Genomic DNA, 230,686 nt, shown 5'->3' with positions numbered 1-230,686 from the left:
AGGGGCAAATCGCTTCCGCAAAGATTCCTTTGTCAAGAATGATCTCACCACAATTGTATTGGGTAATGACCGGAGACGATTTTTCTTTGGATATCAATAACCCCAATGAGCCTAAAATTCTTTGTGTTGGAAATAATCCTGATCGTCAGAATATTTATTCTGCTGCTCTTGGGTTGTACAATTCGAGAATTGTTAAGTTAATTAATAAAAAAGGACAGTTGAAGAGTTCAGTGATTATTGATGAGTTGCCTACTATTTATTTCAGAGGCCTGGATAATTTAATTGCTACTGCCAGAAGTAATAAAGTTTCCGTATGTCTTGGATTCCAGGATTTTTCTCAGTTGACAAGAGACTATGGAGATAAGGAAAGTAAAGTCATTCAGAATACGGTCGGCAATATTTTCAGCGGTCAGGTGGTTGGGGAAACAGCAAAAACGTTATCTGACCGTTTTGGAAAAATACTGCAAAAAAGACAGAGTATATCCATCAATAAGAATGATACGTCCACCTCTATTTCTACCCAATTGGACAGTTTGATACCTGCTTCGAAGATTTCTACCCTGACCCAGGGATTTTTTGTTGGTGCTGTATCTGATAACTTTGATGAAAGGATTCAGCAGAAGATTTTTCATTCCGAGATTGTTGTAGACAATGTTAAGCTTTCTCAAGAAACGAAAAGCTATCAGCAGATACCACCGATCCGATCCTTTATTGATCAAGACGGGAATGATTCTATGACCAGACAGATTCAGGATAATTACAGAGAAATTAAGTCAGATATTCTCAATATCATCAAAGATGAAATGGCTCGAATAAAAAATGATCCTGATTTGCAACATTTATTGAAATCGGATTAAAGAATGAAACCTCAAATACCATACGATTTGAGGTTTCCATTTGTATGTATGTATGTATGTATGTTACTCAGCATCGCTGTTCATAAAATATTGATTCAAATTGTCACTCACCAATTGAAGGAATTTGGTTGGTCCCTGTTTTCGGTTACGGATTTCAAAGATGGTTTTATGAAAGTTACCTAAATCGCAATCCAATGACTTTTCTGTAAATTTTATCACTTCGCTTAACTCTATATTACCACCGTTAAAGCAACGCATCTGGTAAAGCGCATAAATAAGTTCTATAAGACCAACCTTTGACCCCGACCAGCTCAAAGGAGAAAATACTTTTGCCGTAAAGTTATCATTCGAATTTTCAATTTGCTTTTTTAAATACTGATCGAATTGCTCATTAGAAATAAATCTGGCGATCATATGATCGTGGGAAGTTGTAAAACTCGGATCATAATTATAAAATCCGGATGATAGCTTCATTTTTAGGTCGTAGGAATTGCGAACAAATATTTTATGATCAAGATAGGTTGCTTCCCGTTTATAGTAACTGTAAAATTCAGAATGCTCCAAATAAAAGTCTTTCAATTTTTCCTGTTCTGCTTCATAATATTTTTTTAAAGTCTTATTTCCGGCAGCCGGTTTATGAGATTCAATATCCAGTACTGCGGAATAATAAATAAATTTTGCAATAAACTGCGGTTTCAGTTTTTTAAAAAAGAATACTTCTTCAGCAATATGATCAAAATGATGGTTGGAAACCAAAAGTTTTAATTTCCTTATCGACTCATCAATAATAAGTAATGCCTTTTCTGAAATTTTGATCAGATCATTTCCGTCAGCATTGACTTCGTTAATCTTTAGGTCCAGATCCTCCAATAACTTCGAAGTTCTTTTAAAAATAGTTTTTGTTACCATGTCCTTTTTTAAGGAATTTACAAAAATTACCTAAAGCACGACTTAATCAACTAATACCCAGCTCCTTTTTCCGATTCTTTATATAATCAGTAGGTCTGATCCCATTGATATCAAAGAACAGATTTGAAAAGTTCTGGCGTGCCGCTATACCACATTCATCAGCCAGAGCCTCGATAGTATAATTTAAATATTTACTGTTGGTATTAAGTAGGTTCGTGATATAATTAATTCTCAGTTCAGCCATGTATTTATTAAAATTAATCCCTTTTTGTTCATTAATATAAACCGAAAGATAATGGGAATTGGTTCCCAGCTTTAAAGCAATACTTTTCTGCGTAATCCCTTTCTTTTTGAAATGTTGCTCCTGCTCAAACTTCTCAAGCTTTTCTTTTATTTCTAAAGCCATTTCCGGGGTAAGAGAAGTCTTTCTTACAGGCAGTTCTATCATTTCTTCACTTAAAATATCATTCCTATTATATCTTCCTTCAGCAATTCTCTTTTGAAGAAGCTGATATTGTTTTTTTATCTTTTGATCTCTTCGATACCGGACAACAAAAAAACCAAGAACTACACTTCCTGAAGCAATAAGTATCTGAGCCAATACTATTTTTTTAGTACTGGATCTCTCGATTTCTTCTTTTGCATCCATCAGTGTACGTCGGTCAAAATCTTTATGAAGTTTCAAAGATAAATAGGGAAAATCTTTACTGATTAAACTGTCAGCTTTTAAAAGCTCATTGGTATAGTACAGTTGCTTTTCGAGGTCTCTATCTTTATAATGATCGATAAGATAGTGATAACTCTTATAAACCTCTGGAAGTATAAAATCATGTTTATTGAAAATAGAGTCTATTTTGTTATAACATCCTACAGCCCTATTTATATTATCCTGTGCTTCATACGTTTTACCCAGATAATAATATACTACAGAAGCCCAGGCAAAATCATTTCTCTTTAGAATATTGGGTAAAGATCTTTGCAAGTGATCTTGAGCACCAACATAATCTTTATGATGAAATCTGGAAATTCCGATGCATTTTAGGAAATAGCTTTTTTCAAGTACAAAATCATTATTATTGGCAGTTAGCCGATAACCTAAATTGCTTAAACTATCACTCTTGGCAAAATGATGCAGATATCTGTTGAGGACAGTCAATTGATGTAAGCAGTTGAGATACGCCTTCTCATAGTTAAACTGTTCATTTTCATGATGGTTTTCATTCAGCTTTGACCTGTAAAATGAAGTACATTCAAGAAAATGCTTCATAGCGTCATCATAATAGCCCAAATGACTTTTTACAATTCCTAAATGATAAAGGACTTTATACCTATGGTACTCATCTTTTGAGCCTTTTGAATGCGTATAGGCTTTAATGTATTCATTTAAAGCCAGCTTAAATTTTTTTTGATAAAAATAATAGATGATTCCCTTGCTTAAATATTCTTTACTGATGTCATCTTGGCTTCCATGCTGTAAACTGACAGTAAGCGCACTGTCAGCATACTTCATCTTGTTTTTATAATCAAACTGTCTCGCATCTCTATACCCTTGAATCAGCTTTGAAAAATTATTTTCGTTTTTTGCTTTCTCAATGTACAGTTTTACATAGGGCATTGCATGAATGTCTTCTATTGCCATTTTTTCATAAGGCTTTCTAATTTCACTGAAAGTTTTTTCCTCTTTCTTTTGTGAAAAGAAAAATTGTGAAAAAACAGGAAATAAGATGAGAAAGTAATAAAACTTTTTCATAGACTGATATTTAGAACCTCACCATCTCAAAAATAAACATTTATGTTTTAAATAAATCAAATTTCAATGAATTAAATAACAGAAAGACAAAAATCCTGTAAAATATGCAAATACAGCCACTTGAACTCTGATATTCGCATGTATTAATTTTAAAATTGAGACGTAACAATTTTAAAATAGAGCCATATAACAGTTTTTTTTAGCTCATAAGCCGGATAATTTTGACATCAGAATTCTAATATAATCCGGCCGGGATAACCCAATTAAAATTATCAAAATGAAAAAGTTTATCCCATTTTTTAGCATAATCATCGCAGCAGTTTGTCTACAAAACTGCACCCCTCGAGATGAAGATATGATTTCAAATAGTGAATATATTGAAAAATCAGAGCCCACAATAAATGGCTTAGTAATGAAACAGGATTCTGCTAAATCCATAGAAGTCATTGAAGATCCTGGAACAAAAGATCCTCCTGTCAGAGACGGTGATAATTGGCGGCTTACTCAGGATTAAAAACAAAAAATATGATTCCCCATACCTCCATATCAGTTGTTACAGGCTTACCATGTCCAAAGAGTGGCATCTGGGAAAGTATGGGGAATTTCAAAACAACTGTAACTCTCTTTAAGGGTGAACCGATGCCTGAATATTGCGGATGGAAAATCAAATGGAGACTGGTTCAGGTCTGTTAAACCCAATAATGACAACAAAGCATGAAAAATTTTTCCAACATATTCCCTACTATTGTAAGTTACTTTTTTATTGTATTATTTGTGTACGCGAGTGTAAGTAAACTTTTTGAATTTGAAAGATTTCAGATTCAATTAGCACAATCACCACTTCTCAGTGCTTATGCAGGTTTTGTTTCTTACAGCGTCATTATAATAGAATGGATTGCTTCCATCTTACTGTTGGTACCCATCTGCAGACGATCAGGCTTATACCTCTCACTTTTTTTAATGTCAGCATTTACAGCCTATATTTTCATCATTCTCAACTATAGTGACTTTGTTCCCTGTTCCTGTGGAGGAATTCTCGAAAAACTGGGCTGGATTGAACATTTAGTTTTTAATGTAATATGTGTATTACTTATAATTATTGCCTTATTCTTAATGGAAAAGAAGATTCCTGTCCGAAAATCAAAAACTACTATAACGGTATCAACATCAATCGTACTGAGCATTATTTTAATCATAGGTATGTTTCTTTCTTCGGAGCATGTCATTAAAAAAGAAAATAATTTTACAAGGCGGTTTATAAAGCATCCTGTCATCGAGCATCAATCTGTACATTTGGACAATGGTTTCTATTATTTTGCTGGGTTTAATGATCATAACATTTATCTGTCTAACCAGAAATATCCCCAACAGCTCCTCACAATGGACTCTTCAATGCAAAGAAAAGCTGTTGTCTCTGCCCGAATAGAAACAGATCATCCTTATAAAAATATCAGGCAAATAGTAGCGGACAATCATTTTTATATTTATGACGGGTCGGTACCTATCTTATTTAAAGGTAAACTTGGGACCGAATCTACTACAAGAATAAGTTACAAAGACGCTTATTTTAATGATCTCAAGGTCATTGACTCTTCCCGTTTTGCCATTAGGACACAGATACGTCCAAGCAATCATCTGGTTCTGGGATTACTTTATATTGACAGTCCTGAGAAATTACAATTAAAAACAACTGTTTTAAAGAAACAGACCGATGGTCTGTTTGACGTCGACGGAAGCATGGCCTACGAATCGCATACGAAAAAACTGTTATATACCTATACTTACAGAAATCAGGCAATTGTCATGAACAGCAGTATGCAGGTGCAAAAATTTCTAAAAACTATTGATACCGTAAAAACTGTCCAGATTAAAACAACGAAACTTTCTGACGGCACTTACAAGATGAAAGCACCGGCACTAAAGGTCAATATCAGATCCGTGGTGTACAAAAATTTACTTTTCGTTCAATCCAACCTGATGGGCAGACACGAATCGAGAAAAGCCTGGAAAAAATCAGATGTATTGGATGTTTACGAAATTGATTCCCAAAGTTATGTAGGCAGCATCTATATTTTCAAGAAAGATGATCATACACTCAATGATATCATTGTAACCGAAAAATATCTGTATACCATCCATAATAATGAACTCACCCAATATAAAATGACAAAAGCATTATCTCAATATATTAAATCGGGGAAGCCGAAAACCGATCAACAGAGTAGGCAGCACTAAATATTTCATTCTATGAAAAAAATCCTTTTCCCTGCTTTACTAGTGGTACTAGGAACAGGAACAGCATTTGCCACTAAGATGGCAAATCAGACGAACAAAGCTATTGTACCGGGATACGTAATGGTTCCGGATGGTAATGGAAATTTCACTTGTGAGCAAGCAGGTAAAAACTGTAGTGACATTCCGACAGGACCGATCTGTGAACTGTCTGACGGCACCCAGCTGAAAGAACAGGTTTCAGAAACTTTCTGCGATAATGTTCTAAGAGAAATTCCACAGTAAAAGAAGAGGATGCCTTACAGGGCATCCTTTTTCATTTCTTTATCAATCCAGGGAATATCTTTTTTATCTTTCAAAAAGTAATCCCACCATTCCAGGATTCTCAAATGCAGATCTATGCTCTCCGCACTGTTTTTTGCCAGGTCATGATCCTGATTTTTATAATACAGTACTACCGCCTTTTTTTGATTTCGCAGCAAACCCGTATACAATTCTTCGGTATGAGTATAAGGAACGTTTCCGTCTTTCAGTCCTGTCCAGAGAAGGATCGGCTTATTAACTTTCTCTACATTGGCAATAGGGCTGTTATCATAGTAAAGCATTTTATTCTTAGAAAACGGCACCTTCATATCAAACTGTCCGTTTTCAAAGCGGGGGTAATTGGGAAGCTTTCTTTCCTGACTGAAGGAAAAATAAAATTTAACAAGATCGGTAACGGCTGCTCCTGATATATAGGCCGCAAAACGATGGGAACGGGTCGATATAAAACTGGTGCCGAACCCGCCAAAGGAATGCCCCATCAGTCCTACTCTATTGCTGTCAATATTGGCATATCCTTTTAGGGCATCCAATCCTGAGTGCACACAATCCAACGTAGCGAACCCAGGTCCCCGGCTATCCAAAACCACATCGGGAAGAAAAACAAAATAGCCATTATCAATGAGTGACCGGATATTAATTCCTATTCCCGAAAAATAAGGATAGGGATATACCGATGCACTTTTATTCTGAACTTCATAGATCGACAAAATCAGGGGATATTTCTTTCGGGCATCAAAGTTAAGGGGATAATACAATACACCTTTGATTTGTACTCCCAAACTATTCTTGTATGAAAGTATTTCCTGCCTGGCCATAGTGATCTCATGATCATGCCTATTGCTTTGATACACTTCTTTCTTATGACCGCTATGATATTGATAAATTGCCTGAGGACTGTTAAAATTCTCTTCCAGACTGAAAACCGCCTGGCTCAGGAGATTTATTTTGAAATCACTTACCCTATTTTTAGTAGACGGAAGAAGTACATTTACTTTATCCCGAAACCACTGAACATATGATGTTTCATTGTTGTTTTGATCATACTGCTCAAGGATAATAGGCTTCTTGGCATTAATGCTGCGGATTCTAAAATCTGCGCCTAACGTTCCGTAGATCACATCTTCTTTGACATTGAGAATAGCAACTTTTTTATTCGCTGTTAAGGGCAGTTGTTCCAGATTTTTCGTCCGTACATTAAACCTGTATATTCCATTCTCGCTCTCAAAAAAAACATAATGATTGTCATCACTAAAAGTTGGCCTCCCAATATGAGGGTTTTCAATCGTTATTTTTCCGGATAATAAAGTATTATACAGAATCCATCGCTTTTCTTCTTCACTGAATCCTACTACATATTTACCCTGTCGGCTAACTACAAGGTTGGAGATCTGAGAGAGTATCTTTTTTGAAGTTTTACTATAGCGGTCATACAAATAAATGTCAAACCAAGAAACAGAACTGATGTAGGCATTCCTTTCCTTTCTGTCAAAGGTCAGAAAATATCGTTCATGATCCATAGCAGCCATAAACGCAAAACCAGTATCTACCTTTTGAGACTGCTCTGACTTTACATCATACACCCAATACTCATGATACTGCTCTCCCATTCTATAAAGCCATAAATCGGGATCGATACCATATTTTACTTCCGGCTGGGCGGTAGGAGCAGGTTTTGGACGACTATTAAAATCCAGAAAAAAAGCAAGTCCGTTTTTGATCTCACGCACCTCAATATAATCAGACTTAATAAAACCATTGCCAACTCTTGAAACTTTGAGTGAGTTGGTATCAAGTAATACAAGCTGTAATCCATCAGAAGATTTCTCCTGCTCTGTAACTGCCAGATATTTCTGTGAGGGTGCGAGCATGATTTTTTTTATAATCTGTTCAGAGGTATATACTTTATTAAATTCTTTGGATTGCAAAGACCAAACCGATGAGAGATTGCTTCGGATAACTATTACATATAATTTATTCTGTTTATTACTAACCAACTGTGTCACATCAGACACTGAGGCAACAAGTTTGTTTTTGCTGTCAAATACTTCCAGAAAACGGTTTTTGTACCATACAGCATAATATCCCAGAGCGGGCAGTATTTCTATTTTGCTAACTTCCTTAAAATCTTTCTTATCTCCGTTTCGAAGATTGATAAGTTGTGCCTTGCCACTACCCAGCCAGAAAAAATGATTATCCTTCAAAAAGTAGCTTTCAGAAACTCCAGTTAAAACAGCTTTGACAGTTTGCTGTTTGTCAGCAGTGGCAATAATGGTGGTATCTGTATTTTTCTTGTAAATCTTTGAAAAAGAAACCCATCGCTTATCATCTGATACTTTTAAATGAGCAATAGTATAAAATGCAGCATATCTCTGTTGTATAGAATCAATATTATATTGTCCCAACAGTCCTTGGCTGCACATACAAATAATCATTATGCATAACAGCGCTTTGATTTTAATAGCCTTCATTTTGAGGTTTTAAATTGGGATTTAACAAAATATCCTGCTGGGGAATTGGCCATAGTTTATGAAAAGACTTCCAGTTAGGCTTTCCCTGTATAGATATATCCAGCTTTCCGACTCTTTTCAAATCGAAGAAACGATGTCCCATCTCTGTAAAAAACTCTCGCCGGTTTTCCAATATGATCTCACTGAGTGCTTCTTCTTTTGATAAAGGCAATGCTAATGGTGCTATTCCTGCCCTCTGTCTGGTTTTATTGAGGTAAAAAAGGGCTTCATCTATTTTATTTTGCTGAACCAAAGTCTCGGCTAAAAGAAGATATACTTCTTCCAGCCGGGCAATAATTGAATACTCCGTTGTATTCCCTGTCCTGTTTTTATATTTCTCAGCTCTGTACCAGGTTGTTCCGTTAAAAGTTACCGATGCCATCCAGTATTGTTTTCTGAGATCTGCGGGATAAAATGTATTGACAAGGCCAGTACTGAGAGCGGTCATTGAAGGTGCTGAGTTGTTAAAATAATAGATTCCGGACTCTTTGGTGCCGTCACCGGAATTTTTAGGTTTCAGCTGCCAGAGAATATGCGAACCGGATTTGTTAAAGACCTTGGTAATATCATTCTGAAACTGGTACATCGGACTTTGAATAATGCCCTTTAACAGAAACTCAGCCTCTCCCCATCTTCCCTCCAGCAAATAGACTTTAGTCAATAGCAGTTCCGCCATTTTACGGTTAGGAAAAATCCTCTCCGTATTTCTGTAGTTGTCCTGAAGCAGGCTGATGGATTCTTTAAGATCTTCACTCAGATGTATAAGCACCTGTGCCTTATCAGTTTTTGAAATCGACTGATTAACCTGATAATCGGTAGTTGTCGGATAAGGAATATCTCCATATACCTGCTGAAGGTATAACAGAAGCATGGATCTGACCATTAATGCCTCTCCTTTGATTCGGTTGCGGTCTGCCTGGGAAATAGACTTTGACTTTTCAATGCCTTCCAGTATGGCATTGGCCACATAGATCTGCTTATATGAAGTTGACCAGTCTGTATAAATACTGACATTGGAATCGTTCTGAAGGTTTTGGGATATCTCCGGTAGTCCATTGGTTGCCGTAGTGGAATAAAAATCCAAATCATCAGTGTAAAGCCCTAATAGTCTGCCCGATTGATCTCCTGCAAACGGCGAGTTGTCGCGCAGTCCTGAATATAATCCAGCCAAGGCAGCATCTGCCGTCTGTACATCTACAAATACCTGATCTGAAGCAATCTGATTGGAAGGCACTTCTACTTCAATCAGTTTTTCACAGGAACTCATATTGTTTAGTATTAAAAATCCTGTTATGATATAGAATTGTTTATAAAGTTTCATTGTACTGGTTTTAAAAGTTAATCTGCATGCCGAAAGAATACGTTTTTAGAGGCGGCAGAAATCCTAAAGATGAAAACTCCGGATCCAGCCCGAAATACTTGGTCCAGGTATAGAGGTTCTGGCCCTGAAAATAGATCTTAGCTTCTCTGATGAGCTTCCCCTGCAGAGGAATCCGATAGCTGAGCTGAATATTTTTCAACCGAATGAATGACCCATCGGACACGGTGGCATCACTCATCTGAAATAAACTGTGCAGGGGTGATGCGGTAGCATGATACGGCATATACAATCCATTCGGATTGTCGGGTGACCAGACATTCAAGGCCTCTACAGGAAGGTTCCGCATCAGTCCGGGGGAAGACATCTGATAATTAAAATTGCGGCTCTGCTGTTTGACAAACTGGACAAGAAGTGACAGCGACCAATTTTTATAGCTGAAATTATTGCTCCAACCCCCGAAAAACTCTACGCCTATATTCTTAATAATCTGCCTGTCATCAGGGGAACTGATCCTGCCGTCACCATTGTAATCCGAAAAGATATACTGACCGTTCTGAGGATTGATACCTTCCAGATGATACAATTTTATAATATTAACGGATTGCCCAATTGCATAAGAGTTGGCATAGGTAGAGCCTTCCAGTCCCGGGAACGACAGAAGCTTATTCTTCGGAATGCTTAGATTGGCAGATGTTTCCCATTTAAAAGCTCCCGTAAACGGACGGCCCGCGATCTCAAATTCCCACCCCGTATTTTGAATGGTGGCATCCAGATTGGCCAGCACTGAAGTAAACCCCGTTACCGATGGAAGCTGATAGCCTACCAGTTGATTCGATGAACGGTTGCGGTAATGGGATGCCGTAACATGAAATCTGTCCTTAAAGAATCCCATTTCGAGTGCGGCTTCTAATTTGACGGTTTTCTCCCAGCTGAAATTAGGATTGAAAAGTTTGGAAGGAACCAGTCCTGTTACATTATTATATCCTAAGGTAGAAGTGATAAACGTATCGTTATACTGGTAGTTCCCAATATTATCAGTTCCGGATGAGCCATAACTTCCTCTCAGCTTTCCAAAGGAGAGCCAGGACAGTTCTTTCATAAAGCTTTCGTTGGAGAACAGCCAGGCCGCTCCCACCGCCCCGAAGTTCGCAAACTTACGGTTGGTTCCAAAGCGGCTGCTTCCGTCTCTTCTGCCCGTAATATTAATGATATAGCGATGGTCAAACTGATAATTAAGTCTTCCGAAGACGGCTGTATACTTATATTCTGTTTTGGTCTGGTCCGAGATCAGTTTTGTGGTAGCTGCGGCAATATTTTCAATAAATGCATTACTGGTAAAACCATATCCCTGTATGGCACCCTGAGTATTCAGATCACTCTGATAGGTACCTCCGGCCAGGACATCCACCTGATGGCTATCTTTTTTAAAGCTCCAGTTCAATTGCGGTTCCAAAGTGTAGGACATTCTGCTTTTATTGCTTTGTAACGCCCTGGAATTGGCAGGCCCTATCCCTAATGATGGGTTATAGATCGTACTGGGCTGCAATGACAGTTCATCAAAGGTCTGGTAACTGATTCCTCCATTGAGTCTGACCTGTACATTTTTCATAAGTTCGTAATCCGCCGTGAAGTTATTCATGAACTGCACATTGTTGTTGGAATAAGTACTGTTATAGGCAGCCAAAGGATTATCAAAAGTATAGTTCTGCCAGTTGATATTTCCTCCTGAATCGTACAGAGCGGGAGCATTGGGAGCCAGAAACAAAGCGCTGCTGGTATTGTCCAGACTGATTACATTATGTTCCAGCTTTGAAAAGAGTGTTGACATGGTAAAGTTCAGACGGTTGTCTGCGGAGCGGTGTGACAGGTTACCCAGTAAGGTATTGGTTTTATACCTGAAATCTTTGGCAAAGACCGTAGTCTGCTCATTGTGTCCGTAACTTACCAGAAAAGAGGTCCTCTCCCCGCCTCCCGATAAAGACAGCTGGACATTGGAAGTTACAGAGGTATTGCCGAGAAGTGTTTTGAACCAATCCGTATAACGGGACTGGTCCCATGTTCCGTTGATATCATAAGCAGTGGCCGGATATACGGTAATTCCATCATTCGCATAGGCCTGTCTGCGCATTCCCAGATATTGCTCCGTATTCATCATGGTAAGATTGGAAAGGCTGTTGCTTAAAGCATAGGATGTATTAACGGAAAGTCCTAAAGATCCTTTCCTGGCCCGTTTAGTCGTTACCAGTACCACGCCGTTGGCTCCTCTTGAACCATAGATAGCCGTGGCATCTGCATCTTTTAAAACCTCGATGCTTTCGATATCATTAGGGCTGATATTGCTTAAAGGATTTAGGTTGGCATCTGACAAAATATTGGCACCATAAGTAGCAGTCATTCCGCTTCCCACGGGGACACCATCTACTATATATAAGGGCTGGCTGCCATCGATTTCACTGTTGGCATAAGTTCTCAGACTGTTGCGCCCTCGGATCTGGATGCTGTAGCCACCACCCGGAACTCCTGAATTCTGGGTGATATTTACTCCTGCCATTCTTCCCTGTACGGTTGATAAGACATTGGAGACAGGCTGGTTTTCTATATCTTTTGCTGAAACTTTGGCGATACTACCGGTTCTTTCTTTGTCTTTAACCTTGTAGTAGCCAGCGTTGAGAATAACTTCTTCGATTCCCTTTACTTTTTGTTCTAAGCTGATATTAACGACCGTCTGATTAGTGAGTCTGAATTTTTCTTCAGCATAATCAGGATGTCTGAACAATAGGATGGAATTTTCTGCTGAAACCTGTAATGTATAGGTTCCGTTGTTGCCAGTCATTGTTACCTGATCACTACCCTCTTGGGAGATTACGACTCCTGAAAGAGGTTTACCTGATGAGGTTACGGTACCGGAAATGTTGCGTGTCTGGGCTTTTACAGTAATGCTTACAGTTGTAAACATGAGCCCAAAGAAAATGCCTCCTATATGGTAATAGGAATTTTTCATAGATTTGTAAAGGTTTTTAATTTAATTAATAACTTAACCATGCTCTTTCCCGTTGGTCTGCAAACTCTATGGGAAGGGGCTTTTTTCTTTCTTCTGATTTTAAGTTGAGTAGTTTTTTTGATTCATTTTTTAGATAAAGACTTTCCTGATGCCCTTTGGTATGAAAAAGGACTGGTGAGGTTCTGCAATCAGTGACCTTTAGGGCACCGGAAAGAATTTAATATGAATGAAATCTGTGTCCCGTGTAAGCTTAAAAAGCCACAATAGGCTGTACCCTCCTATTGTATCGTGCACTCTGATACTTATGTTGTAAGCGGGCTTAGATTTTAATGTAGAGATAAAGCGAACAGCATGAAATAAAATGGCATGGGAACTCTACATTATCCGAGCAGAGGCACTGGTATACCCATAACAACAGATAAGAGAGCCCACGCCTAGGTCGTGAGCTTCAAGCCTATCATCTCGTTGTTATTTGAAAATTACCAGTTTTCTGCTTCGAGATTCTAAGCAATAGCTTCTAATATTTCGTTGAAGTATCGCAAAGTTACATTATCTGTAACTTATCTTACAAATATAATAAAAAAACAATAGAAGACATATATATCTTCATGAAAAGTATTTAAAAGATCAAAATTTACTACATGTATAAATGGCAGGTAGAAGATTTAAAGTTTCAAATTGGTAAATTAATTCAAGTCTATAGATTAAGGAGAGAATTATCCCAATTCCAGTTAGGATTGGAATTAAATATTTCTAAAGATCATGTAGGTAGAATTGAGAGAGGATTGACAAATCCAACAATTGAAAATATCGTAAAACTTAGCAACTTTTTAGACATTGATATATTTTCTCTTTTCACAAAATTGGACGCAAAAGAATTGAAAAAAATAGAATTAGAAATTGATCGTTTACAAAAAGAGTTTAAGAATAAAAATAAGAGAAAATCCTAAATTAAAATTTAGGATTTGTATTTACTTATCAATTTCTTTGTAGTATCAGTTTAAAACTGGTGAACTTATTTCTAAATTATTTAACCTGTTTTTTCAAAACTTGACTCTCGTATTCATGAAATTTTACGGTTTCTCTTATTTTGTTATCATTATCGTTCGCAATAGATAAAACTGTAAATATGGTTTTCTTAGCTATTTTTTTGATCTAGATTTAGACATAACCTAAATTAAATTGTAGTATTTCTTTAAGCTTTCCTTTAACATATCTACTAATTGTAGAGTATCATCAAATCTTAACTGCTTAATGCTTGTTAAGTTAAACCCCACTTTATCATCTTTAAATTTTGGATCATTGCTTTTTATTATAATGAAATTCTCTTGATTTAATCCTTTTGCTTGATTTAACCCCATCATATAACCCAATTCATGATAAACATTACCATTATGTTTAGAAATATCAACTATCAACAATCCAGACTCTTCTATCTTCTTCAAAATCTCATCATTGATATCATATGAATATCCTGCTTCAAATTTATCTATTCGCAATTCTCGCAGTTTAATTTCTAAATCATATGTGTTATTGATCTCTTCAGTTGCTTTTTTAATTGCATCATAATGAGATTTTGTTTCGTTAGAAAATGCCATCGAAACAAATATTTCTTTCTTCTTAGCTTCGGCAATATTTGAATAAATATCAATTAACGATTTTGGATTGATCCCCTTAAGATTATAAATTTGGTTATTCTTCACCCAATTGATAAACAATTTAACATTTGCAGCTCTTGATATTTGTAGATAAACGCATGCTATGGTAATTTCGAAACCATCTAAATTTTTCAACAGTTCATCATTACCAAAGATCTGATTAATTTTACTAAAACTTTCTTTCAGGTTCTTGATACTTTTCTCTGATTTTGAAATTTCTTTTTTCTCAAGTAGCAGATTAACTAATCCAATCGTAAATGTTCGAGGATTTTTCACAAACAATTCTCCCAAATTTGGATATACGTCTTTTATGTTTTCAGGTAAATCTTTATAGATTTTTCTAGTCGCAAAATACTCCCAACCAAATTTGTCTCTTAAATATTGATCTTGAAAATTATATTCATCATCAATAATTACTTTTAAATTTTCTTCCGATGTTAGAGGAATTGTTTTTGTATTGATGTTGTGAAATACAACCTTATCAAATTTTTGATTTGAGTTATTTTCAACTTTTTTACTATTTCCATCTTGATCAAATTCTTCTTGAATTAATACATCATTTAAAATAATGCAAAATGGACAAATCATCTCTTTCACTTTACCGCTGGTTGCAACTTCAGCCGCCTTTAACCTATGGTTACCATCTATACGATGAAATGGATGTTTCCCTTTTTTGATTAAATCAGCTAGATAATCATCATCTAATAGTAGCTCAACGAGATCCAATGAATCTTTGTTACGTACATCATTAACTGATGTATACTTTTGTTTCTTTATTTTTAAAGAAAACCTATCAATGTTTGAAGTAAATTTTGAAGTTAATTCCAATTCAGCAACTGCACCAAGTCTTGAGTCTTTCGGTTTGAGACTAGTTAAATCCTTTCTAAGTTTGAGACTTAAAATTACTTCTGGAAAAAATAAAAATTCCTCATTATCTAAAAATGTAGCGATCTCTTGCTGTTGTGCATATATTGGGTTTCTCTGATAGCTGTAATCTGCAATAGATATCCTTGCTAGCTCTTTAATTGGAGCAAAGCCCCTAATACAAATTTGGCTACTTAATGATCTATCTAAAATTCCTCGGATTATCATTTGTTTAATTTGGTTTAGTTTTGTTATCCTAATATAATTTGTTCTACTTCTTGTTTTGCTTTTTCTAAAATTGAATTTGCCTCTTGTCGTAATTTTCTTGATTTGGAACGGATTTCTACAATAAAATCTGCAATCTTTATCTGTTTGTTTAAATCAATATTTCCATTTGAATCAATGGGAAGAACAATATTCTGATTTAAATATGCTGACATTATCAAATTGCGGATCCCATTGGTTTGACTCTGCATAGCTTCTGTCAATTTGATATTATAAACTGTTTTTAAAAATGAAAATAAATAATTTGAATTTACTACTGTTTCATCGACGGTAATTTTATGAATAAAATTACTAAAAGCTAAGGCTCCTTTATCTAGATAATCATTAGTTATTAAAGCAATTCTACCGACTGGTTGATCTGGACTTCCTCCTGACTTCTCAATTAACAAATCTCCTTCTTTAATATTTAGTTTAGATAATTTTTCCTCCTTTATTAGTCTATATTTTACCCTAGAATTATCAAGAGTTAAATTATAATCATTATTAAACTCTGTTGCCCTTATTACCAAACATTTTTTATAACCTTCTATATCAATTCCTTCATTTTCAATCCCCCAATCACCTGCAACACTTTCTACCAAAATATCTTTCAGTCTTTTAGTTGTAAACTTTGTTCTATCTATATTTTTGATTGCTTGTTTTAAATCTGTGGTTGTTCTATCATACAATTTAGGATCAAATCTACCGCCAGATATATCACTAAACATAGTCGTAAAAATACGAGCTTCTAAACTGCTATTTTTTACAGGTAAAGTAATGCCTAACTCATTTAACAAATAACTATCTATACTTGCTAATAAGTCTTTGGCTTCAACTTCTTTGGCTTGTTTTTGAGTGTAAGCACTATTATAAATGTCTACAATTTGTTGTTGGATTTCTTTTGAAGGAATAGGAACTTTTAGATCACTTATATTTTTTAATATAATCCTTTTTAATGCCGATCCACCCATAGATCGCTTTATTAAATGGATAACAATATTACTTTTTAAGATATACTCCAAATATTGAGGTAAAACCTTATCTGGTTTAGGGGTCAAAATTGCGAGAGATGATAATACTACAAAATTATTTTCTTTAACTAAATGCGTCTTACCTATCGTGCCATCTTTAGAAAATAAGATATCATTAATACTAGGTTGGCAGCCATTTTTCACTAATTGTGAAAAATCTTTATCAGAAATTTTCAAACAATTTATCAAATCAATTTCGCCATCATCATTTAAATCTTTTACAGTAATATAATTTTTAGTATAAATAAAATTACTTTCTGGCGAATGATGTGATCCATCAGTAACCTTTGATAATACTTTGCTTAATTTAATGAATTTACTAGTAGTTGAATTTTCTAATTTCTTAATCAATTCAACAAAGAAAGGTGTATAAAAATTAGAGTCAATCACATTCTCCAATTTAGAGCGTTTTATCAAAAAAACTTTCTTTGTATCTAGTGATTCTTCCAATTTATACTGTTCCATTCTCTATGTCTTTTATAAATTGAGAAACTGCTTTTAAAATCCCTTTTTCTAAAATAGTTTTTTTAGTACTTATTTCATCTTTATCGTCATGGATATCGTAACGGCGAGTTACTATTTCATCAAACAAATCATGCGAAAGATGTTCAATAATATCTTTGTATGCACCTTGTATAATTTCTTCTTTTGAGACTAAATTTGCTGAACGTTTCCCTGCAGCATCAAAACCAATATTATCAGCAATAGCCATTAAAATTGGGTAGTCAGGCAACTCATTAGCACGAGCCTCTTGATAGGCTTCATTTAATTGCTCTTTTAAATCTGCTATCTTATCTGCAAATTGTTGATTGATTTCTGATTTCCATTCTTTAAATTCCTCACTATCTTTAATAGCTTTCATACTCACCAAACCAGTCCTATTTGAAAAACCTTCTAAATCTTTGATGACTTGTTTTTTCTCATTTTCCCAACGCTCAATTGTTTCCTTATACTGAAATTTTGTCAACAGCTGGTTTTGAATTTCTACTTTTTTGTCTCGTAAATATTCCGTCTGATTAACTTTATGTTTACGTAGAAAAACCACCGAACTTTTCACCCCTGCGCCTGTGGCAGCAAAAGCAGTTTGAGGCATGGAAACGACAGAGACAATACGGTACCAATCTTCTATTGCATCACGTACATATTGTAGAGAACTATTTGTTAAAATACCATCCGGTATAACAATAGCTAAAAATCCATTTGGAGCAAGGAAATTGTAACATTGCTCAATAAATAAAACTTCTGTACTTTGATTATTACGAGTTTCAAGCTTCAATTTATTTTCCAAATCATCATCTAATTCCACTTTACTAAAAGTATTAGATTTTTTAAGATCGAGCCAATCAGGTTGTTTGTTACCCAAGAAATACTTTTTAAGGTATGCTTTTTCGTTTTGCTTTATAGCACTGCCAAAAGGTGGGTTGGTGATAATAAAATCAAATTTATTATACTTGAATCCTTTATTACTGGTGAATTTGAAAATATCTGAATCATTCACGAGTCCATCAACAGCCACAACATTTGTGTGACCATCATCATGGATAATCATATTCATTTTTGCAGTTCTGGCAATCTGTTCATTTATTTCAATACCATATAGGTTTTTCTCTGCGAAATTATGCCAGTAATCATGCCAACCATTATAATCGTCCTTATCATCTTTATGTTCGGGAAACTCTAAGTCAGCTTGTCTTCTAACTTTATCTAATGCATGAAGCAAGAAACCACCACTACCGCAAGAGGTGTCTAATACTAAAGAAGTATTTTTAATTGGCAAGGCTTCAACTATAAATTGTACAATAACCCTAGGTGTAAAATATTGTCCGAACTCACCTCTAAAAAATGATCCCATAAAAGTTTCGAAAGCACGCCCCTTACTATCTAAATCTGTTTCATTAAGATTTATTTCTTGCAAATAGTTTGTAATTGTACGAATCCGCTCATCACTTAATCGAATATCATCTTTAAAAACTTCTTTATCAAAATTTTTACCTGCACTATAAATTGCTTTTATTCTTTTAGCAAGTGATTTATTGGTGTTGTATTCTATTTCATCTTTGTTTTTTCCTTTTTCAATAATAATTTGGAACTGATAAACTTCTCCTTTTCTTCTTCTTTTTAATTGTCCACCTTCAACATTATACCGCTCATCCCAAATTTTGCAAAAGATTAATTTATCCAATTCATCAAATGCTTCAGAAGGATTTAGTTGACCACCCGCCCATAAAGCATCATGTGCTTGTTTAAAACGACGGGTTAACTCTTCTTCAGAAACAGTTTTTAATTCTTTGAAAATTTGTTTTTTTTTCTTTCCGTCTTTATTATCAACATATTCGTGAACCCCACCACCTTTAACAAATTGATATGGAGCAACTTCATCTGACCCATAATGTGGTAAATCTGGTAACTCTTCGCGAAGATCCTTTTCTTTATTAAAGCGATATATTGAGTTTAATAACTCTGAAGTGACCCAAATATATTTGATAGTTCCAGAAAGTGCATTTGCATAGCTAAATCCTTGATTTACGGCTTGGTTGAATTCCTGTTGAGAAACTTTTTGTTCTTTACACTCAACGATAATTTTAGGACTATCCCAATTTTTATCTTCATGAACTATAATATCTGCTTCTCTCTTATCAGATCCCATTGTAACCATCCTGAATTGTTCTATATGTTCCACAGGATAACCATACTCTAGCACCAAACGTAGAAAAATCTCTGCTTGAACTTTTTCTTCAGGATTTGAAAAATTTCTTGATTTATCTTGGAATAAATATTTTATAGTTTTTTGATCTTCTGAAATGGAAATCAAACCTTTATTGATTCCTTCTTGTAGTAAACTCATTTTTTATTTTATTGAATTTATTTCTTTAATGTTTTTGATTAGTACGTTGGCAATTTTAGTCATAATATTCTATGAAGTATGGTTTAGTTTAATTATGATGCCATCCTATTAATGTTATCTTAGATTTAATTAAAAAAATAGAATCTTCAATTTTGCTGATCATATCTCCTTCAAACTGAGATAATTTATAATTAGAATCCTTTAAAAACTCAGATAACCTCATCTTTATTTATCGTCTTTTATTTTGTTTAATACTAACTTTCAAAGATACGAAAGGTTAGAGCTCAATACTAATTGTTTTAGTATTTACATAGATTTATCTGTACAGCAAATATTAGTTAGCTAAAAACTAAACAATTACAAATTCTCAATCTTCTCAACAACATCATATTCCTTCTTATGAATCTTCTTACTCGTTAAATCGATCTTAACAGTTTCAATAAAGTCCTTAAAATCATTATTCATAGCTAGTTTATTCATTGTTTCAAAGTCCAAATCTTTCTTATATTTTGCTGGAAGAATCACGTCTGAGGAATGTGGATCTTCAAGATCAAGCTCTATCACACCAATACCAAAGGAAGCAGCTAACCTAGACAATTCATTCATAAAATCTTCATCTTCTGATATTCTGGCAGCCACCAAATAAGACTCATTTGCCCAAGAAGAGTTAGAAACACATTGAAAGAAACTTTCTCTTAAGTTAGCAAAACTCAACTCTCTTTTAATTTCAAATGAATATAAAACGACTGAATTTACACCAACAGCCCTGCTAAATTCATTGATTTCTTGTTTCCAGTCCTGCATCCGATAGTAGCACCCTACCATATCAGGATGTACCCATTCTCCAAACTCTTTCTTACTAGAAATATGATGCCTTATTGTTTTGGTATAACAATTCAAATGATAATAAACGAAGTAGCTTAGGTACTTATGAAGATCCTTTTCTAAAAAATCAAACTTCTTTTTTTTCAGTGGTGGCAGATCTTCAGGAATTGTATTTTCATAATCTTCTAACACCCCTTCCATTGATTTTAAATAAAATCTTTTAGGTCTTGAATCCGTTTTAGCAAAAACTGATTTCGGATTATCTTTGCTATTCACATAGATCTGAGCTCCTAATGTTGACCATGGAGTCTTTCCCTGTGAATTTAATTTTGTATTATATCCTTTTTCGACAGCAAAGTTCCAAATCTCAGTGGCTGTCAATGGTTTCTTTTCTTCTTTTAATATGGATTGAGCTAGCTCTAGAAAGGTCATGGTAGTTTGTCTTTATTTCTTAAATTACATAGATATCACTATGTAACATTATAATTTTATGCTAAAATAAGAAAAGAATAAAAATTAGTGAGAACTACTACACAAAAAACTTATAACAGGAATTTTAATTTTAAAGCACCGTAAAAAAATTCTTTACCCTTGCATATACAAATTGTATCCGTAACTTTACTATCTACATATATAAAAATCACTTAAACTGATGATTCCCGCTAAAATTTTTATTGACGAATTTGGTAATACACACCTTGATCTATCCAAAAAAGGTACATTTTCACATTTTATCTACACATCTGTCATCATCAAAGAAACTGACACAGAAAAAGCAAGAAAAATTCTAAAAGAAATATGCTTCAAATATAGATTAGGTGATGATTTAAAATCAAAGAATATTAAAAGTAAAAACTTTAAAAAGAGAAAAGATATTTTAATCGAATTTCTTGAAAAGTTAGATTTTGTTGTGGACGTAATGGTCGTTGATAAGTCTAATTTATCTGGTGATGGACTGAAGATTAAAAAAACATTTTACAAATATTTCCAGTCTTTATTTGTTGAAAAATATAATAATATATATGAGAGCTATTCAATTAATGCAGATAAGGTTGGAGAAGAATTTAAAATTGAACTCCAAGATTATGTGAGAAAGAAAAGCATAAGTCGTGATTTATTTAACCCTGACAGGAATTTTGAGATATTTGATGACAAAGATGAAAAACTGATACAAATTGCTGATTTTATCTCTGGCTGTTTAGGAAAAGTATTTTGCACAAGCCACTTTGATAAACAATACATTGAACTGTTTAACCTGCTGCATGCAAGAACGTCAATTTCTTACTTTCCTTTTGAAAGCTATATTACGAAAGAAATAGAGAATAAGCCTGAACTTGATAGGCAAATTATGAAAATGAACTATCAGCTGATAGAAAAGTTTTTTGACTCTTCAAAAAGTGAGAAAAGCAAGGAAAAAGCAAGGCTATTAGAATATCTTAGATTTCAGTCTGAGTTAAACCCTAATCGCTTAGTATCAACAAGAGAATTACTAATCTATCTTAATAATTTCTTTCCAAACATAAAAAATGAAAGAATTAGAACCTTAATAAGAGATCTTAGATATGAAGGATTATTTATTGTAAGCCATTCAGGAAAACCTGGTTACAAACTTGCTACGAAATATTCCGATGTTTCTGAGCACTTTAATCACTTTTTAAAATATGTTGTACCTATGCTTCAAAAAGTAAAAATTTTGAATCAAACATTGTCACAAAATTCTTTCAATGATATTAATCCTATCGAAAAAGATCCTAACATGCAAAAACTTAAGGAATTGGTAGCTGGCATCTAGTATTTTAGAAGATTATTAATTACTTTGTAAGAGCCAACTGTTGAAATAATTTTCAGGACAATAAAGAATTTACCAGATATTATTTAACATCTACTATATTGTAAAGGAATCTTTTTTAAGTTTATCCCAATTTGAAAGAAATAGAGGATTATTAAGTGTTGAAATTGTAATAATTCCTCTTGTCGAATATTGTCTACACTGATCATATGCTTCCTGTCCCGTTGCAATATAAAAATCTGGCGCTGACATTTGATCAGCATTCAGGTTAACAAATATATAGTAGTGATTAAGGTTAATCCTCTCTTTCATTATTGGCCAACCGTTATTTTTTCGTTTGTAAATTGCTTTAACCTGAATGACAAACTTTTTATCGTCTTTCTCTGCAAGAATGTCTATTGCTTTGGCATTACCCATAGTAATTCCTACACTGAATCCTCTCCTAAGAAGTTCAGCCGCGACAAAGTATTCGCCAGAAAGGCCTGTACTATTTCTTTGTATTTCTGCCATTTTTTTCTACAATTATATGAAATGTTTTTTATTAACTAAAATTAAATACCTCTTCTCCTTTTCTTCGACAGACCGTCTGTTTCCCTCCACATATTCTTAAAAGAAAACTCAAACTTTCCCACCCTTTTATCAAATCTCAAATACCCCTGATATTTTTTCCCTTTCCGATCTACGAGCCCATCAATATATGCCACCTCTCCTTTATTCAATTTCTCTACCTGCCACAATCTCAATTTTTCCCCTCTAAAAGTAGCCGGAACGTCTGTTTTAGAATTAAGATTTGAATCCAAATTCAAATTACTAATATTACGAGGAAATAAAAACTCAACATACCTTTTATCTGTATTAAACTGAACCGTTGCGTTAAAAAGTGTGCCTCTCCTGGAAAGCATATTTTCAATATACAATGGCTTTCCCTCTTTTAGCGTCTTCTTCTGTAATTCATCCAGTGTCACCCCTTTTATCACCAAAGGAATTCTTACCAAATCAGCTCTAAGCGGCACTAAGTCATTGGTCAGCTTATCTCTGCTAACCAAAGAAGGAATTACTTCTCCAGTTATAGGATGTATCAACTCCACCACCCTTCCCATATTCCCAATTTCCAGTAATTTTTTTTTATCCTCTTGGCTGAACTGATGCCCAAAGAAAGGTTTTGTGAAATCACATTCCTTCCTAATAGGATGAATCCGAGTTTCAAGCTTTCCTACCTCATTAACCTTTAAAGACAAGCGCGCATCCAGTATACTGACAGCTGTTCCAAGGTCAATCTTCACCGGGATAAGCATTGGTGTTTTATATCCCTTAAGCAAAGATTCCAATGCTCCCATACTTTCCAGCTTTTCTCTGGTCAATCCAATCTGAGACATCATTTTCCAATCCACTTGTTCGGGATCAAATTGATAACGGTCTTTTCGAGTTCTAGCAATATATTCTTTCTGCGCCTCCACTTTATCTATAGAAACGGAGTATTCATTCAGTTTTTCTTTTTCATCATAAGAAGCGGTATCAATATAATGTTGTAAATCTTTTACAGTCTGCTCGGCTTCAAATTCAGTCACTTTAAAAAATGAAAACTCATCCGGAGTTTTTAGCTGATGATAGAATGTACTGTACATCTCTAGAAAACGGTCATCTCCCCGATCAAAACGCAACCCATTTTTATAAGACTCCCTGGAGACATCAACTATTAGCTCTCCATTCAAATCAACTCCTTGTACTATACCTATGGTATTGGTTTGGCGGTGAAGAGCAAGTAGGGTATCCTGAACTTTAATTTTTTCAGTGGATTCCTTACCATTATTTGTTTTCATAACACTGTATTATTAGAAACTCAAACTAGTAAGTTATTCAATAGCAATCGATTAAGTAGTTGAAAGATGTATAGTTTGGCACTAGACTTCATACTCGGATGAAATAATGTTTGTTTTAAATTGAATAAATATCTATTTTTATGAAATTCTCAATTGACTTGTATATTATTCATATATCAAAGTCAATGAGTTGAAAAAACTAATCCCCGAATGAGTCTAAAACAATCAGTTAAAAAGGAAATTAAATCTAAATTTCCAAAAGTTTATAATCATAAAAATAATACAATTTTAGATATCCTCAGTTGGATATTCAGCAGAGGGTTTTGGGCTGTCTTTCTTATTTACTTAGCTTTAATATCCCTAATTGTTCTGTATACAATATTTATAGATTGGGACTTTTTAAAATTTTTTACAATTAATTTTGATGATACTATTAAGACTTTTACGACTGGTATAATTACATTAGTTTCGATGAACTTATTTGTAACCAATCTTTTATTAACACATTTAAAAGATGAAAGAGACGAGATTCAGTCTATCATTGATAAGAAAGTAAATTTTAAATTCATTACCTATTTAGGTTTTACCCTTATCATTTGTGTCTTAAGTTTATATTTCGTAAGCCCAAGCATTAGAAATCAAAGTGTGAAAAGCAATATTTTAATCTTCATATTTACTTCATTTGCTACCTATATTTTATTACTGGTTTATTTGTATAATACTGTTTTCAAGTTTATACATAAAACAAAAAGGACAAAAATCGTTAAGTTAGAATTACATCTTGAATTTTATAAATCTTTTTACAATCATTATTTTAAAAAAAGATTTAAGGAAGAATACAAACATTTAATGGAGAATGAATTAAAGTTTATATCATATCCTGTCTGGCAGGAAATTGAAGGAGTTAAACATTATGTAAAAAAGAACAAAAAAAATGTTTATTTAAGTGATATTAATATTTCCGCTATTAAAAACTTATCTGAAAAGATGGGAGATACGAAAAAATATTATCATGAACTACAGTTGGGAAAACTATATGAAAAAACCAATGATATTAAATTATTTGCATTACAACCAAATCCTAATATTAGCTACAAAAACATCTATTCATTTTCCTCAAAAAATAATTTACAATCTGACTATTCCCAAGAATATTTACAAAAGTTATTGAAAAAAGTAAATGACAATACATTAAGTAATAAGTTTAATGAGCTTGATGATAACCTACAGAACTTAGATGATATTTACACTGAATTTATTGAATTAGAAAATGAATTATAACTTAAACAAATATTACGATACAGTCTCTTTTAATTATATAAACGAGATTTTTTCCACAATTTTTCAGGATATTATCAGTGCATCTGAAAAAGACCATCCACAATCCTTTGAAAAATTGTTAAATTTTTTGTTATACACGTTGCAAAGCAAATCTTTTAATAAATCATTAAATGCATTTTCTAAGTCGGTAAGCTTAAGTGTTAGTATATTCCCTTATTTATCACCAAAGTATAAAACTTCGTTGATCGAAAGAATGTTTGAGTCTTTGCTATCAAAAATCAGCTTCATTAATGATTATGGGAATATTGATGTAAAGTATTTAGAACTTTCTTATTTACCATTAATCAATATTTTTAAATTAATTCTTCAGGATGATGATCATGAATTATTTAATATTGCTACATCTAAATTTGAACAAACCCTTTTTAAAATAGAAAATAAGGAAGACCGAGAGAATTTCTTTTTTTACTTTAACACCACTTTATTGAGTTGGATATATTTTTTAAAACATAAAAACTCAATCACTTTCGATAATTATGACATTAGTTATTTTGAAAGAAATTTAGAAGACAGAACATATGAGTATGGTTTCAACTTTTTAAACCATTTTTTCGACCTTTTTGATAAAATTGAAAACAGCAATTTGTGGGCTGTTAAGGAATGGGAAATTAAAGAAGCTCCAGTGAATCAATTTTATCATGCTTTAACTCCAAATACATGGTTAACATATGGTCTTACAATAATACTTTTCAAATTTGAGCATATTATTAATGTAAACGATGACCTAAGCGAAATTATAATAAGACAAAAATTTAACTTCATTGGAGATGATATCAAAGATATTTTAGACGATATAACACTTGAAAAAGATGAATATAAAAATCTGATTTCTAATTCGGTAGGTAATCAAAATACAGAAACTACACTTAATTTTAAAAAAGAAAAAATTCTCAATGTATTCTCTTTTCTGAAAAAAGAAGTTGAAATAGATTATTATAAAAAGATAAAAGAAATTCCACTCTCTAAAGAAAAAATTGATGAGTTTCGAAATAATGTTGGTAAATTATGGGAAGAAAATACGATAATTCTTTCTATACTTAAAAGCCTTGGAAATTTAGAATTCTTACCTAACGATGATGAGGTGAAAGGCTATGGTTTCTTTCAAAAACTTTTAAAAATGAAATTTGCTTTCATTGAGGGAGAATACTACCAAGGCATCATTGGATTAAATGACTTTGGTGGTCATCTTGCGAGGAGTATTGACAGTTCATTCTTTGAACTTTTGCAAGATGATAAAATTATAATTTCAGGTGATCCTAAAGGAACCGTATTAAATTTCATTGAAGAAACACCTGACAAAAGCAATGTTGTAATATTTGCAAACTGGAGAAATGCTGATAAACTTCAGGATTTAACTTATGAACACAATACTACACGTCCCCTTTTCAGCAAAAAATTTAATGGAATTCCTGTCATACACCAGTTTTCGAAATTTAAAAATCATATTTTGGTCGTAGATTTTTCTTTAATTAAAGGCCAAATATACACAAGCAAAAATCCGAATTGGTATAAGAATCAGTTAATTGTTGAAATAACCGAATCGCAAAAAGGAGATATTACCGACAACAAGATTAAAGAATGGAGTGAAAAAGATGGATATCACTATAATGAAGATGAAATCGATATATTGGAAAGTAACAATGTAAATGCGAAGATTATCCTGAAGTACGAATTTATAATTTCTGACGATGCACGGTACATTATTATCGATCCACAGTCATAAATATGTTATTAAAGACTCTATTATTACCTTTTATAAAATGAACAGAATTATAATATCCCTTGCAGTCATTCTATCCATCAATATTGCTGCACAAGAAATTCCCATTAAAGACAACAACCTCAAAACGGCTCTCTTACAACAGTTCGATCAAAACCATAACGGAAAATTAGAAGTTTCAGAAATAAACACCGTAACCGAACTGAAACTGGACGAAAAGAATATTTCAGAATTAAGCGGCCTTGAATACTTTCAGAGTTTGAAAGAACTTAATCTGCGCAAGAATAATATTTCAGATTTTTCTCCTGTAAACAAACTTACAAAGCTTGAAAATCTTTATATAGGTGACAACAATAAAATTGAAGTGCTAGATTTAAAAGGTTTAGTTAATTTGAAAGGAATTTATGCTTTCAGATTTGGATTGACCAAAATTCAGTTAAACTCCAAAAATATAAAATACATCTATTTACAGGATAATTTATTTACTGACTTCGATACCAGAGAATTTACAGCCCTCCACACACTTAATCTTGACGGATGTAAACAGCTGTTCAACCTTGATCTATCAAAAAATAAAGATTTGGTACAATTGTATCTACTCGGTACATCAATTAAAGAGCTGGACATTACGAATAATAAAACCCTAAAAACATTCTATATCGAAGATTCAGTAAAATTGATTAAAGGTGCTGATCAGGAGGCAACGAAACGTGCGCCTATTATTACAGTTAAATAAACACAGTCAAAATAAGACAGCATATAATATAAGTAAAGAAAATGATTACCATACAAGAACTGCTTTATAACAGGGGGTTAGAAAAGAATGTAAAAGTTAAACTAGTAAGACACAAAGACGGAAGACAGAATTTATATCATCTTTATAAGAATCACCGTTCAGAATTTCTTGCTTATCAGAGTTCACAATCTAAAGATGTTTTTAAAGATGTCGATTATATCGTTTCGTTTATTGGTGAAGAGGGTGTCTTCGCTCGATTTATTGGTGTTTATCAAATTACATACAGACAAAAGTTTGCTGAAGACTGCTTTCATTATGAAATGATAGAAGTACCTGAGCAATATGACGATCTTAGAGAAAGAGTTATTATCAAGTGGAGCAATGCTATTTCCTGGCATCAATGGATAAAAAATGAAATGGAAGTCATAGAGATCAAACCCGGGCTTCATTATAAGCAGTTTACAGATTATTTCGATTTTATTCTAAGTTTTAGCGAACTGAAAGAAATAGTAACGAATCAATACAGCGACTGGAAAAAGGTACTTTCCATAACAAAGGGCGTGTATCTTATCAATGATACCCAAACAGGCAAGCTTTATGTAGGATCAGCATACGGTGAAAATGGAATCTGGGGTCGCTGGTCAGCTTATGTGTTAACGAATGGTCATGGAAATAATAAGATGTTAAAAGAACTTCTTGATTATGATCCCTTACATGGCAACTATTTTCAATTTTCAATTTTAATGCTTCTTCCGAAAACGATAACTGCTGACGAAGCCATCAAAAAAGAACGTCTTTTCAAAAATAAACTGGGAACCAATTCATTTGGTTTAAACAATAATTAATCAACCTTGAATACATAAATCTTATTTCATTTATAAAACATCAATCGGTTCTAAATTCATATTGGAAATCATTATCTTTAAACAATGGAAAACAGAGATTTACTCATCATAAAATATCTATCAGAAGGCTATAAGGTCACAGAAATCAGCGAACAACTAAGCGCCCACCACTCCATAACAATCAGTGAAAGTTTAATCGAAAAAAGATTAAGTGCTCTCCGGAAGCAGTACCAGGCAAAAACGCTTTTTCACTTAGGCGTTTTACTCGCTAAGGAAAAAATTATTTAAAAAGAGTAGCCAATACAAAACCAACAATTAACGAAATAATCACAGCAATAATAATCTTGGAATAATCCCCTTTGCTTTGCTGAACTTCTGTAGTCAGTCTGGAATTTTCTTTCTGTAAAGATTCCATTCCTGCTTTTAAAAATGCGGCCTTCTCATTAATAACAGATTGCAAATTCTTTTCGTATAGTGCGGATATTTCTTTTTTATAATTATCCATCTCCAGCTGTCTTTGTTTTTGCTGTTCAGCGAAGTTTTTCTGTGTATCAATAAGTTGCTTAGAAGAAATCTCCTGTAGTTTTTGAAATTCTTCCGTTTTTTTAGCAAGTTGCTCGGACAATGTTTTCACTTGCTCAGTAAATTGCTTGCTAACATCTTTTTTAACCTCATCAATAAGCAACGCTCTTGAATTGGACTTTTCGTGTAGTAGCTTTTCTACAATAGCGTGTAAACCCGCTCCATAATCGTGAGGTAAATGAAAACGCTTATCAGCGAGTTTATCCAAAAGGGTTTCATCCACTGTATGTCCAATAGCCGTTACCGTCACTGCTGGTAAATTAATAAAGAGTTTTGATAATGTAATATTATTAAAGGTTTCCATGCTTTGCCGATCTCCTCCCCCTCTGACTAACGCAATAATATCATACTCAGATTTAGAGACTTCCTTCAGTTTTTCTGCAATGGATGTCGAAGAGGTAATGCTGCAGGTATATTCAGAAACCTGAATATATTTCTGCGAAACATCAAGTCCTTCAGCAAAGTCTCTTTGAACAATCGCATTATTTCCATAAATATTCGCAATTCTGATAGGCTCTTCTTTTAGGATTTTATTTCTGATTACCGTTTCCAGATCCGTTGATCCTTTTTCTAGTTTATCCTGTATAAGTTCGTACCGTTGTAACTCTTCTTCTGAGATTGCTTTCTCTTCCTGTTGTATGATTTCATCTACCACAAACCTTAACTCAACAGAAGAGTTTTTTATACTTTTTTCAATATATCCACGTAAAGTATACACCTCATTATTAACAATCTTTGTTCTTAATAATGCTGAAATTCTAACTCCTATTGAAATATTATCCGATTCCGAAAATAAATTATCGTAATAGTAATTACCATACGCTTTGCCTCCACCATATGCATATCTACCTTTTAGATAAATAAGATTGATTGTTGCGCTAATCTTTAAAGCATTGCTAAATAGACCTAGTACAGATGAAGGGGAATAAGTCTCATATCCCTTATCAATATTTTGCATTATGAAGATAGTATATATTTTACAAAGATATTCTAAATTACAAATACGTAAATAAAAGCAATTTTAGATTCGTCTATTATCTATTTTAATATTTTTATCTTATCCGGAAACGCACTTGCATACTCTAATAAAACTTTACCTAATGTAGATTCCGAATCTTTTATATTAATATAAAGGGAGTTTATAGCTCTAGTCATTGCCATAATAACAGCAGTAATCGCGTAAGCATTTCTACGATCATTATCACTGTAATATAAATCATTTAGTAAATACATACTAGCATCGTCATCATTGTATTTATGAACAAAATATTGGTCAAGAGCAAAGCAAAAAACGGAATATGCTTCTAGGCCTCTACATGATTCGTAATAAATCATTCTGGCATCATTATTCTGAGGGATGGGGAGTCTATTTTTACCCTCAACTGTCCCATTCCACATGATAAAGTTATTATTATTACTAAGAAGATCTGTAAACTTCCAACTTCTTCTAAAACTTCTTTTTACTGAAATATTATCATTTTCAGTAACAAACATTTTTTCTTCTGAGTTCTCTACGCTAAGTATATGATCAGATCTTGAATCCAATAAAAATAGTAGATTTTCATATGCAGAATATCCTGTAAGAAACCCCTCAAAATAACGCTCATCCACTGAACTCTTCAGTCCATCATCTGAAATAGGTCTTAAATCTAAGGTGAGTTTACCTGAATCTTCCTCTGAATCAGGTATAAGATTAATCGCAATATTAAATCTTTTAGCTATAAAATTAACCAAATGAACAATGTTACTCTTCATTCTGTAGGTTCTATTGTTTTTTGAGAATTTTTGTGTAGGATGTTTTTTCCCTACACAGACATCCCAATCTAATACTTCTCCAGTTCGGATAAGTTGTTCTTTCCCTCCTGATGAAACAGTAAAGTTATTATAACCAAAGACTGTCATTAAAATATCTCGTTCTATCTTAGTGCAATCATGAGCCTCATCAATAAATATTTTTCTACCACGTAACCGAGATCTTATTCTATTGCTAATTTTTAAATTAAATGTTTGTCTTGAAAAATACTTTTGATTTTCATTATCTAATGAAAAATGATCTTTTAAATATTCTCCTTTATTAGCTATATTAAAATCATCATAAAACTGATCAGTCTGCTTGAGCACTTTTAAAGTTTCTTTTAAAATATTATGATAATCAGATACAAAAACTTCTTTTTGGAAGTTTGATATTAAAATTTTTTTTCGATTTTCAATAAAAAATTGAATATTTTTTGATAAAGGAAATTTAGGGTCATAGTTCTTTTTAATAAGAAAATTAAGAAGAAGTATACCTGCTTCCTTTAAATCTTTTGAAAGGGTCAAATCATTTTGTATTAAAGTTTTTAAATTTTCTGCATCAAATCCGATTGCTGGGTTGATATTGTTATTTATAAACTGACCTACAATCTCAGTACGTTCCTTAAGTGTATTCAACAGTTTTTGCATTCTATCAAAGTTGATTATAAGCGATACTCCTAATGACTTCACAAGATGAAATAGATAAAAATGAATTGTATTGACTGAAATTTCACCTATTTTTTCGAAATTAGTAATATCTCTATTTTTTGTTCTCTCATTCAGTAACGCATTATGTCTATGTTTAAGAATTTTAGCAACGTCATTAACTAATAATGTGTTATATGATAGAAATAGTACATTATTGCCACTCTCCATTATCCTACTAGCAATATTAATTAATTCCATTGTTTTACCTGTGCCAGCCCTTCCTTCAATAATTATTGTTTTTGTTCCTACGTGCTCCAAAATATTATCTGATGACTTTCTCTTCCTTACTATATAGTTAAGTTTCTTTTTTGTTAGATAACCGTAATTTGAATCTTTCGATGCCTGGTCAAAAACTCTTTTTATATCATAAGAAAATGTATCAAAAGATGAAGAATACCAATTTCTATAGGATGAATATAGGCTATAATTTCTATTTTTCAAATATTCGATAATAGTATGGAAGTCCAAATTATTATTTAAGATAATATTTTTTAAAAAATGAGGTTTATCACTTTGTGCAAAAATGACAGGCTCTACCATTACAACTTTAAAATCGCATCTATTTTGAAGAAAAGTTCTAAAACTATTATTAAGCATTTCAGCATCTCCCTCAAACATTTCAATCAATAATTCATCGTGAATATCTTCGTATGCAAATCTTTCATTAGCAATTTTTATAGGAATAATTATATTTCTAAAATCTTTACCAAAAAAATTATATGGACTTTTTTTACTACCTACCGAGTCTGTCTTAATAAAAATTATTAAATCAATATTTGTCTTTGGAGTAATTGCTAAAGGAAAATTATTGAATATTATAATATTTGTTCTATAGTTTTCATCTTCATAAAATTTTTCAGCAGATTGATGAAATAAAGTTGGATCAAGATAAGGAGAATATCCATTTAGGTTAATGATTTCAACACTCATACTTATTATTTTATTTGTATATCAACTGCCGAATTCTCACATCTAACCTCATATTTTTTAATCGGTTTAGAATAAATATTAACTGATTGATGGCCTGTTGCAAAAGAATTATCATAGATAAAAGAAGCGCTATTAAATAATTCTTTTTCAATATACTGCGAAGAAAATTCAGTAAAACTACTACCACCAAAAGTGACTGATAAGTCCCGAATTTTTTTTATTTTTTTCAAATTTTCAATATTATGCGTATGATCATCTGGCATAAGTATAAACAAATAATCTCTTGCTCTACTTATTGCAACATTAAGTATATTATGCTTATTTAAAAAAGTTTCCTCCGATCCTCGAATACTTAAGGGCGGATTAAAAATAGTGAATATTATATCACACTGATCTCCTTGAAATCCATGTATCGTTCCAACAACAATTTCAACTTTTTCATCTGAAATAAACTGTTCAAAAATTAATTTTTCTATAATATCTGACTGTGCTCGATATGGACAAATTATACCAATTTTGAAGAATTCATGTTCTTTAGATCTGAGGTCATTAACCATTTTCAAAACCAATTCGACAGTAAACAATGCAGAATATATATGATATTTAGAACCATCTAATGAATTAGGTCTAAATATACTTTCTATTTTTGTAACTGGAAACTTAATCACGTTTAGGTCTGTAAAATCAATACCTTCTATTTGTAATTTTTTTTGCTGTTCTGGTTTTCTGTAATGCAACAATTTACCTCCATATGTAAAATTACTATATACATTGCCAATAGTAGGAATACTACGATATTGAGTATACCTATTTATTACATCATATTGATAAGGTTCAGTAGTTGGATTATCAAAAGAATTTAGTTGGACTAAACTATAAATATTCTCATCTTGCCATTGTACTATCCTGGATATAGGTGTTATCTGAAATGGATCACCGGCAATTACAAAATTAGCATTACGCTGAGCATATAGGACATTAATTATATTTGGAAGTGTTATCATTGAAGCTTCATCAATGATGATATAATCCCATTTAATTTCGCGCAAGTAAATTCTTTCTATTTCACCTTCTGGCAAAAAGAAATCATAAGCAAAACGTGCTATTGTTGATACTACTACAGATTTTTCATAAGAATTAATATCAATCTTTCTGAAATCCTCACCTAATTCCTCAGCTACGAAACGATCAGTGCTATGACCAAATCTTATCAGCCAATCTAAGTAAGAACGACTATTCCCAATAACCTCCATTATTTTAGAAGAAAGTACATCAGCAGCTTTATTTGTAGGTGTTAATATCAAAACCTTCAAATTATGATTTTTTTTCATTAAAGGTATAACTTCATCAGTTGCTAAATATGTTGTTTTGCCAGTACCAGGAGGGCCAAATACAAATTTTATTTTTTCAGTTAGATTTTCTTTTAAATTGAAATCGTCTTCAAATGAAAAACTTAAAATATTTTTACGTAATTCTTCAAGTAAAAAGATTGGATTTTTAATATCAATTACAACCTTCGAAACCTCGGAGAAATCTATTTTTTGAATATCAGATAATCTTTTGACCTTTGCATGTAGAGAGTATTCTTTAACATTTACTACTTCAATTGCTACTTGTTGAACATTTCGACCTTTATATATATTTAGAACTAGATTACCTATATCTTCAATATTTCCAGGAATATATCTAGAAGGCTTACTTAAAATAATGATCTTACTGTCGTTATCTTCCATAACCGCTTGTGAAAAAGAAATAGATATTTCTTTTCCTTTAGAGTTAAAGTCAGAATTATTTAGATATTCAAGCTCCATTAAAGCTTTAAACCATCCAAATGTATATTTATCATTATCTACAACTTCTGATTTTAATTGTTCAACCAATGCTAATTCTTCGACCTCACGTTGTACTTGCTTAATCCTTTTATTGTATTCATCCTCTAGATCTATACTGGAAATAAAAGAGCCACTAATATCTTCCTGTTCATAATCTATTACCGGAGATACAATTATGTTATCACCAGTTACTTTATGATTATGGTTTTCAAAAAAACTTTCATTTAATCTTTCACTAATGTTTCTAATTGTTTTTTGCACTCGATTCCTAGTCGTTGACGTATTTAGACCATCGTGAATAAATTTTTCATTTACTGATTCATGTTTAATTATTATCTCAGAGTCCGTATTTAGTTTTGCAATAGCTGCTATGACTTGTTCTTCTGTATAACCAGAATTTAAAATAGCCTTACCTATATCATAAATTTCCTGCTGTTCATCGGACAGTTGTGGATCTACTTGCTCAGGAAGGAATTCTAACAGACGTATTAACAGATCTGAGGAGGAGGAAGATGATGATAAACCAAAATAATCAGCAACCAAATCACTGTATTGTATTGATTTTGGATTTGTTTTTTCGATTTTTGAATTATATAACCATCGATTATTTCTTAAGTGTTTAATAAATGTAGATTCAAACCAAATATTTTGAGGCGAATATCGTCCATCAATTCGATGCGTAAACATTCCTTCGAATACCATAGAATTATAGTATGAGTAATTTCTTGCACCTATAATTTCTAATAATATTTGCCAAATAACTAGAGATTTTTCAACGGAAATGACTCGCATAGCATTTTCAAGTCCTTCTAGTTCACGATCGATTAAGGTTTTATAGTAGCTACCTTTGTACCTCAACAGATTGAATTTCTCTAAAGTATTAGAATCACAATATCTTTCTATTTTCTTCAACCGAGGTAAAAAACTAACCCCAAGATGATTTAGTATTTTAATTAAAAAAGTAAATTCTTCTTCAGAAAGATTTGCTTTGTAAAATTTTTCATCAAAGAAATAGACAGATTCATAACCTTCAAAGTACGTATGTAAATTTTCTGTTAGATGATATAATTCATTAGAAGTAATCAAATAGACATCTTTGCTCTTATTATTTTGTATACCTTTAAACAGAGGTAATTTACCAAGACGTTCAACATAACTTTTGAACTCCTCGGTATGACAACTTTTATAAAATTCAATTAGAGCTTTAGTATGAGATATTAGTTCTTTATCACTCAGATCAATATCTTCCTCATATTTAGGAAGAATCTTTTTTAAATAATTGGCTTTTATATCTGGAATAGATAGTCCTAATCTTTCAAAAAAAATAGTCGCAACATCATATTTAAGGAATTCTAAATTAACTGTTTTAAAATCCTCCGAACTACCAGCTGGCAGAAAAATATTATAATGATTTTTTATCTTATCATAAGGGATGACGGCTTTACCTTCATTATCCAAAATAATAGGATACTCCTTAGCTACTTTAAGATAAGAGTCTCTTTCACTTAAATAGCCATAAAATTTTAATAACCATTTTATAGATTGATTTTCAGTAAATGCAGTTGAAATATTTTTAATTATTTTTTCTGGTCCAAGTATCTCATTTGTTATCGAACGTAAATATTTATGCAATGGTTTATTATTTTGTTCAACATTCTTTTGACCAATATGCGTAAAAATTAAACCTACATTTGCTCGATTAGTAATTTGAGATATCTGAACGTCAGAAAATAAATCTGTTAATTCTTTATCTGTCGACCAATAAGAATTTGAAGCTCTGTAAAAGATATTATTTCTTCCAGGAAGTATTTGCTCTGTTCTTAATAATACTAGAATTTTTTTATAAAATGGATAAAAGGAAATTCTATCGTTATTGTTAATATTTGAAAAATCTTCTTCATTATATGGTAAAAGTTCAACAAATGACTTTCCAAAATATGAAATTTTATCATCTAAACATTTAGATCTGATACTCATTAAGGCTTCTGTTGCCAAGGTAGCTAATTCCTCAATCAGAAACTTATTCCAATCATTTCCCGCTAAAATATTTTGGCGATTATCCGTTAAAAGAAATGGAGCATGAATAATAAATCTCAAATTCGTTGTTTCTTTTGTAGGAAAAAAGCAGTATGCATCTACTTTACTATCAGAATTAATAGTATTGTTATCATTAAGAAAAAAACCAACATTTATTTTTTGAACTCCAGTTTGATCTTTAAGTCGTACAGTCTTTGTAAACAACCAAATCCTTTTCAGTTGAATATCATTATTAACTTGATTTACAAGTTTAACAATCTGATTATCTGAAGATTTACCCTTAAAAAATTCAACATCTTCTTCTTTAGTAAACAATCCTTTTTCTTTCTTATTTTCCCACCTAATTATGTTGAGTGTTTTTAGAAAAAGTAGTGGTGATTGTAAAGATTTCAATTTATTAACTATTTCTCGATGGGCAACTTCCTTTGGTTTCTCTTCATTATTAAAAGGAAAATAAAACAAGGTCTCTCCTTTTTTTCTATTTGTATTTTTTTCAATTAATCGTTCTGGAACAATGTAATTCTTTAATTTAAAGCAAAAATTATCATCATATACTTCTGGCTCATTAGTATATGCGAATACTGCCTTAAATCCAATACCAAATTTTCCAATTTTCTGCTGATCTACTTTATTCGAATTACCTATTGCTGTTATGGAATTTATATGCCCTAATGTACCATTCAGTTTATCTTGCGTTGTTTTATCTACATCGGAAATTGTGAATCTTATAATACCATTATGTTTAAAATATAATCCGTCTTCAGTTATTCTAAAATCTACATAAGAAGCACCGCAATCATCAGCATTTTGAAGAAGTTCGTGTATAAAATGCGCTTCGGAAGAATAATTTCCTTTTACATATCTCCATATTCCGCTGAATTCCTCATCTAGCAATGTTTCTATATGCTTTTTTCTCCTTTCAACTAATTTGTCAAAAAGCATCGTATTCTCAATCATGTTAAGTTTTTATTAGTGGTTATTAAATTTAATTACTTCTATATTAATTGTACTTATATCATATTTAAATTTAATAAATATAATATAAGTATCCGGATTTTAGCTGAAAATTAGTTTTGGATCATTTTCTTTTTAATTGAGGAATACATTAAAAGATATCAAGAAATATTGTTGTTGTTTTAATGCAGTATAAGGATCAGATCCATCAAGAAATGTTCCTCCAATAGATAATTTTACCGGATTAGTTGCAATGTAATAGTTTATACTTGAAGTGAACTGATAAGTATTCTTTTCAGAATCAGCCGTGGAATTTATCACTATTAATCTCTGTGTATAAGCGGCAGTGATATCAACAACGGGATCTGTCGGATCACTTTCATTTCTTAAAAAATAGATGCCTGCATTTACAGTACCTATTGGACGAAATTTAAAACCACGTAAATCTTGGTTTGCATCTCCGTGAAATACATTTTGAAATTGTGCACCTGCAATGATAGATATTTTAGTAGCTATTGTTTCCTTTTTGTTTAAATAATTATGCGCGCCAAAATTTAAAGGTTTATTGTTAGTTACCCAGGTAAAAAGTAGATTAGATTGAATTGAATTTTTATCTTCAACAAAATCCCTACTAAATTGCGGATCAAAAATTAAGATATATTTTGTTTCAGGTTCTGAAGCGAAATTATAATGTCCTTTGATACCAAGTTGTATATTATTCTGTTCTTTGTCAGTAAGAGTATTTCTGTGATATTCTCCCGTGAAGGAACCTAATAATTTCGGCCATCGATCTATTTTAAAATTGATGTTAATTCCTGTATTGATCAGATAAGATGCTTTTTTTCCTTTTGGAAAAGTGACCGATAACTGTGCTGGTAGTTCTTGCTCCTCAGAAGTTGCCATCGACTGACCAATAGTAATATTTTCGAATGCCCACTTTTTAGTTTGTTCTGTATCATTTTGTTTTTTATCCTGAGAAAATACCAAATCAAAAAATGATAAAAAAATAATTGTATAGGTTAATGTCTTTTTCATAGCAATTATTATTTAATTGTTTTTTCTAACAAATCAATTAGTCCCTGTATATTCTTGCTGGATTTAACGTCAGCTGGATGAAGTCTTTTCCCATTGGGTTTAGCTGAAATCACTGCAATATTAAGGTAGTCTGTCAAAAAGAAAACTTGACCTTCATTGAGTTTATAATCTGAAATTTTTTTATCATTTGCCACCTTTGAGATGTCTGGTGTATTATCTCCCCATGCAAATAAAATTGCTGTCTTAACTTTTTGTTCTGAGCTATTTAGAGGATTTGCCATATATGTTGCTATATTAATCTTTTTAGTAGCCATTGGGGTTATTGGATTGTAGTTTTCCAAACTCGGAGGTAAAATATTTAAAACGACACTAATATGACTTAAAAACAAAAAAATAAAAAAGACCCATAAAGCTATTATACCTTGCTTTTTCTTTCTCATTTTTAGTGCAATAAAACTAGAAACAAGGCAAATAACAAGACTAATTAATGTAATTAAAAAAATTTCGTAAGGTATAAAACCTTTTAAATAAAGAAAGATGGAAACTGCTAAGGAAAGCAGAGGTACAAGAAATAACCATTTTAGTACAAAGTGATTTGCACCATCAGTTTGAGATGTTGTTTTCATGATTAATAGTTTAAATAGTTGACAGTTAATTTACACCTTTTTTGCAGATATTAATTAGATGATTATATTTTTAATTTTATTAATCATATTTGTATAAATTTAAGATATGAAACAAGCAATTTTTATAACAGGTTTCAACAATTGGGGTAAGACCACAATAATTGAAGATTTATTTAATAATAGAAAAAAGTATTATCAAGGAAAACATTATAAAATCGGAGGGATAAATGCAAATTTCACTGTAGAAACTCATTCAAATGATGATTACTGGAGTACTTGGACACAAGTTATTAGTAAGAGAATAACTAATGAAAAAGTGTCAGACTTAAATTTATTTACTGCACTATGCCCTACCATGCACCCAAAGAATAAGTTTATTGATTTACTAAGTAATCCAATATTTCAAAATTATGATCAGCTTCATTTATTCCTTCTGGAATACAAATGGGAACATCATGCAAAACTAATGATTGATAATATTATTAATTCGGGTAAAACGATTCCTAAAATCAATTTTGTAGCAATTAATGCAGATCAAAACTTATCCGATACTAAAGATAGACATGATGCTAAAATCAAACAAATTAAACAGGAACTGATGAAAATATTCCCTTAGTATTTTATTAACTTAATTTGTTATTGAATACGGTTTACCTCATCTTTTCCCTCGGCAACCCAATCTCATGTTCCTGTGGATAAGGTTTTCTGAAGGTCATACTAACATCTTCCCTAAGATTCCTTATTATTTCCTGAGATTTTTCCTGATCCATTGAATATCTGGGATCGGGAATGAAAGGCATTTTTGCCATTTTATGAATGGTAATCGTAGGAAAATGGAAGTCGACTTCCACAGTTCCCAACAGCAGATAACATCCTCCGCCCTGAAAAGGATATTGTTTAAGAGAATCCGGAAAATGAGCAGTATCAAAATACTCGCCTTCTGCATCAATCCAGGTTCCAAAAAACATTTCATCCTTTTTATTTCCATCCCGTTTATTTTTGATAGGAACATGTTTTCTCGAAATCAGATAAGCCAGCATTTTCACCTGCTTCTTATGGTATTGTATCAGATTCTTAGCCATGACTGATCCACGGTATTTTGTCTGCAGAAGATCAAAAGGAGAAAAGGAAACCGGAAACCCGAGAATTTCTATTTCATCAAAAGCATCTTCAAACTTATTTCTTTCAATCTTAGGAAGGTGATAGCTTTTCTGTGGCTCATCCAGTAAGGTAGGCTGCCGGTAAACCTCTTTATTATTCCCTAATAAAAATCTTGCTTCAATAAGCAGTTCATGTTTTTGTTTTCCTGTAAACCGGAATGCACCGATAAAAATCAGGATCTGTAATGTTTCGATGCCTATAGGAATTCTCTTGACAAAGTTCTCTAAGGATCGGTATCCCCCATTCTTTTTTCTTTCTTCAGGAATTAACTGAGCCAGTCTTCCCTCCAGTTTTTCGATATGCATCAGTCCCAGATAGACATCAGTCCCATATACTGTGGTCTGCCATTCACTGAGATTAACACAGGGGTTATTAATGGTAGCTCCCGACATCTTAGCTTCATGCACATAAACTTCCGTTCTGTAAAAGCCACCGCCATTATTGATGGCGCACACCATGAACTCGATAGGATAATAGACTTTAAGGAATAGGCTCTGGTAGCTTTCAACGGCATAAGATGCGGAATGTGCTTTACAAAACGAATAGCCGGCAAAAGATTCTATCTGGCGGTAGACTTCTTTAGACAGCTGTTCAGGATGCCCTTTTGCTCTGCAGGATTAAAAAAAATGATCTTTCACTTTCTGAAGTGCCGCCAGAGAACGTCCCCTTAAAGAAAAAAACACTCCTACTTTAAAAGAAACTTTTTCAGATCTAAAAGATACCATTTCCAACTATCAACAACACAAATTGAAGATAAAAGATATGGATAAACATATGGACTACTGGAAAGATAGAAAACCTATAGTAAACCAAGATTTTCCAGCTCAAGGAAACGAAGTAGATTACGAAGAATATACTCCGGAAAGAGATGCTGTCCGTTTTTTAATAAATTGGCAGAAAAACAACTATGGGCAGATGGCTAAACAGATTTGTTTATTTTCAAATGAATTTAATATAGGTAAGGAAGCGGGAAGAGTTCGAAAAGTCTTTGAAAAAAAGAACTTAAAATCTTTTGAAATATTATCCGTTGAACATCAGGCACCGGCAATTGCAGAAATAAAAGTAAAAGTGATTATATTATTCAATGAAACTGAATATACAAAAGAAATATTGTTGCGCATGCTTTATCAGAATGAACAAGGGGAAAATATGGTGTATGGTCAGACCGGAGGCATTTGGAAATATATGGATTCTTTCTTTTTTCAAAAAATAGAAATGCTGGACTGGAATTTCTAGGATTATAACTTTCGTTAACCATTAAAATTATGACTCCCTCAACAAAAGATCAGCTTGTACGTGATATTCTTGTTTTAGAAAATTCTATAACAAGTCCAAAAGACGATCGGGAAATTTGCTTTACATTTCATCAGGTCATTTCGAAATTATTATCTAATGATGGCTTTACAACAATCTTTAATCCAAGTCCTGATACAAGTAATTTTGATTTTATGTGTTTCAAAGGATTCACGAGACAGAATATGTATTTCTCTTCAAAACTCGACTGAAAACATTACAGAAGAACGTGTCCACGAGAGAGTTTCATTCGCATTCAATTATCCGTATGATCGTCTTATTATGTTTGCGCCCGTAGCATTTACCTATTCATGCTATCGTTTTGTAAATAGTACTGATCCTTTAAAAGTGGAACTATTAACCTTAGATGATCTTAAAACTTGGACATCTAAAATAGAAATAGAATCTGAACTAAACACCTATGAATATGAAGATATCATCAAAATTGTAAGCAAAACATTTATTGAAAAAATAGCAGAAGATCCCAACTTTTTGTTAAAAATAGAATGGAGAGAATTCGAGAAAACAATAGCTGAGCTATTTGAGGGTTTGGCATTTCATGTAACCCTTACACCATCAAGCAAAGATGGAGGTAAGGATATTATTTTGGAGATCGTAAAAAATGGACGTCCCATTAAGTATATCGTCGAGATTAAGCACTGGAAATCCAAACAGCTAGTAGGTCAAAAATCCGTGAAGGAATTTCTAAAAGTGATTTGCAAGGAAAAGAGAGAGAGTGGTTTGTTTTTATCAACATACGGTTTTACCTCAAATGCTTTTGAAGGTTTAACAGAGTTAGAAAGAAAAAAAATTAAGTTTGGAGATGAACAAAAAATCGTCACACTATGCCATACTTACCTGAAAGTTAAATCTGGAATTTGGACCCCTTTACAGGATTTGCAGGAAGTTCTTTATGAACAAACTTTTTAAAAACCACAACGAATAGTCGAATACAGTATTGTAAAATCTTACGCTTTAATATTAAACAATTTCTTCACTATGCTGCAATCGTGTTCAGAACTCTATTATGAGTGAACGTTCTTAACTTTATTAGCAATATCTTCTATAGTAATTAATCCTAATAATTTTTCATTTTCACTACCGCTGTTTGTAATAAATAATACATCGAGATTTCTTTTATGGATATTTATTTGATCAATAAACAAATCATAGGCAGTATAAATATCGCAGTCTCTCGATATAAATTTAAAATTTTTCTTAAACTCAATATCGACTATCAATTCTTTGATAATAGGATTTTCCACCATGATTTCATTCTGATTAATATTTTTTCCTAACCATCTTGAAATTGTATTTGTATTAATTAGCTCCGTAACCATTCCACCTTCGTCAAATACGGGAAATTGCGAAAAAGATTTTTCCCTCATTATGTTCAAAATTTTATCTAGTCTCTCGTTTTCGTTAGCTCCAGTCACTTCAAAAGAAAATAAAGGAATAACCTTTTGTGGATTTAATAATTTTTGTAAAATCATGGCAAACTCATTAACAACTTCTCCCAGAGGTTCTGCAATATAATTGCCACCTAATTTAGGTGTGTGTGTTATAGCGTTTCTAAGTTCTCCATAATCTATCAATTTATCTCGGTAAGATTTTATAATTGAATTTTTGCTACTTTTTATTTTTGAGGCAAAAGTTTCATGATTCTGATTGTTACCATTTTTTAGAAATTTATCAAGTTGATTATAAATATCTAAAAATTTTTCTGCATTTGTCATATTATTATCTTTTTAACAAGCACTTTGTATAATTCAAAAATTTACTGGCAAAACCTGCATTAAGGGTAGCATCATATATGTACAGTCTAAATTTTTTTATTCGCTTAGTCGAAAACAGCTTAAGATCATTTTGAGATAAAGTTATAAATACTGAATATTCATAACTATCTTTATATGCTTCCACATCTATCTCTGCGTTTTTAATCCATTTAGTATTGTCTTCAAATATTAGAATTACCCCTCGTTCATTTACATTAACCGTATTGCCATAAGCTCTTAAACTTAGGTAATAAGCAGATGGTCTTCCTTTTTTTGAAACCTTTGTTAAAGATGCGGGAGCTAAATTGTTGCCTTCCGTCATTGGGGTTCTAATAGTTTTTTCATTGGTAAAATCATCATCATTTTCTGAGAGTTGGGAGCAAAAAAAATCTACAGGGTAATTTATATCAGCAACTAAAAAAGGGAAGTTATGTTCAAACTTTTTATCGTATTTATAGTAAATGGTTTGGGCTTTTACTTCATCTTTCAAGATAAAAATAGGAGAATCAAAATAACCTGAGTTTTCTGTATTAAATGTTTTTCCGTCTTTGCCAATAATATTTTCAATAATGAAAACTCTATTTTTTAAAGAATCTTTTTCCGTTTGAAAATTATATGCTGCTGAGGGATATAATACCTTATTATCATAATCTTTTTGAAGATCTTTTAGATCACCATAAAAATTGTGACTAAAGTTGACTCCAATGAGATCTTGTTTTAATTTTACCTTTGTATTTTTATAAAGTACAAAATCGTTAGCTAAAAATATATCTTCAAATTTTTGGGCGTATGTTTTGATACATGAAATAGTTGAAAATACAATAACAAAGCAAAGTTTCAAAAAGTTAATTTTGATTTGTATAAATGTCTTCATGGTTTTGAAATATTTTTAAATTTAAATAATAAATATTACTTTACAATACTATAAAAAAATATTATTAAGATTTTACTAATCATTATACCATAATACTTAACTATACTTTTTAAATAATTGTATTACATTATTATAATCTAATTTCCTACTATATCACTATCATAATGGCTAACAAAATTCAAAAAAAAGTAGTAAATATTTTAGACTTTATTTTAAGGAATTAAAAGAATTGGATAAAATGTAGAATAAAGAAGCAGCCTATCGGCTGCTTCTTTATTCTATTAATTTTTTGAAATTAATTCTTATTTCCAAATTCAAATGATGTACTGAAATCATCCTTCAGTAATAAGTAAGCATCAAACTTTTTACCGTTTTTGCTTTTCATGTTTTTGATGAGTGATGTTTTGTTTTGAGTTAATAATAAGGTAAGATCTTTACTACTGAGTTGTACTCCGCATATGGTTCTGAAGAGAATCCAACTGCACTGATCATCGGGGCATTTGACAATTTTATCCTTGATAATAAGATTGTGTTGTTGGCATCTGGGGCATTTGAGTTGGGGAATATCTTCTTGGGGAATATGAAGTGATAAGAGTTCATTGGTGATTTCTGCTGTGTAGTGTTGGATGTCGTTGATGAATTGAGTTTTATTGAGTTCTCCTTTTTCAATTTTATCAAGCATTATTTCCCATTCTGCGGTCATTTGGACATTGGCTATTTTTTTGTCTTTGACCAGGTTGTAAACTTGTAAACCTTTATCGGTGGGAATTAATGTTTTGCTTTTTCTGATAATATAATTTCTGCTGAGCAGGGTTTCCATAATGGAGGCTCTTGTAGCTGGTGTTCCGATGCCGATATTGGATAGCGCTTTCTGTTCTTCTTTATTCTCAATAGATCTACCCACATTTTCCATCGCAGATAAAAGGTCGGCTTCAGTAAAAAGTTTTGGTGGTTGTGTAACTTTTTCCAATAATTCTGTTTTTGATATTTTGAGCTCATCTCCTGTTTTGAATTCCAGTAGTTCTGTAAGGGCTTCATCTATATTATTAGAATTTTCATTGTCAGAAAGAATCCCTTTGATGGCTCGCCAGCCTTGATTGAGTATTTTTGATCCCTTGATCTGAAATTCATAATGATGGACTTTTATCTGGATCTGGGTGGCTTGTTTTATACAGGTATGGGATAGGGATTCCAATAAGCGGTATGCAATCATCTCGTAAATGGCTTTTTCCGTAGCACTAAGTGCAGAAGGTGTTTTAGTGGTTATGAGTAATCCATGATGGTCGGTAACTTTTAGATCATTGACTATTCTCTTGTTGAAGTTTCCGAATTTTAAATGGGTTACGGCTGTTTTGAAGGGTTCTGTCTGATTCAGTATTCTGACCAGCTCAGGAATATCACTCCATACATCTTCAGGAATATACTTGCTGCCGGTTCTGGGGTAAGTGATGAACTGTTTCTCATAGAGGCTTTGGGCTGTTTGTAAAATCTCATCAGCAGAAAGCCCCAGTTTCCTGTTGGCTTCTTTCTGTAATTCCGTGAGGTCGAAAAGTAATGGAGATTGCTCCTGTACTGTTTTAACAGATACATCTTCCACAACAGCTCTTCCCTCCCGCTCTATAATCTTTTGGATTTGTTCTGCCTGCTTTTTTTCCTCCCATTGTGATAGCGAAAGACTGGTGAAGTCTGTATATTCTTTTCTGTAGCTCAGCTGAATCTGAAAGTATTTTTGCTTGGTGAAGTTTTGATGCTGAAGAAACCGTTGACAGATTAAAGCAAGAGTTGGTGTTTGTACTCTGCCTAATGAATAAACATCTTGGTTTCCTGCGATGGTTAATGCCTGAGTAGCATTGATTCCTACCAGCCAGTCTGCTTCGCTTCTGGCTTTAGCAGCTTGATACAAACCGTCAAAGGCATCGCCTGGCTGAAGGTTTTTAAATCCGTCCTGTATTGCCTTTTCGGTAAGGGAGCTGATCCAGAGTCTTTCGAAAGGTTTGTTGCATTCTATGTAGTGATAGATATAGCGGAAGATCAACTCCCCTTCCCTTCCTGCATCTGTTGCGACAATAATACTGCTGCATTGACTGATGACTTGCTTTATGGTGTTGAGTTGTTTTAAAGCCGAAGGATCAGGCTCATAGCCTTTTGCTTTCTTTAGCTTTTTGGGAGTTAGAATAAAAGGGTTGGGAAAGATAGGCAAAGAGGCTTTGTTAAAGCCTCTTATATCATAATCCTCCGGCATTCCTAATGCGATCAGATGTCCCAATGCCCAGGTGACACAATAGCCGTTACCGGACAGATAGCCGTCTTTTTTTTCATGGGCTCCTAATAATTGTGCGATTTCTCTTGCGACACTTGGTTTTTCTGCGATGATTGCTTTCATATGATGAATTTAGATAGTTATTATAGTTTTTGTCCTCTGGGTTTTCTAACCTTTTTTTGCAGATCCTCCTGTTGTTTATTGGCAGGCTGCTGCTGTTTTGATTCTAAAGGCTCCTTCACATTTGTAGTAGCTTCATTGGTTTTACCCTGGGTGTTAACCGCAGTTTGGGTTTTATGATCTTCTGTAGGTTTTGCCTCTTCTTTAAGTTTATTAGGATGATTGAAGGAGAAATCGGTTTTAAAGGTTTCTTTATTGAAGGTAATATAGCCTTGATAGGCTTTACCTTTAGCATCGGTAAGACCGTCAACGTATACGGTTTGCCCGGCTTTGAACTTTTCATACTGTGAATCACCCAGTTCTTTTCCTCTGAATACTTTGGGTGCTTCTTTATCCGTAGGTTGAGTTTGCTGTTGGTTATAATGATGTTGTTGACTTTGTTGCGGTATCTGGTTATTGTTGAATATAAACTCTACATACCGCTTATCTGCATTGAACTGTACGGTAGCATCGAAAAGTTCTCCTTTTTTGGAGGTCATGCCTTCAAGATACAATGGACCTCCTTCCAATAGGGTTTGTTTCTGATGTTCATCAAGCCTAATTCCTTTGATTTCATCAGGGATTTTCATGTGCTCCGCTCTATAGGCAACCAATTCATTGGTTAAACGGTCACGGCTAATGACAGATGGAATGATTTCATCTGTTTTAGGATTGACCAGATCTACTACCCTGCCCATATTCCCGGTTTCTTTCAGATTCTTTTTATCTTCATCCGTGAACTGGTGACCCAGAAATTTATTATTGAGACTGGGCTCTTTTCGGATTCCATGCAGATGAACGGCAACCTGTCCAGTATCTCCTGTCTGAAGAGATAATCGAACATCCATTTTGCTTACTGCCGTTCCCAGATTAATGGTGATGGGAATTAATGTATTGGTTTTAAATCCTCTGAGTAATGAATCCATCGCATTCATTTTTTCAAGCTTCTCCTGATTAAGTCCGAATTTTTCCATCGTTTTCCAGTCGATCTGTTCAGGCTGAAAACGATACTCCTGATTTTCTGTGTTGTTGTCCATTGTATTTTGATTTTTTGGATTATTGTTATGTTGCGGTAAAATTTCGTAGTCTTTCAGCTTTTCTTTTTCTTCAGGAGATACCTGATCAATATATTTCTGAAGATCATTGGCAGTATTAACAGCATCGTATTCTGAAACTTTGAAAAAGTTGAAATGCGTAGGATTTTTAAGCTGCCGGTAAAAGTTGGAAAAGAAGTTGGAGAATAGATCGCCGTGCTTATCTACTCTGATCAGCTGCTCATTATCCTTTTTTCCTTGTGGAGGAAACTTTTGAAGATTCCCTTCTTTATCTACACCTTTGACCATCTCAACCTGGTTGGTATGAATGTTCAGGACAAGGAGTGTATCTGCTGATGGTTTTAGTTCACCGGACTCCTGAGCGTTTATTATTTCATCTTCCATTGTATTTTATTTAATGGAACGAAGGTATAGACTCAATTAAGAGGCTCTAAAAGATCGGAATGGTGATGAATAATTTGGCTGTTGATGTCTTTAATACTATCAAGAATTTAAGCATTCTCTGATCAATTGATGGACATCCGAAAGCTTATAGTACAGCTTTCCACTGATGGTATAGTAAGGCAGCTTTTTATCAGTCCGGTACCGCTGTAATGATCTGGAACTTATCTTTAAAAGCTGTAAAACATCTTGATTATCCAGAAGCTGCTCTCCGTCTACTTCTATAAATCTGGATTGGTTCTTAAACATTTGCTCTTTCAGTATGTCAAATCTTTCCATAATTCTTTCCATCCAGGCGATAAATTCTGTTCTTTCAATATTCATAATGGTGATTTTTATGATTGTTGCTCATGTAAAATTGAACAAGAGAAATCGTATAAAATCACTACTTTTTCATAGTTACGAAGAGATTTTTCACAAACTCCGATTTTAAACTAAAAGTGTAAAAAATTTTAATTCTATCAGTGGTATAAAAAAGTCTCCTCATAAAGGAAACCTAAAAAATAATGATAGTTGGAAAGTTTTAATTTCAAATATGCTATAATTGTAAACAAAATCAATTACAAAAAAGGTATTGCTACAAAATTGTAGCAATACCCAAAAAAAATATACATAATATTCAGACCTATGTATCTCTGTTTATAAAAAATTAAATAATCTAACCTTATTAAAAGACAAATCTAAGTTCATTATTATTCATGCTTTCTCAGACCAGCCAACCATAATGCTTAAAGTCAGTATATTTTTTTCCAAAAGCTTAAAAATCCGTTACAAGCTGAATCTACCAGATCAAAACTTCTCGGAATTTCGTCCCACTTACTCCAATACGTAACCAAACGGGTTCCGACAGGAGTTGTTTCTAATTGTTCTTTCACATAACCTGAATAAATATTATATAAATTCTTATCAGGAAGTATTGAATCATCAATCGGATTAGAGGTATCTATATTTTCAAAAAAAGAATTGAAAAAGTAAAAGGCTTCAAAATCAGAAAAATCAATTTCATTGATATTGGAGTTGATAAATTCTACATTGGTGATATTATGTCGGTCTGCTATTTTCCTTGATATTTTAGTAAGTGAAGCTCTTTGTTCTACACCATAGAAAAATCCTTTGGTAGAAGCTGCACCTACCAGGCAAAACTTTCCAGCCCCTGCCCCAATATCAAGAACTTTTTTTCCGGACTCTTCTACCAGATATTCTGCCGCCATTCGGGCAACCGTTACTGGAGTCCAGTGTCTTTCCGCTGCCGCTTTTATATTGGGAGGATAAAGTTCATTAAAAACGGCATCCTTTACATCCATATTCTCTCTAAGCTGTTTAAAAATCATTTTATTATTTGTATATAGTCCTCATAAGTTAAAAGCTCATTCGTAGATATGTAGGTAGAAAAAATTAAAAACCAGCAGTTATAAGAATCTGTATTAATATGGGATGGCATTACAGCTATATTTTGATTAACTTCCATAATTTTTGTGTCACAGGGAGCAACCAACTGAAAAGTCTTATTGATTCCATAAACAGTCCCAAAAACAGTTCCTTTTTTTAAGTTTTTCTTCTGCAAATTAAATTCAACAAGGTGAATTTCTCCTATTTCCTTTTGAGCGAAATCTGTAATTCCAACACAAAAATCGTATAATCCGATTTTTCTCAGCCACAAATGGTTTTCCGTATAATAAAGGTTCTTGGGAACAAGCATATGATTATTAATCTGATTAGTTTGTAAATGGATCTATTTTTTAATAAATGGAGTTTTAACAATAATAGCTTTGACCGTCTTATTTCTGATATTGATAAAAATTTCATTTCCAATCTTAGAGCTATCAGCTGCAACATAACCCATCCCTATTCCTTTTTTTAGTGTAGGTGAAAGAGTTCCGGAGGTTACCACTCCAATAATTTGATGGCTACTGTCCCATATTTCATAACCGTGACGGGGAATTCCTTTATCTTTTATTTCAAAACCTATCAATTTTTTAGTGACTCCCTTTTCCTTTTGGAGGCTTAAAAATCCGCTATACACAAAATCTTTTGTAAATTTTGTGATCCATCCTAATCCTGCTTCCAATGGAGAAGTTGTATCATCAATATCATTTCCATAAAGGCAATACCCCATTTCCAAACGCAGGGTATCCCTTGCCGCCAGCCCGATAGGTTCAATACCTTCATCTTTTCCGGCTTCAAATATGGCTTCCCATAAGTGAGCTGCATATCTGTTCTCTACATAAATTTCAAACCCGGATTCTCCTGTATATCCTGTTGCAGAAACCAAAGCATTTGGAATATGGGCAAATTCACCTATTGTGAATGTGTAATATTCCATATCCTTCAAATTGATATCCGTCAACTTCTGTAAAACGTCTATCGATTTTGGCCCCTGAATAGCTAATAAAGAAACGGAATTCGAAATATTGGTTACCTCCGCTCCAAAAGAGTTATGGCTTATGATCCATTCCAGATCTTTTTGGATGTTGGAAGCATTAACCACCAATAGGTAATCATTTTTGTTTATTTTATAAACCAAGAGATCATCAACTATACCTCCGGTATCATTGGGCATACAGCTGTACTGTACTTTTCCGGGATAAAGTTTTGAGACATCATTAGTAGTGATTTTTTGAATAAGTTCCAAAGAGCCTTTCCCCTGTATTGAGATCTCTCCCATATGAGACACATCAAAAACCCCGACATTATTTCTAACCACTTCATGCTCATGTGTTACGCCTTTGTATTGAACAGGCATTTCATAGCCTGCAAATTCTACCATTTTCCCTCCAAGAGCATGATGAATGGCATTAAATGCCGTTTTCTTTAGTTTTACAGTTCCCATTTATGATAAGTCTATTAAAGATGAATATGAACCAGATCTTAACAATCCTTCTGCATCAAAAAGATTTTCCACCTTAATTTTGACCATCCAGCCTTCCCCGTAAGGGTCTGAGTTGACCAATTCAGGACTGGCTTCCAATTTTGGATTGATTTCCATTATTTCTCCGGCAAGAGGCAAAAACAGGTCTGATACTGTTTTCACAGCTTCAACTGTCCCAAATACTTCATGTTGCTTTAAATTTTCTCCCAATGTTTCAATTTCAACATAGACAATATCTCCTAATTCATGCTGAGCAAAATCGGTAATTCCGATATAAGCCGTATTGTTTTCTAATCGAACCCACTCGTGATCTTCAGTGTACAGGAGGTTTTCTGGAATGTTCATTCTTACAGTTCTTTTTTTAATTTATATATTTATTCAATGAGTTAATGTCATTTTAGACTAAGGGTCCTCCTGTTATTGTTTCTTCATCGGCAAAAAACACGAACGATTTAAAGTTTTCTGCAAACTGGGTGGCAAGGTGTAATGCTTTTTCATCATATGCCAACTGGTCATCCCAGGTATTTTTAGGGTTTAGAATCTCAGAAGGAACTCCTTCGCACTCTACAGGCATCTGCAGTCCAAATACAGCATCCTGTACGAAATCTACGTGGTCCAATTTATTTTCAAGTACGGCCGAAATCATAACCCTGGTATAAGCAAGTTTGATACGTTCCCCGGTACCATAGGCACCAGCGGACCAGCCGGTATTAATAAGCCATACATTGATGTTGTTATCTTTTAACTTCTTTCCTAACAGTTCAGCATATTTTGTAGGATGAAGCGGTAAAAAGGGTTTTCCAAAACACGCCGAAAATGTAGTCTGAGGTTCCGTAATTCCAGCCTCAGTTCCTGCCACCTTAGCAGTATATCCGGAAATAAAATGATACATCGCCTGCCCTACTGATAGTTTCGATATTGGAGGAAGAACTCCAAAAGCATCGCAGGTTAAAAAGAAAATATTATTGGGAGTTTTCCCTATGGAAGGATGTATCACATTCTCAATAAAGTCAATAGGATAAGCAGCTCTTGTGTTTTCTGTTACGGAAACATTATCATAATCTACAATATCGGTTCCGTCAAAAAAGCGCACGTTTTCAAGCAAAGTTCCAGAATGTATGGCAGAAAATATCTGCGGCTCTTTTTCCTCACTCAGGTTAACACATTTAGCATAACAGCCCCCTTCAAAGTTAAATACACTTTCATGATCCCATCCATGTTCATCATCTCCAATCAGCTGTCTTGACGGATCTGCAGAAAGAGTGGTTTTTCCCGTTCCGGAAAGTCCGAAAAATACAGCGGTATCACCAGTAGCTCCTACATTGGACGAGCAGTGCATAGAAAGTACATTTTTCTCAAAAGGAAGGATATAGTTTAGTACTGTAAAAATTCCCTTTTTGATTTCCCCGGTGTAAGCACTTCCCCCAATAAGGATTATTTTTTTTGTAAAATTGATGATTGTAAAATTATGCTGACGGGTTTTATGGGTCTCGGGAACAGCTTTGAAATCCGGAGCATTAAGAACCAACCATTCATGCTGAAATGTTTCCAACTCCTTTGCTTCCGGTCTTAAAAACAGATTATTAACAAATAAATTGGCCCATGGCGTTTCAGTGATAACCTTTATATTTAGTCTGTATTCAGGTTTGGCGCAGGCATAGGCATCTCTGACATAAATATCTCTACCAGAAAGATGGGTAATAACATCATCATACAATCTGTCAAAGTCTTCCGGTATAAAAGGATGGTTAACCTCTCCCCACCAAATAGAGTCCTTGGTTGTATCATCCTTAACTATAAACTTATCCTTTGGTGAACGGCCTGTAAATTCACCTGTATCACAAGCCAAGGCTCCTGAACTTGTAATAATCCCCTGATTTTGTTTTAAGGTTTGTGAAATCAGCTGTGAGACAGATAAATTCCAATAGACTTCTTTACTGGGTACAATTCCAATATTTTTTAGAGATTCCAAATATTCCATTAATTAGTTCTGGTTTGTTATGCCTACAAAATTAGAAGCTTTATAAAGGAATAGGAAGGATGTAAATCTTTTATAAATGTGATTTAAGTCAAATTTAAGTTAGGGTAAAAATGTGTAAATTAGTAAATCATGATTTCAAAATTTATTTTTAATAATCAATATCTTTTTGAGGAGCTTTCAACATACGATAAAGAAATGCTTCAAAAAGTGATGCAGATTAAAAACTACCGTAAAAACGATGCTATATTTACTGAAGGGACTATTCCTAATGGTATCTTTTATTTGAAAGAAGGAAAGGTAAAAAAATATAAGGTTGACAATGACGGAAGGGAGCAGATTATTTATATCTATAATGCCGGGGAGTTTTTTGGATATTCAGCCATCTTAAGTAATTATTCTTATGGCGATACCACTCAGGTCATTGAAAGTTCTATTATCGCGTTTATCCCAAAAGAAGATTTTTTGCATATTCTTGAAGAATCGAAAGTTTTTTCTAAATTTCTTCTCAAAAGCCTGAGCCATGAGTTTAGTGTAATGGCTAACCTGATGACTATTTTATCCCAACGAACTGTCAGGGAACGTGCAGCCCTCAGCTTATTGATTCTTCATAATAAATACAAATCAAAAAATAATATTGCAGAAAATGTATATATTACATTATCCCGCGTTGACTTAGCCAATATGGTAGGGACAGCAAGGGAAACATTAGCCCGTATCCTGCATGATTTTAGGGAAGAGCAGCTTATTGTGATGGAAGGAAGAAAAATAGAGCTGAAAGATATAAAAAGACTGACACGTATCGCTAATCTTTAACAAAAGAGATAGTGTCTTTGGATATTTTGAGGATTTTTTTGATTCATAATGAATGGTTAGGGAATAATTTTACACTGAGAGTTATCTCTCTTCTATATTATTTATAGTGTCCATTGCTTAAAGAAATGACGTATGTTTAGACATAAAGGGAAAGGACGAACATATTCCCACAATTTAAAGCTGGCCTCTATTCTGTCCTGTGTTGCAGGATTGGTGAATATCACTGGGGTACTTTCCGTAAGTACCCTGACTACCAATGTAACAGGACATTTCGCCTATTTTTCTGAAGAGCTGCTTATAAAGAATTATAAAATGGCACTTTTTTATCTGCTGTATATCCTATTTTTCTTGCTGGGAGCCTTTGTTTCCGGGGTTATCACAGAATGGGCTACAAAGCATAAACTCCATACATCTTATATCATTCCTTTGTCCATTGAAATTATAATTATAATTATCATAGCCTTTTCACCTGATATACTGCCTAAAAATTCTTCTATCTCGCTCATCATTTCTTCGGCGTTACTTTTTGCTATGGGATTACAGAATGCTCTTGTTACCCGGGTTTCCCAGTCTGTGGTAAGGACTACCCATCTCACAGGGCTGTTTACCGATCTGGGAATTGAGCTATCTCAGCTATTTTTTCATCAGCAAAAAGGAAAAAAAATACAATTAAATAAAAGCATTTTTTTAAAGCTAATGATCATCATCTGTTTCTTTCTGGGGGGAATTATTGGGGGATTTACCTATCAGCAATTTCAACTGAAAACACTTCTTCTCCCTGCTACTTTCTTATTATTTGCTGTATGGTATGATAGGTTATTATTCCGGTATTATCACCTGAAAAGAAAGTTGAGATAGTTGCATTTTCTTATTTTATTCATTGGAAGAGCAATAATTATTTTAAAACCTGTTTTGAAATTTTAGAAAAGTAAAAACGATTATCAATACGTCTTCAAGAATCTACATATTAGGTAATATTAATCGAAAAGTCAGATTAATTCTTTCCTTCATTGGTAAAGTAGATTTAGCTATCCTGTGTTCCCAACTTTCCTGAAGATCACCTTCCATAATAAGTAGACAACCATGAGGCAATGGCAGACTGTATTTACTCTGATGATGATCTTTTTTTCTAAAATCAAAGTTTCTGGTTTGTCCCAGACTGATGGATGCAATGACAGGACGTTTTCCATAACGGCTTTCCTTATCACGATGCCATGCAACGGAGTCATTATGGTCACGGTATAGATTTAACAGGACCCCATTGAACTGACAGCTAAATTCCTTTTCAATTCTTTGTTTTAAAGAAAATAACTCGGGAGTCCATGGATTGGTTGGCTTTTTATCTTCTTCCGAATCATTATATTTTGAATCGCCATACCAAGCTGTCAATCTTGGAGTAAGCACCATTTTATCATACATTTTCTGGGTACGCTGTTCCCAGGGAGCAGTATCCAATAATCCATTTTTAAGCAGGTCGGCTTCTTCCCTGCTCAGGAAATTCTCCTTGTATTCCAAAAGGTCTTTTGGAAACTCATAGAATTCTTCGGCATCAAATAAACTCAGCTGGTTCATTATAACTTTGTGGTAAAATATTTATCTTAGCAATATCCCGTTACTTCGGGATTTTTTCATCATTTGTGTTTTTACTTCCCTTCGGGGAAGTTTTTTGATTATGCCATTTACTCAAAATGAATTCAATTCTTATCTCCCATTTTTTCTTTGATCTGCTTGATATCAGTTTTAATTTCTGTGATAAAGTTTTGAATATGATGTTCTGAAAATTCATCAGGCTCATATTCTTTGGTATTAATACTACAGGCAAACTCCCAGATTTCTTTAATTTCAGGCAATGGAATTTTATAAGGCTCATAAAATTGATTGTCAGCCTTAACCCATATACCATCTGCTTCATGAAACTGAAATCTTTTGTAACTGATACCATCATTGGTGGTAATGAAAACATACGTTCTGTCCGTTTTCAAATCCGAAAGATTTTCAACATACTTTCCGACGATATAGGTTCCGTTCTTATAGGGGGGCATGGAATCTCCATCAGCTGGAAATGCCCTAAACTTACCCCCTTTTAAAAAAGGCAATGATATGGTCTCCAGACTTTCTATGTATTCCGGATCTCCATAGCCATTCAGGTAGCCCATAGAAGCTTTTTGGGGAATAATTTCAATCTGATTGTTTCCATCTTGATCAACCTTTATAGGCAGAACAATCCTATTCTCAGGAAGCTGCATTATTTCATCGATAGAAAACTTTCTGACATCTACAGTCAACAATAGGTCGATGCTAATGTTATAGTATTTTGAAATTCTAAGCAATATTTCAATAGGAGGTTCTGTTCTGCCATATTCATAGGCGACATATCTGGATCGGGTAAGAATTAATAGATCTGCCAGTTCTTGCTGAGTCATATTTTTCTTTCCTCTCAAAAACACGATGTTATCAGAGAATTTTGACATTGTTACAATTTTAGACAACAAAAATACAAAATTTGTTTCAAAACGAAACTAATTTTGTAACATGGAAAGAGCAATTGTACATATGGATTTGGATACGTTCTTTGTTTCCTGTGAAAGGCTGAAAAACTCCGAACTGGAGAAAAAGCCTGTGATCATAGGAGGTGGAGACCGTAGTGTAGTGGCGTCCTGCTCTTATGAAACCCGTTTTTTCGGAGTCAGAAGTGCCATGCCGATCAAAATGGCTTTGCGGCTGTGTCCCGAAGCAAAAGTAATTAAGGGAGATATGGAAATGTATTCCAATATGTCCCATATGGTGACTGAAATTATTCAGGAAAAAGTTCCTGTCCTCGAAAAGGCAAGCATCGATGAATTTTATTTGGATCTTTCCGGAATGGATCAGTTTTTCGGATGTTACAAATGGACGCATGAAATAGCAGAAAGCGTACAGAAAAATACAGGACTACCGATAAGTTTTGCGTTGTCTGCCAATAAAACCGTATCTAAAATCGGAACCGGGGAATCAAAACCAATCGGAAGGTTTGAAGTCAAACAGCATGACATTCAATCATTCTTGAACCCACTTTCGGTAAAGAAGATCCCTATGGTCGGCGATGTTACCTTTCAGCTGCTGTCAAGACTGGGCATCAGAACCATACAGACCCTTTCAGAAATGCCTGTTGACGTTCTTCAGCAGCTGATCGGTAAAAATGGAAATGAACTCTGGAAAAAAGCACACGGAATTGACGAAAATCCTGTGGTCCCTTATTCCGAACGAAAATCCATCTCTACCGAAGATACTTTTGCCCAGGATACTATAGATATTCAGGGAATCAAAAGCATTCTTTCCGGAATGGTTGAAAAGCTTTGTTATCAGCTCCGTGCAGAGAAATGGCTGGTATCGGTAGTGGTGGTAAAACTCCGGTATTCCAATTTTGATACGGAAACCAAACAATGCAGGATTCCTTACACCTCAGCTGACCATACCCTGCTCAGGTATGTTCTGGAACTCTTTAAAAAAGTATATACCAGACGGATGAGAATAAGATTGATAGGCGTAAAGTTTACCGGACTGGTTCACGGATGCCATCAAATGGATCTCTTTGAAGATACTGAAGAGCTGATCTCCTTGTATCAGACGATGGATAAAATCAAAAACAGGTTTGGAACTTCAAGTGTAGCAAGAGCCTCAGGTTTATTAAAATAAATACAAGATGTTTCTGAATTGTCATTCTTATCACAGCCTCCGGTATGGGACTATTTCTATTAAAGAACTGGTTAAGCAGGCTGTACATTTTAATATTAAAACCCTGGCTCTTACAGATATCAATACCATTACGGGGATATATGATTTCTACAAACTTTGTCAGGATCATAATATCAAACCGATCGTCGGAGTGGAAATACGGGTTCAGAATGAACTGTATTATATCTGCCTGGCCAAAAATCAAAAAAGCATTGCAGAAGTCAACAGTCTTTTAACCGCATATAACTGTGAAGGCATTGAAATTCCTAGGGCAAATCCTGATTTTACAGATACTTTTGTTATTTATCCCCTGGAAAATATTCCTGAAAAGCTATCGGATCATGAATTTATAGGCATCAGACAAGATCAGCTCAACTTTTTAATTAAACCGGAATTAAAACAGCTCATTCATAAAATGGTTATTCTTCATCCCGTTACCTTTACCACCCCTGAAGAATATGAGCTTCATAAAATCGTAAGGGCTATTGATCACAATACATTGATCAGTAAGCTTACGGAAGCTTATTACTGTAAGGACAACGAAATGTTTACTGATAAAAAAGAGCTTCTGGCTCAATTTTACCATGAGTCACAGATTATTGAGAACACAAAATATGTTGTCAATAGCTGCCATTTTGATTTTGATTTTTCAACACCTAAAAACAAAAAGTATTTCACTGACAGCAGGGAAAATGATTTTGAGCTTTTAAAGAAGTTAGCCTATGAGGGGCTTTCTAAAAGGTATGCCGCTGATAATCTACAGGCAAAAGCAAGAGTGGATAAAGAATTGGGGGTTATTGACCTGCTTAATTTCTGTGCTTATTTTCTCATCACCTGGGATATTATCCAATACAGCAACCTAATGGGATTTATGCACGTAGGAAGAGGCAGCGGTGCCAATTCCATTGTCAGTTACTGCATCGGAATTACTGATATATGTCCCCTGGAATTGGATCTGTATTTTGAACGTTTTTTAAACCTCAATCGTAAAACACCTCCGGATTTTGACATTGACTGGAGCTGGCAGACCAGGGATATCATCCTGGAATATATTTTTGATAAATATGGTAAAGACCATGTTGCTTTCTGTGGAACCAATGTTGAATTTAAATACCGTTCCATTTTCAGGGAGGTAGGAAAAGTATTTGGACTTCCGAAAGATGAACTGGATACACTGGCAACAAAACCTATCCAGGAGCATGATAACAATTCGGTATCCAAACAGGTTCATTACTACGGAAAGCTTTTAGAAAAGTTTCCTAACCAGAGAAGTATGCACTCCTGTGGAATTCTGATATCAGAAGAACCTATCACCAATTATTCTGCACTCGAAATGCCTCCCAAAGGTTTTCCAATCGTACAGTTCGATATGTACACTGCTGAAGAGATTGGCCTTGAAAAATTTGATATTCTCTCACAAAGAGGTTTAGGTACAATTAACGACACGATAAAGCTGGTAAAGGAAAAAAGAGGAATTGATATTGATATCCGGGATACATCTCTCTCAAAAGATGAAGCCAGATGCAATGAATTCTTGAGTTCCGGAAAAACCATGGGCTGTTTTTATATTGAATCTCCAGCCATGAGGGGGCTACTCAGAAGGCTGAAATGCGATAACTACAAAGTATTGGTAGCAGCCTCTTCTATTATCCGACCTGGTGTTGCCCAAAGCGGAATGATGCGGGAATATATCTTCAGGCATAACAATCCCACAAAATTTGAGTACTTCCATGAAGTTTTTGAAAAAGAACTGGGGGAAACCTATGGCATTATGGTATATCAGGAAGATGTTATTAAAATTGCCCTGCATTTTGGTGGATTATCAGCCCCTGATGGTGACGTACTGAGAAGAGCCATGAGTGGTAAAGGCCGATCCTTATCTGCTTTACAAAAGGTAAAAGACAACTTCTTTGAATCCTGCAAAAAGTTGGGACATCCCGAACAATTATCCATGGAAGTATACCGGCAGATCGAATCTTTTGCAGGATACTCATTTTGTAAAGCACATTCTGCTTCCTATGCTGTGGAAAGCTATCAGAGCTTATATCTCAAGGTCTATTATCCTATTGAATTCATGGTCTCCGCTATTAATAATGGCGGCGGGTTCTACAGAACTGAAGTCTATATTCATGAAGCCCGGATGTCTGGAGCTTCAATCCATAACCCTTGTGTCAATTTAAGTGAATATCAGACGACTGTTTATGACTCTGATATTTATTTAGGATTTATGCATATTGAAAGACTGGAAACAAAATTAGCACAATTGATTCCTGAAGAAAGAAATCAGAATGGAGAATATACTTCTCTAGAAAACTTTGTCAAAAGAATTCCTATTGGTATCGAAACATTACAGATTCTAATATTCATCGGGGCATTCCGCTTTACCGGAAAACAAAAACATGAACTGCTGATTGAATCAAGATTTCTTTTGGGAAATAATAAGATTACATTCAGGCATCTGACTTTATTAGAAGAACCTCAGAAAGATTATCAGCTTCCCACTATAGAAAGAAGCCCATTTGAAGACGCTTTTGATGAGATAGAAATATTGGGTTTCCCTGTTTCATTCAGCCCTTTTGATCTGTTACAAACCCGATACAAAGGTAGTGTAATGGCTAAAGACCTTACTAAGTATCACAAAAAACAGGTTAAAATGCTCGCTTATCTTATTTCAAGAAAGCATGTTCCCACCAAAAAGGGAACGATGTACTTCGGTACCTGGATTGATGCTGAAGGAGAATATTTTGATACGGCTCATTTTCCAAACTGCCTCGAAGAATATCCTTTTCAGGGTGGTGGCTGCTATCTCCTATTGGGAACAGTAGAAGTGGATTTCCATTTCCCTACTATTACCATTCATAAAATGGCTAAAATGCCTTTTATTCCAGATCCAAGATATTCTATGGATAAAGAAAAATCATTGGAAGCTCAGCGTAATCTGCATGAAGATATCAGTATGACTTGGCGGAAGCCTTATCCGCAGGAACATGAGATAGGAATCCCAAGACAAAAAATGTTATAAGAGAGTTCAATTATTTATCTGAGCGACAAAGTCTAACGTAATAACCACAATTTTTCCTGCCACAATTTTGAATAAATTAGGATAAGATTTAACAATACTTTTGTATACATTAAAATTGTGGCTGAAAAAACTAAATCTAAGTTTTCATATAGATATCTTGTGTTTGCCATCTATAACATTGCTTTACTTTACTTCTGTAGAGCCCTTTTAAGATTAGTTACTTTCCTAAAATCTTTTTCGTTACAAATTCATTAAAAAAATAATCCCTATATATATTTCCGATAGGAATTTCATTCATCCCAATGTAGATGGTATTATTATCTAAAGAGTCAATACATTTTGAATTGACAATATAAGATTTGCTAACTCTTACAAAGCTGTCTTTGGGTAACTGACCCTGGATTGCTTTAATACTGACCGCAGTGATTATCTTTTGATTTTCGGTATGGATGATCACATAATCTTTTAGACCTTGAATAAAAAGTATGTTTTTAAAATATAATTTGAACATTTTCCGTTCCGCTTTTACAAATAAATAGTCATCAGTAGCCGTTTCTATATTCGGCGGGTCATTCTTTATTTTTATTAGCTCGGAATAGCTTCTCGCTTTCTCAACGGCTTTTTGGAAACGCTCCAATCTTACAGGTTTTATAAGATAATCAACAGCATCTACCTCATAACTATCTGCAGCAAATTCTGAGAAAGCAGTTGTAAAAATCACAAGGGTCTCTTTTGGAATAGAATTGGAAAATTCGATGCCATTTGTGCCGGGCATCTGAATATCCAGAAATACCAAATCCACAGTATTGGGATTATTTTTTAAAAACATTCCGGCAGATTCTGCTCCGTTGAAGGTTTGCAGCAGATTCAAATTAAATGTTTTCTCAACCAGTATGTGTATGGCTTCTCTAGCCAGAGGTTCATCATCTACAATAATACAATTCATTATTTCCATAATTTTAGAAGTTTGAAATTACTCTTTTACTTTTCTAAATAACAAAATAGTCATCCAATATATCCGGCTTTTCTTTTTTTATTAGTTTTAGAAAAATGCGTGCTTCATCCACACCTTTTTTAAAACGCTTCGCAATTGTTGATTCTGAAAGTTGTTCCAACTGCGGTTTTTTTGTGGTGTTTACAAAAGGAGAAAACTCAGGAATATAAATCACAAAAGTTCTTTCAGAAATATTCTGTATAAATTCCAGATTCTTGACATCATACATCTGGATATCAAAAAAAACCAGATCCACACAATTGTCTCTCAAAAACAAAGCTGCCTCAGAGGTTGAATTAAATACTGATAGCAGTTTCATGCCTCTTGAGTGGCCAATTAGTTTTCCGATGGTCTTTCTCATTTCCGAGTCGTCGTTTACAATGATACATTTCATAATTTAATGGTTAAATATACAGTAAAGGTTTGCTCATCATTGACAATTTTTAATGAATAGGTTAATGGAAATAATAGTTCAAGCCTTCGTTTGATATTTACAAGCCCAAGTCCTCCGGAATAAGAAACAGCTTTAAGTACAGGCTTTGAATTGATACATTGAAAAATAAGCTCTCCGTCTCTTATTTCAAAAAAAATATTTACATAAGATGGCTTTACAGAATCATTATTATGCTTCACAGCATTTTCAACAAACGAGATAAATAACAATGGGGGAATCTGTACTCCACTTAGATTTCCTTCTTTCGAAATAAGAAAATTAAAGTTATCACGCCTTATTCTTTCCAGATTAAGAAAATCTTCCAAAAAATGGATATCGGAAGTTAGCAGAACTTTGTCTCTTGCACTATCATATAACTGATATCGTAATAAATCACTTAATCTTAATAAAACCTGTGAAGCCTTTTCCGGATCTTTCTGAGTAAGCACATTGGCATTATTTAACATGTTAAATAAAAAATGTGGGTTGATCTGATTTTTCAGCTGCTCCAGTTCAGCAGATGTTCTGGATTTTTCAAGTTCAAAAATCAGCTGTTTATCCACCACCCATTTCTGAAATAGTTTTATGGAAGTTGACGCTGCAATAAGAACAAGAATAAGAACAGAAAAGAGAGGAATATTTAAACCGTCATCATTCATATCGGCATCACCAAAGTATGCCAAAAATAACTTCGTAAAAATAATTATAAGCCCCAGAATGCTTAGAATGGTTAAAAAATACCAGGCATATTTATTTTTAAATAGGAGGCGCGGAACCAGCACATACATATTGCTATAGAATAATAAGAAAAACAACAGTAAAACAAGTGTAGGCTCAGTAATTTCCGGAGTACTGTTATAAAGAACCACACCGATAAGAACGATAAGCAACACATGTCGGAGTATCCTATATTTAGAGGAAATGAAAAACTGGAATACCCAATTTTCATTAGCAAACTCATTAGGTGAAATTTTGTGCATGATAATTAAATAATTAATGATAGCAAAATTAAAATAGTAATAAAACTGGAAATGATCTTTTAGACCAAATTGTGTTTTTCATAGACGAAAATGCAAATATTGAAATTTTATAAAATTTCCCACTAAATATAGCGATAATCATTTAGTCGTTGAAATACATAATTTCATCTACAAACTAATGAATCTTATCTAATAAGTAAAAAAATAAGATATGCTAACGGATAGTTTTGCAGTAGAATTATAAATTAATCCAAACTACAATGAAGAACAAACTTTATGTCCCATTGTTCGTAACGATTTCAATGACTGCTTTTGCACAGGAGAAAGTGACACTCAGTGGAACTATTGCCAACAAATCGAACAACGAAACACTTATTGGAGCAACCATATCAGTTCCGGAAGTCAATATATCGGCGGCCACAAACTCTTACGGATTTTATTCCATCAGCTTGCCAAAAGGTGATTACACGATTATTATTACCTATCCTGATTTTGAGCAGATGGAAGAAAAAATCTCTCTGAAAGAAAGTATGAGAAGAAACTTTGTAATCACAGAAAGCAATCGTACAAAATCGATTGATGAAGTAGTTATCAACAAAACTTCTACCAAAACAAACATCAGAACTCCGGAAATGAGTGTAAACAAACTTTCCATAGCTACTATCAAAAAAATGCCAGCTGTTATGGGTGAGGTGGACGTTCTGAAGTCCATCCTTCAGCTTCCCGGTGTTGCCAATGCACAGGAAGGTGCTTCCGGCTTCAACGTAAGGGGTGGTGCTGCTGACGGGAACCTGGTTCTCTTGGACGAAGCTATTGTTTATAATACGTCGCATTTGTTTGGATTTTTTTCAGTTTTTAATTCCGATGTTATTAAAGATTTAAAACTATATAAAGGGGGTATCCCTGCTAATTTCGGGGGGCGTACTTCTTCCGTTCTGGATATTTATCAAAAAGAGGGAAACAACAAAGAGTTTCACGCAACGGGAGGCATCGGTGCAGTTTCCAGCCGATTACTGGTAGAAGGTCCTATCGTAAAAGAGAAAAGTTCTTTTGTTGTTGGAGGAAGGGCTTCATACGCACATCTTTTTTTAAAATTGGCAAAAGAGCCCAATTCTGCTTACTTCTATGATTTGAATGCCAAATTAAATTATAAACTCAATGATAAAAACAGTCTCTATTTATCGGGATACTTCGGAAAAGATGATATGAATTTCAATAACAGTTTACTGAACGATTACGGAAATTCGCTTTTCAATGTAAGATGGAATCACATTTTTTCTGACAAATTATTCTCTAATGCATCGATAATTTATAGCAATTACGACTACGGATTAAAAATAAAATCTGCAGGAATAGACTGGAAATCAACCATTAAAAATTACAACTTCAAATACGACTTAAAACATTATCTGTCTGATAAACTAAATTTGAGTTATGGGGTGAATTCCATTTATTACCAATTCAATCCGGGAACCATAAAACCGTTTGGAGATGATTCTCCTGTAAAACCTGACCAGATTGCAAAGAAAAATGCAATGGAAAATGCAGTTTACATCAGTGCTGAACACAAATTTTCAGACAAACTTTCTGCAACCTACGGTTTACGATACAGCAATTTTGTACGTTTAGGAGCTGAGGAAATAAAAACCTATGCGAATAATGAAGCAGTGGTTTACAATCCTGAATTGAAAATCTACGAAGAAGGAACTCCAACTGGAAGTATTCTCTATGGTAAAAACAAGAAAATTACCAGTTACGGAAATCTCGAACCTCGATTAGGAGTAGCTTATGTGCTGGATGATAATCAATCCATAAAAGCGAGCTATAACAGAATGAGCCAATATATTCATCTGATTTCCAATACGGCTTCGGTATCACCCCTGGATATTTGGGCGCCCAGTGATCAATTTCTCAAACCCCAGATTCTGGACCAGGTCGCATTGGGCTATTTCCGAAATTTCAATAATGGAAAATATTCTTTGGAAGTTGAAACGTTCTACAAAAAAATTAAAAACAGAGCAGATTATATTGACGGAGCCGAGCTTATTGCCAATAAAAACATAGAGCAGGTAATGCTAAACGGAGAAGGCAGAGCATACGGTCTGGAAATTATGGTTAAGAAAAACACGGGACGATTGACCGGATGGTTGTCTTATACACTTTCCAGAGCAGAACAGAGAACTCCGGGAAGAAATGCCAATGAACCGGGAATAAACAACGGAAAATGGTACAGAGCAAACTATGATAAAACTCACAACCTGTCTCTTACCGCAGCCTATCAGCTTACAAAAAAATGGAGTTTTGGTGGTATTTTCACCTATCAAACGGGAAAGGCAGCGACCTATCCAAACGGGAAATACCAATATCAAGGTATTAGCATTGCTAGTTATGGTGAACGAAATGCTAACTCAATTCCAGCATATCATCATTTAGATTTATCTGCGACCTGGACACCGAAACCGGATAGCCAAAAAAGATGGAAAGGAGAATGGGTATTCAGTATCTATAATGTCTACGGAAGAAGCAATGCAGCCGCAGTTAATTTTGGACAAAATCTGGATACAGGGCTTAGTGAAGCAAGAAAAATGTCGATTTTCGGAATTATCCCGAGTGTAACCTACAATTTCAAATTCTAAAAATTCCTAACATTTTAAAAATTTAAAAATGAAAAAATTTAAAAGTTATATATTCATCGCCTTAGGAATAGTTCTTATTTCCTGTGAAAAAGTAATTAGCGTAGATTTGGATACAGCTCCTCCTAAATTGGTAGTAGACGCTTCAATAGACTGGCTGAAAAATACCACAGGAAACATCCAGAAAATTAAACTCTCTACCAGCACAGGATATTATAATGCCGATTTTCCATCAGTTTCCGGAGCTACTGTAGCAGTTACTAATTCAGCAAATACAGTGTTCACTTTTATTGAAAATCCCGGGACGGGAGAATACATTTGTAATAATTTTGTTCCGGTAATCGGTGAAACCTATACTCTTTCTATAAATCTGAACGGTGAAACGTACACGGCAACAGATAAAATGATTGGAGCTCCTAAAATTGAGAATAATATCGTTCAAAATAATGAAGGAGGAATGGCAGGAGACGAAATAGAAATTACTTATTACTATCAGGATAATCCTGCGGAAACGAACTATTACATTTTCAGTAATAAAAACCCGCATATTGCTTTTCCTGAATATCAGGTAGAAAATGACGAAAATAACAATGGAGGTTTAACATCCGTGTATTATTCCAACAAAGATTTGAAATCAGGAGAAGTGGTTAATATTAAATTATACGGAATCTCTAAAAGATATTACGATTACTTCAGAAAAATCCTGAATGCTTCAGGTGCAGATACAGGCCCATTTTCTACCACTCCGACTTCGGTTTACGGAAACATCAGCAACCAAACCAACTCGGCAAACGCACCTTTTGGATATTTCAGATTATCCGAGGTGTCTACTAAAGATTATACCATTCAATAAACGTTTCTTTACACTAAACAGTTATAGGCATACGAGAATTACCTAATTGTCCTTGCGGTAAATTGGAATTTGCATTTAATAATTGATGATCATATAGGTAAATAGTTAGGTGGAAATGTTGTTGGGAAAGTCGTCGTTGTTTTGATGGCGGCTTTCATTTTATTAACTATGAAAATGTACAATACGTCAATTTTTTTCCCATTATTCTTTCCGGAATATAAACTATGGTCCTTACATTTTATGAACAAAAAACATCTTTTCTTATTCCTGCTCATTTTCGGAATAAAAACCAGTTCACAAATCACATTTACATTAAAACAATGTGTAGAATACGGTTTACAGCACAACAGGAACAATATTATTTATATGAACGAAAAATTAGCTGCAGATGCGAAAGCAAAAGAGATTTTGGCAAATTATCTTCCGAAAGTAGATATATCTTCTACCTTGAATAATAATCTGAAATTACAACAGAGCATCATTCCGGCAGGTGTCTTCGGCTCTGATGAAATCCATGCTTCACTCGAACAGAAATACAATTCCAATGCTTTCATACAACTGGAACAGCCTGTTTTTGACCAAGCAATACTTACCCGTTTGAAAAATAACAAATATCTGAAAGAACAATCCAGCCTGAACATCCAGCAAAGTCAGGAAAATATTATCTATAGCATCAGTACAGCATATTTCCAGATCCTGGTGTACAAACAGCAATTTGAACAACTGGAATTTAATCAAAACAATTACCTGAAACTTATTGAAATCTATCAATTACAGGTTAAGAAGGGCACTATACTGCAAAAAGATTTGGATAAAATCATCGTTGACTCCAATAATATAATTGCCCAAATGCGTGTTGCCAAAAGCAATATAACTTTAGCTCAAAATCAGCTGAAATATGAGATGGGTTTTCCTCTGGGGGATAAAATTGAGCTGGATACTCCAACAGAATTACAACTGGGATTGTTTCATGAAAATTCACAAAATACATTTAATCCGAATTCAAGAGTTGATTATAAACTCTCCGAGCTACATATAAAGATACTGGAAATAGAAAAATCTGCTATCAGAGCTGAGATGCTTCCCAAATTATCACTCAATTTTCAATATGGAGCAGTTGGTTTCGGTGATAAATTCTCACAAGTATACAGCAATTTTTATCCGTATTCCACAATTGGACTCAAGCTCAGTATTCCGATTCTGAATTTTTATAAAAATAATGCACAATACACACAAGCCGACATTAGCAAGAAAAATGTGGAGGAAAAACTGAAATTGGCAGAAGGAAAAATCATCATAGAATATGAAAATGCCAAAACCAAACTCTTGCAAGCGCAAACCAATGTAGAAAATGGTCTCCGAAATATCAACCTGGCAAAATCTGTTTTAAAAGTGACAGACTTGCAACTCCAAAAAGGAGTTACCACTCTCACTGACTGGCTCAATACCCAAAACTCATTTCGAGAAACTCAAAGCACTTATTTGACGGCGCTGTATACTTATTATCAGTCCCGCATAGATTTGGAATTAGCCGGTGGTACATTGAAAAATTTTTATCAATCCTATTAGAAAGAAATGAAGAAGAAAATTACTTTAATTATTATGCTTATAAGTTTCTCTATTGCAGGACTTATCCTTTATAAACTATATGTTAGTTACCAAAAAAATAATCAGACGGAAACTCAAAAAAAAGAACACATTCTACAAATTCCGGTAACGGTTGCAACTGTAAAAGATGAGATTCAAAAAGCTGGTTCTACAAAAATAGGATTTATAGTTCCTTTTGAAGAAGCAAAAGTAATTTCTGCAGGAACTGGAAATATAAAAGAACTGCTTTTCAAACTGGGTGATAAAGTTCACAAAGGACAACCTCTTGCCATAATTAACACCCAGCTTTTGGAATTGGAACTTAAAAAATCGGAATCTAATGTGGCTAAGCTGGGAAAAGACCTGAAAACATACATTGAATTATTACAAGGAAACGCAGCTATACAAAGAGATGTAGATGCATTACGTCAAAGTTATAACGATGCTAAAAATCAATCAATGCAACTACGAAAACAAATTTCTGATGGTGTAATCAAATCTCCAATTGATGGTGTAATCAGCACCAAAAATGTAGAAGACGGAATGTTTGTAGGGTCAGGTGGTGAATTAGCTTCCATTATCAGTTTTTCAAAATTAAAGGTACAGATTTTACTCACACAATCTGAGATTTACAATATTTATCTGGGACAAAAGATCAAACTTTCCACCGATATTTATTCCGGAAAATCTTTTTGGGGGAAAGTTACCTACATTAGTTCACAAGCTACAGAAGCTTTTAATTTTCCTGTAGAAATCACAGCAGGTTTGGACAAAAATTCCCCATTACTTTCAGGTACGATGATTTACGCCAATTTTTCTAAAGAATCCACAAAGAAAATGCTTATGATTCCACGAGTGGCAATCAATGAAAGTGTTCTCAATGCCTCTGTTTATGTTGTTAAAAATGGGAAATCTATTCTCAGAAAAATAAGTGTAGGTGAACAATTCGGTGACGATATAGAAGTTACACAGGGGTTAAATGCAGGAGAGCAGGTTGTTCTATCCGGGCAAATCAATCTGCAAAATGGAGCTTTAGTAAAAATTATAAAACATAATCAATAATGTCTATCACTTCTTTATCCATAAAAAGACCGTTATTACTGATTGTCGTTTTCACTGTTTTAGTATATTTTGGGATTTCTTCATATTTCAATTTAAATTACGACCTGCTTCCCAAATTTGAAATTCCCGAAGTTACAGTCAGTACACTTTATCCTGGAGCTTCGGCTGCCGAAGTGGAATCTACAGTAACAAAAAAACTAGAAGATGCTTTTTCCTCTGTTGAAAACCTAGATCAGATAAAATCTACTTCGCAGGAAGGAGTTTCCATTATTTCATTGGCTTTTAAAAGTGATACAGATATTAATAAAGCTGAACAGGATTTGCAAAGAAAAGCCGATGTGGTGCTGAACCAGCTTCCTGAAACCGCCGGAAGACCACAGGTAAACCGGGTAAATATGCAGGCAACTCCTGTTATAAAAGCCGGTATTACAGCAAATATGGAACCTGAGAAATTATACGATTTGATCAATAACCAGCTAAAGCCGGTTCTGAATAATATACAAGGGGTCGGACAAACAGATATCATCGGTGGAAATGAACGGGAAATCCATATCAATATCAATCAGGATAAATTGATAGCTTACAACTTGTCTGTAGATTTGGTAAAACAAACCATCAGCAAAGCCAATATTTCTATACCTGCCGGAACTTTGGAAAAGAAAAATTCCAGAATTTCCATTCGCTATGATATGAATATAAAATCTTTGGATGAATTGCGTAATCTTACCATAGTGCAAAATTCGAAATCTGGCACAATTTATTTAAAGGATATTGCAGAAGTGGCAGATGCTTCCGCGAAAATCATTACCATCAACCGAATCAACGGAATTCCTTCCGTCGGATTAGAAATCAGCAAACAGACCGATGCCAATGCAGTGAAAGTAAGCGAGCAAATCAAGAAATCATTTTCCAAAATTGAAAAACAATATCAATCTCAAAATCTGAAATTCGATATTTCAACAGACCAAAGCATTTATACATTGAACTCTGCCGATGCTGTACTATATGATTTGATGTTGGCAGTTCTTATTGTAGGTTTTGTAATGCTGCTTTTCCTGAATAGCCTCAGAAGTCTATTTTTTGTTTTGGTGGCTTTGCCGGCTTCCATTATCCCCACTTTTACGGCGTTGTATCTTTTGGGATATTCACTGAATATTATGACGTTGATGGGGCTTTCGTTGGTGGTTGGAATTTTGGTAGACGATTCCATCGTTGTTTTGGAAAATATTTACAGACATCTGGAACAAGGTTCTGATAAAGAAAAAGCCGCAATTGAGGGGCGAAATGAGATTGGTTTTACGGCGCTTTCCATCACCTTGGTAGACGTTGTGGTTTTCCTTCCATTGGCTTTGAGTGGTGGAATGATTGGTGGTCTGCTGAAAGAATTTTCTCTCGTAGTTGTTTTTTCTACATTAATGAGCCTTTTTGTTTCCTTCACGATTACACCTTTACTCGCAAGCCGTTTTGCAAAAATAGAACAATTGAAAAGCCACACATTCTGGGAAAAAATTGCTACTGGATTTGAAAAATTCATAGAATATCTAAAGGAACATTATGCTAAATGGTTAGGAATTATTTTAAACAGAAAAAGATGGGTTTTATTATTTACAGCTTTGTTGATTATGGGTTCGGTTACCTTGGTACCTTTGGGCTTAATTGGTGCCGAATTCATTCCCGAAACTGACCAAAATACACTGGTCATCAATATGGAATTGGAATCTACATCGTCTATTTCCAAAACGAATAAATTGGCCCAGGAATCAGAAAGTTTTATACTGAAGCAACCGGAAGTCATAAAAGTTTTTTCCAGTGTTGGTTTTGCAGCAGGAAGTATATCCGGTAGCGATAGCAATTCTAATCTTGCGGAACTGACGATCTCCTTAGTGAACAAAGAAAAACGAAATAGAACAACGGAAGAATTTGGAGGATATATTCAGAAAAAACTGACCGAAATTGTTCCAGGTGTAAAATTCACCACTGCGAATTCATCTATTACCGGAGGAGCAGATAGTGCACCAATAGAAATTGCCATAAAAGGAGTCAATCCTGATGATGTTAGGAAAGTTGCGGAATCTTATCAGAATATCATTTCTAAAATTTCCGGAATTAAATATGTAAAGCTCTCTGTAAAGGACCAAAAACCGGAAATTGACATCAAAATAAACCGTGAAAAAATGAATTTGATGGGATTGGATGCCGAAAAAGCAGGAAAAGTCATTCAAAATTCTTTTAACGGAGATAATCATAATCTTTTCAAACAAAATAATACGGAATATGACATCAATATTCGTCTTGACCAGTTCAACCGTTCGGATATCCATCATTTACGCCAACTTCCTTTTGTAAATTCTAACGGACAAATCATCATTTTAGAGCAGTTCGCCAATGTTTCTGAAAAGTTAGGAGAAACCACTTTACAACGTATAGACCGATTGAATGCCATTACCGTTCAGGCAGATGTTTCGCATCGACCTGTAGGAACTGTTAGCAATGAAATCAAGGAAAAAACAAGATTTTTAGCCATGCCCAATGGAGTTTCTGTAGAATACCTTGGTGAAACACAAAATCAGGACAATGCTTTCGGAAGCTTGATCTATGCACTCATTACAGCTTTTGTTTTGGTTTATCTTATTATGGTAGCTTTGTACGAAAATGCCATTTATCCGTTTGTTGTCCTTTTCTCGATTCCGGTGGCATTGGTTGGAGCGTTATTGGCACTAGCCCTTACTAGAGGAACTATTAATATTTTTACGATCATTGGCTTAATAATGTTGTTAGGACTTGTTTCCAAAAATGCAATTCTTATTGTTGATTTGGCTAATAAATTAAAATTACAAGGATATCTATCAAAAGAAGCATTGATTTTGGCAGGAAAAGAAAGACTTCGTCCAATAATGATGACTACATTCTCTATGATTTTTGGAATGCTTCCCATTGCTTTGGCAACTGGAGCAGCCTCAGAAATGAAAAATGGAATAGCTTGGGTTATTATTGGTGGTTTGACCAGCTCTATGGTTCTGACTTTGTTTGTCGTTCCTTGTATATACTTGATTGTTGATAATGTTCTTATATGGTTGGTAAAGAAAAAAATACAGATTTTTGAAAAATGATAATTACAAGAAAATTTTTGAAAAAATTGAATGTAACCATAATCTCTTTGAAGAATTAGGAAATAGGGCATGATAATTAGGTTTGAAATAGATAAAAATGATTCTACAGAATACAGAGTGTTCGTAAATCATAAATAATATTTGATTTGACAAAAAGCGCAGCAATTTTGTTACCGCATACAGTTAAAGTTTAATAACAATACAATAGTTAAAAAAATATTGTCGTTTAAACGCCACAAAACTTGTTGTTCTAAATCGTTTCAATAGACTAATCAGCTAAGCTGTATTTGAATTTAATCTATTATGACTATTGGTATATTTAAGCATGTTGCCACCCAAGTATATAACTATAATTATGACATATATATTATAACCTGGTCATCATCCGATGTATCAATTCGATATTTGATTGGGTAACTCCATATTCACTAGACAAGTCTTTCCATTGGTTTAATGCATGTTTTGTTTGCTCAATAATATTTTTTATTACTGTTTTTGAAAGCTTTACCTCTTCTCCCAATTTTATAAGATGTTTAAGTTCTATATTTCTTCCCTTTCCCATTGCCATCATACTTTGCTTCTTTTTGGTGGAAGTTGAAAAGGTCATATTTCCAATCCATTCTGCATAAAATCTTCATCATGTTCAAAATATATAACCAAAGTCTAATCCGACTTTTATTTCTGTTATATTTTTAATCATTTTTTTTACATCTTTGTCTTGTCACTGCATTATCATCTACTTTTAAGACATCATCAATTGTCTTAAAATTGGTTTTATTAGGTTCTAGACTATTTATTAATTCTTCCAATCCCAAAACTACAGAAAGTAATTTAAGAAACGAATCCAATGAAATAATTTCTTTCGGCTCGTATTTCCTTAAGGCAGATAAAGCTGCCCCTGATCGCTCAGCTAACCCCTCTTTAGTAAGTTCCAAAACCAATCTCCTATCGCGTATACTTTTTTACATTTGTAAAAAAATATGCACCTATTTTCTCATCAATTTAGTTTATGAAACTGTCTCCTGAATTTAAAGATCAATATGTAAAAAGAAGTTTTACAAAATACTTCTTTAAGGGATCTTCGGAATAAAAAAAATCCCATTTTAATAGATTGGCAGAGAATCTTTTTGGATAATCAGAATGTTTTACAATTTTTAAAAAGCTAAAAAGAATAATCAAAACATTGGGATCATTAATAACAGAAAAGAAACTTCTACCTGGGAGAATCTAAAAAATTAAAGTTACTGACCACCCCTACATGAAATTTCTTGTAGGATTAGATTTTTTATTCTTCAGAACTCACATGGCATCTCAACCACAAATGATATTATTGGAAGAATTAGGATTAAAATGTCAGTCGTTGAAAAGGAAATTCTGCTTCAACGGTTCTAAATAAAGAAATCGGATGAATTGCATATTCCAATTATTTATTAACCGGCGGTCATACCTACACAATAACTTTCTTTATATGTCTTGTCAAAATAATTACCCAAACTGATGATATGGCTTTCGTCTACGGGATTAATATATTTTAGAAACATCTGCTCTGTGGCATGTCCCGTCGCCTGCATTAATAAAGGAGTCGGAATTTTACCATAAAAGTTAGTTGCAAAACTTCTTCTTCCAATATGGCTGCTGAGTACTTCCCATTTTTCAACAATTAATTTCTTCACCCTATGCCCTACACGTTTTACTGCATTTACAGGATCAGTGAGCTGAGCAATTCTGCCAATTTGTTTAATATGACTATTATATTTAGTTGCAGAAAGTTTTTGAGGAAAATTGTTTTTAAGCCGTTTAATAATCTCTAAAACGACAGGATGTATTGGCAGCAGGATCTCCTTCTTTGTTTTTTGCTGAATAAAAGAAAGACACACCCTGTCATTCACTTTTTTCAGCAGGTCTGAATTGAACTTCATAAAGTCAGAGACTCTCTGACCTGTATAGCAACTAATAAGCAGCCAGTCTTTAGCAGCCTGTAGTTCCTTGGGAACTTTCATTTTTCCTATTTTCATCACTTCCTTCTCGGTAAGATTTATGACTATCCTGTTTTGCTTCTCCCGTCTTATATCGAATTCCCTGATAGCAGTTCTGATACCTTTTCTTTCTGCGAAATTTAAAATTGTTTTAATGAAATGGATAGTTCTATAAATGGTATTCTCACTGTAAGCTTCTTCCTTTCCAAAAGAAATAAATTTTCTGATAAAATCTCCATCGATGGTATTGACATAAAGTCTTCTGGCCGTAAATCCTTCAAATCTTTCAATAAGGTTAAAAAATACTTTATATCTTTTGTAGGTTGACTGGCAAATGTATTCCTGTTTTGAGGAAATATACATACTGATAAAACAGAGTAGTGAATCTTTTGGATAATCTTCTTTCTCTTTACTGCAAATATTTTTTATTTCTTTGAAAAGATATCTTTGTGAACAGAGCTTTCCTTTAGACCTGTTTTCTTCAATACACTCTAGTAACCTTATTTTCAAAGAATCCAACTTAGCATTAATTTTTTTATAGCGCTTCAGGTAAATATTACTTGGACGTTGTTTCTTATTGTCCCAGTCTTCCTGACAGATTCTCAGCGGAGTCTTGAAATTGAAGAGTGGTTGACCCGATTGATTTTCAATTTTTAAATGAATACTTTCTTTTGCCAATCCACGATCAGAAATGAAAAATTTAAAAGTCATTGCTAGAAATATTAGGTTAATTTCCAGCTAATATAAATCAAAAGGTAGTCCTGTTTAGACTACCTTTTACTTACAAATATATAATAAATATTTTATTAAGCAAGCAAAATTAACTTTTTGTGTATTAATATTTTAACTGGATTGGAAATATTTCTTACTAAACACTATACATAATTAAAAATAATCTACATAATTATATTACAACAATATTATATACATGAATAAACTCATAAATAGATAAATATCACAAAAAAAGGTCTAAACAGGACTACTTTATTTAAACACACTTGAAATTAACATAACAACCCAAAAAATGGAAAAATTTTTATTATTAAATCGCCTACTCTGTTCAATAGAGTTTTATCAAACTGAAATGAATGTCACCTTACCAAAATTCGCTTTGGATGTAACAGATATAAGTTATTCAGAAACAATAATAACTAAACAGGTATACGCATACCAACATGCTTAAGTCACTTAATAAATATTATTTATAAGTTTTTTACTCTGGCGGGCATACTGCTCTACAGCTTTTTTGTCCGCCAATTTTTAGCAAACAGTAAAACAGTGAGAATTGTATTAATATGACACAATTAATTAAAATCTCCCACAAAAGTGATTTAACTATATATTTAAGCCCCTTACGGTTTCCCTCATATAAGCCATTATCACATTACACAGGTGATGAGAAAGGAAGGGGCTTAATTTTTTGCAGGAATAATTTATCATTTAACAAAATCGATCTTATATAAAAATATGATTATGAAAAAAAAACTTACTTTCATCTTTGCTATTAACAGCTTGTATTTCAATGCACAGCAAGGAAGTGTTGGTATTGGAACTACAAATCCCAACCCTTCTGCTGTTCTCGATGTAAATGCTGTCAATAAAGGAATTCAGCTTCCACTCATTGCGCTCTCTTCTACAGCAGACATAACAACAGTTGCCAATCCCAAAACTGGATTTATCGTTTACAACACAGCTGCAGCAGGATCAGGGAATAATTCCGTTACCAAAGGACTGTATGCATATAACGGTACCCTATGGGAAAGAATGTGGTCTAAACAGGAGGTTAAAGCTGAAATTGCAAAAATTCCATTTATAACCCCTGTTTTTGTGGCTTCCAATATAGCTGCCTCAGGAAGTATTGCTGCCGGTACAATCACAAATCTCACCTTTAATACCTTATACAAGGATTCTCCATCAGGTGTTCAGGGTTCCTCCCCTACTTATACAGGATACAGGATACAAAGTGCGGGTGGTTATGTTATTTCCTTTAATGTGGATCTTAGAAATGTAACTGGAGATACTAACGGCGGGACTATGGTTTATGTACAGAAGAACGGAGTCAATCTATGTACTTATGGAGCAGATAAACGATATCAATTCGGAGGAGTATCAAGTACCTGCAGTGTAAAACTGGCAGCAAATGATCTCATCACATTCAGAGTACAGTCTTCCAATGCTGCATATCAGATTACCAACCCTAATGTTTCCATTTCCAAAATATCAAATAACTAAATCAATCTTATGAAATCAAAAATTCTAATCTTATTTCTGGGATTAATGGCCATTATAAGTAATGCCCAGATGGTGATAGGATCAGCCAATGTTTCACAATCAGCCATTTTAAAACTCGATTCAAACAATAAAGCACTAAGAGTTCCAAGTTTATCCGTAACAGCTAACACTGATGCCACAAACCCTATTACTTCTCCGGCAACAGGAGTAATGTTTTATAATACCAATTCAAATACGGCAAATGAAATCATAAAAGGAATAACCTATTGGGGAAGTGACAGTAAATATCACCACCAAGCCAATGCAACGTCGACTGATGATATTATCGCGACTGCAAACATTCCTTTGTTAATTTTCAGTGCTGCTGTTGGCCAAAAAGCCACTGTTCCTACAGGATCTGCGGGAGGCGGAAGCGCTACCACTCTTACTCTCACTCCTTCGGAAATTATCTTTGATAAGTATGCCGGATGGAACAATACCACGAGCCAGTATAAAGTCCCATCTACAGGAATCTACATGTTTGAGTTTATTACCGAAATGTCAAATATCGGAAATAATGGGGGAACTACAGTTCAAGAAATATTCAAAGGTCCCACATCTCTTGTAAGTGCTTTTGGACGGGATAATGCAATTAACAATAGGATGTACACCACAGTAATCAGTACACAAAATATGACCCTAAGTGATCTTATGACCTTTAAATATCTCTATACCGCCAATAACTACAGAATTGAATCCGGAACCATCAATATTTATAAATATCAGTAATCATGAAAAAACAAATTACCCATATAATATGCCTTCTATTTATCTCTTTCAGCATATCTGTCAAGTCTCAGGTAGGTATAGGATTGAATAATCCGGATCCTAATACAATTTTAGATATATACAGTACAAATAAAGGTTTGTTAATTCCCAGAGTACAACTATTGGGAACTGATGATGTGACGACAATTCCAGTAACATCTTCAACAAATTCACCGGAGCAAGGTACCTTAGTTTATAATCTTCTCAACAATGGTACATCACCCAATAATGTATTTCAAGATACCTTCTATATCTGGTCAGGAACACAATGGGAAAGCATCGGAGAAACTTCAGATGTCAACACAGAAATAAACAATAATAATCTGACCAAGGTCTTATTTGCAGGTAGTCCGGCGGTGGTAAATGCAGGTTATACAATGTCCGGTTATTCATCATGGACTACAATGAATTTTACTACAGAACGTGTGGATATAGGGAACATTCATAATGGAGGGATATTTACTGTGCCTGCAACAGGTCTATACTCATTCTTCGGAGACATTTCACTACGTTTATCAAGTACTAATGGTAATTCAAAGGCATTTGGAGCCCGGATTTTTAACAGTACATCCACTACTGTATTGGCTATTTCATATTATGGAACAGGGGCTGGAGGTGCACAGGGAGATATGCCATTGTATTGGATGGGTAACCTAACTGCCGGCGATCAAATTCAGATCCAATACAGAATGAGAGCTGACAATTCAAGTACATTGTCTACAGCTACTGTTTCTAACATAACTGTCAGAAAACATTTTTAAAAAGACAGTTAGCATAGCAATCTTCCAACAATATCTAAAAAACACAAATTTAATTATAAGCATTAATGCCATATAAATACAGATTGTTATACCCTTGCTTTGGAGGTTTCCTCAAACTGGCATTGATACTAAAAGGCCGAAATGATTTTAGTTGCTGTCATGTAAACAACTTTATACAACCACGGCAACCGATCTCTTTTTCAACAGGATAACTGTCATCTTTAGTAATTAAACTTTATAAAAACAAAATTATGAGAAAAACAAACATTACATTCATGGCTTTTTTATTAATGCCAATTTTATCATTTTCCCAAGTCGGCATCAACACCGTAGCTCCGCAGGCAACTTTCCATATTGACGGAGGCAAGGATAATCCTGTGACAGGAACACCATCAATTGCACAACAGGTCAATGATGTTGTCATAACTTCCACTGGCAGAGTTGGCATTGGTACAATAACACCAACTGCCCAACTTCAGACTACGGGTAATATGATATTAGGAACTGCAGCCCTGACCAATGGAGTTACAGGCTACAGCACAATAGTAAGAAATAATACAACAGGAGAAATAAGGACTGCTTCCTCTACCAATGGAAATACATATGTTTTTAATAATGTCATTTATCAAATTAATAATGTGAGTGGAGACTTTATCAATGACCTAAATACTAATATTAATTCTGATCAGTATACATTGATAATTACAGGAAGTAGTTTTATTACTGCAAATGGGGGTGGACTTTCAAATTCATCCACAGGAACATTTTCTCCTAAAAATATATATGCTTACCAGAGCGGAGGGACCTGGCACTTATATGCCGATTATAGAGGAGGAAGTACTGCTGACGGTATAAATGGTTCATGGACGATAAACTGTCTTGTCATTAATAATACCTTCATGAATTCATTAGGAACAGTTACCTCTAATCTTGGAGGAAGTTCAAACGGGTCTGCAGCAACACCAACAGGACTGTAAATGTTAAAAAAATGGGTTAACATATTTAAATTATAACAAAGTGAAAAAAAACATTTTATTCTTAATACTTTTTTTAGTTTCATTTGCTGCCAAATCCCAATTTGGTGTTAATACTCCAAATCCACAGGCACTCCTACATATTGATGGAGCTAAAGATAATGCAATAACCGGAACTCCGTCTATCGCACAGCAGTCAAATGATTTCGTTGTGACCTCTGCTGGAAATGTAGGTATCGGAACTGTATCACCCACTGCCAAACTTCACACTACCGGTAATATGGTTTTGGGAACATCACCACTGAGTTCAGGAGCGTTTGGATATGGAACTGTTGTTAGAAATAATACAACAGGGGAACTTAGAATAGCTTCTTCAAGTAATGGCAATGCTTATATGTTCAATAGTATAACTTACCAGCTCAATAACGTAAATGGAGACTATATAAGTAATTTCAATACAAATATTGACGTTACGCAATATGAATTAATTATTGTAGGAAATAGCTTTATCCCAGCTTCAGGAATAGGGCTTAGCAATTCAAACTCAGGGACTTTTTCTCCTGAGAACATATTTGCATTCCAACAAGGAAGTACTTGGCGTTTATCAGCGGACTATAGAGGGGCAAGTACAGCAAATGCAAGTAATGGTTCATGGACGATTCATTGCCTTGTCATTAATAAAACTTTCACAAATTCACTAGGAACTATCACCACCAATATGGGAGGTAATCAGAATAACTCTATCCCTTCTCCCAGCGGCCTATAGCTTTACGTAAAAACTCTAAACACGGGCTCTTTATATCTCAATAGGAATGAAATCGTACATACGATTAAGATTGATGAAAAGACCATCGTATGTACAATTTTATTCTGAAAACAATAATAGATAATGGATTTTAAAAAGATAGATATAGGAAAAATGATTAAAGAAAAAGTTACAGAAAACGAGATAGATATGGCCCGTATCTGTAACTTTTTCAAATTTACAGTAGCAGAAATTCAAAAAATGTACAAATCCCAAAGTTTAGACTGTGAAATACTCTTGAAATGGAGCAAGCTTTTGGAATATGATTTTTTTAGAATATACTCTCAACACCTGATATTATACTCTCCCCCATCTAAGGGAAAAGTAAAAACAGAGAAGACAAAGCCTTCAGTTCCAGAGTTCCGGAAAAACATTTATACCAAAGAAATGATAGACTTTATTATTGAGAGAATAGAAACAGGAGAAATGACAAGAAATCAGATAATTGAAAGGTATAGAATTCCCAAAACCACTCTATTCAAGTGGATCGATAAATATAACAACTCAAAAAGCAATTAATAATACAACCTAAAATTTATTTTAAAGCAATAAAAAATAAAGACTGCTAAAAAAACATAAAATCCAAATCATGATTTCAAAAACAACTATCCCCAATTATAAACAAATTTATATTGATATAATCAAGACAAAATTTCCAGAAAAAATGGAAAAATGTGCTTCCTTGCTTCATAAGGCTGATTTATCACAAATAGATATTATAGATCTCAACAATAGAATCTTTGAAGGAAGAGATAAAGAAATAGAAAAACTTAATCAGAGACTTCGTTCTTATAACATTTCTTCAATTAAAAAGATTCTGGATTATCAGAAAAAATATAAATATAATAATAGTCAACTGGCAAACCATTTTGGACTAAGCAGAAATACAGTTACAAAATGGAAAAAAATGATATCCGAACATAATGTTTAAACGTCATTCTACATTGCAAAGAATGCTTTTCTATTTTTATTAAACTACAATAGATCCTCGCGCTTATCTGAAAACACTATAATCATATAGGTTATATAAGAAAAAAATTCGGTATGTAAATAGAGTATTTAATATTTTAAAGCATATTATTTGAAATAATGTATAATTTTATCACTTTCAGGAACTACTTTAGAATCAAAATATTCCAGTAACTTTCCTTCCGGGCTGATCAGAAACTTATTAAAATTCCAGCTTATAGTCACATCCATTACTCCGTTTTGAGATTTATGGGTAAGATAATCAAATACATGAGTGATTTTAGAACCTTTTACATCGACAGAAGTGGTAAGAGGAAAAGTTACTCCATAGTTTTCTTCACAAAACGACTTGATCTCAACATTGTCATGAAATTCCTGATCTGCGAAATTGTCAGATGGAAAGCCTACCACAACCAATTTATCACCATAATCTTTATAAAGCTACTCCAATCCTTTGTATTGAGAAGTATATCCGCACTTCGATGCAGTGTTTACAATAAGAATGTATTTCCCTTTGTAATCAGAAAAATCAATTTTTGCGCCGTCTATGGATTCAATCTTAAAATCATAGATTGATTTTGCAGGTTTAGGAGCTGTAGAATCATCTGATTTAATAAATGATGAAAAGCTTATGATCCCCATAAGCACCATTCCGATAAAAAGTGTTTTTTTCATTAAAAAAAGATTTTAATATTAATGTATATGTTATATTATTTATTTAAAGGCATAAGCATTTGATCTGCAGCCCATATTTTGCCTTCTTCATCTTTAAAGATCTTTCCTTCATTTTCAATTTTTTTCAACACTCTGCTTACCACTTCCCGTGAAGTTCCCAGGCTTCCTGCTATTTCTCTGTGTTTGATTTTTACTGGTTGATTTTCTTCCAAAATCATTTTTCGCTTAATATAATTCAGAACTCGAGTGTCCAGATGATGAAATATCGCCTCATTAATCATATCCATTACTGCTGAGAATCTTCTTTCATATTCATGAAAAAAAATTGTATTAATGGCAGGAAACTCTATCAGCCACTTGCTCATCACTGCCAGAGGAACAAGAAGAACTTCAGAGTACTCTTCTGCAGTGGCATAGACTTTACTGATGTTATCATTAAAAATTGACGAAAATGTCATCAGACAGTTCTCTTCATCACTGATATAATAATATACAAGTTCACGACCATCATTAAGTGAATACACTTTAATAGCTCCTTTTATTAAAAACAAAACATATTTGACGCGGTCTCCTTCGCGGATAATTTCCTGCCTGGCTTCTATTTTGTCGTAGATTCCATGGGTTTTAAGCTCTTCTAGAAAGTCCTCACCAAGAAAACCAAATTTACGGCTAATAAATCCTTCTACAATAGTATTTTTTTGATCCATTTTACTTGTTCTTTATTTTTAGCATTAGCTGAGTTCAGTTGTGTATGCTGTATTATAAAATTATTTGTGATTGGGCAAAATATTAACTTTCTCTAATGGTAATCAGAGATTAAATTATTTTATATACTGCTTTTAGTTAATTGTTTTATCGCTCTTCAAGCCACTGAAGAAAACGAGAAGCTTTGTCTTTGGTGACAAGAGGTTTTTCGGGAGTACTAATTTTTAAACTAACCAGAAGTTTTCGTGAGAAATAATGTTCCACTTCCACAATGGCTGCAAAGTTAATCAGATATTGCCTGTTAATCCTAAAGAACTGAGTTCCTGAAACCAGTTGTCCTATTTCATCCAACGACTGAGAAATAAAATATTCTTTCTGATCAAGGGTCACCAGTACTGTATTTCCAAATTGGCTGTAAAAGCAGGCAATTCTGTCGACATGGATATTACTGTATTTATTGTTGGAAAAGACCAGGAAATTAGTTTTTCCTCTTCCCGTTGTCAGGTTATTCAGAATATCTTCCAGTTTCCGGTCGGGAGAAGGAGAATGCTGAAAGAAATTTTTAAGATTGTTGATCTTTTCAAAAGCTGACTGGATATCTTTTTTCTCAAAGGGTTTTAAAATATAATCGACTCCGTTACTTTTGAATGCTTCTATAGCATATTCATCAAAAGCGGTACAGAAAATGACAGGAACTTTTATCCTGATCTGACTGAATATTTCAAAACAATTACCGTCTGCCAGCTGAATATCCATAAATATAACATCCGGAAGTTCAGAGCCAGAAAGATATTCAACGGCCATAGCAACGCTTTCAATATACTGTACTATGGTAGCCTCCGGCTGTACAGCGACGATCATTCGCCCCAGTGCCTTCGCGGTCTTTATCTCATCTTCTATTACTAAAACTTTCATCTACTATGGGTAATTTGACGGTGAAATTAGAATTATTCTGAAGTATAGTCAGCTCCTTTTCTGCAAAGTGCTTATAACGTTCTCTGATATTTTCAATTCCTATTCCTGCAGATTCCTGTGGAATATTCTTAGGCTGAAAATTGTTTTCAATGACAATATATTCGGGATCACTGTATAATTTTATGATTAACGGATTTGCCAGTGATACAATATTATGCTTGATACAATTTTCACACAGCAGTTGCAGCGTAAAAGGAGGAATATAGGAGTTTAATATCTCTTCCTGAATATCTATTTTAAATTCTATGCCATCTTCAAATCTTGAGGTCAGAAGAAAGACATAGGCATCCAATATGGCGAGTTCCTTTTTTAAGGGAATGAGATCCATTTTTCTGTTATCTAAAGTAAAACGGTAGAAATCCGCCAGTCTCACCACAAAATCACCTGAACTTTCATCTTTTATATCAATCATAGATTTCAAGGTATTGAGACTGTTGAATAAAAAATGAGGATTAATCTGCTGTTTCAGCAGTTCGTATTGAGCATTCAGATTATCAGTCCGGATCTGTTCAAGTTCGAATTTAATCTGCTGAGAATTATAAGTCTGATACAAAAGATACAAAAACATATAAATGGTCAGATTGATCAGTACTCCCCGAAATTCATACATCAATACCATGGTGTTAAATCCATATTTCGGAAATATGATATGATGAATGAGTACTATTGCTGCCATCACCAGTACTCCGATGGATAGGCTGATCACCAGTTTTTTATTGAAAAATCGTGTTGATATATTTTGAATAGAAAATTTAGGCAGACTATAGATATTAAAATACCATACAAACAACGAGAATAAAAAGGATATGGAGAAATCTATCATCAGCTCTCCCAATGTAATATGCATACGGAGTATTTTGGGTACCGAAGCCAGAATCCCCATAAAAAGAGCACTAAAGAGAATGATTCTCGGATCAATCCTGAATACCTTTCTTCCGTTTGTGTTTATATATTTCGCATAGATCATAAATAAAAATCAGGCAGTTAAGCTGTCACAAAGATACAAAAGCTAAATAACGGCACAGCAGCACATCCGTTATTTAGCACAGAGATTTTTATAAAAACACAAGATTAAGGCATAGCTGCTGCCATATTCTTTACAGGCACTGGCCAGACACCGCCGGGAACAGGAAATGAAACCCCTTTATTAGATCCCATAATCATATTATCCTGACCAAAACGGTAAAGAGGCCATCCTTTATAAGTAAGCTGTTTTCTTCCGAATACGGTAATAGATCCGAAAAGTGTTTTATCAAGTCCGGAAGGAACAACAATTTTATCTGTTTCATAAATTGGCCAGACTCCGTTATTTGAGAAATCAGAAGCTGTAAAATTGTTCTTATTTTGTTTGTCATTTTTAAAGGTGTACAATGTTACTCCTTTAGCATCTGTAAAATACAATGTTTTTTCTGTGCCTTCTGTATAAGTGGAAGTGTAGTTTTTCCCGTCATGTCCTACAAGTTGGGCATTGGTAAGCATAATGGTATAATCAGGTTTGGCAACGAACCAAACGCCTCCGATATTTTCGCCTCCGGTTTTCCCTGCATCTTCTTTTACATTGGTTCCGTTCACCAAAGGAGCATAATAGTAAAGCGGTCTTCCTTTGTAAGTTACCTGTTTTTTCCCTGAACCTGTTGTTATTGTTGTAAAATCAGAAAGCTCTAATCCGGCTCCCAGTTTTTCGGAAGAAAGGTTATCTATATTGAAGACAGGCCATACCGGTTCACATCCTCCGGTGCAATTGTTGGTGGCAGTAGCATCATTTGCAAAATAATAAAGAGTATGACCTTCTTTATCGGTAAGAACACTACCAAGACTTGCATCATTCCTCAATTGAACTAATTTAACAGCAGGATCGGACGAATCATCCTGATTATCCTTAGAACAGGCAGCAGAGGTGAAAAGCAGTAATGCTGCTGAAATGCATCCTGTTACCAGGCTTGAACTGAATGTGAATCTTTCCATTTTTTAATAGTTTTAATGAATATTATTTTTTTATATGTGATTTTAAAAATCCTATATTAAGGCATTATCGATGGTTTTATACTCAGTATTGTACGGATTCTGTCTCTTCCGTCTGCGTTGACTTTCCTAAGTTCTTTCCCTTCGTATTTTTGATACAAAATCTCTGAGTTTTCTGAAAAAGGCTCTTTACTTTTAACAATTTCTACAGACAGTAAATGATTGGGAATTTTTGCTCCGTACCAATAGGGATCTTCTTTCTGAGACCAGGTAATAAGGGCCAGTATTCTTTCTTTATGATTATCATTATCCGGATTATCTTTCAATTCATCAATAGCGGAATCGTTACCGTAAAGAGTCATCATGGTCTGTTTTTTATGATTGATTGAAGAGGTTACCACCTTTAAGTTCATCGCATTAAAATTAAAACTTTCAGGAAGGGATGCATTTTCATTCACAGGTTCGTATTCTTTTTTGGAACCACAGCTCACAATAAATAGGCATAGTAGTAAATAAATGATCAGATTTTTCATAGCTTAATGGTTAATAGGAGAGGTGAATACAAAATCATTGTCTTTCATAGGACGGTGGCAGCTGATACATTCGTTGGCAAAATCGGCTGTTTTTCCATAAGGTTCAAGTTTGGGAGATAAAAACCTTGCCCATCCCCATCCTTTTGTTGATGCAAATTTTTTAGAATCCTTTATCATGTATTCCACCTGTTTAAAAGCTCCGGTAGTGACATTGCCGTCACTGTCTATGATCTGTTCCCACGCTACTTTTGCGAATATGGTTCCGTCAGGCCATGGATTGGTCTTATGTTCTTTGGTTGCCTTCACAGCAATATCATTTCCGAATATGATACGCATTGTCCCGTTATCCAGTCTTTCTGTAGAACTTATGGGTTTCCAGTTTTTATAATCAGGAATATAGCTGATCCCGTTCAATGCAGTGGGTAATGATGGTTTGGGTGCGGCAATATGGATTGTATTAATTTGTTGCAGCTGTTTGTTGTAAGCGGAAACTTTTGCGGTATCAGGTTTTTGCTTTGGAGCAAGAGAAGTCACATAATTTTTCAGGATACGGATATCATTTTCAGAAAGCTTGGCTACCGGATGTAGCAATTCGTAGCTTTTAAGAGGCATGGCTTTCAGGTTAATCTGATTAAAAGCTTCCCAAAGTTTTGCATTTTGTGCCGGAGGTGCCAGTTTATCCCATTCAGAAAAGTTGAGACCTTCTTTTCCTTTTTTGATATGATCTGCTACGAGCCAGTATGCCGGAGCAACCTGGTCAAACCATTTCAAATCTGTCTGATTGGAATGGCAGTCGAAACATGAACGCTGCAGTATCGCTCTTACATCACTGGGAACATGAATCTCGCCTGTTATTGCCTTTTGCTTAATTTCAGGTCTGTAAAACTGAATTCCAATAAAGACAGCCAGTACAATAACCAGAATATTTTTTGTTTTTACTTTTTCCCAAAAACGGTTCATATCTCTTTGTTTTTGTTCAAATTTCAGGACTTTTTAGGGTATGTTTTTCTGAAAATTTGATCAATCGGACAAATTTTACTTTGAATCTGACAATTGTGATTATGAATTTTTTGAGACCTAAAAAAATAAATACCGGAAATTTATAATACAGACGATATGCTAACAAAAAAGCTATCTATAATGAAATAGATAGCTCCCAGTTCAAAATAAATAATGAATTGTATATGGAGTTTTAATCTGCTATATATAATATTTAACAATCAGTAAGTTATTCATTGTATTAAAAATACAGTGGCACTCATAATGAGATTAATAAATAGAATTGTGAATAATGTTGATGAGTGTCCACTGTATTGCGCAGACCAATCAATCGTTCACGTCAAGTGGAGATTCTGAAACCTCCTTATAATATTTTTTTGGTTTGCTAAATACCAGCACAATGAGCGAGATAAAAAAAATCATAAAGAATATAAGAGCTATTATCTGGTATAAACCTGTATTGTAAGTATTGGCTAAAAAATCTTTAAAATTCTGTGGTATCATAAAGAATTCTGTTATTTCGTTAATTATTACTTACTGTTTTAATTTCAGTTGTTTTTATGTCCGTTCCGAGTCTCTGTAGGTAGGAAATTAGAGCGACGATTTCTTTTTTCTCAAGTTCCCCCTTCGGTCTTTTTGCATAAGCCTCTTTCAGATCGTTTGCCTCCGAGAAAATTTCCTTCACAATTTCCGCTGCTTGATTATCTGCCCATGAATTCGCTGAATCTATCTCAGCTCTGGTATATGGTACATCATATTCTTTCTTCATGAACACAATCTTATCAACCATTTTTGATCTGTCAAGATCATTGCTGATCAACCATGGATATCGTGGCATAATGGATCCTGCAGAAGTAGACCTCGGGTTGTACATGTGTTTGTAATGCCATGAACTTGGATTCTTACCGCCCTCCCGATGAAGATCAGGTCCTGTTCTTTTTGACCCCCAAAGGAATGGCCTGTCATATATAAATTCTCCTGCCTTGGAATATTCACCGTTCTTACCGTTAAACCTAACGATCTCGTCCCTGAAAGGTCTGATCATCTGTGAATGGCAGGCATTGCAACCCTCTCGGATATAGATATCCCTACCTTCAAGTTCAAGAGGCGAATATGGCTTCACCGCAGAAATAGTAGGTACACTTGCCTTTAGTGACAATGTCGGAATAATCTCCACACCACTTCCGATGGATAATACCAAAAAGGATAATATACTCAAAAGATAAGGACTTCTTTCGATCCATAGATGCGTTCCCTCACCATCCTTTCTCTTGCTGCTAATAACTGCAAGTGCAGGTGCCTCAAAAGGTACACTCTTCTGGAATGATCCGTGCCTGATCGTTGCAATAACATTCACAAGCATCATTATTGCACCTGATATATAAAAGGCTCCGCCCAAAAATCTCATCTTATAATATGGAATGATCGCTGTTACCGTATCGAGCCAGTTTTTCCACATCAATGTACCGTCTGGATTGAACTGTTTCCACATCAGCCCCTGCGTAAATCCTGAAATATACATCGGTACGGCATAGAATATTACCCCCAATGTACCGAGCCAGAAATGCCAGTTAGCCATCTTTACGGACCATATTTTCGTTCTCCACATGATTGGAACCAGATAATAGATCATTCCGAAGGCAATGAAACCGTTCCAGCCCAGGGCTCCTAAATGTACATGTCCGATAACCCAGTCCGTATAATGCCCGATCTTATTAATATTCTTGGTCGCCAAAAGCGGACCCTCAAATGTTACCATTCCATAACAGGTAACCGCCACTACGAAAAATTTAAGAATCGGATTATCCCTGACTTTATCCCATGCTCCACGAAGGGTAAGAAGCCCGTTCAACATTCCTCCCCAGGAAGGAGCGATCAACATAATCGAAAATCCAGTACCTACAGCCTGTGCCCATGCCGGAAGTGCCGTATACTGTAAATGGTGAGGACCCGCCCAGATATACACAAAGATCAGTGACCAGAAATGTATAATGGATAGTTTATACGAAAAAACAGGTCTTTCCGCTGCCTTGGGAAGGAAATAATACATCAGTCCGAGAATAGGCGTGGTCAGGATAAAGGCTACCGCATTGTGACCATACCACCACTGTACCAGTGCATCTTTTACTCCCGCATACATCGAATACGATTTCCAGCCAGTAAAGGATAAAGGTACCTCCAGATTGTTTAAGATATGCAGCATGGCCAATCCTATCCATGTTCCTATATAGAACCATATTGCTACATAGAGATGCCTAACTCTCCTTCTTGCAATAGTCATAAACATATTAATACCAAAAATCACCCATGAAAAAGTTATTAAAATATCAATGGGCCATTCATGTTCCGCATACTCCTTGGAAGTATTGATACCCATAAAGAAGGTAATAAATGTCGCTATGATCATAATCTGCCAGGTCCAGAAATGGATCCATGACAAGGTAGGACTTGCCATTGGAGTTTTTAAAAGCCGTGGTAATGAATAGTAAACTCCCGTATAGACACTGTTGCAAACAAATGCAAAAATTACTGTGTTGGTATGGATCATCCTGATTCTTCCGAATCCAAATGCACCATGGGTATTGATCAGCGACTGGATACCGCCCGATCTCAGACTCTGTATCGTGGCATCATCAGTTCCGAACAAAAACTCGGGCAATTCCGGATAAAACAGCATCAGTGCAGCCGTTATACCGAAGGTAAATCCGATCAGACCGAATATGATCGTAGCATATAGGAACGCCCTAACAATATCATTGTCGTAATTAAATTTCTGTAACTCCATATTACTATTTATTTTTTCTGTATTCACCTCCTTTCTTATTTCTAATTTTAATCTATCCGTCATCTTTCGGAATAAGTTGTATGGGTAGTTAGATTTATATGAGGTCTATTTGAATTAATTTTCAAATTTATAAAGAGAACTGTTTTCACATACGGTACTATTCGTGGAAAATATCGTTCTTTATTGGCTATATAGGACGTTCCTGACAAGGAATAAAAGGGTATGGTTTTCAATATTCCCCCTCCAATTACAGGAACCCATATTAAGCTAACGATAACCAATATCTTCATGGTATTCTAACTATTCTGTTTTTCAGCAAAACTTCATGGGTCAGATTTTCATCACCGTCTCCATTAATAAGAACCTGCTTGGGCGAAGGAATAAGACAGTGATTGATCAGACATAACAGAGTTCTTTGAAGCAGAATTTGGATAAAAATCAGCACTGTCACATATCAGCTCACCAAGAAGATATGGTCTGTAATCATATTACAGATTGTTGACAACAACCATAGGATATTCCTGTTTATGGCACATGTATGTGTTATAGCGATTCTCTTTAGCCCGTAAACTTCTCATCACTCCATTCAATAAGATGGAAAGTAAGCCTTTCTTTGGAAAGGATCTTATCAGGGTTTGCTATAATATTGTTTGCGGAATGCTTCAGGAGTAAGCTGTGTGTATTTCTTAAAAAACTTTATAAAATATGAGGTATCAAAAAAATTCAGTTCCATGGCAATATTGGCAATTGAAAGCTCGTAATTAACTAACATCCGTTTTGCTTCAAGCAACACTCTACTCCGGATGATTTCTCCTGCAGACATATTCAACTGGTCTTTACATAGAAAATTCAAATGGTTAGAAGTAATATAGAGCAAAGCTGCATAATCTTTAGGAAGCCGCATATCCTTAAAATTATCCTGTATAAGATCAAAAAATTGTTTCAAAAGAATTGAATTATAACTGGTTCTGCTTAAAACAGGAATATCAGGTCCCAGCTCTCTGCTTGCAATAACAAATAGCCTGAGCAGTTCAGCAGCTATCATCATGGGTGTTTGATAAGTATTATTATTTAATTCGTCAAGAAGAGCCTCAAAAATTTTAACAACCTCAGATCTCATATCATCTTTAATCTTCATCATCTGTTCATTTGAAAAAACATTAAAGAACGGAAACTGATCTACAGCAGAAGAACTCAAAAAAAGCTTATCAAAAAAAGTAGCAGAAAAATTCACAACATATCCGTCAACATCACTCTCAAATTCCCAGTTATGAACCTGACCTGGTGACATAAAATAAATACATCCTGGCTCTATGGGATAACTTTTAAAATCAATAACATGCCTCCCCTTTCCGGATGTAAAATATACCAAATGATAGAAAGAATGTTTATGAATATTTTGAATAGTAGGATTATTTATTAAATAACCTCGAAACCTATCTGCATTAAACATATCATTTGATATCTTGTTCGTCACAAGATGAAAAATATCAAATGTTGGGTATTGTTTTTTCATTATTACAATTGATTATAATTTAGTTTCATTCAATAATCAATCGCTTTCAAATTTAATCCAAAAATTATTGTAAAAATGGTACTAATCAGTCTAAAAATAGTATAATTCACTCACAAAAAACAGTGCCCTTAATACCATACAAAAGAAAATAAGCTTATAGTTGCCAACATTTTATTTTTTGTAAATTTACTTATGAAAAATAAAGAATTGCTTCCAAGGAATGAAGAGATCACTCAGGGTTTTTTATTATTGGTAGACACCTATATTTCTGATCTGCTTGGAAAAAGAATAGAAAAGCAACTTTCGACTTCTGATTTTGCAGATTCTCTTCATATTGCTAGCCGGCATCTAAGCAATACTCTTAAATTGACTCTTAATACCTCCCCCTGTGAGATCATTGAAAACCGTGTTATTGAAGAAGTTAAAACCTTATTAATCGAGACCGACCTTTCAATTGCAGATATAAGCCATCAATTTGCTTATAGAGATACAACCAACTTTATTAAATTTTTCAAAGGTATTACTGGAGTCACGCCTTTACAGTTTCGCAAAAGGCAAAAGAATACTACAAATCCAATGTAGCTATGCATTTTCTGAAGTTTGCATTATTTTAAAGAATTAAGTCAGCCTAAATTTGCTGAATAATTAAAACTTTAAATATGAGCGAAAAAAAGAAAATCGCACTTGTTACAGGTGCTAGCAGAGGGTTAGGTAAAAATATGGCTATAAACTTAGCGAAAAAAGGAATCAATGTCATCTTTACATACCAATCAAAAAAAGAAGATGCTATTCAAACTGCAAAGGAAATTGAAAAATATGGTGCCCATACTGCTTTTTTACAGCTAGATGTAAAGAATATTCATAACATTCCCTTATTTTTCAAGAATCTGGAAAACTGTTTGAAGGATAATTTTCAAACTGATAGGATTGATTATCTTATAAACAATGCAGGAATTGGTGAGTATGCCACTTTCGCAGAAACTACGGAAGAGCAATTTGATTCCATGTTCAATATCCATATTAAAGGAGCATACTTTTTATCACAATCAGCCTTAAAAATGATGAATAACGGTGGTGGCATTATTAATATTTCCAGCGGATTGACCCGTTTTTATACACAGGGCTATGCAGCTTATGCGGCTGCTAAAGGAGCTGTTGAGATTCTTACTAAATATCAGGCTGCAGAATTAGGCTCCAGAGGAATCCGCGTAAATGTTGTTGCCCCGGGACCTATCGAAACTGATTTTGGTGGCGGTGTTGTGAGGGACAATAAAGATTTAAATCAAATTATTTCTTCACAGACAGCACTGGGCCGGGTTGGATTGCCTGATGATATAGGAAGCATTATTGCCTTTTTATGTACTGATGAAGCAAGATGGATCAATGCACAACGTATAGAAGTCTCCGGAGGCTATTATTTATAATCTATCAAACTAACATTCTTAGAAAGGATTGTTAGTTTGATTTTAAAATTTTCAATAAAACCCTTAAAACACCAAAAGAACTCATGGCATCCTTTAATTGAAATAATTAAGATTTGTAATCAGACCGTTCATTTTTAACTTTTTTTCTCAAATCTGTTGGATTTTTTTTGTATTGAGCTTTAAAATTCCGGCTTAGATGCCCTTCGTCACTAAATCCAAACTCATAAGCCAGCTGAGATAGCGTTTTATCTTGATGTACAAGCTGATGTGCAATCATATTCAACACATATTCCTGCACATATTTTTTATAGGTGATACCAGTTGCTTTTTTAAAATATTGGGTAAAATAGTTTTTATTAATGCAAAAATGTTCGGAAATGCGTTGAATAGAAAGCTTTTCTTTTTCACGAACATTTTCCCGAATGTACCGTAGGATCATTTGTATTTTTTCATCCTTGGGTCTTGTAAGACTTAGTTTTGTCTCATCCATTAAAAGAGTAAGAATAAGAGACAGTGTGTTTCTTACAATAAGATTCTGATATAAAGATGCTTTTTTATGAGAGTTGATTAGAAGGGTAATCAGTTCTCCTATATTTTTGCGACAAATATCTGATAGCCGTATTTTACGATGGGATGAAAAAAGTCCCTGTTTTAGCAGTTCAAGATCTTTATTCTGAAAATTCTGAAGAAAAAATGCTTCATTGAACTTGATAATCCGTACTGCTGTTTTTTCGCCAAAAACGAAGAAATGGCTTTCACCAGGTAAAGTAATAAATACATCTCCCGAATCATATACGAACTGATCATCATTGATATAATGAAACCCCTTCCCTTTTATAATAAACTGTATCTCATAATGCGTATGTTTATGTACCAAAAAAGGCCATTGTTCTTTGAAGAGATCATCAATCTCTATATCCTTTGTTAAACTTTTTACATGCATCTTAAAAACATTCAAATTATTCTTTTTTTTCTTCAAGTACCAAGGCTTTCTTCTTTCTCAACTTTGTCTGTACAAAAATAAGTAATTAAACAGGTTAAAATTATGAAAACAGAAAATGAAAAACTGAAAGTATTCATTACAGGAGTAACAGGTTATTTGGGAGGATCAGTTGCAGATAAACTGATTAAAAATGGCTATAATGTAACCGGGTTGGTAAGAACAGATGATGCCGCAAAAATTGAACTCTTAGAGAAAAGAGGGATACAGTCCATAGTGGGAACTCTTGATGATAATGAAATTCTGACCCGGGCCGCACAACAAGCCGATATAGTAATCCATACAGCGAATGTGGATCATGTATCTTCTATCTATACATTAATAGCAGCTTTAGAGCATTCAGGAAAAACGTTACTCACCACTACAGGCTCTTCCATCGTTGCGGATTATGCCGATGGAGAATATGCAGGATCAGCTTTTTATGATGAAGATATGCATTTGAATCCCGTGCCTTTCCGAAGACCAAGGGTGGATATGAACAAATATGTCCGTATGGCAGCTATTGAAAAAGGGATCAGAACGATTGTTATCTGCCCTTCAATGGTATATGGAGAAGGCAAAGGCTTACAGTCAGATAGCGATCAAATCCCTAAACTTATAGGGTTTTCTCAGCAGGAAGGTGCCGGATTATATTTTGGAAAAGGTCTTAACAGATATTCCAATGTATTTATAGATGATCTTACAGATTTGTACCTTTTAGCTCTGGAAAAAGCGTCCGGTGGATCACTCTTTTATGCGGAAAACGGACATAATTCTTTTAAAGAAATTGCAGCGCTAATCAGTAATTATCTTGGATTTGAAGGGAAAACCCTCAGTATCACTATTGAGCATTTAATTGAATTTCATGGAGAGGCAGATCGCCTGGGAGTTGCATCAAACAGTCTTGTGAACTCTGTGAATGCAAGAAGAATAGGCTGGAATCCCAAAGGACCTTCTTTAGAAAAGTATTTCTCTGAGATTACTTTATAAGTGCTACTAAACAATTTAAGCTTATTATTTATTAAAACATCAAATAAAGAGATTTCTAACCTGTAAAGTAAAGAATGACTTTATTTGATGTTGTTTCACGAATTGATTTCCTTACTGTTTAATACAGAAAAGTTTATCCTAAAAAAGCCATATCATCTTCGGAAAGCTGAATATCCAAAGCTTTACTATTTTCCTGAAAATGGCTCAGTTTTGAAGTACCCGGAATTGGAAAAATTAAATCATTAAAGTGGAGCAACCAGGCTAAATTTATTTGTGCAGGCGTAGCATTATATTTTTTTGCAATTAATGAAATTTTGTTTTCGTTATTAGGCAAAGAACTTAAAAGAGAGAAGATGGGAATCATTGGTATATTATTTTTCACACAAATATCCATTATTTCCTGCATACCCCTAACTTCCTGACCATAGACAGAAAAACTGGTACGCTGCTCATAACTGAATGCATTTTCTACAGTTGCAATTCTTCCCATAGTAAGCTCTGTATTCATATTCGTTTACATTACTTAAACCTACGGGCAAAATTTCCGCTTCTTTCTGCAATTCAAATATAGCATTTAAGGATTGTTCAAATGGAGTATCGTTCCGTACATTATACGGAAATGGACCAATTGGATCTGATCAATTTTTAAGGTACTTTCGATACTTGTCCGCAAATTCTCTGGCTTTTCATAAGAACGCCAGCTTTAATCATCTCCCCAATCAGCATCTACTTTAATACAAATCACCAAATCTTTCCTGTAACGATACAGAGCTTGCAATGAGCCGGTTAGTAACATCTTAACCGTAATAATCTGCTGTATCCAGAAATTGTATGCCGTTTTCGGAAGTTGCTTTTAGTATCTGTACTGCTTCATCTCTATTTTCGGGTTCGCCCCAGACATGCTCTCCGATTAGTCTCATGGTACTAATAACCTAAACGCTTTACGATTATGGGCTATTGGTATTTGCACCAATCATAATTCTTTTTTTAATACTCATTTTTCAAATTTGTTGTATCAAAAAATTGAAAAATGAAATCATTAACAAATAGTAAAAAAGTGATTTAAAGTATATTTTTATTATTCAGCATAATGATTGCTGAGTAATTACCAAATAAGAAGAAATGTAAGATAAAGGAACACAAATAGCAAGTATTGGGAACTTTTCCAAAAATTTTAGATAACGGATAATAGCATCTTGTGAAACCATTACACTTCTCGATCCATTTTTTCAATTAATGCTTATTTAAATATCTTATTGGTAATATTGTCCCAACCAAAATTGTATTAGAAAGTTCAGTCCGTGACCGTTCTGAAAAGACAATAAACTTAAAATCCGTAACGGCTTGGATATATTCCGTCATCTGTTCCCCTTTATATGGATTTGAACACAGATGGTTTTCATCAATAAAATATTTTGTAATTTCTTCACCTTTATTATTATAATAACAAATACGAAATACAGCTTCTAGAATAAAAACAACCTATTTAAAAATTTTCCCCGCTTCCACAAAGTAATCACCTTTTTGAGTTCTAGCTCTGACGCTTAGCTAATAATTAAATGAAAAATAACCATTTACAGTCAAAAACTATAGAGATTTGAAAAATTAGATTTCGATGTCTTGTCGGGGCAATTTTCAATCAGTTTTTTGTGAATTTAAGAAAATTTACAATATCGAACAACAACCTTTATCATTGGTAATCAAAAAAACAAGCACTTAACAAAAAGAAAAACATTAGAAAAGGATAAAAATCAAGAGTTACATTGTTCGAACTTTAACATTCTTAATCTGCTTTTTTAAGCCTACTTAGAGAATCTTAGTCTGATCTGTCTTTAAACAGGTAACGATAGCTTCTTGATCCCCTCCTTATATTCTTTAGAGAATTGTTCTAATTGTTAATCCTCAACCTGAATATTAAACCTAATATTTAAAGACTCTTTTATCGCTTCAAAATTTAGAATCATCAATTTAGTTTAAAGTCCATAAGTATTGAGTACGTTGAATTGATCCATAAATTCTTTTGATTGGAAAGCTTTAACTGGAACTGAACATAACAATCCTTTTTCATCCAAATTCGAATATTTATGAAATGTCTTTTGTAAATGTTCCATATATTCTTACTCAGTGCCAAAGTTATTTATTTCAAAACGTTATACTTTATAATTGATCATAAAGTTCTGCATATTCATCAATGTCTACCAGTCCTTAAAAGTCCTAGCTTCTTAGACTATTGAGCCATGCTGGAAAATCAGGTTTTTTTGATATCTGCCAATGTGATTATTGAGATAAACCCGATATTGACAATTGCTGTTTTCGATGTTTCACCCCCCATTCAAGCATTTGCTTGATAATATTTCCCAATTCTTTAGCAGAGTCAGACAGACTGTATTCTATTTTGACAGGAATCGTGTTAAATACTGTCCTTACTACAATTCCGTTCGCTTCTAATTCTTTCAGTTCTTTCGAAAGCATGCGGGGTGTTATAGTAGGTATCCGGTTCTGAATATCCGTATACCTTAACCTGTCATTATATATTGCTGCCATAATTGGTATACGCCATTTGCCGCTAATGACATTTGTAAAATCTATCATTGCCAGGCTGTGATCTGTCGCACATTCTTTTCCTTCTGTAAGCGATTTAATATCCTTTAGTTTCATAATATTACTATACTTTAGTATACTACTATTCTTTAAGAAGTAAATATAGTATACTTTTATCAAATAAAAAAATTGTCGTACTATGAAAATATTAATGTTTGGACGAGGAGTTATTAATACACAATATGGTTGGGCACTTGAAAAAGCGAGCCATGATGTAACTTTTTACGTAAGGAATGGACGGATGGCCAAATATGGGGATACAGTAAGCTTAAATATATATGATGCGCGCAAATCAATATTCAAGCCTGTAATTGAGACTTGGAAAGTCAAGATGACCGAAGAACTTGAGGTTAATCATAATTATGATCTGATTGTGATTAGTGTACAGCACTATCAATTATCAAGTGCTATGGAGATTATAACAGATAAAGTTGGAAATGCGACCGTACTATTGTTTAACAATTTTTGGAATGAACCGGAACCTATGGTTGCAAAACTACCTAAGGAACAGATTGTATGGGGTTTCCCAAGAGCAGGTGGTGGTTTCGATCAGAACGGTATACTGAAAGGAACTTTATTTGATAACTTCATTATCGGAACCTTTGGCATAGAACTATCGGATCGTACTGTTCGTATAATTGACGATTTTAAAACGGCAGGTTTCAAACCTATCATCTACAATGATTTTCGTTCTTACCTATTTACTCACTTCGTGTTTAATGCAGCATTACATCCCGAAAATTTAAAATCCAGAGATGGCATTGCTTCACCAAGTGAGATGATAACATCACGGTATTGGAAAAACGTAATATTAAATTACAAAGAATTGCAACCGATACTCAAAGCACGTAATGTAAACCTAAAAATTAATCCAGAGCTAAAAATATTTCTCTTACCGCCATTTTTATTAAGCTGTGCGATGAGCATAGTATTGAAATTCTTTCCCGCCATCAAACAAATCTTTACAGCGCACTCCAATTCTGAAGAATTAAAATCATACTGCCGTGATGTATTAAAAACTGCAAACGAATTAAATATCAAGCTACCAAGGTTTGAAGCTAACAAACACCTATACCAATAAATAGCTACTGAAATGAAAATGCAAAATGTAATTTTATCTAAAACTAACATTCAAAATGTAGAAGACAGGAATCATCTACAGAAATTGATACCAGTTTATATCCAAGACTTCGCCTAAATTTTGACCTAAACGATTGCGGCTGGATACTATATATTAGAGAGAATCTATATCCGCTATTGACATAACCGTACTTCTTTAGACTTAAGGTTATGAATGTGAGCCTTTAGAATAAAAAGTTTAAAACACCAATAGCTGGACACAGGAGAAAAATAATAAAAAAGGATAACACTTCATCATTACTATGAAAAAAAAACTGCTCATATACAGCACAATTCTGTTGTTATTAACAATTACGAATGTTGCGAGGGGCCAAAATAAAATAGAGGATATTAAAAAAAGAACGGGCGATTCTATAAAGCAGGTATTTATGACCCAAACATCCGTTAATATGTATTCAAAAATAAAATGGTTTTCCTCTGCTTAGTATATTATTATACAGTATTCATCAGAAAACTATTGCTTATGCCTCAAGTAAATTTGCCCTTGCAAGGTCTTTTAACGTAGAATTCGCAACTGCATTAACAACCAATTATACCCTAGCGAAATTCTTCCTAATAGCAACTAGCCAGTTTTAGTCAAATTAAGGCCAGTACTAATTATAACTTTCTCCGTAAGCAGTGATGGATATTGGGAGCAACATTGGACTTTCAGTATTACAATATCAACACTGATTTTGATAATCCGGTTGCCACTAAATCTGTTAACAATGGTTATCTTTTTCATACATCTGCACTTTATTTCACTTATTTTTAAATCAATTAACGATATCGTCCCTATCTTAGCAAACCACTTCCATATCTTTTATTAAAATTTTAACAGGTATTTTTAAATCTGTCTGAATTTTAACCCGTAATGCCTCCAATGCAGAGGGTTCACCATGTACCAGCATGATTTGTCGGGGAGGATTATTATATTTTCTTATCCATTCTATCAGTTCAGATTGATCAGCATGGGCGGATAACCCTGTTAATTCTACTATTTTTGCTTTTACCGGATAATATTTTCCGTGAATTTTTAACTCATGAGATTCGTTAAGCAATGCTCTTCCGCGAGTACCTTCTGCCTGAAATCCAACAATCAACACTGTATTCCGGCTATTTCCTATATCATGCTTTAAATATTCAAGCACACGTCCTCCCGTCAACATACCACTTCCTGCAATAATTATTTTACTTTGCTTATCCTGAATAATTTCCGCAGTATTTGCATATTCTCTATTAATATTGACATGCTCAATAATTTCCTGCCATTTTTCTTTATTTATAGTAGTATATTCAGCATATTCAACCATAATATCAGTAGCTGAAGCTGCCATAGGGCTATCCATTATTATTGGAAGGTTATGAGGTATTCTGTTTTGTTCCTTAAGCCGATAAAGTATATAAATAAGCTCCTGCGCTCTGCCAACAGCAAAACTTGGAATAATTACATTGCCATGGTTTTTAACAGTATGGTTGATCCAATGCGCCAAACTATCATACAAATCAGTACTGTCATGAAGCCTGTCTCCGTAAGTTGATTCCATCACTAAAAAATCAGCTTTAGTAAAAAAATCAGGTGGAGCGAGAATAGCACTGTGGCTACGCCCTATATCTCCTGAAAAAATAATGGTTTTATCAAAGTATACAATTTCTACTGAACAAGCTCCAATGATATGACCACAGGACTTGAATCTGCATTGTATGTGATCACTTAACTGTATGCTGGTATTTTCTTTAACAGTAAAAAATTGTTTAAAAGATTTTTCAGTATCATTTATCGTGTATAAGGGTTTGGCAGGGTTATGTTTTGTATAATGATGATAGTTCGCTTTTTCTGCATCCTCTTCCTGTAATTTTGCACTGTCAAGTAAGATTAATTTGGTCAGTTCCCTCGTAGGTTCAGTCATATAAATTTTACCTTTAAACCCATTTTTTACAAGAAGGGGAATATATCCGCAATGATCCAGATGGGCGTGGGTAAGAATAACAAGATCGATTTCTGCTAAATCAATACTTAAAGATTCCCAGTTTTGTTCACGAAGTGCTTTTACCCCTTGAAATAACCCACAATCAATTAATATGGTAAGCTCCGAGGTTTTTAGTAAGTGCTTGGATCCGGTAACGGTCCCCGCTCCTCCAAGGGATTTTATAATCATAGTATTCATCTCTTTATTTTTATTAAACCTGCTGCTCATCTGAAAATAATTTTGATCAAACGATAAAGGAGTAAATTTTCAAATGAATAACAGGCTTTATGAATTAATAGTGAAAAAAATCAACGTATTTTAATCTCTTTTACTTCCCTTTTATCCAGATTAGTTTTACTGATCGTAATATTTAACAGCCCGTTTTTATAATTGGCTTTTATATGTCCCAAGGTGATGTTTTCCGGGAGACGGAAACTGCGGGAAAATGAGGAAGCAGAAAACTCTTTTCTTACAAAATTTTCCTTTTCTTCTTTTTTCTCTATCCTCTTTTCAGCGCTGATAATTAGCGATCCGTCTTCCACTGCTACCTTAAAATCTTTTTTCTTAAAGCCCGGAGCTGATACTCTGACTTTATAGACACCATTTCTGTCAATGATATTAATGGTAGGTTCCATTTTCATTGATTCATCTAAAAATCCGTCCTTATTCCAGAAATCTTCTATTACACGAGCCATTGGAGATTGAGTGGTTTTTTCTAAAGTTTTCATAATAAAATTATTTTAGATTAATACTCCAAAGGTATTATGGGAACAGCATTCCGACCATGATTTCAGTTAGGGTTTCAAATGATCCTGGTCACTATTTCCCCAATTATCTAAGGTTTCAATAATTAAGGAAGCGGCCACTTTCGGATCTGAGCATTTAATAATTTTGTATTGTATTGCGGAATTTTTAATAATTGGTAAATCAATAAAAAACTCTTCCAGTGATTTTAAAATGAGGTATGGTATTCCCAATGAAATAAGTTTCAGGATAAAACTATGTGAAAGTTGATTTTCCTGATTGATGATAATGACAGCATCTTTTGCCTCTGCAAAATGAACTGTATTTTCATCCAAAGGATCTGTTATGATGGTAATCTTGTGTATCTTACGATTAGCCAGCGCAAGTAGTTCCTTTTCTTCCTGATTTATATTATAAACTATCACTTTCATAATGTCTTTTGAATAATCAAATGTATAGAACCCAACAGAACTATTCAATGTATGAAATCATTATAAAAAGTGACAGATATTAGTTTTTCAATTTTTGAAGACGTGAAACGTCCAGTATTGTAATCCTGCCAGCATTTCTGTCTATTAAATTTTCCTCTTTAAAATCACTGAGAATTCTGCTTACTGTTTCAATAGCCATTCCTGCCATAGAAGCAAGGTTTTCTCTTGAAATTTCAAAATTTTCAGTCTGAGGATGTTTTGTGTGAAGTTTAAGTAAGACTTCTGCCATTCTTTTTCTTACTGAAAAATAGGCAAGCTGTAATAGCTGCTCCTCATGACTGATAACATTTCCGGCAAGAATTTTAATAAATTTTTCTGCTACATCAGGATATTTGTAAAACAATTGGTCGATAACCTCTCTGGGAACTGAGCATAGAGTGGCTTCTTCCAGAACTTCCGCAGTTTCTTTGTATTCCTTTCCGGCAAATAATGAGGTAATGCCAAAATAATCTTCGGCTCCATATACACCAGTCATAAATTCCTTTCCATCTTCTGTCATTTTTGTTGTTTTTACAGAACCTGATATCATTAAATACACTGTACTTGCCGCATCTCCTTCATAATATATCACCTGCTTTTTTTTGTAAGACTTAATTTTCCTTTCATTAAAAGCTTTTTGCAATTCTTCAAGTCCGTGTGATGCCTGAAATAAATTGGTAATTTGAGTAAGATTGGAACTGTAAATATTTCTCTGTCGTTCCCTTTTTTTCAGACGGCATTCAATGGCATTCAGAAGTTCTATATCATCATAAGGTTTTGTAAGATAATCATCCGCCCCCATTTCTATGCCTTTCCTTATTTCAATCCTGTCTGCTTTTGCCGTTATAAAAATAAAAGGAATAAGTGCAGTATCTTCTCTTTTATTCAGAAGGTGCAGCACACCATAGCCGTCAAGCTCCGGCATCATGATATCACAGAGTATGATATCCGGAATATGTTTTATGGCCAGATCTATGCCCTGTTTACCATTAGAAGCTTGGTATACTTGATAATTGGCAAGTTCAAGGATCTCAGAAGTACTTTCACGAATGTCCTCATTATCCTCTATAATCAGTATCTGTATTTTTTCCATCTCAACTTAATTGGAATATTATTATCAATTTTTAGGAAATGATAAAGTAAACTCAGTTCCTTTACCGAATGTGCTTTCGAAATATATCTTTCCATCCATAAGACTGACATAGCGCTGTACAATATTGAGACCTAAGCCCGTTCCGGGTATGTTTCCTGTATTATGAGCGCGGAAAAATGGCTGGAAAAGAGCAGAATGATCATCTTCAGGTATTCCTATTCCATTGTCCTTTACCGAAAATACATATTGATTTTCTTTTATTTCTGTGGAAAACTCAATCAGGGTGTGTTCTCCGGAATATTTTATAGCATTACTCATCAGGTTCATCAGACAATTCTTCAATAAATTTTGATCTAAATTGATTTCACTTTCTGATCCTGTGTGCTGGTAAATTATAATTTGATCTTCTTTCGTGATAAGCTGCATTTCTTCCGTTAGTTCTTCTGAAAACCTGATGACATCAAATAGACAGTGATTGGGATGTACCATCCCTGCTTCCAGCTTTTCCAATGAAAGAAAATCATTGAGAATGCCGTTCAAACTCCCAATAGCGGTCTTTATTTTATGAAGGTGCTTTACAATCTGAAGACTGTCCGAAACCTGAAGGTATTTCTCTATCAAAATAACAGACAGCTGCATAGAGCTTAAAGGTGTGCGAAATTCATGAGATGCCATTGATACGAAACGGCTTTTCATACGGTTCAGTTCTTTTTCTTTTTCCAAGGATACATTAGCTTCTTCCTTCGCCTCTTCCAGCTCATGAAGCATTTTTTTCAGCGATTTTGTACGGTTTTCGACTAGTTCTTCCAGCTCCAACGTATAATTTTTAAGAAATTCTTCCGCTTCTTTTTCTTTGGAAAGATCATGGATAAATCCTGTGTAAATAATTCTTTCCTGAAATTGAACTTCACTCACTGCAAGCCTGAATGGAAATTGTGTACCATCTTTTCTTAAACCCTTTACTTCTCTTCCTTTTCCGATGATTTTTTTTTCGCCGGTAGTCTGATAATTGAGTAGATAACCATCATGCCGGCTCCTGTCTGGTTCCGGCATTAAGACTGAGATATTTTTCCCGATTAATTCTTGTTCTTTGTAGCCAAATATTTTTAGTGCAGAAGGATTCAGGCTTTCTATTCTCCCCCTGTCATCAATGGTTATAATACCGTCAATCGCCGTTTCAATAATGGCTTGTAACAGTTTGGCACTTTCCATAGTTATCGTTTTATGCAGCCATATAAAGTTATATATTTTAGCATAATGAACATGTATGATCTATGAAAATGTTTATGTATTCAATATAATCTTTATTATTAACAACCATATTTACTAATTAATTCAAATATTCAAAAATGAACATGACCATTTTCAGGAATCGTTAATAGTGGAATTTCCAATTCTACAGCCTGTCTTGCGGCATGGCTTCCCAAAAATAGTCTTTTGAAAAAACTTTTGTCATGATGGCCCATCACTAACATATCGATGTCTTTGTATTTTAATATGTCCAAACCATAATCTATATTTTCACTATATATACAGTTATAGCAAATTTTACCATTCAGGTCCTTTAGAAATGTCTCTTTCTTATGTTCATAATCAACATCCTGGATCACATCATTATCACTCTGAATAATATGGGTAATTAAAAGCTCAGCATCAAAGTATTTGGCAAATTCAATTAATAATTGGGCTATTTTTATGTCTTTTTTATTCAGATCTGTAGCGAAAGCAATCTTCTTAAGCCCATTATATTTATGTTTTAAGGGAACTAAAAGAAGCGGATACTTTGTGTTTTCAATCATCTGTATACTGTTGCTTCCGAAAACAAAACGGGTAAGCATCCCTGCTCCTTGCATACCCATGACGATAAGAAGCGGTTTTTTCTCGGCTGCCATATTATTAATCACATGAACTGCATCGCCTCCTTCACTTCCATAATGTATTGAAGGATGAAATGGGAAAGCTTCATCTCCCCATACAACTTTTTCTCTGTCTTCCAATACCTTTGCCAACTTTTTAAGCTCTTTTGTATTTTCTTCATATAAATCTGGATATTCATATACAGACCACGCGGTCTGCCCAAGCATTGGACTTACAATCGGTAACCCAAAGGCATGGCATAAATCGATGTTGGCCTTCAGGGCATTGGCTAAATGCAGAGCATAAAAGGCAGCATTTCGCGCTGGCTTTGAATAGTCTGTAGCGACTAAAATCGTTCTCATAATCTGATTATTTATTTTGGTTAAACATATTTTCTAATGAATCATCTAAATGGTAAATATCTTTATATAATACAGGCTTTCCATCTATTATAAGACAGGTCAGATAGGTTATAATAATCGGAACAGGCTGCTTTAGAACAAAATCTTTTCTTTTATACTCGGACATTGCACTTTCTAAAACAGGAATCTTGCTTCCTGAGCCATCATCTTTTAATAGGAGAGCTGCGAGCTCTTTAGCATTTTCAACACGAATGCACCCGTGACTCAAAGCTCTATCATCTTTATTGAATAATTGTTTCTGAGAAGTATCATGGAGGTATATTCCATAAGAGTTTTCAAATCTAAAAACCACCGCTCCCAATGCATTATCACAACCGGATGACTGTCTTACACTATATCGGGAAGGGTTTTGACGGATCTCTTTTAGCTTTGATGAACTTATTTCAACTTGATTTCCATTTTTATCATAAACTGAATAATGATGGTCCTCTAAATATTGAGGGCTTTTTAAGATTTTAGGCAGCATTTCTTTTATGAAAATACTTTGAGGAACCTTCCAGTCAGGCGCTGTTGTAAAATAATTAATACTGCTCCTCAAAACTGGTGTTTTAGTGGCTGGCTTTCCTATAATCACTTTAAAATCAAACACATTACCCCCATGATAAAGTTTCAATGTATAGGAAGGAATATTTACCAGAATATAGGAAGTATCATTCGTATCAATCCATCGTAGGCGCTCCATATTGATCATTATTTTTTCAGATTCACTTTCCGGAGCTATACAGTCATCTTCTTCATACAGTGTATTTAAATAGTTCTGGAAGTCCGTATATTCTTTTATTTTAGGCTGAACTCCAAGGATTGTCTTAAGAAAATCTGTCTGCTGTCTTGCATTCTGCAGTATATCGTCGGATCGAAAACCATTAATATCATTGGAATCAATGTATGATGATTTGTACAAAGGGTTGTATTTTCCTAAATGCATATTATTGATGAAAGTGATAAGAGCATCCGTCATCAGAATATCGAACTCAGCTTTCTCCCTTTGATTCTCTTCGACTGGAGTATCCCGCAACTTTCTTAATTTCTGAAGAGAAATGGCATCCCAATGATAATCAGACAAAGACAGACCAAATCGATAAGAATACTCCAAGAGTAACATTGCAGTTTCAGGCTGATCTGATTTTTCTGCGGTAATCCACGCATATTCAGAATTAATTCCGGCATAAAACCTAACAACCGATTGAGGATAATGCAGTTTTGAGAGCGTACCATTGTCTTTTAGTAAAGAAGAAATCTCCTGCCCTGTTTTTATATCCTGAGCTTGCGTAATTATTGCAAAGCAAAAAATAATTGTGAATGTTAAAAAGGCTTTCATAATATGAAGTTTATACCACAAATTTCCAAATTACCACACTATCAAATAATGACTGCCATCACTAAAAAAAATGATATCACTATACTTTAATCTATTTTTTATCAAAGCTCTCCAAACGCTTATTATAAGAAATTCGATTTAAGATTTTATGCGCTTAAAAGATTGAATTGTTGAACTGATCAGCATCATTTTTCGCAGTGATACGTGTCATATTATTTCTCATGCAGGTTACTGACCTTTGGGATGAATTAACATAAAGCATAACCATGAATCTGAAGAAAACCATGTGATAAGACAATAGAAAATCTTTTAAGTAAAAAATAATATAAGAATTTGATACAATTATAAAATTCTTCCAATTAACAAACTTTAAACATTTATTAATCAAAAAAAAAAATTGAAATGAAAACAAATGCAAAATTACAAAGAGATGTTCAAAATGCCATTAAATGGGAACCATTACTGCATGCAGCAGAAATTGGAGTTATTGCAAAAGACGGTGTGATTTCCCTTACCGGCGTAGTTGACAACTATGCAAAAAAAGCTGAGGCCGAAAATGCTGCTAAAAAAGTTGCTGGTGTTAAGGCTTTAGTTGAAAATATTGAAGTAAAATTTCCAAGCTCATTGAAAAAGGCAGATGCTGAAATAGCCAAGGAAGTACTGGATGCATTACGATCTAATTATTCTATTCCTGATGATAAAATAATGGTAAAAGTGGAAGATGGATGGGTAACCTTAGAAGGGGAATTACCATGGCATTACCAAAAGGAAGAGGTGGCCAGCGTGGTAAAATATCTTACCGGTGTAAAGGGCTTGATCAATAAGATTACAATTAAATCAGAATTAGACGATGCAATACAAAAAAAAGACATTCAAGATGCCCTGAAAAGAAGCTCAATTTATGATAATGATATTAAAGTATCCGTTTTGGGAACAACAGTAACTTTAACGGGAACTGCAAATTCATTGTATCAGAAAGAAGAAGCCGGCCGTATTGCCTGGAAAACTCCGGGTATATGGAATGTAAAAAATGAACTGGAAGTTAATTATGAATATGATTTTTATTAATCCTGAATTTAATCTTTGACCTGTGGAAGATGACTTTTCCGCAGGTCAATTATCAGTTCATATACATTATTACCAAAAAAATCACCAAAATCTATTCATTAAATACCGTTGAACTTATGAAAAGGTTAGAAGATAAAGTTACCATCATAACCGGTGGTTCTGGAAGCATAGGAAAAATTACAGCTAAAATATTTTTAGAAGAGGGAGCAAAAGTAATGCTGGTAGATCTTTCTGAAAATTCTCTAAAAGATGCTGTTCAAGAACTCAACAGTGAGCATATAAAATATTGTGTTGCAGATGTCTCAAATTCAGCTGAAGTTGAACACTATGTTGCTGAGACCATAAAATTATTTGGAAAAATAGATGTGTTTTTCAACAATGCAGGGATTGAAGGGATTGTAAAGCCAATTGAGTATTATCCTGAGGATATTTTTGATAAAATCATATCCGTCAATGTCAAAGGTGTATGGCTGGGTAATAAATATGTTTTGCCCCAGATGAACGATGGTGGAAGCATCATTATAACTTCATCTGTGGCTGGAATATTGGGGTTTGCAGGATTAAGCGCCTATGTAACAAGCAAACATGCTGTAGTTGGCATTATGAGAACTACGGCCCTTGAAGCATCTTCGCGAAAAATCAGAGTAAATACAATTCATCCTTCTCCTGTAAATAACAGGATGATGCGTTCTATAGAAGAGAGCTCTTCTGCTGGACACGGTGATGAAATCAGAAAACAATTTGAGGCAGCGATACCGCTGGGACGATATGCGGAACCTATTGAAATTGCAAAACTGGTTTTATTTCTTGCAAGCGAAGACAGCAAGTTCATTACAGGGACAACTCAGATTATTGACGGCGGAATGTCCGCTGAATAGTTATATGTATTGTCTGCAGTATAAAAAACGGTAAAATCAATTAAAATGAAAATACAGATAGGAATAGCAAACAATCATCGTCAGGCAATCGCTGATCAACTTATAAAAATATTGGCAGATGAAAACATTTTGTATACAAAAACTAAAAATGCCCATTGGAATGTTGAAGGAGCTGATTGTTATGGCAAACATGTTTTTTTTGAAACTCAATACAAACAATTGGATGATATCATAAACAGCATCGCAGAAAGAATACGTTCCCTCGGTCATGTTGTACCGGCAACGCTACAATCGTATTTAAGATTAACTCATTTTACTGAGCAGATTGAGGAAAGGCATAACGGCCAGGCCTTTATTACAGAATTGTTACAAGATCATGAGAGTCTAATTCTAATACTTTGTGAGTATATCATGAGTTGTAAGGATGACTTACACGATATAGCAACAGAGCATTTTATAACGCGCCTATTAGAAATACATCAGAAAATGGCTTGGCTTTTACGTTCACATATAATAGAATAAATTCTCAGACTAAAATTAGTTCTAAATGTGATATATCTTTTTTGAGTAAGAATTATTTCCATATTTCATAAAATAAATGCTTTGCATTTTCCTTAGTAAAAAGTCCTGTTCCTTGGGTCATTGTAGTGGCAGATCCACAAGCAATTCCCATGGAAAGGGCTTCTTTACAATTACCCCCTTTTACCAAAACTGAAACCATTCCTGCAACCATGCTATCTCCGGCACCAACAGTGCTTTTCACTTCGACAACCGGTGCCGCAATCTTAATTTTTTCACTTTCTGAAAATAAGACAGCTCCCTGAGAGCCCAACGATACTACCACAATCTCAGCTTTACCCTGTGAAATAATAAGCCGGGCAGCTTGATCTATATCAGTTTCTTCCAGTTTTTCTTTTCCCACTAAAAAGGCAAGTTCTCCAATATTAGGTTTTAATAAAAATACCCCTTCTTCTACCGCTGTTTTCAGAGCTTCTCCTGAAGTATCGATAATTACCTTAGTTCCCATTGCCTTATAGATATTAACAAGTCTTCTTAGAAAATTCGGATTTGTGTTTGTTGGTAGACTACCACTGATGACGACAAAATCCGGACAGGGATTTATGGTAGGCAAAATGCTTAGAATATCTTTTTGCTGTTCCAGCGTCAGCTCTTCTCCGGGAAATCCAAATCGATACTGTTTGTTGGTAGAGAGATCCAAAACAATGAAATTTTCCCGCGTTTCTGAAGTAATATGAAAAGGGAATACATTCAGCTCCTCGCCCTTAAGCAAGTTTTCAAGCAGTCTGCCGGTCCTTCCCCCTGAAGTAAAAAAAATATCTGAGACTACTCCTAATCTTTTTAAGGCTCTGGATACATTAACTCCGCCTCCTCCCGGTTCATATATAGGGGAATTACAACGCAACTTCTTTTCAGGAACGATGTTTTGAACACTGCTGCTTTTGTCTACTGATGGGTTCAGTGTTATTGTTAAAATAGTTTTGTCCATTTTTATTATTTTTTAAGCTTCACGCGTACATAGCTATCCAAATTTCAATAATAAAATACACACCACCAAACATTTATCCTGATTAACATCATGATTCATTGTGATGTTAGTCATCTTATATTCTGCGAAGTTGCCGGAACTTTGAAGTATAAAATCGTATAACAAATGAAAACAAATGCAGAATTACAAAAAGATGTTCAGGATGCCATTCAATGGGAACCTTTGCTGTATTCAGCAGAAATTGGTGTTGTTGTAAATAACGGAATTGTTTCCCTTACAGGTAATGTAGACAGTTATGCAAAAAAGCTGCAGGCTGAGCATGCCGCAAAAAATGTTACAGGGGTAAGGGTTTTGGTAGAAGATATTGAAGTAAAATTACCGGACCCCCGCTCAAAAACCGATGTCGAAATCGCCAGTGAAATTATAACGGCATTTAATGCAAACTCATTTATTCCACAAGAAAAAATAACAGTAAAAGTAGAAGATGGATGGGTGGATCTGGATGGTGAAGTATCTTGGGAGTATTTAAGGGAAATTACAGAAAATGCCGTTAAGTATCTTCCCGGCGTTAAAGGTATTTACAATAATATCACCATTAACCCAGAAATCCGGGACACTGTTGAAAAGAGTGATATTGAGAGGGCACTTGACAGAAGTTCGATTGATAATAGTGAAATCAGTGTATCAGTATCTGGAACCACTGTCATATTAACGGGCACGGTACATACCTGGCATCAAAAGGAGGAAGCTGGTCGTATTGCATGGAAAACCCCTGGTATACAGGATGTAAAAAATAAGTTAGAGGTAGATTATGAGTATAATTTATAAATAATAGGCCTATACCCATTTTTTACGCACTGCATGGTATCGGTTTTGTTGATAGGCATAATCCTATAGATCATAAACAAAAGGCACTGGAATATTTTAAATGCAACATCGTGAAAACTTATTTTAAAAATTACCTTAGCATAGCAGGCAACATAGCTTTATTCTCCCGGCGATTTTTTAAAGAAATTTTCAAACCGGGATTTGAGTTTAAAGAGTTTATACGACAATGTTTTGTTGTTGGTTACCAGTCGTTGCCTTTAGTAACGATAACGGCTTTTATTATGGGATTAGTCCTTACCATACAGTCACGTCCGGCTATGGCAAGGTTCGGTGCAGAATCTATGATACCTGGTATGGTTTCACTGTCATTAATAAGGGAAATTGCACCAGTCATTACGGCTTTGATTTGTGCAGGAAGAGTTTCGTCAGGAATTGGAGCAGAACTGGGTTCTATGAAAGTCACAGAACAAATTGACGCCATGGAGGTTTCAGCGATCAATCCTTATCGGTATCTGGTGGTAACCAGAACTCTTGCTACAACATTAATGATTCCTATTTTAGTATTATATGCCGATCTGATTGGGATTATGGGCGGCTTTGTCGGCATCAATATGCATAGTGAAAGCAATATTGAACATTATTTCTCCCATGTATTTCAATCGCTAGAATATGAAGACATTTTACCAGCTATCATTAAGACGTTCTTTTTCGGATTTTTTATTGGAATTATTGGTTGTTATGAAGGATTTAATGCTTCGGGGGGAACTAAAAGTGTGGGAAAAGCGGCAAATTCAGCCGTAGTTTCAGCATCTTTGATCATTTTTATCATTGATCTTATTGCAGTACAGATAACCGACTTATTTTTTGAATTATAATGGAAAATAGAGGAAAATTTACAGCTGAGCGCAATGAATTACAAAACTGCGAAACATTGATAGAATTTAAAAATGTTTACAAATCATATGGCAGTAATAAGGTACTCAATGGTATCAGCTTTACCGTTAAAAGAGGAGAAAATCTGGTCATTTTAGGAAAATCAGGCTCGGGGAAGTCTGTTACTGTTAAATGTCTAGTAGGTCTCACCAAAGTTGATAAAGGAGAAATATTTATATCAGGAAAGGATATAACAAAATTGGATAATGAAGGGCTTAACCTGATCCGAATGAAAATTGGTTTTTTATTCCAAAATGGGGCCTTATATGATTCAATGACGGTCAGGGAGAATTTAGTTTTTACATTGCAGCACAATAATAAAATGCTTAATGAGCAGGAAATAGAAACAGCTGTTAAAGAAGCGTTACAAAATGTAGGACTGGAGGAAGCGATTGACCTATTACCGGCAGAACTCTCGGGAGGAATGAGAAAGAGGATCGGGCTGGCAAGAGCATTAATCATTAAACCGGAAATTATCATTTATGATGAGCCTACCGGAGGCCTAGATACTATCACAGCTCGTGAAATTATCGGGCTCATTCGAAATATCAAACTAAAATACAATACCTCATCCATTATCATAACACATGATTTAACCTGTGCAAAATATACCGGTGACAGGGTCATCGTCCTTAAAGACGGTATCATTAAAGCTGAAGGCAACTATAAAGACATAGAAAATAATGCCGATGATTGGGTAAAATCTTTTTTTGAGAAATAAATAAAGTAATCATGAACAACGAGTCATCAAACAACTGGAAATTGGGAATTTTTGTCACAGCTGGCATCCTTCTTTTCATAGCAACCATCTACTTTATTGGTGTCAACAGAAATTTGTTTGGCTCTAACTTCGTTCTTCGTTCTGAGTTTAAAAACGTCAGCGGATTAAAGCAAGGCAGTAATGTCCGCCTTTCCGGAATTAACATTGGAACAGTCAGCAAAATAAATTTTATTTCAGATTCATTGGTTTTGGTAAAGCTATTAATAAGAAAGGATGTTCAAAAATATATCAAAACTGATGCAGTTGCCAGCATTGCATCTGACGGATTAATGGGTGATAAAATACTTATTATTACCCCCGGCCCCCAATCTAACACTATAGTGAAGGATAATGACTACATTACTTCTTATAAAACCATCGAGATAGATGATATACTCTCGAGTGTAAAACAAAGTACTGACAATGCCGAAGCAATTACTGATGAGCTTGTGGAGTTCAGCAGTAAAATGAATAACAAGAATAGTTTATTGACAAAAATAATGACCAATAAAGATTTTGCTTCGAGAATTGACAAGACCATAGAAAACCTGCAACTAAGCTCCCGAGAACTGGCAAAATTCACCTCCCTTATGAATAATAAAAATGGATTTGCATCAAAAATATTTACCGATAAGAAATGGTCAGATAATATTGAAGGCAGTATTTCTAATTTGAGGAACAGTTCTCAAGAAATCAGTAGGTTTACAACAAAACTAAACGACAAAAACAATGTATTTTCTCAATTATCTTCCAACGATTCTTTAGCTCTTTCAATAGAAAAGACATTGCACAATCTTGAAAAAAGCTCTGATGATCTTATTCAATTTACATCGAAAATAAATAATGATGAGAATGTATTATCGAAACTTACAAACAATCCTAAATTAGGGAAGTCTGTAGATTCCACTATCATTAATATTGAAAAAGGTGTCGGTGAATTGAGAGAAATAGAAGCCGCCGCTAAGAACAATTTTTTGCTAAGGGGTTATTTTAATAAAAAGAGAAAAGAAAACGAAAAACAAAAAAGATAATTGCTGCCTAATCATTCAAAATTATAATTCATTTATCCTTACATAATGCCAACGTACTATTAAGATAGGCAAAAAAGAACCCAATTAAATATTTTTTATTTTGGGTTTAATTTCTTTGATATACATCATTAAACTTTCTTCAATACAAGTGAAAGCTTCTTTCCTATTTTTGAAACCAAATACCTGTACTATTTTCTCTTCTAATTTTTTATATTCTTCAAAAAAATTCTGAATCTCATTAATGGTATAAGCCGGCAGATCTTCAATATCATGAATGTGCAGCATAGAAGAATCATTTTCAGCCACCGCTATTATTTTATGATCTTTTTTATCTTCGTCCGTCATCTCCATTATTCCTATTACCCTTGCATTAACCAGAGTAAGGGGAACAAGGTTTTCCGAACATAGCACAAGAATATCTAACGGATCTCCGTCACTGTAATAGGTCTGTGGTATAATCCCGTAATTGGCAGGATAATACATGGAAGATAAAAGAATCCTATCCAATCTTATTAATCCCGAGAGTTTGTCTATTTCATATTTTGTGCGGCTGCCAGTAGGGATTTCAATAACTGCTGTAACTATTTGTGGCAGATGCTCTCCTGGTGAAACATCATGCCACGGATGTTGGTTTCCTATCATTATTTTAGTATTAATTGTTTATCCGTTATTCTTAATTTATTCCTGTAATTTTCAAGAATATAGTATTCCTAAGAATTGGTAGTATCACTATACTTTTGCTTTTCTTATTCTTCTTAAATACTTATAGATCTCAAACCATAAAACAGAAACCGCTGCGATGAAAACAGTGAATCCCAATTCACTTATATTAAGTGCTGTTACCTTAAAGAATAGAGAGACAGGCTTTACGTATAATATTGCAAAAAGCAATCCCAGAACTAAGACAGAAATACCAATAAGCAAGGGATTACGGTTTCTGAAACTTTCCAACACACTATAAAAGAATGATCTGTTAACAAAACTCAGTAATATATTGGCAAAGATCAATGTACTGAATACCATTGCTCTTGTCTTAGCTTCATCACCCCCGTTTTGAACTGTAAACTGATATACAAATAAAACTCCGAGGGTTATCACTACCCCTTGAATAAAGCTGATTCCCAACTCACTCAAACTTAAAAAAGTATCTCCGATGGCTCGTGGCGGCTGCTTCATTGTGTTTTTTTCCATGGGCTCATTCTCATAAACAATAGAACAAGTCGGTCCCATTACTAATTCAAGGAAAATAACGTGAACCGGCGTAAATATGTGTGGAAATATCCATCCCAAAAACAGAGGTAAAGATACTGTCAGTATAATAGGAATATGAATTGAAATAATATACTGAACCGCCTTTTTAATATTGTTATAAATTCTCCTTCCTGCAGCAATTCCCACAATCAGTTTTTCTAAATCATCATTCGTAATGACCAATGCAGCAACTGATTTGGCAATTTCGGTTCCTTTACTTCCCATTGCAACACCAATATGCGCTGCTTTTAAGGCAGGACCATCATTAACACCGTCTCCAAGCATGGCCACCACTTCGCCTTTCTTTTTAAGCGCATGTACTATCGCAAGTTTCGCATCCGGAAACATCCTGGTAAATAAAGTGGTCTTTTCCGAGATTTCCATTAATGCTTCTTCAGTATTATTCATTATTTCACTACCATTTATGGCAGGAGCAATGTTGATAATTCCGGCCTGTATTGCAATTGCTTTGGTTGTATCTTCATTATCTCCCGTTATAACCTTTACCTTAATACCAGCATCATAAATCTCTTGAAATACTTTATGAATTCCTTGTTTGGGAGGGTCATAAAATACAGTCAGTCCTAGAAATTCAAATACAAAATCCTGCTGTCTTTGAGGAAAATTATTTCCTTCAAAATGTGATTTCGCAACTCCCAAAACACGGTAACCTTGCTGTCCAAATGTTTTTATAATATCCCTTATTTTTTCTTTTTCTGTCTCTGAAAGGCTGGAAACATTCAAAATTGCTTCCGGAGCTCCTTTTGCTGCAATAATCCGGTCTTTGTGTTCATTTTCAAAAAGATGGGTCATCATTGGTGGTTTACCCTCCAGCGGATATTCATGAAACAGCTGATAGTCTTTTCTCTGATCAGGCTTTCGGTTCTGCTCATAGATTTTATGCAGTGAGATTTCCATGGGATCAAAAGGTACAGGTTCACTACTCCACATTGCATAATCAATAAGTTCTTTCAAATTTTCAACATTAAATTCTTTTTCTCCATAAATCCTTCCTGATTGGTAATCGTACAAATGTTTCAAGTGCATTGAATTTTCTGTAATGGTTCCTGTTTTATCAGTGCATATAACGGTAGTACTTCCTAAAGTTTCTACAATACTGCTTCGCTTAATAATAATTCCCTGACGCATAAGCTTCCATGCTCCCAACGCCATAAAGGTTGTAAATGCTACAGGAATTTCCTCAGGTAATACAGACATTGCCAGGGTTAATCCACTAAGAAGACTCGTTATGAGGTCTCTGGTTTTAATATAACTGAAGATACAAACCATAAGAAAAATAATGATCCCAATGACAGCCATCCATTTTACAAACTTTCGGATCTGGATCTGTAACGGTGATATTTCTTCTTTTATATTCAATATAGATTCCCCAATTTTTCCTACGCGGGTTTCTGAGCCTATTTTTTCAACTTTGAAAACCGCCAAACCTGAAACGGTAACCGTACCACTATATACAAGATTGTCCTCGGATTTACTATCCTTAAAAACTGAAAAGCTTTCGCCCGTAAGAGATGATTCATTCACAGAGAAATCATTGCTGTGTACAATCATTCCATCAGCATTTATATTCTTTCCTTCTTCTGTAACACATAAATCACCTACAACAATTTCGTGGGTTGGGATTTCCATTATTTGCGAGTTTCTGATGACCTTACTTAAAGGTTCGTTCAGTTTCTCAAGTTCCTCCAGAGCTTTTTTACTGCGATTATCCTGATAAAAAGAAATAGCAGTTACCGCAACAATAGCCACAAACATAAAGGCAGCCTCACCATAATCCCCCACTATCACATAAATGACAGAAATAATGATAAGCAAGATCAGCATAGGTTCTTTTAAAATATCAATGACCAGATCAAACCATGTATTTTTATCGACCCCCTCCAAACGATTATATCCATTTCGTTGCCGGGAAGCTACCACTTCATCATGTGTAAGACCTGTAAGACCTTCTGGTATATTGTAAGACATAACAAATAAATAGGTTATCTAAAAATAAGCAATTATTATATACAAATTCAATTTCCCTTCTTGACCAGTATCAGGTTTCAATGTGATGTATATCATAGTGTTTTTTCCAAAGTTTCTGGAATTTTGATTGATAAATTACGTTATCATGAAGACAAATACAGAATTACAAAAAAATGTTCAGGATGCCATTAAAAGAGAGCCATTATTGCATGCAGCAGAAATAGGGGTAACTGCAAAAGACGGTGTCGTTGCCCTTACTGGAGTAGTTGATCATTATGCAAAAAAAATAGAAGCCGAGAATGCTGCAAAAAAAGTTGTTGGAGTAAAAGTTTTAGTAGAAAACATTATCGTTAAATCTCAAGATTCCTTATCTATAACTGATGATGAAATTGCTGCAGAGATTTTAAAAACTTTTAAATCCAATGCATTGATTCCAGAGAACAAAATCAAAGTGATTGTGGAAAATGGTCAGGTGACTTTGGAAGGTGAATTACAATGGGATTATCAACGGGAAATTACTCAAAATGCAATCCGGTATCTTTCAGGTGTAAAAGGGGTAATCAATCATATAAAAATCATATCAGACATAATGGATGATATTAAACAAAAAGATATTGAGCACGCAATGAACATGACCTGGGCACTTTATAATAATGATATACACATTCAAGTATCCGGCACTACAGTGATTTTAACAGGAACAGTAAATTCATGGCATCAAAAAGAAGAAGCCGGCCGTATTGCATGGAAAACTCCAGGGGTAAGATCTGTAGATAACAGGTTATTTGTGGATTATGAATATTCAAAAAGTAGTTTATCATCGTAGATATGACTCTTCTATTCAAGCTGTATAGCAGCTAATTGTAAAATTACAGCAAACTTTGTTTTAATAATAATGAATAGCCATTAAGTTTAACACTATTCTGTAAAAGATTCACAAAAACAACCTCTAAATCTCAATCAAATGTGTTTTTCAGCAATTTCAAGTTTTTCAGCAGGTATAGCACTCACGGCTGTTGGTATAGCATGTATAAAAAAAACACGGCATTCTTCACAGCATCTTTTCGCATGTATTCCATTTATTTTTGGAGTCCAACAGCTAACAGAAGGAATACTTTGGCTAACCCTTCCCCAGCCAGATCATATCATTATGCAACGGGCTGCAACCTTTATATTTCTATTTTTTGCAGAGATTCTGTGGCCCGTTTGGGTACCTATTTCTCTTTTAATGTTTGAGGACAATGAGCCCCGAAAAAAAGTACAGAAGATATTATTAGGTGTAGGAATCATCGTAAGTATTTATTTGGCATATTGTCTTTTATCATATCATGTGGAAGCAAAGATTATGGGTCATCATATTACTTACATCCAAAACTATCCTGCTTCATTGAGGAATTATAGTATTATATCATATGGCGTGGCAACAATTGCTCCTCCGTTTTTTTCCCAACTAAAAAGAATGCACTTTTTTGGTATAGCCATTTTGGTTTCTTATATAGTTTCAGAGATCTTTTACGATCATTACATACTCTCTGTTTGGTGTTTTTTCGCGGCAATCATAAGCATGTCTGTTTATATAATTGTGAGTGAAAAAACAGATAAAAAGCAAAGAGAGTATCCTGAAATTTATGTCAAATAAAAATAATTTAGCTATAGTAGAAAAGATGAAGAAATACAAGCTCGGAAGATTAGGCATGGTAATTTAAATGTATTAAAAATAGATTTCTTCAACTTTTCAAGAGATCACTATATTTCTTGAACTGAATACTTACAGATGTCTATTCATTTCCATTTATTTTGCTCAATCTTATTCATTTCATAATCAGCAGCCATTCAAATTCAAACATAGCCAAATAGCGCCACTTGAAGCCAAGTAGCGCTATTTTTTAATAAATATTGATAAAAGTTTAATTTTGAAAATCCTAACAAGAAAGATGCTATTTAAATCTCAAATTCAGGGAAATAATATCAGACTTCATCCCAACAGATTTCGTGTAATGTCCGTATCTGATTTCAAGCATATTCAGCCTCTCTACCCCAAATAAACCGTTCTTCGGACTGATTCTGATTCCTGCCCCGTAAAAATTACTGCTGAATTTTGAAAGGTCATAATTACTTGTATAAAAGTCATCAAAAGCCGTGTGCTCTTGATAAGGTGCAAAATATTTAGCCGCAGTCTGAGAATAATATCTGTAAAACGGACTTACCGAAACAAAAGGTGAAATTTTCACGGGCGTTTCCAGGCTGAAAGTATTGGATTTTAAACCCCAATCGTCGGTATAATAACGGTAATATGCTCTCAGAATCACTTTGTCCCCGAGAAAATAATTTGCTCTTACCCCCAATGGAATTTTAAACCTTTTATCCGGTAAAGCCTCCTGATGAACTGAATTATCATTGAAATAAACTCTGTGGAAAGGTAAACTCAAATACCCTGTCTGCTGAACACCATCTGCCAAAAATTCAACCTGAAAGTTCTGATTGATGATTTGTGAATAGGAAAGCGACAGTGCATAAGTATTTCTTCCGCTTGTGCCGTAGCTCTCGTGTTCACCTCCTGTGCTTCCGTTTGTTCTAAGCTCAATTGGGGCAATCAGTTTTACCTGATCCAGATAAGCCTGGAATTTTGCGGTAAACTCTCCCATTCTGTTCTTGGTTTTTTGTGAAAACCCGATGTTTGCACCGTAAGATGTATAATCAAATTCAAAAGACGTAGAAACACCCGCCATTAAAGTCGTTCCTTTTTCGTTATTTTCACGACTCCAGCTTAATGCAGGATAAATCCTGTTGTCTGCGTGGGAAGCTGATGAATTGGCTTTCAGATCGATCATATCCGACGAAGCGGACGTATAATGATCAATCCCAACACTGAAATCGAATTTATTTTTCCTGTCTTTCTTGTCGTATTTTATCATAGTTACGTCAATGGTATTGGAAATATCAGTCAGTTTTTCCGTACCGATTCCTCCCGTAACTGCAGAGTTGTTCCCGTTTTGTTTGTAATAGCTTGAAACTAAATTAGCTTCATCAAAAGTTAGTTTTTTAAGCTGTTCATTGTTTGTGTTCTCCTGTGCTTTTGCGTTGAAAATTCCGAAAAGAGCAATAACACTTACGATCAATTTTTTCATTTTTAAATCACGATTAAATTTTACGATTACTCTTTTTAGTTACAGCCGCAACCACCGCCAACTTTTCCGGCATTGGCGCCCGAAGATCCTTCTCTGTACGATTGAAAGCTTAGTTCGGTTTTTTCAATTTTTCGGTTTCCGAGAGCCATTTCAGCGTCATTTAATTTATTTTTTTCGTATTCTTTTACGGTGGTACAAGACTGTACTGAAGCAACTGTGATCAGTAGGCAAGCTAATATTTTTATAAAGTTTTTCATTTTAAATTAATGTTTTGAGATGAATAAATTTTGTCCTGATCATCAATAATGATACATTCCAGATGATTGATCTGGTTGATCATATTGAGTGCGGCATCGATTCCCATAATGCTTACGGGAGTAGCCATTGCATCGGCAATTTCTGCGTTGGGACAAAAGATCGTAACACTTTTTACGCCCGAAACAGGCGTTCCTGTTTTCGGATTAATGGTATGAGAATATTTTTTACCGTTGATCACGACGAATTTTTCATAATTTCCCGAAGTTGCAATCGCCATATCTGTGATATTCATATACGAAAACGGCTGTTTAGCGTTATCTGGATCGGCAATTCCTACAGTCCAGGGTTTTCCGTCTGCCTGATTTCCCCAGGTCGTTAAATCTCCTGAAGCATTTACAATTCCGGCAGTGACACCTCTGTTTTGAAGCATTTGTTTTGCCATTTCTGCAGCATACCCCTTCCCGATTCCCCCAAAACCGATCCGCATTCCTTTTTCTTTGAGGAAAACCGTTTGCTTTTCGCGATCAAGAATAATATTCTGATAATTAACCAATTTAAGATGATCTTTAATCACTTCAGGATTGGGAAGCTCTTTCATTTCTTTGTCAAAATTCCAGAAACTTTTATCGATTCCGCCATAGGAAATATCAAAATAACCGTCCGTTATTCTGCTGATTTTAAGACTTCTTTCAATCAGATCAAAAATCTCCCAATCCACTTTTATGGGTTCGATTCCTGCATTTCTGTTGATGAGATTCGTCTGGCTTTCCTCACTGAATGTCGTCAGAAGTTTTTCAATTCTCAGGATTTCTTCGATAGCTGCATCGATATGCTGATTTGCCGAATTTTCATCATCGCTTACAACGGTAATTTCAAAAGCGTTCCCCATTAATTTCTGAGGTCTTTTGAATTCTCTTAACATATACCTTTTATTTTTGATTTTCTTTGATACTTCTTATTTCTTTGCTGAAAGCCAATGCATTTTCCGAAGGAAGACCTTCCCAGCTTTTCAGGATTTTGCCTTCAGAATTTAGTAATAATGTGTAAGGAAATAATCCTTTTTGATTATACTGATCAGCAAGTGAAGCATTTTCTTTTTTCAGTTCTGAGGAAAGCTGATTTTTTTTGTTTCTTGGAAAATCTGCATTGATGTAAACGACCACATTTTCCATCTCCAGCTTTTTAAATTCATCGGTTTCGATAATATTCTTATGGAGTTTTATACAGGGAATACACCAGTCTGAACCTGAAAAATTTAAAAGGATAAGCTCTTTATTTTGTGAGGCTTGTGTTTTGGCATTTTCCAAACGGTTTTGCGCATGAATGCCAACAGCGAATACAACCATTAAAATGGCTGAAAATAGTGTTTTCATTATTCTGAATTAATAATATAAATTAAGTAATTGATGATATTGATTTGTAGAAACTACAAATCATTTTTCTGCCCAAATTATGAACAAGCAGCCTTTGGCGGTTCCCAAACAGAATTCAGGAAACCTTTATAGCAAAGATCTTCATCTTTTGAAGGAATTTTATGATATTGTAAAGGACTGAAATGATATGTTGCTGTTTCAAAACTGAAGCCCGGATTAATTGTAAAAACCAACGACAAGGGTGTAGAATGTATAATAAACGGAAGTCTTTGATCTTTTCCGTAATCTCCATCTTTCACCGGATGATCATAGTGTGTTCTCAGAAATGCCGTAAGCGTCATATCCGGATTCAATTCTTTATGTTCGATGTAATGCTCGATCAGTTCCGGGATTTTCAAAAGCTGATACAATTCGGTTGTGGAAACTAAATATAAAAATAACAACAATATGGAAATCAACTTTTTCACTAATCAAAATTATGAAATATTTTATTACGAATGATTTTAAAAAATCAAATACTGCTTATTTAAGTATTAGAACAAATAAACACTTGTTGGTTCTGCCGAATAAATTTAATTCAAAACTACACTTTACTGATATGCTGCTTATTGTTTGATATTATAAAAAACCTTGATAGAGAATACCAAGGTTCAGCAAACTAATTATAATTGGTCAAAACCAAAAAAAATTCAAAGTATTATCCCTTTCTTAATTAACTTAAAATCAACATGAACCTCTGGTTCTTGCTGCAGATGCACTTCTGGAAGTCCCTGTATTTGTTATTTTTGTCTTCCCGAATGATCAACATAACAGCAAGTGGTGCTACAATACCATTCACCGGAGATCTCACTGCTTTAGTTAATATCTATCGGGGAAATATCATTTTTCATGCAGAGGCAGACTAATCCTCCAAATAAATATTGCAATTGGCAAATATATAAGGAATTCAGAAGGTAAAATATGAATAGAATTACTCTTTTTTCTAAATCCCGAATTTAAAAACTCCTACTTCTGTTCTCTGGATAGAGTAAAGTTGTAGGAGTTCCTGGGAATAGTTTTTCTTTATTTTTGTTTTTAGAATCTTGAAGTGTGATTTTAGCCCATCTAAAGTTTGGTGACAATTAAGTAACCATAATTATCACTTCCATTCGGAATATTCATTTGACACGTTTGGGTATTATAGCTGTCTCCTCCAGCATAATTAACAAACAACGCCACTTTTTCATTTACTGCCGTACTTTGATAAGCAACAATAAGCTTCTGTGGATTAGCATACGCATAACTGCTAACATGAATTCCTCCTGTCGCATTTCTTCGTGCAATCGCATAATCTCGGAAAATTGTATTGGTAGAATAAACAGAACTTCCATTACTGGCTGTAGCAAATATGGTATTGATAGCAATTTGGCCGGTATTAGATGATGTTGTTGGCAGTCCGGTACAAAATGCTGTCTGATACATCTCAAAAAGATATACACCAGGTTCGGGAATCGTTAGATAACTGATATTGCTGACAGATTGTGAATTGACAGTTCCCGAAACATCCGTTCCGAATCCAAAACCTGTTGTATTACCTTGAACATCTCCTCCTGCAGGAAAAGGAATATTGGTATATATATTTGTATTATAAAGCGAAAAGTTACCAAAGGATGAACTGCGTTTAAAGTAAAAATACTGAATTGTTGCAGGCTTAACCTTAGCAGCACCACTAGCATCAACAGCAAGAGGACTGTAAGGAGAAGACAAAACAGGCAGATTTTCATGTTTCACCTCAGTTTTTACATGCAGTAAATCAGTAGGTAGAGATGTACCTGTATTAATTCCTAGGTATCCATTATTTTGGAGTTTAAATAATTCTGTTCCATCTGAGTTATTAATTTCCAGAGCTTTAGTTGTCAAATCATTTCCCTTTGAAATAATATCTAATGTTGCTGAAGGATTAGTGGTATTGATACCCACTTGCCCCCAAACTTCAGCACTGACTGAAGTTAAAATTATTAAAAATATCTTTTTCATAATTAGTGAATCATAATTTGGAAATATTCATTGTTATTTTATTGGATAAACCAGGAGGAGTAGCAAAGGCACACACATTTGTGGGAAAGTTATCACCAAAACCATAATTTACAAAAAGGGCAATTTTTTCATTTGCTGCTGTAGTTTCAAATACTAGAAAAACAGTGTGGGGAAGTGGGAAATTGTAAGGGCCTGTAATTACTGCACCAGTATCATTTCTTCTGGGTAAACCATTGTAACGGACTACGGCTAACCTATTGTAGCTCGTACTAGCTGAAGATGCTTTGAATAGAGCTGTTCCTATTCCCAACATCCCATTGGATGAATCAGTAGGACTTCCAGTGCAATTGGTATAGTAATTTAAATTTATTTTATAAACCCCAGGCTCCGGAAAAGTGATATATCTTACATTTGAGGATGAAATTACGGTACTGTTAACATTTAAAGAGGCAGAAGCATCAGTACCAAATCCTGTACTAATAGTATTGGTAACAACCTGTGCAGAAGTAAGAGGGATATTGGTATAAATACCAGTGTCTGAAAGTGGGAAACCAGAAGTAGTAACCGTTGACGCCATTGCCATATAAAGGTATTTCGTAGGTTCTGGAACATAGGTTCCAACTGTACCATCATCTTTGATAGCAAGAGGTGATAAACTCCCGGAAACAATAGGTAAGTTTTCATACCTTACACTTCCATTAGTATGTAGTTTTGCAGTGGGATTAGAAACATTGACCCCGACATTTCCATTATCAAGAATTGTCAGAAGTTCTGTTCCATTGGAATTACTTACTTCAAGTGCTTTAGTTGTATTTGTATTTCCCTTAGATCTAATATCTAACATGGCACTAGGAGCTACCTCATTAATACCAACTTGTGCAAGTGTAGTAGCTGACAATAATATACTTGCAAAAAATACTGTTTTTTTCATATATGCTGTTTTAGAGTTTGTAAAATATGGGATATAAAAAAGTAAATCTATCTTGGTCTATTTATATAAAAATATTATAGAATAGATATGGAAAAGGGAACCTAATGACATGCTTACATTTTCTTGTCAAATGTATTGTAATATCACAAAAAGATCTGCACTGCATTTGTACTGCAATAAATAAATAACTGAATACGTGTAACTTAAACTTAAACCAATGAATACTTTCTTTTCAAACTATAAGGATTAATTCAATAGAAGGAATACCCCAAACCACATAATTGCAGCAGTAAGGTTACAAATTAATACATTGTATGATCAAAATATAGTTTCTACAAAATATGAAATAGATAAGTATATACTGAATATTTTATGAAGCAATATAATCTATCTCAGTCTGAGTAGACCAAAAGTAATGCGGGAAGCATCGGTAAAACGTTTTCTCAAAAACTGATCTTGCCTAAGATACAATTCGTCATACAGTTTTACACGTGAGACATGAACCGTTGCATTGATAAAATTAATGCTCCAAAATCCATTTATTAAAATCGATCTCCTTTGGTAGCTCAAGTTTCTTTCTTAGCCTGTATTTTTTAGATTCAACAGTCCTTAGTGATATATGGTCATAATCAGCAATTTGCTTATTGGAAAAGTTTAATTTGATAAAAGCACATAATCTTAAATCATTTAAAGTAAGATGATTATACTTCGAAGTTAGATTATTACAAAATTCAGGATACAATTCCCTAAAACGATTCATAAAAGAAGGATCAGAATTTTTTACAAGTTGAATCAGTTCATCATGGACATTGCTAAGCTTTTTTCTGAGTTCTTGAGATTCCTGCACTTTTTGATCTATTAAAAAATCTTTTAGCTTTTCTCGTTTTTTTAACTCATCACGGATCAAGTAAATAGCTACGATACTCATGACTAAAATACTTATAATAATATAGTAAAAATAATATTTATTACCTTTTTCTTTTTTCAACTCCTCATCAAGAATTTTTTCAATTACAATGTTGGTAACAGTTTCTTCCTCAGTTCTTAGACTATCACGTAGCTGAGAGTACTTCAATACAAATTCTTGTTCTTTTTCCTTATCATTAAGTCCCTTATAAGCTTCAGAAATTAATTCATATGATTCCAAATTTCTTTTTCGTAGATTGGCTTTACTAGTAATTTTTAATGAATTAAACAGATAATTCAACGCTTTATCATAATGTTTTTTTTTGATGTTGAGTTTGCCGAAGGCCCGCAAGACATTAGCCTTTCCTTCGATGGGAATCTCTTTTACAAACAATAAGTCATTAGCTTTATTAATAAAAAATTCAGCTGAATCAATATTTTGGTTTTGAAAATGTCTGTTGGCAATAGTTATAAAAAGCATGGGCATTGGAGACTGCATGCACTTTTTTTCATTGCTATATACTGAATCCATCATCCCTAATACCTGAAAGCTATTTCTTTTCCAATCATAGATATTATATAATCTCTTCTCCCTCGTCTTTTTATCTTCGATTCTTTGTGCGTATTCAAATGCAACATCAAAACTTCTTATTGCTTGTGAATGCATATGAAGTAAATTATAATTGACTCCATAGACAAAATATAGGTACTCTAAAAGATTATTATCTTGATCTTTATCGAGCTCTTTTTTAGCAATTTCTAAAAAATCCAGACTCGTTTTATTTTTCTTAAATACAGTCAGAGCATAAGCAATATTAATGTTCCCTCTTATTTCTCCTTTTTTATAGTTCTTTTTCCTGGCTACTTCAAGGTACTTTCTTTCTTGTAAAATTATTTTTTTAAAATCACCATTTTTCAGCAGTTTACCAAAACCCTCTGTCTGCAAGCTGTCAATATCATGTATCTTGGATTGTGACTTGTACTCTAAAAAAGAAAAAATGATCCCTAAAAAAAGTACTTTTCTAAAATAAATCATACCAATAAATAAAGTTGAATTCATACTTTACAAAGTTGTTTTTACTCCATTTATTGATAAGGAATGTTTATCCAGTACAGTTGATTCTGAACAATATTTATAGTTACTGAAAGAAGATAGTATTATTTTTTTCATACACTTTTTGACCTTAAATATACAATATATTATTTTTTTTCAATTTATATCATTATATTCATTAAAAAAAACAATATAAATTAATTTTATACTAAACAATAATAATTTTAAATTAATTTTTTACAATACCGCTAGAGATCACCAGTATATAGATCTTTAATTAGAATCAATGAATGCCAAGATCTTTAAAAAACACTGTAAGATGATTGTTATGGACATTTGCAAGACTTTCTTAACTATGGAAAGAGCTATTTTACTATATAAAATTAAGGACTGCGATTTGCTATAAAAAATATACCAATTAGTTCCCTTTAATAGTATATTGTATCCCTAAAAACTATTTAATTATGTCCGTTAAGCATAATGTTCAAAACCAAAGCAAAAAAATCAAAAAATTTTTCGGACTACTAGGTCCTGGACTGACAACAGGAGCTGCTGATGATGATCCTTCAGGAATTGCTACATACTCCCAGACCGGGGCTCAATTCGGTTATGGGCAGCTATGGACCGCACTCTATATGCTCCCATTTATGACTGCAGTACAGGAAGCCTGTGCAAGAATAGGAATGGTTACTGGTAAAGGATTAACAGGAGTTATCAAAGAGCATTATAGCAAAAAAATACTCTATACTTCTGTAGGATTGGTTGTCATTGCTAATACAATTAATATAGGAGCGGATATCGGAGCTATGGCGGCAGCGGCACAATTAATTATTCCTGCCGATATTGTTATCCTAATGCTGTTTTTTACTGTTAGCATACTTACTTTAGAGGTCTTCACCAGTTATCGCGTATATTCAAAAGTTCTCAAATGGCTGGCATTATCACTCCTTGCCTACCCTCTTACAGCTTTCATGATTGATCAGCCTTGGAAAGAAATATTAAAAGCCTCTATGGTTCCTCATTTTGAATTTTCTTTCAATTTTCTGTTCATAATCACTGGGGTATTTGGGACGACGATTACGCCCTATATGTTCTTTTGGCAAGCGTCTCAAGAAGTGGAAGAAGAAAATAAAAGAGGTCTGATTCAAGATGGAAAGCCAAGAATCGGGTGGCATCATATTCATGCGATGAGAAAAGATAATAATATAGGCATGATTATCTCTGAATTTACTACATGGTGTATTATTTTGGTCGGAGGAACCGTTTTACACAGCGCCCATATAATAGATATTAATACTGCCGCTGATGCAGCAAAGGCTTTAGAACCTTTAGTTCAATCATTTCCAAATTCCGGATTGATATCAAAAATTATATTTGCCATTGGAATCATTGGATTAGGATTACTTGCAGTGCCTGTTCTATCAGGATCAGCATCTTATGCAGTTTCGGAAGCTCTCAACTGGAATGCAAGTTTAGATCTTAAATTTACAAAAGCAAAAGGCTTTTATATGGTCATTATTATTTCTACATTTATTGGCCTGTGTATGAATTTTATTGGGATTAATCCAGTGAAAGCCCTTGTTTACACAGCAGTTCTCAATGGTGTAGCAGCGGTACCTCTCTTGTTTCTGATTATCCGGATATCTGCAAGTGAGCATATTATGGGAGAATTCAAAAGCAGGTGGCTGTCAAAAAGTTTGTTATGGGCAACATTTTTCTTCATGGCTGCAGCATCAGTTGCTATGTTTTTTACTATCTAAATAAATCAGTAAATAATCCAATGTAGTGAGTTCCATGCAAAATGTAATCCTGTAGACAGGGCTATATTTCCAGTCTTTAATGTAGCAATACCAAAAAGTACAGCTCCGAGTACGGCGGAGGCTAATTTTTTTCCTATACCTGCTTAATTTAAAAATTAATTATTTTCTAATTATATTTCCAAATTATTATGGCATATATAATATTTTTCAAAAACCAAAATTAACGGAATAATTGAAGGACATCTTTGGGAAGAAATTTGTTTATGCCATATTCCTTTTGGGTCTGTTTATGGGTTTAACCGCCATTTTCGACCTGAGAAACTATTCTCAATTTAAAGCCAATGCTGTAGTCTTTTTGTGTTCATTTTTCACTTTTAAATAAGTTGATTAATTGTCAACTTATTTCAGGACGGGACGTTTATATAAATTTTGAGGTTAAACCTGTTTATTTCTAGAATCAAAATATTCATATATACTTTCTATTCGCAATAAATCTTCTTTAAAAAAATTCGAGAAATCATCCGTTGGGGCTGCCAGACAGGGATAAGCTGTTTTCTTATCATTTTTTTTATTATTCACATCACCTAACGCATTGGTTACAAGAGATATACTTCTTAATACTGAATTTACTCTGGTAGTTCGATATTCAATTCCTGTAAATTCAAGATTTTCTGGATATATCGAACTAATTATTTTTCTTTTTGCTTCTACACTACTTGATTGGTATAATAATGATACGTTAGATATAACTGATAATGAGCCTTGTTTAAGCGATCATCAACTTTTTCGGGATTACGAGTCGCAACTAAACGAGCATGAAGTTCATTTTCAAGAATTTCAATTTTTTGTTTAGACTGTGCTTTAATGATCATATAATCTTCATCCTCAATCTTTTCCGCTAATAATTTTTCTCGTGTAAGAGCTATCTTAGCATTATAAGTCTCTATTTCAGAAATTATTCTTTTTCTTCTATCATCAGCTTTGTTATTATACTTTTTATAGGCTGTTAGTAGAATATTTTGTAAGATTTTTTGAACTGAAGGAAGAAACTCATATTTCTTTAATTCCTCAACAAAAAGATTATTGGTAAGTTCAGCACTTTGCCTAAATCCACAAGATGATTTACAATGATAGTAATAATATACTTTCTGACTTCCCTTTGAACCGCTGGCAGTTAAATTTTTCCACATTTTGGACAAATCAAGAAACCTCTCAATGAGAAAACATCAGCAGAACTAAATTTTATATACTTTCGGATTTTTCTTTTATTGCCTTCTAAAATTAACTGAACTTTATTAAATAGTGTCTCTCTTATAAGAGGAGCATGTAAAGATTTTACATAGTGAGCTTCTTCATCCCGATATTTCTTTATAAATATTTTACCACAATACACTGGATTTCTTATTGCAACATGAAAGGCTTGATTACTCAAAATTTTTACTCCCTTTTCTGAAAGCTGTCGACGTATAGTTTCAGGAGCTTCAATTCCTTTTGCTATTTCATTAAAGAAATAGCGTATTATTGAAGCTTCAGGTTCTTTAGGCTCAATAAACTTATATTTGCCATCCTCAGTAATTTTATTAATATAACCGAAAACTGATGTTTTAGATAAAGGTTATATCTGGTACATTTAAAATATGTTGTCACATGATATTAACAGAAGAAATTGAGCCCATTTTTTATAAGTCCTAAACATTAATATATTTTTTGAGTACTTCAACAAGGTCTTTCTGCCTGATAGGCTTGGGAAGGAAATCATTCATTCCGGCTTCCAGACACTTTTCTTTTTCACCCAGCACATTTCCAGCTGTAACGCCTATGATAGGTATATTTTCATATCCCGGCAGCATTCTTATATTTCGTGTTGCCTCAATACCACTCATGATTGGCATCTGTACATCCATCAAGATAATGGAAAAATGCTTTTTCCTGCATTCTTCCAAAGCCTGCAGCCCATTGACGGCTTCCGTTAGATGTATACTGGGTGCAAGAGACTTCATTATTCTATTATTCAGGACCATATTCACTACGTTATCATCAACCAAAAGCACTTCTAATTCTGGGGCAAATAACTGCAAACCTTTCTCAGACTGATCCTTACTAATTTCTACTGCATAACTTCGGTCTACCTTTTTTAAGGTTTTGTATAGTTCATGTGATTTGATAGGCTTCAACAGTAAATGTGCATTTTCTATTTTTCTAACTGAATTAAGTATGCCCAGTTCTTCAGAAGAAGAAGAAAGTACTATAAATGGAGAAGTCTCTTTTCGCTGATTGAACAGCCCTGTTATTTTATCTATTGTTTCCAATCCTGACATAACAGGCATATGATAATCCATCAGGATCACATCGAACCGCTCTCCTTTCAACAGGATTTCCAACGCCTCCATCCCATTAGAAGCCAAGGTAGACTTGATATTTTTATAGGTAAGCATGTGGTCAAGAATGATCCTATTGGTTTCATTATCATCAACCACTAAGGCCGTTCTAATAGTTATTTCATCCTCCTCTCTCAATTGAGAGATCTCGTAAGGAATCTCAATGTCAAAGAAAAATACAGAACCCTTTTCCTTTACGCTGCTCAGCGACAAATGGCTTCCCATATATCCCAGGATATTATTTGAGATAGTAAGTCCTAGACCCGTTCCACCATATCGTTTACTAATGGAACTGTTTTCCTGAGTAAAGGCATTAAAAATGTATTTCTGTTTCTCAACAGGGATGCCGATCCCCGTATCTCTTACCGAGAAGCGCAAAACAATAGTACTATCATCCATGCGTAATTTCTCTACTTTTAGCTCTATCTCTCCCTTTTCTGTAAATTTCACAGCATTTCCCAGAAGATTGATCAAAATCTGTTTTAACCTTGCTTCATCCAAAAAAAGTATCTTTGGAAGACCTGGCTCAATATTGAGAAGAAGTTCGATATTTTTTTTCTGGGATTGATAAATAATAACATTTATGACCTGGCTTAACATATCATAAACATCAGTTTTCTCAATCAAAAGCTCCATTTTTCCGGATTCTATTTTAGAAAAATCCAATATATCATTGATAATGCTAAGCAGGTTTTCCCCTGACTCATTGATGTAATTCAGATATTGCATCTGTGTTTCATTCAGTGGTGTTGTGAGGAGAAGGTCTGAAAAACCAATAACTCCATTTAAAGGAGTCCTGATCTCATGACTCATATTGGCCAGAAATTCGGATTTTGCTTTGCTGGCTATATCTGCCGTTTCCTTGGCATTTTTCAGTTCTTCATTTATCTTTACAGCATTTGTAATATTCTGTATGGAAATAATCACTCCCCCTACTTCATCTTTTGTAAGATACCAAGGACCGACTTTAAGGTCATAATGCTGAATTTCTTCTTTTCCTTCCACCTTTAGCATAAAGTCACTGTTGATGTACGTTTTTCCCAAAAGTGCATTGTCATAGATATCTTTTCGTTCTTTGGGAATATTAGGTGATATCGTGAAAAGATTATTACCGATAAGATCTACATTATTCATACTAAATTCCTCTCTCCATCTGCTGCTTACAGCAACATAGTTAAGATCTTTATCAAACATGGCCAAAGGAACAGGAACATCAGTGGCAAAAGACTGCATTATGGCCTCCTTCCGGGTAACCTCTAAAAACATTTTTTTGAAGGCATCAATGTCCTGAATGATTCCGAAAACCCTTTTACAGGTATCATCTTCAAATTCGGGAATACCTTTTACTCTTACCCAAATCGTAGCGCCATCATTACGTAAAAGCTGAAGTTCCTCATCAAAAGGAATTCCTTGTTGTATTACCCTGTTAAAAAGATATTTTATTCTCTCCCTGCTTTTTCCTTTGTAAAATTCAAAGGCATTTTCAAAAGTAGGCTGGAAATTATTTTCTATTTTGTGAATTTCTCTTGTACTTTGAGACCAGAACAGCTTTCCTGTCTTCATATTGGCTTCCCAACCTCCCACCTGGGCTACTGAGCCTGTTTCTTCAAGCATTTCCTTAGTGTAAGACAGATCGCTTTCTAACTTACCACGCCGGATAAGATCAGATTTTAATTGTATATAAACAAAAACGGTTACACCAATGGCTGCAACCGCAGAAAAGATGATAAATAAAACAGTCCACTTCGAAGACTTATTCAGCTCTTCATTTTTTATGGCAAGTTGAACTTCCTCAAGTTTTACAAATTTCTGAACGAGCATGCGGCATTTGTCCATAGCCTCCTTGTTTTGTACAAGTTCTTCCGGACTTATTAATATTCCCTTTTTACGATTCTCAATAAGCAAAACATATTCTTTCATTAAGATTTCTGAAGTATGTAGCAGTTCATTTAGAATATTAATCTGATCTTTATCTCTAAGATTAAGTCTATCTTTGTGAGAAACAAGCAGCGGATATTCATTCCTACTTTTATCGAAAGGTTCAAGAAAATTTTCCAGGCCGGTAAGCTGATATCCCCGATTGCCCGTCTCAGCATTTAAAAGAGTATTTAAGATATCTTTTGCTAAGCTTATAGATTCCTTACTTTTCAAGAGGTCTTCCCTATTCTCCATCTGCTTATGTATGCTTATATAAGATGCTATGGAACTAGCAATCAGAAGCATCAAAGAAATCACTACTCCTATCTGAAGATTTCTTATAATTTTTTTCGGCATTGAATGGTATTTTTGTAATAAAATACTAAAAATAGGTCATTTTATAATATTTACAAATTAATTTAGAAATTCGTTAGAAGATATTGGAAAATGAATATAATTTAAGTCGTTTAAAGATGAAGCTGCTAACTTTATAAAAGTTTATTTTGTATGGTTTTCCCATTGTTTTTCTTAATTGATATTCATTTTTTTAAACTTTTCAGCAAATATACCGGGCTTTCAGAGCTTTTAACATTATCTCACCTAAAATGATAGTGAAGTATTCTATGAAATAAAAAAATTACTTTATAATAGCTAATCCTTCATTATCGAAACTATAACACTGACAATTAGTCAATCAATAACAATAAAGCTTTGGTAATGTCGGATAATGTTATTAGATTTATAATGAATTCTGAATTACAATATTATTACACCTCACTAAATTTATTAATCATGAAAAAGCAAATCTTTATCACTGCCCTATCCCTGGGAGCAATCACTATAGGAACCAACCGGGTTCTTGCACAAAATTCTGAGAAGGTTAGTACATCCGTAAATATTATTTTAGCAGACGTTATTGCAATGGACATTGGCACTGATGCGTCAGAAGGTGCTGTAGATTTTAATTATGGGAGCACAAAAGACTATAACTCATCAAAAAATGTGACCGTTCCCAATAGTTTAGTCATTATTTCCTCCAAAAATTTTGATGTAAAAGTAAAATCTGAAGGTACACACTTTGTAAGTGGTGCAAACGTAATTCCTGTAGATATATTACAGGTAAAGGCAATACCAGGTGGAAGTCTGGTGGGGACTCTGAATGAGGTCACTTTATCTACAACTGATCAGGTACTGGTGAGTAATGCAAGTTTAGGTACTAAACAGTCTTTAAATATTGCCTACTCTATTTCGTCGGAAAATGCATCCAAAGTACTTCTGGGGAAACCACAAGGAACTTACACACAAAAAATAACTTATACTGCCACTGCATTGTAAGTAAATATCAATTTTTAAATAAAAAGCCCTCAACACTTAGAAGTGTTGAGGGCTTTTTATTTAAGCAAAATGTGTAATCCTGTAGTGATTTTACTACATGAACTTCCATTTTCCACTACAAAGAAACTTTTATGACCACTGTAAATTTGCAGTATACAAAAGAGAACAATTAAATAAAAATAAAATTTAAATATTACTATCATGAAAAAACTAATCGTAATCTCAGCCTTAACTTTTGGAGCAATCATATTAGGAACTAACAATGTTCAAGCTCAAAATACTACAGCAACCACAACGGTAAATATTACCCTTAACGATGTAATCTCCATTGACGCGGGAAGTACTGCAATTGGTAATACGGTTGACTTCAACTATGTTACTGCAGCAGACTATAACTCTGATCAAACAATTACTAAAGCCAACTCTTTAAAAGTTACTTCAACGAAGAACTTTAATGTTAAAGTAAAAGCAGGAGGTGCTAATTTTATGAATGGAACCAACCTGATCCCTGTAAATGTTTTGACTATCAAAGCAGCTACAGCTGCCGGAACAATGGGCGGAACAAAAAGCGCTGTTGTTTTATCTGCAACGGATCAAACTTTAGTATCAAATGCTCCTCTTGGAAGTGCATTAACACTGAATCTGGACTACACCATTCCAGCGGCAAAATCATCTTCTTCTGATATTTTAGGTAAACCAGCAGGAACTTATACACAAACGGTAACTTATACTGCAACAGCTTTATAAATAAATTTTCATATTAATATTTTGTGATTTGGTGTTTCGAAGGCTTCCTCAGGAGGCCTTTGATTTTGTATGTATTGTACCGATATAGATAAAATTCAAAATCCGGGAATAAGTATCTGTCATCTGTAAGGTAGAATCTATGCTTTTGGACATTTAAATCTAATTAATACATCACACCAAACATTCAGTAAATTTTGTGAAAATCTAAAGAAAAATTATAAGCAACGGTAATTTATATCACGACAGCTTTATAATAGAAATAACAGGAATTAGATACGCCCTCAACACTTAGAAAGTATTAAGGGATTTTCTATTTAAACCAATGAGTAATCCTGTAGTGATTTTACTACATGAACTTCCTTTTTCCACTACAAAGAAACTTTTATCGCTGCTATAAATTTGCAGTATACAAAAGAACAATTAAATAAAAATAACAATTAAATATTACTATCATGAAAAAACTAATCGTAATCTCAGCCTTAACTTTTGGAGCAATCATATTAGGAACTAACAATGTTCAAGCTCAAAATACTACAGCAACCACAACGGTAAACATTACCCTGAACGATGTAATCTCCATCGACGCGGGAAGTACAGCAATTGGTAATACGGTTGACTTTAACTATGCTACTGCAGCAGACTATAACTTTGATCAAACAATTACTAAAGCCAACTCCTTAAAAGTTACTTCAACGAAGAACTTTAATGTTAAAGTAAAAGCAGGAGGTGCTAATTTCATGAATGGAACCAACCTGATCCCTGTAAATGTTCTGACTATCAAAGCGGCTACAGCTGCCGGAACCATGGGCGGAACAAAAAGCGCTGTTGTTTTATCTGCAACGGATCAAACCTTAGTATCAAATGCTCCTCTTGGAAGTGCATTAACATTGAACCTGGACTACACTATTCCAGCGGCAAAATCTTCATCTTCTGATATTTTAGGTAAACCAGCCGGAACTTATACTCAAACAGTAACGTATACAGCAACTGCTTTGTAGCAGCTGTAGATTTGTAATGTTCAAAAGAGAACAAGAATAATAATTAAATCTTACTGCCATGACAAAACAAATCGCCATCACAGCCTTAACTTTTGGAGTAGTTATATTTGGAACTAATAATGTTCAAGCTCAAAATACAGCCGCAACCACAACGGTAAATATTACCCTGAACGATGTGATCTCTATAGATGCAGGAAGTACAGCAATTGGTGGTATAGTTGCTTTTAACTATGTTACTGCAGCAGACTATAACTCTGATCAGACGATTACCAAAGTCAACTCCTTAAAAGTTACCTCAACGAAGAATTTTAATGTAAAGGTAAAAGCGGGAGGACCGCATTTCGTCAATGGTTCAAACTCAATCCCTGTAGATGTTTTGACAATCAAGGTTGCAGAAGCTCCCGGAAATATGGGCGGAACCAAAAACGATGTGGTTTTATCTCCAGGAGAAAGAACCTTAGTATCCAATGCTCCTCTCGGAAGTGCATTAACACTGAATCTGGATTACATCATTCCAGCAGCAAAATCCTCATCTTCTGATATTTTAGGTAAACCCGCTGGAACTTATACCCAAACAGTAACATATACTGCGACTACTTTATAAAAAAACACATCAATATATATGCCCTCAGCACTTTCCAGGTATTGAGGGCTTTTTTATTTAAACAAAATGAATAATCCTGTAGTGATTTTACTACATGAACTTCCTTTTTCCACTACAAAGAAACTTTTATCGCTGCTATAAATTTGCAGTATACAAAAGAACAATTAAATATTACTATCATGAAAAAACTAATCGTAATCTCAGCCTTAACTTTTGGAGCAATCATATTAGGAACTAACAATGTTCAAGCTCAAAATACTACAGCAACCACAACGGTAAACATTACCCTGAACGATGTAATCTCCATCGACGCGGGAAGTACAGCAATTGGTAATACGGTTGACTTTAACTATGCTACTGCAGCAGACTATAACTCTGATCAAACAATTACTAAAGCCAACTCCTTAAAAGTTACTTCAACGAAGAACTTTAATGTTAAAGTAAAAGCAGGAGGTGCTAATTTCATGAATGGAACCAACCTGATCCCTGTAAATGTTCTGACTATCAAAGCTGCTACAGCTGCCGGAACCATGGGCGGAACAAAAAGCACCGTTGTTTTATCTGCAACGGATCAAACCTTAGTATCAAATGCTCCTCTTGGAAGTGCATTAACACTGAATCTGGACTACACCATTCCAGCAGCAAAATCCTCATCTCCTGATATTTTAGGTAAACCAGCCGGAACTTATACACAAACGGTAACTTATACTGCGACCGCTTTATAATAAAAATTTTAGTTTGTAAAGATTCCTTTTGCGATGTTTTCAGTAGTTTTGGGAATCTTTATTATTAAACTATTTACACCATGCACAAGTTTATTCACCTTTTCATTTTCTTTATCTTCACAGGGTCTTCTTCACTTCTGGCACAAAGTATCTCTATGTCGCCTACACGCTTGTTTTTCACAGGTAATCCAGGAGAAAAAGTAACAAAGACAGTCACGCTTCAAAATAGCTCGGATAAAGATTATGTTTTTAATCTCAACTACAAAGATTGGGTTAGAGAAGAAGACGGAAATAAGGTTTATCTTGAAGCAGGCAGTTCAAAAATTTCCAATGCCTCCTGGATATCCACCTTAGAAAACGCGGTAACAGTTCCTGCGAAAAGCACAAAGGAGATTGTAGTGACCATGCAGATCCCGGCAAATGCATCACAGTCTGCTGTTACGAACAGTATGCTGTTTTTCACCCAGCTTCCTCAGCAGGCAGATAAGGCACGTGTTCAGAATGGTATTGGTATTATCACCTTATTTGAAGTGGGACTTCACATCTTTTATACTCCACCGGGAAACCATGTAAAAAGTCTGGATATTACCAATATTTCAGAGGTGAGTAATGAGAATGCAGCGAACAGAAAAGTAGCAGTAAGTATCCATAATGATGGAAACACCATCAATGATGCCACCGTTGAGTTTGAACTCACCAACACAGACAGTGGTAAGGAAATAAAATTGCCAGCAATTTCCATCTCCATGCTTCCGGATACCAATCAGGTTGTTCAGTTTTCTTTACCAGAGAAAATTTCAGGAAACTTCCTTGGCGTGGTTATTATCAAAATGGCAGAATCCAATGATTTACGCGTAGGCGAAAAAAACTTTAAATTTTAAAATTAAGTCTTGAAACTACAGAATGGAATATCGATATCAGTCCTAAGAAGAACAATCTTATTTTTTGTATTTGTTCTTCTGCACTTTTCTTTGGCCTCTGCGCAGGAAAAGAAGGATATACAAATCCATTTTGAAAATGACAGTGTAGCTGTAGCTGTTGAGAAAGGTTCTACTTTTACTAATTTCCTGGTCGTTGAGAATAAAAGTTCTGAAGAGATTATCATTCAGAATATCATACCTAATGAAAAATATCCGGGATTGCTTTTCTATCCCAAAAATGAATTTACCTTAGGTGCAGGTCAGTCTAAAAATCTTCCTGTGAAACTGATCGCCAACGTGGATTTTATGAAACTGAGATCCAATGAAATCAAATTCCAGGTTTCGTACACCAGCCCAACGGTTACCAAAACTGAAAGCGCCTCATTCTTCGTTGCTAAAGACGAGAACAAAAACATCGCAATTTATACCGCCACCTACGAAAATTTCATTAACCCTGCTGTGCCCCAATCCTCAATTCTGCTGACAGTAGAAAACCAAGGTTATAGTAAAAGAACCGTTAAGATTGATTTGCAATCCATTCCTGATGGTTTGGAAATGATGCCAAAACAACAAACCGTATCTCTGGAAGGTTTAGAAAAACAAACGGTTGAAATCAAAATTGCAGTCAGAAAACAGAATACACTTTATCCGGAATTTAATATTAATGCAATTGTCACAGACCTGCTTGATAATAAAATCGTGGGAAGCAACACACTCTATTTAGTCATTTTATCGCACAACAGACAAATTGCCAGAGGAAACGAAGCGGTGAGCGGAAGTAATTTTGCAGAAATTAGCTATAATGAAAACAGTTCAGGTTTCAACTATCTTCAATTAAGGGGAAATACAGCATTTCGGGTGACTGAGAATTTGAAATCGCGCTTCAATATTGGTGCAGATTACTATGTTGAAGACGGTCGTTATAATCTGTATGATACGTGGCTGGAACTGGAGAGAAAAAATACGGTGTTAAGGGTGGGAAATGTTAATAGCAGCGATTATGATTATCCGGTTTTCGGAAGAGGCGGGAAAGTTTCTACCAAATTTGGTAAAAATAATCAGATTGAAATTCTTGCGCTGGAAAATAATTATAATCTGTACGGTACTTATTTCCAACAAACAGAAGGATCTACCATTATGGGCGCAAAATATGCTTTTGGGAATGCTAAATCTTTCAATGGGAAAGTGTCTTATATATTCGATCATGATCCGCGCCTTAACATAGATACACAGGTAGCGAACGCGGTAACGTCATTTTTAATTAATGATAAAAACACAATCCGCACGGAGGTTGGTCTGAGCCACGAAAAAGGCCTTTTGAACAAAGATGAAAACGCAGGCGCTTCAATGGGAGCCAATTACGATGGGAAAATAGGGAACTGGGATATACAATCTGTCAATTCCTTTGCTACCAAAAGTTATGCAGGGATCAAACGGGGATCTTTTTTCTCAAATCAGAGGATTGGCCGCCAATTTTCTGCTTCTCAGCGCGCTTTTATACAATATCAGAATTCGCAGATAGAGCCCGAGTTCCTGAGTTTCCAGGGTGCATCAACCCAACCTGGGAATACCTCTAATTTACGTTATTATTTCAACAGTACAGAAGCTTTGGGATTAGGTTATCAGTTTTCTTTAAAGAAGTGGAATTTTTTACTTTCTCCAAAGGTTGAAAATCAAAAAACAGCTAATTTTTACACATCGCAGGAACTTTTTTCATACCGGCTGGAAGCCAATATCAGCACTACATTAGGTGCCCACGGATTGAACCTGACGGCGGAATATTCTTATTCAAAAGAGAACAATAAACCGGACTGGTTCAACAGTTTGAAAACAACTTTATCTTACAGATATAAATCATTCTCCCTCAACGGAACAGCCCAATGGAACGCAACAAGTGTCTTTGATTTAAATTCTTATTATGATGTAAGCCGTAATTTTGCCAACTATAATGTATATGCCTCGTATAATTTCCAGATGCTTAATCATAATCTGACTGGATCTTTTTCAGCCGGAGCCTTCTATTCGGAACTTTATAAAAATTTAAACAGCAATATCACCGGTAATCTGGAATATAAGATTTCGTCTTCATGGTCTACCACAGGTTATTTTAATCTTTCCGGTTATAAATCTACGGCTGAATATGCAACCAGTGGCAGTTATTACCAGTTTAGAGTGGGGATTAAAAAATATTTTGCCACAGCTACGACTCTTGGAAATCATAAAGTGACGTTCCAGTTCTTTGAAGATAAAAATTTCAATGGGCTTCTGGAGTCCGGCGAATCGGTACTTGCTAATGAAATTGTAAAACTGGACAATTATGTAGCGATGACGGATAAGAATGGAAAAGTAGTTTTTCAGAATGTGCCTGAAGGTACTTATACACTGAAGGTGAACGAAAGTGCAGGTGCCCGATTGATGATGGATCCTGTCATTATGGTACATAATAATATTAACCGCAAAGTGAGCTTGGTAAAAAACATCAGGGTAAGTGGGAAATTAACGGAGATCAAGCAAGCCTACGATGTTTTGGAAACAGATGTAACCGGAATAGTGGTATATGCAAAAAGTGAAGATGGGGTGATCTATACTGCCGTGGTTAACCAAAAAAATGAGTTTGAGTTTTTCCTGAAAGATGGAAAATACAGTCTCTATATTGAAAATGACAAATACAGCTATACACAACCCACCCAAACTATTCAGGTGACAAAAGAAGGGTATTCAAAAACCGTAGTTTTTGAATATAAGAAGAAAGACACCACTATTAAGGTGAAAAAGTTTTAAATTTAAAAGTATGAAAAAGATGAGGGCTTTTCTAATAGGAATTTTTACCATGTTCTGTGGGTTTGCAGCCACGAAAGCTCAGGATGTGTATCTGTCGGTTCCTGATAATAATATTTTTAACAGGACCGAATTTACCTCAGTACCTACAAGAGTAATGACGAACGCTAACAGAACAAACTGGGATTATGCCTTTTTGGGGCTACTCCCAACAGCTCCTACATTTACCTCTGTTTCAGGACCAACTTTTACTCACTCTTCTTCCTCATTTACTTTGCCCAGTTCCACTCTTCTATGGCAGTTAGAAAGTATGGGCGGGCAGCTGCCATATACTGGACTTTCAGGTTATTTACCAGGTTTTCAGTCGTTCAGTACAAGCGCTATAAAATGGTTTGAACCGCCATCACTAAGTATCGGGGGAGGATTCAACCGGGGAAATATCAATTTTACATTTAAAATTCCTGCCTCACAATTTACTGCTAATGCCTTCCGGGCCGGGAATTACTCCATGGATATCACTCAGAATTATAATGACTTTACACCACGTAATTTTAAAACAATTTTAGTCATTCCTCCATCTATGCGTTGGGTCACAAATTCTTTAACAAAATACATAGAAATATCTTCTTTGAATGACTACCGCAATACTAGCACGCGGGTGTGGGATTTGGGGAATACGGAAATCGCACATACGGTTGACTTTAATTTTTGGGCGAAAGCTGCTTCTACAAACATTCAGTTCACTTCTTCTAAAGGTGTTCCAGGAACCAGAAATATAGCAAGCATTAAATTGGGTAGTAATGGATCTGCACTCACGACCAAAGCCTTATCTGCCGATTTTCAGAATTTTTCCGCAGCTAATTTCAGTGTTGTGGCGGGAAACAGAAACAGCTTTATTCCAGAGCTTTATGTTTCTTCGGATGATTTTAAAAACCTTTTTTTTGAAGCTGGAACTTATACGTTTGAATTGAACTTCAATGCCAGAAGTACAGATAACTCAATTAACAGTTTGCAAAATACGGCTGTTCAGTTAAAGGTGCTTCCTCTGTCGGAGATCACCATCCCCAGTTCCGGACGCAATGTAAATTTCAATTTTAATACCGCTGCCCAATACACCGATGGTCAGTCACAAATGATTCCAAACCAAATTATGCTGTCCAATAATGAAAATTTTGAGCTCTATGTAAAATCGGACGAAAATTATTTCAAGAAAGGCGGTCTGCAGACCAGCATCAATTCCAACATATTACAAATTGGTATAGACGGAAGTTCTGTAAATGCTCCCTTATCCAAAACTCCTCAAAAAATACTGTTTAATGGAGCACCGGTTTTGGACCGGGGACTGAATGTAAGATATACCATATCACCTGCGGGTGCCCAAAGTTTGGTAGGTAAGGAAAATACCACCTACTCTATCAATGTTTATTATAGCTTCACGGCAATTTAACGATACTTTCTAAAAAAAACCTTCCTTATGGACCACATTAATGGCAATGATCAATCGCGGAATCAGCACTATATTGATAAATTAAGTGCATTCGAAAAAAAACATACCGATGTTTTTGATTTCTTAGTATTCGCGGCGGCCAAGATGACCAACATGGAGCTTTGCACCATGAGCATTACCTCGGAAGGGCAAGTTTACGTTCTCGCTTCCAGTGATGCATCCCCCAATCAGGTCTATCCCCAGAATCCTCACTTTCTTTTGAATGACCAGACTTCGGTTTATGAGTCTAAGAACTCGGAATTTAAATTTCATAGAAGTTATCCCATCCCCGGTCGTGAGGACAATCTGATCACTCATTTAAATTTATTTGACAGGGAAGAGAAAAATTTAGATAAAGCAGAGGAAGAGTTGGTCAACAAGATATTGAACCAAGCGGCAAAATGTCATTTGGATAAAGAAAGAGAACTGGCAGAAAAAGCCTATGTTTTAAAATCAGAGTTTGTGGCCAATATGAGTCATGAGATAAGAACCCCATTAAATGGTATTATCGGTTTTACAGAGCTCCTTATGGAAACCAATCTGGACGAAATGCAAAGACAATACCTGGAAATCATCAACCAATCCGGTGTATCCTTATACAGCATCATCAACGATATTTTGGACTTCTCAAAATTAGAAAAGCAAAAACTTAAGCTAAATCTCGACAAAGTAGAGATTGAAGAACTGGTTTCAGAAGCCTTCAATATTGTTGCGTACAGTAATACTAAAAAGCAAGTAGAAATGCTCATCGATATTGATGACACCATACCTAGATATATATGGACTGATGAGATGCGCTTAAAACAGGTTTTTGTCAACCTTTTGAGCAACGCTTTAAAATTTACCGAGGAAGGCGAGATTGTTTCATATGTCAAAGTTTTAGATGATTTAGGAGAAGGAAAAAAACGAATCCGATTTGGAGTTCGCGATACAGGCATTGGAATCAGCAGCGAAAAACAGGCTGAAATTTTCAACCCTTTTTCACAGGGAGATGGCAGTATTACTAAAAGATATGGAGGGACTGGCATGGGACTCACCATTTCGAACCAAATCTTGGCACTTGCCGACAGTATATTACAAGTCGAAAGCGATCAGGGAAAGGGCAGCGACTTTTTCTTTGATATTCTGTTCGACACTGAGGAAGAGGAATATGATTTAAACTTAAGTGATATTAAGAGAGTTTTGATTGTGGACGATAATGAAAACAATCGGAAAATCCTGAAAAGGATGCTGGAACGAAAAAATATCGAAGTAACGGAATGCGATAGCGGGTTGAAGGCTTTGCTATTGATTATGAACAAGTCCAAATTCGATGTGATTATTATGGATTATCATATGCCGATTATGGATGGCATTGAAACCATAAGAAAAATGAAAAATATTATTCCCGACGCCAACCATGTAGTGCCGTATGTTGTTTTGTACAGCTCGTCCGATGATACTAATTTGCAGGCTGCATGTGACGAATTAGAAATAGAAAATCGGCTTGTAAAACCAATTCGTATGAAACAGATGTACCAGATTTTATCCACCTTAAAGAGTTCTGAAAAGAAAAAACCGGATCAAATAAAAAATGCAGCAAATGAAGTGAGCATGCGCGAAATAAAAATTTTAATTGCTGAGGATAATCCTATTAATTTACTTCTTATCAAAACTTATTTAAAGGAGATTATTCCTCAAGCTTTAATCATCGAGGCAAAAGATGGTACTGAAGCGGTTGAAAAACACCAAAAAGAGAGTCCTGATCTTATTTTAATGGATATTCAGATGCCTCATCTCAATGGTATTGAAGCAACCAAAGAAATAAGAGCCTTGGAAAAAAACATCGAAATACCTATTATTGCAGTAACAGCAGGGAGTCTGCCTGGTGATAAAGAAAAATGTCTGCAAGCCGGAATGTCAGATTTTTTAACCAAACCCTTATTAAAGCAAACCCTGTCTGATATGATTCAAAAATGGTTTGGTACGGAAATCGAAAAAGAATAAATAATAAACTATGCTTAAAAAAATACCTGAATAGTTTTTTTTAAGCTTTGATACAGAATTTATGAATGACCTTAGCAACGAACTACAATTAAAAATTGAAAAACTGGAAAATGAAATCAGTTTTAAAAACGGACTGATCTCGATATTATCTCACGATTCAAAGGAAATGTTTGGAAATTTTCTGTGGCTTATAGAAGCGGTAGAAGAAAAGACTATAAGTGAGGAAGATTTTTTTAAGTTGTTGCCGCAGTTAAAATGCGATGCCCAAAAGAATCTGCAAACCATTCAGGACAGCACCTCTTGGTTAAAAACGCAATATGGGGAATTTAAGATTAAACCTGAGAAAATCATGATGATGGATCTTTTTCACCATTTTGAAGAAAAATATGCACTTAAATTAAAAGAAAAAAATATTAAATTTCACTTTAAAGGAGATCCCAATGCATTTGTTACAACCGATCGTTTGTTGCTGCAATATGTTTTAGACAAAATTCTCAATAATGCAGTGAAATACTCTTTTTCCGGGAATGACATTCACTTGCAGGAAGTTACGGATGATCGTCAGGTGATAATTTCTGTGAGCGACTTCGGAACGGGAATGGATGAAAAATATTTATCTGAAATCTTCACTTATGGTAACCCCCTATTCCTTGGTACTGCTGGTGAGAAAGGAGTTGGATTAAGTTTGAAAATTGTGAAAAATTTTGTATCCTTGATGCATGGAAACATTCAAATCACTTCCGCTGAAAATAAAGGCACCACTGTTTCCCTCTTTGTACGTAAATTTATAGAATAATGGGTTTAAAAGTAAACGTTCGTATTATTGTAGCAGACGATCACGGTATCGTCCGGATGGGTTTAATACAAACCATACAACGCCTCTGGCCTGATGCTACAATCATTGAAGTAGAGGATTTTAAATCACTGTACAAAGTCATTCTGAAGGAAGAACTGGATCTGGCTATCATGGACGTCAATATGCCTAATGGTTCTGTTCAGGAAGCCATTGACTACATAAAAATGCACCAACCCAACTTAAAAATTCTTATATTTTCTTCTCAAGATGAAGAGGTGTATGCAATGCGCTATCTAAAGATGGGTGCCGGTGGCTATTTAAGTAAACAAAGCTCCAATGCAGTAGTTGAAACTGCTTTGACGGCAATGCTCAATACTGGCCGGTTTGCGAGTGACCACGTAAAAGAAGCGATGTTTTTAGAATCGATAAATGGCACTACAAAAAACTCACCCTTCGAAGCGCTGTCAGACCGCGAATTGCAAATTGCCAATAAACTGGCTGAAGGTCTTCCTCTCAAAGAAATTTCTAATCAACTTAATCTCCATTCATCTACGATCAGTACTTACAAAAACAGGCTGTTTGAGAAACTGAAAATACGATCCATACCCGAATTGGTGGAGATTCTTAGGCTGTATAATCATTAAAAATTCTATAATTTCCACTTTATCATCCCGGGGAATCGTGGGATCTTGTACATCTTAACAAGATCCTACACTCCGCTAGCTTCAGGAGATGTTCCGCGAAATCACTTTGTATGGACAAAACAGAAGGTTGGCAGATCAACAGAAGCCAAACTCACAAATTCCCCGTGCTATCAGATATATTTTTTTCTGAATCAAACAACCTTTGAAGAAAGAGTGTTCTGAAAGATTTTTAAGGTAGAGGTTCAGTATTTTAGCTTCGTGAGTATTGTCTAATGCCTTGTGTCATTTAGATCAGGTTTTCATATATTTTTTCGTGACCCCATTGCTAAGCAGTTCAAGTATCAATTCTGGAGAATAAATCTGATAAGTAATTTCATTTCCCTGCATGTTCTTCCTCAAAATTAAATGAAATCAAAGTTATTATTATTTTAATCAAATAAAGAATCACATCATACCATAGTATCAATTATTTAAACTATTGATTTCGGTATCACTCCAATTTTTAAAATCCAACCAAATAGAACGTTAAAATTCGTTAATTTAAACCCGTATATAATAATTATTCGTGAGATTTGTTGTGAACATAAAAAATATTAGTATGAAAAATTTAAAAAAGCTTAAAAAAGCAGAATTAAAAACAATTGTTGGCGGAGCAGGTTGTACCAGACTATGTTTTATAAATGATAAATTAACATGCGTTCCGTATAATTCATGTGGTGGCCCTGGACTTGAGCCATAAAAAAATTAATAACCTGTTTTTCAAAAACATATTTCTAGAATATTTTCAATACTAGTAAAATATCTGTTTGAAAAACAGGTTATCTTATACAAAAATATCTATACACACCTAAGAATTAAGAACCAGCCTAACCATATATGAATCCGTTCTTTCATAGGTACGTCCCATGCTCCCAGTTCTCCTACAAATCCCCTTTCATAATGAGCAGCGAACCATGTGGAAACAGTAAACTGTATTTGTTTGCATGATGGTCTTTTTTCTCATAGTTACAGGGCTTACCACTAAAAATTTTATCAGCTATTGCCAAATCGGCAAGATATCCACAATTTTATTATAATTTAATTGTGTTTAACACGCATAGGATAAAACAATAAAACAGCATATCATTAAACGGTAAAAAAATATATTGTGATAAAATTTCTCACTATTTTAAACCGTTTAACCAGATGTTTGAAAAATTATATTTTTATCAGTATGAAAAACCATAAGTTGACAGCACTTTTAATTATTATAACGATACTCTTTTCTTGTAAGGCTGAAAAGAAAGCGAACATTAGTTCTGTTTTCAATAATTCAGGTTTTGACAATAGCAATATTGATTCTACTAAAAATCCATGTATTGATTTTGATGGCTTTGCTAATGGTAACTGGAAGAAGAAAAACCCTCTTCCTGCTACTGAAAGCAGATGGGGTGCTTTCGAAATTCTTGATCGGGACAACAAAGTGAAACTGAAAAATATTGTAGATAGCATAAGTAAATTACCTAATCTCAAATTAGGTTCAGAATCTCAACAGATAGCTGATTTTTACAGATCTTACATGGATACTGCTTCCATAGAAAAGTTAGGACTTTCACCTCTTGACAGCTATTTTGAACGAATTGATCATATTAAAGATTATACCGATTGGGTAAACTTCTCCGGGGAACTTCAAAAGCTTGGTGTACCAACTTTTATCAGTTATAAGGTGGAAGCCGATGCTCATAATAATCAAATGAATATACTTTCGTTAGGGCAAGGCGGATTAACTTTGGGTGATAAAAGCTATTATGCACTAGAAGAATCTAAAAATGCCAACTTAAAAGACAGAATGATCCAGCACATCGACATTATGTATAAAAGCGCAGGCCTTAAAGTTGTTTCCCCTGGTTCCAAAATTTACGAATTGGAGCAAAACGTGGCTCGTCTGCAGCTATCTAGTCTGATGTTGCGCGATCAGATAAGAACCTATAATAAGATATCTGTCACAGAGCTCAGCCACATAGCATCACAATTTAATTGGAACGGGTTTTTAAAAGCACAAGGAATTAATACCCAAACTGTTATTATTGAAGACCGGGCTTATATGAGCAATTTAACAACTCTCCTGCATAAAACACCATTAACTGTACTGAAATTATATACCCAGTGGCAGCTTTTATCTCATTTTGCACCTTACCTGCCACAGAAATACAGCAACCCTCACTTTGCTTTTTTCGGAACAGTAATGGCTGGAAAAAAAGAACAAAAAAGCCGCATAGACACGGCAATTAAAGAGTTAGAGCAAGCACTGGGCATGCCTTTAGGTAAGCTTTTTGTTCAAAGATATTTCCTTGAACAAGATAAACAAAAGATAGGTGAAATGATTGAAAATGTGCGCTGGGTTTATCATCAGCGTATAGACAGCTTACACTGGATGAGTAATAGCACCAAAGCGTTGGCACACAAAAAATTAAAGACAATGACTTTCAAGATCGGATATCCGGAAAAATGGCCCGACTATTTCGGTATCTCCATACAACCATTACGTTTGATAGATAATATCATTTCTGTTGCAGCTTTTCATCATAACGAAAGCATCAATAAAATTGATAAACCAGTAGATAAAAGCGAATGGCATGCGACACCACAGACTGTTGATGCATTTTACGATCAATATACTAACAGTGCTTGTTTCCCAGCTGGTATCCTGCAGCCACCTTTTTATAATCATGAAGCAGATGATGCTATAAATTATGGTGCCATAATCGCGGCGATAGGACATGAAATAACCCATGCTTTTGATGACAGAGGTTCGAAATTCGATGCTTCAGGTAATTTAAATAACTGGTGGACATCAATAGACAGACATAATTTTGAAAACCTCACAAAAGAATACATTGATTATTTTAACCAAATGGAAGCCCAGCCAGGAGTACACATTAACGGACAGCTCACTATAAGCGAAAATATAGCAGATCTTGGTGGACTTACTCTGGCCTATCATGCACTTGAAAAAAGTTATGATAAAAAAAAGCAACCTGCATCTATTAACGGTTTCACCTGGCAGCAACGTTTCTTTTTAGGGTGGGCACAAATGTGGCATGGCAACATCAGTCCTGAAGCTCTACGTAATGAACTATTAACCAACCCTCATGTACCTTTCAGATTTAGGATAAACGGCCCCCTGACACAATTAAGAGAATTTAAACAAGCATGGAACTGTAGTAAAAAAGATTCGGCCAATTTGAATATTAAAGGGGTAGAAATTTGGTGAACTTATAATTTATCAACAAAGGTTTAACTATTTTTTCGACATGCAAAGTCAGTACACTTATTTAGCCATCAGTTTACATTTCTGGTCATGGTTTCAACTTTCATTCCGTTTAAGTTTTGGATCTGCTATGTTTATAAGATCTGTATCTGTAACCGCCTGAATATCGTATTATTAAAATCTGAAATTCAGGAATAAATCCGCTCCAAAATCATTAAGAACCCTTTACCCGTTGTACTCAAAATAAATTCAAATCCGTCTAAATGTAAATCAATAAAATCCGGTTTATCATTCTTTTAAAGGAGAAAAAACTACAATTAAAAGAAAAATCCCCGGATCTCTCCGGGGATAAAAACTTATAATAAAAATTTTATTAACATTTCAAAATTAATAAATCTCCATTAATTGAATTATGATTAAAATCATAAAAAAACCTCCCGTGTCAATAGGGAGGTAAAAGTTCAAAATGAATTATAAGTTATAATGATGTGGTGTTAAATAAAGTATCTCTTAAAAACTCTTTTTAATCAATAACAATGCATATGCCATAAACTTACTGTTTAATGAAATCGTTCTTTTTGTGGTACATTTTTCTTTTAACGTAAAAATCCCCGGAAACCGAGGACATTAAAAAAACTTGACTTGTACTTTTAGTTTATACAAACTCCGTAAATATACGGAGAGGCTGTAGTCATAACTCTACGGGAAACCGTAATGATTGATTTTGAATTGTTTGTATATTCGGAACTTAACAAAAAAATAATAATTATGACAATCGATTTTACAGTTGAAACATGGAATAACCTAGATGGAATGTTTGCTATTCTAATCACAAAAAAGGAACCTGGCAAACACATGATTCAAGTTTTCAAAAAGGACCAAGATGAAAGTTATTACCCTATTGATATTAGCATAAAAGACAAAGGAGCAACTGTATTGTTGTCAATTAATAGAGACCCGTTTGAGGGATACGTTGTGTTAAGATAAAAAGATCCCCACTGTTAAGTGGGGAATTTTTATTTTATAATTGTCCCCCATTAATAAATCAGCTATGATAACTGTCACTTATATTTAATTGTTCTAAATAGTATTAATTATTAAGTTTGTAGTAGTTAAAAAAAGCTTATACCATGAAAATTAAAATTCCTTTTAAGGCTATTGCTTGTTCAATAGTTATAATGTCGTTTATGAATTCTTGTGAACAAGATAATACTGAAAACACTCAAGAAACTCGTTCAAAATCTCAAAATGAAGAACGTAAAGTTGAACCCGCTATTGTAAACGGCAAATCTGTTTTAAAGGTTACTTTTGGAAAAGAAGTAAAGTATGTAGACACTTATTTGATTAAAGAAACAAATATTATGCTTTCAAATTCAAATAATCAACTTACAGTTAAGAAATTAAATAATAGTACCTCAAATACATCTAAAAGCGTTCCCCAAATATATATTTTAAATGAAAATTATCTAGGCGATGGATATATGATATATGCTTGTAAAGGGGAAGTCTATAGCATTGAAGTTGTTGACGATAATGGCAAGTTATGGATCAAATCAGGACAAGTCTCTTATACAGCAACATCGATAGCTCTAGAGGGGCTTAGTAATCATGATATGGCATACTTTCAATGTTTAATGGATCATGACCTTAACGGGGTTATAATTGTTAATTAGAAATAATTGAATCAAAATTTTCCCCACCTTACAGTGGGGGATTGTTTATTTTGTGAAGAACAAATCAGCTTCTGCCTTTCTTCTTCGGATAAGCCCGTTTAAAACTTTTCCTCCGGCGGTAATATATCGTTTTGTAAACCAATCTTTAATTTCTGAATCCGTTGCTCTTCTATTGATCAGAAAAAACAAAGTCTCAGATCCTCCGGTGTTATAAGCATGAGAAACTAAAGCATCAAACTGATTCTGATTAAGTGTTATTTTCACTTTTGAGTTCACTATTTTTTCATAAGTTGGCAAAACTGCAGCGAATAGCTCTGCTCCTTTTTCTTTTGTGATTGTCGGATCTTTCATAGTTACTTTCTTTCCTCCGGGATAGTAAGTGTTACCATACCCTATCGTCGGAATTCCTGCAGAATCCAGATAAGGCTTAGCGCTGAAGCCTTCAAATGATACAATCAGGTTGATTCCTTTTTGTGATGTTTTCATGTATTTAGTTTTATGTATTGCTCAGCAAAATTAAAATTGTAAATCCCAAAATAGTGAGGAAAAACACCTGTTTTTATAAAGTGTTATTATTATTTTCTTTTAAGTGCTGACTTTCTTTTTTATGTGCCAACCTCTGTCTTTTTTGTTTGCAGCTTATCTTAGGCTTGTTAAGACGTTTGTTGAATTTGCTCAATCTCTGGATTTATTGAGGCTGTAACTTATAAACTTAATATAGAAACAAAACCTCCCGAATCATCGGAAGGTTATACTGTAATTTGTCAGAAATATGAAATTTCAATGGGCCAAATATAGCAAGTTGTTTCTCTCACAAAATATGATCTGGATCATACTGCTGCGGAAAATATTCCATACACTCAACGGAAAATAAAATCATTAGATTTGAAACTACAGTTTGAAAAATATCTGTTACTTTTTCTTGATCATCCCATTTTTATCAAATTAAATTGTACTTTTGTTTTCTATTATGCAAAAATTTCTCAGAGTCTTTTTTGTTTTCTCTTTACTTCTGATATTTGTTTCTAATGTCAGCGGCGTAAACACATGTCTTGATCATGCTAAACATGCAAAGAGTAAAGTGATCTATAAAAAAGGTTCCAAAGAAGAGAAAATTCCTACCTTTTCACAGGACGACGAATGTCAGTGTGCGCTTCATATGCACATGAACAATGTTCTCCTTCCTGAAGCTTTGAACATGGATTTTGCCATCAATAGTACGAATGACAGCGAAATGCCTCAACCAAAAGCCATTTCATACCGTTGTCTTCTCGACTTCTTCAGCTCCCGGGCTCCCCCATCTTCATTTTTCGCGGCAGCTTAATCTATAATTCTGCCTTCATTTTTGTATACAGATTCTTGTAGTCTGTACTGTTATGCCGTGGATACCTGTGTTTTCACACAATTAAAGATATCCTTTTATTAATGGGCATTTTCACTGCCCGTACATCCCTATTCATGATTACCAGTAATTTTAATTATTCGGGAATAATTCATTGTATTTCCCCAAATTCTGCGAAACTTTTAAGTTTAAGTTTCATTACCGCATCTTCATTTCTATATGCTCAGTCCCGTTCTGAAGATTCCTTATCTACAGTGGTACAAACGGTTGAAATCATCGGAAGAAAGTCTAAAGATTATACATCAGACTACTCTTTTGCTGCCACTAAGATTGCTATGAAAAATAAAGATCTTCCTTTAACTCTTAATACCGTTACCAAGGAACTGATCACCGACCGCCAGGCCTTTCAGCTTGGAGATGTTATGAAAAATGTGAATGGAGTCTCTCCTTCCAGCTATTACAACCAATACAACATCCGTGGAATCAGTCAAAATGAAGAAGGACAGATTATCAATGGAATGCGGACACGACAGTATTATTTTCTACAACCTATGACTTCCAATATTGAGCGTGTAGAAATTTTCAAAGGTCCAGCAAGTATTACCATGTCCAGTGTGGATCCTGGAGGAACAATTAATATGGTTACCAAAAAACCGTTGTCAACTTCCCGTCACGAGATCAGTTCATCGGGAGGCAGTTTTGATACTTACCGTGTCACCACAGATCTTACAGGCCCTTTAAACAAGAGCAAAACTCTATTATACCGCTTTAACGGAGCTTACCAAAATGCTCAGTCGTTCAGGGATCATGTTAAAAACAGCGGTGTTTTAATTTCTCCTTCCATCACATTTGTTCCGAATGAAAAAACATCGGTGAATGTAGAAATGATTTTCAATGATCTTTATGGAAACCTGGACAGAGGGCAGCCTATTTTCGGTGCTGTTGCTGGAAAAACGGATTTGTACAGTACGCCAAGATCTTTGAATCTGGGAGCTCCCGATGATTTTTTTAAAACCAGGGAATTGATTCTGATGGGAAGTGTTGCCCATCATTTTAACCCATTTATCAGCTTTAATGCTTCTTATATGAAACAATACTGGAAAGAAAACCTGCAGGAACACCGAACCACCAATTCCTTTGCTCCTGACATGGATAATAAACCGGTTTCCAGCCTTGCGATGATGCAGTTTGTGCAAAGAAAACAAAACTGGGCAACAGACAATATTAATGCTTATTTTAATTTTAAATTCAAAACAGGTGCTGTTCAGCATCAGGCTTTAATAGGCTATGACAGCCAGATCTGGGAAAAACGCAAAGGCGGACAACAAAATGCTGCAAGAGGTTTTCTTTTAAAGAACGGTTCTGTAGTAGCTTCTTACAAACCAGCCAATGCTGCTGATTACCAGACTATCAATTACAATGGAACACTCATTCCTAAACCTAATGTCACTCCATTTGATCTGAATCCGGGTGCAGAAAATTATCAGGGTACTAATTTTAATACATTGAATGTTATAACTGCTCTGCCTTCTGCTCTTACCACTACACACGCTGCTTATATTCAGCATTTTTTCACATGGAAAAAGTTCAAAATCCTATCAGGAATACGTCAGGAATGGTTTCAGGACACCACCAATTTCAAAGAATCCAATGAGTCTTCATTCCGGAATAATAAACTTCTGTACAGATTCGGGATTACATACAGTCTTACGGATGATATTAACCTTTATAGTACTTACCTTACCGGATTCCAGCCACAATCCAATACGGTGACATTAATGCCCAATACCTCCAGTCTTACAGGCAGCGAATCTGCAGCACGATTTAAACCACTGACTTCAGATCTTAAAGAACTGGGAATTAAGACACAGCTTTTCGGAAAAATCTCATTGAATCTTGCTGTGTATGAGATCAACCAGAGAAATATCTTAATCAATGTCAATAATCCATCGGAACCTGATGAACTAGTACAGAGAGGTGCCGACCGTAGTCGTGGATTTGAAGCTGATTTTTCCGGACATATTCTTCCTCAATGGCATATTTACGGAGGCTACAGCTATATTGATGCTAAAATACTTGATGATACCAATCCTGATCTTGTAGGGAAAAGGAAAGAAAACACTTCTAAAAATTCTGTCAATATCTGGACGCGCTACAATTTTTCAAATATTGAATTCATAAAAGATTTCGGAATTGGGGCAGGAATGCTTTATCAGAGTTCTAAAGTTCCGTGGTTCACAAGAAGTTTTGAACTTCCCGCCTATACTACCATAGACGCTGCATTGTACTACACTCCGGCAAAGTCTGTCCAGCTTTCTTTTAATCTGAATAATATCACCAACAAAGTCTATTGGATTGGGGCTCAGAATTATTTAAGGTTATTTCCGGGAACTCCAAGGAATTATTTACTAACTGCTACTTATAAATTTTAAAATATGGCTATTTCAAACTTACAACTGATGGTGAGAAAAACCTGGCAGGATTTGTTTAAAGGAAAACAAAATCTGCTCACCACTATTGCTGTACTCTTATTCTGTATGCTGAGTATTGGTATAGGATATACTAAATATACGGATTCCTTTTCAAAAATAAAAGAATACCGGGAAGAAGTCCGGGAAAGCTGGGAACACAGACCTGATAAGCATCCGCACCGTATGGCGCATTATGGTTATCTGGTTTTCAGAATCGGGCATCCTCTGAATATTTTTGACAATGGATTAGATGATTACCTTGGGAATGTTATATTTCTGGAGGCCCATAAACAGAATACAGCCAATCTTTCGGAGGCTGGAAGCTCAGGAACTTTAGTAAGATTCGGGGCTTTCAGCAGTGCTTTTATTCTGCAGAGTATTGTTCCGCTGATTATTCTTTTTTTAGGATTTGGATTAATTGTTCAGGAACGAGAGAGTGCCACCTTAAAAATCATTAGTGTACAGGGAACTTCCGGAAGGGATATTATCTGGGGCAAAATTCTGGGACTCTGGTTATTTTCTCTATGCTTTCTGATTCCGGTGATTCCTATTGTTTTCCTTGCGGCGTTCATGTCCGAGACAACAGATTCGGCTGATATTTTATTACGCCTGCTTTTCCTGTTGCCTGCTTATATGATCTATTACTTTTTTATAAGCACTTTAACCGTTGTAGTTTCTGCAAACAGCAAAAGTACTTCTTCAGCATTGATCAGTCTTATAGGCTTCTGGCTTCTTTTCATTATTGTTTTACCAAAAGGTGTTCAGTTTGCAGCACAGAATTTATATCCGGCACCTTCCCGTATTGCTTTTGAAACAACCCTGGAAAAGGATATTTTAAAGTCTGGAGACAGCCACAACCCTGACGATCCTTATTTCAAAAAGATCAAAGATTCTTTACTGACAAAGTATAAAGTGAAAACAACAAATGAGCTTCCTTTCAACTATGGAGGATTTGTTATGAAAGAAGGGGAAAAAATAAGTTCACAGATTTATATCAGACACCAAAAAGAATTGCAAACCATTTACAACAGGCAACAAAATCTGACCGATTTTTCAGGGCTGATCAATCCGGCCATTGCCATTAAAAACTTTTCAATGATTGCAACAGGCACAGATTTCTTCTCTTATACTCAATTTCAAAAGCAGGCTGAAGAATATCGCTATCAGATGGCCCAGCATTTAAATGATTTACAAATTGAGCATATCAGCAATATAAAACCGGAAAACGGTGGACCACCTGCTGTGATTGATAAAGACAACTGGGAGAAGTTCCCGGATTTTAAATACAGGTATACTTCTGTTCTGTACAGTCTGAAAGAACAGCCAATACCTGCTGCCTCATTAGTTCTATGGATGGTTATCTGTGTCATCGCCATCGAAATAAGTGGAAGAAAATTAAAATTAATCTAAATGAATCGTTATTTATATACCCAATTTTACCGTAACAAAGCGTATATCATTGCTCTTTTGTTTTTACTTATAGCCGGAATTATGGCTATTTATACAGGGAAAAAATTTCTTGACAGGAACGGAGATATCATTTCTAAGAGTGAAGTATTTCAGGAGGAAAGCATTCAAAGGAATATAAAATTTCATAAGGATGATCTGGGGCTGGTTCTTTATTATATTAAATTCAATCTGGTGAATGAAACACCCAGGCTTGCTGCTTTAAATATTGGAATGCGGGATTTAAATCCCTCTATCCAGGGCGTAACCATTCGAAATCTTGAGGAACAGCGTTATAATTCTGATTTTTATAATCCTGCCAATGCAGCAGTAGGAAATTTTGACTTTAGTTTTGTGATTGTTTTCCTTTTTCCACTGGTTATTGTCGCGTTTTGTTATAATCTGATTTCTGAGGAAGAAGAAAGAGGAACCTGGAAATTGCTTTCAGTACAGAGTGGCAATTTACAAAAGCTTCTGGATCAGAAGATGTTTATACGTTTTTTGGCAGTGACAGCTGTATATTTTGTGCTAATAATCATTGCTTCGGCCTGGATAAAAATACCGTTAGACTCTTATTATACTGCCTTTCTTATTAGTGGATTCCTTTATATTCTGTTTTGGTTTGCCTTATGCAGATGGATTGTTTCTTTCCGTAAATCATCACCTCAGAATGCGTTAATTCTTCTGATCATTTGGGTGGGCATCAATTTTATTATTCCCATGAGCAGTAATATTCTGATCCAAAAAGTATATCCGGTTCATGAATCTCTTAAAGCAGTGATGGAACAGAGAGAAGGCTACCACAACAAATGGGATGAAGCTAAACGCCCCACTATGGAAAAATTTTACAAGGCATATCCTCAGTACAGAAATTTCACTGTGGAAGAAAATGATTCATTCACCTGGACCTGGTATTATGCCATGCAGCATATGGGAGATCTTGAATCTGCGAAGTCTTCAGAACATTATACTGAAAAGATGCAAAAACGGAATCAGGCGGCAACTTATTTAGGCTACCTCCTTCCGAATCTTCATACTCAGCTTGTAGAAAGCCGTCTGGCAAAAACGGATATGCAGAATCATTTGCATTATGCTTCATCACTTAAAAAATTCCATGAGAAAAAACGCTTATTCTTCTACCCTTTTATTTTCTCCGGAAAAACGGCAGAATCTATCAACTGGAAAGAACAAATCATACAAGTGTTCAAATTCTCTGACCCTATAAAATGGATACAGCTTGTACTGCCATATCTCATCTTCATTGCATTATTTATTATCCTTTCACAAAACAAATACCGAAAACTATGTTAAAAACAATCAACTTACATAAAAAATACAACGATTTTACGGCACTTCACGCTCTTAATCTGGAAGTAAAAAAAGGGGAAATATTTGCGCTACTCGGGCAAAACGGAGCTGGTAAGAGTACAACAATTAATATTCTTCTGGGGCTTATCAAAGCCACTTCGGGAGATGCTTTCATCAATGATATTTCGGTAAAGGATCATCCTCAAAAAATAAAAAAACACCTGGCTTATATTCCTGAAACAGTGCTTTTGTATCCTCAGCTCACCGGATTGGAGAATCTAGATTTTTTCTCCAAAATCGCAGGATTTAATTATCTGAAAGAAGAACTATCTGCCCTGCTTCAGCGTACAGGATTGCAAGAAACAGCCCATCAAAAAACACTCGGAGGGTATTCAAAAGGGATGCGCCAAAAGGTAGGAATTGCCATTGCTCTGGCTAAAGATGCAAAAGTACTTCTTCTGGATGAACCCACCAGCGGACTGGACCCAATAGCTACGGCAGAATTTACAGAGATTGTTCGCCAGCTGGGTAAAGAAGGCAGAACGATTTTAATGGCCACTCATGATATTTTCAATGCAGTAAGTGTGGCCACGAATATCGGTATTATGAAACAGGGAGAACTTGTACAGAACTTACCTTCCAAAGCATTTACAGCACAGGAATTACAGGAGCTGTATCTGAAAACGATTTAATTTTCATATTAAATATTTGGTTGATGCCCGGTGACTTTTTGTTGCCGGGCATTTTGCTGATATCCGTTATTTATGCCAAGGCTTTTTTGTATTCTGTTAAAGCTCTTTCACGGGCAAAGGTATGTTCTACTATTGGAGAAGGATAAGCTGAGGTATTCCATTCAGGAAGCCATTTCTTGATATAAAACAGATCTTTGTCAAATTTTTCAATCTGAGCTGTGGGATTAAAAACCCTGAAATAAGGAGCTGCATCGCAACCGCTACCTGCTGCCCATTGCCAGTTTCCATTGTTTGCAGACAGATCATAATCATTCAGTTTTGAGGCAAAATAGGCTTCACCCCATCGCCAGTCAATCAGTAAATGCTTACATAAGAAACTTGCCACAATCATTCTTACACGATTATGCATATAGCCTGTCTGATTAAGCTGTCTCATTCCGGCATCTACAATGGGATATCCTGTAGTTCCTTCACACCAGTGTTTAAATTCATCTTCATTATTCCGCCAGTTGATATTATCATGCTGTTTTTTGAAGGATTGATGCACCACCTGTGGAAAATGATACAGAATCTGCATAAAAAACTCACGCCAGATCAATTCTGAAAGCCATGTTGAATTATGATCCAATGCAAAGGCCACACATTTCCTGATGCTGATCGTTCCAAAGCGCAAAGCTATTCCTAATTGTGTGGTACGTTGTAATGCCGGATAATCACGGTATTTATCATAATTATCAATAATGGAAGCATCCAGAATCGGTTTTGTAAAATCAATTTCCGTTTTTTTGAATCCTATTTCCTTTAAAGTAAGGATATCAGAATGTTTCTGTGGAAAGAAATTATTAAAATTGAGCTCTACAGATTTATAATGTTCCGGAGTTAATGCTTCGCGCCATTTCTTTGCAAAAGGGGTATAAACAGTATAAGAAGAACCGTCTTTTTTAATAATCTGATCTTTATCAAAAATGACCTGATCTTTATAAGCTTTAAAAGGAATATTCTTTTCTGTGAAAAAATAATAGACTTCTTTATCTCTCTCAATCGCCTGAGGTTCATAATCCCGATTGCAGAAAACACCCTGAATATCATACTCTTCTGATAATTCCCTGAAGATCTCTATGGGTTTACCATAATATATATTGATTTTGGAATTATGCTTTTCCAATGAAATATTGATATCCGTCAAAGCCTGATGGATATAATCAACCCTTCGGTCTTCTTTATCTTCCAGCTTTTCAAGAATATCAGTATCAAATATAAAAATGGGTATTACCGGATCTTCAGATTGGAGTGCGTGAAAAAGACCTATATTATCTTCCAGTCTTAAATCACGTCTGAACCAGAAAAGGGTAACTTTATGTTTCATGTAATTCAAACTACTTTATCATTCTATCGTTATAATACATTTCATAACTAAGGATAAAGATACAGATTTTAGTGCATAAATATTTTTAACGATTCGTACTACTTGGCTTTATCATTACAATTTGTATAATGATATGAATTAAAATTTTCCGACATTTGTCCGGAATTTAGTATGAATAGAAACTTACAGTAATGGAAGAATTTGAAGTCCCGGTAACCTATAAGGGTAAAGAATTGCTTTTCAACGGAAAGCTTGCCACATTCTCACACGGCTATAAATTGTATGTAGATGTTGATGGCACTGAAGTTATCATTGAGCGTGATGATCATGGTGACTTAAGAGCACTTTTACCAGATTTAGCTGCGGAAAACATGATTGACAAAGGACTTATTGAAGCTATTATTGAGGTTTTCAGAGAACTTCAGGTTTTATAATTTATTTTCTGAAAGTTTAGGATATTAAAAAGAGCGATCTCAAAAGTGTCATTCTGAATACAGACCTAAGGGTCTGCGAACAGTAGTTCAGAAGTGTAGTGAAGAATCTCAGAATTATAAATCAGATTCTTCCTTCGTCAGAACGACAGTCGCTCTTAATTCAAGTGTATTGTAATTGCTTTATTCGAAGACTACATAGTTCACTTTATCTACTCCCGTATTTCCGGTTTTCTCATGATAAGCATACAATACGAGTTCATAGTTTCCCGAAGAACTAATGAGGTGGCTTCCTTCAAACAAATTGGTGGAAACTAAAGATATATCTATATTCTTCACAAATTTTCCGTCTTTTTTCAGAATTCCTTTCACTTCAATTTCATCGGAATTCCATACACCTCCTTTATCTATCACACATCCGCACATCATAACAATATTGGCCTGAAAAAGGAAAGGTTTATCTTTAATGCTGTTCAATGCAATATATTGATGAGTTCTTGGCTTCAGAATATCAATGATGTATCCCGGAATTTCAAGGATAATTCCTTCTCCTAAAATATGTTTTCCCGGAATCAGCCACAATTCTGTGCTTACCACCGCCTGGGCCTGTTTGCTGTTCAAAGGAGAAATCACTTCTATATTCACAAATGTAGGTTCATCAATATCCACAGCCGCCATAAAACCTCCGGTCTGCGCATCTGCAATGGAATTTCCTCTGATTTTAGGCGTTTTCATAATCAGATCTGTATTTCCGGTACTTCCCGTAGTATTTCCTTCTGCCAGAATCCTTTGATTAAGTTTATTTCTGATGATAATATGAGCGCCGCCTAATGAAGTTCCGATAAATTTGGCATCTCTTGCTTTCGCTCTTATCATGATTTTGGTTTCAGTTGCCGAAATCATAAGATTGGAAAAAAGAAATGCAGTGATGAGAATTAATGCTTTCATGATTTGATTGATTTTAAATATTCCTGTTTAAACCTGTGATGGAAAGATTCATCTTTTAATTCCTGATCAATATGATCCAGATAAGTGAAAATCCCCAGATCTTCTGCTAGTACTTTCAAAATTGCTTTTTCACAGCTGTCCCAGATCTTCTCCAGCTGGGGAAGCATTTCAATGGCTTTTGGAGACAATGAAATAATCTGTTTCCGTTTATCTACACTGTCTTTTTTGATGTTGAGATAACCGTTTTCATTCATTTTTTTAACAATAACTACAACAGATGGGTGCGAATAGCCCAGTGGTTCAGCAATATCGGTAATTGAAATTTCCTCTTTCTTTTTCAGCAGCATAAAGACCAGATACCAATTAGGTTCAACATCAATTCCAAATTCTTTATAAAATTTCCGGACATCATGAGACATTCTGTCGCTGATTCTTTTCAGTCTGCTGTCCAAAGCTTTATATCCTAATTCTTTAATAAAGTCAAAATCCATCTGAAATATATTTACCACAAATATATAAAATATAAAGTCAACTATATAGTTAACTTTATATTTTTTTTTAAAACAGAATTACAACTCTTTAATAAAAAAAGGTTTTATTTGAAGGTTTTCCTATATTCACCCGGCGTTACTCCCCTATATTTTTTGAAGAGTTTGGAAAGATGGCTTTCATCACTGAACTGAAGTTCATAAGCAATTTCACTTAGTCGTACACTGCTGTATTTTAGATACGTTTCTACCAATTTCAGTCTATAGTCCAGCAGATAATTCTGATAAGAAACTCCTGTCTGCTGTTTAAAATACTCTCCGAAATAATTTCCGGAAATCCCAAAATGTTCAGCAATAACCTGAATTCCGGTTTTCTCACGGTCCTTTATATGCTGTTGAATATAAGTGATGATCTTCATGATCGAAAAAGCTTTGCGGTTTTCCTGAAGGTCAGAGGTTTCACTCTGAATGATATTCCGGGCAATCAGATTCAGAAGGATCGACATACAGTTGCGGATAATAAGGTAATCTTCTGCTTTGTTTTTGAACTCATTAGCGATCTGAAGAATAAGGGTTTCGGCAAACTGCTCATCATTTTTATTCCTGAAGATACAACCAGCCCTTGCATGATAATTATGGCTGATATATTGCAGCTTATGCAAATTCTCACAGCTTTCAATACGGTCTGCTTCCAGCCGGATTTTATCAATAAATTCAGCCGGACACTGAATGCTGATAAGCTGAGCCATTTCACTCTTAAAACGATACTCTTCCTGCTGAGGAATAATAAAAAGCTTACCCTGAGAAAAATTAATACTGCGATCATCATACGCGAGTGTACCTTCCCCTTTGACAACATAAACGAATGTGAGAAAAGTCTTTGTTTTAAACACAATCTCTTCTTCTTTCAGTTTTATTTCTCTTACATCAATTTCTTCAAGCGGCAGTCCTTTCATTATACACTGTATTTTCCTCCAAAAGTACAATTTTAGCAGAACATAAAGCGGGTATTTTTGCATAAAAAAGTATGAACACATATCCGAAACGGTGGCAGGCACTCAATTTTCTGATCGCAGGTGCTTTTCTCTCACCTCTGGATTATTTTATTGTCAATATGGCTTTGCCTTCTATCAAAAAAGCATTCAGTGCCAGCGATCATCAACTTCAGATGGTTATTGCCATTTATGGACTTACTTATGCAGCGCTTGTTGTTTGCGGCGGACGGCTGGGTGATATTTACGGCCGTAAAAAGGTATTTATATCAGGATTATATACTTTCCTGTTTTCATCCCTCGCCTGCGCTTTTTCTCCTAATGTTATGTGGTTGATTATTTTCCGGCTGTTTCAAGGCGTTGGCGCATCACTGCTCGCCCCTCAGGTATTAGCTTCTATAAAGGATCTCTTCAGCAGTCAGGAGCAGCCTAAAGCAGTAAGTCTTTTCAGTTCGGTATTTGGGCTTGCTTCAGTGGCCGGACAATTGCTTGGCGGAGTTCTTCTAAGTATGCATTGGGGAAATTTTTCCTGGGAAATGGTTTTTCTTGTAAATGTTCCTATTACGGTTATCTGTATTCTGGGAATCCATTTTACTATGAATGAGGATAATAAGAAAGAACAGACAGGTATTGATTTTACAGGAGCTTTATTATTAATTCTGGCTTTGCTTATGCTTATCTGTCCTCTTATTTTCGGACAAAAATTTGAATGGCCATGGTGGATCTTCGGGATTCTTCTTGGAGGAATTTTATTACTTATTTTATTTTTAAAATATGAGAAGAAACAACTTCAAAAAAGCCGTCCGGTACTCATAGATCCGGCACTGTTGCACCATAAACCTTTTGCATTAAGTCTTCTGATCATCTTCTTTTACAATTTCACGGCAGGTTTATTCATTTGTTATCCTTATTATTTGCAGCAGTTTCTCCATCAGAATTCATTGCAGACAGGGTTGGCTATCGTTCCTTATGGACTTGCCTTTTTCCTGGGGCCTTTGATTACCACGCGGATAAAACTGAGCGCTTCTAAAATGATCTACGTAGGATTGGGATTGTTGATGACAGGCTTTGTGATAAGTGCAGTAACTTTTTATTTTCAGCAAAAACCATCTTTACTCACTCATATCACTTTGTTTATAGCTGGATTCGGGCATGGTACCATTATGCCTGTTATGATGCGTACAGCTATTTCTTTAGTTTCTAAAGATAAAGCAGGACAGGCTTCAGGTTTGATAAGTATCGGCATTCAGATTGGCAGTGTGACCGGTGGAGCTGTTATTGGGACTTTATTTTTTAATCTGACACCTATTCTGGGGTTCACAAAAGCATTTGTTGCAGCGGTAGGAATGATCGGTATTTTTCAACTTATTGGAATATGGGCAGGAAGCAGGTTGAGAAAGATCATTGATTAAAAGACATTTAAATAATAAAAATATTATATTTAAAATATGAGCAATACAGAAAAAATTATTTGGGAAATAGAAGAATTTCACAGGAATATTGAAAAATGGTTTCAGGGTAAAACAGAAAATCAGGAAAGTCTTTATAACGAATTATTATCCGGATTTTCCCCAGATTTCAAGATGATTAATGGAAATGGAGATACTGTTACTCTGTCTATGTTTGGAGACTGGCTTCCTACCATATTTGGAAAGTTTCCGGAACGAAATATTCAGGTTGAAAATATAGTAGTACATGATTCTGAGCATCATGGTCTTGCTACTTATATTGAAACACAGGTTACGGGAGATATCACTACTAAAAGAACATCATCAGCCGTTTTTCTGCTGAATGAAGAAAAGGCAATATGGCTTCATCTTGTTGAAAACTGGATATAAATCTTCACATTTTTTGAACAGTCAACAGCCCTGTACATCCTTAGATGATCAGGGCTGTTTAGCTTAATGGTAAATTTCTTTCACTTATTCAGACCATGGAGAATGTAAAATACAGTCGCAGAAGTTTTTTCTTTGGAAATTGGGGATCATAAAAGCACAGACATCGGCTTTTATATTTCCAAAAGTGGTTTCTGTTTTATGCTCAAAACCACCGAAAAAGGTAGGAATAATCTTCTCTTTAAAGTCATTTCTCGGAAAAGCTTTGATAATTTCCTCCCGATGTTCTGTACTCAGGTTTTCATATCCTTCTCCCATCACATCCAATCCAACTCCTGAATACATTAAGGCTACCTCATTTTCCTTATGTTCTGCAATTCCAATGGTGGTATGAAGCGCAATGGTATCCCAAACCAGCTGAAGTTTATCCTGAGCAATCCCATGACCTTTCAAAAAATCTCGTGCTGCATTGGCTCCATCTACCTCAAACCTCAGATCCGGGCTGCTGTAATGAGAAACAAGTCCCAGATCATGAAATACGGATGCAACGTATAACAGCTCCGAATCATGAGCTTTGTTGTCACGCTTTGCATTTAATGATGAAAATAGGAAAACACGCAGAGAGTGATTGTAAATAAATTCTGTTCCGTGTTCCAATAGAAGTTCTGTGGCTTCAGTTGCAATTTTACTGTCCGGAATGATGATTCCCGCGACTTCTTTCATACGATTTACTGACATAGCTTTATGTAATTTTATCCAAAGATATCCTGATTACAAATGCCTGGGAATATCAATAAATACCAATAACATGTCAAAATTTCAAGCTGTTTTACACCCCGATATGAATGAAATTACTACGATAGTTTGCCGGAGATATTTCCGTATTTTTTTTGAAAAAGTGACTGAACTGTTCTGAGGTCCCGAAATGAAACTGATAAGCAATCTCTTTTACAGTATAAGAGCTGAACTGAAGAAGTCTTCTGGCTTCTGCGATAATCTGCCCGTTGATGATCTCTTTTGCGCTTTTATTACTGCACCGCTTACATAGCTCACTCAATCTCCGTGGAGTAATATTCAATATCTCCGAATAGTCATTTACCGCATGCAGACTATGATACTGGCTGCTCAGCAGCTCCATAAATTTGCGGTAGATAATATAATCCTGACTGTTAAAAGTTTCTTCTTTTACAATTTTTATATTGGCTAATTTGATCATGATGATCTTTAAATAGGCAGCCAGTACATCCATCTGATTAGTGTAAGACTCAGTTTTGTATTCTGCCAGTAAGATTTTAAACAAACTTAAGAATTCGTCTCTTTCAGTCTGATCCGGTAGTAGCTGTTGATTCGCAGCGGCATTATTAAACAAAACAGCTTTACAATTACTGGCACTGGAAGGCACTCTTTCCCAAAAACAGTCTCCAAAGGAAAGACGATAGCCAAAAACATCAGAATGATTCTCAAATTTACAGATCTGGCCTTTAGACAGTAAAAAGATTTTCTGACCTGCAATATCAAAAGAGTGTCCATCTACGGTCAGCACCCCTCTACCGCTCTCAACCATTAGAATATGATGATAATTGAGTCTTACGAAGCTTCCGGAATAAGGAACATCATCCTCCAGCCGCTTTACGGAAAAAGAATGATCAATAACAGATTCAGTTAAAATTCCTGAGACCGGTTTCATCGAGATAAATTTTAATAAAGATAAAGAGTTTTTAGAAACAGTATTTTTGAAATGCAAGATTAGCCAACAATAAGGAGCAGGAACATGTCAAAAACCGCCTAACAGATGTCAAAATTAACCCGACAAACCTATTAATTTTTATTTCTGAATACTTTCATCTGCCCAGCCATAACCGCCAGTAAAATCCCAAAACAGGCAAAAAGTCCGTATGAATACCTTAGATCAAAGCTTTCAGCAATGTATCCGATAAGAGGCGGTCCCATCAGGAATCCTAAAAATGAAATACTGGAAACAAATGATAAAGCAATACTTGGAGCAACTGCACTCACCTTACCCACTGTACTATAAACGGACGGTACACTCAGCGAGCTGCCAAGACCGATAATCATAAAAGCAATAATACAAATCCAGAGTTCCGGAAAGAAAACACTTAGAAAAAGTCCTCCGCTCATCAGAATACCACAACATTGTAAAACAATCTTCTTTCCGTATTTTTCTATAATTCTATTCCCTATAAAACGACCTAAAGTCATCATTAAAATAAAACTTGTATATCCCAGTATAACAAGATTTTCAGGAGCTTTAACTATAGTTTGAAAATAAACCCCGCTCCAGTCGAACATCGCTCCTTCAATCGCCATACTCAGAAATCCTATGATTCCCAAACCAAACAATGTAGGATTTACAGATTTAAAAATTGACCGGGTTTGCGGTTCTGCTTTATGGATAATATTAGTCAGATTTCTTTTACTGTAGAACCAAAGTATTCCTACCAGGATAAAAACAGTAACAAAATGATAGAAAGTTCCCACATGAAGGTTAATCATCAATAAACCCACAACAGCTCCTGTAAGACCAGCAAAACACCAGGCTCCATGATAGGAAGAAAGAAGGGATCTTTTGGTAATGGATTCTATTTCAATGGCCTGCGTATTAATCGCTATATTGCACATATTCCCGGAAACCCCAAAGAAGAACAGAACAACCGCCAGCGTCCAGTAAGAAGGTGATAAGCCAATCAGCAAAAGGAAAAAGGGATATAATAAAAATACTCTTTTAATAATCCAGCTGCTTCCATACACACTGATCAGTTTCCCAGCCAAAACCATCGTTGAAAGCTGTCCTATAGGCATCAGAAGCAATAGCGTTCCCAGCTCTGCTTCATTGATCGAAAGTGCAGTTTTAATGATAGGAATCCGGCTCGCCCAGGAAGAAAAAACAAGTCCATGGGCAAAGAAAAGTAAAAAACAGGCTGTTGGCATTTTGGCATTAAAAGATTCTCTCTCGTTCATTATAACAGGGTGATAAAAATTCCTTTTGCAAATGTAAACACGCTCTGCTATTAAAATCTAGTCCGTTTTTGTCATTTTTATGTTCCATTTTAACCAATAACAAAAAAACACCCGGCAGTTGAACCGGATGATATTTCTAATTGAATGATTGTCTGTAACTCAGAGGGGTTTTATCAGTTTTCTTTTTGAACAGCTTATTGAATGACTGCGGATGTTCAAATCCTAAAGCATAGGCTACTTCAGACACAGAGAAACCTGTAGTGGTAAGGTATTCTTTTGCTTTTTCAATCAGTTTTTCATGAATATGCTGCTGGGCATTCAATCCGGTAAGGTTACGAAGCATATCACTCAAATAATGAGGTGACAAACTGAGTGTGGAAGCAAGAAATTCTACTGTAGGAAGGCCTTTATTCAATGTTTCCTGCTGATTGAAATAGTTTTCCAGCACAACATCCATTTTGGTCAGCAGATCACTGTTTACAGCCTTTCTTGTAATAAACTGTCTTTTATAAAAACGGTTGCTGTAATTGAGAAGAACCTCCATATAAGAAATGATAACATCCTGGCTTACTTCATCAATCGTGGTATTCAGTTCATTTTCAATATTATTCAGCAATCCTGTTATCGTTGATTTTTCCTGATCAGACAAGTGCAGCGCCTCATTCGTATCATAAGAAAAGAAGCCGAAGTTCTTGATATTCTTTGCTAAAGGATAGCTTCTGATAAAATCCGGGTGTACCAGTAACGTATAACCGCAATATTCTGCATTCTCATCAGTGGAAAGCACCTGTCCGGGTGCGGTGAACATCATTCCTCCTTCGTTGAAATCATAATATCCCTGCCCATAGCCCATTTTTCCTGTGGTAGAATATTTATACGAAATTTTATAAAAATTCAGGATAAAGCTTCTCTTCAGCATATCCTTTTTAATGCTCATTTTCGTATTATCCACAAGACTTACCAACGGATGAAGCGGTTTAGGGAGCTGCAACATGTCGTGCAGTTCTGATATAGATGAAATTTTAAGCGGAATATTATCTTTCTTTTCCATGATATAAAATTATAAATTATTTGATTGTAAAGACAGTATAAATATGATTTACTTTATACTGTCTTCCAAAAAAACTGATTAAATAAACTGTTTGCCAAACTGCTCTCTGAATGCTTCATCACCTAATTCAAGGCGCTGTGCGTAGATCGCTTTAGCATCTTCTCCGGCTACATACCTCAGTTGTTTTCTGCCGTCTGTAGCAGCCTCATACACCACTGCTGCAATCTGTTCCGGAGTAGAAGCTGCTTCCATCATTCCTTCCATTTTAGAAAACAGAGAGTTTGTGATATCTTCATACGCCGGACTGGATGCCGAGTCAAGAGAACGGCTTACAAAATCTGTTTTGATTCCTCCTGGAGAAACAGTCTTAACATCTATTCCAAAAGTATTAAGCTCGAAAGCTAAACTTTCGCTCCAGCCTTCCAGCGCCCACTTGGTAGCATGATAAGTAGAACCCAGCGGAAATGCAACCAGTCCTCCTATAGACGTTGTAGAAATGAACATTCCTTTTTTCTGTTCCCTGAAGTAAGGAATAAATGCCTGTGTAACGCGTATAACCCCTAATAAATTCGTGTCAAGCTGTTTCACGATCTGATCATCTGAAAGCGCTTCCAAAGGGCCTATAAGCCCATATCCTGCATTATTGTAAACCACATCAATATCTCCCAGTTCAATAGCCTGTTTAGCCGTTGACTTTATCTGCTCCGGATTGGTAACATCCAATGGAAGCACAGTTACATTCTCCAGGGCTGCAAGATCGGCAGCTGCTTCAGGGTTTCTCATCGTAGCGATTACTCTCCATCCATTATTTTGAAATAATTGGGCAGTTGCTTTTCCTAATCCTGTAGAAGCACCTGTTATAAAAATTGTTTTCATTTTTCTTTGTTTAAAATTATAGGACAAAGTTCAGCATTAGAATAAACCCGGAAGTTGCCAAAATGCGGTAAGCTGTAGCCAAAATGGATTCTTAAATACATTTGTTTTTTGTAAGTTTGCCTTCATCAATTCTTATGGCAGAATATATTCTTGACAACATCAATATCAGTACACTTTCCGTATATGACCTGCTGAAACATACCTCAGACAGCACATTCATTGGAATCAGGGATTTCCGAGAAATATACCCTGCAGCTATTGAAAACAATACAGGAATATTTACAAAGCAATCTTCATTACAGGATTTTCCAATGGTCAGCATCAGCAAGGTCGGCAGTTCATTATTATGCTCCTGCACATGTGATAATCAGAAAGACCAGCTTTGTTCCCATCAGGCAGAAATTATCCATTGTATCATTGAGGATAAAAATTACCGCCTGTTTTTTGATGATATGCTCCGTAAAAAAGCTTTTCTCCCTAAAGCCAAAACATATGGCCTTGAAAATGAACCTGATCTGGATCAATATTTTCAACTGGAATATAGGGATGGTAAAATTGAAATCCTTCCTAAGATCAAGGAAATGCTTCCTGTAGATGATGTTATGTTTCAAAGAGATCTTCTACCGCAGCTTCCCTCAAGACTGGATGAATTGGCAGTACTGGAAACAGGCAAGAAACAGATATTGGTCATTGGTAAGCACCGTTATTACAACCATATGACCTTCTCTCTGATGGAAGCTGAAATAACGCAGACAGGGAAGCTCAAAAATCCGGTGACTCCTGTAGATGCCATGCAGCTGATATGGAAATCGGAGAAACCCGCAGAGATTAAATTTTACACCGCTATAACCTCTTTCCAGAATAATTATAATGAAGATTACAATACTTCAGAACTGGAAGCTTTAAAGCTCATTGTACAGAATCCTCTGAAACTGGATGTCTATCATCACGACCGGGAAATCTCAGAAACGGTATCCGCAAAGTCACTTTCCCATGTTGAATTAAATACTTTAGATGCCGAGGTTCAATTATCTGTATTTAAGAAAGATCCGTTTTACGAAATAACCGGAGAATTACAATTGAATGATATCTCTGTTCCTTTCAAAAATATTGTACTCAGAAATGAATATTTTGTTTATAACCGAAACATTTTCAGCTTTGTAGACCATCCTGACATGCTAAGAATCATCCGGTTCTTTAAGGCTAATAATGAGATTTTACTGATCCATTCTTCAAAATATGAGGCATTTATGAAGAATATTCTCTCTACCATAGAAGAACGTATTCACATAAATTACAGCTACATACAAACTGCAACGAAAGTACAGCTTGAAGATAAAAAATATCAAACTGAAAGAGTAGTTTATCTCCGTCAGCAGGAAAATTATATAGGAATCACACCGGTAATGAAATACGGAGACGTAGAAATTCCTGTCTATTCCAGAAAGCAGCTTTTTGATACAGATCAGAATGGAAATCCATTTAAAATAGAGAGAATTGAATCTGCGGAAGCCCGCTTTACTTCTTTGGTCATGCAGCAGCATCCTGATTTTGAAGAGCAGATGGACGGCTATCAGTATTTTTATCTTCACAGGGATAAATTCCTGGATAACAACTGGTTTCTTGAAGCATTTGAAACCTGGAGAAATGAAGGAATAACCATACTGGGCTTTAACGAATTAAAGAATAACAAATTAAATTCCCACCGGGCTACAATCAATATTCAGATTACCAGCGGATTGGATTGGTTTAATGCTAAGCTAAAAGTAGGGTTTGGTCCTAAAGAAGCTTCTTTAAAACAACTTCACCGGGCGATCCGGAATAAAAGTAAATTCGTCCAGCTGGATGATGGAAGCATGGGAATTCTCCCTGAAGAATGGATGGAGAAAATAGCCGCTTACTTTCATGCTGGAGAAATTGACGAAGAGCTCTTAAAGATTCCAAAAATCAACTTCACGGAGGTCACTTCATTGTTTGAAAAGGAAATCCTGAGCCAGGAAGTTCAGGAGGAACTCACCACGTATTCCACTAAGTTCTCAAAAGTAAAAAAAATTCCCAAAGTCAATATTCCGGCTGGGCTGAATGCTGAACTTAGGGATTATCAGCATGATGGACTGAACTGGCTTAATTTTCTTGACGGATTCAACTTCGGAGGGTGTCTCGCAGACGATATGGGACTTGGAAAAACCATTCAGATCATAGCTTTTATCCTTTCACAGCGGGAAAAACGGGGGCATACTACCCATCTTATTGTAGTTCCCACTTCCCTTCTTTTCAACTGGCAGGAAGAGATCAGCAAGTTTGCACCTTCTATAAAAGTTCTGCTGCATTATGGTGCAGACAGACCAAAGACAACCGCTCATATGTCTGATTATGAAGTAGTCCTTACCACTTATGGAATGTTGCTTTCAGATATCCGTTTCCTGAAAAATTTTAATTTCAATTATGTTTTTCTGGACGAATCACAGACTATTAAAAATCCAAATTCGGAAAGGTATAAAGCAGCACGGCTGCTTCAATCGAGAAACAGGATTGTATTAACGGGTACTCCTGTTGAAAACAGCACTTTTGACCTTTACAGCCAGCTTTCTTTCGCTTGTCCGGGACTTTTGGGAAGCAAGCAGTATTTTAAAGATATTTATGCCATTCCTATTGATAAATTTGAATACAGTAAACGGGCGTTAGAACTTCAGCAAAAAATAAAGCCCTTTATCCTCAGAAGAACCAAGAAACAGGTCGCAAAAGAGCTGCCTGAGAAAACAGAAACGGTGATCTACTGTGAAATGAATGCAGAGCAACGTAAAATCTATGACGCTTATGAAAAAGAACTTCGTGAGTTTATTGCAGCCAATGATGACGATGATCTGAATAAAAACAGCATGCACGTCCTTACGGGCCTTACAAGACTCAGACAGATCTGTAACTCTCCTGTTTTGATAAAAGAAGGATATTCCGGTGAAAATGCCGTTAAAATAGAGATTTTGATGGAACAGATCCTTGGGAAATCAAAAGATCATAAAATACTGGTTTTCTCACAGTTTGTGGGGATGCTTGATCTGATAAAGACAAAGCTGGAACGCCACAATATTCAGTTTGAATATCTTACGGGGCAGACTAAAGACAGAGGAGAAAAGGTAGCTAATTTCCAGAAAAATGATGATATCCGGGTTTTCCTGATCAGCTTAAAGGCCGGCGGTGTCGGTCTCAACCTAACGCAGGCTGATTATATTTACCTGGTAGACCCATGGTGGAATCCTGCTGCTGAAAATCAGGCTATTGACAGAAGCTACCGCATAGGACAAACCAAAAATGTAATTGCTGTCCGGATGATCTGTTCTAATACTGTGGAAGAGAAAATTCTTACCCTTCAGAAAAAGAAAAAACAACTGGCTCAGAATCTGCTTACCACAGATGGGAAAAAGCTTCAGGGACTTTCAAAACAGGACCTTATGGACCTGCTGGAATCTGGTTCATAATACACTTAAAAATCTATTGAATACGACATTTTAAAAATAAAAAAACCGACAGGTAAAGAACCTGTCGATTAAAAACAAAAATTGATATGGATATGATTTAGATATGATGTGTCTATTTTTTGATAATCTTTTCTGTGACTGTTTTTTGATTCTTTGTCAGGATTTTAATAAGATATGTTCCAGAAGTAAAATTCTCCATGGGTACATTCATCGAATTGCCTTCCAGCATCTTCTGCCCTGACATATTGTAAATTTCATATTTCTCCAGCTTTTCTTTCATCTTGATATTCACAGAATTCGTTGTAGGGTTCGGATATATCTGAACATTGGCTGATGCTTCTTTAGAAACCTCTATTGTGGAAAGGCTTTCCGGCTGAATTTTAAGCGTATAATCTTCTGCCTGCCCTATAAACCATCCTGAAGGGCATGGAAGGTTTTCCAAAGTTCCCATCCATGAATTTGATTCATATGCTTTTACCAATCTGAAACGGGTTTCTCCAAGCTGCGCTCCTCCCGGAATTATAATACTACCGGATGTGATCCCTGATTCTGTAGTAGTAACCGGATTGGAATGGTCCAGATAGCCCAGGTTAAACTTCTCATCCGCATCAAACTGATTATTATGGTTAAAATCAATATAAGCATACACTGATACGGTATTCTGTCCATGAGTACCTCCTGTTACTGTTATAGGATAGGCATTTCCCCGGTTAACAGTGAAGACAGTCGCCGTAAAATTTTCAAGAACATCTGAGTTACCGTCAATAGCACTGTTTCTTACGGTTCCGGCAAATTCTACTTTGCTTATTTCGCTTACTGTAAGACTGGTTACATTTTCGGCACCACAGTAAGGAGCCGGGAAATTCACTGTGTTTCCTATAATATTGACGGTATAATCTTCAGTCTGCCCTGCTCTTAAGCCGGAATCACAGGCTGAACTGATAGAATTGGCAGCATTAGGATCAGAATAAGCCTGAACATTTGTATTCTTAAGAACCCTCATTCTTGTACTCCCATTGGCCGCGTTTGCAGGAATCACTATTGTATTGTTGATGGTAAATGCATTGGCTGGATTGGCTGCTTCAAGTCTTCCAATGTAGAAGCTTTCTCCGGCATCATCAAAATTACCATTCTGATTAAAGTCTATAAAAACAGCTACATCACTGGGAAATGTACTGGAAGGACCAGTTACAGATATATTATAATTACTTCCGGATTGCAAATCTGTGGACATTGATGTAAAATTCTCATAAATTTGTGCATTCCCTGACTGAACCGGTGATGAGTTATTAATGTTTCCGAAAGTAACATTACTGATCATATTACTGTCAGCTCCATACTGAAATGCAGGCATACAATATTGCAATTGTGCATTCACCAGAGAGCAAAGTACAATACCAGAAAGAGTAGTTATTTTTTTCATTTTTTGTTTGAATTTCTTGGGACAAATTTATATTTATTTAGAATGAATAAAAATAAGAATGTAATGATATTTGTCAGTTTAGCAAAAATAGACCATTGACTGCCTAATGATATTTATCTGGAAACTTAATTTACTAATGGATAATCAATCTGTTATAAATAAAAAAGACCTTTCTCAAATTTTATTTCAAGAAAAGTCTTTTCGTTATAAAGAATCGAATCTAAGGAATTTTATCTGCTTCAACTTACATTTTCGATAAGAACTGCAGACGCTCCACCTCCTCCATTGCAGATGGCAGCTATCCCCAATCTTCCTTTTTCCTGCCGCAGTACATTGACTAAAGTTGTTATAATTCTGGCTCCTGAAGCACCAATCGGGTGTCCCAAAGCAACCGCTCCACCGTAAATATTTACCTTATTGAGGTCATAACCCAAAATCTGCTGGTTGGATAAAATCACTGAGGAATAGGCTTCATTAATCTCAAAATAATCAATATCAGATAAACTGAGACCTGTTTGTTTCAACAATTTCTGAATGGCAATAGACGGAGAAGTAGTAAACCATTCCGGAGACTGAGCCGCATCTGCATATGCTGCGATCCTGGCCAAGGGTTTCAAATTATGCTGCTGTATAGCTTCTGAAGATCCTACTAGAATTGCTGCAGCCCCATCATTCAGATTGCTGGAATTAGCAGCTGTCAGTGTACCCTCTGATTCAAATGCCGGTTTCAAAAGAGAAATTTTCTCTGGAATAAGTTTCTCAATATCTTCATCTTTATCTACGATGATAGACCCTTTCTTTCCTTCAATTGAGATCGGGATCAATTCATTGCTGAACTTACCGTTTTTCGCTGCTTCCTGAGCCCGATGATAGGAAAACAAAGCATATTCATCAAGCTGCTGCCGTGTTAATCCATATTTTTTTACGCCCAATTCAGCGGCACTTCCCATATGGAAATCATTATACACATCCCATAGACCATCTTTAATCACGCCATCAGTAAGGTTGGTATCTCCTAATTTTGTTCCCAGACGAAGCTTAACGTAATGAGGAACATTGCTCATACTTTCCATACCACCAGTCATGACAAGATGTTCCAGACCAAGCTGAATCTGCTGAGCACCGATCATAGCCGCTTTCATTCCGGAAGCACAGACTTTGTTTATTGTTGTTGCATCTTTATCTACCGGAATTCCTCCAAAAATAGCGGCCTGTCTTGCAGGAGACTGCCCCAGCCCGGCACTGAGTACATTTCCCATATACACACTGTCTATATGCTCCGGAGCCAATCCGATGTTTTCATAGGCATTTTTAATTACAACTGCTCCAAGTTGAGGAGCTGTAAATCCGGATAGGCTTCCCATAAAACCACCCACTGGAGTTCGTTTTGCAGCCAATATAAATACTTCTTTCATAGGATATTATTTTTAATACCAATCGGTATATTTCTGGTTAAAAAAATTCTTTCCTTTTCACAGGGAACAATACAAAGATAATTAAAATATACCAATCGGTATATTAAGGATTAAAAAAATCTTACTGTAATAAGTAAGACTTTAATTTTTATGTTCTGCTCAGCTGATCCAGTTTTTTAAGCAGCGTGGGCATTCTGTAAGTGCCATGCATTTGTTCTACTTTCAATTGAACTTCATCTACATTCATTCCTTTGGCTGTCACAAAAAGTGGTGTTTTACTTTCTCCGCGAAATACACTTCTCCTTTGGGAATCCGGAGTTGTAAATTCGTTTTTGGCGATCCCAATAATAGGACACTTTTCTTCCAATGCTTCGTAGAGGTGGCCGCCCAACCCTATTTTTCCATCATTGTCAAGAGTAACATATCCGTCAACAATGATAATATCTTCTGATTTTAATGTAATTTTCGTGAGCAGACTTAAAATGCAGGGTAATTCTCTTTTGTAAAACGCCCCGCTTTCATATGCTGAACTCACAGCAGTCTGTTCTATAAAAACTTCCACTTCTTTTTCAGACGTCCAGTCCTCAAATGCAATACACACCGTATTGGCATAATCCTCATAATAATAGGTATCAAATGCGTAAATCATATTTTATTCCCTTAAAAAAACTCGCCAAAATGCCATAAAATCCCTGAAGGATCATGTACAAAACACTCTTTTCCCCATTCCATGGTTCTTACAGGAGTAAGTTTTACATTCTCATAGGTATCTGTAAGCTTTAAGGATAAAAGCTCCTTCCAGAATTCATCTGTATTGACCACTTCCATAAAGATCATGGTATTATCAACCCAATCCTTTGTATAATAATCCTGAAGATAAAAGCCTATTTCCTCTCGTATAAACAGTGATAACTTGGGCTCCAGAACAACCTCTTCAAATCCGAGATCCTTATAAAAGTTTCTGCTGATCTCAAAATTCTTTGCTCCGATAAAAGGTCTGATGGATTTTAGTTTCGGTGTCATACTATTTTATTTTTCCAGTGTTCATAGGTCATTTCAAATTTTACCTCTCCTTTTCCATGGGTTCCGGTTTCTTTCCATCCAGATTTTCTGTAGAAATTCTCAGCCCGTGTTCCAGGTGAAGTACCAAGCCACAGATCGTCTTTCTTTTGTTTAAAATACCAGTCGAGCATGATGTCATGAAGCTTTCTGCCGATTCCCTGATTTTCAAAATCAGGATGTACAAATAAAGCCCAGATATTATTTTCTTTCAGATCTGCAATGGAAAAGCCTACAATCTGACCTTTTGCCTCACTTACCCAACCTTTTCCTCTTTGAAAAAGAAATTCCTCACAGTCTTTATCTGTAACCAAACCTGGATCTGATAATGTGTTTTCTTTCACAGAATTTCTTACGACCTGAATCTGTGGAATGTCTTCCGGTCTTGCTTCTCGGATTACTATGTTCATGGTGATTGTTTTTCTTAATTCTTGATTATTTTCTGTCAACCACAATTCTTTCTTCTCTGTTGGCAATATCCCATGCTGTAGTAAAAATAAGCTGGGTTCTTTTCTCTAATAATTGATAATCAATCTTTTCAGGATCATCTGTTGGCTTATGATAATCTTCATGAATCCCATCAAAAAAGAATGCGACAGGAATATTATGTTTGGCAAAATTATAGTGATCTGAACGGTAATATAATTGTTCCGGATCATTCAAATCATCATATTTGTAATTAAGTTCCAGGTTATTCGTTCTCTTATTTGCAGCTTCGTTAATTACTTTAAGCTGAGAGCTTAACATTTCAGAACCAATGACATATACATATTGTTTCCCTCTGTTGGCAGGATCATCACGTCCAATCATGTCAATATTAAGATCAACAACGGTATTGGCTAATGGGAAAACAGGATTTTCGGAATAATATTCTGAACCAAACAATCCGTGTTCTTCTCCTGTAACGTGCAGAAACAGGATCGATCTTTTAGGTCCTTTTCCTGCTTTTTTTGCCTGCTGGAATGCCTTGGCGATTTCCATTACTGCTACAGTGCCGCTTCCGTCATCGTCTGCTCCGTTGTACACGACTCCATTTTTTGTTCCTACATGATCATAATGTGCAGAAACTACAACAATCTCGTCCGGTTTTTCGCTTCCTTCAATAAAAGCCATGATATTTTCAGAATCAGGAAGGTTACCTCCACCTCTTTTTTTCATAAACTCAGATGGAACTTTCTGATAGTATGAGCCTAATGCTTTAGGTCCGGAAATACCAAGATTTTTATAATAATTAATCATATACTCTCCCGCCTTCTTCTGCCCTTTGCTTCCTGTATCTCGCCCTTCCATATCATTTGCTGCAATGACATACAGATTTTTCTTTAAATCCTCAGCATTAATTACCTTGTATGCATTGTTAAAAGCCTTGTTATGTTTTGTTGAAACAGGATGTGAAGAATTCCCATCAGATATTTTTGCCGTCCCACAACTGGTCACTATAGCCATGGCAAATAACGGAATAAGTATTTTTTTCATAAAGAATAAATTTCTTAAAAATAACAAATTTTATTGAATTCTAATAAAACAGATCAAAATCGCAATATCATATGCTTCCCATTATAAAATTAACGATACTCCAATTTAAAACTCAATACGGTATTAATTTTTTATTATATTTGATTAAAATACAAAATAGGTGGATAAAATTTACGGATTTACTCATTATTCCTTTTTTACAGAAATGTCCGAACTTGCAGCCAGACACGGAAGCTTTGATCTTTCTCTGGGACTTCCCGATTTTGATATTGATGAAAGACTTAAAATATTCTTAAAAGAAGCAGCCGAAAGAGACACTTACCATTATGAACCTCTTGCCGGCAATCCCCTTCTGATCGAAAGTATCATTCGTTTCAATGCAAAACGGACTCACAAAATTCCTGTTACAGCTAGAGAAATAACCATTGTTCCGTGTGCAACCTTTGCTTTATATACTTCCCTCAAATCAATTTTAAATCAATATGATGAAGTAATTATTATCCAACCTTCATATTATACTTATGGACCTGCTGTTGTCATGAATGGCGGAATCCCTGTCTATTATGATCTTGATGGTGATTTTACGATCAACTGGGATTTGTTTAAAAACTGTATTACTGAAAAAACCAAAGCTGTCATTGTAAATTCTCCTCAAAATCCAACCGGGAAAGTATGGAAAAAGGAAGATTGGAATCACTTGTATGAACTGACTAAGGATCGCGATATATATTTGATTTCTGAAGAAATATATGACACGTACTGCTATGATGAAGTTAAGCATTACAGTTCTTTTATTCATCCGGGGCTCAGAGAAAAGACATTCTGTATTTTTTCTTTTGGCAAAATGTTTCATACTTCCGGATGGAAAGTCAGTTACATGCTAGCTTCTGAAACTTTAACGGCAAAATTCCAGTGCCACCAACAGTATATTTCTTACAGTGCCAATGCTCCGGCGCAATATGCTATCGCAAAGTATCTGGATGTATTTGATCCGGCCATCAATAAAGAAATAATGCAGAATAAAAGAGATATTTTCAATCAGCTGATTCAGGAAACTCCCCTGCAAGTTGAACAGCAAGCGGAAGGAAGTGTTTTCCAGGTCGTTAATTTCCGGAATATTTCTACTACCATGACGGATGTAGAGTTTTCAAAATGGCTTACAATCGAGAAAAAAGTTTCTTGTCTTCCGCTTTCGGCTTTTTACAACTCAAGACAGAATTCAGATTATGTCAGGTTTAGTTTTGCTAAAAAAGATGAACTGATTATCCAGGCTTTGGAACATTTAAAAAGGAATCTTTGATTTTTCTCACAGATTTCTCAGATTTTCACAGATGATTGTGGATATCTATTCATATAATTTTAATTTTCATGCTACCCCAAAATATAATAAAAAAAGCACCGCCAAGGCAGTGCTTCCATTATATTTTAATGATTTTAAAGAGCCAGAACTCTTACATCAATTCTTCTGTTTTTTGCTTTACACTCATCAGTGTCATTGGCTTCACATACCGGATGCTGTGAACCATATCCTTCAGCTTCTACTCTGTCTGCAGAAACACCCAGCTCGAGTAATTTAAGTTTTGCTGTTTGTGCCCTCAGATTTGATAATTTAAGATTACTATCTTCATTACCACTGTTATCTGTATATCCGCCTAATTTTATTTTCAGATCAGGATATGCATTTAAGATTTCCGCTAAAGTATTCAGCTGGAGTTCATAGCCTGCCTTCAGGTCACTGGAACCTGTTTCAAAATAAAGGTTTTCAATGGTGTACCATTTATTAGGGTCTAAAGCAGATTTATCTTTCTGTTTCACCACATTATAAAGCTGATAAAGCTGGCTTCCATCTCCTATGGCAATCGTTTTTCCTCCATCCAATTTTATTTTCTGAACATTTCCTGTTTCATACACAAAGTCGCCACTTTCATTAAGATGTCCCTGAACTCCACCAGGGGAAACCGGAACTGTTGTAAGATCTGCATGACCAGCCGTTGTAGCGGCAGATATTCCGGTAAGGCTTTCAATTTTTGCTTTTCTGTTGGCTTCAATTTTATCTTTATGCAAAACAGCTAAAGTAGGTGCAATAACCAAAGAAACAATTGACATTAACTTGATCAGAATATTCATGGATGGGCCGGAAGTATCTTTAAAAGGATCTCCAACCGTATCTCCTGTTACAGATGCTTTATGTGGCTCTGAACCTTTGTAATAGGTCTGTCCATTGATATCCACCCCTTTTTCAAATGATTTTTTAGCATTATCCCAGGCACCTCCTGCGTTATTCTGGAACATTCCCATCAAAACACCACATACCGTGGCACCAGCCAAAAATCCTCCCAATACTTCAGGACCGAAAATAAATCCCATTAAGAGTGGGGAAATGATTGCTATAGCACCAGGCAGCATCATTTTTCTGATGGAGGCATCTGTAGAGATAGCAACACATTTTTCATATTCAGGTTGTGCCTTTCCTTCTAAAATTCCCGGAATTTCACGAAACTGTCTTCTTACTTCTTCCACCATCGCCATGGCAGCCTGCCCAACTGCAGTGATTGCCAATGATGAAAAGATAAACGGAATCATTCCACCAATAAATAAACCAGCCAAAACATCTGCTCTGTAAATATCAATTCCGTCAATTCCTGCAATTCCAACAAAAGCTGCAAATAATGCTAATGCTGTCAAAGCTGCTGAAGCAATAGCAAATCCTTTTCCGGTAGCTGCAGTTGTATTTCCTACCGCATCCAGGATATCTGTTTTTTCACGTACCTCTTTGGGAAGTTCACTCATTTCGGCAATACCACCGGCATTATCAGCAATAGGTCCAAAGGCATCAATTGCCAGCTGCATAGCTGTAGTAGCCATCATTCCTGCTGCTGCAATGGCAACACCATAAAGCCCGGCACACAGATAAGATCCATAGATTCCGCCTGCCAACACGATAATCGGAAGTAAAGTAGATTCCATACCCACGGATAAACCTCCGATAATGTTAGTTGCGTGTCCTGTAGAAGACTGTCTCACAATACTGGAAACCGGTCTTTTACCCATTGCGGTATAGTATTCTGTTATGATGCTCATTAAAGTTCCTACAACCAATCCTACCATGATGGCACCAAATACCCCCATTTTAGTAAACTCATGGCCTCTTAGAACCATTTTTTCAGGTAGGATATAAGTTACCAGAAAGTAAGATGATATAGCTGTAATAACAATACTTCCCCAGTTTCCAAGGTTTAAAGCATTCTGTACACTGGAAGTGGATGAGCCTTCATTATCATTAATTTTCACAAATAAAGTTCCGATCATAGAAAATATAATTCCTGTTCCTGCAATCAGCATCGGTAAAAGGATTGGAGCAAAACCACCGAAGGCATCATCGGAAATAGTTTCTCTACCTAACACCATGGTTGCCAGAACTGTTGCAACATAAGACCCGAAAAGGTCGGCTCCCATTCCTGCTACATCACCTACGTTATCTCCTACGTTATCTGCAATCGTTGCAGGGTTTCGGGGATCATCTTCAGGGATTCCGGCTTCTACTTTTCCTACAAGGTCAGCACCTACGTCTGCCGCTTTTGTATAAATACCGCCTCCTACTCTTGCAAAAAGTGCTATGGATTCTGCACCTAGAGAAAACCCTGTGAGAATTTCAATGGTCTTTTCCATTTCATGAGAATCTACTGTGGCATCGGGTGCAAAAATCTGTTTGATGATCAGGAATAATGCTCCTAAGCCTAAAACAGCAAGTCCGGCAACCCCCATTCCCATAACAGAACCTCCTGTAAAAGATACTTTAAGCGCTTTCGACAGTGAAGTTCTTGCCGCTTCAGCTGTCCTGACATTGGCTTTGGTAGCAATTTTCATCCCGATAAAACCTGCTAATGCGGACAATACAGCTCCTACTGCAAAGGCAATACCGATACTCCAATGCGAGTTGGCATTACTTGATCCCATTACGGCGAGTAAAATGGCGACTACCACCACGAAGTACATTAAGATTTTATATTCAGCCTTTAGAAAAGCCATTGCACCGTCTGCAATATGGCCGCTGATTATTTTCATTTTTTCATTTCCTGCATTCTGTTTATTTACCCAGTTGCTCTGAAGAAATGTATAAAGTAAAGCGACGACACCAAAAATTGGCACTAACACAAATAGATCCATAGTTTAATATTTTTTTGGTAATAGAAAATTAAATATAATAAATAATTACCATCAAAGCACTAAAAACTTTAACAGTATGATGCTTACCATCAAAAAGGATAAAAATATGACACCGAACCTATCGTGGTAGAAATTGATGAAGAAACAGTACTGAATAAGGCTTTCAGACACATTTCATGCATAAAAAAAACCTTTAAATTATTCAAAGGTTTTTCAGAGTTTGAGATTGCTTCACAGTCTGTTCGCAATGACTTTTACTCAACAAAAAAGAGTAAACAGAAACCTGTCTACCCTTTTTTATTTTATGAATAAAGAGAATCTTATCCTCCGAATTTATCTGCGTAGTCTGTTTGAGAAGCTTTAATCACTTTTCTAGCATGCTCAGCTCCATAAACCTCCTGAATTCTACATTTAGCAGGCTCATCCGGCAGGTTTTTATACGTTAGGAAGTAGTGCATTAATCTTTTTACCTCTGCTTCTGGTAATTCAGAAATATCTCTGAAGTGTCCGAAAGCATGGTCATTGATCATTACTGCAACGATTTTATCATCAGCTTCTCCTCCGTCGATCATTTTAAAACCTCCGATTGGAATAGCTTCCATCAATAAACCTCCAGCATGGATGTTGTGAGAACTTAAAACACAAATATCAAGAGGGTCATGATCTCCCATTGTAACATCCGTAGCTCCTGCTTCTACAGCAAGTCTCATTACTTCCTTATCACAGTATGTTCTTGGAACAAAACCATATAAAGCAGGGATGATGTTAGAAAATTTCTGTGGTCTGTCTACTTTTAAGTATCCTGTTTCTTTATCTACTTCATATTTAATAGTATCTGAAGGAACAATTTCCACAAATACGTTTACAACATTTGGCGCATCTTCTCCTGCAGAAATTCCGTGCCATGGATGTGCTTTAAAATTTGGAATCATTATTTATCTGTTATTTTTTAAGTTATTATTAAGATTTCTTTTCTTAAGTCTTCTATTGTTTCCACAATATAATCGTTGCCTTCCATGTAGTTCATGATGAAAATCGTTTTGAATTCATCCAGTTGAACCTCCCCTTTCAATCCGTCATAGGTTTTGTGAAGCAATTCTATGATCGCATTTTTAGAGTCTACAATATTCTTCCATGAATTTTTTGTGATGTATAACTGCTGTGAGGAGTTATATTCAAATTCTTCATTGATTGTTTTTTCGGTAAGGAAAATAAATTCATGAACCGCTAATTCTCTATCAAATCTATGGATAAGGTTTGACGGCTTCATTCTGTCCAGAAACAAGGTCATTCTTTCGTAAGAATGTGCTTTGTTCTCTGAATTAGATTTCACGGTGAGTAGTTTGATTTCCTGGTTTTTAAGAGTAATGTACGAATGTACAAATTGTCTAAGCAAAACCAAAAAAGGAATTGCAATAATCAATGCAAATGCATACGGTAGATATCCTGAAAGACTCGTCATAATTTTAGACTGCAAAATTACTAATTATTTTCCGTCTTCTAAAGAGTTTTTAAAGATATCCACTTTAGAATTTTGTATATAAACTAATGCTAATATAATTATAAGGTAAAAGCCCAACATCATCCTGTTTACCAAGGACGGAAAAACCAGGAATCTCATGATGACAGTTCCATAAATAATTACAAAAAATAAGACCTGAGCCTGTCTTTTTTTATTATAAAGTGAAAAATTATTAGCCAGAATAATGATTATAAAAATCAAAAGAACCGGAAAATACGAAGCGTTGAACTCCAGCATTATTTTACTTTTAATAAAATGAATATAATCTGAAAAAGAAAACGGATCGGGTTGTGAAACAGGGTAAATCTGAACTTTAGTAAACTGATTCATAAAGAGTGTAGACCATGAAACCTGATTAAAAGTCTGTATTAAAAAGAAGGAAAGAAACAGATATCCATATGATATCAATAATGGACCTGTTTTCACCTGCAGCCTGTTTCTATAAAGATAAATAATGCCATACAGAAAAGAATAAAAAATAAAATATTCCGGTCTTGTAAGAATACACAGCATAGCAAAGATTCCCGCAAGAAAAAAATTTTTTCTTACTAAAAATACATAGAAGCTCAAGAGAAGCAACAGACATGATAAAGAATCTGCAGAGACATGCCTGCCTGATTCCTGAAGAGGTTTGAACAGGGAAATTAAAATCGTGATGATAAAAGCAAGACTATAATTTTTCAGAATTTTTATCAAAAAACCGAAAATCAAAATAAGAATCAGGGCGTAAGAAATAGCTGAAATTAAAGAATTGGAAGCAGATGCACTAAAACCTAATTTAAAGAATGCCCAATTGATGAAATTATAAAAAGGTTTCACTACAAAAAGCTGCAATTCTTCTTCATAGGCTTTAGGATTTTGTGACAATATTTTGTAATAGCTACTTTCACCTTTCGCTACTTCTTTCACCATTGGATCTACAGGTCCTAATCCCGCAAAATCAGGATTCTTTTCCCGCAATTCATCATATACTTTCTGATGAATCTCTTCAATTTTCATTTCGGGATATTCCGTTTTATAAATCAATCCCATATAAGCTTCCATATCAGTATTGTAATAATGGTTGGCATATAGGTAGTATGACATGATGCATACATAGATTGAAAATATAAAAACAAGAATATTCTCCCTTTTTTTCATACGTTGATATTATAAGTATACAAATGTAAAAAAACTATCAACTTCTATTCTTATAAAAAGCTTTTATAATAAAGGATTACAATTCAAACAATGCCGGCCTTTGAGTCACTTCATGATAACAAACGCTATTTTCATCAAAGAAGTGATATACAAGGCTTTTTCTAGTTCTGTTTTTATCCGTATGAGACTCACCGCCATGGAGAATATTGGCATGCCAGATCAATAGATCCCCTTTTTTTGCTTTAAAGACTTCTTTTTTCAATCCCAGCTCTTTTACTTTATCTTCAAGAAATGTTTCATAAGCTCTGTAACTTTTCTTACCGATTTTCAGGGCTGTACCCTCATTATCATAATCAGAATTCAGGAAATAAGGTAATTTATGGCTCTTAGGAATGTAATGAAGAGCACCATTCGTTTCATCCACATCTTCCAATGCAATCCAGACTCCAAGTAATCCTCCCAAAGGGTAAGTCGTCATGTGAATACTATCTGAATGTGTTTTTTGCTGGCTTCCGTTGATGAAATTGATACTTTGGAAAAGTTTAGATTTTCCGTCCAGTAAAACAGATAAAAAGTCTAATAATTCCTTATCACTTCCAATGTTTTTAATAATTTCTGAATGATGAATGGCAAACATCAGTTTTCCCCCGTAAATAAACTTCAGTGTACCATCTTCCATCAGCTTATCAATTTCTGTATTGATTTGATCTGCCGTTTCCGGAGTCAGGAAATTTCTCAAAATCAGATAGCCATTATCATCATACTGAAGAACACTTTCTTTATTTTCTTCCGATAACTTCTTAAAAAAGGGAGTTTCTATAAGTTTTGCATAATTTACCTTTCTATCGCTTGCAGGAAGATGAGCAAAATCTTTACTCGAAATACTTGAAAAATAATTCTTATTGATTCCGTATTTTTTATACAATGGAATATTATGCTTTAATTTATTCTTTTTAAACAAGTTATAAAGCATATATGATAATTTGTACTGACGAATCTGTTGTAACATAAGTGTTTTACTAAGGATTTTATAAAGTTACGGAATATTACTTAATTAGAACCAATCTAAACAATGCTTTTCATCATAAAAATGACTTCCCTCTCATGATAAGATACCCTAATTTTTTAAAGAGGTTCTTTTTTGAATTTTCGATAATTCCGTAAGGTCTTAATTCCGGGCGAAAACCTCTGAAAAATTCTTCAATATTGGGTAGCTCTCCCCCTTCAAAGTCAAAAATATGAGTTTCGATATTATCTTTAATAAGAGTATCAATCAATACTGAAGCTCCAGATAATTTGACGTAATCTTTATCATTAAAATTACCCAAAAGTGCCACCATGTTACAGTCTCTGTAAGTAGCTATTACGTTGATAATCTTGTTTTGATAATAAAAAGCTGTGAACTTCAGGTAATCCAACTTATGAAAACTCTCAAAAATCCTCATGAATTCACACAAATCATTGTCTTTACTCAACCCTATCGTGTGGGCTTCTATAAAAGTCTTTGCTTTGTTAAAAGAAATGGTTTTAACTTCTGATTCTTTTAAAACTTCTTCATCTAAACGAAGTTTTCTTTTTCTTTTGGGAGAATAATTGGCACGTACTTTCTCATAAATATTGGGATATAATAAAAAGTTCTTCTTGATTCTGATCTTCGTTCGAAACTGGTTTACATCATTGAACGGATAGGCCCTGATCATGTAATTTTTTTCTAGATATTCTAAAAAAGCCTCATTAAGTTCAAGATTATCTTTAACAGAAAAAACACCAAGCTGCTGGCAAAGTTTCGGATTATGAACAATTTTCATCCCATATTTTCTTACAAAAGGGACAGGCATCACAGCCTCATAATCCTTATAAACGAGAATTTCCCATGGCATTGTAGAAGTTATATCTAAAAAATCTTTTGTAGCAGAATATTTTCTTTGTTCGGAATTTTCTAAACATTGAGCATATTTTACAAAATTAATTTCATGGTATTTCAATCTTCTAATCATAATAATCCTGAGTCCGAGAAACTAAAATAGGAATCCTGCGTGACAATAATATGGTCTAAAAGCTGGATACTTAAAGTATTTCCTGCTTCTTTTATTTTTTGTGTAATACTGATATCTTCCCGGCTTGGTTTTAAACTTCCGGAAGGATGGTTGTGGGCAATGATAATACCCGTTGAAAAATGATCCAGTGCTGTTTTGTACAGAATTCTTACATCTACAATAGATTGGCTTATTCCTCCCTGAGTCAGTTGGGAAACATGAATCACTTTGTTACTGTTGTTAAGGAAAATAGCCCAGAACTCTTCTGTTCTTAAGTCAGAAAGCTGGTTTTGAAGAATAAGATAAGCATCATTACTGTTACCAATTACTGCTTTTTCAGGAATTTCCTGTACCGTTCTTCTTTTTCCGATTTCTAAAGCTGAAATAATTGAAATCGCTTTTGTGACTCCAATCCCTTTGAATTTCATCAGATCTTTAGCAGAAAGTAAGCTCAACTGATGCCAGCTGTTATTAACAGAGGCTAAAATTTTCCGTGATAGTTCCAGAGCATCTTCTTCTCTATTTCCACTTCCCATAATAATAGCCAGCAGCTCAGAATCAGAAAGTGAGCTTTTGCCTTTCTGCAAAAACTTTTCTCTGGGTCTGTCATCTTCTGCAAGAAATTTTATAGCCATGAAAAAAAGATTATGAATTAATAAAATGCATACAGGATCATCGGTTTAGTCGACTGATCAATATATATTGCTGTTTCTTTCAGAGCATTCACCGAAAGCATCGGACATCCTAAGCTTAAACATGCCGGAGTCTGAGATTCCACATCCGGAATGCATCCGTAGGAATGAAGGACAATTGCCCTCTGCATTGCATTGCTGTTCGTAGAATCAAGCCCTTTTAACCGGTAAGCTTTACCAAACTTTCCTACATAGCTTTCTCCAATGACATATTTTCCCAAAGACGACTGATAGGAACCTTCAATATTACTGAATTTTAAAGCATCAGACCGTGGAATGACTGAACCTGAACCATGGGATACAACGGCTTGTTGTACAATTGTATTATTTTTCAGATTATAAATGAAATAACGGTATTTCCCGGAAGGTATCTTAAAGTTGATAAAAACAGCCAATTCCTGATTATACTCTTTTCCTTTAATATAGTTTTTAATTTCCGAAATCCTTGCCTGAGGCACATCCAGTGAATTCAACTGCTGGGATTCAGCTTTTGAACAGGAAATTAAAATTATAAAAAGAAAAATAAGGTGTTTCATCATCTGCTATTGTATACTTCTATTCTATGATCATTCCGTCTTTCATAACGAGCTTGCGGTCTGTAATTTCTGCAAGATTCGGGTTATGGGTTACAATTACAAAAGTTTGATTGTATTTGTCTCTAAGATCAAAAAACAATCTGTGAAGATCATCCGCATTTTTAGAATCCAGGTTACCTGTAGGTTCATCTGCAAAAATGATTTTCGGTGAGTTGATTAAAGCTCTTGCTACAGCTACCCTTTGCGCCTCTCCACCTGAAAGCTGATTGGGTTTATGCTGTAGTCTCTGTTCTATTTTTAAATCTTCAAATAAAGCATAAGCTTTTTCAAGTGCTTCTTTTTCATTGGCTCCGGCAATTTTTGTCGGAAGCAATACATTTTCCAGCGCTGTAAACTCAGGAAGAAGCTGATGAAACTGAAATACAAAACCGATATTCTGGTTTCTGAACTTTGAAAGCTGTTTATCATTCATATTAATAAATGATTCTCCTGCTATTTCAATTTCAGTATCATATTTGTTGGATTGACTCGGATGATCCAGCGTTCCTAAAATCTGCAGTAACGTAGATTTACCTGCTCCTGATTCTCCAACAATAGAAACTACCTCGCCCATTTTGATATGGATATCAACTCCTTTCAGTACTTCTAAATTCCCATAAGATTTATGGATATTTCTTGCTTTAATCATGATTCAAAAATAGTGAATTGCCTTCAAATAAAAAACCGCTTTTTGAAGCGGTTTGTATTTTATTTTACTTTTATTACGATTAGATTTTCTTCATCCATTTATATAGGTCTTTTCTATTAATTTTTTTAATTATTTTCTTCATGTTTTAGCTATAAAACGCATGTAAAAAAGTATTTTCTCTTTTTCAGAGTTTATTTCCCTCCTATAAGTTTATTAAGAATCTGCATTTTAATGTAGCCAAAACAAAAAAACCTCCCAAGCTGGGAGGTTTCAATATTTTCATTTTAGAAAATTACAGTAACAATGTTAATGGACTTTCTAAATATGTTCTTAATGTCTGTAAGAATTGAGCACCTGTAGCACCATCTACAACTCTGTGGTCACATGCCAATGAAAGTTTCATTGTGTTTCCAACTACGATCTGACCATCTTTTACGATTGGTTTCTCGATAATTGCTCCTACTGAAAGGATGGCAGAGTTTGGCTGATTGATGATACTTGTAAAGGTTTCGATTCCGAACATTCCTAAGTTGGAAATAGAGAATGTAGATCCTTCCATTTCGTTAGCCTTAAGACCTTTGCTCTTAGCTCTTGAAGCCATATCTTTTACGGATGCAGAAATCTGTGTATATGTCATCTGATCTGTATTTTTCAATACAGGCACTACCAATCCGTCAGGAATAGCTACTGCTACACCAATATTGATATTTCCTCTATGGATGATCTTATCACCTGCCCAGCTTGAATTTACCTGAGGGTGTTTTCTTAAAGCAATTGCAGTTGCTTTAATGATCATATCATTGAAAGAGATTTTAGTATCAGGTAAAGAATTGATTTCTTTTCTTGCTTCAATAGCTTTATCCATGTTGATCTCAACCATCAGATAGTAATGAGGAGCAGAGAATTTACTTTCAGAAAGACGTTTTGCAATAATATTTCTTACCTGAGAGTTTGGAGTCTCTGTATCTTCACCCTGTACAAAGCTTACTGCAACCGGAGCAGCATTTGCTGTTGGAGCTGAAGCAGCTGGTTTTGCAGCTGGCTGATAGTTTTCGATATCTTTTTTAACGATTCTTCCGTTTTCACCAGATCCCTGAACACTGTGGATATCAACCCCTTTATCCTGAGCCATTTTCTTAGCCAGTGGAGAGATTGCTACTCTGTCAGAAGATGAAGAGTCTGCAGCAGGAGCCGCTTTTTCTTCTGTTTTAACTTCTGCTTTCTGTTCAGCCGGTTTTTCAGTTGATGCAGCTTCAGCTTTTGGAGCTCCTACAGCAGAAACATCTGTTCCTGCAGGACCAATGATTGCTAATACAGAATCAACCGGAGCAGCACCTCCTTCTTCTACACCCTGCTTCAATAATACGCCATTGAATTCAGATTCGAAATCCTGTACTGCTTTATCTGTTTCGATCTCAGCAAGAAGATCACCTTCTTTTACTGTATCTCCTACATTTTTGTGCCATTTAGCTACTTTACCTTCTGTCATTGTATCAGAAAGTCTTGGCATTGTAATAACTTCTACTCCAGCCGGAACTTCCGCAGCAACAGGGGCAGCAGTTTCTGCTTTAGGCTGTTCTTCTGATTTTTTTTCTTCAGTTCCTGCAGCGGGAGCAGCAGCTCCACCTGTCAATCCTGAAATATCTTCTCCTTCATTCCCGATAATAGCCAAAACAGAGTCTACAGCAGCAGCGCCTCCTTCTTCTACGCCTACGTATAAAAGGGTACCTTCTATTTCAGATTCAAAATCCTGAACAGCTTTATCGGTTTCAATTTCCGCTAAAATATCTCCTTCTTTTACTTTATCTCCTACTTTTTTATGCCATTTTGCCACTTTACCTTCCGTCATAGTGTCGGATAGGCGGGGCATCGTAATTACTTCTGCCATAATTTTCTAATATGATAATTTGTTAATGTGATGATGAGAGAATTAAAAAATCTAATTCATTTTCAAATTCTCAAATTATCTAATTATTAATTTTCTAATTTGTCTAGGAATGGATAGTTTTCCTGAGCATATACATACTCATAGATCTTTTCTGCCTCTGGATATGGAGAATTTTCCATAAATTCAATACACTCCTCAACGAAGTCTCTTGATTTATTATCCATCGCTTCCAAGTCTGCTTCCGTAGCCCATCCGTTTTCTAAAATTCTATGTTTTACAAGCTCAATTGGGTCATCGTTTTTATGAATAGCCACTTCTTCTTTAGATCTGTATGGCTCAGCATCAGACATAGAGTGTCCTCTGTAACGGTATGTTCTTGCTTCAATGAATGTAGGTCCATCTCCTCTTCTTGCTCTTTCAATAGCCTCATAAGCAGCTTCAGCTACTTTTTCAGGATCCATTGCATCTACAGCAAGACAAGGCATTTCGTATCCTAATCCTAGTTTATAGATATCTTCGTGGTTGGCTGTTCTTTTTACAGAAGTTCCCATTGCATATTGGTTGTTTTCTACCACAAATACTACAGGAAGTTTCCAGTTCATCGCCATATTGAATGTCTCATGTAAAGAACCTTGTCTTGCAGCTCCATCTCCGAAGAAACAGATATTCACTGCTTTTCTGTCGAAATATTTATCTGCAAAAGCAATCCCTGCCCCCAAAGGAATTTGTCCTCCAACGATACCGTGTCCTCCGTAAAAACGGTGTTCTTTACTGAAAATGTGCATAGATCCACCCATACCTCCGGATGTACCTGTAGCTTTACCGCAAAGTTCAGCCATGATTCTTTTGGGATCTACTCCCATCGCCATTGGATGGATGTGACATCTGTAAGCAGTAATCATACTATCCTTTGTCAGATCCATGGCATGCGTGAATCCTGCAGGAATAGCCTCCTGACCGTTATACAAATGTAAAAATCCTCTGATCTTTTGTTTTAGGTAAAGAGAACGGCATTTGTCTTCAAACCTTCTCCACATTGTCATATCTTCATACCACTTCAGGTATACCTCTTTAGAAAATTCTTTCATGTGTTAGCTCTTGCTTTTTTATGATGAAATAGTTGAGCAAAATTATGAAAAAAACTTTGTTTTTATTCTATACATAGATAACTTTTCGTTTTTTCTGTAAAATCTATTTGCAGGCCGAATGGATTATTCTTAATTTTCGACCCCTTGAAAGACTGATGAGGTGGCGCTTTATCCATTACATTCTTACCATGATATATAAGGAATCAGCCTATCCATATGGTTTTTCTGAAACAATACATAATTCGGAGACATCAGGATTTGTTACTTTTTGCGCCCCTGTTTCTTTCCTCTTTAATTATTGTTAATATATCTTTTGGTTATTTCAAGAGCTTCTTTTCCGGGGAAAAATCTGTAAGTTTCAGGGTTCTGTCTTCAATTTCATTAACGAAATTACCATATTGTTTTGCTGTTCTCGCTTTAATCTCCTTCCATTCTTTATCTGCCATAAATCCTTCCCACGCTGTTTTCATTGTATATTCATCTTTCCACTCAAGCAGGTAAACAAATTCTGTTTTTTCCCTGAATTCCGATTCCCAGATCGATACAATAGTAAAACCATATTTCTTCATTATCCTGAGTGCATGATCCCTGAAGCGGTCCAGAAAAACCTGCTTATTCTCTTTGGGAACTTCATAAATTCTTAACTGATGCACAGGAGCTGGCAGTGCAGAAGTATTTTCCTGAGAAAGCTTTTGTCCAAAAGTAAAACAACCTGCAATTATCAGGAAGAATGTGAATAAATGTTTCATGATATAAGATTAAAACTGGTTAGCTAAAGGTATACATTTTCGGCAAAATTTAATATTAGTTTAAAAAAGCTGAAAAAAATTTTATTTATCAAAAGCAACTGACATTGAGTCATTTTCAGATAATCCAGCACCTTTCACCCCTCTGCTTTTTCGTTTGGTTTTTGAGGTTATATTGGTATATTTGGTTTTTAAATTTGATTATGGAAGAAAAGCAGTCTTCATTATTACACAAAATTTCAAAAGTCATCTCCGATTTTTTCAATCCTCTGGTCTCTCTGATCATTTTTTTCATATATATGAGTATCAGGGAATACACTCTTAAAGATTCTATGATGTACTTCATTCCCATATTAGCAATGATTATTATCCCGGTTGTCATTTGGCTGGTATGGAATGTGAAAACAGGAAGATATACCAATATGGATGTATCCAACCGGGTTCAAAGAAAAACACTGTATATATTTATAGCAGTCTGTGTGGTTGCTTATCTTCTTTTCCATTACATCAGAAACGGATCTGTTGATCTTGTCATGCTGTTTATTTTAATTCTTCTTTTTGCGTTACAGATCAGCAATCTTTTCATCAAAAGCTCGATGCATACCGCATTCAATATATTTGTAGCAGCATTATTTTTTAGCCTCAACTGGAAAATGGGTCTGTTATGGCTGGGAATTGCCGCTTTGGTCGGGATTACCCGCGTTATTTTAAAAAGACATACCGTAAAAGAAGTATTTATGGGAGCTGGAATAGCTTTTATGGTATCTTTTATCTATCTTTATTGCAATATTCAATTTCAACATTAGAATTCTCTATGAAAATAAATCATCTTACTGCCGCAGAAGAAAACTTTATGAAGCTGTTTTGGAAAATGGAATCTTTCTATCTGAAGGAAGTTATGGAACAGCATCCGGAACCTAAACCACACCAGAATACGGTTTCAACTTATTTGAAAATATTGGTTGAGAAAGGCTATCTATCCACCGTAAAAGAAGGAAGAATTTTCAAATATACAGTGCTTGTTCCTTTGGAAGGATATAAAAAATTTCTATTGAAAGAACTTTCACATACCTTCTTTAATAATTCAGGGAAGGAAATCCTGGAGCTTTTATTAAGCCAAAAATTAATCTCCCAGGAAGATATGAAAGGATATTTTGATCTAAAAATCGAAATAAAACCAGCAAAGGTTGAAGAACCGAAGTTTGAAATTGCTGAAGAAATCTTAAGTCCTAAAAAAGAAAAGAGAACCAAAGGAAAAGAGAAAGACAAGGACAAGGACAAGGACAAAAAGAAAAAGAAGAAAAAAGATTAATCTTACTCTCAAAAACACCAAATTATGAAAACAAAATTCCAAGAAACATTAAGCCGGGCTAATGAGGTCATTTTCCGTTATCCAATGGTTCTGGCAGTGGCTTTATTAGCTGCAGTTGGTGCCATCTGCATTGTTGAAACAGAGCTTGAACAAGTTACAACATATATAAAGTTCACTATTTGTGCCTGTCTCGGTATTTCGCTCATGTTTGCCCTGAAAATGGTATCACAGAGAATCGGGAAAGAGTTACTATTACACTTATGTGGCGTTGCTTTTCTTATTGGGTTCTACTGTATCCTGCCTGATAAAAAGAATAATTTCACCGAAGTTTATGCTTATATCATTGCAATTACGGCTCTTCTCTCCCACTTATTGGTTTCTTTTATTCCGTTTCTTCAAAAAGACAGAGAGCTCAGATTCTGGCAGTATAACAAAAATCTTTTTGTCAATTTCTTCCTTACTGTTGTATTCACAGGCGTTTTGACCGGCGGAGTTGAATTGGCCATTTTAGCTGTTGATAAACTTTTTGATTTTCATTTTCATCACAGAATTTATACAGATACATTTTTTGTTCTGGCTATTTTCGGGAGTAGTTTCATTTTTCTTTTATTCAGTGATAAAGGGCTAAATAATCTTGAAAAAGACGGAACATATCCTGTTGTTTTAAAGTTTTTCACTCAGTTTATCTTAATCCCGCTGCTGCTTATTTATGTAGCAATTCTTTATTTTTATTCTTTTAAAATCCTGATCAACTGGCAGCTTCCAAGAGGCTGGGTTTCTTATCTTGTTTTAGCCTACAGCATTGTTGGGATTCTGGCATTGCTTCTGGTACATCCATTAAAAGAGGAAAATGCAAAATCATGGGTTAAGATATTTTCAAAGGCATTTTACTATACTATTGTTCCTTTGATCATCTTGCTTTTCACGGCTATTTTCACAAGAATTCTGGAGTATGGCTATACAGAACCGAGATACTTTGTTTTCCTTCTTGCACTTTGGCTGCTCAGCATTGTTATTTACTTTATTTTCAATAGAAAGGCAACAATAAAGTTTATTCCAGTCAGCTTATTTTTATTTGGAGCTTTTGCTTTAATCTTCCCTTACTTTAATGCTTTCAGTGTTGCCAAGAGAAGTCAGAAGACAGAACTGATGAATATTTTAAATCAAAATCAGTTAATCAGTGCCGGTAAAATTAATTTTAATAAAAAAGTTACAGATACAATCCGTAATGAAATTGCTGATAAATTTGAATTTCTGGCAGAGAGAAAACAAGGTGAATTTTTATCAAGTCTCCTGAATAAAAAAGATCAGAATGAGTTATCTGATAATATTGAAAAGGGTACATTTTACAGCATCAATTATACTATTCAAAATAAATTTTCGGATGTAAATATCACCGTTAAAAATAGACCTTACGAACTGAACAGAATCGTTCTTGTTCCTGAAAAACAAATTATAGGAATCGAAAACTATCAGTATTTACTTTCTTTCCATCGTTACAGCAGCGACCCGCAGAAACTGAATGAAGACCAGTTTGAACTTATAGATCAGCTGACTGATAAATCCTCATTGAGACTGAGATTAAATTCTAAAGAAGAGGTAGATTTTGGGCCGAAAATCATTCATTTATTTGAAGAAAACAAAAACAAAAACGGCACCGTAAAAGTTCCTGATATAGCAATGGAATCTGATTTGGGCAAGTACCATGTCAAGCTTATTTTCAGTGAAATTACAAAAGAAAAATATTCCGATAATGAGCTGGCCAGCATTTATTATGAGAATGTTTATATTCTGATAAGATTAAAATAATAAATCATAAAAAAGACTGCCACAGGGACAGTCTTTTTTATTGTATATAGAAAATGTTTTATCTATTGGTTCCGGAACTCCATAGTGGAGTATAATCTCCGTAGATTACCAGATTTCCGTCATTTTGTACGGAAAGCTTATTCGCTCCTCTGCGGGAAGTATTTGAACTCCAGACAGGTTTATTATAAGAATCATATACAACAAGGTTTCCATCAGCTTGAAATTCAGCTCTGCTTCCTTTGTTATCTGTTCCGGCTGCCCAGATTACATCACCGCTATCATAGGATAAAACCAGATTTCCATCATTTTGGAAACCTAAATAATAGTTGCCATTAGGAGAAAATACTTTTTCACCTTTGCGGAATCTGTGTCCTGTATTTACATTACCATTTCCGCGACCGAAGCCATTATTTCTTCCGCCATTTTTTAAATCGCTTTTTGACGCCCATAAAGGATTTGAACCATTATAAATCACAAGATTACCGTCATCCTGAACAGTTAACCTTTCTGCTCTTCTGCCATTGGTATTAGAACTGAAAGCCACTCCGTTTCCCGGAGTATAAACTACTAAGTTTCCATCCTCCTGAAAAACTGCTCTTACTCCCTTATTATTTGTTTTGGCATCCCACATTGAGGCACCAGCTCTATTGTATAAAACAAGGTTGCCATCATTCTGAAAAATCAGATAATATCGGTTGTTACTTGCCCAATACTTTCTGTTTTGCTCTAGGCTCTGACCCGTATAAATGTTTTGTGCATTGATTAATAATCCACCAAACACCATCATTAATGCTAATAAATGTTTTTTCATTATAATTACTTTTTGATTGATTGATAATTTTCTAAAATTATGCCAAAACACCTCAATATTTCAATACAAACTCTAATCAAATGATTTACTGGAAATTAAATTATATAAAAAAAGCGGCTTTAAGCCGCTTCATATTTTTTACCAACGATTTCCGCCGCCTCCGCCACGGTTGTTGTTACCACCACCATAGCCTCCGCCACGGTTGTTGTTACCACCACCATAACCTCCGCCACGGTTGTTGTCGAAGCTTCTTCTTGGTTTTTCTTCTCTAGGCTTAGCCTCAGATACGTTTAGAGCTTTTCCGTTGAATTCTTTTTGATTAAGAGCTTCAATAGCCTGCTGTCCTTCTTCATCACCCATCTCTACGAAACCGAAACCTCTAGAACGACCAGTTTCTCTGTCTGTAACGATTTTAGCTGATGATACATCACCAAATTCTGCGAATAGATCGTGCAACTCATACTCTTTAGTTGCGTAATTGATGTTTGAAACAAAAATGTTCATTTTAAATAAATTAAAAAATTAATAAAAATTTGGTATATAAAAGAAAAACAACATAAATTAATGAACAAATATTGATTCCAAATATAAACGTATGCAAGATACAATTAAAAATTTCAAATCAAAGCTTTTTTTACATATTTCTCACATTATGTTGAATCTCAAAAGTTAAAAACAACCAAACAATAATAAAACATGTTGATTTACAAGTGATTATATTTGTAAATTCATTATTATAAAATTAGTTAATTTTTTTTAAATAAAAAAATATTAGACATCTATAACTTTGATAATCCACAAGATAGAATTATATTCATAAGATCTCTTACTAGCTGGATTCAATAAAAACATCAATTAAATGTCAGAAAATGAAACAATACACTACTAATTATATGAACACCTTTATTGAAACAGCCGAAGCCTGCCCTGTTTCCCAGGCCAGGCCTGCCTTTGATCTTCTCCTTTAGTTAAAAGATATGGATTCGGAATCCATCATAATAAAGATAAGAAAGTTGCCCTGTTCCCTATAGAAAGTAAAGAATATCAGGATTTCCTGAATGACACTTCTGCCACAAAAACAAAAGCCATGCGCTCCAAAAGAAAATGATTGAGAAAATGAATCATTATTTTCAGATCAATAAATGCTATTCTTTTGAAAACATCAGCTTTTAACACTAAATTTGTGCTACAAATTATTAAAAGATATGAACTACCATACCAGAAAATGGGTAAAACCTGAAGACTTAAATCCTAATCACTCTCTTTTCGGAGGAAGACTCCTTCAATGGATCGATGAAGAGGCAGCATTATATGCCATTATCCAGTTGGAAAACACAAAAGTGGTAACCAAATTTATCTCAGAAATTAATTTCGTAAGTTCTGCTAAGCAGGGTGACATTATAGAAATAGGAATTGAGGCAACTCATTTCGGTTCCTCCTCTGTTACTTTAAGATGTGATGTACGAAATAAGATGACTCACCAAACCATTATTACTGTAGAAAAAATCGTAATGGTAAACCTGGATGCGGAAGGCAATCCTTCTGCTCATGGCAAAACCCAGATTGAATTCGTAAAAGACAGGTTAAACAGCAGTCTATGAAAATTTTCATAAAAAATATGGTCTGTAACAGGTGCATTGCGGCAGTAGAAACCATCTTCCGTAATGCAGATGTAAAAACAAGCGTCGTCTTATTAGGTGAAGCAGAAACAGAAACTGAAGTTTCTCCTGAAAAAATGCAGGCCATAGAAAAAGAACTGCTTAATACTGGTTTTGAAAGAATTATGGATTCTTCACATCAGATTATTGAAAAAATCAAAAACCTGATCATTATAAAGATCAGCGACCTTGATATTGCTGAAGACTTTCTGCTTTCAGAATTTTTAAGTTCAAAACTTCATAAGGACTACAGTGCACTTTCAAAAACATTTTCACAAAACGAAAATATCACCTTAGAACAATTCTTTATTCTTCAGAAAATTGAAAAGGTAAAAGAGCTTCTTCTCTATAATGAATTCAACCTTACTGAAATTGCCGGAAAGCTTGGCTATAAAAGCGTTCAGCACCTTTCATCCCAATTCCGAAATATAACCGGATTCACCCCCACTGAATTCAAAAAACTTAAAGAGCACAACCGCAAAGCACTTGATAATCTATAAGTAAGAACATTTGAGAGTATTTGGGTGAAGGAGTTATATATTACTATTTCATTTACAAATGCTCTCCCCTTGCAACACTCCTATTCCTCCAACCTAATTTTATAACTATTATCCTTAAATTTATAACAACCTTAGCATTCCATTTTGGAAATTTGTAGTATAAATTTAAGAATCATGGAACAACAGTATAAAATACTCGGAATGACCTGTTCCGGCTGCCAGAAAAAGATTTCAAATCAACTGAACAGTGTTAAAGGTGTTCAAGCCGATGTCAATCTGGAAAACAATACCGCAACAATTATCTCTGATCATGAAGTAAAACTTTCAGTTTTAAACGATGCTTTGGCAGAAATAGGAAAATACAGACTTGAAGATCCGAATAATCCAGAGAAAGCCTTTATAAAACCTCAGGACCGGGTATCACCGTCTTCTGTATACTATTGTCCAATGGAGTGCGAAGGAGATAAAGTATATTTCAAACAAGGCGAAAGATGCCCTGTCTGCAAAATGTACCTGGTACCTATTGAAGAAAAACTAGCCAAAGATCCCAATCATAAGCCAACTTTTTCCGCAACCAACCTTCCCGGAAACTTCAAAGACAGTATCGGAAAATACTATTGTCCTATGTTTTGTGAAGGTGATAAAGTGTACGATGAAAAAGGAGACTGTCCTGTCTGCCATATGCATTTAGAACCGATCACAGAAGAGCTTATTCAAAAAGGAGGTTCACACCAGCATCATTCTCACTCCCACGCTCATCATCATGATCACCACAGTCATAACCATGATGCTCCCAAAGTAACTGATGAAATGGCTGGCAGATATTACTGTCCTATGTATTGTGAAGGTGATAAAACCTATGATTCCAACGTAGGATGTCCCGTCTGCGGTATGGATCTGGTAAAGTATCCGGAAAAGAAAACCGCAAAATACACATGCCCTATGCACCCGGAAATCGTTCGTGACGAACCGGGAGACTGTCCGATCTGTGGAATGGATCTCGTAAGAATGCCGGACAGCGGCGATGATGAAGAGGATGAAACCTATAATATATTAAAGAGAAAGTTTATTACTTCATTGGCATTTACCATTCCTGTTTTCATTCTATCAATGGGTGGAATGTTTATCAATTTTCCTTTTTCTCATCAGATTCAGGGATTTATTGAACTTGCTTTAACTCTTCCGGTGATGTTTTATTCCGGATGGTTTCTTCTGAAAAGAGGCTGGGTTTCTTTTAAAACATGGAATCTCAATATGTTCAGCCTTATTGCGCTGGGTGTAGCTGCCGCATTTATTTTCAGTATTGTTGCTTTAGTATTTCCGGATATTATTCCGCATGAAATTCGTGGCCACAATCATGAAATCCCATTATATTTTGAAGCAGTCTGTGTGATTTTAACCCTTGTTATTTTAGGCCAGTTAATGGAAGCTGCCGCTCATAAGAAAACAGGTAATGCCATCAAGGAGCTGATGAATCTTTCACCAGATGAAGCCAACCTTATTGTAAATGGTGAAGAAAAGAAAGTACTACTTTCTCAGGTGAAAATCGGAGATTTATTAAAAGTAAAACCAGGTGAAAAAATTCCTGTGGACGGAAAAATTACTGAAGGAAATTCTATCGTAGACGAAAGTATGATCACGGGTGAACCTGTTCCTGTTGAAAAAAATATAGATGATAAGGTGTCTTCGGGAACGATAAATGGTAATCAGGTATTCATAATGAAAGCTGAGAAAGTAGGTGATGAAACACTGCTTTCACAGATCATTAAAATGGTCAATGAAGCCAGCAGAAGCAAAGCTCCAATCCAGAAACTTACTGATAAAGTTTCGAAGGTGTTTGTTCCCGTGGTCATTCTTATCGCGGTACTTACCTTTATCCTGTGGCAGTTTTTTGGCCCGGAAGGAAAAAGAACCTTATTTGCATTTGTGAACGCTGTTGCTGTTTTAATTGTAGCATGTCCGTGTGCCCTGGGACTGGCAACTCCTATGTCCTTAATGGTAGGAATCGGGAAAGGTGCCAAAAACGGAATCCTGATCAAAAATGCTGAAGCTCTTGAACAAATGAATAAAGTAAATGTTCTGATCACCGATAAAACAGGTACTTTAACGGAAGGAAAACCATCTGTAGAATATATTGAAACAGTAACCGGAGATCAGCATCAGATTTTAAAACTTGCTTTTTCTCTGAATCAAAACTCAGAACATCCACTTTCCAATGCGGTCATAAAAAGAGCAAAAGAAGAAAGTATAACTTCTGAAAAAGTAGATCAGTTTGAAAACATTTCAGGAAAAGGAGTAAAAGGAAATATTAATGGTAAAACAGCCTATTTAGGAAATGAAAATCTGTTGACCTCACATCATATCGCCATTCCGGAAAGTTTAAAACAAAAAGCCGTGCAAGTACAGTCAAAGGCACATACAATCTCTTATATCGCACAGGATCAGCAGGTACTTGGCTTCATAAGTTTTACGGATAAAATTAAAGAAAGCTCCAAAAAAGCAGTTAAACAGCTGATGAGCGAAGGAATTGATGTAATTATGATGACCGGAGATAATGAGCACACTGCCAAAGCCGTTGCCGATGAATTAGGAATCAAACATTTCAAAGCCAACTGTCTTCCGGAAGATAAGCTGAATGAGGTAAAAAGACTGCAGCAACAAGGTAAGATCGTTGCTATGACCGGAGACGGAATCAATGACTCTCCTGCCCTTGCCCAATCTAATGTAGGAATCGCCATGGGAACAGGAACTGATGTAGCCATTGAAAGCGCTGAAATTACTTTGTTAAAAGGAGATATTCTGGGTGTTGCAAAAGCGAAATTATTAAGTGAAAAGCTTCTCAAAAACATTAAAGAAAACTTATTCTTTGCATTTATCTATAATGTATTGGGAGTTCCGGTAGCGGCAGGATTATTGTATCCATTCTTTGGAATTCTGTTATCACCTATGATTGCAGCTGCTGCAATGAGCATCAGTTCCCTCTCTGTGATTCTGAATTCATTGAGATTAAACTCCGTGGATCTGGATAAAAAATAGCATCATGACAAAAGAAAATCTTTACATAGGGTGTTCAGGATTTTATAATAACGACTGGAAAGGGTCTTTATATCCTGAAAATGCCCCGAGTAAAGATTTTCTTTCTTTATATTCAAAAACATTCAACACCGTAGAAATAAATTCTACCTTTTATAGAAAACCCACCTCAAAAACACTTTTGAAATGGTATGATGAAACTCCCCATTCTTTTAGGTTTTTCATTAAGATTCCAAAATCCATTACCCATCAAAACCGTCTTGAAAATTCAAAAGAAGAGATTGCTGCATTCTGCAGTCATATTCAAAGCCATCTGAAGGACAAACTCTCCGGATTTCTATACCAGCTTCCTCCTTCTTTAAAAATACTCCGGAAAATATAGAACATATCATCAGTTCTATTGATCATACGTTTCTGAACGTCATTGAATTCCGGCACAACTCATGGTGGCAAAAAGAAATCTTTGATCTGCTGGAAGATCTTGGTATTGTTTTTTCCGGTGTAAGTTTTCCGGCTGAGCTCCCTGAAGATATGATTGTTAACCATCCAGCCATACTCTACTACAGACTTCACGGTAAGCCTGTCCTTTACAAATCTGAATACAGTGAAACCTTTTTGGATGAACTTGCCGGAAAAATTAAAAACTCCCAGCAAACCGCTTTTATATTCTTTAATAATACCTGGGGAACTGCGGCCATTAAAAATTCCCTGTACTTAAAAAGCATTTTAGAAAAATAATTACCTTTTATTGTAACAATCTGATTCTACACCTAAAATAATTCCCCACTACATGAAGAATATTGAAACACCAATAAATATAGAGAAAAACTATTAGTTTCATATTTATAAATGTTAAAATCTAAAGAAAACCAAATCATAACTCTACAATTCCTCAGGTAATGGAAATACCCTTTAAAATAAAGTTCTTAAAATAAACTTAAAAAGAAAAAACATGTACAGCATGGCATGTAATTTGTTAACTTTCAATTGTTATTTTTAACGATTTTTAACAATTTAAATTCCATTATCTTTATGAGAAAAATTTTTGCGGGAAAGTCAACAAATAAGACTTTTCTCGGGATGTTTGCATTGATGAGTGCAACTTCGGCTTTATTGTATAGCTGTAATTTTAAAAATGAAGTGAATAATGACCCCGTCGTCAATTCACAGGAGCATCCTTCCGCAGAAATAGCCCCCAAAATGGATGATGAAAGCGTAGACCCGGATAAAAGAGTGATCTACCTTACTTTTGATGACGGTCCTAATCAGGGAACCGAAAATCTTTTAAAAATCCTGGATAAAAGAAATGTTTGTGCAACCGCCTTTCTGGTGGGAAAACATGCTTATGGAAGCAAAAAACAAAAAGACGATCTGCTGCTTCTGAAGCAAAATCCTCTCGTAGAACTGGCCAACCACAGCTTTAGTCATGCCCATAACAAATACACCGATTTTTATAAAAATGCTGAATCTGTAGTACATGATTTTGATATCGCCAAAGACAGCCTGAAGCTTTCTGATAAAATAGCAAGAACTCCCGGAAGAAATATCTGGAGGCTTAACAATATTAATGTAACCGATATCAAAGGTTCTACTGCAGCTGCAGATGGTCTTAAAAAGGCAGGTTACAAAGTAATCGGCTGGGATCTTGAATGGAGACCTTCCCAGAAAATGACTTTAAAAGGAAGCCATGAAGCAATGATCAAGAAAGTTGACAGTATTTTCTTTAACGATCTTGAAAAAACTTCAAGACACCTTGTTTTCCTTACTCATGATCAATATCTCAGAGATACAGACTCTATCAATGAGCTGGATCTTTTTATTGAAAAACTGCAGAAAAGCAACAAATTTGTTTTCAGAAAGATTTCTCAATATCCTAAGATCAATGAAGTTTTGAATTAATTTTTGTATAAAAAGGGCCATGTAAAATGTATTCATCGCTGGCAACTGTCAGGGAATTTTCGGAAATTTGCATCTATGAGTATTAAAGAAAATTATAAATCCATAAAAGATCAGCTGCCATCCAATGTTCAGCTGGTTGCTGTTTCGAAAACACACCCCACTTCCGCAGTGCAGGAAGTATACGATCTGGGACAGAGAGTTTTTGGAGAAAATAAGGTACAGGAACTGATGGAGAAATACCCTCTCCTTCCTCAGGATATCCAATGGCACCTTATCGGGCATTTACAGACCAATAAAGTAAAATACATTGCTTCTTTCATAGACACGATACAAAGTGTGGATTCTGAAAAATTATTAGCAGAAATCAACAAAGAGTCAGGAAAAAACAATAGGGTTATTAAGGTTCTCCTGCAGGTAAAAATTGCGGCTGAGGAAAGTAAATTCGGGCTTGAAATTTCTGAAGCGAAAGATCTGTTTCAACAGTATGTTGAAGATCAATTTCCCAATGTTGAAATTACCGGTTTAATGGGAATGGCAACATTCACGGATGATGAGCAACAGGTAAGAAATGAATTTTTAATCCTGAAGAGACTTTTTGATGAATTAGATCAATTAAAAACGCTAAATACATTATCAATGGGAATGAGTGATGATTTCCCGACAGCTATTGAGTGTGGTGCTAACTCTGTGAGAGTTGGATCTGCAATTTTTGGAAGAAGAGACTATTCAAAATAGAATATTTAGGTATAGTTTTTGCTAATAATTGAAACAAAAAATTTAAATTTGCAACTATGCAAAAAATCCTTATAGTAGAAGACGAAAAAGCAATCTCGGGAGTACTTCACAGTATTCTTTCGGATGAACTAACCGATTATGAATTTGTTATCGCTGAAGATGGCCTTGAAGGTTACAAACAGGTAGAAAAAGAAGATTTCGCATTGGTGATTTCCGATATTAAAATGCCTAAACTTTCAGGAACTGAACTTTTGAAGCAAAGTCTCGCATTAAAACCAGAAACTACTTTTATCATGATCTCAGGCCACGCAGATATTGATTCTGCTGTTTCCTGTTTAAAAGAGGGTGCATACGATTTTATCTCCAAGCCAATTGACATCAACAGATTGATTACGAGTGTAAAAAACGCTTTGGTGAAGGAAACCCTGAAGAAAGAAAACAAAAATCTTCAGACTGAAAACAAAACCTTAAAGAGAAAAGTAAATAAAAAATACCAGATGATCGGTGATTCTCCTGCTCTTCAAAAGATTCAGGATATGATCGAAAAAGTAGCCGCTTCTGATGCCAGAGTTCTGATTACAGGACCTAACGGTGCCGGAAAAGAATTGGTAGCCCATGCCATCCACAATCAAAGTGAACGTGCAAGAGGTCCTATGATAGAGGTAAACTGTGCCGCAATTCCGTCTGAACTTATTGAATCTGAACTTTTCGGACACGTAAAAGGATCTTTTACAGGAGCTATTAAGGATAAGCAGGGAAAATTTGAGCAGGCTAATGGTGGTACCATCTTCCTTGATGAGATTGGTGACATGAGTCTTATTGCTCAGGCTAAGGTATTGAGAGCTCTTCAGGAAAGCAAAGTTTCTCCTGTAGGAAGCGATAAAGAAATAAAAGTTGACGTAAGAGTTATTGCGGCAACCAATAAGAATATGCAGAAAGAAATTGAGGAAGGGAAATTCAGAGAAGACCTTTACCACAGACTATCTGTTATTGAAATCTATGTTCCACCATTGGATGACAGAAAAGAGGACATCAAATTGCTGGTTGACCATTTCTCAGGTATGATTGCTGATGAGCATGGTACTGCTGTGAAAAAGTTTGATGATAAAGCTGTTGATGCTTTAAAATCTCTTTCATGGACTGGAAATATCAGGGAGCTAAGGAATGTTGTGGAAAGATTGATTATTCTTGGTGGAAACACTGTTTCTGAAGGTGACGTTGCAAGTTTTGTAAGGAAATAATAAAGCTATTATTTACGATATTATAAAAATTTGCAGTGTTATCACTGCAAATTTTTTTTTTGCCTTATTTGAATTATAAACTATATGAATCTTAAAATATTATGAAATTTTTAAACAAAAACTATACGAAAGAATGCCTGACTTTGGCTCTGCCTGTGATGCTTACTCAGGTGGGGCAGGTTTCGGTCAACTTATTCGATAATATTATTGTCGGAAAACTTTTGGGTGCTGATGCGTTGGCATCCGTTTCATTGGGGAATGCTGTGTTTTTCTCCATATTTGTATTAGCTCTGGGCTTTTCATTTGCGATTCCACCATTGGTATCGGAGGCACATTCAAAAGAGGATCATGCAACGATTAATTCCGTTTTCAGTCATGGATTTATCATCAACATGTCTGTTGGGGTGATTCTGATGGTCATTTTACTTTTGGGAATGCCTCTACTCTATCACTCGGGGCAGCCGGCCAAGATTATTCCTGATACGGTAGGATTCTTAAGTATCATGGTAGTCAGCATGATCCCATTTATGGCATTTCAGACGCTTCGTGAAGTTTCTGAAGGTTTATCTTATACCATTGGAGTTACCAAGGCAACCATTATTGCGAATATCATCAATATTGCGTTAAACTATGTTTTCATCAAAGGACTTTGGGGAATACCTGCAATGGGTGTACAGGGATCTGCTCTTGCTACCTTGATTTCCAGAATTTTCATGGTTGTTTTCCTTTATTTTGTTTTGGTAAAAGAAGAAAAAACAAGACGTTATATCAAAGATTTCTCTTTAAAAATTAAGGATTTCTCGAAGCAAATGTTTGATAAAATGGTGAAACTGGGGCTGCCTACAGCTTTACAGATGTTCTTTGAAGTAACCGCTTTTGCCGGAGCTGCATTTATCTGCGGATTGATCTCTGCTCATGATATTGCTTCTCACCAGATCGCTTTAAGTATGGCCTCTTTCACTTTTAACTTATGTGTAGGGTTTAGTGTTGCTTCCACGGTAATGATCGGTAGAAAAGTGGGTGAACAGAATTTTGTGGAACTCAGAAAGGTTGGAATCAACAACTTGAAGATTGCCTTTATTTTCATGTGTATCTGTGGATTGGTATTTATTCTAGGAAGAAACATACTTCCGACTTTCTTCACGAAAAAAGAAGAAGTGGAAGTTATTATGCTGGCATCAAAACTTATGATTATTGCCGCACTGTTCCAGCTTTCTGACGGAATCCAGGTAACGGCTTTAGGAATGCTGAGAGGGTTGCAGGATGTAAAAATCCCATCTATTTATACTTTTATCTCTTATTGGGTAATTACTATTCCTTTGGGGTATTTCTTCTGTGTTACTTTGGAAATGGGCGCATTCGGAATGTGGATTGCACTCGGATTAGGACTGACAGTATCGGCCGTTTTCCTGGTAAAACGATTTCTGAATATGTCTGCGAAACGAATTAAGCAGAACTCATAAAAATAAAAAAGCTGTTTCAGTATTTGAAACAGCTTTTTTTATATTCGTTAATTTGTAATAAAGCATTGATCTATATTCTCTCGCAGATCTTATTGATTACGCAGATTTTTTTACCATATAAGTGCATCAATCTATTCTCTTTCCTAAAATCTTCAGACTTCTCTCAACGCCATCCAGAATGGCTACATTAGGAAGGCTTCCCCAATCTTCAAATCCGAAATGCCTGAACAGTTTCAAACTTGGCTCATTATGAAGGAAAATGAGAGCTACAAGATTTTTCACTCCGAATTTCCCTGCATTATCAATACAGTACTGAAGAATTGTTTTACCATATCCTTTTCCTCTGCAGGTTTCATCCAGATAAATGCTTACTTCCACCGTTCCGTTGTATGCTGCTCTCTCATGGAATGAACTGAAGCTTACCCATCCGATAATGTCACTTTGTTCATCTTCAACCACCCAAAGTGGTCTTGTCTGAGGATTATGTTCTTCAAACCACTTTAGTTTGCTTTCTACAGAGACTTCTTCCATATCTGCAGTAACCATTCTTGAAGCAATTGTTGAATTATATATGGCTACGATTTTATTTAAATCTGCCAACTCAGCATTTCTGAACTTTAATTTTTCCATTGATGAATATTCAACCTAATTTTATACAAAAATAATAAATTTTTAAAACACACCCCATTTAAATCATACGCAAATTATCAAATTTTAATATTTACAACAAACAACCCCTTGAAAATATTATTAATCTTTAAAAAAAATCCTATTAGAATACGCAAAGGCGCAATGGAATTGAAAGATCTAATATTTTTAAGGCGCAAAGATTTTATCTCTGATAAAATTGAACAGTGTTTATTTTTTAATCACTTACTAATTAAGCAGATTATAATTAAAAAGAAGGGCACAATTTCTTCAACTTGCTGAAAATATTTGATTTTCCTGTGTATTAAAATTAAAAATAGGAATTAAAAAAAACTTTGAGTCTTTGCAATTTTCCAAACAAAACTATTTCAAATCCTTCAAGATTCTATTCAAGCTCCTTACTGTGATTCCGAGATAGGCCGCCATATCTTCTTTTGATATCTGAATATCCTGCTTAGACTGCATTTGCAACAGCTGTTTTAAAGTATGTTCTACTGTATATAACTGCTGATAAGAAGCCCTGCTGGAAGTATTGATAATCCGTTCCGCGAAAGACTCTAAAAGAAGATTGTTTAGGACAAGATCGTTTTTAATCAAAGACCTGAAAGCAGGAATCTTTACGGCATACACCGTAGCTTCTGTGAGCGTTTCAATAGTACACAGACAGTTTATATTCTTAATAAGCTCCACTTCTCCTATCACTTCCCCACTTCCGAGAAATTCTACAATATATTCTTTCCCGTTCTCTTCAACGAAATAACATTTGACAATCCCTTTTTTAATCAACATTACATGGGAAGGCTGATGATCCTGTATTAATATTTTATTCCCTGCAGAAAAAGATTTTAATGTAATATCATCACTACCCTTCTGTTTTTCATACAGCTCGTCAAGATAGTTTAAAAATGTCTGATTTGTCCTTAACATATTTACCCGGGACAAATGTCCTTTGCTTATTGAATTTTTATACTGAATTTTGCGAACAGAAAATTACAAAACAAAAATGAATAATCATATTACTACGATTGCCTTTGATGCAGATGATACTCTTTGGATTAATGAACCTTATTTTCAGGAGGCAGAAAAAGAGTTCTGTATGCTGCTTGAGGATTATCTTCCACAACATTCGGTATCACAGGAATTATTTAAAACAGAAATGCAGAATCTCCATCTGTACGGTTATGGAGTAAAAGGATTTATGCTTTGTATGATTGAAACCATTGGCAGGGTATCCAATAACACTGCTTCGTTGGAGCTGGTAAACAAAACTATCCAGCTGGGTCAGAAACTTCTTCAAAAACCTATTGAACTATTAGATGGAGTTACAGAGACTCTTGAAAGGTTAAAGGGAAAATACAGACTGGTTGTGGCTACAAAAGGAGATCTTCTGGATCAGGAGCGTAAATTGAAAAATTCAGGATTACAGGACTATTTCCATCATATCGAGATCATGAGTGATAAAAAAGAAAATGATTATAAAAAACTTCTGAAACATCTGGACTGCAAACCCGAAAACTTCCTGATGCTCGGAAATTCTATAAAATCAGACGTTCTGCCGGTATTGGAAATCGGAGGTTTTGCAGCTCATATTCCTTATCATGTCACATGGAGTCATGAACAGCATGATGTCAATCTGGAGCATCCGAATTTTATGGAGCTTAAGAGTGTTGATGAAATCCTGAAACATCTTTAATATTTCAACCATTAAGGTCTATTAAGAAAGTAAGATTATTAAGATGAGTCGCGCTTTAAGTAAAAGCTTAGTGCGATGTTCTATAAAGTTTTAATTAATACCTTTAACTTCCTTATTATATTTTTTAATCAAAAAAAGAGACTGTTTGTGATAAACAGTCTCTTTTGTAATTTATTTCTTCAAACACTTTTCAAGAAACTGATCCTGTTCCCATAAAAGGTGTAAGATATTTTCTTTAGCCTGATATCCGTGGGCTTCTTTTGGAAGAAGAACCATTTTTACCGGAGCACCCAGATTTTTCAATGCCTGGAAGTATCTTTCAGTCTGTAAGGTGAAAGTTCCGGGGTTGTTATCTGCATCACCGTGAATCAGAAGAAGCGGTGTTTTCATTTTATCAGCATTCATAAACGGAGACATTGTGTTGTAAATCTCCGGAACATCCCAGTAATTTCTCTGCTCACTCTGGAATCCGAATGGCGTCAAAGTTCTGTTGTAAGCTCCACTTCTTGCAATACCACATGCAAAAAGGTTTGAATGTGTCAAAAGGTTTGCAGTCATAAAAGCACCGTAAGAATGTCCTCCTACAGCTACTTTCTTCCTGTCAATATATCCCAGATGATCCACTGCATCAATTGCCGCAGCAGCATTTGCTACCAACTGAGGGATGAAAGTATCATTAGGCTCTGTTTTTCCTTCCCCAATAATCGGGAAAGCAGCATCATCCAGAACAGCATATCCTTTAGTGGTCCAGTATACAAAAGATCCGTAATACGGGAATGTAAAGTCGTTAGGATTTTGGGTATTCTGTCCTGCTGTATTTTTATCTTTATATTCGGTAGGATATGCCCAAATCAGCAACGGAAGCTTCTCTTTTTTCGCTTTTCTGTCGTAATTGGCAGGAAGATAAAGAGTTCCCGTTAAAGTCACCCCATCATTTCTTTTGTAAGTAATCACTTCTTTGTAAACGTCTTTGATACTTTCAAAGGGGTTTGCGAAGTTAGTTACAGCTTCTGCCTTATTAGATTTAATATTCTTTTTGAAATAATTAGGATAAAGACTTGGTGACTGTTGAGTAGTAAGAATTTCACCCTTTGAAGCATTAAGAATATCAATAATCTCTTCTTTACCGTTTTTTACATTAGAGGTATAAAGTCTTTTCTTTTTCAGTGATTTCACATCCATTTCATCAATAAAAGGATGCTGTCCGTCTTTAGTAAATCCATCTCCGATCAGGTAAGCTTTTCCTCCTTTCATATCTATTACATATCTTCCATATTGGTTTTTCGTTGTGTTAAAATTTCCAGGATCACTGTAAACATCCTGATAATTTCTGTCATCAAAAACTTTAGATTCCCCGTTATTAGTATCTATAAGGTAAGATTTTGTATTTCTTGTGTCATACCAGCCTTCAGAAACAATAGCATAATGATCATTAGTCCAAACTACATCATCATATCTCTGCTTTGTTTTGAAGAAAGATTTTGGAGCTGCTGCAAATGGGGCTTCCCAGGTAAATATTTCGTCTCTGTAGTCCGCTGTTTTAGACTGATCTCCTCCATCCAAAGCTTCAGCAAAGGTAAGAGTAGCAGGAGCATCACTTCTCCATGCCATATCTCTTTTTCCGGTTCTTACAGAGGAGAACCCTTTCGGCATGATTTCATTCAAAGGAACTTCATTCACTGTTTTTACAGCATTTCCTTTCATATCATATATAACCGTTGTTGATGGAAACCTGTTGAGCGGAACGATATAGGAAAACGGCTTTTTAATGGTTGTAGCCATCAGATAATTTCCGTCTGGAGAAAAACTCAAGCCGGCATACATATCCTGATCTTTTAATTTCTTAAGATTTCCTGTAAGATCTACATTATAAATTTCAGAGGCAGTAAGTGTTTCAAAGTTTTTTTCGTCCTGAGGGTTTTTCAAAAGATCCTGATAAGTTCTGTTCTGAGAAACTTTACCATCCGCCGTTGAAACAATCGGGCCTGTTGGAAGGTCTTTGGCTGCATCTATAAGAGCGGGTCTGTTTTGTGGAAGTGTTCTGATCAGGAAACTTTGAGAGTCATTATACCATACGTAAGGCATTCCCAAGTTGGCATTCAGATTATCAGCTGTAATTTTTTTTGCAGAAGCTGTTTCCATATCTACCATCCAAAGCTCTACTCCTTTATTTGTTGTATTGGTAAAAGCCAGTTTCTTTTCATCCGGCGAAAACGAAACATAGGCAATTTTCGGATTGGAAGGCAGGTTTTTTACCTGAATCTCATTTTTATCATTGATCTTTCTGATTTTCAGATTATTTGAGTAGGTCATACTGCTTGAGATATTGGTAACCGGATTGATTCTAAGCCCACCAAGCTTCATTTCACTCTGGCTGAGATCTTCCAGTGTTTTATATGTTGGACGATAAGTAAAAACTACCCAGTCTTTTTTGCTGTTCATCAGAACACTTGGAGGTCTTTGATAATCTGCCAATTTTAAAATCTCAGCAGAAGGTTTCTGGTAAGTAATATTTTCCTGAGCATCATAAAAATTGAGAAATGCCAAAAGGCAAATAGTCAGTTTTATCTTCATATAAATTCATTTTCTACGAATGTAGTAAATTTTAACAAATTTCTAACACTAAAAAATAAGACTCTTTTTGGTGTCATATTTATTTTTTCATTACTTTTATCTTACAAATTAAAATAGTATGAAAAATTTAAGAAAATTATCAAAGAGCAATTTGAAAACAATTAAAGGAGGAAATGCACCATTATGTGATCCAGGATACATGGCTTGCAGAGTAGGAAAAACTCCAAGCGGTGCTCCTATCTGGGAATGCTTACCTAACTGCAATTATTAAGAACAGAAAAGGCACCTCATTTTCTGAAGTGCCTTTCTTTTTATTGTGTATTGTTTTTATTGTAAGATTACCAGTCTGAAGCTCTTTTTCTTCTTTCTATCATATGATCCACCGAAACTTTTCCAGCTCCTATTACCATGAGCAAAAGATAAACGGAAAGATAGATTAGCGCCATTTCTCTTTTCTCAAAAGGATCTGCGCCATGTACTGCAAAAGCAGCAATGATCATGGTAAAAATCAGAAAACCTAAAGCAACTCTTGTAAAAAGCCCTAATATAAGGAGTATTGAACAAACAAATTCAGCAAAAACCGTAAGAATCAAAGATATCTGAGGCCCGAGTCCCATAAAATCGAAAAATTCAATTTTACCGCCCGCCAACAGCATCTGAAGTTTTGGAAAGCCATGAGACAGCATTGCAAAACCAACAAATACTCTCACTGCTAATAAAATAATATCTTTAGGTATTGAGCTCCAATTTGAATTATTATAGTTCATTTACTAAAAAATTTATACTAAGGTAATAAAAATCTTTTAATACAACGGGGTTACAGCCGTTTTAGTTTATCGGTAACCGAAATTTTTAAGATCTCTGTCGTTCTTTCTCCAGTCTTTTTTCACTTTTACAAATAAGTTTAAATGAATTTTTTTGGTGAAAAACTTTTCCAGATCTAATCTTGCTTCAGTTCCCACTTTCTTGATTGCTTCTCCTTTGTGCCCGATAATAATTCCTTTCTGAGTATCTCTTTCCACATAAATAATAGAATCTATGAAGATAATTCCTTCTTTCTCTTTGAACTGCTCAGTCACTACTTCTACCGAATATGGAATTTCCTTATCATAATTCAAAAGGATTTTCTCACGTATTGCTTCGTTTACAAAGAATCTTTCAGGCTTATCCGTGTACTGATCTTTATCGTAGTAAGGAGGATTTTCAGGAAGTAAAGATTTTATTTTAGGTAAAATAACCTCTGTATTGAAAGCATTCAAAGCAGAAATAGGCAGAATTTCAGCTTTCGGAATTCTGTTATGCCAGTCTTCTACTAATTTTTCAAGGCCTGCCTGATCAGTCTGATCTACTTTATTTAATAAAAGAAGTACAGGTACAGGGATTTTATTCAGCTTATCAATTAAAAATTCTGACGGTTCCGCTTTGTCGGTAACGTCTACAATAAACAGGAAAACATCGGCATCCTGTAAAGAGTCTTTTACAAAATCCATCATTTTTTCCTGCAATCCGTATTTTGGATCCAATACTCCCGGAGTATCAGAAAATACGATCTGAAGGTCATCTTCATTATAAATACCAAAAATTCTGTGGCGGGTTGTCTGAGCTTTCTGCGTTACAATCGCCAATTTCTCACCCATTAATTGGTTGAGCAAGGTCGATTTTCCCGCATTGGGCTTTCCAACTATATTTACAAATCCAGCTTTGTGCATAAAAATAATATTACGAACTGCAAAGTTACTAAAACAAAATTGGTCTTTACGGTTAATCTCAATTTTTAAAAGAAAAAAGAGAGTTATTGGATTTTACATTCGTTTTAAAAAAGGATTTAAGGAATATATATTAGGTTTAATCACAAACTCAGGCCTTTTCAATCAATGCTTTAACTTCATAGCCAGCCTGCCAGTTCTGTTTTCTGCAAAAACCATAAAATAATTTTGTATTGCATTACTTAAAACTAATATTTTTGAATATTAGAATTCATCTTTATGAATATAGACCAGATTCTCGATCAGATTTACATCCTGCCTGAAACATCAAAAAACAGTTTAAAAGAGCACATCACTGAAATTTCTCATCCTAAAGGTTTTTGCCTGATGGAAGCTGATAAGGTGATTCCTTATCTCTACTTTATCCGCAAAGGGATCGCGCGTGCCTATTCTTCAACGGCTGATAATGATATTACCTTCTGGTTTGGAAGTGAAGGGCAGTGCATTCTTTCTATGAAAAGCTATGTGGAGGACAAACCCGGTTATGAAAGCATCGAACTACTGGAAGACTGCGATCTGTACAGAATGGAAACAGAAAGCCTCAGAAAACTGTTTAATGAAGACATCCATATTGCCAACTGGGGCCGAAAACTAGCGGAAGCCGAGATGATAAAATCTGAAGAACTGATTATTTCCAGACAGTTCAAAACATCTTTGGAGCGTTATAAGGATATTATAGCCTATCAACCTGATTTGCTTAAAAGAGTTCAATTGGGGTATATTGCTTCGTATCTGGGCATTACCCAGGTGAGTTTGAGCAGGATACGGGCGGAAATAAAGTAATTCCGATTTTGAGAATGGAAGCTGGAGGATGGAAGTTATTTTCTCATATGATAACTACTAAGCATTCCCATTAATTAATAAAATTGAGCAAGATTTCTTAATAGGCTATCATAACTTCTTTCTTCCAGCCTCCATCTTCCTTTCTTACTCTCTCTACATTTTCATTTTTTAACAATTGTAAAATTTTTTCTCCTTTCAAATTCTGAACTTTGCCGTAGAAAAATTTAAAAAAATGAATTGGTTAATATTAGTTATCGCGGGATTATTTGAAGTTGCCTTTGCATCATGTCTGGGAAAGGCAAAAGAAACATCAGGAACTGAGATGTACCTGTGGTATACAGGCTTCCTGATCACAATGACTATCAGCATGCTTCTGCTGATCAAAGCTACTCAGACCTTACCTATCGGAACAGCTTATGCGGTATGGACAGGAATAGGCGCTGTAGGAACGGCTTTAATGGGAATTATTTTCTTTAAAGATCCTGTAAGTTTTTGGAGAGTGTTCTTTATTGTAACGCTTATTGGCTCTGTGGTAGGCTTGAAGGCAGTGTCTTCATCACATTAAAAAAGCATAACCTTCTCTATATTTAAAAATGGCAACCGTCTTCGTATTGAAGGCGGTTTTTTAGTTATGTAAAAAAATTCTCATCCTGATTACACGAAAAAAGCCTGCCAAAAAATGACAGGCTTTTTTTATTTTTTATAAACTATAGGCAAGATTTCATTGTGTCTTAACCCGTATTTTTTAATTTCTTCTTCTGAGAATTTCTGTGAATAGAAGTTCGGTTCTGTTTCAAAGCCTGCTTTTTTTAAGCGGTCGAAATAATCCATTCCGTACCAGCGGACGTGATCATATTGTCCGAAATGCTTCTGTCGTTCTTTCGGATCTTTAATGGTAAAATCTTCATACGTTTTCTCCAATGAATTTTTCATCGGAACCTGAAGAATTCCCCATCCGCCGGGCTTCATAACCCTATACAGCTCACTTATTGCTTTGGCATCGTCTTCGATATGTTCCAGAACGTGGTTACAGAAAATAATATCAAAACTTTCGTCTTCAAAAGGTAAATCCAGAATATCTGCTTTCACATCTACAATCGGAGAATAAAGATCTGCTGAAATATAATTCAGGTTACTCATTCTTTTGAATTTCCTTAAAAATTCCTGTTCGGGAGCAATATGCAGAACTTTATAATTTTTAATAAAAAAATCAGTCTCATTCTGAAGATAAAGCCACATCTGACGGTGTCTCTCCAGGCTTAAAGTCCCGGGAGAAAGAGCATTTTCTCTTTGTTTTCCATATCCATACGGAAGGAATTTTCTGTAAGATCTTCCATCAATAGGGTCATAGAACTGATCTCCTTTGAAAAACTGATAAATAAGCGGTCTGGCCCAAATACTCATTTTAATAAGCATAGGGCGTGGAATTTTATTCAGTAAAAGTTTTGTTACCTTTTTCATTAAAAATCCAGTTGGAACTGCTTTTCTTCATCACTTACAATCCCTAAAGCTTCATACACATAATCAAATGTTGAAAGCAATACCGGTTTACCATTGATTACTGCCACATCATGCTCAAAGTGAGCAGATGGCATATTATCTAAAGTCGTTACCGTCCAACCGTCATTATGGAACTTCACTTTCTCAGTTCCCATATTAACCATTGGCTCAATAGCAATTGCCAAACCGTCTTTTATTACCTTTCCGCTTCCTTGTCTTCCATAGTTTGGAACCTGTGGATCTTCGTGCATTTTTCTTCCTAAACCGTGTCCTACAAGTTCTCTTACTACTCCATATCCTTCTTTTTCACAATGTGCCTGGATTGCATGAGAGATATCTCCTATTCTCTTTCCTCTGACAACCTGCTCAATTCCTTTGTATAAAGATTCTTTGGTAACCTGTAGTAATTTTTTAACCTCAGGTTTCACTTCTCCGATTTCAAAAGTATAAGCATGATCTCCTACGAAACCGTTAAGAATAACTCCACAGTCTACGGAAAGAACATCTCCTTCTTTTACTACATCATTGTTTGGAAACCCATGAACCACCTGATCATTCGGAGAGATACAAAGAGAGTTCGGGAATCCTCCATATCCTAAAAATGCAGGCTCAGCACCATGATCTTTAATAAAATCATGAGCCAGTTTATCTAAATATAAGGTTGTAATCCCTGGTTTAATTTCTTTTGCCAACATTCCCAATGTTTTTGAAACCAGTCGGGCACTCTCCTTCATCAGACGCAATTCGTCTATCGTTTTTAATTGAATCATTGTATATAGATGTTAGATATTAGATGTTAGAAGCTAGATTACAGCATGATGTGTATTTCTATATTATAACAATCTAAGACTCTTTCTGATAAAAAATAGAAGCTTTAATGTGATATCAAAAATTAATTTCTAATATCTGGCTTCTCGTTTCTATCCTACCAGAAAAGTCCTTTTTTCTTTTCTTTTTTAAGTTTTGAATAGGCAAGAACTTCCTTCCCTTCTACACGGAATTCTATTCTTTCCTGAATAATATTGTAGATCTCACCCCATCCCGGAAATCCTCCTAAGTTTCTGTCATCAATAAACCAATCTGCATCTAATTTTCTGGATTGAGTTTCATGATCAAAAACTTCTCCTTCAAAACTTGAATTCACAGCGTAAAATTCTATTCCGTTTTTTTGACAGAATTCTACGGCTTCATCTAATGTTTTTCCGTGTCTGTAAGTCCAAAGTATAAGTCTGTATCCTTCAGCCTGAAGTCTTTTTAAAGTTTCGAATGCAAAAGTTTTCGGTTTTCCAATGGCCGGGTAAGCGTCATCAACAATAGTCCCGTCAAAGTCAACAGCAATCTTTTTATTATTTAACATTTCGTTGTTTTTTTTAGCTTTGCAAAGATAAGAAATAAAAAGAGTGCCCAAAAGAAAGGCACTCAATTACTTTTATATTTTAAATAATAATGTAAATCCTATTAGCTTTTTACCCAGCTAAACTGGAACTGAAGATCCGGAGTAGAAACTCTGTCTGTGATCTTCTGAAGCCTTGCAGGAAGCTTCATCAGGTATTCCTGAGCTTTTTCTGCTTTTTCTGTAAGTCCTTTTACGTGCTCAATTTTCCATTCATCTAAAAGGTCTTTCATAATATTGATATAATCCTGACCAGTGTATACCATACATCTTTGTGCAGCATCCGAGAAATGTCCCCAAAGTTCTCCGGCTTTTTGTCCGGATTGTCTCATCAGGTGAGCAGGCATTACGATCTTTTTACGCATCATATCTTCAAATGCAAGAATCATTTCTGAAGGGTCTACTTCCAGAATTTTCGCTACGAAATGTTTGTATGCTTTAGCGTGTCTTGCTTCATCTGCAGCAATTACACCACACATTTTTGCCAATTTCCCGTTTCCGGACTGTTTAGCCAATGTACCTACTCTTCTGTGAGAGATATTGGTAGCTGTCTCCTGGAAACTTGTATAAATGAAGTTTCTGTATGGGTCCATACTTGTTCCCAAATCGAAACCATCATTAATCAGGTATTGAGTAGTAATTTCAACCTCTCTCATGTTTACTCTTCCACACAGATAAAGATATTTGTTTAATAAATCTCCGTGTCTGTTTTCTTCAGCAGTCCATGCTCTTACCCAATTGGACCAGCCTAATCTTTCTTCCTGATTGATTCCGTCAACTCCCATTAACCAAGACTCATAGGAAGGAAGAGCTTCTTCTGTGATACAGTCCCCGATCAATGTTACGAAAAGATCATAAGGCATTTCGCGGGCAAAAGTCTGAATTTCTTCTAAGTCGTGTTTAAATTCTTCGCTTGAAGGATCTGGTAAATAATCGGAAGGCTGCCATATTTTTTCAATTGGCGTTAAAAATTTATCAAGAAAAGAACCTACTTCCTTTTCCAATAATCCCATTACTTCTTTCCTAACAAGCTTTTGATACATTTTACTATTCAGTTTTAATTTACAAAGATATGATTTATTTATTATTTAACGCATAATAAAGTATGCAAGTCATACCTTATCTGACATAAATCATAAAAGAATGCCGTCATACAAAGTATAACGGCATTCTTTTGACAATATTATTGAATTTTAATCAACTAAAATATCTCCGGTCATTGCAGCCGGTATTTCAACGCCCATTACGTTAAGGATTGTAGGGGCCACATCTCCCAATTTTCCTGGTTTTAAATTCCAGGTATGATCTTTATCCATTACGATGAAAGGTACAAGATTGGTTGAGTGCTGTGTATTAGGAGTTCCGTCCGGATTCATCATTACGTCTGAGTTTCCGTGATCGGCAAGGATAAAAACAGCATATCCGTTTTCATAAGCAGCGGTTGCTACTTTTTCGATGCACTGATCTACTACTTCAGCAGCTTTTACAGCAGCTTCAAAAACGCCTGTATGTCCTACCATATCTGTATTGGCAAAATTTAAACAGACAAAGTCAGCAGTTCCCTGTTCCAGTTCCGGTACAATAGCATTGGTAATATCATAAGCTGACATTTCCGGCTTCAGGTCATACGTAGGAACATCTTTCGGGCTTGGACAAAGCAGTCTTCTTTCGCCTTCAAATTCTTTTTCTCTTCCTCCTGAAAAGAAGAAAGTAACGTGAGGATATTTCTCTGTTTCTGCGATTCTGATCTGAGATCTTCCATTTCTTTCAAGAACTTCCCCCATTGTTTCCGTTAATACATTTTCATCAAAAACAACCTGTACATTCTGGAATGTTTTATCATAGTTTGTTAACGTGATATAGTAAAGGTTCAGTTTCTTCATAGAATATTCCGGAAAATCCTTCTGAGAAAGAACTTCTGTAATTTCTCTCCCTCTGTCTGTACGGAAGTTGAAGCAGATCACAACATCATTATCAATAATTTTTGCTACCGGCACCACATTTCCTGTAGCGGTAGTATTCATTAAAATGATTGGTTTCAGAAATTCATCTGTAACATTATTATCATAGGAAGTCTTAATTGCTGCCAAAGCATCAGTTGTTGGTTCGCCTACTCCTTCAACAAGGGCATCATAAGCTAATTTTACACGCTCCCATCTCTTATCTCTGTCCATCGCATAGTATCTTCCTGTCACTGTTGCCAGTTTTCCGGTAGTGGCTTCCATATGCTTCTGAAGTTCATCAATAAATCCGAATCCGGAATGTGGATCACAGTCTCTGCCATCGGTAAATGCATGAACAAAAACGTTTTCATTCAAACCGAATTCTTTGGCAGCAGTCAGTAATCCTTTTAAGTGATTGATATGTGAATGTACTCCTCCATTGGAAACCAAACCGATAAAGTGTACTTTTTTATTTTCTTTTTTTGCGTATTCAAATGCATCCTGAATCACTTTTTCCTGACCCAATGTTCCGTTTTCAACCGCCATGTTCAGTTTCACCAGATTCTGGTAAACCACTCTACCTGCCCCAAGGTTCATGTGCCCAACTTCAGAATTTCCCATCTGCCCGGCAGGTAGCCCTACAGCCAGCCCACTCGCTTCAAGCGTAGTATGTGGAAATCTTTGGTAACAGCTGTCTATGAATGGTGTATTTGCTTTATCTATTGCAGAAACGTCAGGGTTTGTTCCCAATCCCCATCCGTCAAGAATTGCCAGTATTGCTTTTTTTGACATTTTGTAAAACTTTTGTTAGACAAATTTACCTAATTTCCTATGAATAGAAGAATTTGAGGTCTTGAATTTTATTGATTACTGATCATCAACCAGTTCCATTTAAAGTTATAAGGTAAAAACCGGGTTAATTTGTAAACACTCAACCGTGTCAAGGTTTAAAACCTTGACACGATTGAAAAATTGAAATTTCATTGATTATTTCAGTTCATTAATCAGTAAATCTTTTTAATTTTGCGGTATGGATTTACGAGATCAATTGAAGAATCTTTTTCCTGAGCATGAAGAGCAGGATTTTGAGATGCCTGAAGAACAATTCAAGCAGAAAGAGCCTTTGGTATGCAAATTTGAGAAAAAAGGAAGAAATGGTAAGCCTGTCACCGTTGTTGAAGGCTGGGAAGGCAGTGAGGAAGACCTGAAAAAAATTTCAAAGAAAATAAAAACCACCTTAGGTATAGGCGGTTCTGAGAAGGATGGAACGATTATCATTCAAGGGGACAACCGTGATAAAATCATGAATATCCTTAAAGAAATGGGATATAAAACCAAACGTGTTGGCGGATAGATCTAGAAATAGATCTGCGTATCCGGCAGTAAGGTTTTTAAATTTTCAATTGTAGATTTTTCTATAGGATTTCCTGTAAGAATCAAAGTTTTCAGATTTTTCAGCTGTTGGATTTCTACAGGAATATCTTTCAGATTATTGTTGGCCAGATTCATGCTGACTACACTTTTCAATCCTTTTATTTTGGGTGAGATTTCCGAAATATTGTTTCCACTTACATTCAGAAATTCAAGATGCCGAGCTTTGAAAAGGTTTTCCGGAAGCTTGTTGATGGCATTCTGCTGCAGTTCAAGATATTTTAAGTTTTTAGGAAAAGACAAATTTCCAAGGTCATTGATCTGATTATCAGAAAGGTTCAGAAATTTCAGGTTTCTGATCTGATCCAGTCTGTCTGCAATAAAACTGATCTGGTTTCCCTGAAGGTTAATTTCTTCCAACGCTGCAATTTCCATAAGTGCTTCGGGGAAGGTATTCAGGTTGTTGGCATCAAAATGTACTACTTTTAAGTTCTGAAGCTTTGCAATATTGGGATTAATGCTTGTCAGACTATTCAGATTCATTGAAAAAGTGGTCAGTTTCTTAAGCTTACTTACCTCATCCGGAATATATTTAATGCTGTTTTCATTCACATTTAAAATTTCCAGTTCTTTCAATTCAAAGAGTTCCTGATCCATTTTTTCAAGCTTATTAGCCATGATATTCAGAAAAAATAATGAATCCAGTTTCACGATCTGAGGGGGAAGATTAAACAATCCCTTTTCTCTGAAACTCATACTGTATACTGCTTTTTTACTGCTTAAAGCATCTTCAATATTGGTAAAAGTAGGATATTTCACCGGATCAATCTGTGCTTTGATCTGAGAAAGTGATAGTATGGAAATAAGTAAGAAAAGCTTTTTCATAAACATAAAAAAGTCTGCCAGCAACAGAAGTCACTGACAGACAAGAATTATAAATAATTTATTTCTTTAAAAGTTTAACTGTTTTCTGGAAACCTCCTTCAGCTTCAATATTTAAAACTAAAATACGGGATCCTTCCAACTGTTGTGTGAAATCCAGGTCCAATACTTTGTTTGTACCGTTGAACTTCTTCGTATAAACGATTTTTCCGTCCATGCTGTAAGCTGTCACTGAAATATCTTTCAATCCTTTTACTGAATTGATTTTTACGATTCCGGAAGTTGGGTTTGGTGCTACTGTTACTGTATTTTCTGCAGTTTTGCTGTCGATAGTCCCTAAAGTTCCTTCAGTTCCCAAGTTGTTTTTAAGTGCAATGACGATGGTAGCTGATTTTCCTTTATAATTGATTGTATTCCCTGTAGCATCCACATCTGTAGAGATTGTTGAATCCGGGTGCTGAATAGAGAAGAAACCAAATTTATGATCAGGCGTAAATGTCAATCCTGTAGGTTCTGACCCAGCTGGCATAGAAGCAAATAGTTTTACTTTAGGGTTGGCCTGTGTATGATCCGGAGCAATTACCCAGATATAGTTTTTACCTCCATCCTGAAGTACCCAAAGGTTTCCAAGCTCATCAAAAGTAAGGTTGTCATTTCCGTCTCCCCAAGCTTCAGATTTCATTCCCTGAGCGGTATTGAAAGAATATACTGAAGAACCTCCTCCTACAAATGTTTCTACTTGTGAAGCTGTTGTTCCGTTATCCTGTAAACGGTATACTCTGTCTAATCCTTTTGCTGTAAAATAGATTCTTCCATCCAGTGGGCTGATGTCAACATCTTCTACTCCATTAAACTTTGTTCCGCCCAATGATTGTGCAAGTGTTGCTGTATTATTCTGGTCTGCTTTGGTTTTATTAGGAACCTGAATCCATGTTGCTGTAGTTCCTACCGGATCTCCCGCAGTTGATAATCCCTGATCTAATTTTAAAACATACAGGTTTCCTGAAGAAAGGTTGTTTGGAGTATCCATTACATATTTATATACCATGTGTGTTCCACCGTCTTCCCCATAATAAGCAGTTGTTCCTGCGTTATTCACCACTACATTTTCGTGGTTCATGATTCCCATCTGCCAAAGTTTCCCTTTGGATCCGTCGGTATTTTTAGAAATTACCTGAGCTGTTGCAGGATCAATCTCTACCAACCAACCATAATCTTTATATCCATCATTGTTCACATCATTGGAAGTCACAGATTCTTCAGCGGTCACCACTGTTCCCCAAGGTGTAATTCCTCCTGAACAGTTTCTGATGGTTTGTACCAAACTTGGGTCTGAGAAACTTACCGCTCTTGATTTTGTTAACTGCCAAAGCTTTGAAGTCGCATTATAATTGATTTCTGCCATGGTAACTCCTCCAGGATTCGTTTCATGGTTTACAGAAAGATATCCATTGGTACTGCTTCCTGTTTTTGGAACATAAGCTGTAAAGTCATTCTGACCTCCAACTAATCCTCCTCCTTCTGTATAACTGTCTCCTTCTTTTAAAATAAGCTGGTATTTGTGTTCAGCAGGGATAATTAATTTATCAGTCTGTGCTGTAGGCACAATTGAAGTAAAGCAGCTGATGTGTGTTCCGTTGCAAGTTACAGGGATCGTTGTATTGGCTGTTGTTTTCAGGTAAGCATCAATTCTTAAATCTGAACTGGTTGTGCTTCTGTTGTGCAATTCTATAGAAAATCTGTTGACACCGTTTACAAATTTTGATTTTGGAATAGAGAAAATATTATAAACACTTTCTGCCGCTCCATCAATAGTTGTACTGGAAAAAGTATTGAATGTAACAGCACCTGCAGGCATATTGTCTCTTACGACTTCCTCTCCGTTAAGGTATACTATAATACCGTCATCTCTCATTACTCCCAACTCCATAGTATCGGAAAGCGTTGAAAGATCTACTGTGAAATCTTTAGCAAAATAAGCTGTAGTAAGCCCTGAATTGATTGTTGTGGTTACCGGATCTCCATATCCTAACGGACCGTTTCCTACCGCCCATGTTGAAATATCGAAGGCCTGGGCATTCCATCCGGCAGGCTGTGCCTGGTTGTTATCTTTGTAGCTCCAAGACGCATTCTTATTGAATATCAGAGTCTGCGCCTGAATACCTGAACTTGCCAGTATAGCCAACGCTCCCATTGTTAGTAGTTTTTTCTTCATTTTTTATTTGATTTATTAGACACTGCAAAACTATTTTTTTAGAGCTTTCCTTCTGTTAATAGGATTTTAAATATAAATCGACAAATATTAACTTATCAAAAACCTAATGTTAATGGGATTAATTTTTTGTTAAATAGTACGGGTTACGAGATGCGGGGTTTTGAGATTCGAGGTACGTGATTCGAGTTATGATGTATGTATTCGCACCTGCATCCCGAAATCTCACAAACTCGAATCCCTCACCTCACCTATTTCGCTTTACTCACATCTGTAAGGGCATTCAGAAAGGCTATGATCTGCTTTATTTCTGTTTCAGTAAGGTTTAATTTATCTGGTGCAAGAGTTTGGTTTTTCATTTTTAATCCTAATCCTTCTCCGCCTCCTTCATTATAAAAGTCAAGAACTTCTTCTAGCGTATTGAAAGCTCCGTTATGGAAATAAGGTTTGGTAAGGGCAATATTTCTGACCGTGACTGTTTTGAATGAATAATCATAAATCCATGATTTTTCCTTTTTCACAGGGCTGTTTCCTCTTCCTAAATCCTGATCAAGCTCTACAGGAAGCTGTTTAATGGGCTTCGTAGTAATTCCCAGAACCTCAGATTCATTTTCATTAAAAAACGGCGGTACCAATCCTGAAAAATGAGGGGCAAAATGGCATGTCGCACAATTGGCTTTTCCCATAAAGAGGTTGAATCCTTTTTTCACATCATCAGAAACATTCTTTTCATTTCTCATAAAACGATCAAAATCGCTGTCAAATGAGTACAATGAAGCTACATAAGAGCTTAATGCCTTCGAAAAGTTCTCTTTACTGATCTTTCCATCTTTGAAAGCTGCACGGAAAGCCTTTTTATATTCAGGTTTTGTTTTTAATTTCTGAATAATGCTTTCATAACTTGTATTGAATTCCTGGTCATTATAAATTACGTGTTCCGCCTGCTGTTCCAGATAAAAAGCACGAAGGTCATAGAAAAACCTCTTGGCAAAAACAGCATTATATAAAGACGGGGAATTTCTCAGTACTGTTTTTCCTTTCACATTGCTTTGTGATTTTGCTTTAAGGTCTGTAAAAGCATTTTCCTGAAGATGGCATGTGGCACAGCTCATTTTCTCGCTGCCACTTAAATTCTGATCATAGAAAATTGATTTTCCAAGATTGCGGAGTTCAGGATTATCTTCTGAGGATTTCAATAAGGTATAAAAATACGGATCTAAAAAATCACTGCTGAAAAAGTTCTTGTTTCCTACATTCCAGCCGGAAAATTCTTTAAGATCATCAGGTCTTCCGTCCCATTTTCCAAGCTCTTCATATAAAGGCTGTATGTATTTTTTATAAAATTCAATCCTGTCAAAATTTTCAAAATCAGTATTTTTTGAAAGGTAGCTGATGGCTTCCGTTAAAATCTGATTAGCTTTCTGAGTATTATAATTTTTAAAATAAGGATTATCATTAATGTATTTCTGCATTCCTGAAAAAGCATGGCTTGCTTCCCCGGAAATATTTAAAGAACCCGGAGTATCAAAACCTGTCACTCCGAGAGAATAGATTCTAATCAGCTCAATTCGTAAGGGCAATGTCTTGTTATTGCCTTTGCTTAAACCATTTTTTAAAGCACTTAGATAAAATCCGGAATAGCTGTTGTATAAAAAGGTAGTAATTGTTTTGATCTTTTCTTTTTCATTTCCTGCTTCCTCTGAAAATATCAATTCATCCAACACCTGTAATCCTTCCGGAGGAAGTGTATATGCGGATGTTCCTGCAGCTTCAATATGAAACAAAGGGGCCGCATTCAGATGGGTTTTGGTAAATTCAGGATAATGATAAGCCACATAAAATTCTATTTCTTTGAATGAATTTCTGGTACTGCTCAGTGATTTCTGCAGTTCTTCAAGGGAAATACGGTCTTCTGAGAATTTATCAACATCTGATTTCAGCTGTTCAAGCTTGGTTTTGAAGTCGGACAACCCTTTATTGACAAATGTATTTTCGCTTTCTTTTCCTTTATAAACAGGATTAAAAGACATTACTGCAAATCCTATCAAAAGGACGATTACAAGCAGTGGATAAGATCTCATGAATTTTTAGCGGCAAAAGTATTACTCTGATGTTATCTCAGTTTTAATAACAGATTAAATAATGTTTATATTTCTGATATCATATTTTTCACTAATTTTAAACCCCGAAATCAAATTCATTATTCTAAAGAAAACGGTTATTCGAAATACCGGTAAAAATAATGGCGGGAGATTATTGGGCGAGGATTTTTTTAATTGAATTCAACACATCAAAAAAACTAAAATAGTATTATGAAAACAAAACTATGGTTTGCTGTTGCAGCAAGTTTCCTTTCTCTGACTGCATTTTCACAGAAAAAAAAGCAGCCTGAAAAACAGTCCGGAAAGCCGCAGGAAATGGCTGTCTACGCAGAGAAAAGAGGTTCTGATTATTATCTGGTCCGCCTTGAAAAGGATAAAAACATTCCCAATGTGTATGTGTATTCCAACGGTGTTACCAAGCCTTACAAAAATTATTCTGATCTTAAAGATATCGTAACAGAATTCCCGGGAATGATGACTTCCAACAATTCTACAAAGGAAGAACTGATTTCCATTCTTACAAAAGATAATCATTTCTACGAAATCACATCACAGCGAAAAGATCCCAAAAACATTGAAAAAACTGTTGTTACGGTATACGAAGTGATGAACGGCCAGAAAAGAATTGTAGAAGAATATAATGACATCTATGAAGTGATGGCATCTCCTTATAAAGATGCGATTATCATTAATTAAAAAAACAAAATTATACATATTATGCTAAACAAACTTGCTGCCTCAGAACTTGTTCTGAATGAAGACGGAAGTGTATACCACCTGAATCTTTTACCTGAAGATATTGCTGACAAAATCATCCTTGTGGGTGACCCTGACAGAGTGGCAAAAGTTTCAAAATATTTTGATACTGTAGAGATCAAAAAAAATAAAAGAGAATTCTATACGCATACAGGAACGCTTCGTGGAGAAAGAATTACTGTAATGTCTACCGGTATCGGAACTGAAAACATCGATATCGTAATGAACGAACTGGATGCTTTGGTGAATATCGATCTTAAAAATAAAGAATTTAAGACTGAGCATAAAGCTCTTGAACTATTCCGTATGGGAACTTGTGGAAGTGTAAACCCTGATGTACAGGTTGACAATATGCTGGTTACCCAAAATGTAGTAGGATTAGACGGACTGATGCATTTCTATCAGGATTATAGCTTTGAAAATGAGTTTTCCAAAAACTTCTTAGAAAAATTCCCTTACGAAAAAATTAAGCCGATGCTTTACTTCTCAGACTGGGCTGAAGAAATGGGTGACTACTACAAAGATGCCAAATACCACGGAAATACGGCAACCTTCCCAGGATTCTATGCGCCACAGGGAAGACAGCTTCGTCTGAAAGCAGTAGATGATCAATTCCTAGAAACATTGAACGATCTTGGAATTACCAATTTCGAGATGGAAACGTCTGCAATCTATGCGCTTTCAAAACTATTAGGACACAAAGCCATTACCGTAAATAACGTTATTGCCAACAGAAGACGCGGGGAGTTCTCTGCAGACCACCATGCTTCAGAGAAAAACCTTATTGATTGGGTATTGGAAAGAATTATTAAGTAATTACTTTTATTTTACATAAAAAAACTCCGGAAACTATTTACGGAGTTTTTTTATAGGTTTTGGCTAAAGCCAATGGTATTTGTTTATTTTAAAAACGGGCTAAAGCCCGTTCCTATTGAATTTGTAATGTTGATTTTTGTTCCTTTCATGATGAATAAAACTCACCACTAACCTTGTCATTCCGCAGGAATCTAAATACAAAGCTTTAAAAATAAAGTCGAGATTCCTACGGAATGACAAAGAGGTCAAAAGAAGTTTCGTAGGTAAAAACGGATAGGAATCGATACAATGATTACAAATGGAAAGTCCTTGGATCAGAATACTGAAAAACATAATCCAGTTCTGAAATCAGTTTTGAAGATAAAACCTTCTTACCTTTTATTTCAAAAACTTCCTCATCAAGTATATTTTTCTGTACATTAATCACCTGACTTTTTGCCGGATGAACCGGGGCCGTAACATTATAAAGTTTAGCTTCTACTTTATTTTCAATCATTTGTGTGATAATAGCACTGATATCAGCATAATGAATATGATTCACTGCATGATCAAGATTACCCACGTTATAGTTTTTCAGAAGTCTGTTATCTCCCATCAGACCTCCTAATCTCAGAATACTAAGCTGAGGATATTTGTTTCTCAACATTCTTTCTCCTGATACATTCTCAAAAGGAACATCCTCTTCTGTAAACTCTTTGGGAAGATCCGGGTAAACTCCTGTGGAGCTCATCAGAAACATCTGCCCTGTAAAATCACCGATAAATGCTGATAAATTTTGGATTCTATTATATAAAGAACTTACACAGCAACTTTTTTCAGAAACCGGAATAGTAATAATCAAAATATCTATATTTTTAACTTCCTCCCATTGAGGAACAGGTTCTGTCAACTGATAGTCCGGAAAAGATGCCACGACAGCATTCATTCCTTTGTTATTCAGATCTTCTGCTTTATTTTCAGTTGTTGTCGTTGCAGATATGGTATATTTTCCGGATAAGGAAGACGCTATTCTCTCTCCCAGCCAGCCATAGCCAATAATTCCTATTTTCTTCATATTTCGGATACAGATTGAATTGATAATATTTCATCTAAAGAACCCATCAGCTGAGTTTTCACTTCATCACTCAGATGTATACAGCTCTGAACAGCTTCAGGAATATGTTTTGCTTTTTCTTTGAGCTTTGTTCCATTCTCTGTAAGGTTGATCAGTACTACTCTTTCATCTTCTGAACTTCGGGTTCGGATGATCAGTCCATTTTTTTCCATTCGTTTCAGGAGTGGAGTCAATGTTCCATTATCCAGATGAAGGTGTTCGCCAATCTTTCCGATATTCATTTCACCATGTTCCCACAAAACAATCATTACAAGATATTGAGGATAGGTTAATGAAATTTCATCCAGATAAGGCTTATATAAGCCTGTAATATACCGGGAAACGGCATAGGTTTTAAAACATAAATGTTCTGATAAAGGGATCATCGTTTTTTTATAAACAAAGATAGTTTATTTATTTTGTGCACAATATTTTTGCTTAAAATATTTATTCTTGTAAGTGACATGAGAAACTAGAATCATTTAATAGAACCCAGAATATATTTTTGTTCCAGGCTATGATTATTTTATTACTTTAGCGAAAGTAAAAACTAACCATTGAACATGAAAAACACCAAACAGTCTGACGTCAGTAAGCTTTCCGAACTTTCTATTGAGCAACTTACAAAAGAAGAAAAAAAACGTTCTGCGGCTCATACTACCTTTTGTATTATTATGGGAATATTAATAGCAGCCTGTATCTATGTTACCATAAAGAAAGGTTTCAATGGAATAACTCCACTCCCTTTAGCTTTTTTTCCCTTGTACCTGATTATAAGAAATAGCTGGCAAAATGTCCGAAAGGAAATTCGGTCCCGAAAGGTCAATTAAAATCTATTATTTAAAAACTCGTTGATCATCACATAAAAATGTCCGGGATAAATAAAAAATCACCAAATTTCAAATAAAACCCAACTATTGCTTCCTCGTAAAGCAGTCTTTTATGTGGTCATTTACCATTCCGGTAGCCTGCATATGGGCATAAATTACCGTAGAACCCACGAATTTGAACCCTCTTTTTTTAAGTTCTTTGGAAATAAGATCGGAAATTTCCGTTGTAGCAGGAACATCAGACAATTTTTCAGGACGGTTATCTATGGGGTTTCCGCCTGTAAAGCTCCAGATATAGCTGGAAAAACTCCCGAATTCTTTCTGAATTTCCATAAATCGCTGAGCATTAGTAACTGCTGCCAGAATTTTAAGTCTGTTTCTGATAATTCCGGAGTTGTTCATTAATTCTTCGATCTTCTTCTCTGAATAGGCGGCTACTTTTTTATAATCAAAATGATCAAAAGCGTTTCTGAAGTTTTCTCTTTTAGATAAGATAGTGTACCAGCTCAGGCCGGCCTGAAAGCTTTCAAGAATCAGGAATTCAAATATTGTTTCATCATCATACACGGGTTTTCCCCACTCTTCATCGTGATACTTTCTGTAGAGGTCATCTTTTTCGCACCATCCGCATCGTACTGTTTCCATAATTATCAAATTTTATCAACTAAAGATACTGCTGATTTAGAAAAATATAACAAAAGATTATGAAAAGTTTAACAGAGGTGTCCTGTTTTAGGAATGGTTATTGTTTAATTACTGATACCTAACCAAATTTATAATATTATGAACAATTCAGAGTACAACAAAGCGGAAAATGCAGTAAATAATGTAGAAAACTCTTTACAGAATGCAACGGATAAAACCAAATGGAAAATCAATGAATTGGCAGACAAGGCCAAAGATTATATCAATGAGAAGAGAAACAATGATCAGGAGGCCAGCCAGGAAGACTGGCTTGACAGGGTAAAAGCTAATGTATCTGATGCCTGGGAGGATATCAAGGATAAAGCAGATGAGGCATGGGAAAAAACCAAAGATGCAGCAGAGGATGTAAAGGCAGAATGGAATAAGAAAACCAATTAGTATTTCAGTCATATAAATATTTTCAATAAAATGGAGTCTTAAATTGATAAGGCTCCATTTTTTATTATGCCATAACCACAATTATTGCTACATTTGTATTATAATAAACATTAAAAAATTATGTCATACGGTTTACTTAAAGGCAAAAAGGGAATTATTTTTGGAGCCCTTAATGAACAATCTATCGCATGGAAAGTTGCTGAAAGATGCCATGAGGAAGGTGCTGAATTTATCTTATCCAATGCTCCTATTGCTTTGAGGATGGGGGAACTTAATGGATTAGCAGAAAAAACAGGTTCTGAAGTAATAGCAGCAGATGCTACTTCTATAGAAGATCTTGAAAAACTTTTTGATGCCGCTGTTGCAAAATTTGGAAAAATCGACTTTATCCTTCACTCTATCGGAATGTCTATCAACGTAAGAAAAGGAAAACATTATACAGAAATGAACTACGACTGGTTGGAAAAAGGCTGGGATATTTCCGCTGTTTCTTTCCATAAGGTAATGCGTGTAGCCTGGGAAAAAGACTGCATGAATGAATGGGGAAGTATTTTAGCGCTTACATACATTGCTGCTCAGAGAACATTCCCGGATTATAATGATATGTCTGATAACAAAGCTTATCTTGAAAGCATTGCAAGAACTTTCGGAAACTATTGGGGTGAAAGAAAAGTACGTGTAAATACAGTTTCTCAGTCTCCTACAATGACTACTGCCGGTAGTGGTGTGAAAGGTTTCGGAGGATTCCTTGGATATGCAGAAGATATGTCTCCACTAGGAAACGCTACAGCTCTTGAATGTGCAGACTATTGTGTAACTTTATTCTCTGATCTTACGAAAAAAGTAACGATGCAGAACCTTTTCCATGATGGGGGTTTCAGCAGCTCAGGTGTTACTCAGAGGGTAATCAGTAAATATGATACTGAATAATAATTCATCGAAAAAATAACGAACTGATAACGTTTCGTTTACCATAAAAGAAAACCCATGAATCTGTTTCATGGGTTTTCTTTTTTTACTACCTGAAACCTCATCCATTCATTTGGAGCAACTATAAAAGGCTTTTCGAGGCCGCCGGGTCTGTCAAAAATAATATTAATATGATATTATAAAATTACGGTCTGTATAGAGTGTGCAGGAGCATTAAGTTTGGCAGCCATTCCTTCAATCCATAGATTGGTTTCAATATCATTGTCTGAATCATTCATAATTACAGTTACCAGCTGTCCGTTTTCGTTCATAAAGGCAGAAGACGTCAGCGCAGCCCTGTTTGAAGAACTTCCTATTCTCTGGGCATTTGGTTTGATATATTTTGAAACATGTCCTATATAATAGTATTCATAGGTATAGAACACCTCTCCTGTTTTGGTATCTGCAATAATCGGGGCAAAGCAGAAATTTCCTTTATGATTAGGTCCTCCGGTTTCA

207 protein-coding genes and 3 pseudogenes (1 of these 210 cut by a window edge) are annotated in these 230,686 nt (G+C 35.0%); 93 read left to right on the top strand and 117 right to left on the bottom strand.

Going from position 1 to position 230,686, the window contains the following annotated elements; genetic code table 11:
• Positions 1-857, top strand: partial view of a conjugal transfer protein MobC gene (mobC, locus tag CHRYMOREF3P_RS01035; RefSeq protein WP_149831925.1) — the end only. It extends 1,144 nt beyond the left edge of the window; the window shows 857 of its 2,001 coding nt (coding positions 1,145-2,001); its start codon lies beyond the left edge, outside the window; the stop codon is at positions 855-857.
• A gap of 63 nt (positions 858-920) precedes the next feature.
• Here mobC and CHRYMOREF3P_RS01030 read toward each other — a convergent pair whose 3' ends face one another.
• Positions 921-1,766 (bottom strand): RteC domain-containing protein, encoded by an 846-nt coding sequence (locus CHRYMOREF3P_RS01030; RefSeq protein WP_149831924.1) that lies wholly within the window; start codon positions 1,764-1,766, stop codon positions 921-923.
• A gap of 46 nt (positions 1,767-1,812) precedes the next feature.
• Entirely contained in the window at positions 1,813-3,516 is a 1,704-nt protein-coding gene (locus CHRYMOREF3P_RS01025; protein WP_180563642.1) for a helix-turn-helix domain-containing protein, read from the bottom strand.
• A 277-nt stretch (positions 3,517-3,793) separates the two neighbouring features.
• Here CHRYMOREF3P_RS01025 and CHRYMOREF3P_RS01020 point away from each other — a divergent pair, with 277 nt between their 5' ends.
• Genes CHRYMOREF3P_RS01020 through CHRYMOREF3P_RS01005 form a run of 4 tightly spaced genes read left to right on the top strand, consistent with a single transcriptional unit; the run spans position 3,794 to position 6,033 of the window.
• Positions 3,794-4,030, top strand: coding sequence for a hypothetical protein (locus CHRYMOREF3P_RS01020; protein WP_180563641.1), 237 nt, complete (start codon positions 3,794-3,796; stop codon positions 4,028-4,030).
• Positions 4,031-4,041: 11 nt separating this feature from the next.
• Positions 4,042-4,209, top strand: coding sequence for a hypothetical protein (locus CHRYMOREF3P_RS01015; protein WP_156121964.1), 168 nt, complete (start codon positions 4,042-4,044; stop codon positions 4,207-4,209).
• 21 nt (positions 4,210-4,230) lie between these two features.
• Entirely contained in the window at positions 4,231-5,751 is a 1,521-nt protein-coding gene (locus CHRYMOREF3P_RS01010; RefSeq protein ID WP_232538933.1) for a DoxX family protein, read from the top strand.
• A 12-nt stretch (positions 5,752-5,763) separates the two neighbouring features.
• Positions 5,764-6,033 (top strand): DUF6520 family protein, encoded by a 270-nt coding sequence (locus tag CHRYMOREF3P_RS01005; RefSeq protein WP_076597476.1) that lies wholly within the window; start codon positions 5,764-5,766, stop codon positions 6,031-6,033.
• A gap of 14 nt (positions 6,034-6,047) precedes the next feature.
• Here CHRYMOREF3P_RS01005 and CHRYMOREF3P_RS01000 read toward each other — a convergent pair whose 3' ends face one another.
• Genes CHRYMOREF3P_RS01000 through CHRYMOREF3P_RS00990 form a run of 3 tightly spaced genes read right to left on the bottom strand, consistent with a single transcriptional unit; the run spans position 6,048 to position 12,901 of the window.
• A complete protein-coding gene (locus CHRYMOREF3P_RS01000) occupies positions 6,048-8,492 on the bottom strand; it encodes an alpha/beta hydrolase family protein (RefSeq protein ID WP_180563640.1) in 2,445 nt (814 codons plus the stop codon).
• Between the two features lie 34 nt (positions 8,493-8,526).
• Positions 8,527-9,900: a RagB/SusD family nutrient uptake outer membrane protein gene (locus CHRYMOREF3P_RS00995; protein ID WP_180563639.1), complete on the bottom strand. Its 1,374-nt coding sequence runs from the start codon at positions 9,898-9,900 to the stop codon at positions 8,527-8,529.
• A 10-nt stretch (positions 9,901-9,910) separates the two neighbouring features.
• Positions 9,911-12,901 carry a SusC/RagA family TonB-linked outer membrane protein gene (locus CHRYMOREF3P_RS00990; protein ID WP_180563638.1) on the bottom strand — a complete coding sequence of 997 codons (2,991 nt, stop codon included), beginning with the start codon at positions 12,899-12,901 and terminating at the stop codon, positions 9,911-9,913.
• Positions 12,902-13,542: 641 nt separating this feature from the next.
• On the opposite strand from CHRYMOREF3P_RS00990, the gene CHRYMOREF3P_RS00985 reads away from it, so the two are divergent.
• Entirely contained in the window at positions 13,543-13,851 is a 309-nt protein-coding gene (locus CHRYMOREF3P_RS00985; RefSeq protein WP_180563637.1) for a helix-turn-helix domain-containing protein, read from the top strand.
• Positions 13,852-14,073: 222 nt separating this feature from the next.
• Here CHRYMOREF3P_RS00985 and CHRYMOREF3P_RS00980 read toward each other — a convergent pair whose 3' ends face one another.
• The 4 genes from CHRYMOREF3P_RS00980 to CHRYMOREF3P_RS00965 all read right to left on the bottom strand — a co-directional run bounded on the left by CHRYMOREF3P_RS00980 (position 14,074) and on the right by CHRYMOREF3P_RS00965 (position 20,820).
• Positions 14,074-15,651 (bottom strand): hypothetical protein, encoded by a 1,578-nt coding sequence (locus CHRYMOREF3P_RS00980; RefSeq protein WP_180563636.1) that lies wholly within the window; start codon positions 15,649-15,651, stop codon positions 14,074-14,076.
• Positions 15,652-15,674: 23 nt separating this feature from the next.
• The gene (locus CHRYMOREF3P_RS00975) at positions 15,675-17,183 is read right to left on the bottom strand and encodes a restriction endonuclease subunit S (RefSeq protein WP_180563635.1); all 1,509 of its coding nucleotides are present in this window, start codon (positions 17,181-17,183) and stop codon (positions 15,675-15,677) included.
• The gene (locus CHRYMOREF3P_RS00970) at positions 17,170-19,563 is read right to left on the bottom strand and encodes a restriction endonuclease subunit M (RefSeq protein ID WP_180563634.1); all 2,394 of its coding nucleotides are present in this window, start codon (positions 19,561-19,563) and stop codon (positions 17,170-17,172) included. Before CHRYMOREF3P_RS00970 ends, CHRYMOREF3P_RS00975 begins: the two co-directional genes overlap by 14 nt.
• A 357-nt stretch (positions 19,564-19,920) precedes the next feature.
• Positions 19,921-20,820 carry a COG2958 family protein gene (locus tag CHRYMOREF3P_RS00965; RefSeq protein WP_180563633.1) on the bottom strand — a complete coding sequence of 300 codons (900 nt, stop codon included), beginning with the start codon at positions 20,818-20,820 and terminating at the stop codon, positions 19,921-19,923.
• Between the two features lie 220 nt (positions 20,821-21,040).
• Here CHRYMOREF3P_RS00965 and CHRYMOREF3P_RS00960 point away from each other — a divergent pair, with 220 nt between their 5' ends.
• On the top strand, positions 21,041-22,180 hold the full coding sequence (locus tag CHRYMOREF3P_RS00960) for a DUF3800 domain-containing protein (protein WP_180563632.1): 1,140 nt from the start codon (positions 21,041-21,043) through the stop codon (positions 22,178-22,180).
• 93 nt (positions 22,181-22,273) lie between these two features.
• On the opposite strand, the gene CHRYMOREF3P_RS00955 is transcribed toward CHRYMOREF3P_RS00960, so the two are convergent.
• Together CHRYMOREF3P_RS00955 and CHRYMOREF3P_RS00950 are read right to left on the bottom strand one after the other, a co-directional pair.
• The gene (locus CHRYMOREF3P_RS00955; RefSeq protein ID WP_180563631.1) at positions 22,274-22,687 is read right to left on the bottom strand and encodes a hypothetical protein; all 414 of its coding nucleotides are present in this window, start codon (positions 22,685-22,687) and stop codon (positions 22,274-22,276) included.
• Between the two features lie 41 nt (positions 22,688-22,728).
• Positions 22,729-23,997 carry a DUF3945 domain-containing protein gene (locus CHRYMOREF3P_RS00950; RefSeq protein ID WP_180563630.1) on the bottom strand — a complete coding sequence of 423 codons (1,269 nt, stop codon included), beginning with the start codon at positions 23,995-23,997 and terminating at the stop codon, positions 22,729-22,731.
• Between the two features lie 210 nt (positions 23,998-24,207).
• Between CHRYMOREF3P_RS00950 and CHRYMOREF3P_RS00945 the strand changes: the two genes are divergently transcribed.
• From CHRYMOREF3P_RS00945 to CHRYMOREF3P_RS00925, 5 genes are all read left to right on the top strand, one after another.
• Positions 24,208-25,278 (top strand): hypothetical protein, encoded by a 1,071-nt coding sequence (locus CHRYMOREF3P_RS00945; protein WP_180563629.1) that lies wholly within the window; start codon positions 24,208-24,210, stop codon positions 25,276-25,278.
• The gene (locus tag CHRYMOREF3P_RS00940) at positions 25,268-27,061 is read left to right on the top strand and encodes a hypothetical protein (protein ID WP_180563628.1); all 1,794 of its coding nucleotides are present in this window, start codon (positions 25,268-25,270) and stop codon (positions 27,059-27,061) included. The genes CHRYMOREF3P_RS00945 and CHRYMOREF3P_RS00940 overlap by 11 nt, the downstream gene beginning before the upstream one ends.
• A 37-nt stretch (positions 27,062-27,098) precedes the next feature.
• Positions 27,099-27,794 carry a leucine-rich repeat domain-containing protein gene (locus tag CHRYMOREF3P_RS00935; RefSeq protein WP_180563627.1) on the top strand — a complete coding sequence of 232 codons (696 nt, stop codon included), beginning with the start codon at positions 27,099-27,101 and terminating at the stop codon, positions 27,792-27,794.
• A 41-nt stretch (positions 27,795-27,835) separates the two neighbouring features.
• Entirely contained in the window at positions 27,836-28,639 is an 804-nt protein-coding gene (locus CHRYMOREF3P_RS00930) for a GIY-YIG nuclease family protein (protein WP_180563626.1), read from the top strand.
• Positions 28,640-28,723: 84 nt separating this feature from the next.
• Positions 28,724-28,927 (top strand): hypothetical protein, encoded by a 204-nt coding sequence (locus tag CHRYMOREF3P_RS00925; RefSeq protein WP_180563625.1) that lies wholly within the window; start codon positions 28,724-28,726, stop codon positions 28,925-28,927.
• On the opposite strand, the gene CHRYMOREF3P_RS00920 is transcribed toward CHRYMOREF3P_RS00925, so the two are convergent.
• The 5 genes from CHRYMOREF3P_RS00920 to CHRYMOREF3P_RS00900 form a co-directional block, all read right to left on the bottom strand.
• Positions 28,920-30,179 (bottom strand): exodeoxyribonuclease VII large subunit, encoded by a 1,260-nt coding sequence (locus tag CHRYMOREF3P_RS00920; RefSeq protein WP_180563624.1) that lies wholly within the window; start codon positions 30,177-30,179, stop codon positions 28,920-28,922. The two genes, CHRYMOREF3P_RS00925 and CHRYMOREF3P_RS00920, sit on opposite strands and share 8 nt — an antisense overlap.
• Positions 30,180-30,259: 80 nt before the next feature.
• The gene (locus CHRYMOREF3P_RS00915; protein ID WP_180563623.1) at positions 30,260-32,653 is read right to left on the bottom strand and encodes a DNA/RNA helicase domain-containing protein; all 2,394 of its coding nucleotides are present in this window, start codon (positions 32,651-32,653) and stop codon (positions 30,260-30,262) included.
• A 5-nt stretch (positions 32,654-32,658) separates the two neighbouring features.
• Positions 32,659-37,479, bottom strand: coding sequence for a DEAD/DEAH box helicase (locus CHRYMOREF3P_RS00910; RefSeq protein WP_180563622.1), 4,821 nt, complete (start codon positions 37,477-37,479; stop codon positions 32,659-32,661).
• 132 nt (positions 37,480-37,611) lie between these two features.
• Entirely contained in the window at positions 37,612-38,511 is a 900-nt protein-coding gene (locus CHRYMOREF3P_RS00905) for a hypothetical protein (protein ID WP_180563621.1), read from the bottom strand.
• 8 nt (positions 38,512-38,519) lie between these two features.
• Positions 38,520-39,137 (bottom strand): hypothetical protein, encoded by a 618-nt coding sequence (locus tag CHRYMOREF3P_RS00900; protein WP_180563620.1) that lies wholly within the window; start codon positions 39,135-39,137, stop codon positions 38,520-38,522.
• Between the two features lie 106 nt (positions 39,138-39,243).
• On the opposite strand from CHRYMOREF3P_RS00900, the gene CHRYMOREF3P_RS00895 reads away from it, so the two are divergent.
• Positions 39,244-39,753: a hypothetical protein gene (locus CHRYMOREF3P_RS00895; RefSeq protein ID WP_180563619.1), complete on the top strand. Its 510-nt coding sequence runs from the start codon at positions 39,244-39,246 to the stop codon at positions 39,751-39,753.
• A 34-nt stretch (positions 39,754-39,787) separates the two neighbouring features.
• On the opposite strand, the pseudogene CHRYMOREF3P_RS00890 reads toward CHRYMOREF3P_RS00895, so the two are convergent.
• Positions 39,788-40,966 (bottom strand): annotated as a pseudogene (locus tag CHRYMOREF3P_RS00890) (DNA polymerase III subunit alpha); the annotation flags it as partial.
• Positions 40,967-41,060: 94 nt separating this feature from the next.
• On the opposite strand from CHRYMOREF3P_RS00890, the gene CHRYMOREF3P_RS00885 reads away from it, so the two are divergent.
• On the top strand, positions 41,061-41,534 hold the full coding sequence (locus CHRYMOREF3P_RS00885; protein ID WP_180563618.1) for a hypothetical protein: 474 nt from the start codon (positions 41,061-41,063) through the stop codon (positions 41,532-41,534).
• Positions 41,535-41,690: 156 nt separating this feature from the next.
• On the top strand, positions 41,691-42,521 hold the full coding sequence (locus CHRYMOREF3P_RS00880; RefSeq protein ID WP_180563617.1) for a restriction endonuclease: 831 nt from the start codon (positions 41,691-41,693) through the stop codon (positions 42,519-42,521).
• Positions 42,522-42,616: 95 nt separating this feature from the next.
• On the opposite strand, the gene CHRYMOREF3P_RS00875 is transcribed toward CHRYMOREF3P_RS00880, so the two are convergent.
• The 10 genes from CHRYMOREF3P_RS00875 to pckA all read right to left on the bottom strand — a co-directional run bounded on the left by CHRYMOREF3P_RS00875 (position 42,617) and on the right by pckA (position 53,005).
• A complete protein-coding gene (locus CHRYMOREF3P_RS00875) occupies positions 42,617-43,327 on the bottom strand; it encodes a CBS domain-containing protein (protein ID WP_180563616.1) in 711 nt (236 codons plus the stop codon).
• Between the two features lie 4 nt (positions 43,328-43,331).
• Entirely contained in the window at positions 43,332-44,240 is a 909-nt protein-coding gene (locus tag CHRYMOREF3P_RS00870) for a hypothetical protein (RefSeq protein WP_180563615.1), read from the bottom strand.
• 295 nt (positions 44,241-44,535) lie between these two features.
• Positions 44,536-46,623, bottom strand: a complete 2,088-nt coding sequence (locus CHRYMOREF3P_RS00865) for a type IA DNA topoisomerase (protein ID WP_180563614.1) — start codon at positions 46,621-46,623, stop codon at positions 44,536-44,538.
• A gap of 20 nt (positions 46,624-46,643) precedes the next feature.
• Positions 46,644-48,098: a DUF3945 domain-containing protein gene (locus CHRYMOREF3P_RS00860; RefSeq protein ID WP_180563613.1), complete on the bottom strand. Its 1,455-nt coding sequence runs from the start codon at positions 48,096-48,098 to the stop codon at positions 46,644-46,646.
• Between the two features lie 99 nt (positions 48,099-48,197).
• Positions 48,198-48,479 carry a helix-turn-helix domain-containing protein gene (locus CHRYMOREF3P_RS00855; RefSeq protein ID WP_180563612.1) on the bottom strand — a complete coding sequence of 94 codons (282 nt, stop codon included), beginning with the start codon at positions 48,477-48,479 and terminating at the stop codon, positions 48,198-48,200.
• A gap of 410 nt (positions 48,480-48,889) precedes the next feature.
• Positions 48,890-49,486, bottom strand: coding sequence for a methyltransferase domain-containing protein (locus CHRYMOREF3P_RS00850; protein WP_047383940.1), 597 nt, complete (start codon positions 49,484-49,486; stop codon positions 48,890-48,892).
• Entirely contained in the window at positions 49,483-49,854 is a 372-nt protein-coding gene (locus CHRYMOREF3P_RS00845) for a glycine cleavage system protein H (RefSeq protein WP_047383938.1), read from the bottom strand. The genes CHRYMOREF3P_RS00850 and CHRYMOREF3P_RS00845 overlap by 4 nt, the downstream gene beginning before the upstream one ends.
• Positions 49,855-49,887: 33 nt before the next feature.
• A complete protein-coding gene (gene gcvT / locus CHRYMOREF3P_RS00840; protein ID WP_180563611.1) occupies positions 49,888-50,985 on the bottom strand; it encodes a glycine cleavage system aminomethyltransferase GcvT in 1,098 nt (365 codons plus the stop codon).
• Complete coding sequence (gene gcvH / locus CHRYMOREF3P_RS00835) at positions 50,986-51,369, bottom strand: glycine cleavage system protein GcvH (protein WP_047383934.1); 384 nt, start codon at positions 51,367-51,369, stop codon at positions 50,986-50,988.
• Positions 51,370-51,421: 52 nt separating this feature from the next.
• The gene (gene pckA, locus CHRYMOREF3P_RS00830) at positions 51,422-53,005 is read right to left on the bottom strand and encodes a phosphoenolpyruvate carboxykinase (ATP) (protein ID WP_180563610.1); all 1,584 of its coding nucleotides are present in this window, start codon (positions 53,003-53,005) and stop codon (positions 51,422-51,424) included.
• A gap of 129 nt (positions 53,006-53,134) precedes the next feature.
• On the opposite strand from pckA, the gene CHRYMOREF3P_RS00825 reads away from it, so the two are divergent.
• Positions 53,135-53,818 (top strand): Crp/Fnr family transcriptional regulator, encoded by a 684-nt coding sequence (locus CHRYMOREF3P_RS00825; RefSeq protein ID WP_180563609.1) that lies wholly within the window; start codon positions 53,135-53,137, stop codon positions 53,816-53,818.
• Positions 53,819-53,950: 132 nt separating this feature from the next.
• Complete coding sequence (locus CHRYMOREF3P_RS00820) at positions 53,951-54,676, top strand: YoaK family protein (protein WP_180563608.1); 726 nt, start codon at positions 53,951-53,953, stop codon at positions 54,674-54,676.
• 102 nt (positions 54,677-54,778) lie between these two features.
• Here CHRYMOREF3P_RS00820 and CHRYMOREF3P_RS00815 read toward each other — a convergent pair whose 3' ends face one another.
• Together CHRYMOREF3P_RS00815 and CHRYMOREF3P_RS00810 are read right to left on the bottom strand one after the other, a co-directional pair.
• A complete protein-coding gene (locus CHRYMOREF3P_RS00815) occupies positions 54,779-55,390 on the bottom strand; it encodes an alpha-ketoglutarate-dependent dioxygenase AlkB family protein (RefSeq protein WP_180563607.1) in 612 nt (203 codons plus the stop codon).
• Between the two features lie 122 nt (positions 55,391-55,512).
• A complete protein-coding gene (locus tag CHRYMOREF3P_RS00810; RefSeq protein ID WP_180563606.1) occupies positions 55,513-56,289 on the bottom strand; it encodes an XRE family transcriptional regulator in 777 nt (258 codons plus the stop codon).
• Positions 56,290-56,350: 61 nt separating this feature from the next.
• Here CHRYMOREF3P_RS00810 and dinB point away from each other — a divergent pair, with 61 nt between their 5' ends.
• Both dinB and CHRYMOREF3P_RS00800 read left to right on the top strand, forming a co-directional pair.
• Positions 56,351-57,493 carry a DNA polymerase IV gene (gene dinB / locus CHRYMOREF3P_RS00805; RefSeq protein ID WP_180563605.1) on the top strand — a complete coding sequence of 381 codons (1,143 nt, stop codon included), beginning with the start codon at positions 56,351-56,353 and terminating at the stop codon, positions 57,491-57,493.
• A gap of 7 nt (positions 57,494-57,500) precedes the next feature.
• On the top strand, positions 57,501-60,554 hold the full coding sequence (locus CHRYMOREF3P_RS00800) for a DNA polymerase III subunit alpha (protein ID WP_180563604.1): 3,054 nt from the start codon (positions 57,501-57,503) through the stop codon (positions 60,552-60,554).
• A gap of 217 nt (positions 60,555-60,771) precedes the next feature.
• Here CHRYMOREF3P_RS00800 and CHRYMOREF3P_RS00795 read toward each other — a convergent pair whose 3' ends face one another.
• Genes CHRYMOREF3P_RS00795 through CHRYMOREF3P_RS00785 form a run of 3 tightly spaced genes read right to left on the bottom strand, consistent with a single transcriptional unit; the run spans position 60,772 to position 62,961 of the window.
• Entirely contained in the window at positions 60,772-61,500 is a 729-nt protein-coding gene (locus tag CHRYMOREF3P_RS00795; RefSeq protein WP_180563603.1) for a LytR/AlgR family response regulator transcription factor, read from the bottom strand.
• Between the two features lie 43 nt (positions 61,501-61,543).
• On the bottom strand, positions 61,544-61,942 hold the full coding sequence (locus tag CHRYMOREF3P_RS00790; RefSeq protein WP_180563602.1) for a response regulator: 399 nt from the start codon (positions 61,940-61,942) through the stop codon (positions 61,544-61,546).
• Positions 61,939-62,961 carry a sensor histidine kinase gene (locus CHRYMOREF3P_RS00785; protein WP_180563601.1) on the bottom strand — a complete coding sequence of 341 codons (1,023 nt, stop codon included), beginning with the start codon at positions 62,959-62,961 and terminating at the stop codon, positions 61,939-61,941. Before CHRYMOREF3P_RS00785 ends, CHRYMOREF3P_RS00790 begins: the two co-directional genes overlap by 4 nt.
• 260 nt (positions 62,962-63,221) lie before the next feature.
• On the opposite strand from CHRYMOREF3P_RS00785, the gene CHRYMOREF3P_RS00780 reads away from it, so the two are divergent.
• The 5 genes from CHRYMOREF3P_RS00780 (at position 63,222) to CHRYMOREF3P_RS00760 (ending at position 72,206) form a co-directional block, all read left to right on the top strand.
• Positions 63,222-65,597 (top strand): TonB-dependent receptor, encoded by a 2,376-nt coding sequence (locus tag CHRYMOREF3P_RS00780; RefSeq protein WP_180563600.1) that lies wholly within the window; start codon positions 63,222-63,224, stop codon positions 65,595-65,597.
• 28 nt (positions 65,598-65,625) lie between these two features.
• The gene (locus tag CHRYMOREF3P_RS00775; protein ID WP_180563599.1) at positions 65,626-66,447 is read left to right on the top strand and encodes a DUF4249 domain-containing protein; all 822 of its coding nucleotides are present in this window, start codon (positions 65,626-65,628) and stop codon (positions 66,445-66,447) included.
• A gap of 240 nt (positions 66,448-66,687) precedes the next feature.
• Positions 66,688-68,016 (top strand): TolC family protein, encoded by a 1,329-nt coding sequence (locus CHRYMOREF3P_RS00770; RefSeq protein WP_180563598.1) that lies wholly within the window; start codon positions 66,688-66,690, stop codon positions 68,014-68,016.
• A gap of 6 nt (positions 68,017-68,022) precedes the next feature.
• Positions 68,023-69,096, top strand: coding sequence for an efflux RND transporter periplasmic adaptor subunit (locus tag CHRYMOREF3P_RS00765; RefSeq protein ID WP_180563597.1), 1,074 nt, complete (start codon positions 68,023-68,025; stop codon positions 69,094-69,096).
• A complete protein-coding gene (locus CHRYMOREF3P_RS00760) occupies positions 69,096-72,206 on the top strand; it encodes an efflux RND transporter permease subunit (protein ID WP_180563596.1) in 3,111 nt (1,036 codons plus the stop codon). Before CHRYMOREF3P_RS00765 ends, CHRYMOREF3P_RS00760 begins: the two co-directional genes overlap by 1 nt.
• 367 nt (positions 72,207-72,573) lie before the next feature.
• Here the strand turns inward: CHRYMOREF3P_RS00760 and CHRYMOREF3P_RS00755 are convergent, their stop codons facing one another.
• From CHRYMOREF3P_RS00755 to CHRYMOREF3P_RS00745, 3 genes are all read right to left on the bottom strand, one after another.
• Positions 72,574-72,813, bottom strand: coding sequence for a hypothetical protein (locus tag CHRYMOREF3P_RS00755; RefSeq protein ID WP_180563595.1), 240 nt, complete (start codon positions 72,811-72,813; stop codon positions 72,574-72,576).
• Positions 72,814-72,898: 85 nt separating this feature from the next.
• Positions 72,899-73,141, bottom strand: a complete 243-nt coding sequence (locus tag CHRYMOREF3P_RS00750) for a transcriptional regulator (RefSeq protein ID WP_232538931.1) — start codon at positions 73,139-73,141, stop codon at positions 72,899-72,901.
• A 495-nt stretch (positions 73,142-73,636) separates the two neighbouring features.
• Positions 73,637-74,893 carry a phage integrase SAM-like domain-containing protein gene (locus CHRYMOREF3P_RS00745; protein WP_180563594.1) on the bottom strand — a complete coding sequence of 419 codons (1,257 nt, stop codon included), beginning with the start codon at positions 74,891-74,893 and terminating at the stop codon, positions 73,637-73,639.
• 762 nt (positions 74,894-75,655) lie between these two features.
• Here CHRYMOREF3P_RS00745 and CHRYMOREF3P_RS00740 point away from each other — a divergent pair.
• From CHRYMOREF3P_RS00740 to CHRYMOREF3P_RS00710, 7 genes are all read left to right on the top strand, one after another.
• Complete coding sequence (locus tag CHRYMOREF3P_RS00740) at positions 75,656-76,414, top strand: hypothetical protein (RefSeq protein WP_180563593.1); 759 nt, start codon at positions 75,656-75,658, stop codon at positions 76,412-76,414.
• Positions 76,415-76,423: 9 nt separating this feature from the next.
• Positions 76,424-77,182, top strand: coding sequence for a hypothetical protein (locus tag CHRYMOREF3P_RS00735; protein WP_180563592.1), 759 nt, complete (start codon positions 76,424-76,426; stop codon positions 77,180-77,182).
• Positions 77,183-77,184: 2 nt separating this feature from the next.
• A complete protein-coding gene (locus CHRYMOREF3P_RS00730; RefSeq protein ID WP_180563591.1) occupies positions 77,185-77,982 on the top strand; it encodes a hypothetical protein in 798 nt (265 codons plus the stop codon).
• Between the two features lie 251 nt (positions 77,983-78,233).
• Positions 78,234-78,959 carry a hypothetical protein gene (locus tag CHRYMOREF3P_RS00725; RefSeq protein WP_052198555.1) on the top strand — a complete coding sequence of 242 codons (726 nt, stop codon included), beginning with the start codon at positions 78,234-78,236 and terminating at the stop codon, positions 78,957-78,959.
• A 40-nt stretch (positions 78,960-78,999) separates the two neighbouring features.
• Positions 79,000-79,722 carry a hypothetical protein gene (locus tag CHRYMOREF3P_RS00720; RefSeq protein ID WP_180563590.1) on the top strand — a complete coding sequence of 241 codons (723 nt, stop codon included), beginning with the start codon at positions 79,000-79,002 and terminating at the stop codon, positions 79,720-79,722.
• A gap of 123 nt (positions 79,723-79,845) precedes the next feature.
• Complete coding sequence (locus CHRYMOREF3P_RS00715) at positions 79,846-80,280, top strand: transposase (RefSeq protein WP_180563589.1); 435 nt, start codon at positions 79,846-79,848, stop codon at positions 80,278-80,280.
• A 70-nt stretch (positions 80,281-80,350) separates the two neighbouring features.
• Positions 80,351-80,692: a helix-turn-helix domain-containing protein gene (locus tag CHRYMOREF3P_RS00710; protein ID WP_180563588.1), complete on the top strand. Its 342-nt coding sequence runs from the start codon at positions 80,351-80,353 to the stop codon at positions 80,690-80,692.
• 146 nt (positions 80,693-80,838) lie between these two features.
• Here the strand turns inward: CHRYMOREF3P_RS00710 and CHRYMOREF3P_RS00705 are convergent.
• From CHRYMOREF3P_RS00705 to CHRYMOREF3P_RS00665, 9 genes and pseudogenes are all read right to left on the bottom strand, one after another.
• Positions 80,839-81,372: pseudogene (locus CHRYMOREF3P_RS00705) on the bottom strand (glutathione peroxidase).
• A 68-nt stretch (positions 81,373-81,440) separates the two neighbouring features.
• On the bottom strand, positions 81,441-82,112 hold the full coding sequence (locus CHRYMOREF3P_RS00700) for a Crp/Fnr family transcriptional regulator (protein ID WP_180563587.1): 672 nt from the start codon (positions 82,110-82,112) through the stop codon (positions 81,441-81,443).
• A gap of 145 nt (positions 82,113-82,257) precedes the next feature.
• A complete protein-coding gene (locus CHRYMOREF3P_RS00695) occupies positions 82,258-83,025 on the bottom strand; it encodes a LytR/AlgR family response regulator transcription factor (protein ID WP_180563586.1) in 768 nt (255 codons plus the stop codon).
• The gene (locus CHRYMOREF3P_RS00690) at positions 83,000-83,932 is read right to left on the bottom strand and encodes a sensor histidine kinase (protein WP_232538930.1); all 933 of its coding nucleotides are present in this window, start codon (positions 83,930-83,932) and stop codon (positions 83,000-83,002) included. Before CHRYMOREF3P_RS00690 ends, CHRYMOREF3P_RS00695 begins: the two co-directional genes overlap by 26 nt.
• A 224-nt stretch (positions 83,933-84,156) precedes the next feature.
• A complete protein-coding gene (locus CHRYMOREF3P_RS00685) occupies positions 84,157-85,050 on the bottom strand; it encodes a hypothetical protein (protein WP_180563584.1) in 894 nt (297 codons plus the stop codon).
• 56 nt (positions 85,051-85,106) lie between these two features.
• Positions 85,107-85,580 carry a hypothetical protein gene (locus CHRYMOREF3P_RS00680; protein WP_180563583.1) on the bottom strand — a complete coding sequence of 158 codons (474 nt, stop codon included), beginning with the start codon at positions 85,578-85,580 and terminating at the stop codon, positions 85,107-85,109.
• Between the two features lie 3 nt (positions 85,581-85,583).
• Positions 85,584-86,540, bottom strand: a complete 957-nt coding sequence (locus CHRYMOREF3P_RS00675; RefSeq protein ID WP_180563582.1) for a heme-binding domain-containing protein — start codon at positions 86,538-86,540, stop codon at positions 85,584-85,586.
• Positions 86,541-87,102: 562 nt separating this feature from the next.
• Positions 87,103-89,364 (bottom strand): cytochrome-c oxidase, cbb3-type subunit I, encoded by a 2,262-nt coding sequence (ccoN, locus tag CHRYMOREF3P_RS00670; protein ID WP_180563581.1) that lies wholly within the window; start codon positions 89,362-89,364, stop codon positions 87,103-87,105.
• Positions 89,365-89,992: 628 nt separating this feature from the next.
• Complete coding sequence (locus CHRYMOREF3P_RS00665) at positions 89,993-90,880, bottom strand: AraC family transcriptional regulator (protein ID WP_180563580.1); 888 nt, start codon at positions 90,878-90,880, stop codon at positions 89,993-89,995.
• A 192-nt stretch (positions 90,881-91,072) separates the two neighbouring features.
• On the opposite strand from CHRYMOREF3P_RS00665, the gene CHRYMOREF3P_RS00660 reads away from it, so the two are divergent.
• Positions 91,073-91,462 (top strand): helix-turn-helix domain-containing protein, encoded by a 390-nt coding sequence (locus tag CHRYMOREF3P_RS00660; RefSeq protein ID WP_047383887.1) that lies wholly within the window; start codon positions 91,073-91,075, stop codon positions 91,460-91,462.
• A gap of 77 nt (positions 91,463-91,539) precedes the next feature.
• Entirely contained in the window at positions 91,540-92,304 is a 765-nt protein-coding gene (locus CHRYMOREF3P_RS00655) for an SDR family oxidoreductase (protein ID WP_180563579.1), read from the top strand.
• A 106-nt stretch (positions 92,305-92,410) separates the two neighbouring features.
• On the opposite strand, the gene CHRYMOREF3P_RS00650 is transcribed toward CHRYMOREF3P_RS00655, so the two are convergent.
• On the bottom strand, positions 92,411-93,262 hold the full coding sequence (locus tag CHRYMOREF3P_RS00650) for an AraC family transcriptional regulator (RefSeq protein WP_180563578.1): 852 nt from the start codon (positions 93,260-93,262) through the stop codon (positions 92,411-92,413).
• An 87-nt stretch (positions 93,263-93,349) separates the two neighbouring features.
• Between CHRYMOREF3P_RS00650 and CHRYMOREF3P_RS00645 the strand changes: the two genes are divergently transcribed.
• Positions 93,350-94,273 (top strand): NAD-dependent epimerase/dehydratase family protein, encoded by a 924-nt coding sequence (locus CHRYMOREF3P_RS00645; protein WP_198424122.1) that lies wholly within the window; start codon positions 93,350-93,352, stop codon positions 94,271-94,273.
• 133 nt (positions 94,274-94,406) lie between these two features.
• Here CHRYMOREF3P_RS00645 and CHRYMOREF3P_RS00640 read toward each other — a convergent pair whose 3' ends face one another.
• The 3 genes from CHRYMOREF3P_RS00640 to CHRYMOREF3P_RS00630 all read right to left on the bottom strand — a co-directional run bounded on the left by CHRYMOREF3P_RS00640 (position 94,407) and on the right by CHRYMOREF3P_RS00630 (position 96,865).
• Positions 94,407-94,781, bottom strand: coding sequence for an aldo/keto reductase (locus tag CHRYMOREF3P_RS00640; protein ID WP_180563577.1), 375 nt, complete (start codon positions 94,779-94,781; stop codon positions 94,407-94,409).
• A 289-nt stretch (positions 94,782-95,070) separates the two neighbouring features.
• Positions 95,071-95,193 carry an aldo/keto reductase gene (locus CHRYMOREF3P_RS00635; RefSeq protein WP_180563576.1) on the bottom strand — a complete coding sequence of 41 codons (123 nt, stop codon included), beginning with the start codon at positions 95,191-95,193 and terminating at the stop codon, positions 95,071-95,073.
• Between the two features lie 1,357 nt (positions 95,194-96,550).
• Positions 96,551-96,865: a winged helix-turn-helix transcriptional regulator gene (locus CHRYMOREF3P_RS00630; RefSeq protein WP_262889622.1), complete on the bottom strand. Its 315-nt coding sequence runs from the start codon at positions 96,863-96,865 to the stop codon at positions 96,551-96,553.
• Positions 96,866-97,013: 148 nt separating this feature from the next.
• On the opposite strand from CHRYMOREF3P_RS00630, the gene CHRYMOREF3P_RS00625 reads away from it, so the two are divergent.
• A complete protein-coding gene (locus CHRYMOREF3P_RS00625) occupies positions 97,014-97,955 on the top strand; it encodes a ketopantoate reductase family protein (RefSeq protein ID WP_180563575.1) in 942 nt (313 codons plus the stop codon).
• Positions 97,956-98,793: 838 nt separating this feature from the next.
• On the opposite strand, the gene CHRYMOREF3P_RS00620 is transcribed toward CHRYMOREF3P_RS00625, so the two are convergent.
• The 7 genes from CHRYMOREF3P_RS00620 to CHRYMOREF3P_RS00590 form a co-directional block, all read right to left on the bottom strand.
• Positions 98,794-100,161, bottom strand: coding sequence for an MBL fold metallo-hydrolase RNA specificity domain-containing protein (locus CHRYMOREF3P_RS00620; RefSeq protein WP_180563574.1), 1,368 nt, complete (start codon positions 100,159-100,161; stop codon positions 98,794-98,796).
• A gap of 110 nt (positions 100,162-100,271) precedes the next feature.
• On the bottom strand, positions 100,272-100,691 hold the full coding sequence (locus CHRYMOREF3P_RS00615; protein ID WP_180563573.1) for an Hsp20/alpha crystallin family protein: 420 nt from the start codon (positions 100,689-100,691) through the stop codon (positions 100,272-100,274).
• A gap of 66 nt (positions 100,692-100,757) precedes the next feature.
• Positions 100,758-101,138, bottom strand: coding sequence for a hypothetical protein (locus CHRYMOREF3P_RS00610; RefSeq protein ID WP_232538925.1), 381 nt, complete (start codon positions 101,136-101,138; stop codon positions 100,758-100,760).
• 79 nt (positions 101,139-101,217) lie between these two features.
• A complete protein-coding gene (locus CHRYMOREF3P_RS00605; protein ID WP_180563571.1) occupies positions 101,218-102,270 on the bottom strand; it encodes a response regulator in 1,053 nt (350 codons plus the stop codon).
• Positions 102,271-102,294: 24 nt separating this feature from the next.
• Complete coding sequence (locus CHRYMOREF3P_RS00600) at positions 102,295-103,482, bottom strand: PAS domain-containing sensor histidine kinase (protein WP_180563570.1); 1,188 nt, start codon at positions 103,480-103,482, stop codon at positions 102,295-102,297.
• A 131-nt stretch (positions 103,483-103,613) separates the two neighbouring features.
• Positions 103,614-104,489: a universal stress protein gene (locus CHRYMOREF3P_RS00595; protein WP_180563569.1), complete on the bottom strand. Its 876-nt coding sequence runs from the start codon at positions 104,487-104,489 to the stop codon at positions 103,614-103,616.
• 7 nt (positions 104,490-104,496) lie between these two features.
• Positions 104,497-105,867: a L,D-transpeptidase family protein gene (locus CHRYMOREF3P_RS00590; protein ID WP_180563568.1), complete on the bottom strand. Its 1,371-nt coding sequence runs from the start codon at positions 105,865-105,867 to the stop codon at positions 104,497-104,499.
• Positions 105,868-106,269: 402 nt separating this feature from the next.
• On the opposite strand from CHRYMOREF3P_RS00590, the gene CHRYMOREF3P_RS00585 reads away from it, so the two are divergent.
• From CHRYMOREF3P_RS00585 to CHRYMOREF3P_RS00575, 3 genes are all read left to right on the top strand, one after another.
• Positions 106,270-106,935: a BON domain-containing protein gene (locus CHRYMOREF3P_RS00585; protein WP_180563567.1), complete on the top strand. Its 666-nt coding sequence runs from the start codon at positions 106,270-106,272 to the stop codon at positions 106,933-106,935.
• 116 nt (positions 106,936-107,051) lie between these two features.
• Entirely contained in the window at positions 107,052-107,813 is a 762-nt protein-coding gene (locus CHRYMOREF3P_RS00580; protein WP_180563566.1) for an SDR family NAD(P)-dependent oxidoreductase, read from the top strand.
• 45 nt (positions 107,814-107,858) lie between these two features.
• Complete coding sequence (locus CHRYMOREF3P_RS00575; RefSeq protein WP_180563565.1) at positions 107,859-108,335, top strand: Dps family protein; 477 nt, start codon at positions 107,859-107,861, stop codon at positions 108,333-108,335.
• A 52-nt stretch (positions 108,336-108,387) separates the two neighbouring features.
• Here the strand turns inward: CHRYMOREF3P_RS00575 and CHRYMOREF3P_RS00570 are convergent, their stop codons facing one another.
• Positions 108,388-109,320: a 1-phosphofructokinase family hexose kinase gene (locus tag CHRYMOREF3P_RS00570; RefSeq protein WP_180563564.1), complete on the bottom strand. Its 933-nt coding sequence runs from the start codon at positions 109,318-109,320 to the stop codon at positions 108,388-108,390.
• A 165-nt stretch (positions 109,321-109,485) separates the two neighbouring features.
• Between CHRYMOREF3P_RS00570 and CHRYMOREF3P_RS00565 the strand changes: the two genes are divergently transcribed.
• From CHRYMOREF3P_RS00565 to CHRYMOREF3P_RS00550, 4 genes are all read left to right on the top strand, one after another.
• The gene (locus tag CHRYMOREF3P_RS00565) at positions 109,486-110,148 is read left to right on the top strand and encodes a BON domain-containing protein (RefSeq protein WP_180563563.1); all 663 of its coding nucleotides are present in this window, start codon (positions 109,486-109,488) and stop codon (positions 110,146-110,148) included.
• A gap of 110 nt (positions 110,149-110,258) precedes the next feature.
• Entirely contained in the window at positions 110,259-111,023 is a 765-nt protein-coding gene (locus CHRYMOREF3P_RS00560; RefSeq protein ID WP_180563562.1) for an MlaE family ABC transporter permease, read from the top strand.
• The gene (locus CHRYMOREF3P_RS00555; RefSeq protein WP_180563561.1) at positions 111,023-111,802 is read left to right on the top strand and encodes an ABC transporter ATP-binding protein; all 780 of its coding nucleotides are present in this window, start codon (positions 111,023-111,025) and stop codon (positions 111,800-111,802) included. Before CHRYMOREF3P_RS00560 ends, CHRYMOREF3P_RS00555 begins: the two co-directional genes overlap by 1 nt.
• Before the next feature lie 41 nt (positions 111,803-111,843).
• The gene (locus tag CHRYMOREF3P_RS00550; protein WP_232538923.1) at positions 111,844-112,872 is read left to right on the top strand and encodes an MlaD family protein; all 1,029 of its coding nucleotides are present in this window, start codon (positions 111,844-111,846) and stop codon (positions 112,870-112,872) included.
• An 84-nt stretch (positions 112,873-112,956) separates the two neighbouring features.
• Here CHRYMOREF3P_RS00550 and CHRYMOREF3P_RS00545 read toward each other — a convergent pair whose 3' ends face one another.
• Together CHRYMOREF3P_RS00545 and CHRYMOREF3P_RS00540 are read right to left on the bottom strand one after the other, a co-directional pair.
• On the bottom strand, positions 112,957-113,514 hold the full coding sequence (locus CHRYMOREF3P_RS00545) for an inorganic diphosphatase (protein ID WP_180563559.1): 558 nt from the start codon (positions 113,512-113,514) through the stop codon (positions 112,957-112,959).
• A gap of 87 nt (positions 113,515-113,601) precedes the next feature.
• Positions 113,602-116,112 (bottom strand): cation-translocating P-type ATPase, encoded by a 2,511-nt coding sequence (locus CHRYMOREF3P_RS00540; protein WP_180563558.1) that lies wholly within the window; start codon positions 116,110-116,112, stop codon positions 113,602-113,604.
• Between the two features lie 145 nt (positions 116,113-116,257).
• Here CHRYMOREF3P_RS00540 and CHRYMOREF3P_RS00535 point away from each other — a divergent pair, with 145 nt between their 5' ends.
• Both CHRYMOREF3P_RS00535 and CHRYMOREF3P_RS00530 read left to right on the top strand, forming a co-directional pair.
• The gene (locus CHRYMOREF3P_RS00535) at positions 116,258-116,938 is read left to right on the top strand and encodes a BON domain-containing protein (RefSeq protein WP_180563557.1); all 681 of its coding nucleotides are present in this window, start codon (positions 116,258-116,260) and stop codon (positions 116,936-116,938) included.
• Positions 116,939-117,076: 138 nt separating this feature from the next.
• Entirely contained in the window at positions 117,077-117,751 is a 675-nt protein-coding gene (locus tag CHRYMOREF3P_RS00530) for a DUF6629 family protein (protein WP_180563556.1), read from the top strand.
• Positions 117,752-118,049: 298 nt separating this feature from the next.
• On the opposite strand, the gene CHRYMOREF3P_RS00525 is transcribed toward CHRYMOREF3P_RS00530, so the two are convergent.
• The 5 genes from CHRYMOREF3P_RS00525 to CHRYMOREF3P_RS00505 form a co-directional block, all read right to left on the bottom strand.
• Positions 118,050-119,240 (bottom strand): DUF3570 domain-containing protein, encoded by a 1,191-nt coding sequence (locus CHRYMOREF3P_RS00525; protein WP_180563555.1) that lies wholly within the window; start codon positions 119,238-119,240, stop codon positions 118,050-118,052.
• A gap of 35 nt (positions 119,241-119,275) precedes the next feature.
• Positions 119,276-119,497 (bottom strand): DUF4266 domain-containing protein, encoded by a 222-nt coding sequence (locus tag CHRYMOREF3P_RS00520; protein ID WP_180563554.1) that lies wholly within the window; start codon positions 119,495-119,497, stop codon positions 119,276-119,278.
• Positions 119,494-120,420 (bottom strand): FAD:protein FMN transferase, encoded by a 927-nt coding sequence (locus CHRYMOREF3P_RS00515; RefSeq protein ID WP_180563553.1) that lies wholly within the window; start codon positions 120,418-120,420, stop codon positions 119,494-119,496. Before CHRYMOREF3P_RS00515 ends, CHRYMOREF3P_RS00520 begins: the two co-directional genes overlap by 4 nt.
• 7 nt (positions 120,421-120,427) lie before the next feature.
• Positions 120,428-120,871, bottom strand: coding sequence for a thioredoxin family protein (locus CHRYMOREF3P_RS00510; protein WP_180563552.1), 444 nt, complete (start codon positions 120,869-120,871; stop codon positions 120,428-120,430).
• Positions 120,872-120,948: 77 nt separating this feature from the next.
• Positions 120,949-121,338 (bottom strand): hypothetical protein, encoded by a 390-nt coding sequence (locus CHRYMOREF3P_RS00505; protein WP_180563551.1) that lies wholly within the window; start codon positions 121,336-121,338, stop codon positions 120,949-120,951.
• Positions 121,339-121,599: 261 nt separating this feature from the next.
• On the opposite strand from CHRYMOREF3P_RS00505, the gene CHRYMOREF3P_RS00500 reads away from it, so the two are divergent.
• Positions 121,600-121,776, top strand: coding sequence for a hypothetical protein (locus CHRYMOREF3P_RS00500; protein WP_180563550.1), 177 nt, complete (start codon positions 121,600-121,602; stop codon positions 121,774-121,776).
• 199 nt (positions 121,777-121,975) lie between these two features.
• On the opposite strand, the gene CHRYMOREF3P_RS00495 is transcribed toward CHRYMOREF3P_RS00500, so the two are convergent.
• From CHRYMOREF3P_RS00495 to CHRYMOREF3P_RS00485, 3 genes are all read right to left on the bottom strand, one after another.
• Positions 121,976-122,887, bottom strand: coding sequence for a hypothetical protein (locus CHRYMOREF3P_RS00495; protein WP_180563549.1), 912 nt, complete (start codon positions 122,885-122,887; stop codon positions 121,976-121,978).
• 10 nt (positions 122,888-122,897) lie between these two features.
• Complete coding sequence (locus CHRYMOREF3P_RS00490) at positions 122,898-123,818, bottom strand: hypothetical protein (protein WP_180563548.1); 921 nt, start codon at positions 123,816-123,818, stop codon at positions 122,898-122,900.
• Positions 123,819-124,338: 520 nt separating this feature from the next.
• Positions 124,339-125,784, bottom strand: a complete 1,446-nt coding sequence (locus CHRYMOREF3P_RS00485; protein ID WP_180563547.1) for a helix-turn-helix transcriptional regulator — start codon at positions 125,782-125,784, stop codon at positions 124,339-124,341.
• Between the two features lie 458 nt (positions 125,785-126,242).
• Here CHRYMOREF3P_RS00485 and CHRYMOREF3P_RS00480 point away from each other — a divergent pair, with 458 nt between their 5' ends.
• Positions 126,243-127,538 (top strand): NRAMP family divalent metal transporter, encoded by a 1,296-nt coding sequence (locus tag CHRYMOREF3P_RS00480; RefSeq protein WP_180563546.1) that lies wholly within the window; start codon positions 126,243-126,245, stop codon positions 127,536-127,538.
• Positions 127,539-127,543: 5 nt separating this feature from the next.
• Here CHRYMOREF3P_RS00480 and CHRYMOREF3P_RS24370 read toward each other — a convergent pair whose 3' ends face one another.
• From CHRYMOREF3P_RS24370 to CHRYMOREF3P_RS00465, 4 genes are all read right to left on the bottom strand, one after another.
• Positions 127,544-127,675, bottom strand: coding sequence for a type II CAAX prenyl endopeptidase Rce1 family protein (locus CHRYMOREF3P_RS24370; RefSeq protein WP_410500285.1), 132 nt, complete (start codon positions 127,673-127,675; stop codon positions 127,544-127,546).
• A 570-nt stretch (positions 127,676-128,245) separates the two neighbouring features.
• Complete coding sequence (locus tag CHRYMOREF3P_RS00475; protein ID WP_180563545.1) at positions 128,246-128,728, bottom strand: hypothetical protein; 483 nt, start codon at positions 128,726-128,728, stop codon at positions 128,246-128,248.
• Positions 128,713-129,057 carry a recombinase family protein gene (locus CHRYMOREF3P_RS24365; protein WP_410500284.1) on the bottom strand — a complete coding sequence of 115 codons (345 nt, stop codon included), beginning with the start codon at positions 129,055-129,057 and terminating at the stop codon, positions 128,713-128,715. The genes CHRYMOREF3P_RS00475 and CHRYMOREF3P_RS24365 overlap by 16 nt, the downstream gene beginning before the upstream one ends.
• Before the next feature lie 169 nt (positions 129,058-129,226).
• Positions 129,227-132,190 carry a response regulator gene (locus CHRYMOREF3P_RS00465; RefSeq protein WP_232538922.1) on the bottom strand — a complete coding sequence of 988 codons (2,964 nt, stop codon included), beginning with the start codon at positions 132,188-132,190 and terminating at the stop codon, positions 129,227-129,229.
• A gap of 435 nt (positions 132,191-132,625) precedes the next feature.
• Between CHRYMOREF3P_RS00465 and CHRYMOREF3P_RS00460 the strand changes: the two genes are divergently transcribed.
• The 15 genes from CHRYMOREF3P_RS00460 to CHRYMOREF3P_RS00390 all read left to right on the top strand — a co-directional run bounded on the left by CHRYMOREF3P_RS00460 (position 132,626) and on the right by CHRYMOREF3P_RS00390 (position 149,775).
• Complete coding sequence (locus CHRYMOREF3P_RS00460) at positions 132,626-133,168, top strand: peptidoglycan-binding protein LysM (RefSeq protein ID WP_180563544.1); 543 nt, start codon at positions 132,626-132,628, stop codon at positions 133,166-133,168.
• 201 nt (positions 133,169-133,369) lie between these two features.
• The gene (locus CHRYMOREF3P_RS00455; RefSeq protein ID WP_077414286.1) at positions 133,370-133,915 is read left to right on the top strand and encodes a peptidoglycan-binding protein LysM; all 546 of its coding nucleotides are present in this window, start codon (positions 133,370-133,372) and stop codon (positions 133,913-133,915) included.
• Positions 133,916-134,367: 452 nt separating this feature from the next.
• Complete coding sequence (locus tag CHRYMOREF3P_RS00450) at positions 134,368-134,913, top strand: peptidoglycan-binding protein LysM (protein ID WP_180563543.1); 546 nt, start codon at positions 134,368-134,370, stop codon at positions 134,911-134,913.
• A 58-nt stretch (positions 134,914-134,971) separates the two neighbouring features.
• Positions 134,972-135,517 (top strand): peptidoglycan-binding protein LysM, encoded by a 546-nt coding sequence (locus CHRYMOREF3P_RS00445; protein ID WP_180563542.1) that lies wholly within the window; start codon positions 134,972-134,974, stop codon positions 135,515-135,517.
• 179 nt (positions 135,518-135,696) lie between these two features.
• Positions 135,697-136,242 carry a peptidoglycan-binding protein LysM gene (locus CHRYMOREF3P_RS00440; protein ID WP_180563541.1) on the top strand — a complete coding sequence of 182 codons (546 nt, stop codon included), beginning with the start codon at positions 135,697-135,699 and terminating at the stop codon, positions 136,240-136,242.
• An 80-nt stretch (positions 136,243-136,322) separates the two neighbouring features.
• On the top strand, positions 136,323-137,123 hold the full coding sequence (locus CHRYMOREF3P_RS00435; protein WP_228408662.1) for an Fn3-like domain-containing protein: 801 nt from the start codon (positions 136,323-136,325) through the stop codon (positions 137,121-137,123).
• Between the two features lie 9 nt (positions 137,124-137,132).
• Positions 137,133-139,943, top strand: a complete 2,811-nt coding sequence (locus tag CHRYMOREF3P_RS00430) for a hypothetical protein (RefSeq protein WP_232538920.1) — start codon at positions 137,133-137,135, stop codon at positions 139,941-139,943.
• 10 nt (positions 139,944-139,953) lie between these two features.
• Positions 139,954-141,387 (top strand): hypothetical protein, encoded by a 1,434-nt coding sequence (locus CHRYMOREF3P_RS00425; protein WP_180563540.1) that lies wholly within the window; start codon positions 139,954-139,956, stop codon positions 141,385-141,387.
• Between the two features lie 27 nt (positions 141,388-141,414).
• Entirely contained in the window at positions 141,415-143,412 is a 1,998-nt protein-coding gene (locus CHRYMOREF3P_RS00420) for a response regulator (protein WP_180563539.1), read from the top strand.
• A 166-nt stretch (positions 143,413-143,578) separates the two neighbouring features.
• Positions 143,579-144,208, top strand: coding sequence for a sensor histidine kinase (locus CHRYMOREF3P_RS00415; protein WP_228408666.1), 630 nt, complete (start codon positions 143,579-143,581; stop codon positions 144,206-144,208).
• Complete coding sequence (locus CHRYMOREF3P_RS00410) at positions 144,208-144,852, top strand: response regulator transcription factor (protein WP_180563538.1); 645 nt, start codon at positions 144,208-144,210, stop codon at positions 144,850-144,852. The genes CHRYMOREF3P_RS00415 and CHRYMOREF3P_RS00410 overlap by 1 nt, the downstream gene beginning before the upstream one ends.
• A gap of 598 nt (positions 144,853-145,450) precedes the next feature.
• Positions 145,451-145,591 carry a bacteriocin-like protein gene (locus CHRYMOREF3P_RS00405; protein WP_175627203.1) on the top strand — a complete coding sequence of 47 codons (141 nt, stop codon included), beginning with the start codon at positions 145,451-145,453 and terminating at the stop codon, positions 145,589-145,591.
• A 474-nt stretch (positions 145,592-146,065) separates the two neighbouring features.
• On the top strand, positions 146,066-148,105 hold the full coding sequence (locus CHRYMOREF3P_RS00400; RefSeq protein ID WP_180563537.1) for a M13 family metallopeptidase: 2,040 nt from the start codon (positions 146,066-146,068) through the stop codon (positions 148,103-148,105).
• A gap of 765 nt (positions 148,106-148,870) precedes the next feature.
• Entirely contained in the window at positions 148,871-149,089 is a 219-nt protein-coding gene (locus tag CHRYMOREF3P_RS00395; RefSeq protein WP_077414311.1) for a hypothetical protein, read from the top strand.
• Positions 149,090-149,232: 143 nt separating this feature from the next.
• A complete protein-coding gene (locus CHRYMOREF3P_RS00390) occupies positions 149,233-149,775 on the top strand; it encodes a hypothetical protein (RefSeq protein ID WP_077414314.1) in 543 nt (180 codons plus the stop codon).
• A gap of 45 nt (positions 149,776-149,820) precedes the next feature.
• Here the strand turns inward: CHRYMOREF3P_RS00390 and CHRYMOREF3P_RS00385 are convergent, their stop codons facing one another.
• Complete coding sequence (locus tag CHRYMOREF3P_RS00385) at positions 149,821-150,261, bottom strand: lysozyme (RefSeq protein WP_077414316.1); 441 nt, start codon at positions 150,259-150,261, stop codon at positions 149,821-149,823.
• A gap of 484 nt (positions 150,262-150,745) precedes the next feature.
• Here CHRYMOREF3P_RS00385 and CHRYMOREF3P_RS00380 point away from each other — a divergent pair, with 484 nt between their 5' ends.
• The 5 genes from CHRYMOREF3P_RS00380 (at position 150,746) to CHRYMOREF3P_RS00360 (ending at position 157,034) form a co-directional block, all read left to right on the top strand.
• Complete coding sequence (locus tag CHRYMOREF3P_RS00380; protein WP_180563536.1) at positions 150,746-151,099, top strand: hypothetical protein; 354 nt, start codon at positions 150,746-150,748, stop codon at positions 151,097-151,099.
• Between the two features lie 134 nt (positions 151,100-151,233).
• Positions 151,234-153,549 carry a TonB-dependent siderophore receptor gene (locus CHRYMOREF3P_RS00375; protein WP_198424120.1) on the top strand — a complete coding sequence of 772 codons (2,316 nt, stop codon included), beginning with the start codon at positions 151,234-151,236 and terminating at the stop codon, positions 153,547-153,549.
• A 3-nt stretch (positions 153,550-153,552) separates the two neighbouring features.
• Entirely contained in the window at positions 153,553-154,998 is a 1,446-nt protein-coding gene (locus CHRYMOREF3P_RS00370; RefSeq protein WP_077414325.1) for an ABC transporter permease, read from the top strand.
• Positions 154,999-156,345, top strand: a complete 1,347-nt coding sequence (locus tag CHRYMOREF3P_RS00365; RefSeq protein WP_077414327.1) for an ABC transporter permease — start codon at positions 154,999-155,001, stop codon at positions 156,343-156,345.
• Positions 156,339-157,034, top strand: a complete 696-nt coding sequence (locus tag CHRYMOREF3P_RS00360) for an ABC transporter ATP-binding protein (RefSeq protein WP_077414330.1) — start codon at positions 156,339-156,341, stop codon at positions 157,032-157,034. The genes CHRYMOREF3P_RS00365 and CHRYMOREF3P_RS00360 overlap by 7 nt, the downstream gene beginning before the upstream one ends.
• A 70-nt stretch (positions 157,035-157,104) precedes the next feature.
• Here CHRYMOREF3P_RS00360 and CHRYMOREF3P_RS00355 read toward each other — a convergent pair whose 3' ends face one another.
• Positions 157,105-158,400 carry a cryptochrome/photolyase family protein gene (locus tag CHRYMOREF3P_RS00355; RefSeq protein ID WP_180563534.1) on the bottom strand — a complete coding sequence of 432 codons (1,296 nt, stop codon included), beginning with the start codon at positions 158,398-158,400 and terminating at the stop codon, positions 157,105-157,107.
• Positions 158,401-158,591: 191 nt separating this feature from the next.
• Here CHRYMOREF3P_RS00355 and CHRYMOREF3P_RS00350 point away from each other — a divergent pair, with 191 nt between their 5' ends.
• On the top strand, positions 158,592-158,834 hold the full coding sequence (locus tag CHRYMOREF3P_RS00350) for a hypothetical protein (RefSeq protein WP_077414334.1): 243 nt from the start codon (positions 158,592-158,594) through the stop codon (positions 158,832-158,834).
• 180 nt (positions 158,835-159,014) lie between these two features.
• Here CHRYMOREF3P_RS00350 and CHRYMOREF3P_RS00345 read toward each other — a convergent pair whose 3' ends face one another.
• The 3 genes from CHRYMOREF3P_RS00345 to CHRYMOREF3P_RS00335 form a co-directional block, all read right to left on the bottom strand.
• A complete protein-coding gene (locus CHRYMOREF3P_RS00345) occupies positions 159,015-159,779 on the bottom strand; it encodes a hypothetical protein (RefSeq protein WP_077414336.1) in 765 nt (254 codons plus the stop codon).
• The gene (locus CHRYMOREF3P_RS00340; protein WP_180563533.1) at positions 159,776-160,270 is read right to left on the bottom strand and encodes a MarR family winged helix-turn-helix transcriptional regulator; all 495 of its coding nucleotides are present in this window, start codon (positions 160,268-160,270) and stop codon (positions 159,776-159,778) included. The genes CHRYMOREF3P_RS00345 and CHRYMOREF3P_RS00340 overlap by 4 nt, the downstream gene beginning before the upstream one ends.
• 104 nt (positions 160,271-160,374) lie before the next feature.
• Complete coding sequence (locus tag CHRYMOREF3P_RS00335) at positions 160,375-161,223, bottom strand: AraC family transcriptional regulator (protein WP_077414340.1); 849 nt, start codon at positions 161,221-161,223, stop codon at positions 160,375-160,377.
• A 71-nt stretch (positions 161,224-161,294) separates the two neighbouring features.
• On the opposite strand from CHRYMOREF3P_RS00335, the gene CHRYMOREF3P_RS00330 reads away from it, so the two are divergent.
• Together CHRYMOREF3P_RS00330 and CHRYMOREF3P_RS00325 are read left to right on the top strand one after the other, a co-directional pair.
• The gene (locus CHRYMOREF3P_RS00330) at positions 161,295-162,671 is read left to right on the top strand and encodes an MFS transporter (protein ID WP_180563532.1); all 1,377 of its coding nucleotides are present in this window, start codon (positions 161,295-161,297) and stop codon (positions 162,669-162,671) included.
• Between the two features lie 36 nt (positions 162,672-162,707).
• Positions 162,708-163,097: a hypothetical protein gene (locus CHRYMOREF3P_RS00325; protein WP_180563531.1), complete on the top strand. Its 390-nt coding sequence runs from the start codon at positions 162,708-162,710 to the stop codon at positions 163,095-163,097.
• An 84-nt stretch (positions 163,098-163,181) separates the two neighbouring features.
• Here CHRYMOREF3P_RS00325 and CHRYMOREF3P_RS00320 read toward each other — a convergent pair whose 3' ends face one another.
• From CHRYMOREF3P_RS00320 to CHRYMOREF3P_RS00300, 5 genes are all read right to left on the bottom strand, one after another.
• Entirely contained in the window at positions 163,182-163,832 is a 651-nt protein-coding gene (locus tag CHRYMOREF3P_RS00320) for an HD domain-containing protein (RefSeq protein ID WP_180563530.1), read from the bottom strand.
• 91 nt (positions 163,833-163,923) lie between these two features.
• Positions 163,924-164,781: a helix-turn-helix domain-containing protein gene (locus tag CHRYMOREF3P_RS00315; RefSeq protein ID WP_180563529.1), complete on the bottom strand. Its 858-nt coding sequence runs from the start codon at positions 164,779-164,781 to the stop codon at positions 163,924-163,926.
• A gap of 131 nt (positions 164,782-164,912) precedes the next feature.
• Positions 164,913-166,073: an MFS transporter gene (locus CHRYMOREF3P_RS00310; RefSeq protein ID WP_180563528.1), complete on the bottom strand. Its 1,161-nt coding sequence runs from the start codon at positions 166,071-166,073 to the stop codon at positions 164,913-164,915.
• Between the two features lie 136 nt (positions 166,074-166,209).
• Positions 166,210-167,124, bottom strand: a complete 915-nt coding sequence (locus tag CHRYMOREF3P_RS00305) for a helix-turn-helix domain-containing protein (protein WP_180563527.1) — start codon at positions 167,122-167,124, stop codon at positions 166,210-166,212.
• Positions 167,125-167,202: 78 nt separating this feature from the next.
• Positions 167,203-168,000: an SDR family oxidoreductase gene (locus CHRYMOREF3P_RS00300; RefSeq protein ID WP_077414354.1), complete on the bottom strand. Its 798-nt coding sequence runs from the start codon at positions 167,998-168,000 to the stop codon at positions 167,203-167,205.
• 134 nt (positions 168,001-168,134) lie between these two features.
• Here CHRYMOREF3P_RS00300 and CHRYMOREF3P_RS00295 point away from each other — a divergent pair, with 134 nt between their 5' ends.
• Positions 168,135-171,476 (top strand): DEAD/DEAH box helicase, encoded by a 3,342-nt coding sequence (locus tag CHRYMOREF3P_RS00295; protein ID WP_180563526.1) that lies wholly within the window; start codon positions 168,135-168,137, stop codon positions 171,474-171,476.
• A 112-nt stretch (positions 171,477-171,588) separates the two neighbouring features.
• Here the strand turns inward: CHRYMOREF3P_RS00295 and CHRYMOREF3P_RS00290 are convergent, their stop codons facing one another.
• From CHRYMOREF3P_RS00290 to CHRYMOREF3P_RS00265, 6 genes are all read right to left on the bottom strand, one after another.
• On the bottom strand, positions 171,589-172,899 hold the full coding sequence (locus CHRYMOREF3P_RS00290; protein WP_180563525.1) for a T9SS type A sorting domain-containing protein: 1,311 nt from the start codon (positions 172,897-172,899) through the stop codon (positions 171,589-171,591).
• Between the two features lie 239 nt (positions 172,900-173,138).
• Complete coding sequence (locus CHRYMOREF3P_RS00285) at positions 173,139-174,314, bottom strand: acetyl-CoA C-acyltransferase (RefSeq protein ID WP_180563524.1); 1,176 nt, start codon at positions 174,312-174,314, stop codon at positions 173,139-173,141.
• A 148-nt stretch (positions 174,315-174,462) separates the two neighbouring features.
• Complete coding sequence (locus CHRYMOREF3P_RS00280; protein WP_077414361.1) at positions 174,463-174,963, bottom strand: endonuclease V; 501 nt, start codon at positions 174,961-174,963, stop codon at positions 174,463-174,465.
• Positions 174,964-174,974: 11 nt separating this feature from the next.
• Complete coding sequence (locus CHRYMOREF3P_RS00275) at positions 174,975-175,337, bottom strand: glyoxalase (RefSeq protein WP_077414363.1); 363 nt, start codon at positions 175,335-175,337, stop codon at positions 174,975-174,977.
• Positions 175,334-175,783 carry a GNAT family N-acetyltransferase gene (locus tag CHRYMOREF3P_RS00270; RefSeq protein WP_232538919.1) on the bottom strand — a complete coding sequence of 150 codons (450 nt, stop codon included), beginning with the start codon at positions 175,781-175,783 and terminating at the stop codon, positions 175,334-175,336. The genes CHRYMOREF3P_RS00275 and CHRYMOREF3P_RS00270 overlap by 4 nt, the downstream gene beginning before the upstream one ends.
• A 25-nt stretch (positions 175,784-175,808) precedes the next feature.
• The gene (locus CHRYMOREF3P_RS00265) at positions 175,809-176,849 is read right to left on the bottom strand and encodes a M28 family metallopeptidase (protein WP_180563523.1); all 1,041 of its coding nucleotides are present in this window, start codon (positions 176,847-176,849) and stop codon (positions 175,809-175,811) included.
• 160 nt (positions 176,850-177,009) lie between these two features.
• Between CHRYMOREF3P_RS00265 and CHRYMOREF3P_RS00260 the strand changes: the two genes are divergently transcribed.
• On the top strand, positions 177,010-178,149 hold the full coding sequence (locus tag CHRYMOREF3P_RS00260; protein WP_180563522.1) for an aminotransferase class I/II-fold pyridoxal phosphate-dependent enzyme: 1,140 nt from the start codon (positions 177,010-177,012) through the stop codon (positions 178,147-178,149).
• Between the two features lie 134 nt (positions 178,150-178,283).
• Here CHRYMOREF3P_RS00260 and CHRYMOREF3P_RS00255 read toward each other — a convergent pair whose 3' ends face one another.
• The 12 genes from CHRYMOREF3P_RS00255 to CHRYMOREF3P_RS00200 form a co-directional block, all read right to left on the bottom strand.
• Complete coding sequence (locus CHRYMOREF3P_RS00255) at positions 178,284-181,016, bottom strand: sodium-translocating pyrophosphatase (protein ID WP_180563521.1); 2,733 nt, start codon at positions 181,014-181,016, stop codon at positions 178,284-178,286.
• A 320-nt stretch (positions 181,017-181,336) separates the two neighbouring features.
• The gene (locus CHRYMOREF3P_RS00250) at positions 181,337-181,948 is read right to left on the bottom strand and encodes an inorganic pyrophosphatase (protein ID WP_077414371.1); all 612 of its coding nucleotides are present in this window, start codon (positions 181,946-181,948) and stop codon (positions 181,337-181,339) included.
• Between the two features lie 17 nt (positions 181,949-181,965).
• A complete protein-coding gene (locus CHRYMOREF3P_RS00245) occupies positions 181,966-182,478 on the bottom strand; it encodes a hypothetical protein (protein WP_077414373.1) in 513 nt (170 codons plus the stop codon).
• Between the two features lie 24 nt (positions 182,479-182,502).
• Positions 182,503-183,678 (bottom strand): hypothetical protein, encoded by a 1,176-nt coding sequence (locus CHRYMOREF3P_RS00240; protein WP_180563520.1) that lies wholly within the window; start codon positions 183,676-183,678, stop codon positions 182,503-182,505.
• A 76-nt stretch (positions 183,679-183,754) separates the two neighbouring features.
• A complete protein-coding gene (locus CHRYMOREF3P_RS00235) occupies positions 183,755-184,687 on the bottom strand; it encodes a phytanoyl-CoA dioxygenase family protein (protein ID WP_180563519.1) in 933 nt (310 codons plus the stop codon).
• Between the two features lie 73 nt (positions 184,688-184,760).
• Positions 184,761-185,675, bottom strand: coding sequence for a hypothetical protein (locus CHRYMOREF3P_RS00230; protein ID WP_180563518.1), 915 nt, complete (start codon positions 185,673-185,675; stop codon positions 184,761-184,763).
• Entirely contained in the window at positions 185,672-186,349 is a 678-nt protein-coding gene (radC, locus tag CHRYMOREF3P_RS00225; RefSeq protein ID WP_077414381.1) for a RadC family protein, read from the bottom strand. The genes CHRYMOREF3P_RS00230 and radC overlap by 4 nt, the downstream gene beginning before the upstream one ends.
• 17 nt (positions 186,350-186,366) lie before the next feature.
• Positions 186,367-186,945, bottom strand: coding sequence for a murein L,D-transpeptidase catalytic domain-containing protein (locus tag CHRYMOREF3P_RS00220; RefSeq protein ID WP_180563517.1), 579 nt, complete (start codon positions 186,943-186,945; stop codon positions 186,367-186,369).
• A 16-nt stretch (positions 186,946-186,961) separates the two neighbouring features.
• Entirely contained in the window at positions 186,962-187,630 is a 669-nt protein-coding gene (locus tag CHRYMOREF3P_RS00215; RefSeq protein ID WP_047384594.1) for an ABC transporter ATP-binding protein, read from the bottom strand.
• 292 nt (positions 187,631-187,922) lie between these two features.
• The gene (locus CHRYMOREF3P_RS00210) at positions 187,923-189,518 is read right to left on the bottom strand and encodes a 2-oxo acid dehydrogenase subunit E2 (RefSeq protein ID WP_180563516.1); all 1,596 of its coding nucleotides are present in this window, start codon (positions 189,516-189,518) and stop codon (positions 187,923-187,925) included.
• Positions 189,519-189,604: 86 nt separating this feature from the next.
• Positions 189,605-190,606 (bottom strand): pyruvate dehydrogenase (acetyl-transferring) E1 component subunit alpha, encoded by a 1,002-nt coding sequence (gene pdhA / locus CHRYMOREF3P_RS00205; RefSeq protein WP_047384590.1) that lies wholly within the window; start codon positions 190,604-190,606, stop codon positions 189,605-189,607.
• 317 nt (positions 190,607-190,923) lie between these two features.
• Positions 190,924-191,355 (bottom strand): NIPSNAP family protein, encoded by a 432-nt coding sequence (locus CHRYMOREF3P_RS00200; protein ID WP_077414387.1) that lies wholly within the window; start codon positions 191,353-191,355, stop codon positions 190,924-190,926.
• Positions 191,356-191,555: 200 nt separating this feature from the next.
• Here CHRYMOREF3P_RS00200 and CHRYMOREF3P_RS00195 point away from each other — a divergent pair, with 200 nt between their 5' ends.
• The 3 genes from CHRYMOREF3P_RS00195 to CHRYMOREF3P_RS00185 are packed head-to-tail and all read left to right on the top strand — an operon-like array spanning position 191,556 to position 194,473.
• The gene (locus CHRYMOREF3P_RS00195; RefSeq protein ID WP_077414389.1) at positions 191,556-192,158 is read left to right on the top strand and encodes a phosphatase PAP2 family protein; all 603 of its coding nucleotides are present in this window, start codon (positions 191,556-191,558) and stop codon (positions 192,156-192,158) included.
• 8 nt (positions 192,159-192,166) lie between these two features.
• Positions 192,167-192,664, top strand: a complete 498-nt coding sequence (locus tag CHRYMOREF3P_RS00190) for a BlaI/MecI/CopY family transcriptional regulator (RefSeq protein ID WP_077414391.1) — start codon at positions 192,167-192,169, stop codon at positions 192,662-192,664.
• Positions 192,665-192,688: 24 nt separating this feature from the next.
• Positions 192,689-194,473, top strand: a complete 1,785-nt coding sequence (locus CHRYMOREF3P_RS00185; RefSeq protein WP_180563515.1) for a DUF4153 domain-containing protein — start codon at positions 192,689-192,691, stop codon at positions 194,471-194,473.
• 58 nt (positions 194,474-194,531) lie between these two features.
• Here CHRYMOREF3P_RS00185 and CHRYMOREF3P_RS00180 read toward each other — a convergent pair whose 3' ends face one another.
• The gene (locus CHRYMOREF3P_RS00180; protein ID WP_180563514.1) at positions 194,532-195,284 is read right to left on the bottom strand and encodes a hypothetical protein; all 753 of its coding nucleotides are present in this window, start codon (positions 195,282-195,284) and stop codon (positions 194,532-194,534) included.
• 138 nt (positions 195,285-195,422) lie between these two features.
• The gene (locus CHRYMOREF3P_RS00175) at positions 195,423-195,788 is read right to left on the bottom strand and encodes an RNA recognition motif domain-containing protein (RefSeq protein ID WP_047384580.1); all 366 of its coding nucleotides are present in this window, start codon (positions 195,786-195,788) and stop codon (positions 195,423-195,425) included.
• Between the two features lie 484 nt (positions 195,789-196,272).
• Here CHRYMOREF3P_RS00175 and CHRYMOREF3P_RS24120 point away from each other — a divergent pair, with 484 nt between their 5' ends.
• The 9 genes and pseudogenes from CHRYMOREF3P_RS24120 (at position 196,273) to CHRYMOREF3P_RS00135 (ending at position 205,813) form a co-directional block, all read left to right on the top strand.
• Positions 196,273-196,392, top strand: a complete 120-nt coding sequence (locus CHRYMOREF3P_RS24120; protein WP_317169713.1) for a DUF6157 family protein — start codon at positions 196,273-196,275, stop codon at positions 196,390-196,392.
• 97 nt (positions 196,393-196,489) lie between these two features.
• A complete protein-coding gene (locus tag CHRYMOREF3P_RS00170) occupies positions 196,490-196,885 on the top strand; it encodes an acyl-CoA thioesterase (RefSeq protein WP_077414396.1) in 396 nt (131 codons plus the stop codon).
• Positions 196,882-197,442, top strand: a complete 561-nt coding sequence (locus CHRYMOREF3P_RS00165; RefSeq protein WP_180563513.1) for a helix-turn-helix domain-containing protein — start codon at positions 196,882-196,884, stop codon at positions 197,440-197,442. The genes CHRYMOREF3P_RS00170 and CHRYMOREF3P_RS00165 overlap by 4 nt, the downstream gene beginning before the upstream one ends.
• Before the next feature lie 174 nt (positions 197,443-197,616).
• Positions 197,617-200,478, top strand: coding sequence for a heavy metal translocating P-type ATPase (locus CHRYMOREF3P_RS00160; protein ID WP_180563512.1), 2,862 nt, complete (start codon positions 197,617-197,619; stop codon positions 200,476-200,478).
• Between the two features lie 4 nt (positions 200,479-200,482).
• Positions 200,483-201,213 (top strand): annotated as a pseudogene (locus CHRYMOREF3P_RS24360) (DUF72 domain-containing protein).
• Positions 201,214-201,507: 294 nt separating this feature from the next.
• On the top strand, positions 201,508-202,374 hold the full coding sequence (locus CHRYMOREF3P_RS00150; RefSeq protein WP_180563511.1) for a polysaccharide deacetylase family protein: 867 nt from the start codon (positions 201,508-201,510) through the stop codon (positions 202,372-202,374).
• 75 nt (positions 202,375-202,449) lie between these two features.
• Positions 202,450-203,109, top strand: coding sequence for a YggS family pyridoxal phosphate-dependent enzyme (locus CHRYMOREF3P_RS00145; protein WP_077414406.1), 660 nt, complete (start codon positions 202,450-202,452; stop codon positions 203,107-203,109).
• 56 nt (positions 203,110-203,165) lie between these two features.
• The gene (locus tag CHRYMOREF3P_RS00140; RefSeq protein ID WP_047384561.1) at positions 203,166-204,350 is read left to right on the top strand and encodes a sigma-54-dependent transcriptional regulator; all 1,185 of its coding nucleotides are present in this window, start codon (positions 203,166-203,168) and stop codon (positions 204,348-204,350) included.
• A gap of 101 nt (positions 204,351-204,451) precedes the next feature.
• Positions 204,452-205,813 (top strand): MATE family efflux transporter, encoded by a 1,362-nt coding sequence (locus tag CHRYMOREF3P_RS00135; RefSeq protein WP_180563510.1) that lies wholly within the window; start codon positions 204,452-204,454, stop codon positions 205,811-205,813.
• A gap of 126 nt (positions 205,814-205,939) precedes the next feature.
• Here CHRYMOREF3P_RS00135 and CHRYMOREF3P_RS00130 read toward each other — a convergent pair whose 3' ends face one another.
• A complete protein-coding gene (locus CHRYMOREF3P_RS00130) occupies positions 205,940-206,443 on the bottom strand; it encodes a GNAT family N-acetyltransferase (RefSeq protein ID WP_180563509.1) in 504 nt (167 codons plus the stop codon).
• Between the two features lie 381 nt (positions 206,444-206,824).
• Positions 206,825-207,388: a Crp/Fnr family transcriptional regulator gene (locus CHRYMOREF3P_RS00125; RefSeq protein ID WP_077414410.1), complete on the bottom strand. Its 564-nt coding sequence runs from the start codon at positions 207,386-207,388 to the stop codon at positions 206,825-206,827.
• Between the two features lie 76 nt (positions 207,389-207,464).
• On the opposite strand from CHRYMOREF3P_RS00125, the gene CHRYMOREF3P_RS00120 reads away from it, so the two are divergent.
• On the top strand, positions 207,465-208,154 hold the full coding sequence (locus tag CHRYMOREF3P_RS00120; protein ID WP_180563508.1) for an HAD family hydrolase: 690 nt from the start codon (positions 207,465-207,467) through the stop codon (positions 208,152-208,154).
• A gap of 171 nt (positions 208,155-208,325) precedes the next feature.
• Here the strand turns inward: CHRYMOREF3P_RS00120 and CHRYMOREF3P_RS00115 are convergent, their stop codons facing one another.
• Positions 208,326-210,728: an alpha/beta hydrolase family protein gene (locus CHRYMOREF3P_RS00115; RefSeq protein ID WP_180563507.1), complete on the bottom strand. Its 2,403-nt coding sequence runs from the start codon at positions 210,726-210,728 to the stop codon at positions 208,326-208,328.
• A 118-nt stretch (positions 210,729-210,846) separates the two neighbouring features.
• Here CHRYMOREF3P_RS00115 and CHRYMOREF3P_RS24355 point away from each other — a divergent pair, with 118 nt between their 5' ends.
• On the top strand, positions 210,847-210,999 hold the full coding sequence (locus tag CHRYMOREF3P_RS24355) for a bacteriocin-like protein (RefSeq protein WP_410493582.1): 153 nt from the start codon (positions 210,847-210,849) through the stop codon (positions 210,997-210,999).
• A 67-nt stretch (positions 211,000-211,066) separates the two neighbouring features.
• Here CHRYMOREF3P_RS24355 and CHRYMOREF3P_RS00110 read toward each other — a convergent pair whose 3' ends face one another.
• On the bottom strand, positions 211,067-211,495 hold the full coding sequence (locus CHRYMOREF3P_RS00110; protein ID WP_180563506.1) for a DoxX family protein: 429 nt from the start codon (positions 211,493-211,495) through the stop codon (positions 211,067-211,069).
• A gap of 66 nt (positions 211,496-211,561) precedes the next feature.
• A complete protein-coding gene (gene era, locus CHRYMOREF3P_RS00105) occupies positions 211,562-212,437 on the bottom strand; it encodes a GTPase Era (RefSeq protein WP_047384549.1) in 876 nt (291 codons plus the stop codon).
• Positions 212,438-212,713: 276 nt separating this feature from the next.
• Between era and CHRYMOREF3P_RS00100 the strand changes: the two genes are divergently transcribed.
• Together CHRYMOREF3P_RS00100 and CHRYMOREF3P_RS00095 are read left to right on the top strand one after the other, a co-directional pair.
• On the top strand, positions 212,714-213,277 hold the full coding sequence (locus CHRYMOREF3P_RS00100; protein ID WP_077414418.1) for a Crp/Fnr family transcriptional regulator: 564 nt from the start codon (positions 212,714-212,716) through the stop codon (positions 213,275-213,277).
• Positions 213,278-213,509: 232 nt separating this feature from the next.
• Entirely contained in the window at positions 213,510-213,842 is a 333-nt protein-coding gene (locus CHRYMOREF3P_RS00095; RefSeq protein WP_077414420.1) for a DMT family transporter, read from the top strand.
• 128 nt (positions 213,843-213,970) lie between these two features.
• On the opposite strand, the gene CHRYMOREF3P_RS00090 is transcribed toward CHRYMOREF3P_RS00095, so the two are convergent.
• The 5 genes from CHRYMOREF3P_RS00090 to gpmI form a co-directional block, all read right to left on the bottom strand.
• Positions 213,971-214,738 (bottom strand): class I SAM-dependent methyltransferase, encoded by a 768-nt coding sequence (locus CHRYMOREF3P_RS00090; protein ID WP_077414422.1) that lies wholly within the window; start codon positions 214,736-214,738, stop codon positions 213,971-213,973.
• Positions 214,738-215,547: a type I methionyl aminopeptidase gene (map, locus tag CHRYMOREF3P_RS00085; RefSeq protein WP_077414424.1), complete on the bottom strand. Its 810-nt coding sequence runs from the start codon at positions 215,545-215,547 to the stop codon at positions 214,738-214,740. Before map ends, CHRYMOREF3P_RS00090 begins: the two co-directional genes overlap by 1 nt.
• Before the next feature lie 155 nt (positions 215,548-215,702).
• On the bottom strand, positions 215,703-216,134 hold the full coding sequence (locus tag CHRYMOREF3P_RS00080; protein WP_047384534.1) for a BT0820 family HAD-type phosphatase: 432 nt from the start codon (positions 216,132-216,134) through the stop codon (positions 215,703-215,705).
• 101 nt (positions 216,135-216,235) lie between these two features.
• Positions 216,236-217,213 carry an acyl-ACP desaturase gene (locus tag CHRYMOREF3P_RS00075; RefSeq protein WP_047384532.1) on the bottom strand — a complete coding sequence of 326 codons (978 nt, stop codon included), beginning with the start codon at positions 217,211-217,213 and terminating at the stop codon, positions 216,236-216,238.
• A gap of 150 nt (positions 217,214-217,363) precedes the next feature.
• On the bottom strand, positions 217,364-218,905 hold the full coding sequence (gpmI, locus tag CHRYMOREF3P_RS00070) for a 2,3-bisphosphoglycerate-independent phosphoglycerate mutase (RefSeq protein ID WP_180563505.1): 1,542 nt from the start codon (positions 218,903-218,905) through the stop codon (positions 217,364-217,366).
• 238 nt (positions 218,906-219,143) lie between these two features.
• On the opposite strand from gpmI, the gene CHRYMOREF3P_RS00065 reads away from it, so the two are divergent.
• The gene (locus tag CHRYMOREF3P_RS00065) at positions 219,144-219,467 is read left to right on the top strand and encodes a translation initiation factor (RefSeq protein ID WP_047384528.1); all 324 of its coding nucleotides are present in this window, start codon (positions 219,144-219,146) and stop codon (positions 219,465-219,467) included.
• Between the two features lie 2 nt (positions 219,468-219,469).
• Here CHRYMOREF3P_RS00065 and CHRYMOREF3P_RS00060 read toward each other — a convergent pair whose 3' ends face one another.
• The 3 genes from CHRYMOREF3P_RS00060 to CHRYMOREF3P_RS00050 form a co-directional block, all read right to left on the bottom strand.
• A complete protein-coding gene (locus CHRYMOREF3P_RS00060) occupies positions 219,470-220,369 on the bottom strand; it encodes a leucine-rich repeat domain-containing protein (RefSeq protein ID WP_180563504.1) in 900 nt (299 codons plus the stop codon).
• Positions 220,370-220,427: 58 nt separating this feature from the next.
• Positions 220,428-222,581 (bottom strand): alkaline phosphatase PhoX, encoded by a 2,154-nt coding sequence (locus CHRYMOREF3P_RS00055; RefSeq protein WP_077414430.1) that lies wholly within the window; start codon positions 222,579-222,581, stop codon positions 220,428-220,430.
• Between the two features lie 248 nt (positions 222,582-222,829).
• Positions 222,830-224,659: a cytochrome-c peroxidase gene (locus tag CHRYMOREF3P_RS00050; protein ID WP_180563503.1), complete on the bottom strand. Its 1,830-nt coding sequence runs from the start codon at positions 224,657-224,659 to the stop codon at positions 222,830-222,832.
• A gap of 231 nt (positions 224,660-224,890) precedes the next feature.
• On the opposite strand from CHRYMOREF3P_RS00050, the gene CHRYMOREF3P_RS00045 reads away from it, so the two are divergent.
• Together CHRYMOREF3P_RS00045 and CHRYMOREF3P_RS00040 are read left to right on the top strand one after the other, a co-directional pair.
• Positions 224,891-225,376 carry a hypothetical protein gene (locus CHRYMOREF3P_RS00045; protein ID WP_077414434.1) on the top strand — a complete coding sequence of 162 codons (486 nt, stop codon included), beginning with the start codon at positions 224,891-224,893 and terminating at the stop codon, positions 225,374-225,376.
• Between the two features lie 21 nt (positions 225,377-225,397).
• Entirely contained in the window at positions 225,398-226,252 is an 855-nt protein-coding gene (locus tag CHRYMOREF3P_RS00040; RefSeq protein WP_077414436.1) for a nucleoside phosphorylase, read from the top strand.
• Positions 226,253-226,544: 292 nt separating this feature from the next.
• On the opposite strand, the gene CHRYMOREF3P_RS00035 is transcribed toward CHRYMOREF3P_RS00040, so the two are convergent.
• Together CHRYMOREF3P_RS00035 and CHRYMOREF3P_RS00030 are read right to left on the bottom strand one after the other, a co-directional pair.
• Positions 226,545-227,306, bottom strand: coding sequence for an NAD-binding protein (locus CHRYMOREF3P_RS00035; RefSeq protein WP_180563502.1), 762 nt, complete (start codon positions 227,304-227,306; stop codon positions 226,545-226,547).
• Entirely contained in the window at positions 227,303-227,731 is a 429-nt protein-coding gene (locus CHRYMOREF3P_RS00030; RefSeq protein ID WP_077414440.1) for a MarR family winged helix-turn-helix transcriptional regulator, read from the bottom strand. Before CHRYMOREF3P_RS00030 ends, CHRYMOREF3P_RS00035 begins: the two co-directional genes overlap by 4 nt.
• Positions 227,732-227,908: 177 nt before the next feature.
• Between CHRYMOREF3P_RS00030 and CHRYMOREF3P_RS00025 the strand changes: the two genes are divergently transcribed.
• Positions 227,909-228,175 (top strand): hypothetical protein, encoded by a 267-nt coding sequence (locus tag CHRYMOREF3P_RS00025; protein WP_077414442.1) that lies wholly within the window; start codon positions 227,909-227,911, stop codon positions 228,173-228,175.
• A gap of 84 nt (positions 228,176-228,259) precedes the next feature.
• Here CHRYMOREF3P_RS00025 and CHRYMOREF3P_RS00020 read toward each other — a convergent pair whose 3' ends face one another.
• On the bottom strand, positions 228,260-228,820 hold the full coding sequence (locus CHRYMOREF3P_RS00020; protein WP_180563501.1) for a DNA-3-methyladenine glycosylase I: 561 nt from the start codon (positions 228,818-228,820) through the stop codon (positions 228,260-228,262).
• A 138-nt stretch (positions 228,821-228,958) separates the two neighbouring features.
• On the opposite strand from CHRYMOREF3P_RS00020, the gene CHRYMOREF3P_RS00015 reads away from it, so the two are divergent.
• The gene (locus tag CHRYMOREF3P_RS00015) at positions 228,959-229,258 is read left to right on the top strand and encodes a hypothetical protein (RefSeq protein ID WP_077414446.1); all 300 of its coding nucleotides are present in this window, start codon (positions 228,959-228,961) and stop codon (positions 229,256-229,258) included.
• A gap of 120 nt (positions 229,259-229,378) precedes the next feature.
• Positions 229,379-230,188, top strand: a complete 810-nt coding sequence (locus tag CHRYMOREF3P_RS00010; protein ID WP_077414448.1) for an enoyl-ACP reductase — start codon at positions 229,379-229,381, stop codon at positions 230,186-230,188.
• A 176-nt stretch (positions 230,189-230,364) separates the two neighbouring features.
• Here the strand turns inward: CHRYMOREF3P_RS00010 and CHRYMOREF3P_RS00005 are convergent.
• Positions 230,365-230,686, bottom strand: a 322-nt coding sequence (locus CHRYMOREF3P_RS00005) for a glycoside hydrolase family 30 beta sandwich domain-containing protein (RefSeq protein ID WP_180563500.1), incomplete at its 5' end; no start/stop codon positions are given.

The organism is Chryseobacterium sp. JV274 (genome assembly GCF_903969135.1).
Taxonomy (GTDB): domain Bacteria; phylum Bacteroidota; class Bacteroidia; order Flavobacteriales; family Weeksellaceae; genus Chryseobacterium.
This window is presented reverse-complemented; position numbering and strand designations above follow the sequence as displayed.

Excerpts from the sequence above, each read along its gene's own strand:
- CHRYMOREF3P_RS01030 (WP_149831924.1), bottom strand. The coding sequence starts at position 1,766 with ATGGTAACAAAAACTATTTTTAAAAGAACTTCGAAGTTATTGGAGGAT.
- CHRYMOREF3P_RS01025 (WP_180563642.1), bottom strand. The coding sequence starts at position 3,516 with ATGAAAAAGTTTTATTACTTTCTCATCTTATTTCCTGTTTTTTCACAA.
- CHRYMOREF3P_RS01020 (WP_180563641.1), top strand. The coding sequence starts at position 3,794 with ATGAAAAAGTTTATCCCATTTTTTAGCATAATCATCGCAGCAGTTTGT.
- CHRYMOREF3P_RS01015 (WP_156121964.1), top strand. The coding sequence starts at position 4,042 with ATGATTCCCCATACCTCCATATCAGTTGTTACAGGCTTACCATGTCCA.
- CHRYMOREF3P_RS01010 (WP_232538933.1), top strand. The coding sequence starts at position 4,231 with ATGAAAAATTTTTCCAACATATTCCCTACTATTGTAAGTTACTTTTTT.
- CHRYMOREF3P_RS01005 (WP_076597476.1), top strand. The coding sequence starts at position 5,764 with ATGAAAAAAATCCTTTTCCCTGCTTTACTAGTGGTACTAGGAACAGGA.
- CHRYMOREF3P_RS01000 (WP_180563640.1), bottom strand. The coding sequence starts at position 8,492 with ATGTGCAGCCAAGGACTGTTGGGACAATATAATATTGATTCTATACAA.
- CHRYMOREF3P_RS00995 (WP_180563639.1), bottom strand. The coding sequence starts at position 9,900 with ATGAAACTTTATAAACAATTCTATATCATAACAGGATTTTTAATACTA.
- CHRYMOREF3P_RS00990 (WP_180563638.1), bottom strand. The coding sequence starts at position 12,901 with ATGAAAAATTCCTATTACCATATAGGAGGCATTTTCTTTGGGCTCATG.
- CHRYMOREF3P_RS00985 (WP_180563637.1), top strand. The coding sequence starts at position 13,543 with ATGTATAAATGGCAGGTAGAAGATTTAAAGTTTCAAATTGGTAAATTA.
- CHRYMOREF3P_RS00980 (WP_180563636.1), bottom strand. The coding sequence starts at position 15,651 with ATGATAATCCGAGGAATTTTAGATAGATCATTAAGTAGCCAAATTTGT.
- CHRYMOREF3P_RS00975 (WP_180563635.1), bottom strand. The coding sequence starts at position 17,183 with ATGGAACAGTATAAATTGGAAGAATCACTAGATACAAAGAAAGTTTTT.
- CHRYMOREF3P_RS00970 (WP_180563634.1), bottom strand. The coding sequence starts at position 19,563 with ATGAGTTTACTACAAGAAGGAATCAATAAAGGTTTGATTTCCATTTCA.
- CHRYMOREF3P_RS00965 (WP_180563633.1), bottom strand. The coding sequence starts at position 20,820 with ATGACCTTTCTAGAGCTAGCTCAATCCATATTAAAAGAAGAAAAGAAA.
- CHRYMOREF3P_RS00960 (WP_180563632.1), top strand. The coding sequence starts at position 21,041 with ATGATTCCCGCTAAAATTTTTATTGACGAATTTGGTAATACACACCTT.
- CHRYMOREF3P_RS00955 (WP_180563631.1), bottom strand. The coding sequence starts at position 22,687 with ATGGCAGAAATACAAAGAAATAGTACAGGCCTTTCTGGCGAATACTTT.
- CHRYMOREF3P_RS00950 (WP_180563630.1), bottom strand. The coding sequence starts at position 23,997 with ATGAAAACAAATAATGGTAAGGAATCCACTGAAAAAATTAAAGTTCAG.
- CHRYMOREF3P_RS00945 (WP_180563629.1), top strand. The coding sequence starts at position 24,208 with ATGAGTCTAAAACAATCAGTTAAAAAGGAAATTAAATCTAAATTTCCA.
- CHRYMOREF3P_RS00940 (WP_180563628.1), top strand. The coding sequence starts at position 25,268 with ATGAATTATAACTTAAACAAATATTACGATACAGTCTCTTTTAATTAT.
- CHRYMOREF3P_RS00935 (WP_180563627.1), top strand. The coding sequence starts at position 27,099 with ATGAACAGAATTATAATATCCCTTGCAGTCATTCTATCCATCAATATT.
- CHRYMOREF3P_RS00930 (WP_180563626.1), top strand. The coding sequence starts at position 27,836 with ATGATTACCATACAAGAACTGCTTTATAACAGGGGGTTAGAAAAGAAT.
- CHRYMOREF3P_RS00925 (WP_180563625.1), top strand. The coding sequence starts at position 28,724 with ATGGAAAACAGAGATTTACTCATCATAAAATATCTATCAGAAGGCTAT.
- CHRYMOREF3P_RS00920 (WP_180563624.1), bottom strand. The coding sequence starts at position 30,179 with ATGCAAAATATTGATAAGGGATATGAGACTTATTCCCCTTCATCTGTA.
- CHRYMOREF3P_RS00915 (WP_180563623.1), bottom strand. The coding sequence starts at position 32,653 with ATGAGTGTTGAAATCATTAACCTAAATGGATATTCTCCTTATCTTGAT.
- CHRYMOREF3P_RS00910 (WP_180563622.1), bottom strand. The coding sequence starts at position 37,479 with ATGATTGAGAATACGATGCTTTTTGACAAATTAGTTGAAAGGAGAAAA.
- CHRYMOREF3P_RS00905 (WP_180563621.1), bottom strand. The coding sequence starts at position 38,511 with ATGAAAAAGACATTAACCTATACAATTATTTTTTTATCATTTTTTGAT.
- CHRYMOREF3P_RS00900 (WP_180563620.1), bottom strand. The coding sequence starts at position 39,137 with ATGAAAACAACATCTCAAACTGATGGTGCAAATCACTTTGTACTAAAA.
- CHRYMOREF3P_RS00895 (WP_180563619.1), top strand. The coding sequence starts at position 39,244 with ATGAAACAAGCAATTTTTATAACAGGTTTCAACAATTGGGGTAAGACC.
- CHRYMOREF3P_RS00885 (WP_180563618.1), top strand. The coding sequence starts at position 41,061 with ATGGATAAACATATGGACTACTGGAAAGATAGAAAACCTATAGTAAAC.
- CHRYMOREF3P_RS00880 (WP_180563617.1), top strand. The coding sequence starts at position 41,691 with ATGATGGCTTTACAACAATCTTTAATCCAAGTCCTGATACAAGTAATT.
- CHRYMOREF3P_RS00875 (WP_180563616.1), bottom strand. The coding sequence starts at position 43,327 with ATGACAAATGCAGAAAAATTTTTAGATATTTATAATCAACTTGATAAA.
- CHRYMOREF3P_RS00870 (WP_180563615.1), bottom strand. The coding sequence starts at position 44,240 with ATGAAGACATTTATACAAATCAAAATTAACTTTTTGAAACTTTGCTTT.
- CHRYMOREF3P_RS00865 (WP_180563614.1), bottom strand. The coding sequence starts at position 46,623 with ATGAAAGCAATCATCGCAGAAAAACCAAGTGTCGCAAGAGAAATCGCA.
- CHRYMOREF3P_RS00860 (WP_180563613.1), bottom strand. The coding sequence starts at position 48,098 with ATGGAAGATGAAATAATAAACGCTCAGGAGTCCGGTGAACTAAAACCA.
- CHRYMOREF3P_RS00855 (WP_180563612.1), bottom strand. The coding sequence starts at position 48,479 with ATGAATATTGAAAGAACAGAATTTATCGCCTGGATGGAAAGAATTATG.
- CHRYMOREF3P_RS00850 (WP_047383940.1), bottom strand. The coding sequence starts at position 49,486 with ATGATTTTTAAACAGCTTAGAGAGAATATGGATGTAAAGGATGCCGTT.
- CHRYMOREF3P_RS00845 (WP_047383938.1), bottom strand. The coding sequence starts at position 49,854 with ATGCTTGTTCCCAAGAACCTTTATTATACGGAAAACCATTTGTGGCTG.
- gcvT (WP_180563611.1), bottom strand. The coding sequence starts at position 50,985 with ATGGGAACTGTAAAACTAAAGAAAACGGCATTTAATGCCATTCATCAT.
- gcvH (WP_047383934.1), bottom strand. The coding sequence starts at position 51,369 with ATGAACATTCCAGAAAACCTCCTGTACACTGAAGATCACGAGTGGGTT.
- pckA (WP_180563610.1), bottom strand. The coding sequence starts at position 53,005 with ATGGAATATTTGGAATCTCTAAAAAATATTGGAATTGTACCCAGTAAA.
- CHRYMOREF3P_RS00825 (WP_180563609.1), top strand. The coding sequence starts at position 53,135 with ATGATTTCAAAATTTATTTTTAATAATCAATATCTTTTTGAGGAGCTT.
- CHRYMOREF3P_RS00820 (WP_180563608.1), top strand. The coding sequence starts at position 53,951 with ATGTTTAGACATAAAGGGAAAGGACGAACATATTCCCACAATTTAAAG.
- CHRYMOREF3P_RS00815 (WP_180563607.1), bottom strand. The coding sequence starts at position 55,390 with ATGAACCAGCTGAGTTTATTTGATGCCGAAGAATTCTATGAGTTTCCA.
- CHRYMOREF3P_RS00810 (WP_180563606.1), bottom strand. The coding sequence starts at position 56,289 with ATGTCAAAATTCTCTGATAACATCGTGTTTTTGAGAGGAAAGAAAAAT.
- dinB (WP_180563605.1), top strand. The coding sequence starts at position 56,351 with ATGGAAAGAGCAATTGTACATATGGATTTGGATACGTTCTTTGTTTCC.
- CHRYMOREF3P_RS00800 (WP_180563604.1), top strand. The coding sequence starts at position 57,501 with ATGTTTCTGAATTGTCATTCTTATCACAGCCTCCGGTATGGGACTATT.
- CHRYMOREF3P_RS00795 (WP_180563603.1), bottom strand. The coding sequence starts at position 61,500 with ATGAATTGTATTATTGTAGATGATGAACCTCTGGCTAGAGAAGCCATA.
- CHRYMOREF3P_RS00790 (WP_180563602.1), bottom strand. The coding sequence starts at position 61,942 with ATGAAATGTATCATTGTAAACGACGACTCGGAAATGAGAAAGACCATC.
- CHRYMOREF3P_RS00785 (WP_180563601.1), bottom strand. The coding sequence starts at position 62,961 with ATGCACAAAATTTCACCTAATGAGTTTGCTAATGAAAATTGGGTATTC.
- CHRYMOREF3P_RS00780 (WP_180563600.1), top strand. The coding sequence starts at position 63,222 with ATGAAGAACAAACTTTATGTCCCATTGTTCGTAACGATTTCAATGACT.
- CHRYMOREF3P_RS00775 (WP_180563599.1), top strand. The coding sequence starts at position 65,626 with ATGAAAAAATTTAAAAGTTATATATTCATCGCCTTAGGAATAGTTCTT.
- CHRYMOREF3P_RS00770 (WP_180563598.1), top strand. The coding sequence starts at position 66,688 with ATGAACAAAAAACATCTTTTCTTATTCCTGCTCATTTTCGGAATAAAA.
- CHRYMOREF3P_RS00765 (WP_180563597.1), top strand. The coding sequence starts at position 68,023 with ATGAAGAAGAAAATTACTTTAATTATTATGCTTATAAGTTTCTCTATT.
- CHRYMOREF3P_RS00760 (WP_180563596.1), top strand. The coding sequence starts at position 69,096 with ATGTCTATCACTTCTTTATCCATAAAAAGACCGTTATTACTGATTGTC.
- CHRYMOREF3P_RS00755 (WP_180563595.1), bottom strand. The coding sequence starts at position 72,813 with ATGACCTTTTCAACTTCCACCAAAAAGAAGCAAAGTATGATGGCAATG.
- CHRYMOREF3P_RS00745 (WP_180563594.1), bottom strand. The coding sequence starts at position 74,893 with ATGACTTTTAAATTTTTCATTTCTGATCGTGGATTGGCAAAAGAAAGT.
- CHRYMOREF3P_RS00740 (WP_180563593.1), top strand. The coding sequence starts at position 75,656 with ATGAAAAAAAAACTTACTTTCATCTTTGCTATTAACAGCTTGTATTTC.
- CHRYMOREF3P_RS00735 (WP_180563592.1), top strand. The coding sequence starts at position 76,424 with ATGAAATCAAAAATTCTAATCTTATTTCTGGGATTAATGGCCATTATA.
- CHRYMOREF3P_RS00730 (WP_180563591.1), top strand. The coding sequence starts at position 77,185 with ATGAAAAAACAAATTACCCATATAATATGCCTTCTATTTATCTCTTTC.
- CHRYMOREF3P_RS00725 (WP_052198555.1), top strand. The coding sequence starts at position 78,234 with ATGAGAAAAACAAACATTACATTCATGGCTTTTTTATTAATGCCAATT.
- CHRYMOREF3P_RS00715 (WP_180563589.1), top strand. The coding sequence starts at position 79,846 with ATGGATTTTAAAAAGATAGATATAGGAAAAATGATTAAAGAAAAAGTT.
- CHRYMOREF3P_RS00710 (WP_180563588.1), top strand. The coding sequence starts at position 80,351 with ATGATTTCAAAAACAACTATCCCCAATTATAAACAAATTTATATTGAT.
- CHRYMOREF3P_RS00700 (WP_180563587.1), bottom strand. The coding sequence starts at position 82,112 with ATGGATCAAAAAAATACTATTGTAGAAGGATTTATTAGCCGTAAATTT.
- CHRYMOREF3P_RS00695 (WP_180563586.1), bottom strand. The coding sequence starts at position 83,025 with ATGAAAGTTTTAGTAATAGAAGATGAGATAAAGACCGCGAAGGCACTG.
- CHRYMOREF3P_RS00690 (WP_232538930.1), bottom strand. The coding sequence starts at position 83,932 with ATGCATATTACATTGGGAGAGCTGATGATAGATTTCTCCATATCCTTT.
- CHRYMOREF3P_RS00685 (WP_180563584.1), bottom strand. The coding sequence starts at position 85,050 with ATGGAAAGATTCACATTCAGTTCAAGCCTGGTAACAGGATGCATTTCA.
- CHRYMOREF3P_RS00680 (WP_180563583.1), bottom strand. The coding sequence starts at position 85,580 with ATGAAAAATCTGATCATTTATTTACTACTATGCCTATTTATTGTGAGC.
- CHRYMOREF3P_RS00675 (WP_180563582.1), bottom strand. The coding sequence starts at position 86,540 with ATGAACCGTTTTTGGGAAAAAGTAAAAACAAAAAATATTCTGGTTATT.
- ccoN (WP_180563581.1), bottom strand. The coding sequence starts at position 89,364 with ATGGAGTTACAGAAATTTAATTACGACAATGATATTGTTAGGGCGTTC.
- CHRYMOREF3P_RS00665 (WP_180563580.1), bottom strand. The coding sequence starts at position 90,880 with ATGAAAAAACAATACCCAACATTTGATATTTTTCATCTTGTGACGAAC.
- CHRYMOREF3P_RS00660 (WP_047383887.1), top strand. The coding sequence starts at position 91,073 with ATGAAAAATAAAGAATTGCTTCCAAGGAATGAAGAGATCACTCAGGGT.
- CHRYMOREF3P_RS00655 (WP_180563579.1), top strand. The coding sequence starts at position 91,540 with ATGAGCGAAAAAAAGAAAATCGCACTTGTTACAGGTGCTAGCAGAGGG.
- CHRYMOREF3P_RS00645 (WP_198424122.1), top strand. The coding sequence starts at position 93,350 with ATGAAAACAGAAAATGAAAAACTGAAAGTATTCATTACAGGAGTAACA.
- CHRYMOREF3P_RS00640 (WP_180563577.1), bottom strand. The coding sequence starts at position 94,781 with ATGAATACAGAGCTTACTATGGGAAGAATTGCAACTGTAGAAAATGCA.
- CHRYMOREF3P_RS00635 (WP_180563576.1), bottom strand. The coding sequence starts at position 95,193 with ATGAGACTAATCGGAGAGCATGTCTGGGGCGAACCCGAAAATAGAGAT.
- CHRYMOREF3P_RS00630 (WP_262889622.1), bottom strand. The coding sequence starts at position 96,865 with ATGATAGATTTTACAAATGTCATTAGCGGCAAATGGCGTATACCAATT.
- CHRYMOREF3P_RS00625 (WP_180563575.1), top strand. The coding sequence starts at position 97,014 with ATGAAAATATTAATGTTTGGACGAGGAGTTATTAATACACAATATGGT.
- CHRYMOREF3P_RS00620 (WP_180563574.1), bottom strand. The coding sequence starts at position 100,161 with ATGAATACTATGATTATAAAATCCCTTGGAGGAGCGGGGACCGTTACC.
- CHRYMOREF3P_RS00615 (WP_180563573.1), bottom strand. The coding sequence starts at position 100,691 with ATGAAAACTTTAGAAAAAACCACTCAATCTCCAATGGCTCGTGTAATA.
- CHRYMOREF3P_RS00610 (WP_232538925.1), bottom strand. The coding sequence starts at position 101,138 with ATGAAAGTGATAGTTTATAATATAAATCAGGAAGAAAAGGAACTACTT.
- CHRYMOREF3P_RS00605 (WP_180563571.1), bottom strand. The coding sequence starts at position 102,270 with ATGGAAAAAATACAGATACTGATTATAGAGGATAATGAGGACATTCGT.
- CHRYMOREF3P_RS00600 (WP_180563570.1), bottom strand. The coding sequence starts at position 103,482 with ATGGAAAGTGCCAAACTGTTACAAGCCATTATTGAAACGGCGATTGAC.
- CHRYMOREF3P_RS00595 (WP_180563569.1), bottom strand. The coding sequence starts at position 104,489 with ATGAGAACGATTTTAGTCGCTACAGACTATTCAAAGCCAGCGCGAAAT.
- CHRYMOREF3P_RS00590 (WP_180563568.1), bottom strand. The coding sequence starts at position 105,867 with ATGAAAGCCTTTTTAACATTCACAATTATTTTTTGCTTTGCAATAATT.
- CHRYMOREF3P_RS00585 (WP_180563567.1), top strand. The coding sequence starts at position 106,270 with ATGAAAACAAATGCAAAATTACAAAGAGATGTTCAAAATGCCATTAAA.
- CHRYMOREF3P_RS00580 (WP_180563566.1), top strand. The coding sequence starts at position 107,052 with ATGAAAAGGTTAGAAGATAAAGTTACCATCATAACCGGTGGTTCTGGA.
- CHRYMOREF3P_RS00575 (WP_180563565.1), top strand. The coding sequence starts at position 107,859 with ATGAAAATACAGATAGGAATAGCAAACAATCATCGTCAGGCAATCGCT.
- CHRYMOREF3P_RS00570 (WP_180563564.1), bottom strand. The coding sequence starts at position 109,320 with ATGGACAAAACTATTTTAACAATAACACTGAACCCATCAGTAGACAAA.
- CHRYMOREF3P_RS00565 (WP_180563563.1), top strand. The coding sequence starts at position 109,486 with ATGAAAACAAATGCAGAATTACAAAAAGATGTTCAGGATGCCATTCAA.
- CHRYMOREF3P_RS00555 (WP_180563561.1), top strand. The coding sequence starts at position 111,023 with ATGGAAAATAGAGGAAAATTTACAGCTGAGCGCAATGAATTACAAAAC.
- CHRYMOREF3P_RS00545 (WP_180563559.1), bottom strand. The coding sequence starts at position 113,514 with ATGATAGGAAACCAACATCCGTGGCATGATGTTTCACCAGGAGAGCAT.
- CHRYMOREF3P_RS00540 (WP_180563558.1), bottom strand. The coding sequence starts at position 116,112 with ATGTCTTACAATATACCAGAAGGTCTTACAGGTCTTACACATGATGAA.
- CHRYMOREF3P_RS00535 (WP_180563557.1), top strand. The coding sequence starts at position 116,258 with ATGAAGACAAATACAGAATTACAAAAAAATGTTCAGGATGCCATTAAA.
- CHRYMOREF3P_RS00530 (WP_180563556.1), top strand. The coding sequence starts at position 117,077 with ATGTGTTTTTCAGCAATTTCAAGTTTTTCAGCAGGTATAGCACTCACG.
- CHRYMOREF3P_RS00525 (WP_180563555.1), bottom strand. The coding sequence starts at position 119,240 with ATGAAAAAATTGATCGTAAGTGTTATTGCTCTTTTCGGAATTTTCAAC.
- CHRYMOREF3P_RS00520 (WP_180563554.1), bottom strand. The coding sequence starts at position 119,497 with ATGAAAAACTTTATAAAAATATTAGCTTGCCTACTGATCACAGTTGCT.
- CHRYMOREF3P_RS00515 (WP_180563553.1), bottom strand. The coding sequence starts at position 120,420 with ATGTTAAGAGAATTCAAAAGACCTCAGAAATTAATGGGGAACGCTTTT.
- CHRYMOREF3P_RS00510 (WP_180563552.1), bottom strand. The coding sequence starts at position 120,871 with ATGAAAACACTATTTTCAGCCATTTTAATGGTTGTATTCGCTGTTGGC.
- CHRYMOREF3P_RS00500 (WP_180563550.1), top strand. The coding sequence starts at position 121,600 with ATGAACCTCTGGTTCTTGCTGCAGATGCACTTCTGGAAGTCCCTGTAT.
- CHRYMOREF3P_RS00495 (WP_180563549.1), bottom strand. The coding sequence starts at position 122,887 with ATGAAAAAGATATTTTTAATAATTTTAACTTCAGTCAGTGCTGAAGTT.
- CHRYMOREF3P_RS00490 (WP_180563548.1), bottom strand. The coding sequence starts at position 123,818 with ATGAAAAAAACAGTATTTTTTGCAAGTATATTATTGTCAGCTACTACA.
- CHRYMOREF3P_RS00485 (WP_180563547.1), bottom strand. The coding sequence starts at position 125,784 with ATGAATTCAACTTTATTTATTGGTATGATTTATTTTAGAAAAGTACTT.
- CHRYMOREF3P_RS00480 (WP_180563546.1), top strand. The coding sequence starts at position 126,243 with ATGTCCGTTAAGCATAATGTTCAAAACCAAAGCAAAAAAATCAAAAAA.
- CHRYMOREF3P_RS00475 (WP_180563545.1), bottom strand. The coding sequence starts at position 128,728 with ATGTGGAAAAATTTAACTGCCAGCGGTTCAAAGGGAAGTCAGAAAGTA.
- CHRYMOREF3P_RS00465 (WP_232538922.1), bottom strand. The coding sequence starts at position 132,190 with ATGCCGAAAAAAATTATAAGAAATCTTCAGATAGGAGTAGTGATTTCT.
- CHRYMOREF3P_RS00460 (WP_180563544.1), top strand. The coding sequence starts at position 132,626 with ATGAAAAAGCAAATCTTTATCACTGCCCTATCCCTGGGAGCAATCACT.
- CHRYMOREF3P_RS00455 (WP_077414286.1), top strand. The coding sequence starts at position 133,370 with ATGAAAAAACTAATCGTAATCTCAGCCTTAACTTTTGGAGCAATCATA.
- CHRYMOREF3P_RS00450 (WP_180563543.1), top strand. The coding sequence starts at position 134,368 with ATGAAAAAACTAATCGTAATCTCAGCCTTAACTTTTGGAGCAATCATA.
- CHRYMOREF3P_RS00445 (WP_180563542.1), top strand. The coding sequence starts at position 134,972 with ATGACAAAACAAATCGCCATCACAGCCTTAACTTTTGGAGTAGTTATA.
- CHRYMOREF3P_RS00440 (WP_180563541.1), top strand. The coding sequence starts at position 135,697 with ATGAAAAAACTAATCGTAATCTCAGCCTTAACTTTTGGAGCAATCATA.
- CHRYMOREF3P_RS00435 (WP_228408662.1), top strand. The coding sequence starts at position 136,323 with ATGCACAAGTTTATTCACCTTTTCATTTTCTTTATCTTCACAGGGTCT.
- CHRYMOREF3P_RS00425 (WP_180563540.1), top strand. The coding sequence starts at position 139,954 with ATGAAAAAGATGAGGGCTTTTCTAATAGGAATTTTTACCATGTTCTGT.
- CHRYMOREF3P_RS00420 (WP_180563539.1), top strand. The coding sequence starts at position 141,415 with ATGGACCACATTAATGGCAATGATCAATCGCGGAATCAGCACTATATT.
- CHRYMOREF3P_RS00415 (WP_228408666.1), top strand. The coding sequence starts at position 143,579 with ATGTTTGGAAATTTTCTGTGGCTTATAGAAGCGGTAGAAGAAAAGACT.
- CHRYMOREF3P_RS00410 (WP_180563538.1), top strand. The coding sequence starts at position 144,208 with ATGGGTTTAAAAGTAAACGTTCGTATTATTGTAGCAGACGATCACGGT.
- CHRYMOREF3P_RS00405 (WP_175627203.1), top strand. The coding sequence starts at position 145,451 with ATGAAAAATTTAAAAAAGCTTAAAAAAGCAGAATTAAAAACAATTGTT.
- CHRYMOREF3P_RS00400 (WP_180563537.1), top strand. The coding sequence starts at position 146,066 with ATGAAAAACCATAAGTTGACAGCACTTTTAATTATTATAACGATACTC.
- CHRYMOREF3P_RS00395 (WP_077414311.1), top strand. The coding sequence starts at position 148,871 with ATGACAATCGATTTTACAGTTGAAACATGGAATAACCTAGATGGAATG.
- CHRYMOREF3P_RS00390 (WP_077414314.1), top strand. The coding sequence starts at position 149,233 with ATGAAAATTAAAATTCCTTTTAAGGCTATTGCTTGTTCAATAGTTATA.
- CHRYMOREF3P_RS00385 (WP_077414316.1), bottom strand. The coding sequence starts at position 150,261 with ATGAAAACATCACAAAAAGGAATCAACCTGATTGTATCATTTGAAGGC.
- CHRYMOREF3P_RS00380 (WP_180563536.1), top strand. The coding sequence starts at position 150,746 with ATGCAAAAATTTCTCAGAGTCTTTTTTGTTTTCTCTTTACTTCTGATA.
- CHRYMOREF3P_RS00375 (WP_198424120.1), top strand. The coding sequence starts at position 151,234 with ATGATTACCAGTAATTTTAATTATTCGGGAATAATTCATTGTATTTCC.
- CHRYMOREF3P_RS00370 (WP_077414325.1), top strand. The coding sequence starts at position 153,553 with ATGGCTATTTCAAACTTACAACTGATGGTGAGAAAAACCTGGCAGGAT.
- CHRYMOREF3P_RS00365 (WP_077414327.1), top strand. The coding sequence starts at position 154,999 with ATGAATCGTTATTTATATACCCAATTTTACCGTAACAAAGCGTATATC.
- CHRYMOREF3P_RS00360 (WP_077414330.1), top strand. The coding sequence starts at position 156,339 with ATGTTAAAAACAATCAACTTACATAAAAAATACAACGATTTTACGGCA.
- CHRYMOREF3P_RS00355 (WP_180563534.1), bottom strand. The coding sequence starts at position 158,400 with ATGAAACATAAAGTTACCCTTTTCTGGTTCAGACGTGATTTAAGACTG.
- CHRYMOREF3P_RS00350 (WP_077414334.1), top strand. The coding sequence starts at position 158,592 with ATGGAAGAATTTGAAGTCCCGGTAACCTATAAGGGTAAAGAATTGCTT.
- CHRYMOREF3P_RS00345 (WP_077414336.1), bottom strand. The coding sequence starts at position 159,779 with ATGAAAGCATTAATTCTCATCACTGCATTTCTTTTTTCCAATCTTATG.
- CHRYMOREF3P_RS00340 (WP_180563533.1), bottom strand. The coding sequence starts at position 160,270 with ATGGATTTTGACTTTATTAAAGAATTAGGATATAAAGCTTTGGACAGC.
- CHRYMOREF3P_RS00335 (WP_077414340.1), bottom strand. The coding sequence starts at position 161,223 with ATGAAAGGACTGCCGCTTGAAGAAATTGATGTAAGAGAAATAAAACTG.
- CHRYMOREF3P_RS00330 (WP_180563532.1), top strand. The coding sequence starts at position 161,295 with ATGAACACATATCCGAAACGGTGGCAGGCACTCAATTTTCTGATCGCA.
- CHRYMOREF3P_RS00325 (WP_180563531.1), top strand. The coding sequence starts at position 162,708 with ATGAGCAATACAGAAAAAATTATTTGGGAAATAGAAGAATTTCACAGG.
- CHRYMOREF3P_RS00320 (WP_180563530.1), bottom strand. The coding sequence starts at position 163,832 with ATGTCAGTAAATCGTATGAAAGAAGTCGCGGGAATCATCATTCCGGAC.
- CHRYMOREF3P_RS00315 (WP_180563529.1), bottom strand. The coding sequence starts at position 164,781 with ATGAAACCGGTCTCAGGAATTTTAACTGAATCTGTTATTGATCATTCT.
- CHRYMOREF3P_RS00310 (WP_180563528.1), bottom strand. The coding sequence starts at position 166,073 with ATGAACGAGAGAGAATCTTTTAATGCCAAAATGCCAACAGCCTGTTTT.
- CHRYMOREF3P_RS00305 (WP_180563527.1), bottom strand. The coding sequence starts at position 167,124 with ATGGAAAAGAAAGATAATATTCCGCTTAAAATTTCATCTATATCAGAA.
- CHRYMOREF3P_RS00300 (WP_077414354.1), bottom strand. The coding sequence starts at position 168,000 with ATGAAAACAATTTTTATAACAGGTGCTTCTACAGGATTAGGAAAAGCA.
- CHRYMOREF3P_RS00295 (WP_180563526.1), top strand. The coding sequence starts at position 168,135 with ATGGCAGAATATATTCTTGACAACATCAATATCAGTACACTTTCCGTA.
- CHRYMOREF3P_RS00290 (WP_180563525.1), bottom strand. The coding sequence starts at position 172,899 with ATGAAAAAAATAACTACTCTTTCTGGTATTGTACTTTGCTCTCTGGTG.
- CHRYMOREF3P_RS00285 (WP_180563524.1), bottom strand. The coding sequence starts at position 174,314 with ATGAAAGAAGTATTTATATTGGCTGCAAAACGAACTCCAGTGGGTGGT.
- CHRYMOREF3P_RS00280 (WP_077414361.1), bottom strand. The coding sequence starts at position 174,963 with ATGATTTACGCATTTGATACCTATTATTATGAGGATTATGCCAATACG.
- CHRYMOREF3P_RS00275 (WP_077414363.1), bottom strand. The coding sequence starts at position 175,337 with ATGACACCGAAACTAAAATCCATCAGACCTTTTATCGGAGCAAAGAAT.
- CHRYMOREF3P_RS00270 (WP_232538919.1), bottom strand. The coding sequence starts at position 175,783 with ATGAACATAGTAATCCGAGAAGCAAGACCGGAAGACATTCCACAGATT.
- CHRYMOREF3P_RS00265 (WP_180563523.1), bottom strand. The coding sequence starts at position 176,849 with ATGAAAAAAATACTTATTCCGTTATTTGCCATGGCTATAGTGACCAGT.
- CHRYMOREF3P_RS00255 (WP_180563521.1), bottom strand. The coding sequence starts at position 181,016 with ATGGATCTATTTGTGTTAGTGCCAATTTTTGGTGTCGTCGCTTTACTT.
- CHRYMOREF3P_RS00250 (WP_077414371.1), bottom strand. The coding sequence starts at position 181,948 with ATGATTCCAAATTTTAAAGCACATCCATGGCACGGAATTTCTGCAGGA.
- CHRYMOREF3P_RS00245 (WP_077414373.1), bottom strand. The coding sequence starts at position 182,478 with ATGACGAGTCTTTCAGGATATCTACCGTATGCATTTGCATTGATTATT.
- CHRYMOREF3P_RS00240 (WP_180563520.1), bottom strand. The coding sequence starts at position 183,678 with ATGAAAAAAAGGGAGAATATTCTTGTTTTTATATTTTCAATCTATGTA.
- CHRYMOREF3P_RS00235 (WP_180563519.1), bottom strand. The coding sequence starts at position 184,687 with ATGTTACAACAGATTCGTCAGTACAAATTATCATATATGCTTTATAAC.
- CHRYMOREF3P_RS00230 (WP_180563518.1), bottom strand. The coding sequence starts at position 185,675 with ATGATTAGAAGATTGAAATACCATGAAATTAATTTTGTAAAATATGCT.
- radC (WP_077414381.1), bottom strand. The coding sequence starts at position 186,349 with ATGGCTATAAAATTTCTTGCAGAAGATGACAGACCCAGAGAAAAGTTT.
- CHRYMOREF3P_RS00220 (WP_180563517.1), bottom strand. The coding sequence starts at position 186,945 with ATGATGAAACACCTTATTTTTCTTTTTATAATTTTAATTTCCTGTTCA.
- CHRYMOREF3P_RS00215 (WP_047384594.1), bottom strand. The coding sequence starts at position 187,630 with ATGATTAAAGCAAGAAATATCCATAAATCTTATGGGAATTTAGAAGTA.
- CHRYMOREF3P_RS00210 (WP_180563516.1), bottom strand. The coding sequence starts at position 189,518 with ATGGCAGAAGTAATTACGATGCCCCGCCTATCCGACACTATGACGGAA.
- pdhA (WP_047384590.1), bottom strand. The coding sequence starts at position 190,606 with ATGAAAGAATTTTCTAAAGAGGTATACCTGAAGTGGTATGAAGATATG.
- CHRYMOREF3P_RS00200 (WP_077414387.1), bottom strand. The coding sequence starts at position 191,355 with ATGAAACATTTATTCACATTCTTCCTGATAATTGCAGGTTGTTTTACT.
- CHRYMOREF3P_RS00195 (WP_077414389.1), top strand. The coding sequence starts at position 191,556 with ATGGAAGAAAAGCAGTCTTCATTATTACACAAAATTTCAAAAGTCATC.
- CHRYMOREF3P_RS00190 (WP_077414391.1), top strand. The coding sequence starts at position 192,167 with ATGAAAATAAATCATCTTACTGCCGCAGAAGAAAACTTTATGAAGCTG.
- CHRYMOREF3P_RS00185 (WP_180563515.1), top strand. The coding sequence starts at position 192,689 with ATGAAAACAAAATTCCAAGAAACATTAAGCCGGGCTAATGAGGTCATT.
- CHRYMOREF3P_RS00180 (WP_180563514.1), bottom strand. The coding sequence starts at position 195,284 with ATGAAAAAACATTTATTAGCATTAATGATGGTGTTTGGTGGATTATTA.
- CHRYMOREF3P_RS00175 (WP_047384580.1), bottom strand. The coding sequence starts at position 195,788 with ATGAACATTTTTGTTTCAAACATCAATTACGCAACTAAAGAGTATGAG.
- CHRYMOREF3P_RS00170 (WP_077414396.1), top strand. The coding sequence starts at position 196,490 with ATGAACTACCATACCAGAAAATGGGTAAAACCTGAAGACTTAAATCCT.
- CHRYMOREF3P_RS00165 (WP_180563513.1), top strand. The coding sequence starts at position 196,882 with ATGAAAATTTTCATAAAAAATATGGTCTGTAACAGGTGCATTGCGGCA.
- CHRYMOREF3P_RS00160 (WP_180563512.1), top strand. The coding sequence starts at position 197,617 with ATGGAACAACAGTATAAAATACTCGGAATGACCTGTTCCGGCTGCCAG.
- CHRYMOREF3P_RS00150 (WP_180563511.1), top strand. The coding sequence starts at position 201,508 with ATGAGAAAAATTTTTGCGGGAAAGTCAACAAATAAGACTTTTCTCGGG.
- CHRYMOREF3P_RS00145 (WP_077414406.1), top strand. The coding sequence starts at position 202,450 with ATGAGTATTAAAGAAAATTATAAATCCATAAAAGATCAGCTGCCATCC.
- CHRYMOREF3P_RS00140 (WP_047384561.1), top strand. The coding sequence starts at position 203,166 with ATGCAAAAAATCCTTATAGTAGAAGACGAAAAAGCAATCTCGGGAGTA.
- CHRYMOREF3P_RS00135 (WP_180563510.1), top strand. The coding sequence starts at position 204,452 with ATGAAATTTTTAAACAAAAACTATACGAAAGAATGCCTGACTTTGGCT.
- CHRYMOREF3P_RS00130 (WP_180563509.1), bottom strand. The coding sequence starts at position 206,443 with ATGGAAAAATTAAAGTTCAGAAATGCTGAGTTGGCAGATTTAAATAAA.
- CHRYMOREF3P_RS00125 (WP_077414410.1), bottom strand. The coding sequence starts at position 207,388 with ATGTTAAGGACAAATCAGACATTTTTAAACTATCTTGACGAGCTGTAT.
- CHRYMOREF3P_RS00120 (WP_180563508.1), top strand. The coding sequence starts at position 207,465 with ATGAATAATCATATTACTACGATTGCCTTTGATGCAGATGATACTCTT.
- CHRYMOREF3P_RS00115 (WP_180563507.1), bottom strand. The coding sequence starts at position 210,728 with ATGAAGATAAAACTGACTATTTGCCTTTTGGCATTTCTCAATTTTTAT.
- CHRYMOREF3P_RS24355 (WP_410493582.1), top strand. The coding sequence starts at position 210,847 with ATGAAAAATTTAAGAAAATTATCAAAGAGCAATTTGAAAACAATTAAA.
- CHRYMOREF3P_RS00110 (WP_180563506.1), bottom strand. The coding sequence starts at position 211,495 with ATGAACTATAATAATTCAAATTGGAGCTCAATACCTAAAGATATTATT.
- era (WP_047384549.1), bottom strand. The coding sequence starts at position 212,437 with ATGCACAAAGCTGGATTTGTAAATATAGTTGGAAAGCCCAATGCGGGA.
- CHRYMOREF3P_RS00100 (WP_077414418.1), top strand. The coding sequence starts at position 212,714 with ATGAATATAGACCAGATTCTCGATCAGATTTACATCCTGCCTGAAACA.
- CHRYMOREF3P_RS00095 (WP_077414420.1), top strand. The coding sequence starts at position 213,510 with ATGAATTGGTTAATATTAGTTATCGCGGGATTATTTGAAGTTGCCTTT.
- CHRYMOREF3P_RS00090 (WP_077414422.1), bottom strand. The coding sequence starts at position 214,738 with ATGAAAAAGGTAACAAAACTTTTACTGAATAAAATTCCACGCCCTATG.
- map (WP_077414424.1), bottom strand. The coding sequence starts at position 215,547 with ATGATTCAATTAAAAACGATAGACGAATTGCGTCTGATGAAGGAGAGT.
- CHRYMOREF3P_RS00080 (WP_047384534.1), bottom strand. The coding sequence starts at position 216,134 with ATGTTAAATAATAAAAAGATTGCTGTTGACTTTGACGGGACTATTGTT.
- CHRYMOREF3P_RS00075 (WP_047384532.1), bottom strand. The coding sequence starts at position 217,213 with ATGTATCAAAAGCTTGTTAGGAAAGAAGTAATGGGATTATTGGAAAAG.
- gpmI (WP_180563505.1), bottom strand. The coding sequence starts at position 218,905 with ATGTCAAAAAAAGCAATACTGGCAATTCTTGACGGATGGGGATTGGGA.
- CHRYMOREF3P_RS00065 (WP_047384528.1), top strand. The coding sequence starts at position 219,144 with ATGGATTTACGAGATCAATTGAAGAATCTTTTTCCTGAGCATGAAGAG.
- CHRYMOREF3P_RS00060 (WP_180563504.1), bottom strand. The coding sequence starts at position 220,369 with ATGAAAAAGCTTTTCTTACTTATTTCCATACTATCACTTTCTCAGATC.
- CHRYMOREF3P_RS00055 (WP_077414430.1), bottom strand. The coding sequence starts at position 222,581 with ATGAAGAAAAAACTACTAACAATGGGAGCGTTGGCTATACTGGCAAGT.
- CHRYMOREF3P_RS00050 (WP_180563503.1), bottom strand. The coding sequence starts at position 224,659 with ATGAGATCTTATCCACTGCTTGTAATCGTCCTTTTGATAGGATTTGCA.
- CHRYMOREF3P_RS00045 (WP_077414434.1), top strand. The coding sequence starts at position 224,891 with ATGAAAACAAAACTATGGTTTGCTGTTGCAGCAAGTTTCCTTTCTCTG.
- CHRYMOREF3P_RS00040 (WP_077414436.1), top strand. The coding sequence starts at position 225,398 with ATGCTAAACAAACTTGCTGCCTCAGAACTTGTTCTGAATGAAGACGGA.
- CHRYMOREF3P_RS00035 (WP_180563502.1), bottom strand. The coding sequence starts at position 227,306 with ATGAAGAAAATAGGAATTATTGGCTATGGCTGGCTGGGAGAGAGAATA.
- CHRYMOREF3P_RS00030 (WP_077414440.1), bottom strand. The coding sequence starts at position 227,731 with ATGATCCCTTTATCAGAACATTTATGTTTTAAAACCTATGCCGTTTCC.
- CHRYMOREF3P_RS00025 (WP_077414442.1), top strand. The coding sequence starts at position 227,909 with ATGAAAAACACCAAACAGTCTGACGTCAGTAAGCTTTCCGAACTTTCT.
- CHRYMOREF3P_RS00020 (WP_180563501.1), bottom strand. The coding sequence starts at position 228,820 with ATGGAAACAGTACGATGCGGATGGTGCGAAAAAGATGACCTCTACAGA.
- CHRYMOREF3P_RS00015 (WP_077414446.1), top strand. The coding sequence starts at position 228,959 with ATGAACAATTCAGAGTACAACAAAGCGGAAAATGCAGTAAATAATGTA.
- CHRYMOREF3P_RS00010 (WP_077414448.1), top strand. The coding sequence starts at position 229,379 with ATGTCATACGGTTTACTTAAAGGCAAAAAGGGAATTATTTTTGGAGCC.